We start from the raw sequence: 227,775 nt of genomic DNA, 5'->3' as shown, positions 1-227,775 counted from the left end.
CGAAATACGTTTCATGAAAAGCCTCCCTAACGGGGCGGGGCAGCAAAAGTTGGGGGAAATCCTGCCTTGGTTTTGCCCATTTAGAAACCCTTGATGAGGTTTTCTGCCGGAGTCTCGGGTTTTTCCTACGCACTATTTGGTAAAAAATCATTGCTCAATGCGCTGGGGTGGGGTCCGGAAACCTTCTATGCCGGCTTCGGCCAACTGTGCGGCAATGGCTTGCACCTCGGAGGCTGCGAAAAATTCCACAAGTTGGCGCGAGCGTTTTGCGCCGATGCCGGGCACGGTTTGCCATTGCCCGGCGCTGCGTGAAGCCAGCGCCTGCCAGTCGCCAGCCAGTGGCAAATGCTTGCCAATGGGCACGCCAAGGGCGCGCAGCCATTGATCGAAGGGGCGTGAGCGGGCTTCGTCGAAACTGCCCAGCAGGTGTGCCGCGGTGAGTCTGCTGATGCCGGGGGCCTGCTGCAGGCGCTCGGCATCGAGCTGCAGCCAATCGGTCATGGACGTTACCAAGCCAGCTTCGACCAGCCGACGCCATGTGCCGGGCCCGGTGCGGGGCAAAGCCAGGCCCTGTTTACCGCCAAGCCAGGTGAGGCGGGCAATGAACTGCTCATCACAGCCCTCGCTGGCTTGCCAGCAGCTGTGGGCATGATAGCGGTCGGGCGCAGGCGCGATGATCGCCTGGCGTTCGACCGTGCGATGCACCACTTGCTCCAGGCGTGGAATGGTCAGCCCGGCCAGGCTGATGGCCACCTGGTCGCCGGGGCGGATGTCGAGGGTGTGCCAGCGCGCCAGCGAACCCAGGCTTACCTGGGTAATCCGTCGGTCGTCCAGGGTTACCGGCAGCAAGTGCAACACGGGCGTGACCCTGCCGGTGCGGCCAACCCGAAAGCGCACGTCGCGTACTTCGGCCAAGGCTTGTGCATAGGGATACTTCCAGGCCGCGATCCAGTAGGGCGCCTTGGCCTGCCAGCGCTCGGCAGGTGGTCGGCTGCCCTGGCGCAGGATTACACCGTCGGTGGCGAAGGGCAGAGCAGAGCGATACCAGTGCTCGCGCCAGTGTGCTGCATCCTCCAGCGTGTCGATGGCGATGCTGTAAAGCTGGCTGTCCGGAAAACCCAGCCGTGCCAGCTGGGCGAGGCGTTCGGCCTGTTGCTCGGGGCCGTGCGGCCAGCCCCACACGAACAGGCCGATAGCGTTGCCTTGTGCGCCGGTCAGTTGCTTGCGTGCGAGCAGCCCTGCCACGGTACCCCGGGCGTTGGCGCTGCCTGCCTTGGCTTGCACATGGTCGTCCAGGCGCAGATACAGCTCACCTTGCAAGTGCAGGTCGACCGCCTCGGGCAACTGCCGGGTGACAGCGCCGAGCTGTGGGATGTGTCGGCTCCAGTCATGGCCGTGTACACCGTCCCCCCGGCTGGTCAGCTGCACCAATCGGCCCTGTTGGTAGGTGAGGGAAACGGCTACGCCGTCGACCTTGGGCTGAACCCACACGCCGCTCTTGCCGGCCATCCATCGCGCCACGGCCTGGCGGTCTGCCAGCTTGTCGACGCCGGTATGCGGCACGGGGTGGGGGACCGGGCCGCGAGCACTGGCCAAGGGCGAGGGGCTGGTGCCAACCGAGAAGCACTGCTGCAGGTGGTTCAGGCGCTCGCGGCTCTGGTCGTACAGTTCGTCGGCCACCAGGGCTATGCCCTGACGATGGTAGTGCTCGTCCCATCGGGCAAGCGTGGCGCGCAGTTGCGCAACTTCGGCCTTGGCCTGTTGCGGGTTCCAGTGTGGGCATGAGGCAGCCCTGGCCAATGGGGTGTTCAGCGCAAATAGCAGGGCGAACAACAACAGGTACGGCATGGCCTGGCATCCTTGCATGGCGGGGAAGCGCTTAGCGTAGGCAGGTAGTGGGGCGGGCGGTGCGTGCAGTTGTCAGGTGATATTTCGCGGGTCCTCGTCTCCATTCCCGAAGCGGAGCAAGAAACGAGCGCGGCGCTCGATCTCTCGGGCGATGAAAATGCCGTGACAGGCACAAAAAAGCCCCTGCCGATCGCTCGGCAGGGGCTTTCGTCTGGCGCTGTAGGAGGCTTACAGGCCGGCAGCGTCACGCAGCGACTGGGCGCGGTCGGTGCGCTCCCAGGTGAAGGTGGTGAAGGTGTCGTCGCCGACAGTCTTCTGCTGCGGGGTGCGGCCGAAGTGGCCGTAGGCAGCGGTTTCCTGATACATCGGGTGCAGCAGGTCGAGCATGGTGGTGATGGCGTATGGACGCAGGTCGAAGCACTCACGCACCAGCTGGATGATCTTGTCGTCGGAGACCTTGCCGGTGCCGAAGGTGTTGATCGAGATGGAGGTCGGCTGGGCCACGCCGATGGCGTACGACACCTGGATCTCGCAACGCTCGGCCAGGCCGGCGGCGACGATGTTCTTGGCCACGTAGCGGCCGGCGTAGGCGGCGGAGCGGTCGACCTTGGACGGGTCCTTGCCGGAGAACGCACCACCACCGTGGCGGGCCATGCCGCCGTAGGAGTCGACGATGATCTTGCGGCCGGTCAGGCCACAGTCACCCACCGGGCCACCGATGATGAAGTTGCCGGTCGGGTTGATGTGGTACTGGGTGCCCTTGTGCAGCAGTTCCGCCGGCAGGGTGTGCTTGACGATCAGCTCCATCACGGCTTCTTGCAGGTCTTTCTGCGAAACCTCCGGGTTGTGCTGGGTCGACAGCACCACGGCGTCGATACCGACCACTTTGCCGTTCTCGTAGCGGCAGGTGACCTGCGACTTGGCATCCGGGCGCAGCCATGGCAGCAGGCCGGACTTGCGCGCCTCGGCCTGGCGTTCTACCAGACGGTGCGAGAAGCAGATCGGTGCAGGCATCAGGACTTCGGTTTCGTTGCTGGCGTAGCCGAACATCAGGCCCTGGTCACCGGCACCCTGGTCTTCCGGCTTGGAGCGGTCCACGCCCTGGGCGATGTCTACCGACTGTTTGCCGATGATGTTCATCACGGCGCAGGTGGCGCCGTCGAAGCCGACGTCGGAACTGTTGTAGCCGATGTCGATGATGACTTTGCGCACCAGGTCTTCCAGGTCGACCCAGGCCGACGTGGTGACTTCGCCGGCGATGATGGCGACACCGGTCTTGACCAGGGTTTCGCAGGCTACGCGGGCGTATTTGTCCTGGGCGATGATGGCATCAAGGACAGCGTCCGAAATCTGGTCGGCGATCTTGTCCGGATGCCCTTCGGACACGGACTCGGAGGTGAAAAGGGAGTATTCGCTCATCTCGAAGGTTCCTGAAATTTACCGATGGTGTATGTCGCCAGCCGTCCGCTGAAAATGGCGGACCTGGATCTGGAAACCGTTACGCAAGCCCACGTACAGGCTGTCCGCATGGGCCAGCCCGGCAGCGTTGGCCCAGCGCGCCAGGTCATCCTGTTCGAAGCCCAGCCAGAGGTCGCCGCAGGCTTCGCGCGCCCACCCCTGGTCATGGCTGCACAGTTCGGTGACCAGCAGGCTGCCGCCTGCCTTCACCCGTTTGGCCAGCTGGCGCAAGGCCAGGGCCGGGTCGCTGAAATGGTGCAGCACCATGTTCAGCACAACGCAGTCGGCGGCCACATCCGTTGCACCCAGTGCATCGGCCAACTGCAGGTTCACGTTGTCGAGCCCTTCGCGCTGGCACACCTGGCGCGCAAGCTCAAGCATGGTAGGGCTGTTGTCCAGGGCGGTGACCTGGGCGAAGCGCCGGGCCAGGTCGGGCAGGAAGCCACCGTCGCCGGGGCCGACTTCCAGCGCGCTGGCGGCCGGGTCGAAATGCAGTTTGTCGAGCAGCGCCAGCAGGCTGTCGCGGTACTGCGGAAGGCCGGCGATCAGGTCCTGCTGGGCACGGAACTTCTCTTCCACGCGCAGGAAGAAGTCCTGACTGGTGGCCGCCCGGCGCTGCTGTACATGGGCTATGCGCGCCTGCACATCGGGCGGCAGGGCCAGGTCGTCGACTTCTTCGAGTAGCGCCGCGTGCAGCCGCCCCCCCAGGCGCAGGCCATCGGGCAGGGCACGGCGGTAGAAGATGGCGTTGCCTTCGCGGCGGGTTGCCACGAGGTCGGCCTGAGCCAGCACCTTGAGATGATGGCTCATGCCCGACTGGCCGATGTCGAAGATCTGCGCCAGCTCCAGCACGCCGAACGAGTCGTTGGCCAGTGCGCGCAATACGTTCAGGCGCAACGCATCGCCACTGGCTTTGCACAGGGCGGCCAATGTTTCGCGTTGCTCGGGGATCGATTGCGCACGGAGGTTCATGGGGCGGCAGTCTAGACAGGCATCGATGCCCTAGCAAGGCCAATATCAAAAAGTTTTGATATTGGCGATGAGCTGCAAGCCGAAAGCCTCAAGTGACACGCTTTGGGGCGCCCCGAGTCGCGCTCAGCTTCTCCAGTTGCGGCTTAAAGCTGGCGCTTGGCGCTTAAATGTTTGCCCCAAGCGCCCCCAGTGGGCGAAAATGGCCGCCTTTTTCGTGACACCACCTATTCAAGCCCCCTAGGAGATCAGCGATGCCCAGCCGTCGTGAACGTGCCAACGCCATTCGTGCCCTCAGCATGGATGCCGTGCAAAAGGCCAACAGCGGCCACCCAGGTGCCCCCATGGGCATGGCGGATATCGCCGAAGTGCTTTGGCGCGACTACCTGAAGCACAACCCGAGCAACCCGAGCTTCGCCGACCGTGACCGCTTCGTGCTGTCCAACGGCCACGGTTCGATGCTGATCTACTCGCTGCTGCACCTGACCGGCTACGACGTCACCATCGATGACATCAAAGGCTTCCGCCAGCTGCACAGCCGCACCCCGGGCCACCCGGAGTACGGCTACACCCCAGGTGTCGAGACCACCACCGGCCCGCTCGGCCAGGGTATCGCCAACGCCGTGGGCTTCGCCCTGGCAGAAAAAGTGCTTGCAGCCCAGTTCAACCGTGATGGCCACACCATCGTCGACCACAACACCTACGTGTTCCTCGGCGACGGCTGCATGATGGAAGGCATCTCCCATGAAGTCGCCTCGCTGGCCGGCACCCTGGGCCTGAACAAGCTGATCGCCTTCTACGATGACAATGGCATCTCCATCGACGGCGAAGTGCACGGCTGGTTCACCGACAACACCCCGGCGCGCTTCGAAGCCTACAACTGGCAGGTGATCCGCAATGTCGACGGCCACGATGCCGAAGAAATCAAGATGGCCATCGAGACCGCCCGCAAGAGCGATCGCCCGACCCTGATCTGCTGCAAGACCACCATCGGTTTCGGTTCGCCGAACAAGCAGGGCAAGGAAGACTGCCACGGTGCCCCGCTGGGCAACGACGAAATCGCCCTGACCCGCCAGGCCCTGAACTGGAACCACGGCCCGTTCGAAATCCCGGCCGACATCTACGCCGAGTGGGATGCCAAGGCCGCCGGTGCCAAGGTTGAAGCCGAGTGGAACCAGCGCTTCGACGCCTACGCCAAGGCCTACCCGGAGCTGGCTGCCGAGTTCAAGCGCCGTGCCAGCGGCGAGCTGCCGGCCGACTTCAGCGAAAAGGCCCAGGCCTACATCAATGAAGTGGCTGCCAAAGGCGAAACCATCGCCAGCCGCAAGGCCAGCCAGAACGCCCTGAACGCCTTCGGCCCGCTGCTGCCCGAGTTCCTCGGCGGTTCGGCTGACCTGGCCGGCTCCAACCTGACCCTGTGGAAAGGTTGCAAGGGCGTCGAAGCCAATGACGCCAGCGGCAACTACGTGTTCTACGGCGTGCGCGAGTTCGGCATGACCGCCATCATGAACGGCGTTGCCCTGCACGGTGGCCTGGTGCCTTACGGCGCGACCTTCCTGATGTTCATGGAATACGCCCGCAACGCCGTGCGCATGTCGGCCCTGATGAAGCAGCGCGTGATCCACGTGTACACCCACGACTCCATCGGTCTGGGCGAAGACGGCCCGACGCACCAGCCGATCGAGCAGCTGACCAGCCTGCGCAGCACCCCGAACCTGGACACCTGGCGCCCGGCCGACGCGGTGGAGTCCGCCGTGTCCTGGAAAAACGCCCTGGAGCGCAAGGACGGCCCATCGGCGCTGATCTTCTCGCGCCAGAACCTGCAGCACCAGGACCGCAATGCCCAGCAGATCGCCGACATCAGCCGCGGTGGCTATGTGCTCAAGGACTGCGCCGGCGAGCCTGAACTGATTCTGATCGCCACCGGTTCCGAAGTGGGCCTGGCTGTTCAGGCCTTCGACAAGCTGACCGAGCAAGGCCGCAAGGTGCGCGTGGTTTCCATGCCGTGCACCAGCGTGTTCGATGCCCAGGACGCTGCCTACAAGCAGTCCGTGCTGCCGCTGGAAGTCGGTGCGCGCATCGCCATCGAAGCTGCCCACGCTGACTTCTGGTACAAGTACGTCGGCCTGGAAGGTCGTATCATCGGCATGACCACCTACGGTGAGTCGGCGCCGGCTTCGGCATTGTTCGAAGCGTTCGGCTTCACCCTGGAGAACATCCTCGGTACTGCCGAAGAGCTGCTGGAAGACTGATGTAACAAATGGAGGGCAGTGACGCCCTCCAGGTCGTGCAAGGGGAGGGCTTTGCCCTCCATCGCGACGCAAGGCCGCTCCCACAGAAACGGTGCTGTCCTCCGGATGGCGCGGTCCCTGTGGGAGCGGCCTTGCGTCGCGATGGGCCGCAACGCGGCCCCAAAGCCATCATGCGTTAGCGAGCCAACCAATGCCCCACCCGCGTCCCTACAAAGTTGCACTCAACGGTTATGGCCGTATCGGCCGCTGTGTCCTGCGCGCGCTGTTCGAGCGGGGGGCAAAGGCCGGTTTCGAGATCGTCGCGCTGAACGATCTGGCCGATCAGGCCAGCCTGGAATACCTGACACGCTTCGACTCCACCCACGGGCGTTTTCCCGGCGAGGTCAAGGTCGACGGCGACTGTCTGCACATCAATGGCGATTGCGTGAAGGTAATGCGCAGTGCCACCCCCGAAGGCATCGACTGGGCTGCGCTGGGCATCGACCTGGTGCTGGAGTGCTCCGGTGCCTATAACACCCGTGCCGATGGCCAGCGTTTCCTCGACGCCGGTGCGCCAAGGGTGCTGTTCTCGCAGCCCATGGCCAGCGAGGCCGACGTTGACGCCACGGTGGTCTACGGCATCAACCAGGCCTGCCTTACCGGCAGCGAGCGCCTGGTGTCCAACGCCTCTTGCACCACCAACTGCGGCGTGCCGCTGCTGCGTGTGCTGGACCAGGCGTTCGGCATCGAATATGTGCAGATCACCACCATCCACTCGGCGATGAACGACCAGCCGGTGATCGATGCCTATCACCACGAAGACCTGCGCCGCACGCGTTCGGCCTTCCAGTCGGTGATTCCCGTGTCCACTGGCCTGGCGCGTGGCATCGAGCGCCTGCTTCCGGAACTTGCCGGGCGAATCCAGGCCAAAGCGGTACGTGTACCGACCGTCAACGTCTCGTGCCTGGACATCACCCTGCAGACTGCCCGCGACACCAGTGCGGCCGAAGTCAACCGAGTGCTGCGCGAGGCTGCGCTGGAAGGTCCGCTTAAAGGCTTGCTGGCTTACACCGAGCTGCCGCACGCCAGCTGTGATTTCAACCATGACCCACATTCGGCGATCGTCGATGCCAGCCAGACGCGTGTTTCCGGCCCCCGCCTGGTAAACCTGCTGGCCTGGTTCGACAACGAATGGGGTTTTGCCAACCGTATGCTCGACGTTGCCGAACACTTTCTGCACGTCGTTCACCCAACCCGCAACAAACAGCCCTGAAGGACTGCATTCATGACCGTGTTGAAGATGACCGACCTCGACCTGCAAGGTAAGCGCGTACTGATCCGCGAAGACCTCAACGTGCCTGTGAAGGACGGTGTGGTAGCCAGCGATGCGCGTATCCTGGCAGCGCTGCCGACCATCAAGCTGGCCCTGGAGAAGGGCGCAGCGGTAATGGTCTGCTCGCACCTGGGCCGCCCGACCGAAGGCGAATTCTCTGCCGAGAACAGCCTCAAGCCGGTCGCCGATTACCTGAGCAAGGCCCTGGGCCGTGACGTGCCGCTGGTTGCCGACTATCTGGACGGTGTCGCGGTACAGGCCGGTGAACTGGTGCTGTTCGAGAACGTGCGCTTCAACAAGGGCGAGAAAAAGAACGCCGACGAGCTGGCGCAGAAGTACGCTGCCCTGTGTGACGTGTTCGTCATGGACGCCTTCGGCACCGCCCACCGCGCCGAGGGTTCCACTCACGGTGTAGCCAAGTTTGCCAAAGTCGCTGCTGCAGGCCCGCTGCTGGCTGCCGAACTGGACGCCCTGGGCAAGGCCCTGAAGGCCCCGGCCAAACCAATGGCGGCCATCGTTGCCGGCTCCAAGGTTTCCACCAAACTGGACGTGCTGAACAGCCTGAGCAGTGTTTGCGACCAGCTGATCGTCGGCGGCGGTATTGCCAACACCTTCCTGGCCGCTGCTGGCCACCCGGTGGGCAAGTCGCTGTACGAGCCTGACCTGGTAGACACCGCCAAGGCCATCGCTGCCAAGGTCAGCGTACCGCTGCCAGTCGACGTGGTCGTTGCCAAGGAGTTCGCCGAGACCGCCGAAGCCACCGTCAAGGCCATCGCCGACGTTGCTGCCGACGACATGATTCTGGACATCGGCCCGCAAACCGCGGCCAATTTCGCCGAGCTGCTGAAATCGTCGAAAACCATTCTGTGGAACGGCCCGGTGGGCGTGTTCGAATTCGATCAGTTCGGCAACGGCACCAAGGTACTGGCCAAGGCCATCGCCGACAGCGCCGCATTCTCCATCGCCGGTGGCGGTGACACCCTGGCCGCCATCGACAAATATGGCGTCAGCAAGGAAATCTCCTACATTTCTACCGGTGGTGGCGCCTTCCTCGAGTTCGTCGAGGGCAAGGTCCTGCCAGCTGTGGCAATCCTGGAAGAGCGGGCCAAGGCCTGATGACGTCGGCGCTTGGCAAAGGGAGTGGCCTGGTGGTCAAACAATTGCCTGTGATGATGCTGGCCGGCCTGCTGAGCGCTTGCGCGGGCAGCCCGGCCTCGGATGCCGACCCGGCGCAGTCGCACAAGGGCGGTTGCTATCAGTCCGACTGGCAGGCCGAGACTGTGCCGGTCATCGGCAAGCGCGTGGGCCCGGAAGGCCTGGAAAAGTACGACGAAGACCACCAGCGCAAGGCGCCGGGTTGCCCTTGATCGGGTAACAGGCAACCTGAACGTTGATTTGTGGTCTTGAAGAAGGGGCCGCTGTGCGGCCCTTCGCGGGCTCGTCCGCTCCCACAGAGACTGCACTGTACCTGTGGGAGCGGGCAAGCCCGCGAAGGGCTGCACTGCAGCCCCAAATCGAGGAAACTGAATGAAAGCGCTTTTGGCCGTGACGGCCCTGGCGACACTGGCAGGATGCTCACTGCTGCAGCCGACGCAACCGGCCCCGGCAGACAACTGGACCCGTTGGGTCTGCGACACCCAGGCTGAGGTGCTTTGGCGCTTCGCCGATGCGCAACGTGACCAGGTTGACGTGCGCCTTGGCGGCGGCGACCAGGTGTACCGGCTCAAGGCTGAACCGGGTGCCTCGGGTGCGCTGTACAGCGATGGCATGCTGGCCTTCCACACCAAGGGCGAAGAAGGCCTGGTGTACTGGGTGGCAACCAACGATCTGATTGGGCGGGGCTGCAAGGCACCGTGACTGGCCGGGCCGCGAGGGTGGCCCACACTACTTGAACAGCAACCGCCCCTGCGGCAGGCTTGCACGAAACAAACGACGCTTGTCGGGAGAGAGATACACAATGGCACTCATTAGCATGCGCCAGATGCTGGACCACGCCGCCGAGTTCGGCTACGGCGTACCAGCTTTCAACGTCAACAACCTCGAGCAGATGCGCGCCATCATGGAAGCGGCCGACAAGACCGACTCCCCGGTGATCGTTCAGGCTTCGGCCGGTGCCCGCAAATACGCGGGTGCGCCATTCCTGCGCCACCTGATCCTGGCTGCCATCGAAGAGTTCCCGCACATCCCGGTGTGCATGCACCAGGACCACGGTACCAGCCCTGACGTCTGCCAGCGCTCGATCCAGCTGGGCTTCAGCTCGGTCATGATGGACGGTTCGCTGGGTGAAGACGGCAAGACCCCGACCGACTACGAGTACAACGTCCGCGTTACCCAGCAGACCGTTGCCATGGCTCACGCCTGCGGCGTTTCGGTTGAAGGCGAGCTGGGCTGCCTGGGTTCGCTGGAAACCGGCATGGCCGGTGAAGAAGACGGGATCGGCGCCGAAGGCGTGCTGGATCACAGCCAGATGCTGACCGACCCGGAAGAAGCCGCCGACTTCGTCAAGAAGACCCAGGTCGACGCCCTGGCGATCGCCATCGGTACCAGCCACGGTGCCTACAAGTTCACCAAGCCACCAACCGGTGACGTGCTGGCCATCGATCGCATCAAGGAAATCCACAAGCGCATCCCCAACACCCACCTGGTGATGCACGGTTCGTCCTCGGTACCGCAAGAGTGGCTGGCGATCATCAACCAGTACGGCGGCGACATCAAAGAAACCTACGGTGTACCGGTCGAAGAAATCGTTGAGGGCATCAAGCACGGCGTGCGCAAGGTCAACATCGATACCGACCTGCGTCTGGCCTCTACCGGTGCCATGCGCCGTCTGATGGCGCAGAACCCGAGCGAGTTCGACCCACGCAAGTTCTTCGGTGAAACCATCAAGGCCATGCGCGACGTGTGCATCGCACGTTATGAAGCCTTCGGCACCGCGGGCAATGCTTCGAAGATCAAGCCGATCTCTTTGGACGGTATGTACCAGCGCTACCTGAAAGGTGAGCTGGCCGCCAAGGTCAACTGATCGACAGGTAACCCTGAAAAACCCGCAGCGATGCGGGTTTTTTTATGGGCGATGGAAACCTGTACATAATTCCGGCAGACCGACCGTTAGTCGGCTACCGTACAGTTTGACCATTGATAGCGTTCTGATTGCATTGCGTGTTGCAGCCTCAGGTCTAGAGTACTAATGGATCCAACCGTATTTTGAAGTCGGTCACATAACAGAGAAGCAGCATGGATGGCGCTCACCCTCAACAGCAGCAGCCACTGGATGGCAGCTCAGTTCTTCTGGTGGTAGACGACTACCCCGAGAACCTCATCAGCATGCGGGCCTTGCTAGCCCGGCAGGATTGGCAAGTATTGACGGCAAGCTCTGGGATAGAAGCCTTGAGCGCGTTGCTTGAGTACGAAGTCGACCTGGTGTTGATGGATGTACAGATGCCGGAAATGGACGGCTTTGAAGTCGCCCGGCTGATGCGCGGCAATCAGCGTACCCGACTGACCCCGATCATTTTCCTCACCGCCAACGAACAGTCCGACGCGGCCGTGCTCAAAGGCTACGCCAGCGGCGCCGTGGACTACATGTTCAAACCGTTCGACCCGCAAATACTCAAGCCCAAGGTCCAGGCGCTGCTCGATCAGCAGCGCAACCGGCGCATGCTGCAGCAGCTCAGTCGCGAACTGGAGGCGGCCAGGGCATTCAATGCGTCCATCCTGGAGAATGCCGCCGAAGGCATTCTGGTGGTTGATGCCCATGGCATCATCAGTTTTGCCAATCCGGCCATTTCCCGTTTGCTGGCGGCACCGGTGCAACAACTGCAGGGCACCCCATTGCTCGACGTTGTGCAACTGACCAGTACCAGCCTGTGGCGCGAGTCGGACTTCTACAAGGCCTACCAGGGGCGGCAGATCTTCCGCGTACATGATGCCCAACTGCGGACCCAAGGGGGGGAGCTTGTGCCGGTGGCGCTGTCCTGTGCGCCGTTGCCGGCCGACCAACAGGCCATGGTGGTGACCGTGCTGGACATGTCGGTGGTGCGTAACTTGCACCAGCAGCTGGAATACCAGGCCATTACCGACCCGCTCACCGGCCTGCTCAACCGCCGTGGTTTTTACCAGGCTGCTGAAGGTGCTCTGTTGCGCAACGAGCGCTCGGACAAGGCGCAGGCGCTGATGTACATGGACCTGGATGGCTTCAAGCGCATCAACGACTCGCTCGGCCACGACGCGGGCGACCGGGTGTTGCGCTGGGTGGCCGAGCAGCTCAAGGACTGCCTGGGCAGTGAGGCCTTGCTGGCGCGTATGGGCGGGGATGAGTTCACTGCACTGTTTGACAGCTTGCCCTACCCGGAGCAGGCCGGGCGTTTTGCCGAACGGTTGCTCGAACGTGTTTCCATCAGCCATGAGGTAGACGGGCTCGATGTGTGCCTTGGGGTCAGCATCGGCATTGCCACCTACCCGGACTGCGGCGCCAATGTTGAAGGCCTGCTGCGTTCGGCCGATGCAGCGATGTACGCAGCCAAGCAAGCGGGGCGTCAGCAATACCGCTTCTACGACCAGGAACTCAACGGACGGGCGCGCTCGCGATTGATGCTCGAGGACAGCGTGCGCATGGCCATCGAGCAGCAGGACTTTACCTTGGTGTACCAGCCACAGGTCGCCTTCCACGATGGCCGCCTGCGTGGTTTCGAGGCCTTGCTGCGCTGGCAGCACCCCAGCGTTGGCGATGTGCCGCCGGGGCTGTTCATCCCGTTGCTGGAAGAAGCGCGTCTGATCAACCGCCTGGCCAGCTGGATCTACCGCCAGGGGGCCGCCCAGCGGCAGGCCTGGTACGACAGGTTTCCGCCGGACCTTGTGCTCGGCATCAGCCTGAGCCGCGCGCAGTTCGTCATGCCTGGCCTGGTCGAAGAACTGCAACGGGTCATCCAGCTTTACCAGCTTGTCCCGACGCAGTTGGAGGTGGAAGTGGCGGAAACGTCGCTGATGTATAACATCGACGCGGCCGTCAAACAGATACACCGCTTGCGTGACCTGGGTGTGAGGGTGGCCCTGGATGACTTTGGTGCGGGTGACTGTTCGTTGCGCATGCTGCGCGACCTGCCTATCGACACCCTCAAGCTCGACCGTCATCTGGTGGCACGTCTGCCCGATTCGGCGGTAGATGCTGCGTTGGTTCGCAGCGTGATCGGCTTGTGCGCCGACTACCGTATCACGGTGATCGCCGAGGGGGTGGAGACCCCGGCGCAGGCAGCCTGGCTCAAGGCCAATGGTTGCGAATACGTTCAGGGTTTCCTGGTGGCTTATCCGATGACCGCTGCTGACGCTAGCGGCTTCCCGGCAATTTTCTCCTGGCCAGGGCCGTGATTGGCTAGAATCGGCATTCGTTACGCCGAATACAGCGCCATGACCGTACTACGTTACTTGCAAGCCTACCCCCCGCACCTGCAGGCGCAGGTGCGGCAGATGATCGACAGCGACCGCCTGGGTGAATACCTGCAGCGCCGTTACCCTGACCGCCATGACGTGCAAAACGACAAGGCGCTGTATGGCTATGCCCAGGATCTGCGCCAACAGTACCTGCGAAGTGCGCCAAACCTGGACAAGGTATTGTTCGACAGCCGCCTCGATCTGACGCATCGGGCCCTGGGTTTGAACACGGCGGTGTCGCGGGTGCAGGGTGGCAAGCTCAAGGCGAAGAAGGAAATCCGCATTGCCTCGCTGTTCAAGGAGGCCGCGCCACAGTTCTTGCGCATGATTGTTGTGCACGAGTTGGCGCACCTGCGCGAGCGAGATCACAACAAAGCGTTCTACCAGCTCTGCCAGCACATGGAGCCGGACTATCACCAACTGGAATTCGACCTGCGCGTCTACCTGACCTACCGGGAGCTGCCGGGCAACCTCTAAGGAACATGCAGCATGGAAGTGAGCAAGACCAAGAGCAGCTTCTACCGCCGCCTGTACGTGGCCTGGCTGATCGATAGCCAGACCGCGACCAGCGTGCCCGCCCTGATGGAGGCCACCGGCATGCCCCGTCGCACAGCTCAGGACACTATCGCCGCGCTGGCCGACCTGGACATCGTCTGCGAGTTCGAGCAGCAGGAAGGCGCACGCAACCACGCCGGGCATTATCGCATTCATGACTGGGGGGCGATCGACAAGCAGTGGATCATCCGTCACTTGCGGCAGATCCGCGAAGTGCTGGGTTACCCCTGATGTGCAAAGCCCGCACAGGGTGGGCTCATCCCTTGCGCATTCCAATGGACGCGATGCCGTTCTCCAAAGACTCCTCGCCCACCACCGCAAACCCATGGCGGGCATAAAACGCCTGTAAATGCGCCGGAGCCGACAGATAAACCGGCACCCCCGGCCAACAATGCTCCGCCGCTTCCAGCCCCTTGAGCAGCAAGCTTTCGTCGAGCTGCAAACCTCGCGCCTGCGGTGATGTCACCACTCGTCCGATCACCACATCCCCACCTTGTGACTGCGGATCCAGCAGGCGCAGGTAGGCCACCAGCTTGTCTTCCTGCCAGGCCATGAGGTGCAGGGTATCGCCAGTCAGGTCCTGACCATCGACTTCCTGGTAGGCGTGGCGCTGCTCCACCACGAGTACTTCAGTGCGTAGCTGCAAAATGGCATAGAGCTGCTCCTTGCCGAGGTCGGTGTGGTGCTTGCAGAGCCAGTCGATTGACATGGGCACGAACTCCTTGGATGAGGCTCGATCATCGCATGCTGCACGTGCTTCGGCCAAAATAGAGGCTAAATGACACTATTGGCCGCTGCCCTCGGCAAGCGCTTTGTGTAATCTCACTGGCAGTGTTGCCCTCCATTGCGAAAGGACGTGAGCATGCGGCCACTGCTTTGTGTTCTGGGTTTACTGGCAACGATGCTGGCAACACCTTCCCCGGGTCACGCCAAGCTACGCCTGGTGGCCGACAATTGGCCACCGTTCACCGATGCCAAGATGCCGGGCGGCGGCCTTGCGACCAGCATCGTTACCACGGCACTGGCGCGTGCCGGCTACGCCAGCGACTATGAAGAGGTGCCGTGGGCGCGTGCGTTGCTGGGGGTAGGTGAAGGGCGCTACGACGTGCTGATCAATGCCTGGTACAACGACTCGCGCGCCAGTATCGGGCAGTTTTCCAACGCCTACCTGAGTAATCGTATTCGCCTGCTGCAGCGTAAGGGCGAGGCGTTTAGCTACAAGCGTCTGTCTGACCTTTATGCCTATAGCATTGCCGTAGTGCGTGATTACGCCTATTCACCGGAATTCGACGGGGATCCCCGTCTGCACAAAGTGCCGGTGCGCAACTTTTCTTCTGCGGTACGCATGTTGGCGGCAGGGCGGGTAAGCCTGGCGGTGGAAGACGAGTACGTGGCCCGCTACAACCTGCAGCGTGAGCCGCAGGATGTGCGTGATGGGGTGATGCTGGTGGATCCGCCGCTGGGGGAGAACACCCTGCATATTCTGGTCAGCCTGAAGCACCCGGAGCATGATCGGATCGTCGAGCGCTTCGAGCAGGCGATAGCGGCGATGAAGGCCGATGGCAGCTATGCCCGGCTGCTGCGTCAGTATGGCTTTTGAGCACAGGCACTAAAACGATCAGGCCGGGGCATTCTCCTTGATCAGGTGTGCCGCCAGGGTCCGCAGTGGCCCCAGCTGGCGGCATATCAACGCCAGTTGCGTCTGCACCAGCCGCTGATGCTCATCCAGATCTTCCGGCATCTGCTCCAGGGCATTGGCCAGCGCCTCTTCGGCATCACTGTGAATCGCCACCGGCAGCCGTGCGGCCAGGCCGTTGGCAATCTCATCCAGGCTGCTGGCCAGGCTTTGCCCGGCGCCTTCGATCAACTGCTCCTGCACCTCTGCTGGCAACGCCGTGTCGCGGTGCGCGCCTAACCCCGAGAGGTAGCTGAGCAACGTGTGCGACAGCACCAGGAAGCGAAAGCCAACGTCGGCCTCCTTACGGAAATGCCCCGGCTCCATCAGCATGTTGGCCAAGGTGGTGGACAGCGCCGCGTCAGCGTTGTGGGCATTGCGCCGGGCCAGGCGGTAGGCCAGGTCGTCGCGCTTGCCGTGGGCGTACTGCTGCATGATCTGGCGCAGGTACACGCTGGCGCAGGCCAGGGTATTGGCCAGCGCCTTGTTCAGCCGTCGGCCCTGCCAGTCGGGCAGGAACAGGAACACCGCTAGGATGGCAATCAGGCTGCCCACCAGGGTATCGAACAGGCGTGGCAGGAACAGGCCGTAGCCATCGCCGATCTGGTTGAAGCAGAACAGCACCATCAGGGTGATCGCGGCAGTGGCCAGGGTGTAGCGGGTGGTGCGGTTGACGAAGAACACCACCCCGGCAACCACGGCGAACAACGACTGGATGACCGGGTTGGGGAACAGGTCGAACAAGGCCCAGCCCACGGTCAGGCCAACGGCAGTGCCGAAGATTCGCTGCACCAGCTTGCGCCGCGTGGCCCCGTAGTTGGGCTGGCACACGAACAGCGTGGTGAGGATGATCCAGTAGCCCTGGGTCGGGTGAATCAGGTGCACCATGCCATAGCCGATCGACAACGCCAGCGGCAGGCGCAAGGCATGGCGGAACAACAGCGAGGTCGGTGTGAGCTGGGTGCGCAGGCGCGTCCACACGTCCTTCAGCGAGCGCGGCGAGCGGTCGAGCAGGCTGCTGTCGCTGGCGTCGGCCAGGCTGTCCGGGTTGCTGGCGGCACTGAGCAGGCGGTCCAGTGTTGCCAGGTTGGCGGCGAGTGCCCGCAGCGAGCGCAACAGGCCGCGCCAGGCCGGGTTGCTCTGGATGCGCAGGTGCTCCAGCGAGGCGTTGAGGTCTTCGAGGGCTTCTGGATAACCGCTGGCCAGCACGAACGGTTGGCGCAGGCGGATCGAGCGGGCCAGTTCCTGGCAGGATGAACCCTGCTTACGCAACAGGCGCTGGCAGCGGAACATGACGTCGCTGTGGAAAAACGCCTCGGTCAGTGCGTTGTAGGGGTAGTGCGAGGCACTGACACGCTCGTGGATGTCCTGGGCCAGGAAGTACAGCTTGAGGTAGCGGCTTACCTTCGAGTTTGGTTGGCTGTTGCCCACCCGGTGCAGGATGATCTCCTTGGCTGCGTTCAGCGCGGCCACCACCTTGCCGTTCTGCTGGGCCAGTTCCAGGCGCCGTGCCTCGACGTCGAGCGTGCGGACCGGTTCAAACAGGCTGGCCTTGAGCTTCAGGTAGCTGCCCAGCTCGAAGAACAGTCTGGCCAGGCTCTGCTGTACCGGCTGGTTGGAAAACAGCGCCTGCCACAGCACCGACAACAGCCCGTACCAGGCCGCACCTGCCACCAGCAGCAGCGGTTCGTGCCAGAAATCGGTGACCTGGCCACCGCGCTGGTCCACGCCGATCATGGTGTAGACCGCAGTGATCAAGGTGGCCGAAGCGATGGCGCCGTAGCGCTCGCCCAGCGCCCCGAGCATGGTCAGGCCAAAGGCCGCCAGGGCCAGGGCAATGACGAAGATCCAGGGGTAGGGGAACAGCAACTCGACTGCCAGTGCAGCGATGGCGAAGCACACCAGGGTAACGGCCAGGGCGCTGAGGCGGCCCTGCCAGCTGTCGTCGGTTTCGGCCAGGGCGCTGGCGATGATGCCGAGGAACAGCGGAATCAGCAGGGCCATCTCGTTCTGGTACCAGCACAGGGCCAGGCTGCCGGTAAGGGCAATGGTGACCCGGATGCTGTAGCTGAACTTGTCTTGGCCCCACAGGCGACGCAGTGACTGACGGAACGAGCTCGATGACATGATGGCCTGCCAGGCGGTGATCAGAAGAATACCTTTCAGGGCCGGTTATTGGGGCCGCTGCGCGCCCCTTCGCGGGCACGCCCGCTCCCACACGTACGACACAGGCCCCTGTGGGAGCGGGCGCGCCCGCGAAGGGGCGCGCAGCGGCCCCAATAACGGCGCCAAGCACGGGCCAGCAAGAAGCGTTCCGTGCTGCTGAAAGGATTCTACTCTACACGAACTGCGCGGCGGCGTTCGCCGATGCCCAAGCCCACTGGAAGTTGAAACCACCCAAGTGGCCGGTGACATCCAGCACTTCACCGATGAAGTACAAACCGGGGCTTTTCAGCGATTCCATGGTCTTGGACGACACCTCGCGGGTATCCACGCCGCCCAGGGTCACTTCGGCGGTGCGGTAGCCTTCGGTGCCGGCTGGCACCACTTGCCAGTTCGCCAGCTTTTCGGCGATGTGCGCCAGTTCCGCCGGTGTGTACTGCTTCATCGGCTTCGATTCGAACCACTGCTCGGCCAGCAAGTTAGCCAGCTTGCGGGTGAACACCTCGCCCAGCACGGTCTTCAGTTCGGCATTGGCGCGCTCGGCCTGCATCTGTTGCAGCCAGGTCAGCGCATCCCGGTCGGGCAGCAGGTTGATCTCGACCGTGTCACCGGCTTCCCAGAACGACGAGATCTGCAAGATCGCCGGGCCGCTCAGGCCGCGGTGCGTGAACAGCAGGTTTTCGCGGAAGCTGGTGCCATTGCAGCTGGCGGTGCAGTCCAGTGAGGTGCCGGACAATTCGGTGCACATCGCCTTGAGTTGGGGCTCGGTGATGGTGAATGGCACCAGCCCGGCGCGGGTTGGCAGCAGGGTGTGGCCGAACTGGCGGGCCACCTGGTAGCCGAAACCGGTGGCGCCCAGGGTCGGGATCGACAGGCCGCCAGTGGCGATGACCAGCGACTGGCAGGCGAACTGGCCGCCGCTGGTCTGCAGCAGGTAGCCGCTTTCGGTCTTCTCGATCTGTTCGATGCTGGTGTGCATGCGGATCTCGGCACCGGCCTCGTCGCACTCGGCCAGCAGCATGTCGAGGATGTCGCTGGCCTTGTTGTCACAGAACAGCTGGCCGAGCTTCTTCTCGTGGTACGCCACGCCGTGCTTGCACACCAGCTCGATGAAGTCCCACTGGGTGTAGCGGGCCAGGGCCGACTTGCAGAAGTGCGCGTTGTGCGAAAGGAAGTTGGCCGGCTCGGTGTACAGGTTGGTGAAGTTGCAGCGCCCGCCGCCGGACATGAGGATTTTCTTGCCTGGCTTGTTGGCGTGGTCGAGCAGCAGCACCCGGCGGCCGCGACGGGCACTGAGCTGGGCGCACATCAGGCCGGCGGCGCCGGCGCCAAGGATGATCACGTCGGTGGAGTGCACGGTATGAACCTTCAGATTGAAATGCTGAACCCTGTGGGAGTGGGATCACCCGCGAATGCGACGATGCATTTACTGCCGCGTTCGCGGGTAAACCCGCTCCTACAGGGGGCTTTGCCTGGCTTTAGAGAATGCGGACTTTCAGGGCGCGACCCTTGATCTTGCCGCTGTTCAGTCGCTGCATGGCTTGCTTGGCCAACGCCCGCTCCACGGCCACAAACGCCTGGAAGTCGAAGATGGCGATCTTGCCCACTTGCTTGCCCGGGATGCCGGCATCACCGGTCAGGGCCCCCAGGATGTCGCCAGGGCGCAGCTTGTCCTTGCGGCCAGCGGCAATGCACAGTGTGGTCATCACCGGCAGCAGGGGCTCGCCGCCCTTGTTTTTCAGGCTGTCCAGCTGGTCCCAGCGCAGCGGGCTCTTCTGCAGCGCTTCGATGGCCTGGGCGCGGTGGCCTTCGGCCGGTGCCACCAGGCTGACCGCAACGCCTTTCTCGCCGGCGCGGCCGGTACGGCCCACGCGGTGCACGTGGATTTCGGCATCACGCGCCAGCTCCACGTTGATGACCATGTCCAGGCCATCGATGTCCAGGCCGCGCGCGGCCACGTCGGTAGCCACCAGCACCGAGCTGCTGCGGTTGGCGAACATGGTCAGCACCTGGTCACGGTCGCGCTGCTCCAGGTCGCCGTGCAGGGCCTGGGCGACGATGCCCTTGGCGGTCAGGTGGGCAACCACGTCTTCGCATTGCTGCTTGGTGAAGCAGAACGCTACGCACGACTGCGGGCGGTAGTGGCCGAGCACGCGGGTGACGGCTTCCAGGCGTTGCTGCGGGTCAATCTCGATGAAACGCTGCTCGATCTGGTTGTCGGTGTGCAGGCTTTCGACCTTGACCTGCTGCGGGTTGCGCATGAAGTCGGCGGCCAGTTGCTTGATGCCGGCCGGGTAGGTGGCCGAGAACAGCAGGGTCTGGCGGCGCGAAGGGGTCTTGCCGATGATGCTGGCGATGGCGTCGAAGAAGCCCATGTCGAGCATGCGGTCGGCTTCGTCCAGCACCAGGGTGTTCAACCCGTCCAGGACTAGGGTGCCTTTGTCCAGGTGCTGCTGGATGCGCCCTGGGGTGCCGACGATGATGTGCGCGCCGTGCTCCAGCGAAGCGATCTGTGGGCCCAGCGAAACGCCGCCGCACAGGGTCAGGATCTTGATGTTGTCCTCGGCACGGGCCAGGCGGCGCAGCTCCTTGGCCACCTGGTCGGCGAGTTCGCGGGTAGGGCAGAGCACCAACGCCTGGCAGCCGAAATAGCGCGGGTTGATCGGGTTGAGCAGGCCGATGCCGAAGGCGGCAGTCTTGCCGCTACCGGTCTTGGCCTGGGCGATCAGGTCCTGGCCTTTGAGGATGACAGGCAGGCTCTGGGCCTGGATCGGCGTCATCGAGGCATAGCCAAGGGCTTCCAGGTTGGCCAGCATGGCAGTGGACAGCGGCAAGGTGGCAAAGGCGGTGGATTCGGTGGTCACGAGGCGGGCCTGCGGTGCGAAGCGAAAAATGCCGCATAGTCTACCAGCCTCGTGGCCATTCGCCCTACGACTCCATGTGTTGTTCCGGACGACGGGCACGCCTTCCGTCCGTCGGCGCCAGCTGCAGGAAGATCGCCGCTGCCAGCATGGCCATTACGCCGATGGTGACGAAGGTCAGCTGGAACGCGCCCAGGGTGGTTTCCACGCCCTCGGCGCTGCCTGCCGCAGTAAAGCCGCCCAACAGTGCGCCGGCGCAGGCCACACCCAGGCTCAGCGACAGTTGCGCGACCACCGACAGCAGGCTGTTACCGCTGCTGGCGCTGGCGTCGTCGAGATCGATGAGCGTCACTGTGTTCATCGCAGTGAACTGCATGGAGTTCACTGCGCCCAGAAGGCCAAGTTGCACCAACAGCAGCCAATAGGGGGTCTGCTCGTCCACCAGGCCCAGGCTTGCCAGCAGGATGCCCAGCAGCAAGGTATTACCGGTGAGGATGATGCGATAGCCGAACCGTTCGATCAGCGGTCGGGCAATGGATTTGGCCAGCATGGCCGCCGCCGCCAGCGGGATCATGCTCATGCCTGCCTGGGCGGGTGAGTAGCCCAGCGCAACCTGCAGCAGCAACGGCACCAGGAACGGCAGCGCGCCGCTGCCCAGGCGGGCGAACAGGTTGCCGAGGATGCCGATGGCGAAGGTGCGCACGCGGAACAGGCTTGGCGAGAACAGCGGCTCCGGGTCGCGCCCGGCGCGCAGCCAGTACGCGGCCAGGCAGGCCATGCCAGCGAACAGCAGCAACATTACCCGCAAGTGTGGCAGGTGCAGCTCGCCCAGGCCTTCCATGGCAATGGTGATCAGTACCATCGCTGCGCCGAACAGCAGGAAACCAGGGCCGTCGAAGGTGGTGCGCTCGGCGCCGCGCAAGTCCGGGATGAACTTCCACACGGCAATGCAGCCAAGCAGGCCGACAGGCAGGTTGAGCAGGAAGATCCAGTGCCAGCTGAGGATTTCCACCAGCCAGCCACCGACCGTTGGCCCCAGCAATGGCCCGAGCAGGCCGGGGATGGTGATGAAACTCATGATCCGCACCAGCTCGCTGCGTGGGTAGGCGCGCAGCACCACCAGCCGCCCGACCGGCAGCATCAGCGCACCGCCCAGGCCTTGCACTACGCGGGCGAAGATCAGGAAGCCAAGGCTGTTGGCTGCGGCGCACAGCAGCGAGCCAAAGCTGAACAGCAAGATAGCGCTGAAGAAGATGCGCTTGGTGCCGAAACGGTCGGCGATCCAGCCTGAGGCAGGGATCAGCAGGGCCACGGTGAGCATGTAGGCAATGATCACACCCTGCATGCGCAAGGGGTCTTCGGCCAACGAGCGGGCCATGGCCGGCAGCGCCGTGTTGAGGATGGTGCCGTCCAGGGACTGCATGAAGAAGGCGATGGCCACCACCCAAGGGATCCAGCGGGCGGTGACGGGGTCCAGCGGGGTGCGTTCGGGCATGACGTCCTCGTTTGTCAGTGCCGGCCCTTTCGCGGCTAAAGCCGCTCCTACAGCGGTTACGCGTTCCTTGTAGGAGCGGCTTTAGCCGCGAAAGGGCCGGCAAGTCCAGTCACAATGTCAGGGTCAGGCCTTTGACCAGTGCCCCGGGCAAATGACTCGACCCGGTACTGCGCTGTCCATAAGTATTGGTCGACAGAATCATCTCGCGCTCCTGGGTCAGGTCCTCCAGCTGGCTGCCCAGCAAGCTGTACAAGCTGTCATCGAAGCGCATGGTACTCACCGGCCCCTGGATCTGCCCGTCTTCTACCCAGAAAGTGGCGAAGCGGGTCAGCCCGGTCATGCGCGCCGCTGGCAGGTCTGAGTAGTTCAGGTACCACAGGTTGCTGATGTACAGCCCGGTGCCTAGACGCTCAAGGATCTGCGCACTGGCCAGATTGCCCGGCGCCAGGCTGAGCGCACAGGGCGACTCGTAGCCGTCGGCGCCATTGGCCTGCAGCTCGAACTCGGCCGCACTGCGCGCACTGATCAACCGCTGCCGGGCCTCGCCTTGCTGGATCAGCGGCACATCCAGGCGCGGCGCACCTTCATCGGAAAACGCCGGGCTAAGCGAGCCGCTGACCTGCTCGGTAAAACTGACCAGCGGGCTGAGCCGTGCATCGCCGTTGTACAGGCGCTGCAGAGCGCTGTTGCCAGTGGCCAGGGCCTGCGCGGAAAAGCCGCCCCAGCACAACATGCCGGCGACTTCGTCCATGGCCGCAGGTGCAAGGTAGGCGCGGTAGGTGCCGGGCTTGAGGGTAACTGCCGGGCGGCCGAGGAAACCCAACTGCTCTCGTGCTTGGCGCAGGCGTGCGGCGAAGTCGTCGGCACTCCAGGCCTGGCCGGCATAGTTGGCCTTCACTGCCTGGCCATTATCGTGGAATAGGCTCCAGTCGACGTTGAAACTGTTGGCCTGGTGCCAGCCGAAGGCGCCGAACGAGCTGGCGAAGCCGCGGCAGACCGGGCCGGCGGCGTAGATACCGACCAGGTCCAGGTCACCTGCTTCACGCTCAAGCAGGGCCAGTACTTCGTTCAGTGCGGGCAGGGGGTGTTCCTGCAGGCTATGGCTGTGCCAGGCGTTTTCGTCCAGGCGCAGGTAAGGGTCGAGTGCCAGCAGCGGCAAGGTCTGGCGCAGCTGCTCGAGCGCAACGTTCAGGCGCTGGCGATCCAGTTGCAGGTCGCCACTCAAGGTTACCTGCTGCTCCGCCTGGCGCCCATCGCGCACCAGCCGCAGTTGCGCGCTGGCCTGGCTGACTTCGCCGGCCTGTCGCACCTTGGCATGGTTGAAACGCACGAACTGCGATTGCTCGGCACTGTAACCGAGGGTGAACTGCTCGCCCGCCTGAAGGGCGGTGCGCACCTCCCCGACCAGGGTTTCGAAAGCCTGTTTCATCACGCGTCTCCTCCGAATACATCGATCTGGCGGAACACACAGGCCGGCGAGGCGTGGCCGACCCGCACCACCTGATTGGGTTCGCCCTTGCCACAGTTGGGCGTGCCCAGCACCTGGAAGGTACTGTGGTCGCCAACCGCCGACAGGTTGCGCCAGAACTGCGCGGAGATGCCGCGGTAGTTGGGGTTCTTGACGATGCCCTTGAGCTCGCCATTTTCAATCAACTGGCCCCATTCGCAGCCGAACTGGAACTTGTTGCGTGCATCGTCGATGGACCAGGAACGGTTGGTACGCATCAGAATGCCGTGCTCGATGCCTCCGATCAGTTGCTCAAAAGACTGGTCGCCCGGCTCGATGTTGAGGTTGGCCATGCGGTCGATCGGCGCGCGGTTCCAGCCGCAGGCACGGCTGTTGGCCACGCCGTCCAGGCCAGAGCGGAACTGCGACAGCGCGCCACCCAGCGGGCGCAGCAGCAGGCCGTCGCGTATCAGGAACGCTTTGCTGGCCGGGGTGCCGTCGTCGTCATGACTGTAGCTGGCCAGCTCTTCGCCAATGGTCGGGTCGAAGGTCACGTTCAGCAGGCTGGAGCCGTACTGCAGGTGGCCGAAGTCGCTGGCTTTGACGAAGCTGGTGCCGGCGTAGTTGCGCTCGTCGCCGAGAATGCGGTCCATCTCCAGCGGGTGGCCGATGGATTCGTGAATCTGCAGCATCATCTGGTCCGGCATCAACAGCAGGTCACGCGGGCCACTGGGGGTGTTCGGTGCCAGCAGCAGTTGCAGTGCTTCGTCGGCCACCCGACTGGCCGCGCCGACCAGGCCGCAGCGCTCGATGATCTCGAAACCACCCTGTTGGCCGAAGTTGTCGCGGCCCAGGCTGCGGCTTTGGCTGTCCTGGCCGTCGCTGGCGGTCACCCCCAGGCCCGGGAACAGGAAGCGCTGGGCATGGCGCAGTTCGGCGCCGGCCGAGTTCAGGTAGGTTTGCTCGACCAGGCTCAGCCCCAGGCTGGCCTGCCAGTCCACCAAACGGCTGTCCTTGGGCACGCTGGCCGATTCGGCGGCGAGCAGGCCAAGGCAGTCGGCGAGGCTGGGCACGGGTTGGTCGAAGTTGGGCGAAACATGGTCGTGGCGTGCGCTGGTCACGGCGTGTTCGCGCAGGTCCAGCAGGCTGTGCCGGGCGATCTGCCGCGCCAGCGCCTCGGCTTGCTCAAGGGCGCGCTGCAGGCCCGCCTGGGACAGGTCGGCGGTGGCAGCGTAGGCCTCCACGCCATTGACCCGCACGGTGAGCATGGCGCCCTCATCCTGGCTGAAGAAGGGTGGTTCGGCGACGTTGCGGCGAACCGAAAGCGCCTGGTGAGACTGTTTCACATGGCGCAGGGAAAACAACTCGGCCGTACTGCGCAGCGCAGCAAAGCGCTGGCGCAGCAGGGCGCTGGAATCGAACATGCGGATGCCTCCGTGTACACGGTGGCTCCCCCTAGAACCACCCGTCTTGCATGCCGAGGCAGGTATCGTCGTGTGCCTCGAGCAATGCCAGCTCATTATGGCAGCCCGGTACTTCCCAGGTCAGGAAATAACGCGCAGCTTGCAGCTTGCCGAGGTAGAAGTCGCGATCAGCAGCGGTTCCCTTGAGCAGACCAAGTTCGGCGTGAACCGCCTGCTCCAACCAGCGCCAGCCGATCACGCAGTGGCCGAAGGCCTTGAGGTACAAGGCAGAGTTGGCCAAGGCACCAGCGACTTTGCCTTGGGCGAGGTCACCGAGCAGGACCAGGGTGACCCCCTGCAGGCGGTTGGCCAGTTGCTCCAGCGGCTGACGCAGTGGGTCAAGGTTCGGGTGATGGCTGGCACGTTCGCAGGTGGTGGCGATCAGGCGGATCAGCTGCTTGAGGCCGGCACCATTGTGCTGTGCCAGCTTGCGACCGAGCAGATCGAGCGACTGGATACCCTCGGTACCTTCGTGGATCGGGTTCAAACGGTTGTCACGGTAGTACTGCTCCACCGGGTATTCGCGGGTGTAGCCGTGGCCGCCAAGAATCTGGATCGCCAATTCGTTGGCCTTGAGGCAGAACGCCGAGGGCCAGGATTTGACGATCGGGGTCAGCAGGTCGAGCAGGTCCTGCGCCAGTTTGCGGGTGTTTTCGTCAGCGGCCGTATGGGTGTCGTCGAACAGGCGCGCGGCGTACAGGCCCAGGTCAAAGGCGCCTTCTACGTAGGCCTTCTGCGCCAGAAGCATGCGCTTCACATCCGTGTGCTCGATGATCGGCACCGCCGGGCTGTGTGGGTCCTTGTTGTCTGGCAGCCGGCCCTGCGGCCGCTGGCGAGCGTATTCCAGGGAGTAAAGGTAGCCGGCGTAACCCAGCATCACCGCGCCCATGCCTACGCCTATCCGCGCCTCGTTCATCATCTGGAACATGCAGGCCAGGCCTTGGTGCGGCTGGCCGACCAGATAGCCGACGCACTGGCCATTGTCGCCGAAGTTCAGCGCGGTCGAGGTGGTGCCGCGCCAGCCCATCTTGTGGAACAGCCCGGCCAGCAGCACATCGTTGCGCGGGCCACGGCTGCCGTCCGGGTTTACGTGGTACTTGGGCACGATGAACAGCGAGATGCCTTTGACCCCGGGCGGGGCGTCCGGAAGCTTGGCCAGCACCATGTGCACGATGTTTTCCGACAGTTCGTGGTCGCCGCCGGAAATGAAGATCTTGTTGCCTTTGAGCCGGTAGCTGCCGTCGCCTGCTGGTTCGGCGCGGGTGCGTATGTCGGCCAGCGACGAGCCGGCGTGGGGTTCGGTCAGCGCCATGGTGCCGAAGTAGCGGCCCTCGATCATCGGCTGCAGGAACAGGCGCTTCTGCTCTTCAGTGCCGAAGCTCTCGATCAGGTTGGCCGCGCCCATGGTCAGGAATGGGTAGGCCGTGGTGCCAGCGTTGGCGGCCTGGAAGTGGGCGAAGCAGGCTTGCGAGACCAGGCTGGGCAATTGCATGCCGCCCACTTCGAAATCGCGGTTGGCGTTGAGGAAACCGGCTTCGAGGAAGGCGTCGACGGCGGGTTTAACCTCGGGGATCAGTTCGGCGCGGCCTTCCACATAGCGCGGTTCGTTTTCGTCTGCCTTGCGGTTGTGCGGGGCGAAATACTTTTCGGCGATGGTGCGGGCGGTGGTCAGTGCCGCATCGAAGGTTTCACGGCTGTGCTCGGCGAAGCGCGGGCGCTGGGTCAGGGCTTCGGCGTCGAGGACTTCGTAGAGCTCGAAGGCGAGGTTGCGGGGGCTGAGCAAGGTCTCGGGCATGGTGGCAGTCCTGAGGCGGGATGCTGCGAGTGTAGGAGCGTGGTGAGACTGGGGACAGGTTAATAGGTTTGCGTGATATGGGTTGAGAACGCCGGGAAGCCTGCCGGTTATTGGTGAAACCAACGCAAGGTCAGGTCGTGTAATGCCTGCTCGGGACAATATAGAGACGTTTCCCACAATCCCGATCGGAAATGGACTGCTGCGGATCGAATATCAGTTGGCCTTGAATGTGCGTTTTGGTGTTCACAAGGAAACGTTTCAGATGAGTGATGCCCACCACGCTGACTTGGCTGAGGCCAACGGCAACCAGGTTCCCTTCTTCGTAGTCTCACCCATGAAATTTGGTGTAATGAATTTCTTTACCTTGGGCTTCTACTGGGTTTATTGCTTCTATCAAAGTTGGAGTCTGCATAGAGAGAAAACGGGAGAGCGCGTAAGTCCGTTCTGGCGAAGCGCTTTTGCAGTGTTCTTCATCTATCCATTATTGAGAAGGGTAAATGACCATATTCGCGACTCAGGTAAAACCTATCCATGGTCCATCCTGGGGCTCACGCTGGGCTATTACGGTTTTTGCGTTGTCTGGGTGGTTGCCAGCGTCGTGTTGGAAGACCGGCTGTGGCCGGCCTATTTTGCGGGTTTAGCCATTCAGGCAGCTTGGCTGATCATTCTGGTGTTCATGCAGAAGGGCATCAATTTCTGTGCGGGTGACAAAGAAGGGAAGACCAACAGCCGGTTCACGCTGGCCAATTGGCTTTGGATGCTGCTGGGTATTGCGCTTATGGCAGCACAGCTGTTTGCTTTGATTGCGCTTTCACCAATGGTTTGAGCAATTTTTGGCCGAAGCTCTGTCGGAGGGGAGCTCCGGATAGTCCCCGATCCACACCGCGCTTCCGCTTTCCTTGAAGACAATACGATGCTGGGGTAGAAGCCTCCTGCAAGGCTATTTTATATGTCTGTCTGGACGGGTCCTTTCGCGGGTAAACCCTACAGCGGCCTGTGTCCAACCCCCGACCTGTGTCCGGCACTGATCCGGTGTAGGAGCGGGTTTACCCGCGAAAGGACCGGCCCAGGTAGCCGAGAATTTCCAGGGGATAAACGGTAACAACAGAAGACACCCAGGTCACCGTTGGCATGACCACGTTCTGGTGAGCACCTGTTAGTCCAGCCCCTGCTTCAGGACATGCACGCATAAAAAAGGAGAGCCGAGGCTCTCCTTCTTCTTCAACAACCCTCAGCCATTAGCCAATGGTCATCAGGCTGGCGTTACCGCCTGCCGCTGCAGTGTTCACGCTCACCGCGCGCTCGATGACCAGGCGCTCCAGCGCAATCTGGTGATCACCGCTGGACAGCCCGTGCACCCCAACGATCGCCCCGGCACGCTTGGCCACCTGCTGGCATACGCCGCGCAGCTGGTCCGAGTCGCCATGGTGGATCACGGCGTCGAACGCCACTTCATCCTTGTTCCAGTCCGCGACCAGCTTCACCTTGGCCTGCAGCTCACGTGGCAGGCGGGCGCGCAGGGCCTTGCCCGGTTCACCGTCAACCCACACCGCCGAGCTGCCAACGGCCAGTACTGCGGCGAACTGCGCCAGCAGGTCGGCTTCGTTGTCGGCCAGGCACAGCACGTGCTCACGCGGCAGAATGGTGTAGCTGTTGCGCTCGCCGGTCGGGCCAGGCAGCAGGCGGGCGATGCCGCTCTGCGACTGGCTGGCGAACTGGCTGCACAGCGCGGCCAGGTCGGCCAGCTGGTTGTTCTCGGCCCAGGCCTTCAGGCCGTGCAGTGGCTTGACCAGCTGTTCGTGCAGGGTGCGATCCGGCTTGCCTTCGCCGTCCTGCTGCTGGAAGTGGCGGCCGATGGCGTCGGCCGGGCGGGTCGACAGCAGGCGGTAGAGGTACAGCGGGCCGCCGGCTTTCGGGCCGGTACCCGACAGGCCTTCACCACCGAACGGCTGCACGCCCACCACTGCACCCACAATGTTGCGGTTGACGTACATGTTGCCGGCGTTGGCGGTTTCCACCACCTTGGCGATGGTCTCGTCGATACGGGTGTGCACGCCGAGGGTCAGGCCGTAGCCGGAGTTGTTGATCTGCTCGATCAGCTGATCCAGATTGCGGCGGTTGTAGCGCACCACGTGCAGCACGGGGCCGAAGATTTCGCGCTTCAGCTCGTCGAAGCTGTCCAGCTCGATCAGGGTTGGCATGACGAAGGTGCCACGCTTGATCTCGGCAGCATCGGCAATAGCGACTTGGTAGACCGGGCGGCCTTTCTCGCGCATGCCCTGGATGTGCTTCTCGATGCCAGCCTTGGCTTCGGCATCGATCACCGGGCCGATGTCCACGGCCAGGCGGTCCGGGCAGCCCAGGCGGCTTTCAGCCATGGCGCCCTTGAGCATCTCGATTACGCGGTCGGCGGAGTCTTCCTGCAAGCACAGTACGCGCAGGGCCGAGCAACGCTGGCCGGCACTGTCGAAGGCCGAGGACACCACGTCGATCACGACCTGTTCGGTCAGTGCCGAGGAGTCGACGATCATCGCGTTCTGGCCGCCGGTTTCGGCGATCAGCGGGATCGGGCGGCCCTGGTTGTCCAGGCGGCCAGCGACGTTGCGCTGCAGCAGGCGGGCCACTTCAGTGGAGCCGGTGAACATCACGCCTTTGACGCGCTCGTCTCCGACCAGGCCGGCACCGACGGTTTCACCGCGGCCCGGCAGCAGCTGCAGCACGCCTTCTGGGATGCCCGCTTCCAGCAGCAGGCGCACGGCCTGTGCGGCGATCAGCGGGGTTTGCTCGGCAGGCTTGGCCAGTACCGGGTTGCCGGCAGCCAGGGCTGCGGCCACCTGGCCGGTGAAGATCGCCAGCGGGAAGTTCCATGGGCTGATGCACACCACAGGGCCCAGTGGGCGGTGGGCGTCGTTGCTGAAGTCGTTACGTGCCTGCACCGCGTAGTAGCGCAGGAAGTCCACGGCTTCACGCACTTCGGCAATGGCGTTGGCGAAGGTCTTGCCGGCCTCGCGGATGAGCAGGCCCATCAGCGGCTGGATCTCGGCCTCCATCAGGTCGGCGGTGCGCTCCAGAATGGCAGCACGCTCGGCTGGCGGGGTGGCCTGCCAGATCGGCGCGGCGTTCAGTGCGCACTGGATGGCGTTGTCCACGTCGGCAACGGTGGCCTCCTGCACATGGCCGACGACGTCGCGGTGGTCTGCCGGGTTCAGCACCGGTGCGGCAGCGCTCTCGCTGGCGGCGCAGGCCAGTAGCGGGACAGCCTTCCAGTCATTGTGAGCGGTGGCCAGCATGGCGCAGGACAGCGATGCCAGGCGGTGTTCGTTGGCCATGTCGATACCGGCCGAGTTGGCCCGTTCGGTGCCATACAGGTCGCGCGGCAGGGGAATGCGTGGGTGCGGCAGGCCGATACTGCCTTCCTGGGTACCCATGCGCTCGATGCTGGCCACCGGGTCGGCGACCAGTTCCTGGATGGAAATCGAGTGGTCGGCAATGCGGTTGACGAACGAGGTGTTCGCGCCGTTTTCCAGCAGGCGGCGCACCAGGTAGGCCAGCAGCGTTTCATGGGTGCCGACCGGTGCATACACGCGGCACGGGCGGTTCAGCTTGCCATCGGCAATCTTGCCGACCACTTGCTCGTACAGCGGCTCGCCCATGCCGTGCAGGCACTGGAACTCGTACTGGCCCGGGTAATAGTTCTGCCCGGCAATGTGGTAGATGGCCGACAGGGTGTGGGCGTTGTGGGTGGCGAACTGCGGGTAGATGGCTTCTGGCACGGCCAGCAGCTTGCGGGCGCAGGCGACGTAGGACACGTCGGTGTACACCTTGCGGGTATAGACCGGGTAGCCTTCCAGGCCTTCGACCTGGGCACGCTTGATCTCGCTGTCCCAGTAGGCGCCTTTTACCAGGCGGATCATCAGGCGGTGGCGGCTGCGCTTGGCCAGATCGATGACGTAGTCGATCACGTACGGGCAGCGCTTCTGGTAGGCCTGGATAACGAAGCCGATGCCGTTCCAGCCAGCCAGGGATGGCTCGAAGCACAGGCGTTCGAGCAGGTCCAGCGAAAGCTCCAGGCGGTCGGCTTCTTCGGCGTCGATGTTAAGGCCGATGTCGTACTGCTTGGCCAGCAGGGTCAGCGACAGCAGGCGCGGGTACAGCTCTTCCATCACGCGCTCGTACTGTGCGCGGCTGTAGCGCGGGTGCAGTGCCGACAGCTTGATCGAGATACCTGGGCCTTCATAGATGCCACGGCCATGCGAGGCCTTGCCGATCGAGTGGATGGCTTGCTCGTAGGACGCCAGGTACTTCTGCGCGTCGTGCTCGGTCAGTGCGGCTTCGCCGAGCATGTCGTAGGAGTAACGGAAGCCTTTGGCCTCGAAACGGCTGGCGTTGGCCAGGGCTTCGGCAATGGTCTCGCCGGTGACGAACTGCTCACCCATCAGGCGCATGGCCATGTCGACGCCCTTGCGGATCATCGGTTCGCCGCTCTTGCCGATGATGCGGGTGAGCGAGGAGGTGAGGCCGGTTTCGTTATGGGTGCTGACCAGCTTGCCGGTCAGCAGCAGCCCCCAGGTGGCGGCGTTGACGAACAGTGACGGGCTGTTGCCCAGGTGCGGCTGCCAGTTGCCGGTACTGATCTTGTCGCGGATCAGCGCATCACGGGTACCTTTGTCGGGGATACGCAGCAGGGCTTCGGCCAGGCACATCAGCGCCACGCCTTCCTGAGACGACAGCGAGAATTCCTGCAGCAGGCCCTGGACGATACCGGCACGGCCGCCGGCGCTTTTCTGATTGCGCAGCTTTTCGGCAATGCCCGCGGCCAGCTTGTTGGTGGCTTCGGCCAGTGGCGCGCTCAGGCGCGCCTGCTCCAGCAGCATCGGCACCACTTCCTGCTCCGGTCGGCGGTAGGCAGCGGTGATCGCCGAGCGCAGTACCGACTGCGGCAAGATGCTTTCGGCAAATTCGAGGAAGCACTGGTGGCTGTGGTCGGCCTGGACTTCACCGGCATCGTCGGCCAGGTTGCTGACATGACCGTTGAGTTCGGTCAGGGTGGCGCCACCCTCGAGCTTCTCCAGATAGTTGAAGATCGCTTGCTTGATCAACCAGTGCGGCGTGCGGTCAATGGACTGCGCAGCTGCTTTGAGTCGCTCACGGGTCGGGTCGTCGAGTTTGACCCCAAGGGTGGTAGTCGCCATTTCTTATCCTCGTTATTGCCACGGTTGTGGCCTAAGCTGGCGTCAAGAGTATCTGTAGGACAATTCGGGTGCAACCAGGTGCAACCCGATTTTTTCGTGTGAAAGGTGCAACTCGTCCGACAGCTATTCCCATACCCTGAAAAGGGGCGCTTTCGGTGCGATTTATTCTGAAAAGTCGGTTTTTTGCTCCCGAAAGGAGCAAGAAGCGGGCTTTGTCGGAAAATGCACGGGCAGGTGCAACTTGCAAAAGAAAAATGGTTGCACCTTCTTTGCGTTGTTGCATAGCATTCGCCGCCTGGGTGCAACCGCCATCGCTGTGGTTGCGCATGATAAAAACAAACGCCAGGGCACACGCATGGGCAATCCACTAACGATCACCTTCGTGATCTACATCGCAGCAATGGTGCTGATCGGCTTCGCCGCCTATCGCGCTACCAACAACCTTTCCGATTACATTCTGGGCGGTCGCAGCCTCGGTAGCGTGGTTACCGCGCTGTCTGCCGGTGCCTCCGACATGAGTGGCTGGCTGCTGATGGGCCTGCCCGGTGCCATCTACTTCGCGGGCCTGTCCGAGGCCTGGATCGCCATCGGTCTGACGGTGGGTGCCTACCTGAACTGGCTGTTCGTGGCCGGCCGGCTGCGCGTGCAGACCGAGCACAACGGTGACGCGCTGACCCTGCCGGACTACTTCTCCAGCCGTTTCGAAGACAATACCGGGCTGCTGCGTATCATTTCCGCCATCGTCATCCTGGTGTTCTTCACCATCTACTGTGCCTCCGGCATCGTGGCCGGTGCCCGTCTGTTCGAGAGCACCTTCGGCATGTCGTACGAAACCGCTTTGTGGGCTGGTGCAGCGGCGACCATCGCCTATACCTTCGTGGGTGGCTTCCTGGCGGTGAGCTGGACCGATACCGTACAGGCTTCGCTGATGATCTTCGCGCTGATCCTGACCCCGGTAATCGTGCTGATCTCCACCGGTGGCTTCGACCAGACCTTCGCCGCTATCGAGGCGGTGAACCCGGCGAACTTCGACATGCTCAAGGGTGCCACCTTCATCGGCATCATCTCGCTGATGGGCTGGGGCCTGGGTTACTTCGGCCAGCCGCATATCCTGGCGCGCTTCATGGCCGCTGATTCGGTGAAGTCCATCGCCAAGGCGCGCCGCATTTCCATGACCTGGATGATCCTGTGCCTGGCGGGTACCTGCGCCGTTGGCTTCTTCGGCATCGCCTACTTCTCGGCTCATCCTGAACTGGCAGGCCCGGTTAGCGAGAACCACGAACGTGTGTTCATCGAGCTGGCCAAGATCCTGTTCAACCCATGGATTGCGGGTGTCCTGCTGTCGGCCATCCTGGCCGCAGTCATGAGTACCCTGAGCTGCCAGCTGCTGGTGTGCTCCAGCGCCCTGACCGAAGACTTCTACAAAGCCTTCCTGCGCAAGAATGCTTCGCAGGTCGAACTGGTGTGGGTCGGCCGTCTGATGGTGCTGGCCGTGGCCCTGATCGCCATCGCCATGGCCGCCAACCCGGAAAACCGCGTGCTGGGCCTGGTGGCCTATGCCTGGGCCGGCTTCGGTGCCGCCTTCGGCCCGGTGGTGCTGATTTCGGTGCTGTGGAAAGGCATGACCCGTAACGGTGCGCTGGCCGGTATCGTGGTGGGTGCGCTGACGGTGATCCTGTGGAAGAACTTCGACACCCTCGGGTTGTACGAAATCATCCCGGGCTTCCTGTTCGCCAGCATCGCCATTGTTCTGGTGAGCAAGCTGGGCAGCCCTTCGCAGGCGATGGTCAAGCGCTTCGAAGCAGCTGATGCGGCGTATCACGCCGACAAGTAACACCCGTTGAATTGGCGGTGCCTGCTTTGCGGGTGCCGCCAATCAGCAGCCAGGCCTGACTCCGCCTGCAAGGCAAGGTAAACTTGCCGCCTTCGCAGGAGTTGCCATGAACTATCGTCACGCCTTCCACGCCGGCAACCACGCCGACGTCCTCAAACACATCGTGCTGACCCGCCTCATCGCCCTGATGTCGCGCAAGGAGCAGCCGTTCGCCTATATCGATACCCACGCAGGGCTCGGCCTGTACGACCTGCAGGGCGACCAGGCAAGCCGTACCGGCGAGTACCTGGAAGGCGTAGCCCGCCTGTGGAATCGCGATGACCTACCGGCCATGGCCGACGACTACCTGCGCATCATCAAGCGCCTGAATGCCGATGGCGAACTGCGCTACTACCCGGGGTCGCCCGAATTGGCCCGTCGCCTGATGCGCCAGCAGGACCGCGCCCTGCTCAACGAGAAGCACCCCGAAGACGGGCCGCTCCTCAAGGAAAACATGAAAAAAGACCCGCGCGTGACCGTGCACCTGGGTGAAGGCTGGCATGTGCCGCGGGCCTTGCTGCCGGTGCAGGAAAAGCGCGCGATCATGCTGATCGACCCGCCGTTCGAGCAGGCCGATGAGCTCAAGCGCTGCACCACTGCCATGAAAGAGGCGATCGGCCGCATGCGCCAGACGGTTGTGGCCATCTGGTACCCGATCAAGGACCAGCGTTCGCTGACCCGCTATTACCAGGACCTGACCAGCACTGGCGCGCCGAAACTGTTGCGGGTTGAGCTGTATGTGCATCACCAGGACAGCCCTCAGGGGCTGAACGGCTCTGGCCTGGCCATCGCCAACCCGCCGTGGGGGCTGGAGGATGAACTTAAGGAGCTGCTGCCATGGCTGGCCAAAGAGCTGGCACAGACCGCCGGCAGTTACCGCATGGACTGGCTGATCGCCGAGTAAACCTGTAGGCGCGGGTTTACCCGCGAACACCGGCGACGCCGGTGCCATCCACCGCGTTGCCTGCTTCGCGGGTGAACCCGCTCCTACAAGGGGGCGGTGTGCCTCCAATGTTTGCGTTATAATCCCGCCCTTTAGCCGCCATCCGCCCAAGAGGCCGCTGGCGCATTTTTACCGAATGAAGAGGCTAATCCCTTGGCATTGACGATTCTTGGCCTGTCCGGCGCCCTTAGCCATGACCCTTCCGCGGCCCTGTACATTGACGGCAAGCTGATTGCCGCCGCCGAAGAAGAGCGCTTCGTGCGTGACAAGCATGCGAAGAACCGCATGCCCTACGAGTCGGCGAAGTTCTGCCTGGAACAGGCAGGCATCAAGCCGTCCGACGTCGACGTGGTAGCCATCCCGTTCGCCCCGATCAGCCTGTTCGGCAAGGCGCGGTGGCACTATGCCAAGCGCTATTGGTACGCCCCGGATCGTGCGCTCGATGCCATCCTGATGGGCAACCGTCGCTACAAGCGCTATCGCAAGAAGATCGTCTGGTGCCTGGAGCAACTGGGCTTCGACCCGAAAAAGGTCAAGATCGAGCCGGTCGAGCACCACCTGGCCCACGCTTCCAGTGCTTATCATTGCTCGGGCTTCAAGGAAAAAACCGCAATCCTCGGCATTGACGGCAAGGGCGAGTACGCCACCACCTTCTTTGGCTACGGCGAAAACGGCAAGATCCACAAGATCAAGGAATTCTTCGACCCGGACTCGCTGGGTGGCCTTTACGGTGCCATCACCGAGTTCCTGGGCTTCGAAATGCTCGATGGCGAGTTCAAGGTCATGGGCATGGCGCCGTATGGCGACGCCAGCAAGTATGATTTCTCGCGTTTGGCCAGCTTCGAAAACGGCGAGTTGGTCATCAACACCGAGTACGCCAACGTTATCGGCCTGCGCCGCTATAAAGAGAAGGGCAAGGGCTTCTACTTCTCGCCAAAGCTGATCGAATGGCTGGGCCCCAAGCGCGAAGGCGACATCGCCGACGAGCCGTACATCCATTACGCCGCCAGCATGCAGGCGCTGTTCGAGAAACTGGCGCTGCAGATGATTGACCATTACCTGGGCGACACCCTGCGTGAAACCGGCAAGCTGGCCTTCGCCGGCGGCTGTGCGCTGAACGTCAAGCTCAACCAGAAGATCATCGCCCGTCCGGACGTGAAAGAGCTGTTCGTTCAGCCGGCCTCCGGCGACGCCGGGACTGCCGTTGGCGCCGCTGCCTATGTGTCCCACGCCCGTGGCGTTCCGGTCGAGAAGATGGAGCACGTCTACCTCGGCCCGTCGTACTCCAACGAAGACGTGATCGCCGCCTGCGCCCGTCACCCGAACCAGCCAAAGTGGCGCAAACTCGAGAACATGCCGCAGCAGATCGCCCAGATCATGGTCGATGGCAACCCGGTAGCCTGGTTCCAGGGCCGCATGGAGTTCGGGCCGCGTGCCCTGGGTGGCCGATCGATCATCGGCTGCCCAAGCGTGGAAGGCGTGGCTGACCGCATCAACCACCAGATCAAGTTCCGCGAACGCTGGAGACCTTTCTGCCCGTCGATGCTCGACACTGTCGCCCCGCAGATGATCAAGGTCGACCATCCCGCGCCGTTCATGACCTTCACCTTCGAAGTCGCCGAAGAGTGGAAAACCCGCGTGCCGGAAGTGGTGCACGAGGACGGCACTTCGCGTGCCCAGGTGCTCAAGCGCGAGTACAACCCGCGCTACTACGACATGATGAAGGCACTGGAAGACCTGACGGGCAACGGCGTGTCGCTGAACACCTCGCTGAACCGTCGTGGTGAACCGATGATCTGCTCGCCGACCGATGCCCTGAACATGTTCTTCGGCTCGGACCTGCAGTACCTGATCATGGAAGACATCCTGGTTGTGAAGGACGGCGCGGCCCCGTATGACCAGCCGCTCTGAACCGCGCATCCTGCAGTTCTGCCATGGCTATGACGGGCCGTTCCTGGACTGCGCCCGTCAGTACGCCAGCCTGTTTCAGGGGCGTGGGTACCAGGTGACCACGGTGTTCCTCACTGGCGCCGCCGATGCGCAGGTGGCGGCTGGCTGTGCGTCGGACGAGGTGCTGTTCCTTGAGTTCAGTTCCAAGGCCGTGCGTGGCCTGAAACTCGGCGCCATCCGCGCATTGCGGCGCATTGCGGCCGAGCGCAATTTCGCTTTCTGCATCGCCCATCGCTTCAAGCCGATCTACGTTGCCCTGCTGGGGACCGGCCTGCCGGTGATTGGTGTGCACCATGCCTTTGGCGACTACCAGCGCAAAGGCCGCCGCCTGTTCGCGAACCTGTTCGGCAAGCGTCTGAGCCTGCTGGGTGTTTCGGACGCGGTACGTGACGATATGCGCCGTTGCTTGCCGCAGTGGCCGGCCGAACGCATCCAGACCCTGTACAACCGCATCGACATCGACGCCCTGCAAGCAGCCCTGGTGCCGCGCGCTGACGCACGCCAGGCCTTGGGCCTGGATGCTCAGGCGTGGATCGTCGGCAATGTCGGGCGCCTGCACCCGGACAAGGATCAGGCCACCCTGTTGCGCGGTTTTGCCCAGGCATTGCCGGGGCTGCCGGCTGGCGCCCGCCTGGCAATCCTCGGCAAGGGGCGCCTGGAGGCCAAGCTCAAGGCGTTGGCCGCCGAACTTGGTATTGCCGGGCAAGTCGACTTTCTTGGCCAGGTACCGGATGCGCGCCGTTATTTCCAGGCTTTCGACGTGTTCGCGTTGAGTTCCGATCACGAGCCGTTCGGCATGGTCCTGCTCGAAGCGATGGTTGCCGGTGTACCGGTGTTGGCCACGGCCTGTGGCGGTGCCCGCGAAGTGGTCGAGGGCGTTGGCGTGCTGTTCCCGCTGGGCGACGCCGCGCAGCTGGCCCAAGGTCTGAAGCACATGGCCGTACTGGACGCTGAGCAGCGCCAGGCCTGTGCCAGGCACATGCTGCAGCGCCTGCATGAGCGTTTCTCTGACCAGGCGGTGCGCGAGGCCTTCTGGCAACTCCCGCAGGTGCGCGCGTTGGTGGGGCAGGCCTGATGCTCAATCGTATCCAGGCCTTCCGCGAACGCGGTTGGCAAGCTATCGATGCCAATGCTTATGCCCAGGCATGGGCGCGCTTTGGCGGCAGTGTTGCCACCCATCCGCTGGTGGTCGAGCAACTGGCGGACCTGGCACAGATCCCGGTGCGTTACCTGGGCTGGCACCAGGCTGGCGAGCTGAAAGCCGCCATCCCGGCCTGGGGGCGTCACCTGGCACTGTCCAAGGACGTGCTGAAGCGTGCTGGCAAGAAGGCCCTGTTCGACCTCGGTAATGCCGAGATCATTCTGCCGGCGGCGTCTGATGCCGCTGCGCCGTTGCGCCATACAATGCGTTACCTGTCCGAACTGAACCAGGGCCGCTTCAGCGGCCTGAAGGCGCAGAAGGAGCAGTTGGCCATGGCCCGGGCGCCTGAAGACCTGTCGAAGAAGTTCCGCTACAACCAGCGCCGTGAACTTCGCCTGCTGGAAGAAGCGGGTGGTGTGGTACGCCCGATCAGCGACTTCAGTGCTCAGGAAATCGCCAGCATGTACTGCGACCTGTTCCTGCGCCGCTGGGGGTTCCCTGCCACCGGTGCCGAGCGTATGGCCGATGTGCTGGGCCGCTTGCGCGAGCTGCTGATCGGCTCGGTGCTGCTGCTGGACGGTAAACCGATTGCCATCCAGCTGGTGTACCGCGTCGAAGCGCCGGAATGGATTAGCGTCGAGTACATCAATGGCGGTGTCGACCCTGAAACCAAGGCCTTCAGCCCAGGCAGCGTGCTGAGCTTCCTCAATACCCAGGCCGCCTGGGAAGACGCCCGGGCGCGCAACAAGCCGCTGCGGTTCTCATTCGGCCGTGCTGACCGTGAGTACAAGGACCGCTGGTGCAACCCTGTGCCGGTGTATCAAGCGTGAGCCGCAAGCAGCAGTTGCTCAAGCGCCACCGGCGCAACAAACGCCTGGGGCTGCTGGCGGGCCTGGTTGCGCTGGTCGCCCTCGGTGTATTCAGCTGGTGGTGGTTGCCACTGCTGTTGTTGCCGCTGCTCTGGGCTGCCCATGAGGCCTGGTTTGCCGACCACCTGTTCTATGCACCGGGTGAGGACTATGCCTACGACTTCGGCGATCAGGTGCGGCAGGTTCCTGCCAGCCTGCACGATGGCTGGCTCAAGGCTGATTGCACGTTGCAGGGCGACGAAACCCTGGTGCTTGAGCTGCGGCTAAAGAGCAGCTGGTTGGGGCGCTTTCTCGACCCTCGGGTCGAGCTGCTGGCTGGCGAACAGGCCGATCGGCAAACGTTCGAGCGTGGCGTCGATGGGGTGCGCTTCCTTAACCTGACCGGCCTTGCTGCGCCACTGCAGGCCGGTACGTTGCGACTGCGCGGCCGGCATTGCCGGCTGCAGGGTCAGCTGCGTCTGTGGATAACCCCCTCGGTCGAGCTGCAGCGGCGCCGAGTGATGGTGATCGCGCCACATGCCGACGACGCCGAGTTGGCCGCGTATGGTTTGTACAGCCAGGCCGACGAAAGCTGGGTGGTGACCCTGACCGCCGGTGAGATAGAGGCCGAGCACTACCAGCAGATGGGCCTGGCAAAGGCCGAGGCCGCGCGCCTGAAGGGGCGCCTGCGTGCCTGGGACAGCATCGCCGTGCCGCGTTGGGCCGGGGTGCCGGAGGCGCATTGCATACAGCTGGGCTACTTTTGCCTGCAGCTGCCTGCCATGCAGGCCGCCCCCGACCAGCCGGCCGCCTCACGTGAAGCCGACCTGGCCGATATCCGCGTATTCCGCCAGTTCAACCCGTTCCCGTTACCGGGCGACCGTGATGGCGCACCCACCTGGCATAACCTGCTGGCCGACCTGCGAGCCTTGCTGGAGCGGGCCAAGCCAGAGGTCCTGGTGATGCCGCACCCGCAGCTAGACCCCCATCCGGACCATATCTGCGCTCAGGCGGCGGTATTGGAAGCCTTGCAAGGCATGACCTGGCAGCCACAAACCTTGCTGTGCTACGCCAACCACCTGCACGATAACGACCGCTGGCCGATGGGCGACAGTGGCGATGGCGTGGCTTTGCCGCCGCAATTGAGCGCTGCCCAGGCCTGGGCACCCTGCAGCCTGGTGCTGGACTGCGCGACCCAGCGCGACAAGGCCATGGCCCTGGGCATGATGCACGACCTGCAGCCGCCGGCACCGTTCAAGCGCCGCCTGCGCCGCCTGCTGCAACGCTGGCTTGCCGGGCGACAGCCATCGCCTTATGGGGAGAACGAATTCTTCCGCAAGGCCGTGCGCCGACACGAACTGTTCTGGCGGCGTGAGCTGTAAGCACGCCCCATGGTTGACCGCGAAGGCGCAGAGCGCCCAAGGAAAGCAATGAAAGTCCTATTTCTGGTGCAGAAGGAACAGCGGGCGATTCTTGACCGCCTGTACGATGGCGTCGCGGCCAACTGCGAGTGCGACCTGCGCTGGCTGACCAGCCAGGATCAGCGCAACCTGCGCCGTTACTTCAAGCGTGAGGTGCAAGTCGAGCGCTATGACCGCATCGTGTTCTTCCTGCGTTTCAAGCAGGAGATCCGCCAGGTGGCCTTCATCCGCACTGTGCCGAACCTGGTGATTCTCGAGCACGACGCCTACCAGAACTACATCCCGTGCAAGTACACCGGCAAGTTCAGCGCTCATTACCGTCAGTTGCCATGGGCGCGGGTGATCAGCTCCGGCTACATGGTCAGCGAGCGCTTGCGCCAGGAAGGTTTCGACGCGGTGTTCGTGCCCAAGGGCTATGACGAGCAGTTGCTGGCTGACCAAGGGCGTGAGCGTGATATCGAATTGGCCTTTGTCGGCAGCGTCAACAGCGTGGCCTACAGCGGCCGCAAGGCACTGCTGGACGAGTTGGGGCAGGTCGAGAACCTGTTGGTAACCCGTACCAAGTCGGGCGAGGACTACTGCAACACGCTCAACCGTATTCGTTTCTTCGTCAGTGCCGATGTCGGCATGGGCGAGTACATGATCAAGAACTTCGAAGCCATGGCCTGTGGCTGTGTGTTGCTGGCTTACGACCAGGGCGAGGAAGAGAACCGTGCGCTGGGCCTGCAAGACATGCACAACGTGGTGTTCTATGACAACATCCCGACCCTTCAGGAAAAACTCCGTCGCTTGCGCGCCAACCCCGAGCTAGCACGGCAGATTGCAGAAAATGGCCGCCATCTGGCGGTTTCCCGTTTTAGTTTCGGCGCAGTTGGACGTAGCATCGTCGACCACATGCGCCCTGCGCTCAGGCCCCATCCGCCACTGTCTGCGTGGCAGCGGCTGCGTCTGAAGCTGGGCATCTAAATAAGAGCTTTCACGCCCAGGAGCGGGTTGTTGAAGGCCGACAGTCGTAATGCGGAGGGAATCCGGTGCGCTTTTCAAATGAGAGTGACGTCACGCTTGTCGTGACCAGTTGTGGGCGGTTCGATCTGCTCAAAGACACCCTTGAGAGTTTCGATCGCTACAACACCGCGCCCATTCGCGAGGTATTCATCACCGAAGACTCTGGCGACGATGCTGTGCATGCCGCTGTGCCGGCGCACTGGAAGCCGCACTGCAAGGTGTTCGTCAACCGGCCCAAACTTGGCCAGTTGCCGTCTATCGACCTGGCCTACAGCCAGGTCAAGACGCCGTACATTTTTCACTGCGAAGACGACTGGCAATTCTATCGCCAAGGCTTTGTCGAAGACTCGCAGGCCATCCTGGATGTCAGTCCCAACATCTTGCAGGTCTGGTTGCGCAGCCATGCCCACGACCTGGCCATCCACAGCCCGTACATCCACTTGGGCGATCGCCAGGTGATCGCCGGGGTGCCGTGCTATCCGCTGCTGTCCGACAAGGCCGAGTGGCAGGCGTTCTCGCTCAACCCTGGGCTGCGCCGATTGAGCGATTACCAGCGCTGTGCGCCATTTGCCGCCTATGCTGGAGAAAAGGCGCTTTCCCGTCGCTACGCTGAGTTAAATCTGACAGCGGTCACCTTGGAGGGTGACGCAGTATTGCACACTGGATTCGGCAATCACGTGACCTTGCCCATTGAAGTGGAGCGTAAGGCCAAGCGTCGTCAGCGTGATCGGTTGAAGCTGGCATTGACGCTGGTTGCGGGGGCCTTGATCGGCATGGGAATCACCATTTTTGTTCAATGAAGTCGCTGTCCCACCTGACTTGAGCGGGAGAGGGCCCATGAACATCGTCAATATGATGTGGGCGGGTGGAACGCCTTACATGTCCATCCACAAGGTGCATCGGCAGGTCTTGTCGAATGCGGGTGCCGATGCCCGGATCAGTAACTGGCTGTTGCTGGGGAGCGGGCTCTGCTGTGGGCTCGGTTCGACCCGGGAATGGCATATGCCCTCACGTGCGCTCAAAGGGCGGCACTTGTGGCGCTTGCTGCGTCCGTGGCTGCGCATGCGCTTGCGCAAGGCATTGGCCGAGGCTGGGGCAGAAGTGGTGCTGCTCGACGGTATTGGTGTCGCCCGGTTGGTGCTGCCGTTGTTGCAGCGCATCACGCACGTGCGTGCCAAGGTACTGTTCCATGGCAAGACGCGGCTGCATGCCAGCGATATCCGCTTGTTGCGGAGTTTTCCGTCCGAGCGTCTGAGTATCGCGGCGGTATCACAGACGTTGGCCGAGTCGCTGGAGCGTGACCTGGGCAGGCCGGTGCAGACGCTGCGCATGGCGCTCGACCCGCTTGCATTCGTCGAGCCTTTGCTGAACCGGGACCAGGCCAGGCAGGCGCTGAAGTTGCCTCAGGGCGCCGAGGTGATGCTGGGTGCGGTAGGGCGATTGGTAGAGAGCAAAGGCTTCGAAATGCTGATCGAGGCATTCGCCAGGGCCAGTGCACGGCAACCGGGCTTGCAGCTGGCGATCATTGGCGAGGGGCCGCAGCATGCCGTGCTGCAGCAGCGTATCGACGCGTTGGGCCTGGCCGAACGCGTTCATCTGCGCGGTCACCGCGAAGACCTGCAGCAGCTGTATCGGGCATTCGACTGGCTATTGGTACCTTCGCGTTCCGAAGGCCTGGGGCTTGTGGTGCAAGAGGCGGTGATGGCCGACGTACCGGTGGTGTGCAGCGACCTGGAGGTGTTCCGCGAGCAGTTGCGCGACACGGGTGGCTACCTGCCGGTTGCCGACGAAAGCGCCTGGGCTGAGGCGATCGAGCGCTGTGCGGTGCTCAGTGCATCGACGATCGCCGCGAAGCAGCGCCAGGCACTGGCACCGGAGCAGGCCTGGCAGGCGTTCTGCAGCGGCTCGCAGAGCCTGTTGCGCAGTTGACGCTCAGCGTGTCAGCAAGGCTGCCTCGAAGGCGGCAAGGGGGAACCGGTCGCCCAGGTTCTCCCGCTCGATATAGCGCACCATGTGCTGCACATTGCGTCGAATCATGCGGGCTGACAGTGGCGGGCGCAGAAAGCGCATGTCGGCCACGTCGATCAAGCCCAGACGCTGGTCGGGGGTGACCACCACGTTGCCCAAGTGCAGCGAGCGGAAATAAACGCCGCTGCGGTGCAACTGGCGGATCAGTTCGATCAGGCGTGGCAGGTAAGTGTCCCAGCTGAAGCCGTCATCGCGCGACATCTGCAGCAGCGTCCGCCCAGGTAGCGGGCGATACAGCACCGCAGTGCGGCCCGGCAGGTCGAGCTTGTGCTGGCTGATCACTTCGAGGGTAGGGATGCCCAGTTGCGCCAGGCGCGCGGCGTTATCGACGAAACGCTGCGAGTAAGGACGTAGCAGTGCAGATGAAATCAGCCGCTTCCTACGAAAAACCTTGAGGAAATTTCCATCTGTGAGCAGGTAGACTTTGGCGCCATGGCTGTCTGCCTCAAGCACCTGTGCGCCGAGTGTCAGCTGATCGAAGTCGACCTGGGTGAGCCGGGAGCATTGCATGAATAGAGCCTTGTCGTCTGGCGATCAAAATGACCGGCAATAATGCCGAAAATAATGCTGTAGCACCATGGATGGTGTTTCTGATTCATCGGGGGAAAGGATGTTGTATCAAAAAAACTGGGCACAAGCGTGGTTAGGTTTGGGCCTGGTCTGGTTCCTGGCGGCGATTGCCCTGGCACCCAGCAACAAGGTTTATCAGCAAGGTCTGGTGTTGTTCTTGTGGCTGCCAACGCTGGTATTGGCCTGGTCGGCCCGAGGTGTGCTGGTGCAAGCCTGGAGGCGGCAACCGGCGCTGTGGGGGAGTGTGCTGCTGCTGTTGGCCTGGAGCGGCCTGAGCCTGGCATGGTCGCCCGCCGAGGAGCCCATGCGCGAGCTCAAGCGCTTGCTCTACATCCTGGTGTTCCTGCTGGCGTTTCCGCTGTTGGCCCAGCTTGGCCAAGCCCGCATTCGTCAGTTATTGCTGCTTGGCAGCGCGCTGCTGGCCATCGCTGCGTTAGTCTCCATCATCAAGTTCTATGGGGTGCAGCGTGCGCCTCTGCTGTTCAGGCTGGCGGGTATCGGCGAAATATCCCACCCCATCCTGGGGGCCTATGTCATTGGTTCGGCTGTGCTCTTGATGCTCTACGAGCCTCCTCGGCGGCGTGGCTTGCAGGTGTTGTGGCTGGCGGCACTGGCTTGCCTGGGGGCCTTCGCCATGCTCAGCCAGAGCCGTGGTGCGGTTCTGGCACTGGTGATTACCGTGGTGATGGCGCCGTTGTGGTTCCGTGACCGCCACAGCCGGGTGTTCTCTGTTCTGGCACTGCTTGCCACCGGCCTGGCCTTTTGGGCCGTGTACGACGTTATCGCCCAACGGGGCTCGTCCTACCGGCCGGAAATTTTCCATGCCGTGGTCCAGATGATAGCCGCGCACCCTTGGACTGGTCTTGGTCTGGGGGCTGCTTACGAAGTGAGCGCCGTCGGCATGCACTTCGATCACACCCACAACATGTTCACCCATGTTGCCGTTGAGATGGGCTTGCCCGGCATGTTGCTGTGGGTAATGGTGTGGCTGTTCACGCTGGGCGAAATCGTGCGCGCCCGTGGCACCCTGCTCGGCAAGGTCCTGCTGGGCTTCTGGGTCTATTCGACCCTGGCCATGCAGTTCGATGCCGCCAGCCTCACCGGTACGCCACGTGCCGAATGGTTCATCAGCTGGCTGCCGGTGGGCCTTGCCATGTTGCTGCCATGGGGGCGTGCCGAAAATGACGCCTGTGGTAAAATTGCCGGTTCAACCTGAACAGCGAGCTCGATAATGGCCGAAACACCGCGACCAGCGGAGCACACCTCCAGCCTGAAGATCTACTTCCGGCTGTTGAGCTATGTGAAACCCTATGTCGGCATTTTCCTGCTGAGCATTGTCGGTTTCGTGATCTTTGCCTCGACCCAGCCAATGCTGGCCGGCATTCTCAAGTACTTCGTCGATGGGCTGAGCAACCCCGAAGCGGTATTGTTCCCCAACGTCCCCTACCTGCGTGACCTGCAATTGCTGCAGGCGGTGCCGCTGCTGATCATCCTGATCGCTGCGTGGCAGGGCCTGGGCTCGTTCCTCGGCAACTACTTCCTGGCCAAGGTCTCTCTGAGCCTGGTGCATGACCTGCGGGTGGCGTTGTTCAACAAGCTGTTGGTGTTGCCCAACCGCTACTTCGACAACCACAACTCCGGGCACCTGATTTCGCGCATTACCTTCAATGTGACCATGGTCACTGGCGCCGCTACCGACGCCATCAAGGTGGTAATCCGCGAAGGCCTGACCGTGGTGTTCCTGTTTGCCTACCTGCTTTGGATGAACTGGCACCTGACCCTGGTGATGGTTGCCATCTTGCCGGTGATCGCGGTTATGGTCAGCATCGCCAGCAAGAAATTCCGCAAGCAGAGCAAGAAGATCCAGGTAGCCATGGGCGACGTCACCCACGTTGCCTCGGAAACCATCCAGGGTTACCGCGTGGTCCGTAGCTTCGGTGGCGAGGCCTACGAGCAGCAGCGATTCGGCCAGGCCAGCCAGAGCAACACCGACAAGCAACTGCGCATGACCAAGACCGGCTCGCTGTACACGCCGATGCTTCAGCTGGTGATCTACAGCGCCATGGCTGCGCTGATGTTCCTGGTACTGTTCCTGCGCGGTGAGTCCACTGCCGGTGACCTGGTGGCTTATATCACCGCTGCCGGCCTGCTGCCCAAGCCGATTCGCCAGTTGTCGGAAGTCAGCTCGACCATCCAGAAGGGCCTGGCAGGTGCCGAAAGCATCTTCGAGCAGCTGGACGAAGCGCCTGAAGTGGACACTGGTACGGTCGAGAAGGAGCGCGTGGAAGGGCGCCTGGAAGTGCGCAACCTGAGCTTCACTTACCCGGGTACCGAGCGTGAAGTGTTGAGCGACATCAGTTTTGTCGCCGAGCCCGGGCAGATGATCGCCCTGGTCGGCCGCTCCGGCAGTGGCAAGTCTACGCTTGCGGCCTTGATCCCGCGCTTCTATCACCACGACAAGGGGCAGATCCTGCTCGATGGCGTGGAGATCGAGCACTATCGCCTGCGCAACCTGCGTCGCCATGTTTCGCAAGTCACCCAGCATGTCACCTTGTTCAACGACACCGTGGCCAACAACATCGCGTATGGCGATCTGGCCGGCGCGCCGCGCGCAGACATCGAAGCCGCCGCGGCCGATGCCTATGCCAAGGAATTCGTCGACCGGCTGCCAAAGGGCTTCGATACCGAAGTGGGTGAGAACGGTGTACTGCTTTCCGGGGGCCAGCGCCAGCGCCTGGCAATTGCCCGTGCGCTGCTTAAAAACGCGCCGTTGCTGATCCTCGACGAAGCGACGTCGGCGTTGGATACAGAGTCCGAGCGGCATATCCAGGCCGCCCTGGACCACGTGATGCAAGGCCGTACCACGCTGGTGATTGCCCATCGCCTGTCGACCATCGAGAAGGCCGACCAGATCCTGGTCATGGACCAGGGCCGCCTGGTCGAGCGCGGTACTCACACCGAGCTACTTGCGGCTAATGGCCATTATGCCCGTCTGCATGCCATGGGGCTGGATGAGCCGGCCAAGGCCGATATCACCTGAACCCTCCTTGATCGGGGCCGTTATGGCCCCGATTGTCACGGGAATTTTCCAGGGTTGATCTGGCCATAAAGCCATTGACTACCCTGTGCTAATATCCTGCCCCTGTTCATTATTTCCATATGGGTTGCCCATGAAGTTGTCCATGCCGCGTTTCGATCAAGCCCCGGTACTGGTGGTCGGCGATGTCATGCTCGACCGCTACTGGCATGGCGGTACTTCGCGTATTTCGCCTGAAGCGCCAGTCCCGGTGGTCAAGGTCGATCAAATCGAGGATCGCCCCGGCGGCGCGGCCAACGTTGCCTTGAACATTGCTGCGCTGGGCGCGCCGGCTTCGCTGATCGGCGTCACCGGCCAGGATGAGGCTGCCGACAGCCTGGCCAACAGCCTGCAGGCTGCGGGTGTCCGTTCGGTATTCCAGCGCATCGCGCACCAGCCGACTATCGTCAAGCTGCGGGTCATGAGCCGTCACCAGCAGCTGCTGCGTATCGATTTCGAAGAGCCGTTCGCCACCGACCCACTGTCGCTGGGCGCGGAGGTCGACAGCCTGCTCGAAGGCGTCAAGGTGCTGGTCCTGTCCGACTACGGCAAAGGTGCATTGAAGAACCACCAAAACCTGATCCAGGCGGCGCGGGCCAAGGGCATTCCGGTGCTGGCCGACCCCAAGGGCAAGGACTTCTCCATCTACCGTGGCGCCAGCCTGATTACCCCGAACCTCAGCGAGTTCGAGACCATCGTTGGCCGTTGCGTCGATGAGGCCGAACTGGTTGCCAAGGGCTTGCAGTTGCTGCAGGACCTGGACCTGGGCGCCCTGCTGGTCACCCGTGGCGAGCATGGCATGACCCTGCTGCGCGTTGGTCAGCCGGCGTTGCACCTGCCAGCGCGAGCACGCGAAGTGTTCGATGTGACCGGTGCCGGCGATACTGTCATTTCCACCCTTGCCGCAGCCATTGCCGCGGGTGAGGACCTGCCCCATGCGGTGGCCCTGGCCAATCTGGCAGCGGGCATTGTGGTCGGCAAGCTGGGTACGGCTGCCATCAGCGCCCCTGAGCTGCGCCGGGCCATCCAGCGTGAGGAAGGCTCCGAACGCGGCGTGCTGGGCCTTGAGCAACTGCTGCTGGCCATTGATGACGCGCGGGCGCACAACGAGAAGATCGTCTTTACCAATGGCTGCTTCGACATCCTGCATGCCGGGCATGTCACCTACCTGGAACAGGCGCGGGCCCAGGGTGATCGCCTGATCGTTGCGGTAAACGACGATGCTTCGGTCAGCCGCCTGAAAGGGCCGGGCCGGCCGATCAACAGCGTTGACCGGCGTATGGCCGTGCTGGCCGGTTTGGGCGCGGTGGACTGGGTGATCAGTTTCCCGGAAGGCACCCCGGAAAACCTGCTGAGCCAGGTCAAGCCGGATGTGTTGGTCAAGGGTGGAGACTATGGCATCGACCAGGTGGTTGGCGCTGATATCGTCAAGGGCTATGGCGGCACCGTGAAGGTGCTGGGGCTGGTCGAGAACAGCTCGACCACGGCGATTGTCGAGAAAATTCGCAAGAACTGATCTGACCTTGGGGCCGTTGTGGCGGCCCTCGGCTGGGGCGGGTTTACCCGCCCCAGCAAGCAGGCGAAAGCTCCCGGGATGTCACTTGTTCAGCGAGGTCCGCGCCCGCTCCAGCAGCGCTCGCGCCTTGTCGCCAAACCTTTGCAAGTGCGACGCCCTTGCGGGCTTGCTTTCCACCAACCCCTGCTGCTTCACCCAATCCTTCCAGCGTACCCGTTCATCTGCCACCACCCAGCCTTCCTGCCGGGCAAAACTTTCTGCCAGGTACAGCCCACGCGTACTCGCCGGCACCAGCTCATCCTTTTTCAGCGTGTACAGCTCTGCCAGTGGCTGGCCGTCCTTCAATGGCATCAGGTACAGGTCGGGGCGTTTGCGGTTGAGCCGCGCCACCAGCTGGTCGCCCTCCAGCCGCTCGTCAACGTGGAACAAGCTGAGTTTCTTGGCGTCCCGGGGCACTTGCAGGCGCATGTCATAGATCAGCTGTAGCGAAGCGGTGGGCAAGTGCACATAGGCCCGTGGGCGCTCCAGGAGCATCAGCTTGCCGCAATGCACCGGGCGTGCGGCACCGGACTCCGGAGCCAGCACGAAGTGGGGTGTTTCGCGGTAGTGCAGGGCGGCGGCGTAGGGGATGGGCAGCCAGGTGTCGTTGAAGCGCCCGCCCAGCCAACCTTCCGGGGTTTCCAGCAGGCACTCTTCGGCCACTTCCTGTACGGCCGTGTGCAGCGGCAGGTTCAGCTCCTGCGCCGGTACATAACCGGAAATCAGTTTCAGTACCACATCGCCACGGTCTTGTCGGCGCTGACGCACCAGTACCCAGTAATCGCGGTTCTGCCAATGCAGCGTGAGGCGCACTGACACGCCCAGGTTGGCCAGTTCGACCACGAAGTGTTGTGTATCGGGTAACTGGATGGCCTTGCGCCGTTGCTGGGTCTGGGCAAAGTTCAGCGGCATGCCGATGCTTTGGTAAATCAAGCCTTCGGGCGTGGCCTCGACATGCAGTGGCAGTGTCTTGAAGTTGCTCGGGTTCTTGCGGATCAGCGTTCGCGCCACGAGGCTCCTCCTTGCGTCGGGTCAGTCTCCAGTCCCTGAATCGGGAGCCTGAGGTAACTCAATGCTGGCCCAGGATACGGGCGACGGTGGCCACGTTGTGGGCCAGGTGCAACGGGTTGATGGTGCCGACAATAGCACTGCTGACGCCCGGGTGGGCGAACAGCAGCTCGAAGCTGGCCTGCACCGGGTCGACGCCCGGGGCCAGGCAGATATGCCCGCTCGCCAAGGCCTTCTTTACCAGGATGGCCTTGCCGTGTTCGGCAGCGTAGTCCAGCACCGGGCGTTCTGCCTGTTCGTTGAGGTTGTAGGTGACCATGGCGCAGTCGCCTTGCTCCAGTGCCTTCAGGCCGCCGGCGACGGTCTTGCCGGACAGCCCGAAACCGAGGATCTTGCCCTCCTGCTTGAGTTCGGCCAGGGTCTGGTAGACCTCCTGCTGTTCGAGGATGGCCAGGTCGTTGCCGTCGGAATGCACCAGCACCAGTTCGATGCGGTCGGTTTCGAGCCGGCGCAGGCTGCGCTCCACCGAGCGGCGGGTGTGGGCAGCGCTGAAGTCGAAATGCGACAGGCCTTCCTCGAACTCTTCACCGACCTTGCTGACGATTACCCATTCATCGCGTTGGCCGCGCAGCAGCGGGCCCAGGCGTTCTTCGCTACGGCCGTAGGCCGGGGCGGTGTCGATCAGGTTGATGCCAAGCTCGCGGGCCTGGGCCAGTAACAGGCGGGCTTCCTCATCGCCGGGGATCGTGAAGCCAGTGGGGTACTTCACGCCCTGATCGCGGCCCAGCTTGACCGTGCCGAGGCCCAGTGGAGAGACCGTGAGGCCGGTGCTGCCCAGCGGGCGATGGAATGCGTGCAGGGTTGGCAGGCTCATGGCAGCAACTGCTCCCAGGCCGGTACGCTCAGTGGAGGGCGTGGGAGGTCGGCCAGGTCGGCCTGTGCTTGTGGACGAATGCCGTCGCGCTCCAGGTGGCTGATTACCCGGTCGCTGAAATCCGGTGCCAGTGCCAGTTTGGTCGGCCAGCCCACCAGCAGGCGCTGCTGGTCGGCAAGGAAGGCGTTGTCCGGGCGTGCCAGGCCGGATTGTGCAGGCTCAGCGCGGTCAACGCGCAGTGTGGCCCAGCGCACCAGGCTCTGATCGACCCAGGGCAGCAGGTTGGCGATTTCCTTCTGCGCTGCAGCAATCTGCGCTGCAGGCTCGCGCGCCACGCCATCGGCTTCGGCCAGGTCCCCACCGAGGTACCAGACCCACTGGCCATCGGCTGCCGGATGGGTGGTCACCGTTACCCGCGGCTTGGGCCCGCCGCCGAGGCAGTGGGCGTACAAAGGTTTCAGGTTCGGGCCCTTGGCCATGACCATGTGCAGCGGGCGGGTTTGCATGGCCGGCTGATCCAGGCCCAGCGCCTGCAGCAAGCCTTCGGTGCCGGCTCCGGCACTCAATACGATGCGCTGGGCACGGATTTCCCGGTCGTCCACGCGCAGGCCGACCAACGCATTACCTTCACGCAAGGGTTCGATGCGTTCACCTGCCAGCAAGGACTCGCCGGCCAGCTCGGCCAGGTTGGCCAGCAGGCTCGGGACATCGACCACCAGTTCCGCCAGGCGGTACACCTTGCCCTTGAACGCGCGGTCCTGCAGTGCCGGTGGCAACTGGTCACCCTTGACCTGGTCGACCCGGCCGCGCACGGCCTTGCTGGCGAAGAAGCTTGTGAGGTTGCCGGCCAAGGTGCCCGGCGACCACAGGTAGTGGGCATCGGAGAGCAGGCGGGTACGCCCGAGGTCGAGTTCGCCGTTGCCGGCCAAGGCCTCGCGCCAGCGGCGCGGCATGTCGGCGATGGCTTCCGAGGCACCGGTCAGGGCGCCGTGCAGGGCGTATTTGGTGCCGCCGTGGATGATGCCCTGCGACTTGATGGTCTGCTCGCCGCCAAGGCTGGCGCGCTCCACCAGCACTGTCGAGTAGCCCAGGCGGCGCAGGCGGGCATTGAGCCAAAGGCCTGCGACCCCGGCGCCGACGATCAGCACGTCAGTGGAAATGGCAGATGGCATGGCGGTACCTCGAAGACTGGGACAGCTGGCAAGTATACAGGCTATACCTGAGATGGCCCTATCGTCGGCGAGCCCCGCACACGGGCTCTCAATGCCCAGCGGTCTTCGAGAACAGCTGAATCACCACCACGCCACCCACGATCATGGCCATGCCAAGCATCGCCGGCATATCCAGCTTCTGCCCATAGATCACCAGCGCCGCCACACTGATCAGCACAATCCCCAGCCCCGACCAGATGGCGTAGGCAATCCCCACCGGAATGCTGCGGACCACCAGCGTCAGCATCCAGAACGCAATGCCATAGCCAACCACCATCAGCAGCAGTGGCAACGGCGTGCTTAGGCCTTTCACCGCCTTCATCGAGGCGGTGGCGATGACTTCGGCGCAGATGGCAATGGCGAGGTAGGTGTAGGCATTCATGGCGGGATCCTCCGTTACTGAGCGGGCATTCTAGACCTTGCCTGGATGGGGTAAAGTCATTACCTATCAATGTGGGAGATAGGTTGATGGCCGAGCAGTGGAACCTTGAACAATTGCGTACCTTTTTGCGCGTTGCAGAACTGCGCTCGTTCTCCGCGGTGGCACGTGAGCAGCACAAAGCCCAGTCTGCGATCAGCAGTGCCATCGCGCTGCTCGAAACCGACCTAGGGGTCACCTTGTTCGAGCGCAGCAGCGGCCGGCAACCGAAATTGACTGAAAACGGCAGCGCCTTGCTGGAAGACGCCCGCGAATTGTTACGCCAGTGCGAACGCCTGGATGGCCGCGCCCTGGCCCTGATGCGCGGGCAGGAGGCCTTGCTGCGGGTCGCGCAGGACGAAGCCATGCCGTATCAGCCGGTGATCGACAGCCTCGACGAACTGGCGAGCCGCTACCCGTTCCTGGAGGTGCAACTGGCCAGCGGAGCCCAGGGCGATGTGGCGCGCAAGCTGGTGGAGCGGCGCGCCGATCTGGGCCTGTTCTTCCTCCACGAAAGCATCCCGGCTTCCTTGGAACGCCGTGCCTTGGGCAGCGTGGAGATGGTCACGGTGTGCGCGGTCGGCCACCCGCTGGCGGGCGAAGGCCGGGTCACTCGCCAACAATTGGCCCGCCACCGGCAGTTGCTGATCACGCCACAACAAAGCGGTTACCCTGGCGGCGAGGCGATCAGCCCGCAGGTATGGCGTGCCGACAGCTTCTACGCCATGGCCGAACTGCTGATGCGCGGCCTGGGCTGGGCCTGGTTACCCCGGCATGTGGTGCAGTATCCGACCTACCAGGCGCACATGGTCGAACTGGACAGCGACTGGCGGCCGCCGGCCCTGGTGGCAGAGCTGGCCTGGCGCCGCGATGAACCTCTGGGCCCGGCCGCGCAGTGGCTGGCCGAGCGCTTTGCAGTGCACCTTCGCGCGATCGGGTAGACTTAGCCGCCATGAACAGAACTCTCTATACCTTGCTGTTTCACCTGGGCCTGCCGCTGGTTGCGCTGCGCCTGTACCTGCGCGCGCGCAAGGCGCCGGCCTATGGCCAGCGCATCGGCGAGCGCTTTGCTTTCAAGCTGCCGGCCATGCGCCAGGGTGGTATCTGGGTACATGCGGTATCGGTGGGCGAGAGCATTGCTGCCGCACCCATGGTGCGTGCCTTGCTCAAGGCTTACCCGGAGCTGCCGATCACACTGACCTGCATGACCCCTACCGGCTCTGAACGCATTCGCGCCCTGTTCGCCAACGAACCACGCGTGCAGCATTGCTACCTGCCCTACGACCTGCCTTGGGCGGCGGGGCGTTTTCTCGATCATGTGCAGCCTAAGCTGGGCATCATCATGGAAACCGAGCTTTGGCCCAACCACATTCACCAGTGTGCCAGGCGCGGCATTCCGGTGGCGCTGGCCAATGCGCGCTTGTCCGAGCGCTCGGCCCGTGGCTATGGGCGCTTTGCCAGGCTGACCCGGCCGATGCTGGCCGAGATGAGCCTGATTGCCGTGCAGACCGAAACCGAGGCCCAGCGCTTCCGTGACCTGGGTGCACGCCCTGAGCGCGTGCAAGTCACCGGTTCGATCAAGTTCGACCTGACGATCGACGAACAGCTGCTGCCGCGCGCCAGGGCATTGCGTGAACAGTGGGGGGGCGGCCAGCGCCCTGTGTGGATCGCCGCCAGCACCCATGAAGGGGAAGATGCCTTGATCCTGCAGGCGCATCGGCAGTTGTTGCAGGTGCATGGCGATGCCTTGCTGATCCTGGTGCCGCGCCACCCCGAGCGCTTCAATGCAGTGCATGCGCTGTGCAGCGAGCAGTTCACCACCGTGCGCCGCTCTGCCGGCACGCTGGTCGATGCGCAAACGCGGGTATTGCTGGGCGACACCATGGGCGAACTGCTGTTCCTGTATGCCCTGGCCGACATTGCCTTCGTCGGTGGCAGCCTGGTGCCGACCGGTGGGCACAATCCGTTGGAGCCTGCGGCGCTGGCCTTGCCGGTGCTCATGGGGCCGCATGTGTTCAACTTCCTCGAAATCAGCGCGATGCTGCGCGAGGCGGGTGCCTTGCAGCAGGTGGATGATGCTGACGGGCTGGCCGGTGCGGTGCGCCGTCTGGTGGAACTGCCGCAGGACGCCCAGCGCATGGGCGAGGCGGGCAGGGCGGTGATGCGGGCCAATCAGGGGGCGCTGCAGCGATTGCTCGAGGGTCTGGGGGCCTTGATCCGCTGATAACCGACATATCCACTCAAAGACCCGGTCTAGAGTGGATATGTCTGATTCTGGTTATTTATTCCTACGGCGTAAGTTATAACTTCCTACACTGGATTTCTCGCCGTTAGGAAACTTCCTACGAATAGACTTTAAAAGTCAGAAGTGTCACACGCTTGCGTCGGAAGCTTGTAGGACGTTTGTCCTATTGCTTCGGGCTAGTATCGCCTCATGTCCGGTTTTCATAAGAGGTGGCGTGATGGCTGATTTATCTGATGGCAATGCCAACACTATTGAAAGTGGGCTGGTGTGTCTTATCACGCTGGCGCGTTACCATGGTGTTGCCGTCTCTGCCGAGCAGTTGCAGCACGATCATGCAGCAGCGGGTGAGCGGTTCTCTACCGGCACACTACTTCGGGCATTTCAGCAACTTGGCCTCAAGGCCAAACACCGCAGCGTCGATCCGGCCCGGCTGCAGCAGACGCCCTTGCCCGCTATTGCAGTGGATACCCGTGGTGAATACTTCATCATCGCGCGCGTGGAGGGCGAGAAGGTTCTGGTGCAGGACCCGCATTCCCGCGCGCCGCAAGCGCTGACCCTCGCGGAACTGGTGGTGCGCTGGTCGGGAGAACTCATTCTGGTTCGCTCCGATGCCCAGTTGCCCCTCGGGCTGTCGCGCTTCGACTTTACCTGGTTCATTCCTGCCCTAGTGAAGTACAGGCGGCTATTTGGCGAAGTGCTCGTGGTTTCCCTGGTCATTCAAATACTGGCTTTGCTGACGCCTTTGTTCTTTCAGGTGGTAATGGACAAAGTCCTGGTGCATCGCGGTTTGACCACGCTGGATGTTATCGCCTTGGGGTTGTTGGTCGTCGTTCTGTTTGAAACATTGCTGAGTGGGTTGCGTACCTATGTGGCAGGTCATACAGCGTCAAGAATCGATGTCGAACTGGGTGCAAAACTGTTCAGGCATTTGATCGATCTTCCAACTGCCTACTTTCACGCCAGGCGAGTCGGTGACTCGGTTGCCCGAGTGCGAGAACTGGAGAACATCAGAAGTTTCCTGACCAACAACAGCATCACGCTAGTGCTGGATGTGCTGTTCTCGGTGGTCTTCATCGCTGTCATGTTCATCTATAGCGGATGGTTGACGCTGGTCGTCGTTGGCTCGCTGCCTTTCTATTTTCTCGTATCCCTGGTCGTTACTCCGCTACTGCGGGCGTTGATTGATCAAAGCTTCCAGCGCGGCGCCGAGAACCAGGCTTTTTTGGTCGAGGCGGTCAACGGCATCGACACACTGAAGTCGATGGCCGTGGAACCTCAGGTGACCCGGCGCTGGAATGATCAGTTGGCCGCTTATGTATCTGCCAGTTTCAAGACCCAGAATCTTTCAAGTCTCGCCAATGAAAGCGTCGGCCTGATCGGCAAGCTGGTCACGGTAGCCACCTTGTGGCTGGGGGCCCGGCTGGTCATCGAAGGCGCACTCACGGTGGGCGAGCTGATCGCCTTCAACATGCTCGCAGGGCGCGTGTCGCAGCCCATCATCCGCCTGGCCCAACTCTGGACCAGCTTCCAGCAGACAGGGGTATCGATTCAACGCCTGGGCGACATTCTCAACACCCGTACCGAGGTCAACCAAGGCAAGGGCACGGTGCTGCCCACACTTGTCGGGCAGATCGAGCTCGATCGTGTGTGTTTTCGCTATCGGCCCGACGGGGGCGAAGTGGTGCGCGATGTCAGCCTGAAGATCGCCGCCGGAGAAGTGATAGGCGTTGTAGGTCGCTCGGGGTCAGGCAAGAGCACGCTGACACGCTTGATTCAGCGGCTGTACTCACCTGAGCGGGGGCGGGTATTGCTCGACGGTGCTGACCTGGCGGTAGCCGATGTGGCGTCACTGCGTCGGCAGATCGGCGTGGTGTTGCAGGACAACGTGCTTTTTCGGCGCACCGTGCGCGAGAACATTGCCCTCGGCAACCCAGCAGCACCGCTTGAAGAAGTGATCGCCGCAGCGACACTGGCGGGTGCTCACGAGTTCATCCTCGAATTACCGGATGGCTACGAAACCCTGATTGGTGAGCACGGCGCCAGCCTGTCGGGTGGGCAGCGACAGCGCATAGCCATCGCCCGAGCGCTGTTCGGCAACCCACGCATCCTCATTTTCGACGAAGCCACCAGTGCGCTGGACTATGAGTCCGAACGAATCATCCAGCAGAACATGGCGCGGATTTGCGCGCAGCGCACGGTCATCATCATTGCCCATCGGCTTTCGGCAGTACGCCATGCCGACCGCATCGTGGTCATGGAGCGTGGGCAGATCATCGAGCAAGGGACTCATGATGAGCTGCTGGGTTATCCACAGGGCACCTATGCCTACCTGCATCAACTGCAGCTCGGGGCCGCCGTATGAGTGTGGCGTTTAAGGACCTTGCCGAGCGCTACCGGGATGCGTGGAGGACGGCATGGCGCAAGCGCCGGTGCATGGATGGCCCCGTACGTGAACCCGACGAACTGGCCTTTTTACCTGCGGCACTGTCCTTGCAAGAAACGCCAGTGCATCCCTTGCCGCGCTACCTGCAGTGGAGCCTATTGATGTTCATTGGGCTGGCGCTTGCCTGGGCTTGCATCGGTGAGATCGATGTCATCGCCAGTGCCGAAGGCAAGATCGTGCCCAGTGGCAGGAGCAAGTTGATACAGGCCAGCGAGGTCGCGGTGGTGCAGTCGATCCACGTCGTCGATGGCCAGCCGGTGCGCAAAGGCGATGTGCTGGTCGAGCTGGAAGGGCAGTTGACCGAGGCTGACATCAAGCGTTTGGGCAGCGAACTGCTGGCTGCACAGATCGACCAGGCCCGCGCCAGCACACTGCTGAGTGCGCTGGACGGCGATGTGGCACCTGCCTCCCTGGCACCCTTGATACCGCAGGCCACGGCCGCGCAGCAGGCAGGCGCGCAGCGCTGGCTGGAGGGGCAATACCTGGAGTTGCAGGCCACGCTGGAACAGGCCGATGCCGAAATCGGTCAACGCGCTGCCGAAATCCGTTCCGCCCAGGGCCGGGCTGACGCGCTCCGGCAACTGTTGGTGATCACCCGCCAACTGACGGCGGATTACAAGCTGTTGTTCAGTGAATCGGCGGTGGCCAAGCACACCTACCTGGAAAAGGAGCAGGCCCGCCTGGAGCAGGAGCGTGAACTGGCACTCCAGCGCTCGCGCATAGACGAACTGAACGCTGCACGGCTTGCTGCTCAGCACCGCCGTAGCGGTGCCATTGCCCAACTTCGCAGAGCCATGCTCGACCTTCACGGTGAGGCGCAACGGCGCATTGCAACCCTTGAGCAGGAGTTGAACAAGGCCGAGCAGCGGCATCGCCTCAAGGTACTGACATCCCCCGTTGACGGCACCGTCCAGCAGTTGGCGATCCATACACAGGGCGGGGTGGTTACACCCGCGCAGACACTGATGGTCATTGTGCCGACGGGCGAGCCGGTGGAAGTGGAAGTGAAAGTCGAGAACAAAGATATCGGCTTTGTATATCCGGGGCAGCCAGTGGAAGTGAAAGTTGAGACGTTCACGTTTACCCAGTACGGGGTTGTCCCGGGGGTGGTGGAGAGTATTTCTGACGATGCCATTGAAGATGAGAAGCGAGGGTTGGTTTATAGCGCTCGAGTCCGCCTGGGTAAGGAAATAATGCGTGTAGGAAAACAGGATGTTCCGTTGACGGCGGGTATGTCAGTGCGTGCGGAGGTTATTACGGATAAGCGCAAGGTTATAAGTTATTTTCTAAGGCCTTTGCGGCGACATGTGCAGGAAAGTTTAACGGAGCGCTAAGTGATTACTGGTGAGGGTGATAACAGATGGACGCGAATCGGCTACGAGAAAAAAGCGGCTGGAGAATGCTGTACGAAATTATATGGAATGCACTGAGGGTTAGCGCAGCGGTCGCGTTGTGTCTTCCCGCAAGCTGTGTTGCTTTAGCAGTGGCGACTGTTGCTTTAAGCGAGAAATCGAAGCCGGTCGCACCCCCTGCGCCAAAAGTATGTGGTGTGGTGTCCGGTGTTATGTATGAGTTTTCAAGCGAATATGTTCCTTTCTGGCCGGAATATGAGGATGAAGGAAATTATAAGAGAGGTTCTGGCGGCGTTGATAGAGGGTGTGAATCAAATTTATATTCTTTAAGTCTGGCCATGAACTGGCCTGAGTTAACGCCGGGAAACTATTTCTCAGAGACGTTTAGTGGAATCGTAGTGACGCTTGAACCATGGCCCGCTGGTGAGAGGGGACTGCGCGAAACCTTTGATTTTTTCATTTCCGAGGCAACTTATAAGCAGCGAGAGGCCAAGGTGTTTGATAGACAATTAGGTTTGAATCGAGTGGAAGGTGTTGATAGCGTTTTCCCCAATTCACCACGGATGATTTTCTGGTCTGAAAGAAATGGGTATATGGAGCAAATTGGAAGGTGTAGTTGGAGTAAGTATAGGTCTAAATACCATCGGTGTCATTTTAGATATTTGCTGGAGGGCAGTAAAACTATTGTAAAGATTGATTTTGGATGGGACAAATTAAGCGAGTGGGGTGAGATGGTGTCGCGTGTCAAGAAATTCTTGGCATCTAATGGGGTGTAAGGGTGATTTTTTAATGATGAAGTTAACCTCTTCTGATTAGGGGCAGTAAGTGGAAATTAAAGTTGAGGTGTTAACGTTTGCCAAGTGCGGGGATGTCCAAGGGGGAGAGTATTTCTGATGACGATATTGAAGATGAGCGGCGCGGCGCTGATGTATAGCGCTCAAATAGAACTGGCCAAGGATATTTTACGCGTAGGGGATAAAGACGCACCGCTGACAATATGTATGGCTGTGCGTGCAGAAGTGATTGTGGATGGGCGCAGAGTGATCAGTTTTTTCTTGAACCCCCTGCAGCGGCACAGTGGTTCAGATGCGTTTGGGGCTGGGAGCAGCATTTCCGTGTTGTGCGAAAGAAATTTTGGAAAAGTTTATGCGTTGTCTGAAGCGCAGTTTGCTTAGTGCCTGATATGGGCAGTCTGGCTCTAGGGAGGGGTGATGATTAGTTTCAGGTATATCTTTCTCTTTGTGAAGGTGCTGTTCGGAAAGCTAATTGCGCTGTGTAGAAGATTTGGTTTGGTGCTGTGGGGTTCTAGCAAATTGTTGTTGTTGCTAAGTGTGGTGTGGTTGTTGGTCTCCATTGTTATTGCCCCGACTTGGGCGCCGAAGAAGCTGACGACCCCTAATCCAATGGTGTGTGGAAAGGTCTCGGGTGTTGTTTATGAGCTCCCTAGGAGGTATGTGATCTATTGGCCTGAGGATGAGGGCAAGAGTTCTTGGGAGCCGGTATTTATAAATATCAAAAAAGGCTGTGGTGCAAACTTGGCGTCACTCTATATGGCAATGAGTTGGCCGGAGATGCAGCCCGTCTCTTACGGTGAGGCGACGTCTTTTCGCTTTGATGGGATATCGGTCGCAATTGGGCCTTGGCTGCATGGGGAAGCAGGGTTGAGAAAACAGCTCCAGCATTATCTTCGTGAAACACCCGCGGCTCTAGTTAAGGCTAGCAAGCTGAACGAAGATCTCGGCCTAAATTTTCTCGAGGGTGTTGATAGTGAATTCCCTAATCGGCGCAAGGGCTTTTTCTGGCTGGAGGCCAAGGGACGTATGCAATACATCGGTTATTGCAACTGGGTGGAACCCAAGGTCAATTACTCGCGTTGCTATTTGAAGTTTTTGATACCCGGAGGGGATGCAATTGTTAATGTGGAGTTTTTATGGGAGAGGCTTGGGGAGTGCCATAACATTGCTTTGGCAGTGGGTGAGTTTTTCATGAATGCTGCTAGGTATCGGGTCGATAAATGATCAGGATGGAAATGTCCGATGTGGAGGAGGCGCGTCAGGCTTAGCGTGATAAGAGGGATGGCTCTCGTGAGTGTTGATTTTTTGCGAGGTGAGTTGAGGTGTGTGGTTAGTGGAGTTGAATAGTTGCAAGGCGAGGTGTAAGGCAAGGAGAAGGAAAATGATCAAAGTTAGATTCTGCCCCTTTTGGTTGTATGTCCGAGAAAGCTTGAAGGAGCGCTAAGTCATTATGAGAAAAATACCATGTTTGTTTTTCCTATGGGCTTGGAGTTTTTTGAGGCTTTGCTCCGCTGTACTCTTGTTGATTCCCGTGCTGATGATGATAGTTGTGGCCTGGAAGAGCGAACCTTGGAAGCCAGGGGAGAAGGTAACGTTTGATCCTTTCGTGTGCGGCAGAATTTCAGGGGAAGTGTATAGGTTCTCGAGGTTGTACTTTCCATTTTGGCCAGAATATGAGGGAAAAAGCTCTTTTGATCCTGGCTTTATTTATAACAAAAAAGGCTGTGACGCAAACCTAGTATCTGTATTTTTGTCAATGACCTGGCCAGAGCTCGACCCGGCGGATGACAGTTTAGTGTTCCGGCAGGGCTTGGAGCATGAGGGGCTGTTGGTCGCAGTGGCCCCGATAACTGCAAGAGAGGGGGATTTACGGCGTCAACTCGAGTTTCTTTTGCGGAAAAGCCCAGCAGAAACAATAACGCTTGCTGAGTACGATGAGTCAAGCAGCCTCTATCGTGTAGAGGCGCGTGACACGGTTTTTGAAAATCACAAGAAGCTTATCTATTGGCAGGGTGAGCTCGATGACTTGGCTGCTGTAGGGTATTGCAGCTGGCGTCCGAAAGTTCCGAATTACTATTCGTGCAGAATGACATTTGTAGTGTTTGGAGACGTACTCGTCAAGGTGATAATGCGCCCTGATAAGTTAATGCGGTGGTTGGAAGTGAGGCGCTCAGTGGTCGATTTTTTAATTAATAGCAGAAGATGAGGTGGCAAATGTCGGGGTTGACCAAAGAGGATATAGCGGCTGCACGTAGCATTTTTGAGTCCAAAGGTGTTGGTGATATGTATGACTACATGGCTATGAAGGGGGATCGATATGCCGTACTTGCCAATGGCGTTGCTAAAGGGAACTCCATAGCAGGGTTGGCTGCTATAAATTTCATGAAAAGAACTGAGGCAGATGCCGGGCGCCCCATGAGCGAGGCAGATGTTGAAGAAGTAAGATTGGAAATGGGGAGAGCTTATTTGGAGCTTCAAGAGCGCAGGGTGATGGATGGTACGTTAGATGGTGATCCAAATCATATGGAGGTTTGGGATTTCCATAGTGACGTATTTAAAAACTTGGGTAGGTCGAAAGATGCCTGGACTTTGAATTCTGTGTTTGAGTTAACCGATCCGGAGTATCGCGAGTCATATTGGAAAAAGGTACTGGATGCGGCGGGAAGCCCGGGTAGTGAGTTTTGGTTGTCCATTCAGACTGATAGTAGAATGGCTAATAGCACTGTAGTGGCTCCGGATGATATGCGTGGCATGGCCAAGTACTGGAAATCTCGTATTGATTCGCCGACCGCCATTGCATCGTTTCTTTATTCAATAGGAGAAGTTGCGGGAAATGGCTTGGCCAGTGTGATCTCCGAACTCGTAGATTCTGAGAACCCAGGGGCTATAGATCCATCCTTGAACATCGAAATCACCCCCACAACCGAATCCCGCCGCGACCTCCAAGGCCAGGACGATATCCGCAATGACGTCTCCAACGGCTACGTCGATCGTCGCCTGACCCACAGTATCGCATTCACCGACAGCACCCTCGACAACACCGACTTCACCTCCGCTCAGTTGGGCAGTTTGGCCAGCGGTGGTGTTCGCCCCGGCGAGCTCCAGATCGACCCCAACGTGCGACCCAATCAGCACCTGGCTCAGTTCTATCGTGATGGCAATGAACAACCGGATTTCAGCCTGCGCAATGCCGTGGTACTCAACGGGTTGGCAGCAATGACCACGGTGAACACGTTTGTCGACCCGCTCTTGCTCGACCTCAGCGGCAAGGGCGTTGGCCTGACGGGTATCGAGGAAGGCGTACTGTTCGATATCGATAACAGTGGTTCACTGCGCCGCACCGGCTGGGCAGACCGGCTGACCGGCATGCTGGTGCATGACAACGGTACCGGCCAGGTGAGCAACGTCAGCCAGCTGTTCTCCGAATACTACGGCGGCAAGGCAGGCAGCGACGGCAGCTCTGGTGAAACACCGTTCAAGGATGGCTTCGCCGCCCTGGCAAGTGTTGACGCCAACGCCGATGGCGTCATCAACGTTGAAGACGCCGTGTGGGCGCAATTGAAAGTGTGGGTCGATGGCAACCACGACGGGCGTGCCGATGCCGGTGAGCTGAGGGCATTGCAGGAGCATGGCATTAGCCAGATCAAGCTCGGCCAGGTCGAGCCGGTAGGAGAGGTGCGTCAGGGTAACGAGGTCATTTCCCGAGGCGCTTTCACTGTTAATGGTGAGGACCGGGAAGTACTGGCGGTGAGGTTTCTCGCCGATACCGTCGGTAATCGGATCGAGGCCCAGGAGGGTGGCACTCTACTGACTTCGTCAAGCGGGCCCACTTCCCGAAGGGCCTACATCAGCCAGAGTGCTCAAGGAAGCACGCTGGACGCCGCAGCGCTCGGCGTACAGACGCTGTACGGCAGCGCGGGCGATGATGTCTTGACCGCGGCTCCAGAGGGCAGTTGGCTGGTTGGTGGCGGTGGCAGCAACACCTATCACGGCGGGGCGGGCGACGATGTATTCGTGATCAGTGCCAGCGACGATTGGGCGAACATGCAGGGCAATGGTGGGCGCGACACTGCACTGATCGTGGGGGAGCATGGCGTTGGGCTGAACATGGCCAAGGCCGGGCTGACCATTGCGCAAGGCGGGCGGGGTAAGGACATCATCGCCAGCGGCGGTCAACGCGGAGTATTCATCAAGGGCGGCTCGGGCGACAGCTTGCTGATTGGCGGGGGCGGCAACGATGTGCTTGTGGGTGGTACAGGCCGTAACGACATCATCGGTGGTACCGGCAAGTCGTTGATCTATGCGGGCCCCAAGGGGGATCGCATCCGGGCCTCGGCGGGCGGAAGTATCATTTACGCCGGTGGTGGCGCTGATCGGATTACGGGCGGTGCTGCCGATGACGTGATCGAGGCCGGACGCGGCGATGCCACGATCGACGGAGGCGCGGGCACCAACCTGGTCAGTTTACATGGTGCTCACGACGAGTACCTGATCACACGTACCGAATCGGGCCACCTGATCACCGACACCGTGGCGGGACGAGATGGCCGCCTGAGCCTGAGCAACATCCAGAAACTCAGCTTCGCCGACATTGCTGCCATCGATCTTCTCGGCCGGGGAGCCATGCCAATCGGCGACAGGCTCTCGCCTGAGCAACTGGCTACATTCGCCACCACTGACACGGCGCTGATAGTCCCTGCAACGGCGCTGCTGGGCAATGACCAGCCACTTGGCAGCAGCGGGCCATTGCGCATCGCCTCAGTCAGCGCTGGCAAGGGTGCAACAGTGCGGCTGAATGAGCAGGGTGATGTGGAGGTCACGCCGTTGCCAGGCCATGACGGTGATGTCAGTTTCCGCTACGACTTGGTCGATGCTGCCGGCAACGCCTCCATGAGTGTGACCGAGGTGGGCAGTGCTGCATCAGCACCCTTGCGGGCAACGGTAACGTTGCGCCATGAACAATCCCCCGCTGACCCGCTGTCGGGGCGGCAGTGGTATCTGGACGAGATCAATGTCGCGCCGGTATGGCGTGACTTCACGGGCAAGGGGGTGAGGATAGGGCAGTTCGAGCCGGGTGGGGAGTTTGCCGTGGCGCCGGAAATCTTCGACATCGGGCACCCCGATCTCAAGCCGAATATCGATCCCATCTGGCTGCAAACCCAACGCACCAATGGCACGCTGCCCGCTCTGGCGTCCAATCATGCCACTCAAGTGGCTGGGGTCATGGTTGGCGCGCGCAATGATCAAGGAGGGATCGGCATCGCATATGAGGCGAAGATCGGCGGGCACTACCTGGCCAACAAAGGCGATGACCTGACCAATCTGGGGCAAATGGTCAACTACGACATAGCCAACAACAGTTGGGGTTTCAAAACGGACTTCGGACTTACAAATGTTCCAGAAGGAAAAGTCGATACTGCTCTGGCGCTGGCATTCAGCACTACGCTTGCCGCCACCAACGGCCGTGGCGGGCTAGGCACCATCGTCGTCGCCTCTGGTGGCAACCAGCGCCATAAAGGCGGTAATGCACAGGGCTCGCTGACCAACAACAACCGCCATGCCATTGAAGTGGCGGCCATCAATGCAAAGGCAGACCTCTCGGTACTGCAAGCTGCAACGGCACCCTTTTCCAATCCAGGTTCCAGCTTGCTGGTCGCTGCACCGGGGAGCTATGTTTTATCCAGTGGCGTCAGCCTTGAAGCGGAGCGCGGTGCGTCGGTCGGCAGCGCCTACAGCACGACTCAGGGCACCAGCTTCGCCGCGCCGATCGTCTCAGGCGTGGTGGCGTTGATGTTGCAGGCCAACCCGGGGTTGGGTTACCGGGATGTTCAGCAGATCCTCGCACTGTCTGCGCGCAAAGTGGATGACGCATCAACCCAATGGGCTTACAACGCAGGGCGCAATTGGAATGGCGGTGGCATGCACGCCAGCCACGACTACGGCTTTGGCATGATCGACGCCCGCGCCGCGGTGCGCCTTGCCGAGTCCTGGGGGAGCCGGGCGACCAAGGCCAACGAACGGCTGCTGACAGCCAGCAGTGCACCAGTGGCTCAACAGGTTGCGGCGGGGCAGGTTGCGACTTTGTCTTTGACCCTGCCGGCTGATTTGCTGGTGGAGCATGTGGAGGTCGATGTCCACTCGATGGTCGGCCGCCTTGGCGACATGACGCTCACGCTGGTGTCGCCTGGCGGCACGCGCAGCGTACTGCTCGATCGCACAGGCAAGGCGCCGGGCTCTGGTGATGACGATCTGGGCGATTCGCGTTCAGGGGCGTTCAAATATGGGTTCATGTCGACCCATCATCGCGCAGAGCGCTCGGCTGGGGAGTGGAAGCTTGAGGTGCGTAATGCTGTTGCTGGCTTACCGCTAACGCTTGATCGCTGGACGCTGCGCCTCGTCGGCAGCCCCGGCACCACCGATGATGTCTATTACTTTACCGACGACTACGCGAACCTGGTGGCAGAAAACCCAGGGCGCGCGAAGCTTGACGATGCCATCAGCGGCACCGCTGGCGGGCGCAATACGTTGAATGCGGCTGCAGTAAGTCGCAGTATCTCGGTGGATCTGGCCAGCGGCAGCGCCAGTATTGCCGGTGCGGCGCTCACCATAGCCCCTGGTTCGGTGCAAAACCTTATCAGTGGTGATGGCGACGATACCTTGATCGCCGGGCCCGCCGGGGCATTACTGGATGGTGGCCGTGGGTACAATCTCCTCAAGGGGGGTGAGGGTACCGACCGCTTTGTCATCCACAGGCGTGCAGGCGGTAACGATGTACTCAAGCAGTTCGAGACTTCGCGTGAGGTGATCGACCTGGTCGGCTTTGGTGGTTCAGGGTTTGCTGACTTGCAGATGCAACAGGACGGCAATTCGACTGTGCTCGACCTTGGCAGTGGGCAGAAGCTGACGCTTGCGGACACTACGATTGCCGAACTGCGGTCAGCGAACTTCCGTTTCCTTGACGCTTTCACCGCTGCGCCAGGTTATTTCGAGGGCAGCCCTGAAGGGCAGACGACCCCGCCTGTCAGCGCGAATGTTCTGCTTACCGGTGGTGCAGGTGGCGTGTCGCTTGCCAGTGACGCATCCGGGCAGTTGGTGGCTTCGTTGGCAGGCACGGTATATTCCCCGCCGACGGTTGCGCCCAGCGTGTTTCTGGTGACAAAACAAGAAGGTGTGAGCGATTACAAGAACACCCTTCGGGGGTTCCGACACGGTATCGACAAGATTGACCTGACCCAAGTAGGCATCAGTCGCTTCGAGGATCTGCACGTCAGCAAAGTCCAGCGCTTCAAACTCAATGACTTTGCGCAGATTCACGGTGTAGCCGTTGATACCCAGGCAGTGCCGGGGCAGGAAGGTATTGTGAAGATGCTGTACCTGGATGCGCTCGAAGTTGCGCAGGTGACAGCGGAGGACTTTATCTTTGCGCAGCCGGCAATGGTCACATCTGAAGCGGTTGCCGTGCCAGAGATTTCCGCCCTTTCAGCAGGGTCATCGCTGTTTGCTGTCGAGCACTCGCTACCGAGCCTGGGGAATCTTGTTGATGCAATGGCTGCGTTCGCCCCTGAACCTGCGGGGCCTGTGCTTATCGGTGATATGTCGGCGCAACGCATCGACTCGACGATTGCCGTAGCCGCCTAGGCGTTGTCGTACATGTCTGGAGTGATATTGGCGGCCTATCGCCAGCAAGCCAGCTCTCACAGGTGCATCATGCCTTCAGGCCTGGCACGGTACGTGTGGGAGTGGGCTTGCCCGCGAATGGTCCAGCCCCTACCTCAAGGCCTGCGCTCGAAGTTCTTGGCCGCTGCTGCCGGCAGGTCCGGCGGCAGGAAGTCCTTGTCCGGGTTGTAGTCAGGTTTCAGGTAGCGCTTCAGGTCCTGCAGGTCTTGCGGGCTCAGGGTGCCGGCTGCCTGCTTCAGGCTCAGGTTGTCGAGGATGTAGTCGTAACGGCTATTGTTGTAGTCGCGCACCGAGGTGTACAGCTGGCGCTGGGCATCAAGCACGTCGACGATGTTGCGGGTACCGACCTGGTAGCCGATTTCAGTGGCTTCCAGCGCGCTCTGGTTGGAAATGATCGACTGCTTGCGCGCCTGTACCTGTTCCACATCGGTGTTCACTGCGCGGTGCAGGTTGCGGGTGTTTTCCACGACCTGGCGGCGCAGGCTTTCACGCTGTTGCTCGCTCTGGCTCAGGCGCTGGTAAGCCTCGCGTACCTGCGAGCTGGTCAGGCCGCCGCTGTAGATCGGTATGTTCAGTTGCAGGCCAACGCTGGTCTGCTCGACATCGCCGCTGTAGCGCACCCCCAGTTGCGATGGGTTGGTGAAGCCAAGGCTGTCGTTATCACCCTTCTGGTACTTGGCCACGGCGTCCAGGGTCGGTGCATGCCCGGCCTTGCGCTGACGCAGGGTCTCTTCTGCGGCAGAAACCGCGTAGTTGGTGGCCAGCAGGTTGAGGTTCTGGCGCCCGGCGGTTTCGACCCAGGCTTTGGCATCGTTGGGCGTTGGCACTTGTACCGGCAGGCTATGCACCACGCCCTGGATAGCGGTGTACTCACGGTTGGTCAGGGTTACCAGGGCCTCGAAGGCGTCCTGCACCTGGCGTTCGGCGATGATCCGGTTGGCCCGTGCAGTGTCATAACTGGCTTGCGATTGCAGCACGTCGGTCTTGTCCGAAAGGCCCACGTCGAAACGCTCGTTGGACTGATCCAGCTGGCGCTTGAAGGCCGCTTCTTCTGCCTTGGTGGCGGCCAGGTTGTCCTGGGCGCGGAGGACGGCGAAGTAGTTTTGCGCGGTTTGCAGGATCAGGTTTTGCTCGGTCGCCGACAGCTCCAGTGCTGCCTGTTCGTTGACTGCTTCGGCGGCTTGCAACTGGAACCAGCGATCAGCGCGGAAGATGGGCTGAGCCAGGGTCGCGCTCCAGGCGTTGCCGCTGCGATTGGACGTCATGGACGGCTCGTCCAGCTTGGTGCGGGTGTTCATCATCTCGGCACCGGCCGACAGGTTTGGCAGCAACCCGGCGCGGGCCTGCGGCACCACTTCGCGGCGCGCCCCGTAATCGGCGCGTGCTGCAGCCAGGTCGGCGTTGTTGTCCACTGCTTCCTGGTAGACGCTGACCAGATCGGTCTTGACTGTAGAGGGCGCATCCGCTGCCCAGACCACTCCGTTGGACGCACAAGACACGGCTATCGCCAGTGAGAGTTTGCGCAGCATAGAGGCAATCCTTGTACGAAATTTAATTACTGAACTGTTGAGTATCGAGCGATGGGCCAGTGTAGTGCCATGCGCACCCGGCAACAATCGCTCGGTGTGCCTTTCATCATCCGCGCATTTACCTGCTTGGCTTTGCTGACCACTCCAGTCTAGACTGCGCATGTTCTTGTCGGGGTGCCTTGAAGCAAAGGCTGAGATCGCAGAGGTGCGGATCCCGTTGAACCTGATCAGGTTAGCGCCTGCGTAGGGAACAAGATTGCTCGCCTTCCCGGGGAGCCTCTTGTGCCAGGTCCGGGATTGTCACAGCTGCATACAGCTTCAGGCACCCCCCATGTCCGGCACTGCACCCAAAGAGGGTGCGTCCGCGCGTTTCAGGTTCACCCCGACATTCCACTGCTAGGAAGCCGTCAGGAGAGCCTGTGATGACCAAACAAGAAAAAGCGATCAACCTCAGCGAATCGGCACAAGTCGATCAGCAGTCCGTGCAACCCTTCCCGCGTTCGCGCAAGGTGTATGTCGAAGGCTCGCGCCCGGACATCCGCGTCCCCATGCGTGAAATCAGCCTGGATGACACCCCGACCGATTTCGGCGGCGAATCCAACGCCCCGGTGCTGGTGTATGACACGTCTGGCCCGTACACCGACCCCGACGTGATCATCGACGTGCGCAAAGGCCTGGCCGATGTGCGTTCGGCGTGGATCGAAGCCCGCGGTGACACCGAGCGCTTGGAAGGCCTGAGCTCCGACTTCGGTCAGCAGCGCCTGAACGATGCAGAGCTGGCCAAGCTGCGTTTCGCCCATGTGCGCAACCCGCGTCGTGCCAAGGCCGGCGCCAACGTCTCGCAGATGCACTATGCCCGTCAGGGCATCATCACCGCCGAAATGGAATACGTGGCCATCCGCGAAAACATGAAGCTGCAGGAGGCCCGCGCCGCCGGCCTGCTGAATGAGCAACATGCCGGCCACAGCTTCGGTGCCAACATCCCGAAAGAAATCACCCCTGAATTCGTTCGCCAGGAAATCGCCCGTGGCCGCGCGATCATTCCGGCCAACATCAACCACCCGGAAGTAGAGCCGATGATCATCGGTCGCAACTTCCTGGTGAAGATCAACGGCAACATCGGCAACAGCGCCCTGGGTTCCTCGATCGAGGAAGAGGTGGCCAAGCTGACCTGGGGCATCCGCTGGGGATCGGACACGGTCATGGACCTGTCCACCGGCAAGCACATCCACGAAACCCGCGAGTGGATCATTCGCAACTCGCCGGTGCCGATCGGTACCGTGCCGATCTACCAGGCCCTGGAAAAGGTCAACGGCGTGGCAGAGGACCTGACCTGGGAACTGTTCCGCGACACCCTGATCGAGCAGGCCGAACAGGGCGTGGACTACTTCACCATTCACGCCGGTGTGTTGCTGCGCTATGTGCCCCTGACCGCCAAGCGCGTCACCGGCATCGTCAGCCGCGGTGGCTCGATCATGGCCAAGTGGTGCCTGGCGCACCACAAGGAAAACTTCCTGTACACCCACTTCGACGAAATCTGCGAAATCATGAAGGCCTACGACGTCAGCTTCTCGCTGGGCGACGGCCTGCGCCCTGGCTCGATTGCCGACGCCAACGACGCCGCGCAATTCGGTGAGCTGGAAACCCTCGGCGAGCTGACCAAGATTGCCTGGAAGCACGACGTGCAATGCATGATCGAAGGCCCCGGCCACGTGCCGATGCAATTGATCAAAGAGAACATGGACAAGCAGCTGGAGTGCTGCGACGAGGCGCCGTTCTACACCCTCGGCCCACTGACCACCGACATCGCGCCGGGTTACGACCACATCACCTCGGGCATTGGTGCGGCGATGATCGGCTGGTTCGGTTGCGCCATGCTCTGCTACGTCACGCCGAAGGAGCACCTGGGCCTGCCGAACAAGGACGACGTCAAGACCGGCATCATCACCTATAAGATCGCCGCGCATGCCGCCGACCTTGCCAAGGGCCACCCGGGTGCACAGATTCGCGACAACGCCTTGTCCAAGGCGCGTTTCGAGTTCCGTTGGGAAGACCAGTTCAACCTGGGCCTCGACCCGGACACCGCCCGCGCTTTCCACGACGAGACCCTGCCGAAGGAATCGGCCAAGGTCGCGCACTTCTGCTCGATGTGCGGGCCGAAGTTCTGCTCGATGAAGATCACCCAGGAAGTGCGTGAGTACGCTGCCAAGATCGAGGCCGTGGATGTGACGGTCGAGCAAGGCATGCGTGAGCAGGCCGAGCGGTTCCGCCAGGAAGGCAGCCAGCTGTACCACAAAGTCTAAGCACGCTGGGGCCGCTTTGCGGCCCTTTCGCGACGCAAGGCCGCTCCCACAAGGACCGCGCAAGCCTCGAAGCCTGCGTGGTTTTTGTGGGAGCGGCCTTGCGTCGCGATACGAGGACGAAGTCCTCGCCAGGAACACCAACAATATTGCCGGCGAGCGCCAACCATGACATCACCCAGCCAGTTCTCTCCCGACCATCCAATCCCCATCCAGCAGCGCATCTTCGGTGCTCGCGACCTGTTTTCACTGTGGTTTTCCCTCGGCATCGGCCTGATGGTGCTGCAGGTCGGCGCCATGCTGGCGCCAGGCCTGGGCCTTGCTGGCGCCGTGCTGGCCATCGCCCTGGGCACCGGTGTCGGTGTGCTGTTGCTGGGTGCGGCGGGGGTTATCGGCAGCGACACCGGCCTGTCCGCCATGGGCACCCTGAAACTCAGCCTGGGCAGCCATGGCGCGCGCTTGCCGGCGCTGCTCAACTTGCTGCAACTGGTGGGTTGGGGTGCTTTCGAGATTATCGTCATGCGCGATGCTGCCAGCTTGCTGGGGGCGCGAGCGTTCGGTGAGGACAGTGCCTGGAACAGCCCCATGCTCTGGACGCTGTGCTTCGGTGCCCTGGCCACCCTGCTGGCCGTCAGCGGGCCACTGGCCTTCGTGCGCAAGGTGCTGCGCGCCTGGGGCATCTGGTTGTTGCTGGGCGCTTGCCTGTGGCTGACCTGGAACCTGTTCGCCAAGGCCGACCTGGCCGAACTGTGGAACCGTGCCGGGGATGGTTCGATGTCGCTGGCGGTTGGCTTCGATATCGTCATCGCCATGCCGCTGTCCTGGCTGCCGCTGATCGCGGACTACTCGCGCTTTGCCCGCAATGGCAAGCATGTGTTCGGCGGCACGGTCGTTGGCTACTTCATCGGCAACACCTGGCTGATGAGCCTGGGCGTGGCGTACACGCTGGCGTTCGCCGCCAGTGGCGAAGTCAATGCCCTGCTGCTGGCCCTGGCAGGCGCCGGCATGGGGATTCCGCTGCTGCTTATTCTGCTGGACGAGTCGGAAAAGGCCTTCGCCGACATTCACTCGGCGGCGGTTTCCACCGGTGTGCTGCTACCGCTGAAGGTCGAGCACCTGGCGCTGGCCATCGGCGTGTTGTGCACCCTGATCGCCCTGTTGGCGCCACTGGCACAGTACGAAAACTTCCTGTTGCTGATCGGCTCGGTGTTCGCACCGCTGTTCGGCGTGGTGCTGATGGACCACTACGTGGTCCGTCGACGCCGTCTGCCAGCGCAGGTCAATGGCTTGCACTGGCAGGCGTTGGTGGCCTGGTTTGCCGGGGCGGTGGCCTATCACCTGATTGCCGCCAAAGCGCCGGAACTGGGCGCTACCCTGCCCGCATTGCTGCTGGCAGGTGTGCTGCATGGGCTGCTAAGCCTCAGCCGCGGCCGGGAAACAGTTCAGGCTTGAGTACGCCATTCAGGCGCGGGTAGGGGATCTTCAGTTCCACGTGGCCCATGGAATAGGGCGCGATGGCATAGACCTCGTACTTGACCACTACCGCGCCGTACGTCAGGGCGACGTGCGGCGATTTCTTGAACGGCCAGGTCTTGACGAACTCGGCATCCTTGTCCATTCCCACGCTCATCAGCCAGGCACGGTGCGATTCTTCGACGGTTTTCCAGAAGGTGTCTTCCTGGCCGGGCACCAGCATGTCCTGCAGGGTCAGCACCTTGTCCAGTTTGCGTGAATAGTTGATGAAGCCGCGCCCGGGCATGCCGTGGGCGCCACCGCTGTCCAGGTAGCTGGACAACTCGATGATCACCAGCCCGTCATGCTGCTCGCGTACCTTGGCTTGCAAGTAGCTGCTGTTACGTTTGTCGGCACTGGCCAGATATTGCTGTTCGTAGGCCTGCAGGGTGGCTGGTGCGGTGCCATGCTGATTGTCTTCGGTCAGTTGCAGCAGGCGTTTTTCGACGATGCCGTCGAGCTTGGGCAGGGCCGGGAAGTGGATCATGTCGATGTTCACCAGCGGGCAGTCGCTCTCGCTGCAGCCGGGTTTGACATGCTCCCAGGCGTCGCGCTTGACCTCGAGCGGGGCCCGGTAGTTGGGCGTGAACAGGCTCTGGCAGGCGCCCAGAGCGAGTGCCAGCACGGCCACGGAAGTCAGTTTGACAAGTGTCATGATGATCCTTGCAGAACAGGGAAAAGTCGGCCTTTGACCGTCTGCGCGGCCTTCAGTTCGCCACTAAGCTAACAGAGTGAAGGTCTGCTGTCCCGAGTGCGCCAGCGGTTGCTGGAAAGGGGTGAAACCAACAGGCGTGCGGAGTAGGATGGCGCGAAGCAGTATTCGAGGTAATGAGGATTTCCATGTCAGACGCGTTGAACGCTGTGCCCAAGGGCTTCGAAATCATCGAGCGGGCCAATTGCTTCCAGGGCTTTTACAAGCTCGACAAGTTACGCCTGCGCCACGAGCTATTTGCCGGAGGCATGGGGCGCGAGATCAGTCGCGAACTGTTTGTGCGCCACGATGCGGTATGCGTGCTGCCGTACGACCCTGCGCGCGATGAAGTGGTGCTGATCGAACAGTTCCGCGTGGGCGCACTGGACAAGGTCGCCAACCCCTGGCTGATCGAGATGGTTGCCGGGCTGATCGACAAAGACGAGCAGCCCGAGGAAGTTGCCCATCGCGAGGCTGAAGAAGAAGCAGGCCTGACCTTCAGCGCCCTTTGGCCGATGACCCGCTACTTCCCGTCGCCTGGCGGCAGTGACGAATACGTTCACCTGTTCCTCGGCCGTTGCAGCAGCGAGGGCGCGGGAGGGCTGCATGGCCTGGAGGAAGAGGGCGAAGACATTCGTGTACGCGTGTGGGCGTTCGAGGATGCCCTGCAGGCGGTGCGCGACGGGCGCATCTGCAATGCGGCCACCATCATTGGCCTGCAATGGCTGGCGCTGAACCGTGACGAAGTAAGAGGTATGTGGAAGTGAACCTGCTGCGCGAGCGCTATCGAGTCGACCTGGTCGGGCTGCAGGCAGCCTGCGAGGCCAACTACGCCCGGCTGATGCGCTTGTTGCCCGACATGCGCACCACCCAGAGCTCGCGCCGCATCGGCATGACCCAGGGTGACCAGATGCTTGGCGTGCTGGTGCTCGACGTGGTGCTGGCCTGCCCGTACACCACCACCCTGCATGTGCGCCAGGAACACAGCCTGCCGTGGTTGCCAGTGCCACACCTGGAAGTGCAGGTGTATCACGATGCGCGCATGGCCGAAGTGGTCAGCGCCGAACACACCCGGCGCCTGCGCAGCATCTACCCGTATCCGAACGATGCCATGCACCAGCCGGACGAAAAGGCCCAGCTCAACCTGTTCCTGGGTGAATGGCTCAGCCACTGCCTGGCCTGCGGCCACGAGCTGGCAAGTGTTCGCTGAATTGTGACGTGAGTCGGTTGCGGGTGTTTGCTCGTCACCGTCGCACAGCCATAATTCCCGCTGAATCCATTCGAGGAGATGGCCGTTGTCGCCGCCAGACCAATCCCGCCCCGTGCATGTGGTGCAACTGACCGATGCCCACCTGTTCGCCGACCCGGCTGGCAGCATGCTGGGCCTCAAGACCCGAGACAGCCTGCGCCACGTGGTGGCCCAGGTGCGGCGCGAGCAGCCACTTGTCGACTTGCTGCTGTGCACGGGCGACCTGTCCCAGGATGCCAGCGTGGCTTCCTATGAAGCGTTTCGTGAGCTGACCGCACCGTTTGCCGTGCCCACGCGCTGGCTGCCGGGCAACCATGACGAGGCTCAGGTGATGGCGCAGGTGGCGCCGGAACTGGTGCAGGCGGTGACCGATATCGGCGCGTGGCGGGTGGTCATGCTCAACACCGCCGTGCAGGGTGCTACCCACGGGTTTTTGCAAGATGACCAGCTGGCCGTACTGGAAGCCGCCTTGAAAGAGGCCGGCGAGCGGCATTGCCTGGTGTGCTTCCACCATCAGCCAGTGGACATCGGCTGCGCCTGGATCGCGCCGATCGGCTTGCGCAATGCCCAGGCGCTGTTCGATATCGTTGAAGGATATCCACAGGTACGGGCTTTGCTATGGGGGCATGTGCATCAGGAATGGGATGAGGTCCGAGAGGGGCGGCGCCTGTTGGCCACGCCGTCGACCTGCATTCAGTTCGCGGCGCGCAGCGAAGACTTCCAGGTGAGCGAAGAGCATCCGGGGTACCGCTGGTTGCGCCTGCATGCCGACGGGCGGCTGGAGACCGGGGTGGAGCGGGCGCTGGATTTCGAGGTGCAGCTTGACTTCGATAGCCCTGGCTATTGATGATTTTGGGGCTGCTGCGCAGCCCTATCGCGACGCAAGGCCGCTCCCACAGGAGATCGCGTACCCCTGTGGGAGCGGCCTTGTGTCGCGATAGGGCGCAAAGCGCCCCCGGCACTCTCAAAGCTGTTGAAGAATGTGTTGCTAAAACCCCTGTGCGGCGCCAAAACCCGGCGAACGCGCTACACTGCGCGTCCCTGCGCCCGCATTATCAGGCGCGAAGCCACAGATTCCGGGGGCAGCATGTCGGGTTCCATCCTCTATATCCATGGCTTCAACAGCTCGCCGCTTTCGACCAAGGCGCGTCAGCTGGAGGCTGTCATGCAGCAGCTCGGCCTGGCCGACCAGCTGCGAGTGCCGGCCCTGCACCACCACCCACGGCAAGCCATGGTCCAGCTCGAAGCGGCCATCGCCGAACTGGGTGCGCCACTGCTGGTGGGCAGTTCGCTCGGCGGCTACTATGCCACCCATCTGGCCGAGCGCCATGGCCTCAAGGCCCTGCTGGTCAACCCGGCGGTAACCCCGCACAAGCATTTCGACGGTTACCTGGGCACCCAGCGCAACCATTACAGCGGTGAAACCTGGGAACTGACCCACGATCACGTTCAGGCCCTGGCCGAACTGGAAGTCGCGGCCCCGGCCGATGCCGAACGCTATCAAGTGTGGCTGCAGACCGCCGATGAAACCCTGGACTATCGCCACGCCGAGCGCTATTACCGTGCTTGTGCCCTGCGTATCCAGGCCGGTGGCGACCACAGCTTCCAGGGCTTCGCCGAGCGCCTGCCGGCACTGCTGGCCTTCGCCGGCATTGCCCGTGGGCAGTATGCGGCGCTCGATTTTTCTGTATTTTGACTTTTTTGCATTCACCAGACTGACGACGAGACCCTATGGCCAATCCCAGCGCTAGCGCCTATAACGCAGACGCCATCGAAGTCCTCTCGGGCCTTGATCCGGTCCGCAAGCGGCCGGGCATGTACACCGATACCAGCCGCCCCAACCACCTGGCCCAGGAAGTCATCGACAACAGTGTCGACGAAGCACTGGCCGGCCACGCGCGTTCGGTGCAGGTCATCCTGCATGCCGACCACTCGCTGGAAGTCAGCGACGACGGCCGCGGCATGCCGGTGGACATCCATCCGGAAGAGGGCGTGTCCGGGGTCGAGCTGATCCTCACCAAGCTGCACGCCGGCGGCAAGTTCTCCAACAAGAACTATCAGTTTTCCGGTGGCCTGCACGGGGTGGGCATCTCGGTGGTCAACGCCCTGTCGACGCAGGTGCGTGTGCGCGTCAAGCGTGACGGCAATGAATACCAGATGACCTTTGCCGATGGCTTCAAGGCCAGCGAGCTGGAAGTGGTCGGCTCGGTCGGCAAGCGCAACACCGGCACCAGCGTGTACTTCAGCCCAGACCCGAAGTACTTCGACTCGCCCAAGTTTTCCATCAGCCGCCTCAAGCACGTGCTCAAGGCCAAGGCGGTATTGTGCCCGGGGCTGCTGGTCAGCTTCGAGGACAAGGCCAGCGGCGAAAAGGTGGAATGGCACTACGAGGATGGCCTGCGCTCCTACCTGGTCGACTCGGTCAACGAATTCCAGCGCCTGCCCGACGAGCCGTTCTGTGGCAGCCTGGCGGGTAACAAGGAAGCGGTTGACTGGGCTTTGCTGTGGCTGCCCGAAGGCGGCGACAGCATTCAGGAAAGCTACGTCAACCTGATCCCCACCGCCCAGGGCGGCACCCACGTCAACGGCCTGCGCCAAGGCTTGCTGGATGCCATGCGTGAGTTCTGCGAGTTCCGCAACTTGCTCCCGCGCGGGGTGAAGCTGGCGCCGGAAGACGTTTGGGAGCGCATCACCTTCGTACTGTCGATGAAGATGCAGGACCCGCAGTTTTCCGGGCAGACCAAAGAGCGCCTGTCATCACGCGAGGCCGCCGCGTTCGTCTCCGGTGTGGTCAAGGATGCTTTCAGCCTGTGGCTCAACGCCCACCCCGAGCTGGGCATGCAACTGGCAGAACTGGCCATCAGCAACGCCGGTCGCCGCCTCAAGGCCAGCAAGAAGGTCGAGCGCAAGCGCATCACACAGGGCCCGGCATTGCCCGGCAAGCTGGCCGACTGTGCGGGCCAGGACCCGATGCGTGCCGAGTTGTTCCTGGTCGAGGGTGACTCGGCCGGTGGTTCGGCCAAGCAGGCGCGGGACAAGGAATTCCAGGCCATCCTGCCGCTGCGCGGCAAGATCCTCAACACCTGGGAAGTAGATGGTGGCGAAGTCCTGGCCAGCCAGGAAGTGCACAACATTGCCGTGGCCATTGGCGTCGATCCGGGGGCAACCGACCTTGCGCAGCTGCGCTATGGCAAGATTTGCATCCTCGCCGACGCTGACTCCGATGGTCTGCACATCGCCACATTGCTGTGTGCGCTGTTTGTTCAGCACTTCCGGGCACTGGTCGAAGCTGGGCACGTTTACGTGGCCATGCCGCCCCTGTACCGCATCGACCTGGGCAAGGAAATCTACTACGCCCTCGACGAAGCCGAGCGTGACGGCATCCTCGACCGCCTGGTGGCCGAGAAGAAGCGCGGCAAGCCGCAGGTAACACGCTTCAAGGGCCTGGGCGAGATGAACCCGCCGCAGTTGCGCGAAACCACCATGGACCCGAACACCCGGCGCCTGGTGCAGCTGACCCTGGACGACGTAGAAGCCACCTGCGAGCTGATGGACAAGCTGCTGGCCAAGAAGCGCGCCGGTGACCGCAAGAGTTGGCTGGAAACCAAGGGCAACCTGGCCGAGGTCATGGTTTGATTCGGCAAGTACTTGCCGTTTGCCTGGCGCTGGTTGCCCTGCCTACCCTGGCGGGCAACTGGCCAGAGCTGAAGATGACAGCCGAGCACCCGATTGACGGTATGCGCGGTGGCAACCTGTCGGGGCTGGTGGAATGCCGGGGCGGGTTGTGGGGCGTGTCCGACCGTGACGACGACCGTATCTACCGCTTCGATCAGCAGAACCCCACCTGGCGCGCGCAGCCGCTGACCTTCACCCCGCCGGCTGTCCCGGAAAGCGGCCTGCCATGGGGGTTGAAGTCGCGCAATTGGGCGGCATCGTACATTCGCGGTGGCGAGCTGGATTTCGAAGGTATCACCTGTGATCAGGCGGGTAACCTCTATCTGGTCAGCGAGGCGCATGCCGCGGTGCTGCAATTGCCGCTGGAAGGCGAGCCGGACTGGTTGAGGATCGACTCGGCCATGGTGCGCCAGGCCCGGGCAAGCGGCATGCTGCTGAACTTCAATGCCCTGTTCGAAGGCCTGGCGATCAACCCGGCGGGTGACCGCCTGTGGCTGGCTGCCGAGCGTGAGCGCCGTGGCCTGGTGGCCATCGAGCGCCAGCAGTCGGTCTGGACCTGCGGGCGTGGTTGCGTGCTGCTGAGCGAGGCGGGGGTCGAAATGCAACCCGCGCAGATGCCCAATGCCAGGGCCCTGTCGCGCGACTTCGCTGACCTGGCCTGGTTCGAGGGCAAGCTGTTTACCCTCGAACGCAACGCCTACCGGGTGTGCCGACGTGATGTCGACAGTGGCAAGGTCGAGCGTTGCTGGTCGTTCGCTGCTGATGCGCTGGTCGAGTCACGGCGCTACGCGCAGCCGTTTGGCCTGGCCGAAGCACTGGTGATCGATGCCAAGGGCGCCTGGATTGGCCTGGACAATAACAACGGCGCCCGTGCCGACGGTGAAACCCGCCCAGTTGTCTGGCGCTTCGACGCACCGGAAGGCGGCTGGAGCGCCAAACCATGAGCCAGGCGCCGGGCAAGCGCGCGGGCAAGTTGCTGATGATCGTCGCTTGGGCGGCGGCGCTGTTTCTTGCCACGCGTTTTTTCGGCCAGTGGGAAGACAGCCAGCGTAATCCCAACAGCCAGGTGCAATCCGAACATGGTCAAGGCTTTATCGAAGTGCGCCTGCTGAGTAATGGCCAGGGCCACTTCGTGGTGGATGGTGCCATCAACGGCCAGGTGGTGCATTTCATGCTCGACACCGGCGCCACCGATGTGGCGATCCCGGAGGCGTTGGCTCATGAACTGAGCCTGGAGCGCGGTAGCCCGGTGCTACTGAGCACCGCCAATGGCCGTACTGAAGGTTACCGCACGCGCCTGACCAGCCTGCAACTGGGCGATATCCGCCTGCAGAACGTACGCGCCATCGTGGTGCCGGGCCTGGATGGGTCCACCGTACTGCTGGGTATGAGTGCCCTGCAACAACTTGAATTTACCCAGCGCGGTGGCACCATGCTGCTGCGCCAGAACCTGAAATGACGAGGCCCGCATGAGCGACTCACTGGAACTCAGCCTGGACGGCGTAGAACGCCGCTCGCTGGCTGACTTCACCGAACAGGCCTACCTCAACTACTCCATGTACGTGATCATGGACCGTGCCTTGCCGCATATCGGCGACGGCCTGAAGCCGGTGCAGCGCCGCATCGTCTACGCCATGAGCGAGTTGGGGCTCGATGCCGATGCCAAGCACAAGAAGTCGGCACGTACCGTCGGTGACGTGCTTGGCAAGTTCCATCCCCATGGCGATTCGGCCTGCTACGAGGCCATGGTGCTGATGGCGCAGCCGTTCAGCTACCGCTACACCTTGGTCGATGGCCAGGGCAACTGGGGTGCGCCGGATGATCCGAAGTCGTTCGCCGCCATGCGCTACACCGAGGCGCGGCTGTCACGCTACGCTGAAGTGCTGCTCAGCGAAGTCGGCCAGGGCACCGTGGACTGGGTGCCGAACTTCGACGGCACGTTGCAGGAGCCGGCCGTGCTGCCTGCGCGCCTGCCCAACATCCTGCTCAACGGTACCACCGGTATCGCCGTGGGCATGGCCACCGACGTGCCGCCGCACAACCTGCGAGAGGTGGCCAGTGCCTGTGTGCGACTGCTCGATGAGCCCAAGGCAACCATCGAGCAGTTGTGCGAGCACATCCAGGGGCCGGATTATCCGACCGAGGCGGAGATCGTCACGCCGCGGGCTGAAATTCTCAAGATGTACGAAAGCGGCCGCGGCTCGATCCGCATGCGTGCCGTGTACCGCGTCGAGGATGGCGATATCGTCGTCACTGCGCTGCCGCACCAGGTCTCCGGGGCCAAAGTGCTGGAGCAGATTGCCGCGCAGATGCAGGCCAAGAAGCTGCCGATGGTCGCCGACCTGCGCGACGAGTCGGACCACGAGAACCCATGCCGTATTGTCATCATCCCGCGATCCAACCGCGTCGATGTCGACGAGCTGATGCAGCACCTGTTCGCTACCACCGACCTGGAAAGCACCTATCGGGTCAACGTGAATATCATCGGCCTGGACGGCCGGCCGCAGTTGAAAAACCTGCGAACCATCTTGGTGGAGTGGCTGGAGTTCCGCACCAATACCGTTCGTCGCCGCCTGCAGCACCGTCTGGATAAGGTCGAGAAGCGCCTGCACCTGTTGGACGGTTTGCTCACCGCATTCCTCAACCTGGATGAAGTGATCCACATCATCCGTACTGAGGAATACCCCAAGCAGGCCCTGATCGAACGTTTCGAGCTGACCGAGATCCAGGCTGACTACATCCTCGAGACCCGCCTGCGGCAGTTGGCGCGCCTGGAAGAGATGAAGATCCGCGGTGAGCAGGATGAGTTGCTGAAGGAGCAAGCCAAGCTGCAGGCCTTGCTGGGGAGCGAGGCCAAACTGCGCAAGCTGGTGCGCAGCGAGCTGATCAAGGATGCCGAAACCTATGGCGATGATCGTCGCTCGCCGATCGTAGCGCGTGCCGAAGCCAAGGCCCTGTCGGAAAACGAGCTGATGCCGACCGAGCCCGTCACTGTGGTGCTGTCGGAGAAGGGCTGGGTGCGCTGCGCCAAGGGCCACGATATTGACGCCACTGGCCTTTCCTACAAGGCCGGCGACGGATTCAAGGCCGCCGCGGCCGGGCGCTCCAACCAGTTTGCCGTGCTTATCGATTCCACCGGCCGCAGCTACTCGCTGGCGGCCCACAGCCTGCCATCGGCACGTGGCCAGGGCGAGCCGCTGACTGGCCGTCTGACGCCGCCACCGGGGGCGACTTTCGAATGTGTGTTGTTGCCTGACGACGATGCGCTGTACGTGGTGGCTTCGGATGCCGGTTACGGCTTCGTGGTCAAGGGTGAAGACCTGCAGGCCAAGAACAAGGCCGGCAAGGGCTTGCTCAGCTTGCCCAACGGGGCCAAGGTCATGACCCCGCGTCCAGTGGCTGATCGCGAGCAGGACTGGTTGGCGGCCGTGACCACCGAAGGCCGCTTGCTGGTGTTCAAGGTCAGCGACTTGCCGCAGCTGGGTAAAGGCAAGGGCAACAAGATCATTGGCGTGCCGGGTGACCGGGTGGCCAGCCGTGAAGAATTTGTTACCGATCTGGCGGTGATTCCCGAAGGCGCGACCCTTGTATTGCAAGCCGGCAAGCGTACCCTGTCTTTGAAGGCGGACGACCTGGAGCACTACAAGGGCGAGCGCGGTCGGCGCGGCAGCAAGCTGCCACGCGGGTTCCAGCGCGTCGATGGGTTGCAGGTGGAAGTGCCGACATAACCGGTTGTAATGTCTGGAACGGCAATTTCAACGCCGTTTCGGGCAGAAATGCTGGAGTCGGACGGTTATTTCGCGGATGATATGCCCCTTGCGGTGCCGGCGTGGCCGTGTGCCCGTTTGAATCTACATGTATCACTGCGGTGTGCCTTGTGGCAGCCGCCTGGATGGGATGATGAAATTTCTGCGCCTTCCATTTGCGCTGTTGATGACTGGCCTGCTGGGCCTTGGCGGGTGCACCATGCATCAGCCGGTTGCCCTGTATCAGCTCGACAGTGGTGATCCTGGCCAGCCGTCGCAGAGTGCGGGCATGGCCGTGGTACTCGGCCCGGTATCGGTGGCCGATTACCTTCAGCGTGAGACGTTTCTGCAGCGTCAACCTGATGGCAGCCTGAGCGCGGCGACCGACGGTCGTTGGGCTGGCAGCCTTTCATCGGATATCGACCAGCTGCTGGTGCGTCAACTGGCCTGGCGCCTGGACAGCCAACGCGTAGTACTGGCCCCGGCGACCGCAGGCTTCAGCCCGGACGTGCAAGTGCTGTTGTCGATTACACGCCTGGACTCGGGCAAGAACCAGCCGGCCATCCTGGATGCCCAGTGGCGTCTGCTTGACCGCCGTGGCCGTGTGCGTGACAACCGTATCATTCACCTCGAGCAGCAGCACGAGGGCAGTGAGTCGTCGCAGGTGCAGGCTCAGGGCCAACTGCTGCAGAAGCTGGCGGAACAGCTGAGCACGGCGGTGAAGCCGCTGGCCAACCAGCCGGCGATTGCCGAAGAAGCACCGAAAAAGCCCGCTGCACCGACGCAGGTGAAGAAGGGGCCGGAGAAACCCAAAATCCCGATGGCCTCGCCGATTCGCACCGATATGGAAGTTTATCGGTTCTGATCAAACGGCCAGATACGACAAAGCCCGCATTCGCTGCGGGCTTTTTTGTATCTGCCGGTCTTCGTAGGAGTGGGTTTACCCGCGAAGAGGCAGGCCCTGCTGGCCAATTTTCATCCGCCGTTCACCGTTGCCGCCGCTACCGTATTCGCGGGTAAACCCGCTCCTACATCTGATTGGGGTGGACACACATCGGGGGTTGATACTGGCCGCTGTAGGAGCGGGTTTACCCGCGAAGAGGCCGGCCCTGCTGACCAATTTCCACCCGCCGTTCACCGTTGCCGCCGCCACCGTATTCGCGGGTAAACCCGCTCCTACCGGGGGCGCTATTGGCTGGATCTTGCGCCAGGCACGTGATCGCAAGGAAACGAGCCTGGCTCAAGACATGCGCTGTAGATGCAGCGTATGCCTGTCAGGCGCGGTGCTCATGCATGCGTGCCAGTTGCCGTTCCAGCATTGACGGGTAGGGCTCCATCAGTCGCTCCACACAGCAGGCGCCTTCGGGGCTGGCGATCGGGCGAATACGCGCACGCTGGCGAATGAGGGCGTCATCGTTGATCTGCCGCTCTACCAGCAACAGGTTACGGCTGTGCTGCGACAGTGCCAGGGCATCCTGGACCTTCTCGGCCATCAACAGGTCAACCAGTTCCAGCCCATGCAGGTCGTTGCCCAAGACCAGGCCTAGCTGCAGTTGCAGGGTAATGCCGCTGTCGGCTACCTCGATCTGCAGGGCGTGGCCCAGGGCGCGCAACAGTTCGCCACAGCAAATGGCGTTGGTCAGGTAGTCCTCGCCACACTCGCGGCTGTGGAACAGCACCAAGGTGCTGCCGTCGTTCAGCGTGTGGGTTTCACCGTCGTAGAGCGAGGCTGCGTGCTCCAGGCAATCGCGGTAGCGCTCGGTCAGCTCGGCCAGGCGTGTGCGTGGCAGGCGACGCAGTTGCTCCTGCGAGCCCAGCTGCACGGCAAGTACGGCGCTGTACTGCGGCTCGTCGGACTCGACCTCTGCGGCGGCCTTGGGTGCAGTGTCGTCGTCCAGCAGGCCGGCGAAGGCCTCGTCGTCATCCTCGTCTTCCAGGGCAGCCTTGGCGCGCGGTACGGCCTTGGGTGCCGGGGCAGCGGCGGGCAGGTCGTCGAACTGCTCGTCGTCTTCTTCCTCAGGCTCCGGCTCCGGGGGCGGAGGCGGGGCCAGGCGTGCATGCAGCTGGCGGGCGATGTCGCCAATTTCGTCCTGGCGGTCGGTGGCCGGGGTATAGGGCTGCGGGTCGCGCAGCCATACCCGCAGTTGCAGCAGTGGCAGGGTGATGAAGCGGCCCTGACGCAAGCTGAGGGCCAAGGCCAGGGCCAGCAGGATAGCGGCCAGAATGCCCATGCTCTGCAGGCTGATCAGCATCGGTTGCTGGAACTGGCTCATGTCCAGGCTGATGCGCAGCTGCCCGGCCGTCACGTCCTGGAACGTGATTTTGGTCTGGTACAGGCCTTCGGCCTCGCCCAGCAGGCTGTTGCGCGGGCGCTGGCCCGCTTCGGCGAGGATGCGGTTATCCACGCTGTAGATTGCGGCATGGGCCACCAGCGGGTTTTTAACCAGGTTGCCCAATAGCACGTTGAGGCTGAGGATGTCATTGGACACCAGCAGCTCGGTGGCCGATGTGGCCGTCTGGGTGGTCAGGCTCTGGCCCAAGGCATCGGCCTGCTCATGCATGGCCTGCTTGAACTGCAGGCCCATCACGCAGGCGTAGATCACCAGCGCCAGCGCCACCAGGAAAATGTTGGTGCAGGCGATGCGCAGTGCCAGCGGCACGCGACGTTGACTCAGGGCGCGATAGATCATCAGGAAGAAATTGTCTGGTTTGACTGGCGTGGGCCGGTTCACAGAGCTCGGCTCTTAATGGCATGAAAGTGGGGGGAGTATAGCGAGCCGGGTTTTGTCGGCAAAGTATCGTTGGCGCCCGATGGTCATGGAAAATCGGTAGAATGCGCATTTTTCATCGAAGTCGGAGCCAGGTTGTGCGCGAAATCGTCCTGATCAACATCACCGGTGAGGACCGTCCCGGTCTCACTGCGGCTATCACCGGCGTCCTGCTACAGGGCGGTGTGAGTATCCTCGACATCGGCCTGGCGGTCATGCACGGCACCTTGTCGTTTGGCATCCTGGTCGACATCCCGGACAACGAAGTGGCTACCGCGCTGTTGCAAAGCGTGCAGGCTAAAGCCCACGAACTGAACCTGCAGGCCCGTTACACGCCGATTTCCGAGGCGGACTACCAGCATTGGGCTGATGGGCATGGCGAAGCGCGCCACATCGTTACCCTGCTCAGCCGTAAGATTACTCCCGAGCAACTGCAGCGGGTGAGTGCGGTGATCAGCCAGTACGGCCTGACCATCGAGCGTATCGAGCGCCTGTCGGCCCGGGTGGCACTGGATGCCGAAACCGACAAGGGTAAGGCAGCCGTCGAGATCTCCGTGCGCGGTGTGCCGAGCGATGCCCAGGCCCTGCGTGCCGACTTCTTTGCCCTGGCTGAAGAGCTGAGCGTCGACATCGCCTTCCAGAAGGACGATCTGTTCCGCCGTAACCGCCGCCTGGCGGTGTTCGACATGGACTCCACGCTGATCGAGGCCGAAGTCATCGACGAACTGGCCAAGGCGGCGGGTGTGGGTGAGCAGGTGGCGGCGATCACCGAGCGCGCCATGCGCGGTGAACTGGACTTCCGCGCCAGCTTCAAAGAGCGCATGGCGCTGCTCAAGGGCCTGGATGTGGGGGTACTGGACGAGATCGGGGCATCGCTGCGCCTGACCGAGGGTGCCGAGAACCTGTTTGCCGAGCTCAAGCGCCTGGGATACAAGACCGCGATTCTGTCCGGTGGCTTTACCTATTTCGCTCGTCAGGTGCAGGCGCGCCTGGGTATTGACTATGTGTTCGCCAACGAACTTGAAGTGGTCGATGGCAAGGTGACGGGCGTGGCTGTTGAGCCGATTGTCGATGCCCAGCGCAAGGCCGATTTGTTGAAGAAGCTGACCAGTGACGAAGGCTTGCAACTGGAGCAGACCATCGCCGTGGGCGATGGTGCCAATGACCTGCCGATGCTGTCGCTGGCCGGTTTGGGCGTGGCGTTTCGTGCCAAGCCGCTGGTGCGCCAGTCGGCCAAGCAGGCGATTTCCACCTTGGGGCTGGACGGGGTGCTGTATCTGCTGGGCCTGCGTGATCGCGACGCCCGCGGCTGATCCGTGAATCCGGGGCCGCATGGCGGCCCAACGAAAAAGGCCCTGCCTATGCAGGGCCTTTTTCATATGGCTCGAATCAAGCCTGCGCAGGCGCCGCCAGCTGCTGGCCCATGCGCACTGCAGAACCCGCACCCAGGCTCTCAGCCCACTTCACCTGCTCCGGCCCGAACAGCACGATGGCGGTCGAACCCAGCTTGAAGCGGCCTAGTTCGGCTCCTTTCTCCAGGTGGATCGGCGTGCGGCTGGCTTCGTCGTAGCGGAAGGTCTTCAGCTCACGTTTGGGCGGTGTGACCAGCCCGGCCCATACCGTTTCGATCGAAGCGACGATCATCGCGCCGACCAGCACCACAGCCATTGGCCCACGCTCTGTATCGAACAGGCAGACCACACGCTCGTTGCGAGCGAACAGCTCGGGGACATTCTCTGCGGTGGTCTGGTTGACCGAGAACAGGCGGCCCGGCACATAGACCATTTCGCGCAGGGTGCCGGCCAGCGGCATGTGCACGCGGTGGTAGTCCTTGGGCGACAGGTAGATGGTGGCAAACTCGCCGCCCATGAACGGCGCGGCCATGGCCGGATCACCGCCCAGCAGCTCTTGCGCGCTGAAACCGTGGCCTTTGGCCTGGAAGATACGACCGTGCTCGATCGGGCCAAGCTGGCTGACCGCACCGTCGGCCGGGCACAGGATGGCGCCCGGGGTTTCGTCCAGCGGACGGGCGCCAGGTTTCAGGGCGCGGGTGAAGAACGCATTGAAGTGCTCGTAAGCGCTCAGGTCTTCGACCAGCGCCTCGCTCATGTTCACCTGGTAGCGCTTGGCGAACCATGCGGTGAAGGCGTTCTTGAACCAGCGCACGCGGCACTCGGCGATGCAGCCGGCCAGCCGCGACAGCAGGTGGTGCGGCAGCAGGTACTGGCTGATGATGAACAGACGGGATTTCATGCAGGTTCCTTAGACTTCTACAGGCGTGTCCGGGTGGTTGCCCCATTCGCTCCACGAGCCGGCGTAGGCCTTGACGCGTGGGTAGCCGAGGGCCTTGGCCACCAGGTAAGTGAAACCGGAGCGGCGGTGGGTCTGGCAGTGGGTGATCACCTCCTTGTCAGGGGTGATGCCCAGTTGCTCGAGGACTTGTTTGATGTCCTGGCGAATGCGCAGGTGGTCGTTGAGGTCCATGCCGGCGGTCCACTCGAAGTTGATTGCGCCGGGGATGTGGCCGCCTTTGGCTGCCAGCACTTTTTCGCCGCTGAATTCCTGCGGGCCGCGCGCGTCCCAGATGACCAGGTCATCGGCGCCCAGGCGGCTTTGCAGGTACTCGCGGGTGGCAGTGGGTGCGCTGTCTATGTGCAGGTGCACCGGGGCGCTGCCAATGGCAGGCACTGCGGTGGACAGCTTGTCTGCCGGCCAGGCCTGGATACCGCCATTGAGGTAGTGGTAGCGCTCGTGGCCGATGACATCGAGCAGCCAGATGAAGCGCCCGGCCCAGCCGCCGCCTTCATCGTCGTACACCACATACACGGCATCGGCGCGGTGGCCGAGTTCGCTGAACAGTTTTTCGAGCTCGCCCAGGGCTGGCAGCAGGCCGGGCGCCGGGGGCTGGCCGAGCTGGGTGCGCTTGCCTTCGACAAAGCGCGCGCCGGGGATATGCCCGCTGACATAGCGGTTGGCGCTGCTCAGGTCGACCAGGATCAGCTGCGGCGAATCCAGGCGTGGCAGCAGGTCTGCAGCTTCGATCACCAGGGGCAGGCCGGAAAAGTCGGTCATCCACGGTCTCCAGTGTGGAAAGAGGGGCGATTGTAGCGCAAGGCTCAACCCTTGCGGTTGGTAAACACCGACAAGGCCCGCTCGATGCATTGCGCGGTCTTGCCGAAGGCTTGCACGCTGATATCGGCCAAAGGCCGGCAGCCCTGGTCGGCCACCAACAGCATCAGCACCTGGTCGTTCGCAGCCAGCGAGCGAAGCAGTACATGTTCGCTGCGGAACAAGGTGCGCAGCGGGGCGGGCAACAGCGCCGAGAACTGGCTGTGGTTTTCCGGTGTGATGCGCAGCTGCCCGGCCTGACTCAGCAGCTTTTGCAGCAGCTTGTTCTGCGATACCTGCAGGGCCAGAGCCCCGGCCTCCTTGGGCAGGCCGGCAATTTGCTGCACGCGCAGGTAGTCACTGGCCTTGTCCAGGCTAAGCAGCATGATGCGTTGCATGCCGCAGGCCAGCAGGGCCTCACGGGCCTGCGTGGCCAGGTGCACGGTGTTGGTGAACGGGCTGGGTTGGGCCAGCAGGTGCTGGCACAGCGTGCGCCAGCGTGCCAGGTCGTCGCTGCTGGGCGGTGGTGGAGCCAGCATGTCCGGGTGCGGCCGGCGTTGGTGCCACGGCCAGATCAAGGCCTCGGCCGGGTGGAACAGGGCATGCCGGGCGTGGCGGCGGGCGCTGGCGGCAGCCTGCTGGTGCACCTGCTGCTGCACATCTTCCAGCGAGGTTTGCAGGTACAGCGCGGTCAGCAGTTGCCAGCGCAGCAGGTGCGGGTTGTCCCAGCCGACCTGTGCCGCCAGGGCCAGGTTGTTGGCCAGCAGTACGGTATTGGCCGGCTGGTTGAACCAGCGCCGCAGGCCGGGCTCGGCGTCCAGGCGGTGTTGCTGGCTGAGCAGGTCTTCGTCGCGGGCGATATTCAGCACCTGGGCCAGTTGTTCGCGCTCTTCCAGTAGCAGGCGATAACCCTGGGTGACCCACTGGGGCAGGCGCCAATACTCGGCCATGGTCTGGCACAGCGCCATGATGCGCACGCCAAACAGTTCTTCCTCGACGTGGGCGGCGTCTTCACCTTTGTGGATAACCCGCAGTTCCCAAGTGTCAAGCAGCTTGGGGTAGGCCAGTGCCAGTGGCCAGAGTGGCGACAGGAACAGCAGGCTGCCCCAGTGAATCTCTTGCCACAGCCGTGCCAGGCGGCTGGCGAACAGGCCGCTGGCCTGCTGTGCCGCATGCTGGCTGATCATCTGGAACTGGCACAATACCGGCGGAATTTCCTCCACGGGCAGCGCCGGCAGGCGTTTGAGAAGCTGCTCGCTGCGCTCCAGGCCCAGGCGGTTGAGAGCGACCTCCAGGCTTTCGGCGGGTTCGGCAAGGCTGGCATTGGTGGGGTGATTGGCTTCGCGCATCACTGACAGCACCAGTGCCGGGCTATCCTGCATCAGTTCGGCGATATCGCGCAGCGAGCGACGGCTATCGTGGATGGCAGCCATGACCCGGTCGTAGCTGTGCTTCGGCACGGGGATGCGAACACTCTCGAGCAGCTTTACCCAGGCCTCTAGCGTACGCGGGGCCTGAGTGGGCACCTTGGTTTCAATTGGCATTTTGACATCAGTCCGAACTGGCTTTTCGCATTGAGTGGCTATAGTCTGGCGCAGTTCTGCCGATAAGTAGAAGAAGAGTTTTAAAGCTCCCGTCTCTTCCCCTGACCACGACAGCAAGTGCTTTGAACCTATGGCTAAAATTATCGGCATCATCGTCGTATTCGCGAGCGTGCTCGGCGGCTACGTGCTCTCCCACGGCAAGATCGCAGCGCTGATCCAGCCGTTCGAAGTACTGATCATCGGCGGTGCGGCCTTTGGTGCATTCCTGCAGGCCAACCCTGGCCACATGACCATGCACGTCATCAAGAAGTCGATGAAGATGTTCGGCTCGCGCTTCAGCCATGCCTTCTACCTGGAGGTGCTGGGCCTCGTTTACGAAATCCTCAACAAAAGCCGTCGCGAAGGCATGATGGCCATCGAGGCCGACATCGAGGACGCCGCAGCCAGCCCGATCTTCGCCAAGTACCCGACGGTACTGGCCGATGAGCGCATGACCGCGTTCGTCTGCGATTACCTGCGCATCATGTCCACCGGCAACATGGCCCCGCACGAGCTCGAGGGCCTGTTCGACATGGAATTGCTGAGCATGAAGGAAGAGCTGGAGCACCCGTCCCACGCGGTGACCGGCATCGCCGACGGTATGCCGGGGTTCGGTATCGTTGCGGCGGTACTGGGTATCGTGGTGACCATGGCCTCGCTGGGCGATGGCGATCAGGCGGCCATCGGCATGCACGTAGGTGCGGCGCTGGTGGGTACCTTCTTCGGTATTCTGGCGGCTTACGGGTTCTTCGGCCCTTTGGCCAAGTGCCTGGAGCACGATGCCAAGGAAGAGCTGAACCTCTACGAATCGATCAAGGCTTCGCTGGTGGCCTCGGCGTCGGGCATGCCACCTTCGCTGGCGGTCGAGTTCGGGCGCAAGGTGCTGTACCCCAAGCACCGCCCAAGCTTCGCCGAACTGGAACAAGCGGTTCGCGGTCGCTGAGTCATGGAGAACAATCAGCCCATCATCGTCAAGCGCGTCAAGCGCTTTGGCGGCGGCCACCATGGTGGCGCCTGGAAAATCGCCTTTGCCGACTTCGCCACGGCGATGATGGCGTTCTTCCTGGTGCTGTGGCTGTTGTCCACGGCCACGCCTGAGCAGAAGATCGCCATTGCCGGCTACTTCCAGGACCCTATTGGTTTCTCCGAGAGTGGCACGCCTTATGTCATCGACCTGGGGGGGGCCCCGGAGATGGCGCCGGACAAAACCATCAATCCGGAAGTGAAGACCGAGCCGACGCAGCAGTCCCCCACTCAGCTGAACAAGGACCAGGTCGAGACCATGGCCGAGCAGGTCGAGCGCGAGCGTCTGGAGCTGTTGCTGCAGGAACTGCAGAACAAGGTGGAAGAGAACCCGCAGCTGCAGAAGTTCAAGGACCAGATCCTGTTCGAGATCACCCAGGACGGCCTGCGCATCCAGATCATGGATGCTGAGAACCGACCGATGTTCGACATCGGTAGCGCGCGCCTGCAGCCTTACTTCGAAGATATCCTGCTGGCCATGGCCGACACCATCAAGGCGGTGCCGAACAAGATCAGCATCAGCGGCCATACCGATGCCAAGCCGTATGCTGGCACTGGCGAATACGGTAACTGGGAGCTGTCGGCCAACCGCGCCAACGCCGCGCGGCGTGCCCTGGTGGCGGGTGGCTACCCGGACGGCCAGGTGGCACGGGTGGTGGGGTACGCCTCGTCGTCACTGTTCGACCGCAAGGACCCGTTCAACCCGGTCAACCGCCGTATCGACATCATCGTGCTGACCAAGAAAGCCCAGCGCAATATCGAAGGTGAGCAGGGGGCGCCGGAAACACCGCCAGCTGCGCCAACGGCACCTGCAGCGCCAGCCAGTGGTGCTGCGCCAGGGGCTTCGGCACCGGCTGACCCAGGGGCAACTGAACAGGCACCGATGCAACCGCGCGAGCTGCGCCAGAAGCTGAACATCTTTGAAGATGGCACGCTGAAGATGGATGAAGCCAAGGATCAGTAAGCGGCTTTTTGGGGTGGGCAACTGTGCTACCCACCACCTGAACGTTGGCGCGATCACTGTAGGAGCGGGTTTACCCGCGAAGCCGCCAGTGCGGTGAATGGCACCGGCGTTGCCGGTGTTCGCGGCTAAAGCCGCTCCTACATACGCATCGGTGATTGGGCGCAGGCCGTCGTAGGAGCGGGTTCACCCGCGAAAGGGCCGGACCTGCTGGCCAATTTCCACCCGCCGTTCACCGTTGCAGTCACCACCGTATTCGCGGGTAAACCCGCTCCTACAAGGGATCGCGGCAACTTTCATTTCGAGCGTTTCAGTAGCTGTCTTCTGCCAGGCTGGCGATGATCGAGCGGTAGCTGTTCATGCGCTGCGGCTTGATGCGCCCCTCTTCCAGTGCCTTGAGCAGCGCGCAGCCCGGTTCGCGGTCATGCTTGCAGTCGCGGAAGCGGCAGGTGCCGAACAGGTCGCGGAACTCGATGAAGCCATCCTCCACGTCGTCGCGGCTGACATGGCCAAGGCCGAACTCGCGAATACCCGGCGAGTCGATCAGGTCCCCGCCGTTGGGGAAGTGGTACAGCCGCGCCGTGGTGGTGGTGTGGGTACCTTGGCCTGACCATTCCGACAAGTCGCCGACGCGGGTGCCAGCGTCTGGCAGCAGGCTGTTGACCAGCGACGACTTGCCCACCCCCGACTGGCCGACGAACACGCTGATATGGCCGTCGAGTTGTTGCTGCAGGCGCTGCATGCCGTCGCCGTGGTGTGCCGAAACTTCCAGCAGCGGGTAGCCCAGTTCGCGGTAGACCTCCAGCAGCGCATGCAGGCCGGGGCCGTTCTCGTCGTTGATCAGGTCGGCTTTGTTCAGCAGTAGCAGCGGGCGCAGGCCGGCGTGCTCGGCCGCTACCAGATAGCGGTCGATCAGGTTCGGGTGCGGCTCCGGCGCCGGGGCGAACACGATCACGATCAGGTCGACGTTGGCTGCCACCGGCTTGAGTTGACCATGGTTGTTCGGCCGGCACAGCTCGGTGCTGCGCGGCATCTGCGCCACGATTACGCCGATGCCCTGGTTACCCGCACGCCACACGACACGGTCGCCGGTGACCAGTGCTGGCAGGTTTGCGCGCAAATGGCAGCGGAACACCTGGCCTGCGGTTTCGCCATCCTGAGCTTCAACTTCTACCTGCACGCCGAAGTGCGCGATCACCAGGCCCAGTTGCTCCGGCCCCAGGTCGCCACCTTCCAGTTCCTGCAGTGCATGCTGCTCGCGTTTGGCCGCGCGAGCGGCGCGCTCGCCCTGGATTTTTTCGATCCGCCAGTTTTGGCGGCGATTGAGCTGGCGTTTGGCCATGAAGGTACCGTAAGAGAGGCCCGGCGTGGGGCATTGAAAACGGCAGGCAGTTTAGCACGCCAGCCGCTGGACTATTCTGCTCACCTTTGTGCCGTGAATGGGCGTGCCTTGGCCACTAGGCTAATATGACCGCCTATATGAGGAGCCCCTGCATGCAAAACCCACAGAACCTGATCTGGATCGACCTGGAAATGACCGGCCTGGATCCGGACAGCGACGTCATCATCGAAATGGCCACCATCGTCACCGACAGCGAGCTCAATACCTTGGCCGAAGGCCCGGTGATCGCCATCCACCACAGTGACGAAGTGCTGGCGCGCATGGACGAGTGGAACACCCGCACCCATGGCGCTTCGGGGCTGACCCAGCGCGTGCGCGAGAGCAAGGTCAGCATGGCCGAAGCCGAGGCACAGACCATCGCCTTCCTCGAGCAGTGGGTGCCTAAAGGCAAGTCGCCGATCTGCGGCAACAGCATCTGCCAGGATCGTCGTTTCCTCTACCGCCACATGCGCAACCTGGAAAACTACTTCCACTACCGCAACCTGGATGTCTCCACCCTCAAGGAGCTGGCCGCGCGCTGGGCGCCGGACGTGCGTGACAGCTTCAAGAAGGGCAATACCCACCTGGCGCTGGACGATATCCGCGAATCGATCGCCGAACTGCGTCACTATCGCGAGCACTTCATCAAGCTGTGAGTCGAAACGGCGCAGATATTGTATCTGCGCCCCCTTTTGGTGCCTTGGGCAACTGGTTAGACTGCGCGCCTTTCCTGCACGGACCCGCACCATGTTGTTGATGCTCTACCTTATCGCCATTACCGCCGAAGCCATGACTGGCGCGCTATCTGCCGGGCGTCGCGGCATGGACTGGTTTGGCGTGGTGCTGATCGCCTGCGTCACTGCGCTTGGGGGCGGCTCGGTGCGTGATGTGCTGCTCGGGCACTACCCGCTGACCTGGGTGAAGCACCCTGAGTACCTGGTGCTGACCAGTTTTGCGGCGCTGCTGACCATTTTCATTGCGCCAATGATGCGCCGCCTTCGCTCGCTGTTCCTGGTGCTTGATGCCCTGGGGCTCGTGGCGTTTACCCTGATAGGTTGCATGACGGCGTTGGAGATGGGGCAGGGCATGCTGGTGGCGTCGATCAGCGGGGTGATCACCGGGGTGTTTGGCGGGATCCTGCGGGATATCTTCTGCAACGACATCCCGCTGGTGTTCCGCCGTGAGCTGTATGCCAGCGTGTCATTTGCGGCGGCCTGGTTCTATCTGGGATGCGTGTATTTCAAGGTGCCGGCGGAGCAGGCGATGTTGCTGACTCTGTTTGGCGGCTTCCTGGTGCGCCTGTTGGCGATACGCTTCCACTGGGAAATGCCCAAGTTCCACTACAACGACCAGCAGTGACGCAATTTACAAGCGCAACATGGCCCATGTGGGAGCGGGCGTGCCCGCGAACACCGGCGAAGCCGGTGCCATTCCCTGTGTTGCCTGCTTCGCGGGCGCGCCCGCTCCCACAAGGATGGCGCATGCTCTGAGGCTGGTCGCTATTGAGCTCCGTGTCGGGCCAGCGCCCACTCCACATGCTCGCGCACCAATTCCGATTCATCGTCACGCCGGGCCTTCAGCGCTTCGATCACCGGAATCGTGGAGGGCGCATTGCCCAACCCCACCGCCAGGTTGCGCAAGAACCGCTCGTACCCCGCCCGCCGCAAAGGCCCGCCCTCGGTCTTGCGCAGGAAGGTGCGTTCATCCCACAGGAACATCGCCGCCAGGTCGGTATTTTCCAGCCCGTGCCGTGGCTGGAAATCCTGCTCCTGGCTGTGCTTGGCAAAGCGGTTCCAGGGGCAGACGATCTGGCAGTCGTCGCAACCGAACACCCGGTTGCCCATCTTTGCGCGTAACTCGACAGGGATCGCGCCCCTCAGCTCGATGGTCAGGTACGAGATGCAGCGTCGCGCATCCAGCACATAGGGCCCGACAAACGCTTGTGTCGGGCAGATGTCCAGGCAGGCCTGGCAACGCCCGCAGTGCTCGCTGGTGGTGGCTTCGTCCACCGGCAACGGTAGGTCGACGAACAGTTCGGCAAGGAAGAAGTAGCTACCCGCCTTGCGGTTGAGCAGCAGCGTGTTCTTGCCGATCCAACCCAGCCCGGCCTGTTCGGCCAGGGCTTTTTCCAGTACCGGGGCGCTGTCCACAAAGGCGCGGTAGCCGAACGGGCCGATGGCTTCCTGGATGCGGTCGGCGAGGAACTGCACGCGCTTGCGCACCAGCTTGTGGTAGTCCCGGCCAAGCGCGTAGCGTGACACGTAGGCCTTCTCGGGCTGGGCCAGGCGCTGCGCCATCTGTGTGTCGCCGGGCAGGTAGTCCATACGTAGCGAGACCACGCGTACCGTGCCGGGGATCAGCTGGTCGGGATGTGACCTTTTGCTGCCGTGGGCGCCCAGGTATTCCATTTCACCCTGATAACCGGCGTCGAGCCAACGCTGCAGGTGGTGTTCGTGTTCGCCAAGGTCGACCCCGGCGATGCCAACATGGGCAAAACCGAGTTCCTGGCCCCAAATCTTGATCGATTGGGCCAGTTGGGCGAGGTCAGGTATAGAGGCGGACATGGATGGGCAAGGCAATACGGGCTCAGGTGCGTATAATTCTGCCAGACATTGGAGCCTTTGACCCCATGCCGCAGACCAAACACCCCAGTAATGCCCCACAATTGCTCAGCAGCGTGACGCTTGCCCGCCTGTCGGCGCGGCAGGCGCATGCCCACAAAGGCGACTTCGGCCATGTACTGGTGGTCGGTGGCGACCTGGGTACCGGAGGCGCTGTGTTGCTCAGTGCCGAAGCCGCCCTGCGTTGCGGCGCCGGGCTGGTCAGCGTGGCAACCCGGCCCGAGCACGTGTCGGCCAGCCTGGCGCGCCTGCCCGAGGTCATGTGCCTGGGTGTCCGTTCGGCCAACCAACTGATGGGTGTGCTGGAGCGCGCCTCGGTCCTGGTGGTCGGGCCCGGCCTGGGGCAGGCGGCGTGGGGCTGCAGCCTGTTGTCGGCGGTGGCCAACGCCGAGCGGCCGCAAGTGTGGGATGCCGATGCCTTGAATTTGCTGGCGCGAACCCCGCTGGCCCTGCCCAGTGGCAGCATCCTTACTCCGCACCCGGGGGAGGCGGCGCGGCTGCTGGGCATTGCCACTGAGGCCGTGCAGGCCGACCGCCCTGGCGCTGCGCGCAAGCTGGCGCGGCGTTATAACAGCGTCTGTGTACTCAAAGGGGCTGGCACACTGGTGGCAGCCCCGAGCGGGCAGCTGGCGTTGTGCGAGCGCGGGCACCCGGCGATGGCCGGCGCCGGCCTGGGCGATGTGCTGACTGGCGTGCTGGCAGCCCTGTTGGCCCAAGGCCTGGATGCCTGGGGCGCAGCCTGCCTGGGGGTGTGGCTGCACGCCTGTGCCGGCGAGCGCCTTGGGAAAAAAGGTAGAGGCCTGGCGGCCAGTGATCTGGCGCCGGTCATTCGTGAGTTGTTGGAGGAGCATTCTGCGTGTCTGGCTTAAATCTGTTTCTGGCCGATGAAGAGGCCACGGTCAAATTCGGTGCAGCACTGGCCGAGGTGACCGGCGGTCGCGGCGTGATTTTCCTTGAGGGCGACCTGGGCGCGGGTAAAACAACCCTGTCGCGTGGCCTGATCCGCGGTCTGGGCCATACTGGGGCTGTGAAAAGCCCGACGTTCACCGTGGTCGAACCCTATGAAATCGGCGAGGTCCGAGCCTTTCACTTCGACCTGTATCGCCTGGTCGACCCGGAGGAGCTTGAGTTCATGGGCATTCGTGACTATTTCGAGGGCGACCCGCTGTGCCTGTTCGAATGGCCACAAAAGGGTGCGGGCGTTTTGCCAAAGCCTGACCTGACCATTACCATAAGCCCCCAAGCGAGTGGACGCTCGCTGAACCTTTCGCCGCAGGGGGCTCGCGGCGAGGCCTGGTGCGTGGCACTGGCCGAACACTATAAACAGTAAGTGGGGTAGGTATGCGCATACGCGCACTGGTCGCCATCGTTGGGCTGCTGCTGACAACGGTGACCGTTGAGGCTCTGGCCGTCACTCAAGTCAAGAGCATGCGCCTGTGGCGCGCACCGGACAACACGCGGCTGGTCTTCGACCTGTCTGGCCCCGTGCAGCATAGTGTCTTCACCCTGAGCGCACCCGATCGCCTGGTCATCGACATCAATGGCGCAACACTGGCCGCGCCACTGAATGTGGCCACCTCCAACACGCCGATAAGCAGTGTGCGTTCGGCTCAGCGTACGCCAACCGACCTTCGGGTTGTGGTCGACCTGAAAAAGTCGGTTACCCCGAAAAGCTTCACCCTGGCGCCCAACGCACAGTACGGCAACCGCTTGGTGGTCGACCTGTATGACCAGGAGGCTGACGCTATCGCGGCCAGCACGCCGCCACCTGCGCCGGCCCCGGTACAAACGCCTGCGACAACGCCCGCGGTGCCAGTGACGCCGACCCAGCCGGCGATCAAGCTGCCACCGGTACCCAGTGGCAAGCGTGACATTGTGGTTGCCATCGATGCCGGGCACGGCGGCGAAGACCCTGGCGCTTCCGGCTCGCGTGGCCAGCACGAAAAAGACATCGTGTTGCAGATCGCCAAGGAGCTGCAGCGTCAGATCAACAGCGAAAAAGGTTTCCGTGCAGAGCTGACCCGCACCGGTGATTACTTCATTCCGCTGCGCAAGCGTACGGAAATCGCCCGCAAGAAAGGCGCCGACCTGTTCATTTCGATTCACGCCGACGCGGCCCCGTCGCGCGCAGCCTTTGGCGCCTCGGTGTTCGCCCTGTCCGATCGTGGCGCCACCTCCGAGACGGCGCGCTGGCTGGCCGACACGGAAAACCGTTCTGACCTGATCGGTGGTGCGGGTAATGTCAGCCTCGACGACAAGGACCGCATGCTCGCGGGCGTGCTGCTTGATCTGTCGATGACCGCTACGCTCAGCTCCAGCCTCAACGTGGGGCAAAAGGTATTGGGCAACATGGGGCGTGTCACTTCGTTGCACAAGCAGCGTGTGGAACAGGCCGGGTTCATGGTGCTGAAGTCGCCGGATATTCCGTCGATCCTCGTTGAAACCGGGTTCATCTCGAACAACAACGAAGCAGCCAAACTGGCCTCCTCCAGCCACCAGCAGGCGCTGGCCCGGTCGATCCGCACTGGGGTGCACCAGTACTTCCAGCAGAACCCGCCACCTGGCACCTACATCGCCTGGTTGCGTGACACCGGCAAGATCGCCGCCGGCCCGCGTGAACACACCGTGCGCCCTGGCGAAACCCTGGCGATGCTCGCCGTGCGTTACCAGGTCAGCGTGGCCAGCCTGCGCAGCATCAACAGCCTGAAGACCGATGAGCTGAAGGTTGGCCAGCGCCTCGATGTACCCGCCACAACCTTGGCCGCGCAATGATGAGTGGCGGTTCGCGAATTCAGCTGCTCAGCCCGCGGCTGGCCAACCAGATTGCCGCCGGCGAGGTTGTCGAGCGGCCGGCGTCTGTAGCCAAGGAACTGCTGGAAAACAGCCTGGACTCCGGTGCCCGGCGCATCGATATCGAAGTCGAGCAGGGCGGCGTCAAACTGCTGAAGGTGCGGGACGATGGCAGCGGTATTTCTGCCGACGACCTGCCGCTGGCCCTGGCCCGACACGCCACCAGCAAGATCCGCGAGCTGGAAGACCTTGAAGGGGTATTGAGCCTGGGCTTCCGTGGCGAGGCCTTGGCCTCGATCAGTTCGGTGGCGCGCCTGACCCTGACCTCGCGTACCGCCAGTGCCAGTGAGGCCTGGCAAGTAGAAACCGAAGGCCGTGACATGACGCCGCGCGTGCAGCCGGCGGCGCACCCGGTCGGTACCTCGGTGGAAGTGCGCGATTTGTTCTTCAATACCCCGGCCAGGCGCAAGTTCCTCAAAGCCGAGAAAACCGAATTCGATCACTTGCAGGAAGTGATCCGGCGGCTGGCGCTGGCCCGTTTCGATGTCGGCTTCCACCTGCGCCACAATGGCAAGAGCATCCTCAGCCTGCACGAGGCCCACGACGAAACCGCCCGTGCACGGCGGGTGGGTGCCATCTGCGGCCCGGGCTTCATGGAGCAGGCACTGCCGATCGACGTCGAGCGCAACGGCCTGCGCCTTTGGGGCTGGGTCGGCTTGCCGACGTTCTCGCGCAGCCAGGCAGACCTGCAGTACTTCTTCGTCAATGGCCGGGCAGTGCGCGACAAACTGGTCGCCCATGCCGTGCGTCAGGCCTACCGGGACGTGCTGTTCAACGGCCGCCACCCCACGTTCGTGCTGTTCCTGGAGCTGGAGCCCAACGGCGTCGATGTGAACGTGCACCCTACCAAGCATGAAGTACGGTTCCGTGAAGGGCGCTCGGTGCATGACTTCCTGTATGGCACCTTGCACCGTGCCTTGGCCGATGTACGTCCGGAAGACCAGCTGGCCGCACCTGCTGCCGTACCTGAGCTGGTTCGTCCCACGGGCCAGCAGGCCGGTGAGTTCGGGCCCCAGGGTGAAATGCGCCTGGCCTCGCCGGTGCTTGAACAGCCTCGAGCCCCACAACAGTCGTTTTCCAATGGTGGCAGTGGCGCCGGTTACCAGTATCAATACACCCCACGTCCCTCACAGCCGCTGCCGGCCGCAGAGGCACAGGCGGTGTACCGCGAGTTCTATAAGCCGCTGGAAACCGGTGCTGCGCCTGCGACGGCACTGCCCGAAAGCCAAGGCGACATTCCACCGCTAGGCTATGCCCTGGCGCAGCTCAAGGGTATCTACATCCTGGCCGAGAACGCTGTTGGCCTGGTGTTGGTGGACATGCACGCTGCCCACGAGCGGATAATGTACGAGCGCCTCAAGGTGGCCATGGCCAGCGAGGGCCTGAGTGGCCAGCCGCTGCTGGTGCCCGAAACCTTGGCCCTTAGCCAGCGTGAAGCCGACTGTGCCGAAGAGCATGCACAGTGGTTTCAGCGCCTGGGCTTCGAATTGCAGCGCCTGGGCCCTGAGACCCTGGCGATTCGCCAGATCCCGGCCTTGCTCAAGCAGGCTGAAGCCAACCGCCTGGTGCAGGACGTGCTTGCCGACCTTATGGAGTACGGCACCAGTGATCGCATTCAGGCGCATCTCAACGAACTGCTCGGTACCATGGCCTGCCACGGTGCCGTGCGCGCCAACCGGCGCCTGGCAATTCCCGAGATGAACGCCCTGCTGCGCGACATGGAAAACACCGAGCGCAGCGGCCAGTGCAACCATGGCCGTCCTACCTGGACTCAGATGGGCCTGGATGATCTGGACAAACTTTTCCTGCGCGGTCGATGAAATGAGCGGCAAGCCCCCTGCAATATTCCTGATGGGTCCGACGGCGGCCGGCAAGACCGACCTTGCCATCGAACTGACCACGGTGCTGCCGTGTGAACTGATCAGCGTCGATTCGGCACTTGTGTACCGTGGCATGGATATCGGTTCGGCCAAGCCGTCGAAAGAAGTCCTCGCTGCCCACCCGCACCGGCTGATCGACATTCGCGACCCGGCCCAGAGCTATTCCGCCGCGCAGTTCCGTACCGACGCGCTGGAGGCCATGGCCGAGATCACCGCGCGCGGCAAGATCCCGCTGCTGGTCGGCGGCACCATGCTCTATTACAAGGCGTTGATCGATGGCCTGGCCGATATGCCGGCCGCCGATGCGACGGTGCGCGCCGAGCTGGAAGCGCAGGCTGAAGCCCTGGGCCTGGCCGAGCTGCACCGCCAGTTGGCCGAAGTCGACCCGGAGTCCGCGGCACGTATCCACCCCAATGACCCGCAGCGGTTGATCCGGGCCTTGGAGGTGTACCGGGTGAGCGGCGAGAGCATGACAGCTCATCGTCGGCGTCAATTCGCGGAAAGTCGCGGCGCAGACGCAGGCGCCGGCGGACATTTGCCCTATACTGTCGCCAGTTTGGCGATTGCTCCTACAGATCGTCACATTTTGCATCAGCGAATTGCGTTACGATTTTCGCAGATGCTGGAACAGGGCTTCGTTGACGAGGTCCGATCGCTGCGAGCCAGAAGTGACTTGCACGCCGGGCTGCCGTCTATACGGGCAGTGGGTTATCGGCAAGTGTGGGATTACCTGGATGGCAAGCTGACTGAGAATGAGATGCGTGAACGCGGTATCATTGCTACCCGGCAGCTGGCCAAGCGGCAGTTCACCTGGTTGCGTGGCTGGCCTGACGTGCACTGGCTTGACAGCCTGGCCTGCGACAATCTGTCCCGCACCTTGAAATACCTTGGGGCCATCTCCATATTGAGCTGAGTCCCTGCTGATTGCCGTCTATTCTTGCGAAGGGGCGGCCTAATTTATCGTTTTTATTGATTTTCTATTATTTATCCTTACAGGAGTGCGGCATATGTCAAAAGGGCATTCGCTACAAGACCCTTACTTGAATACCTTGAGAAAAGAAAAGGTCCCGGTATCCATTTACCTGGTCAACGGTATCAAACTGCAGGGCTCGATCGAATCGTTCGACCAGTTCGTGGTATTGCTGAAGAACACCGTCAGCCAGATGGTCTACAAGCACGCCATCTCGACCGTAGTTCCGGCCCGTCCGGTCCGCCTGCCAAGCCCGACCGACAGCGAGCACGGCGACAGCGAGCCAGGCAACGCCTGATAGGAGCCTGCATTGTTCTTTGAGCGCCACGGTGGTGGTGAGCGGGCGTTGCTCGTTCACTTGGAAGGTCAGAACCCTGAGGCGCGCGAAGACCCGCAGGAGTTTCAGGAGTTGGCATTGTCGGCCGGTGCCGACATCGTCTCGCTGGTCACGGTGACAAGGCATCAGCCTTCCGCCAAATACCTGATTGGCAGTGGCAAGGTCGAAGAGTTGCACGACCTGGTCCATGCCGAACAGGTAGACCTGGTGATTTTCAATCACACCCTCACGCCCAGTCAGGAGCGCAACCTTGAACGTGTGTTCGAGTGTCGTGTGCTCGACCGTACCGGGCTGATCCTCGATATCTTCGCCCAACGGGCGCGTACCCATGAAGGCAAGCTGCAGGTCGAACTGGCCCAGCTGGAGCACATGAGCACGCGGCTGGTGCGCGGCTGGACTCACCTTGAGCGACAAAAAGGTGGTATCGGCCTGCGCGGCCCGGGTGAAACCCAGCTGGAAACCGACCGCCGCCTGTTGCGGGTGCGTATACGCCAGATCAAGTCACGCCTGGAGAAAGTGCGCAGCCAGCGTGAGCAGGCGCGTCGCGGGCGCAAGCGCGCGGATATCCCCTCGGTGTCGCTGGTGGGTTATACCAACGCCGGCAAGTCCACGCTGTTCAACGCCCTGACCGAATCCGAGGTGTATGCCGCGGACCAGTTGTTCGCCACCCTCGACCCGACCCTGCGCCGGCTCGAGCTCAACGACTTGGGGCCGATCGTGCTGGCCGACACCGTAGGCTTCATTCGCCACCTGCCGCACAAGCTGGTCGAGGCATTTCGGGCTACGCTCGAAGAGTCGAGCAACTCCGACCTGCTGCTGCATGTGATCGACGCCCATGAGCCAGAGCGCATGGAGCAGATTGAGCAGGTGCTGGCGGTGTTGGGTGAGATTGGTGCCGAGGGGTTGCCGATCCTGGAGGTGTACAACAAACTCGACTTGCTCGAAGATGTCGAGCCACAGATCCAGCGCAATGCCGATGGCAAGCCGGAACGGGTCTGGGTATCGGCACGCGATGGGCGTGGCCTGGAGCTGGTTGGCCAGGCGGTTGCCGAGTTGCTGGGGGATGATCTGTTTGTCGGTACCCTGTGCCTGGAGCAGCGTTTTGCCCGCTTGCGCGCGCAATTCTTTGCCTTGGGTGCCGTGCAGAGTGAAGAGCATGATGAAGAAGGGCGCAGCCTGCTGAGCGTGCGACTGCCCATGGTCGAACTGAATCGCCTGGTCAGCCGCGAAGGCATGGAGCCGCAAGTGTTTGTCCAGCAACACACTTTGCAATAAATGCTCGTCGAGGTCGCCGGGCAGCAGTGACAGGCATTCTGTAGCATTGGACGGCGCGCCGTGGGCGCGTCTTTGCTTTATCAGATGGAGAGCGCTATGGCTTGGAACGAGCCGGGTGGCAACTCGAACAATCAGGATCCCTGGGGCGGCCGCCGCGGTGGCGGTGGCGGCGGTGGTGACAAGAAAGGTCCACCGGATCTGGACGAGGCCTTCCGCAAACTGCAGGACAGCCTGAATGGCATGTTCGGCGGCAGCAAGAAACGTGGCGGCGGTGATCGCAATGTCGGCAAGGGCGGTGGCCTGGGCCTGCTGGGCATCGGCCTGGCGGTGCTGGCTGCAATCTGGCTGTACAGCGCCGTGTATGTGGTCGACGAGCAGGAGCAGGCGGTTGTGCTGCGCTTCGGCAAGTACTATGAGACGGTCGGTCCCGGCCTGAACATCTACTTCCCGCCGATTGATCGCAAGTACATGGAAAACGTCACGCGTGAGCGTGCCTACACCAAGCAGGGCCAGATGCTGACCGAAGACGAGAACATCGTCGAGGTGCCGCTGACCGTCCAGTACAAGATCAGCAACCTGCAGGACTTCGTGCTCAACGTCGACCAGCCTGAGGTGAGCTTGCAGCACGCGACCGACAGCGCCCTGCGCCACGTGGTGGGTTCCACTTCGATGGACCAGGTGTTGACCGAGGGTCGTGAGCAGATGGCCGTGGATATCCGCGAACGCCTGCAGCGCTTCCTCGACAACTACCGCACCGGTATCACCGTTACCCAGGTCAACGTACAGAGCGCGGCAGCCCCGCGTGAAGTGCAGGAAGCCTTCGACGACGTGATCCGCGCCCGCGAAGACGAGCAGCGTGCCCGCAACCAGGCCGAGTCCTATGCCAATGGCGTGGTGCCGGAAGCCCGTGGTCAGGCCCAGCGCATCATCGAGGATGCCAATGGTTACCGCGACGAAGTCATTGCCCGCGCCAAGGGTGAGGCAGACCGCTTCACCAAGCTGCTTGCCGAGTACCGCAAGGCACCTGACGTAACCCGTGAGCGTCTGTATCTGGAGACCATGCAAGAGGTCTACAGCAACTCGAGCAAGGTCATGGTGGCAACCAAGGACGGGCAGAGCAACCTGCTCTACCTGCCGCTGGACAAGATGGTCGAAGGCAGCCGCAAGCCGTCCGTGCCAACCACTAGCGCGTCGCCATCGGCTAACGATGCGGCCGCTCGTGCCGCGCAGGACATGCAACAGCAACAGCAGCCGCTGCGTACTAGGGAGAGCCGCTGATGAGCAATAGATCGCTGATCGCCCTGATCGCCGCCGTGGTCCTGGCCATTGTGGCCTGGAACAGCTTCTACATCGTGTCCCAGACCGAGCGGGCGGTACTGCTGCGTTTCGGTAAGGTGGTCCAGGCGGATGTTCAGCCAGGCCTGCACGTGAAGATTCCGTACGTGAACCAGGTGCGCAGGTTCGACGCCCGGCTGATGACACTCGACGCGCCTACCCAGCGGTTCCTGACCCTGGAAAAGAAAGCGGTGATGGTCGACGCCTACGCCAAGTGGCGCGTCAAGGACGCTGAACGCTTCTACACCGCCACGTCCGGCATGAAGCAGATCGCCGACGAGCGTCTGTCGCGTCGTCTGGAAAGTGGCCTGCGCGACCAGTTCGGTAAACGTACCCTGCACGAAGTGGTTTCCGGTGAACGTGATGCACTGATGGCTGACATCACTGCATCGCTGAACCGCATGGCGAGCAAGGAACTGGGCATCGAGGTGGTCGACGTGCGCGTCAAGGCCATCGACCTGCCGAAGGAAGTCAACCGCAGCGTGTTCGACCGCATGAGCACCGAGCGTGAGCGTGAAGCCCGCGAGCACCGTGCCAAGGGTAACGAGCTGGCTGAGGGTATCCGTGCCGATGCCGACCGTCAGCGCCGTGTGCTGCTGGCCGAGGCTTATCGCGAAGCAGAAGAAACCCGTGGTGATGGCGATGCCCAAGCGGCCGCTATCTATGCCAAGGCTTACAGCCAGGACGCTGATTTCTATGCGTTCCACCGTAGCCTGCAGGCATACCGCGAGAGCTTCTCGAGCAAGAGCGACGTGATGGTCCTGGACCCGAAGAACGAATTCTTCCGTTACCTGGACAAGAGCAGACCGTGATGCTCAGGCCCTGATTTTCATGCAGCGGCACCCCGCCTGGCAGCTAATGCACCAGGCGGGGTGCATCCTGAATGAAAAGGGGTGTATGATGAGGCAGCCGGGAAATTTCCCGGCTTTTTTGCGTCTGCAAGGTTGATTGGCACAGCGCCGGTCGACAGTTTGGTCAGCTCGCAAGGCAATTTGAGGGTGTCGGGTACGGTGGCTGCGCTGGGATCAGTGCTGCCCGCTGCTGTGCGCGATACCGGCTTTTCTGACGGTTTGCCTGCTGGCAAGCCGCCCGGACCAGAGGGGAAATGGCGTAATGGCAACGGTAGACCGCTGGCTGCTGCCAGATGGCATCGAGGAAGTACTGCCACCTGAGGCTGCGCGCATCGAGATCGCGCGCCGCCAGGTGTTGGACCTGTTCCAGAGTTGGGGCTACGAACTGGTCGTCACCCCGCATATCGAGTACCTGGAGTCGCTGCTTACCGGCGCCGGCCAGGACCTGGATCAGCGCACCTTCAAGGTAGTGGACCCGCAGTCCGGCCGCCTGATGGGCTTCCGCGCCGACTTCACCCCGCAGGTAGCGCGTATCGATGCGCACACACTGCGCCGTGAGGGCCCGAGCCGCCTGTGCTATGCCGGCAGCGTGCTGCACGCCCAGCCGCGTGCCCTGTCCACCTCGCGCAGCCCGATCCAGCTGGGTGCCGAGCTGTACGGCGATGCCAGCCCTACCAGCGACGTCGAAGTCATCAGCCTGATGCTCGCCACGCTGCAACTGGCCGATGTGCCGGATGTGCACATGGACCTGGGCCACGTCGGTATTTACCGCGGCCTGGCCCGTGCCGCCGGCCTGTCTGGCGCGGTCGAACAGCAGCTGTTCGACGCCATGCAACGCAAGGCTGTCGATGAAGTGCAGGCGCTGACCGCCGACCTGCCGAAAGACCTGGGCAACATGCTGCGCGCCCTGGTCGAGCTGTGCGGTGGTCGTGAAGTACTGGCTGAAGCCCGCGTGCGCCTCGGTCGCGCCCCGGCCAGCGTGCTGGCGGCGCTGGACGACCTGCTGGCGATCGCTGATCGCCTGGCGTCGCGCTACCCGGACCTGCCGCTGTACTTCGACCTCGGCGAGCTGCGTGGTTACCACTATCACACGGGCGTGGTGTTCGCCGTGTTCGTGCCAGGCGAAGGCCAATCGATCGCCCAGGGCGGGCGCTACGACGATATCGGCGCCGACTTTGGCCGGGCGCGCCCGGCCACTGGTTTCTCCACGGATTTGAAGACCCTGGTCACACTGGGGCGAGCGGAGGTCGTATTGCCAACTGGCGGCATCTGGATGCCGGACAGTGGCGATGCGGCCCTCTGGCAGCAAGTCTGCCAGTTGCGCAACGAGGGCCAGCGTGTGGTTCAGGCTCTGCCTGGCCAGCCGTTGAGTGCTGCTCTCGAGGCGGATTGTGATCGGCAATTGATTCAGCAAGACGGGCGCTGGCAGGTTCTGCCGCTGACCCAGTGAGTTTCTGCGTCGGCGACAGGCCGGCAACCAAGTTTGCGTGAATGAGGACCAATGTAATGGGTAAGAATGTCGTCGTCCTGGGCACCCAGTGGGGTGATGAGGGCAAAGGCAAGATCGTCGATCTGCTGACCGAACATGCTGCCGCCGTAGTGCGCTACCAGGGTGGCCACAATGCGGGTCACACCCTGGTGATCAACGGTGAAAAGACCGTTCTGCACCTGATTCCGTCCGGCATCCTGCGTGAAGGCGTACAGTGCCTGATCGGTAACGGCGTGGTCGTTGCCCCGGATGCACTGATGCGTGAAATCACCAAGCTGGAAGAGAAAGGCGTACCGGTGCGCGAGCGCCTGCGCATTTCCCCGGCTGCGCCGCTGATCCTGTCGTACCATGTGGCCCTGGATCAGGCCCGCGAAAAAGCCCGTGGCGAAGCCAAGATCGGCACCACCGGCCGTGGTATCGGCCCAGCTTACGAAGACAAGGTGGCACGTCGCGGCCTGCGCGTGGGTGATCTGTTCCACCGCGAGCGTTTCGCCGCCAAGCTGGGTGAGCTGCTGGATTACCACAACTTCCAGCTGGTGAACTACTACAAAGAGCCAGCCATCGACTTCCAGCAGACGCTGGACGAGTGCATGGCTTACGCCGAACAGCTCAAGCCGATGATGCTCGACGTCACCGCCGAGCTGCACAACCTGCGTCGCGCCGGCAAGGACATCATGTTCGAGGGTGCCCAGGGCTCGCTGCTGGACATCGACCACGGCACCTACCCGTACGTCACCAGCTCCAACACCACGGCTGGCGGTATTTCCACCGGTTCCGGCGTCGGCCCGATGTACCTCGACTACATCCTCGGCATCACCAAGGCCTACACCACTCGCGTAGGTTCCGGTCCGTTCCCGACCGAACTGTTCGATGAGACTGGTGCTACGCTGGCCAAGCGTGGCCACGAGTTCGGTTCCACCACCGGCCGTGCCCGTCGTTGCGGCTGGTTCGATGCCGTGATCCTGCGTCGCGCCATCGACGTCAACAGCATCTCGGGCATCTGCCTGACCAAGCTGGACGTACTGGACGGCCTGGAAACCATCAACATCTGCGTTGGCTACAAGAACGAGAACGGTGCCGTCATCGACGCGCCTTCCGATGCCGACAGCTACATTGGCCTGGAGCCTGTGTACGAAGAGATGCCAGGCTGGAGCGAGTCGACTCTGGGTGTGAAAACCCTGGAAGAGCTGCCGCAAGCTGCGCGTGACTACATCAAGCGCATCGAAGAGCTGGTTGGCGCGCCGATCGACATCATTTCGACCGGCCCGGACCGCAACGAGACCATCGTGCTGCGTCATCCGTTCGCCTGATCTGCCCTCCAGGCTGATCTGACGCCGCGGCCCTGAGAAGGGCCGCGGCGTTTTCATTTGTGGGTTGCCGGGGCTGGCCAATCCACCGGTAATCCACCGTTGCCGCCGCTGCCGTATTCGCGGGTAAACCCGCTCCTACACTGGTTGGGTGTGGGCACACAACGGCGGTTGGGCGCAGGCCGTTGTAGGAGCGGGTTTACCCGCGAATGGGCCTGCACACGAAACCCCTCTGCTAGACCTTGGCGCATTTCCCTGCTGCCTGCGGCACAACCCTTGCTGTAAGAAGTTTCTGTAGATGCCATCAAAATAGTGGCGCCAGAAAACACGAGGGTTACACCGTGTCTGCCATCCTCTCACTGTTACGAAGCCGCCTCTTGCGGCCTGTGTTTGTTGCCCTTGGTATCGCTCTTTTGGTGCAGGTGCTGGTTGCCGTTGCGCTCACCCGAAGCACGGTCACCGCCCTGGAGGCTGACCTTGGCGAGCGACTGGGTAATGACAGTCGCCAACTCGCAAGCGATCTGGAGCAAGCCGGGCAAGATGTGCGCTCTGGGCTCGACGGCCTGTCGAGCAGTACCCGCCAGCGCCTGAGCGCAGGGTTGTCGGAGCGCCTGCAAAGCGAACAGCAGCAACTGCGCAGCACCCTGGAGAAGAACCTCAAGGACTCCGCCAACGACATGGCCGAGCTGCTGGCTTCGGTTGCGCCGCGAGCGATCTGGGACAACGATGTGCCAGTGCTCTCAGACTTCGCCCGACGCGCTCAGCGCAACCCCAACGTGCTGTTCGTGATCTATGACGATGCCCAGGGCCAGCACCTGACCCGTTACCTGAACCGGCAGAACCCGATCAACCAGACGCTCATCGAGAAGGGCCAGGGCGAACGAGCGCTGGACAAGGTGCTCGATGCCGCGCGTCGTGATCCGTCGGTGTACTTCGTCGAAGCCTCTATCAACCCCAATGGCGCCGAGATCGGCAAAGTCCTGATGGGGGTTTCTACAGCCGGCATTGACCAGGAGCTCAAGGCGCTCGACCAGCGCTTCAGTGCCCTGATCGCCAGTGGCGAGCAACTGGTTGGCGATAGCCTGGGCGCGGCGGCTGCCGACAGTGGCAAGGCCCTGCGCGAGCGCCTGGAAGTTGCGCAGGCCAGCGCCACCGCGATGCAGGCCAACACTGCACAGACCGTGCGCGATGCGGCTGCCGAGTTGCGCTGGCGGATTGGCCTGGGCCTGGTGCTGGTGGGCCTGGGTGTGCTGCTGGTGGTCGCTTTAGTGTTAGGCCGCCGGGTGCTCAGCAAACTGCGCCTGCTGATCGCAGCGCTCAACGACCTTGCCGCTGGCGAAGGCGACCTGACCAAGCGCGTGACCCTCGACAGCCGCGACGAGATCGGCGACATGGCGTCGGCGGTCAATCGCTTTGTCGACAAGCTGCAGCCCATCGTCCGCGAGGCCGGCGAGGTGGCCCAGCGTACCGGCGTCGAGATCGGCGCCATGGCCCAGCGCAATGCCGGTGCCGATGCCGCGGCGGCGTTGCAGCGTGACGAAGTGGCCGCCAGCCTGCGCGACCTGTCGAGCATGGCTGACGAGGCTCAGGCTGAAAGCCATGCCATGCAGGCGGCGTTGCAGCAGGTGGTGGACATTCGCCAGGCGACCGATGAGAACAGCCGTTCCTCGACGCAACTGGCGAGCCTGATCGAGAACCTTGCCGGGCAGGTTGAAACGGGCTCTCAGGTGATCGAGCGCCTGGCCAAGCAGAGCGAACAGATTGAAGTGGTGCTGACTGTCATCCATGGCATTGCCGAGCAGACCAATCTGCTGGCCCTCAACGCTGCAATCGAAGCCGCGCGCGCTGGTGAAACTGGCCGCGGATTCGCTGTAGTGGCCGATGAGGTGCGGGCGCTGGCGAGCAAGACGCAAAGCTCTACCGGCGACATTCAGGCGCACATTACCGCGCTGCAAAAAGGTGCCAAGGAAGCAGTGGCCACCATCAGTCAGGCTGGACTCAAGGCGAGTGAAGGGTTGTTGGTGCTGCGTGACAACGAGCGTCGCCAGCAGTCGGTGCAGGCTGCGGTGGAGCAGGTGCACGCGGCCATTGGTTTGGCGACTCGCGCTGCCGAACAACAGGCCCATGGCGCTCAGGCGGTGCGGGGGCGGGTGGAAAACATCCATGCCCAGGCCGAACGCTCGGCTGAGGTGGTGATGCAGACCACGGCCAGCAGCAAGGTGCTGGATGATCTGGCGGCTCAGCTGCGCGCCAGCCTGGGCCAGTTCCGGGCCTGAATCCTGGGCGGTTCTTTGTGGGAGCGGCCTTGTGTCGCGAAAGGGCTGCATAGCAGCCCCAGGTTTGTTGCATAAACGCGGAAATTGCCGGGGCCGCTATGCGGCCCTTTCGCGACACAAGGCTCCCACACCTGAGCGGTGTTGCTATGCTGTCGGCGACACATGACAAAAGGAGTTGCTCATGTCCGCCCAACTAATCGCTGCCCAGGCCGACCTGAATTTCCTGCACAGTGACAGCGTACAGCTCACTGACCCGATGACCGCCCTGCAAGCCTACTGCGCCATGACCTCGGACGTCCCCGGCTGGCTGGCCCGGGCTTTCCGCATTCGCGACTTTATCTCACGCCGTTTCAATGTCGCCGATATCCACGGCTTCACTCGCGGCGATCCAACGCATGTGCCAGCCGTCGGTGAGCGCCTGGACTTCTTCACTGTCGAGGCCATCAGCGACCAGCAACTGGTCCTGACCTCGCGTGATACGCACCTGGCTGTAATGGTGAGTGTGGATCTAGATGATCAGGGGGAGGGGTGTCAGCGCTTGGGCGTGACCACCTCGGTGCAGTGCTTCAACACCTTCGGCCGGCTTTACATGTTGCCGGTCGGCAAGGCCCACGGGCCAATTGTGCGGCGCATGCTGCGTAACATCTGATGGCCTGATCACCGGCGAGCCCCCACAGGTACAGCGCAGGCCCTGAGACCGGTGATGTACCTGAGGGCAAACCCGCGAAGAAGTTCATGCCTTGTTCAGGTACATCCGCGTAGTCAGCAAGTAAACCGGCAACCCCGACACCACGATCAGCAACGCAGCATAAGGCGCCGCTGCCGCGAACTCGACGTTGGCTGTGTGTGCCCACACCTCGGTGGCCAAGGTGGTCATGCCGGTCGGGCTGAGCAGCAGGGTAGCCGTCAGCTCTTTCATGGCATCCAGGAACACCAGCGCAAAGGCTGCCGCCATGGCCGGGAATATGATCGGTAAGGTCACCCGGCAGAACGCGGTAAAGCTGCTCGCGCCAAGCGTGCGTGCGGCTTCTTCCAGCGTCGGCGAAGCCTTGTTCAGCGCGGTGCGCACCGGTGATTGCGCCAACGGCAGGAACAGCAGCGCATAGGCCAACAGCAGCAAGGCCGTGGTCTGGTACAGCGCCGGCACGTAGTGCAGGGCGAAGAACACCAACGTCAGGGCAATCACCAGGCCGGGCAGGGCGTGCAGCAGATAGGGCAGACGCTCGGCCCAAATCGCCAGGCGGCCTTTGTAGCGCACCACCAAAAAGCTGATAGGCAGAGCCAGCAGCACACAAAAGCCGGCACCGCCCAGCGACACCGACAGCGAGGTGAACAACGCCTTCGAGATGGCCGCCACCGGGAATGCCGCCGACGAACCCACGCTCAGCCAGTAACCGAGCATCGCCAGCGGAATGCCGCTGCCCAGCACCGCCAGGCCCACGCAGAACAGTTGCGCCAGCACCGCCCAGCCGCGCAGCCGCACCGGTTGCGCACGGCGCGCTACGCCCTGGCCGATGCGTACATGGCGGGCTTTGCCGCGCACCCGCAGTTCCAGCCACAGCATTGCCAGGCACATCGCCAGCAGCACGGCAGACAGCATGGCCGCGTTGGCGTTGCTGAACTCCAGTTCGAACTGCTGGTAGATCGCCGTGGTAAAGGTTTGCAGGCCGAGTATCGACAGCGCGCCAAACTCCACCAGCATATGCAGGGCAATCAGTAGCGCACCGCCGAGCATCGACGGCCACAGCAGCGGCAGGGTGACTTTGCTGAACACCCCCCAGCGGCTGCAACCCAGGGTGCGTGCCGACTCCTCCAGCGACGTGTCGAGGTTGCGCAGGGTCGCGGCAACGGGCAGGAACACCAGTGGGTATTTGGACAGGGCCATGACCATGATCGCGCCGCCCAGGCCTTCAAAGTCCGAACTTAGCGACACCCAGGTGAAGCTGCTGACGAACGACGGCACGGCGAATGGCAGGCACAGCACCACGCCCCACAACCGGCGGCCGGCCAGGTTGCTGCGCTCCAGCAGCCAGGCCAGTGCCAGGCCGACCACCATGCAGGTCAGCGTCACCCCGACCATCAGCATCAGGGTGTTGCGCATCAGCCCCCAGACAAAGGGCCGCCACAGCAGGTGCAAAGCTTCGCGCCAGCCGGCCTCCCAGGCTTTGATGGCGACATAAGCCAGTGGCAGCAAGCTCATTGCCACAAGGAACAGCACAGGCAGCACTACCCAGATGGAAGGGCGCTTGCGGCGCGGTACGAAGCGTACCGGCACCGGTTCGGACAGGGCAGCAGTCATCAGAGCAGGCCGACCTCACGCTCAAGTTCGATGGCTTCCTCGGCATTGCCCAGGTCAGCTGGCGAGATCTTCGGCGGGCGCAGTTCGTCGAACGGCTTCAGGCCGCGGTCAGAAACCATGCCCTTGTGCAGCGGGTACTCGGCGGTGGTCTGGGTGATCACGCGCTGGCCTTCCTCGCTGGCCATCCAGTTGAGCAGGGCCTGGGCTTCTTTCGGGTGTTTGCTGGCCTTGACCACGCCTGCGCCGGAGATAGTGACCAGGTTGCCAGCATCGCCGTCGGCCAGGTAATAGAGCTTGGTGTCCAGCTTGCCGCGTTCGCGTTCAAGCGCGTACCAGTAGTAGTTGTTCACCAGTACCGCAGCCACTTCACCTTTTTCCACGGCTTTGAGGGCGACCATGTTGTTGGTGTAGGTCTTGCCGAAGGCTTTCAAGCCAGTCAACCATTCCTCGGTGGCTTCACGCCCGTGCATCTTCAGAATGGCCACGGCCTGCTCCTGGAATGCACCGCTGGTAGGGACGTAGCCGACGCGGCCTTCCCACTCAGGGTTGGCGAAGTCCATCACCGTGGTTGGCAGGTCTTTCTCGTCGACTTTCTTGGGGTTGTACACCACGATGCGCGTACGGGCGGTGATACCCATCCAGGTGCCGTTGGCGCCAACGTACTCCTTGGGCATCATGTTCAACGTGGCGTCGTCAATCTTGGCCAGCAGGCCCAGCTCGCCCAGGTTGTTCAGGGGCGGGGACTCTTCGGTATAGATGATGTCGGCTGGCGAACGGTCGCCTTCCTCGATGATCTGGCTGGCCAGCTGGTTGCTGCTGCCTTTGCGGATGTCGATGTGAATGCCGGTCTTGGCCTCATAGGCCTTGGCAATGGCTTCGCCGATTTCCTTGTGCTGACCGTTGTACATGGTCAGCGTGACCGGTGCGTCTGCCATGGCGGCCGGAGCGCCGATGACCAGGCTCAGCACTGCGGCGGCCAGGGTACGCATCAGCGGTTGCGGGCGGATCGTCATGCGGGTACTTCCTCGCTTACGGCTACATATTTGGAAACAATGGTAAACGAAATTGTTTCTCAAGTGGCCGGGTGACGAGAAATTCATGGTCAGACCATGGTGCAAGGGGGGCGCTGGGCGTGTGTTGCCTGTACGGGCCTCTTCGCGGGTGAGCCCGCTCCTACGACGTGCGCGTATCGGGGGAGGGGGCACAAAAAACGCAGGCAAGAAAAAACCCACTAGCAAGCTAGGGATGGTCTGAAAAAGACTTCCCGAATCTGGTGAAATACGCCGATCCCGTTGCCCGAGTTTCCCGATGAAGCAAATGACCTTCGCCGACGCCGAGTACGCCGGCAAGCGCAAGCAGACCCGCAAAGAGTTGTTCCTGATCGAGATGGATCAGGTGGTGCCGTGGAAGGGTTTGATTGCCCTGATCGAGCCGCACTACCCCAAGGGTGAAGGTGGTCGTCCGGCGTATCAGCTGATGGCGATGCTGCGCGTACATTTGATGCAGAACTGGTTCGGCTACAGCGATCCGGCGATGGAGGAGGCGCTGTACGAGACCACAATCTTGCGCCAGTTTGCCGGGCTGAACCTAGAGCGTATTCCCGACGAAACCACCATCCTCAATTTCCGTCGCCTGCTGGAGAAGCACGAGTTGGCGGCCGGGATTCTGGCGGTGATCAATGGTTACCTGGGCGATCGGGGCCTGTCGCTGCGCCAGGGCACCATCGTCGATGCCACGCTGATCCATGCGCCGAGTTCGACCAAGAACAAGGACGGTAAGCGTGACCCGCAAATGCACCAGACCAAGAAGGGCAATCAGTATTACTTCGGGATGAAGGCCCACATCGGCGCGGATGCTGAGTCTGGCCTGGTGCACAGCGTGGTGGGGACGGCAGCCAACGTTGCTGACGTTACCCAGGTCGACAAACTGCTGCATGGAAAGGAAAACATGGTCGGCGCCGACGCGGGTTACACCGGCGTAGAGAAACGCCCGGAACATGAAGGCCGGGAGGTGATCTGGCAGATTGCGGCCCGCCGCAGTACGTACAAGAAGCTGAGTAAGCGCAGTGCGCTGTACAAAGCCAAGCGCAAGATCGAGAAATCCAAGGCCCAGGTGCGCGCCAAAGTCGAGCACCCGTTCCGGGTGATCAAGCGCCAATTCGGCTACGTGAAGACACGCTTCCGTGGCCTGGCGAAGAACACCGCGCAGTTGGTGACACTGTTCGCGCTGTCGAACCTGTGGATGGCGCGCCGACATTTGCTGACGAATGCAGGAGAGGTGCGTCTGTAATGCGGGAAATGGCCGGCGCGAGGTGCTCGCGCCGGCTATAAATCCGGAAAGAGGGGATGATTTGATCGTTTTTTAGCCGAATCACCGTTTTGAAATCGGCAAGGGCTGGAGTCAGCCAGAAATACCTGACTACTTCAGATCATCCCTAGTGGGTTTTTGTATGGTGCCCAGGAGAAGACTCGAACTTCCACGACCTTGCGGTCACTGATACCTGAAACCAGCGCGTCTACCAATTCCGCCACCTGGGCAAAGCTTTACATCATCTGCAGAAGGCGACTATCGTTCGCTTTCACACAGTAGTAACAGATCCTTGGTCATCTGCTACTTGAAAATACTTGGTGCCCAGGAGAAGACTCGAACTTCCACGACCTTGCGGTCACTGATACCTGAAACCAGCGCGTCTACCAATTCCGCCACCTGGGCACACATTCGAGGTTACTTGATGCTTTACAGCGTCGTTCATCTCTACTACAACTTCGGGGTTGTCCGTCGTTGTGGTGCGCACTATACGGATGCTCCCCAAAGCTGTAAAGCCCCCAATCGAAAAAAAATTCAAAAAATTCAACTTGTTGATTCCACAAGCCTATTTCTGCTGTTTATGCACTGCAGCGGGGGCTGTCCAAGGCAGACATTTCCGGTTTCAATACGCCTATGCCAGAATTCCTATCTATATACCCCAAGGTGAACCCCTTCTGATGGCCGATTGGCAATCCCTCGATCCCGAGGCCGCTCGCGAAGCGGAAAAATACGACAACCCCATTCCCAGCCGTGAGCTGATCCTGCAGCGTCTCGCCGACCGAGGCGAACCTGCTGCCCGCGAGGAGCTGGCAAAAGAGTTCGGTCTGTATGAAGAAGACCAGATCGAAGCCCTGCGCCGCCGCCTGCGTGCCATGGAGCGTGATGGCCAGCTTATCTATACCCGGCGCGGCACTTATGCCCCGGTAGACAAGCTGGACCTGATCTGTGGTCGCGTCTCCGGCCACCGCGACGGCTTCGGCTTCCTTATTCCCGATGACGGCAGCGAAGACCTGTTCCTCAGCCCGTCGCAGATGCGACTGGTGTTCGACGGCGACCGTGGCCTGGCCCGCGTCTCCGGTGTCGACCGCCGTGGCCGCCGTGAAGGCGTGCTGGTCGAAGTCATCTCCCGTGCCCACGAAAGCGTGGTCGGCCGCTATTTCGAAGAAGGCGGCATCGGTTACGTAACCCCGGACAACCCGAAGATCCAGCAGGAAGTGCTGGTGACCGCCGGGCGTAACGGCGGTGCCAAGATCGGCCAGTTCGTCGAGATCAAGATCACCCACTGGCCAACGCCGCGCTTCCAGCCGCAAGGCGATGTGGTCGAGGTCATCGGTAACTACATGGCGCCGGGCATGGAAATCGACGTTGCCCTGCGCAGCTACGACATTCCGCACGTCTGGCCCAATGATGTGGTCAAGGAGGCACGCAAGTTCCGCTCCGAAGTCGAGGAGAAGGACAAAGAGAAGCGTGTCGACCTGCGCCATCTGCCGTTCGTCACCATCGACGGTGAAGACGCCCGCGACTTCGACGATGCCGTTTATTGCGAACCGCTGGGCAAGCTGCGTCTGTTCTCCGGTGGCTGGCGCCTGTACGTGGCCATCGCTGACGTGTCCAGCTACGTGCGTCTGGGCTCTGCCCTGGATGTCGAAGCCCAGCAGCGCGGCAACTCGGTTTACTTCCCCGAGCGCGTGGTGCCGATGCTCCCCGAAGAGCTGTCCAACGGCCTGTGCTCGCTGAACCCGCATGTCGACCGGTTGGCCATGGTCTGTGAAATGACCATGAACAAAGCCGGCCAGATGGTCGACTACCAGTTCTACGAAGGCGTGATCCACTCCCATGCCCGCCTGACCTACAACAAGGTCAGCAGCATGCTCGAGCACTCGCGTACCCGTGAGGGCAAGGCGCTGCGCGAGGAATACAAGGAAGTCGTGCCCGACCTGAAGAACCTGTACAACCTGTACAAGGTGCTGGTGGAGGCACGTCACACACGTGGCGCCATCGACTTCGAAACCCAGGAAACCCGCATCATCTTCGGCGACGAGCGCAAGATCGCCGAAATCCGCCCGACCGTGCGCAACGATGCTCACAAGCTGATCGAGGAATGCATGCTGGCGGCCAACGTGGCCACCGCCGAGTTCCTGCAGAAGCACGGCGTACCGGCCCTGTACCGCGTGCACGACGGCCCGCCGCCGGAGCGCCTGGAAAAACTGCGCGCCTTCCTCGGCGAGCTGGGCCTGAGCCTGCACAAGGGCAAGGACCCGTCGCCGAAGGATTACCAGGCCCTGCTGGCGAGCATTGCCGGTCGCCCGGACTTCCACCTGATCCAGACGGTGATGCTGCGCTCGCTGAGCCAGGCCGTGTACAGCACCGAGAACAACGGCCACTTCGGCCTGAACTACGAGGCGTACACCCACTTCACCTCGCCGATCCGTCGTTACCCGGACCTGCTGGTGCATCGCGCCATCCGCAGCATCATCCGCTCCAAGGTCGATACCCCGCACGTCAAGCGTGCCGGCGCCATGAGCATTCCCAAGGCGCGTATCTACCCGTACGACGAAAACACCCTGGAGCAACTCGGCGAGCAGTGCTCGATGACCGAGCGCCGGGCCGACGAAGCCACCCGTGACGTGGTCAACTGGCTCAAGTGCGAGTTCATGAAAGATCGCGTGGGCGAGACCTTCCCGGGTGTGATCACGGCGGTGACCGGTTTCGGCCTGTTCGTCGAGCTGACCGATATCTATGTAGAGGGCCTGGTGCACGTCAGTGCGTTGCCAGGTGACTACTACCACTTCGACCCGGTACACCATCGCCTGGCTGGCGAGCGCACCGGTCGCAGCTTCCGCTTGGGCGACACCATCGAAGTCAAGGTCATGCGTGTTGATCTGGATGAGCGCAAGATCGACTTCGAAGTGTCGGAAAAGACCCTTGCCGCACCGATCGGCCGCAAGCAGCGTGGCGCCGCGCCGGTTGCCGAAAAAGCCGAGCAGCAGCCGGCAACCGAAGCGAAAGCCACGCCCAAGCCGCGCAGCCGCAAGAGCGAAGCGTCCGAAGCGTACTTCCCCAAGGATGCTGTGCAGCGTAACGCTGAAGTGCGCAAAAGCCGCGAGATGAAGAAAGCGCTGATGACCGACGCGCGCAGCAGTGCTGGCAGCAAATCGGAGAAAGGTGGCAAGCCGTCCGGCAAACCGACCAAGCACCGTAAAGGCCCGCCGAAGTCCGGCGCACCACGCAAAAACAAGAGCAATTCATGAGTCAGCTGGAAAAAATCTACGGCGTACACGCCGTGCAGGCATTGCTGCAGCATCATCCAAAGCGGGTCAAGCAGATCTGGCTGTCGGAAGGGCGCAGCGAGCCACGCCTCGAAACCTTGCTGGCGCTGGCCGCGGAAAACCGCGTGCCGGTCGGCCAGGCCGAGCGCCGTGAGATGGATGCCTGGGTCGAAGGCGTGCACCAAGGCGTTGTAGCCGAGGTCAGTCCGAGCCAGGTGTGGGGCGAGCTGATGCTCGAAGAGCTGCTTGAGCGCACAGAAACGCCGCCGCTGATCCTGGTGCTGGACGGCGTGACCGACCCGCACAACCTCGGTGCTTGTTTGCGTACCGCGGATGCGGCTGGTGCCACGGCAGTGATCGTGCCCAAGGACAAATCCGCAACGTTGACGCCGGTTGTGCGAAAGGTGGCTTGTGGTGCGGCAGAAGTCATTCCGCTGGTGGCTGTGACCAACCTGGCGCGTACGCTTGAGAAGTTGCAGCAGCGTGGCCTGTGGGTAGTGGGTACCGCTGGCGAGGCCGAGCAGGAGATCTACCAGCAAGACCTGACCGGGCCACTGGTGATGATCATGGGGGCGGAAGGCAAGGGCATGCGTCGGCTCACCCGTGAGCATTGCGACTTCCTGGTGAAGTTGCCGATGGCAGGTAGCGTCAGCAGCCTTAACGTGTCGGTGGCGACCGGGGTTTGCCTGTTCGAAGCCGTGCGTCAGCGCCAGGCCAAGCGCTGATTCTCAGCCTGTTCCGGCCTCTTCGCGGGTGAACCCGCTCCTACAGGGTGATTGCGTTCCCCTGTAGGAGCGGGTTTACCCGCGAAAGGGCCCGCAGCCTGTGAATATGTTTCAGGCTGTTCAAATATTCACCAATCACCTTGCTTGTGCGCCCCGGCTTCTCTACAATTGCGCCCCTTGCCGAGCTGGCAGGCGCTCATGTGCCTCCCCTCCGTGCAAGACATACAGTGTCATTCACTCCTTGTCTGACCAGATTCACTGGCAGACTACTAACCCGTAAGGAGCATTCATGCGTCATTACGAAATCATCTTCCTGGTTCACCCGGACCAGAGCGAACAAGTCGGCGGCATGGTTGAGCGTTACACCAAGCTGATCGAAGAAGATGGTGGCAAAATCCACCGCCTGGAAGACTGGGGCCGTCGTCAACTGGCCTACGCAATCAACAATGTTCACAAGGCTCACTACGTGATGCTGAACGTTGAATGCACCGGCAAGGCCCTGGCCGAGCTGGAAGACAACTTCCGCTACAACGATGCCGTTATCCGTAACCTGGTCATCCGTCGCGACGAAGCCGTTACCGGCCAGTCCGAGATGCTGAAGGCTGAAGAGAACCGCAGCGAGCGCCGTGAGCGTCGCGAGCGTCCTGAGCATGCTGACTCCGCCGAAGGCGACGACAGCAATGACAGCGACTCCAGCGATAACGCTGACGAGTAATCCACGGACCTTTAGAGGAGCCTATTAAATGGCACGTTTCTTCCGTCGTCGTAAATTCTGCCGCTTCACTGCTGAAGACGTGAAAGAGATCGACTTCAAAGATCTCAACACCCTGAAAGCTTACGTATCCGAAACCGGCAAGATCGTTCCAAGCCGTATCACCGGTACCAAAGCTCGTTATCAGCGTCAGCTGGCTACCGCTATCAAGCGCGCCCGCTTCCTGGCCCTGCTGCCCTACACCGACAGCCACGGCCGCTGAGACCGGGTCGTCGACAAGCAGTAAGGGATTAGCATGCGAGCGTTAGCAAGTTTCATCATGCGCGGTCGTGTGCAGGCCACCCTGGTGGTGGTCATCAGCGCGGTACTGCCGCTGCTGTTCTGGTTGAGTGCCGCTGCCGGCAGCCTTGTGCTGCTGCGGCGTGGGTTCAAGGATGCTACATCGGTCATCGCCGGCGGCTTGCTGGCCGGGCTGGCCGTGTGGGTCATGGGCGATCCCATCACCTTTCTGGTGATTGCGGGTGCCTTGGCCCTGGCCGCCATGTTGCGTGCCGAGCATCCCTGGAGCCGGGTGTTGCTCGCCAGTGCCGTGTTCGCCGTGGCTTTCAGCCTCGTGCTTGATCTGGCGCTGGCGCAAACCTTCGATGTGCTGGCCAAGGCGTTTGCCGAAGCCATGCCGCAAATCGAAGGGCAACCGGTGCTCTCCGGTGAGCTGATCCGCCCTGTGCTGGTCGCTTCCACAGCAGTGACGGTGCAATTGTTCAGTGTGCTGGCGTTGATGCTGGCGCGCTATTGGCAGGCAGCGTTGTACAACCCTGGAGGCTTCGGTCGCGAGTTTCGCGAACTGAAGTTGCCGAAACAGACCATGGCGGTCTTGGTGGCAGTGATGGTGGTGGCGCCGTTTATCGGCCCGCAGTTCATCATCCTGGCATCGGCTTCCAGCCTGGTACTGGTGCTGGCCGGCATCGCCTTGATGCACGGGCTGGTGGCACAGGGCCGACTGGCCGGTTTCTGGCTGGTGGGGATGTACGTGACGCTACCGCTGATCATGCAGCTGATTTATCCGTTGCTGATGGTTTTGGCCATTGTCGACAGCCTGATTGATTTTCGCGGTCGCAAGTCCCCTCCGGGGAAAGACTCCGCGAACGGTGAAGGTTAAAAGTTAAGAGGTTTTACCAAATGGAACTGATCCTGCTGGAAAAAGTCGCTAACCTGGGCAACCTGGGCGACAAAGTAAAAGTTAAGGCTGGTTACGGCCGTAACTTCCTGCTGCCATTCGGCAAGGCCACCGTTGCCAACGCCGCCAACCTGGCTGCGTTCGAAGAGCGTCGTGCCGAGCTGGAAAAAGCAGCCGCTGACAAGAAAGCTTCGGCTGAAAGCCGCGCTGCCCAACTGGCCGAGCTGGAAGTGACCATCACTGCCACCGCTGGCGACGAAGGCAAGCTGTTCGGTTCGATCGGCACCCACGACATCGCTGACGCCCTGACCGCCTCCGGCGTTGAAGTGGCCAAGGCTGAAGTTCGTCTGCCGAACGGCACCATCCGTCAGGTTGGCGAATACGACGTAGCCGTGCACCTGCACAGCGACGTTGAAGCCACCGTACGCGTGGTCGTCGTAGCTGCCTAAGCTGCGCTAACTGGCTGGCTCCTTGCGAGTCAGGCGGTTAACATCGGGCACGGTCCTGTTTTCGACAGGCCGTGCCCTTTGTCTTTTTCATCCTCCAGAATTCTTTCGTGGCCATGAACGAGATCACCACCTCCGAACAGCTTGACCTGCAAACCGCAGCCCTGAAGGTACCGCCGCATTCCATCGAGGCCGAACAGGCCGTGCTCGGTGGCCTGATGCTGGACAACAATGCCTGGGAGCGGGTGCTGGACCAGGTGTCGGACGGCGATTTCTACCGGCATGACCACCGGCTGATCTTCCGCGCTGTGCACAAGTTGGCCGACGCCAACCAGCCATTCGATGTGGTGACCCTGCACGAGCAGTTGGACAAGGAAGGCCTGTCCTCGCAGATCGGCGGTTTGGCTTACCTGGCCGAGCTGGCCAAGAACACCCCTTCGGTGGCCAACATCAAGGCCTACGCCGCGATCATTCGCGAGCGGGCCACGTTGCGCCAGCTGATCAGCATCAGTACCGACATCGCCGACAACGCGTTCAACCCGCAGGGGCGCAACGCTGCCGAGATTCTCGACGATGCCGAACGGCAGATCTTCCAGATCGCCGAGGCACGGCCTAAAACCGGCGGCCCGGTGGGCGTCAACGAGCTGTTGACCATGGCCATCGACCGCATCGATACGCTGTTCAACTCCGACAGCGACATCACCGGTATTTCCACCGGGTACACCGATCTCGACGAAAAGACCAGCGGCCTGCAGGCGGCGGACTTGATCATCGTCGCCGGCCGTCCGTCGATGGGTAAGACCACCTTCGCCATGAACCTGGTGGAAAACGCCGTACTGCGGACCGACAAGGCGGTGCTGGTGTTCTCCCTCGAGATGCCTGGGGAGTCGCTGATCATGCGTATGCTTTCGTCTCTGGGTCGTATCGACCAGACCAAGGTCCGTTCCGGTCAGCTGGATGACGACGACTGGCCGCGCCTGACCTCGGCAGTGAACCTGCTCAACGACCGAAAATTGTTCATCGACGATACGGCGGGTATCAGCCCCTCGGAAATGCGCGCGCGTACCCGCCGCCTGGCCCGTGAGCATGGTGAAATCGCCATGATCATGGTCGACTACCTGCAGCTGATGCAGATTCCGGGGTCGGCCGGTGACAACCGTACCAACGAAATTTCCGAGATTTCCCGCTCGCTCAAGGCCCTGGCCAAGGAATTCAACTGCCCGGTCATTGCCCTTTCGCAGCTGAACCGCTCGCTGGAACAGCGCCCGAACAAACGCCCGGTGAACTCCGACTTGCGTGAATCCGGTGCAATCGAGCAGGACGCCGACGTGATCATGTTCGTGTACCGCGACGAGGTGTACCACCCCGAGACCGAGCACAAGGGCGTGGCGGAAATCATCATCGGCAAACAGCGTAACGGCCCCATCGGCTTCGTGCGTTTGGCGTTTATCGGCAAGTACACCCGGTTCGAGAACTTGGCGCCGGGGATGTACAACTTTGATGATGATGAATAACCCATTGAGCTAGCAAGGCCGCTCCTACAAGGTTTGTGGTGCGCCTGCTAGCTCTGAAATCTGAGCGATGTTCGTTTGCCCTTGGCTGATGATCCGCCCCTCGCTCAGGGTGATCACCCGGTCAAACCGCGACAGTGCGCTCTGATCATGCGTCACGCAAATCAGCCCTCGCCCTTTAAGTGCTTCGAACAACAGGTCCCAGGTACGCTCTGCCGACGCGGCATCGAGCCCGGCTGTGGGTTCGTCAAAGAAATTGAATTCCCCAGGCTGATTAAGAAGGCGTAGCAGCGTCAGCCTGCGTGCTTCGCCGCCCGATATCGATTCTGCGCGTGCATCCAGATCAAGTTCGTACCAGTCTTTGCTCAGGCCCAACCGTTCAAGCCATCGTTCGATTTGAGCGCGATCATGAGCTTGCTCGAACAGCACCGCGCGGGGCAGGGGGCCGGGTATGAAATGCGCATCCTGAGGGCAGAGTCGTAATCGACTGAATTGTTCACTAGCGTCGAGCGACGCCAGGCACCTGCCGTGCAGCTGCACATTCTTGCGCAACGGGAATATCGTTCCCGCCAGCGTATGCAGAAGTGTCGATTTACCACATCCGCTGGGCCCGATCAGTGCGACCCGTTCTCCTTTGTGCAGTACCAAGGGTTCTTCGATGTGAAGTTGTACAGTATCTCGAGCGCTCAACTGGCACGGGGCGATGCTTAGGCCAGCGTCCTTGTCTTGGGACTTCGCCTCAGTAGTGCATGCTGGGCCGAACGAGGGGAGCTGGAGCCAGTGTTCGAGTTTGCGTTTGTCTAGCCGAAACTGGTCTAGCAATCGCCAGGCCTCAGCAAGTTGCGCAACCCCTGCCAGCAATCCGCTCACCAAGGTGAAGAGAGCAACCAGCTCGCCCAGGCTCAATTGCGGTGTTGCCAGAGCCTGATCATGGATACCCCACATGAGCAAACCGCCACTGCCCAGGCCTATGAACAGGGTGCGCAGGCTCTGAATCCAACCCCCACTGTGAGCTACCTGCACTGCTGAGTCGGCATAGTGCGAAAGTGTCTGGTTGACCGGGAGCATTGCGGCATCCTCGGCCTTTTCCAGTTTGACCGTTGCCGCGCTGGCGAAGGTATCGACCCATTGTTCCGCCAGTTCATCCTCGCGCGCGTTCACTGCCTCGATATGTGGCCGGCGCCAGCGCACCAGGCGATCGTTGGCCCACAGGTAGGCCAGGCTCAAAGGGATGAGGCCGATCAATACCGAAGTAGCCCCCAGGTAAGCGAAGAGCGTTATCAGCACTGCAGCTTCGGCTAGCACCGGCCATGCCGAGCCAATCAGAAAGCCTAACCACCGCTCCTGTGCGGTAATGCCCCTATCCAGTACTTTTACCAGTGTTCCGCCATGGAGTTGTCCATAGGCCTCGAAGCGCTTGTCCAGCAATTCGCGGCACCAGCGGATGGAAAGTTGCTTCACGCGTTCCTGGCAAAGCCGCGCCAGGCACCAGGCTTGTAGAGGGGTCATTGAGGCTTGTAATGCGACAAGGCATATGAAGGCTCCTAGCAGAAGCTGGGAAGACGCGGCTGAGGTGGCCAGGTTGTCAATGATGTCGGCCAAGACTAGAGCAGGTACGACGGTCGCGATTTTCAGGAGCAGTGTCGCGCCGAGGGCGGCGAGAATTCCTCTATAGATTTGCATGTCATTGCCTTATGCCTTTGAGTGCACGCTGTGGCGCGACTGGAATACCTGATCTGATCAGGTGGAAGCGTTCAAGTCCGGGTATGAACACCTGAACAACCGTAGCGAGATTCGGGTGCTCATAAAGTGTGCGATAGAATGCGACCTTATTATGTTTTTCCAAGTTGATCAGTGTTCGCTTGACTTGCCCGCGCACGCTGAGATCGGTATGCGGAGGGTGAAAAGCGGGTACAGCATATGTGGGGCATGGGTGTATAAGTGCTGAAAGGCGGGTTGAATGAGTAAGCATTTTTTCAGCAGAGAGATCTTCTTGTTTTTCTGTGGCCCCAGAAAGCTGCTCGCACTGAATCTGTTCCGTTACGGCGCGGTACATTGCAATGGAGGGGTTGATGGAGCTGCCGGAGCCAATGCTGCTGAGTGAGCCTTCTTTTTTACTACGAGAAACAGCAATGCAAAATGGAACTTCGTAGAAGTCGTGCGTCAAGTATATTTCTAGTTTTTTGGCTCGGCGGAGAAGCTCGGTATCATGGGCAAATGTTTCTTCCAGAAAAGAACTCGAAGGTTGGTAAAGTTTGGGTGGGGAAGTCAGGCCACAAAGTGATAGGTAGTACATAGAAAGTGCGTGACGTTCGATAGCTTCATTGATGGCGTGGAGCAGAGCCTCGTTCTCCGTGCAGCCAAGTGCTGTACCAGAGTTGGTCGAATATTTGGAAAGAAAGCCCGCTGCAGTTTTTTCGATTTCATCAATGTTTCTGGAGGAAGGTGCTATCAATATCGCGGGAATGGCTATTTCGTCGTAGCTGTTCAATGCCTGAAGACTGAAATAAGGTATTCGGCAATCCGGGGGAATGGATTTTAGGAGCCAATCGTCAAATGGGGCTATCGATTGCAAAATTTGGTCGCTTTCGATGAGTGGTGGAGTGCTCTTGTCGACGAAGTAATGCTCTAGGCTCTCGGCAAGGGCTCCTAGTTCGCAATGTTCCCCTTTTCCTGCCCCGCAAGAAACTTCTTTGTAGGCGCTGTCGTATAAGTGGCATGTGGCGACCAGGCTACTCTTTTTTGATAGTGCTGTTTTCGATTGAAGCCCTAAGTGATGATGCAGCCTTGTCAGCCGGTTGTAGGCCTCTTCTATGTTCAGCTCGCGTTCGGTGATCATGTTCTGCTCCTTGGTAGAGCCAGAAGGGGCTAAGCCCCTTCTGGTTTGTCACTTACAGAAGGTTGAGAAATTCAACCTCGGACTCGGTGAATGTGTAGTTCATCACGCGTGGGATCTGCAGAGTGTGGATTTCAGAACGACGACGTCCCATGGCTAATGCTCCTATAGAGTTGGTTTGAGTGCGCCTTTCAGCGCGTCACTGTTGTAGCACTTGTTTTTTTTGGGGTTCAAGATCTTCTCGGGATTTGTTGAGGAAAGTTAATGTAGGATTTTTTACTAAGACTAGAAGGTTGATTCCTACAATTCTTAATAGATAAAGAAAAAAGCACCAATAATTAGCTGGTTAGCACTTTCTCAGGGTTGGATAGGCTAAACATTCAGTAAAAATCTGAAGGAATTGCGATCGCTCAGCAGGGGGCGCGATCGCCATCGGTCTAAGCAGGCTCAGGTTTTCCTGTGAGTAATCGCCTTGCCCCGATCCACCCCACGATCCCCCTTTTCTTGAAGACAACCCGATGCAGGGGCAGGGGCCTGCTGTAAGGCTTCGTTGATTGCCTGGGCTGGCCCTTTCGCGGGTGAACCCGCTCCTACAGGTTCACCATAGGCTTCAAGAGTTGCACCGTACCTGTGGGAGCGGGTTTACCCCACCCGTTGTTCCGCATCGAGCCCGGGATCCAGTGTAGAGACGCCCGCGAGCAGTCTTCGGAGTTGATGGGCTATGTGCGCGAACTGACCATCACCGGGTTGATGGATGAGAAGCCGATGATGATCTGGGCTGCCCATTACCTGAGTGCGATGGCCAAGGCGCTGATGGATGATGCTGAGCTGTGGATGAGGCAGTGAGGGGTTGGCTTCAGGTTGCATGAAGGCCGCCAGGAGTTCGCCGCAACAGTTTCAGCGCCTATGAGATCGAGCGCCGCCCGCGCGGCGCTTGATCTCACAGGCGCTGCAAGGATTCTGTCGAACACCTGGCAACCCCACTACACCCCTCAACCCAACCACCTGCCACGTCCATCCCCCAACCGTCGCCCCGCCCACCAATCCCCACGAATCCAGTCGGATTTGGTCAAAATTTGTGCTATATTCCGCGCCCGCGATTTCCCTGCACACCAGAACCGGTCACTGACATGCAAGCAGCCAAACCACTCTACGACTATCCCAAGTACTGGGCCGAATGCTTCGGGCCAGCACCTTTCCTGCCAATGAGCAGGGAGGAGATGGATCTGCTCGGCTGGGATTCCTGCGACATCATCATCGTGACCGGTGATGCCTACGTCGACCATCCGTCGTTCGGCATGGCCATCATTGGCCGTCTGCTGGAGGCCCAGGGCTTCCGCGTGGGCATCATCGCCCAGCCGAACTGGCAATCGAAAGACGACTTCATGAAGCTCGGCGAACCGAACCTGTTCTTCGGCGTGGCCGCCGGTAACATGGACTCGATGATCAACCGCTACACCGCGGACAAGAAGATCCGTTCCGACGATGCCTACACCCCGGGTGGTCTGGCCGGCAGCCGTCCGGACCGTGCCAGCCTGGTGTACAGCCAGCGCTGCAAGGAGGCCTACAAGCATGTGCCGATCGTGCTCGGCGGCATCGAGGCTTCGCTGCGCCGCATCGCCCACTACGACTACTGGCAGGACAAGGTTCGTCACTCGATCCTGATCGACGCCAGCGCGGACATCCTGCTGTTCGGCAACGCCGAGCGTGCGGTGGTCGAGGTGGCCCAGCGCCTGTCCAACGGTGAGAAGATCGAGACCATCACCGACGTACGCGGCACCGCCTTCGTGCGCCGCGATACCCCGCAGGGCTGGTACGAGATCGACTCCACCCGTATCGACCGCCCGGGGCGCGTCGACAAGATCATCAACCCGTACGTGAACACCCAGGACACCCAGGCCTGCGCCATCGAACAGGCCAAGGGCGACCAGGAAGACCCGAACGAAGCCAAGGTGGTGCAGATTCTCGACAGCCCGGCCGTGACCCGGGAAAAGTCGGTGATCCGCCTGCCATCGTTCGAAAAGGTGCGTAACGACCCGGTGCTCTATGCCCATGCCAACCGCGTGCTGCACCTGGAGACCAACCCAGGCAACGCTCGCGCGCTGGTGCAGAAGCACGGCGAAGTGGATGTGTGGTTCAACCCGCCACCCATCCCCATGAGCACCGAGGAAATGGACTACGTGTTCGGCATGCCTTACGCCCGTGTGCCGCACCCGGCCTATGGCAAGGAGCGCATCCCGGCCTACGAGATGATCCGTTTCTCGGTGAACATCATGCGCGGCTGCTTCGGTGGCTGTACCTTCTGCTCGATCACCGAACACGAAGGCCGCATCATCCAGAACCGCTCGCACGAGTCGATCCTGCACGAAATCGAAGAGATGCGTGACAAGGTGCCGGGCTTCACTGGCGTGGTCTCGGACCTTGGCGGGCCGACTGCCAACATGTACCGCATCGCCTGCAAAAGCCCCGAGATCGAGAAGCACTGCCGCAAGCCGTCGTGCGTGTTCCCGGGTATCTGCGAAAACCTCAATACCGACCACAGCTCGTTGATCGAGCTGTACCGCAAGGCCCGTGCCTTGCCGGGGGTGAAAAAGATCCTGATTGCTTCCGGCCTGCGCTACGACCTGGCGGTGGAATCGCCGGAGTACGTCAAGGAACTGGTCACCCACCACGTTGGCGGCTACCTGAAGATTGCCCCGGAGCACACCGAGCGTGGCCCGCTGGACAAGATGATGAAGCCGGGTATCGGCACCTATGACCGCTTCAAGCGCATGTTCGAGAAATTCTCGAAAGAAGCGGGCAAGGAGCAGTACCTGATCCCGTACTTCATTGCCGCGCACCCCGGTACCACCGACGAAGACATGATGAACCTGGCCCTGTGGCTGAAGGGCAATGGCTTCCGTGCCGACCAGGTACAGGCGTTCTACCCGTCGCCAATGGCTTCGGCTACGGCCATGTACCACTCAGGCAAGAACCCGCTGCGCAAGGTGACCTACAAGAGCGAAGGGGTGGAGATCGTCAAGAGCGACGAGCAACGCCGTCTGCACAAGGCGTTCTTGCGCTATCACGACCCGAAGGGCTGGCCGATGCTGCGTGAAGCGCTGCAGCGTATGGGTCGCGCCGACCTGATCGGGCCGGGCAAGCACCAGCTGATTCCGGCGCACCAGCCGCAGACCGACAGCTACCAGAGCGCGCGCCGCAAGAACTCGACCCCGGCGGGGAGCCACAAGGTGGGCAAGGACCAGAAGATCCTGACCCAGCACACCGGCCTGCCGCCGCGTGGCAGCGATGGCAGCAAGCCGTGGGACAAGCGCGAGAAGGCCAAGGCCGAAGCGTTTGCGCGTAACCAGCAGGCGGCCAAGGAGCGCAAAGAGGCGAGCAAGGGCGGCAAGGGCAACAAGAAGCCGCGTCCGCCTGTCATTCCGCGTTAACTGATCGACTATTGGGGCTGCTTTGCAGCCCATCGCGACACAAGGCCGCTCCCATATTGATCGGCTGTACGCAGTGCTTTTGTGGGAGCGGCCTTGTGTCGCGAAAGGACCGCGAAGCGGTCCCAAAAGTCTCAGCTTCAATCAGGCTGCTTGTCGACCCACTTAGGCGCGACCGGCGCCACAAAGCTGTCCATCCCGTCCAGCAGCTCGTCCGGCTGCTGCCCCAGCAGTAACATCGCCCGGTGTTGCGGGCGCACGAAGCCTTCTTCGACGATATGGTCGAGGAACCCGCCCAGCTTGTCGTAGAAACCGTTCACATCCATTAGCCCGAGTGGCTTGGCGTGATAGCCCAGTTGCCCCCAGGTCCACACTTCGAACAGTTCCTCCAGCGTACCCAGCCCTCCCGGCAAGGCAATGAAGGCATCGCTCAGCTCGGCCATGCGGGCCTTGCGTGCATGCATACCATCCACCACTTCCAGGCGGGTCAGGCCTTTGTGGCCGACTTCAGCGTCCAGCAGGCTCTGCGGAATGATCCCGACCACTTCGCCGCCGGCCGCCATGGCCGCGTCGGCCACCACGCCCATCAAGCCGACCGCGCCACCGCCATACACCAGGGTCAAGCCACGGCGGGCAATGGCCTGGCCTAGCGCGACGGCTGCTTCACGGTAGGCAGGGTTGGCGCCCATGCTGGCGCCGCAGAACACACAAACGGAACGTACGGGCATTGCTCATCTCCTGTCACTCAGGCGCACAGGGTACGGCGCATGCCCGTCGCTTCCAAGGCCGGGTTCATTCTGGTCGGGAGAATTCGCAGATGGCTCCTGTGGCGCCGTGGGCGTAGGCGGCGAGCAGGCTATTGAGGAAGTTGGAGATGGGCATTTGGTATTGCTCCTAAATGAGAGGTTGTCCCATCGTCTAATAAAAGGGCATGATGTGCCCTTAGATTGGTTGTATACAATCCATTGAACAATTCTACTGGCTGACCGCTTGACACCCCCCTTGACCCATATCAGCAAGGGGCTGAACGGTTTCAGGCAGTCTCGCAATTGATAAAACCCTGCCAAGGAGATTCATGATGTTTGCGAAAGCTGTAGCGGTATCCCTGCTGACCCTCGCCAGCGCTTCTGTCTTCGCCGCCGAGTGCTCGGTCACTGTCGACTCGACTGACCAGATGTCCTACACCAGCAAGGAATTCACTGTCGACAAGAGCTGCAAGGAATTCACCGTCAAACTGACCCACTCTGGCAACCTGCCGAAGAACGTCATGGGCCACAACCTGGTGATCAGCAAGACTGCCGACATGCAGGCCATTGCCACCGAAGGCATGAGCCAGGGTCTGGATAAGGACTACCTGAAGGCTGACAACGCCGCGATCATCGCCCACACCAAGATGATCGGCGCGCCTGAGAAAGAAACCGAAGTGAAGTTCGACACTTCCAAGCTGGAAGCCGGTGGTGACTACAGCTTCTTCTGCACCTTCCCGGGCCACATCTCGATGATGAAAGGCAAGGTCATCGTCAAGTAATCAAAGGCTGACGGCGAACCCTGTAGGAGCGGGTTCACCCGCGAATGCGTCGGTGGGTTCACCCTCGTATTCGCGGGTGAACCCGCTCCTGCAGGCCACTTATCAAGGAGCGAACGGCAGTTCGCGCTTGTGCTGGGTCTTGCGGTAGGTGGCGACGATGATGTCGAACGCTGCCTGGTCAACCGGCTGCCCATGCAGGAAGGCATCGATCTGCGCGTAGGTCACGCCATGTGACGCCTCGTCCGGCTTGCCCGGCTCCAGGTCTTCCAGGTCGGCCGTTGGCACCTTTTCCACCAGTGACTCCGGCGCACCGAAGCTGCGCGCAATCGCCCGCACCTGATTCTTCACCAGCCCACTCAACGGCGCCAGGTCGCAGGCACCATCACCAAACTTGGTAAAGAAGCCCATCACCGCCTCGGCGGCGTGGTCGGTTCCGATCACCAGACCTGCGCGGGCGCCAGCGATGGTGTACTGGGCGACCATTCGGGTACGTGCCTTGACGTTGCCAACCACGAAGTCCACCAACGTCGGCGAGCCATTCTTCAACGCCGCCACTTCAGCTGCCAATGCACGCACTGCCGGGGCGATATCCACCGTGTGAACTTCATCTGCCTTGATCACATCCAGGCATGCCTGGGCGTCATGCTCGTCATGCTGTACCTGGTACGGCAGGCGCACGGCAATGAAGGTGTAGGCCTTGTCGCCGGTCTCGGCGCGCAGCTCGTTGATGGCGCGCTGGGCGAGCAGGGCGGCAGTCAGTGAGTCGACGCCACCGCTGATGCCCAGCACCAAGGTCTTGAGTCGAGCATTGGCCAGACAGTCCTTGATGAACGCCACCCGTCGGGCGACTTCGGCCTCGAGCGCTGCCGCGTCGGCGAACGGCGGCTGTACCTTCAGCGCCTGGGCAATCTCTTGCTGAACCGCTTGCATGGGTTACTCCTTGCTGGGGACTTTGAATACGTGACGCATGTAGGCGACGAAGTTCTCGTCGCGGCACTGGGTCTTGGCGGCTTCGTCAGAGATCTTGGCCACCGGCGCGCCGTTGCAGTCGGTCATTTTAAGCACGATGCTCATGGGTGCCACACCAGGGATGTCGCAGGTCAAGTTGGTGCCGATGCCAAAGCTGACGTTGATGCGGCCGCGCAGGGCGCGGAAAATTTCCAGCGAGCGGGTCAGGTTGAGGCCGTCGGAAAACACCAGGGTCTTGGTCATCGGGTCGATACCCAGTTTCTGGTAATGGGCAATGGCCTTTTCCGCCCAGGCTACCGGCTCGCCCGAATCATGGCGCAGGCCGTCGAACAGCTTGGCGAAGTACAGGTCGAAATCGCCGAGGAAGGCATCCATGGTGATGCAGTCGGTCAGGGCGATGCCGAGCAAGCCGCGGTACTCGCGTACCCAGCAGTCCAGCGCGGCGATCTGGCTGTCGATCAGCCGGGGGCCAAGCTGCTGGTGGGCCATGATCCACTCGTGGGCCATGGTGCCCAGCGGTTTGATATCCAGTTTCCATGCCAGGTCGACGTTGCTGGTGCCGACAAAACGGCCGGGGAAGTCGTCGCGCAGCACCCTTACCACTTCCTCCTGCACGCGGCTGGAAAAGCGCCGGCGGGTGCCGAAGTCGGCCACCTGCAGTTCGGCCAGCTCGTCGTCGCTGGCATGTGCACGCAGCCAGTCAAACTTGCGGTACAACTGATCCCGCGCCTCGGCCAGGCGCATGTGCGGGTGCAGATTGCGGTTGCGTACTTCGCTGATGATGGCCAGCAGCGGCACTTCGAACAGGATCACATGCAGCCACGGACCTTTCAGGCGCAGGAACAGCTGGTCGTTTTCGATGCCGACGTGCACGTAGCGCAGGTTGAAGCGGAACAGTCGCAGAAAGCGTAAAAAGTCGGGCTTGAGGAAGCTGATGCGTTCGAGGAAGGCCAGCTGGCCATCGTCCAGGGTGAGGTCGCCAAGCCGCTCGAGCTGATTGCGAATTTCGCCGAGGTAGGGGCGCAGATCCTCACCGTTGCGGCAGCGGAATTCCCATTCGACGTCGGCGTCCGGGTAGTTGTGCAGCACTCCCTGCATCATGGTGAGTTTGTAGAAGTCGGTGTCGAGCAAGTTGTGCACGATGCGCTCGGCGAATGCGCTTTCGCTCATCAAGGGGGCTCCGGAAGCGGCGATTGGCGGCCATTGTGCCAGCCTTTTACCCCTTGTGTGGCTGTTCCGGCCTCTTCATGGCAAGCCCGCCCCTACACGGTGCGGGGACTTGTTCCTATTTTAGGCGCGGGCGTGCCCGCGAAGAGGCCGAAACAGCCAAAACAGAGGTGTTTTTCCGTGCACCAGCTAGCCTTGAAACGGTGCCGCCTGTAGCAGTCGCGCACCAGCGGTGTGCAGTTCGGTGACGTCCGCTGTTACAGGGCGGTTGCACGTAAACACTTGCCAGGGTTGCAATGATGGCACTCGACGGTTGCTCCTTGTCTGTACGTGTGGTGGCGCCTGCCGCGTGGCAGACGGTTGCACGCTCAATAAAGAAAAGGCCGCCCGTCGCCTACAGGCACCCTGCACAGTGTGTTTTCCCGGAAGACAAAACCGATGGCACGGCCCTTGCTCTGAGCACAGGGCTGAGTAGTTGTAGTGCCAACCAAAAAAACTCTAGGAGCACCACCTCATGTCGCAGACGTTTTACAAGAAAGGTTTCCTGGCTCTGGCCGTAGCTACGGCGCTGGGTGTTTCTTCGTATGTTCAGGCCGACGTCAAGATCGGTGTAGCGGGCCCAATGACCGGTGCCAACGCAGCGTTTGGCGAGCAGTACATGAAAGGTGCGCAGGCAGCGGCCGACAAGATCAACGCCGCCGGTGGCGTGAATGGCGAGAAAATCGTCCTGGTCAAAGGCGATGACGCCTGTGAGCCTAAGCAAGCCGTGGCCGTGGCCAACCGACTGGTCGACCAGGACAAGGTGATCGGCGTAGTGGGCCACTTCTGTTCCTCCAACACGATCCCGGCGTCCGAGGTATATGACGAGGCGGGCGTGATCGCCATCACCCCAGGCTCCACCAACCCAGCGGTCACGGAGCGCGGCCTGAGCGCCATGTTCCGCATGTGCGGCCGTGACGACCAGCAGGGTATCGTCGCTGGCGACTACATCGTCGACGTGCTCAAGGGCAAGAAGGTCGCGGTGTTGCACGACAAGGACACCTACGGCCAAGGCCTGGCTGACGCGACCAAGGCTCAGCTGAAGAAACGCGGCGTGGAGCCTGTGCTGTACGAAGGCCTCACCCGGGGCGAGAAAGACTTCAGCGCTGTGGTCACCAAGATCCGCTCTACCGGTGCCGACGTGGTCTATTTCGGCGGCCTGCACCCGGAAGCCGGCCCGCTGGTACGCCAGCTGCGCGAGCAGGGCCTGAAGGACGTCAAGTTCATGTCCGATGATGGCATCGTCACCGACGAACTGGTGTCTACCGCCGGCGGCGCGCAATACGTTGACGGCGTGTACATGACTTTCGGTGCCGACCCGCGCCTGCTGCCAGACAGCAAGGCGGTGGTGGAGGAGTTCCGCAAGGCTGGCACCGAACCTGAGGGCTACACCCTGTACGCCTACGCTTCGCTGCAGGCTCTGGCTGCCGCGTTCAATGGCGCGAAGTCGAACAAGGGCGAAGACGCTGCCAAGTGGCTCAAGGCCAACCCGGTGCAGACCGTCATGGGTGAGAAGAAGTGGGACAGCAAGGGCGACCTGACCGTGTCCGACTACGTGGTCTACCAGTGGGACAAGACCGGTAAATACCACCAGCTGGAAAAACAAAAATAACAACGGCCCGCGGCCCGGGCGGTTGCTCGGGCCCAAGCCCCGCGGTACCTGTCTTTATTCGTAGATCTGCACAGTTCTGCGCTGCGAGGGCCCCGCACAGGTGGCCCGCGCCGTGGTCGGCGCTCGTGCAATCTCAATCAGGTGAGATTGCGTTATGGATGGTATTTTCCTGCAGCAACTGGTCAACGGCCTGACCCTCGGGTCGGTCTATGGCCTGATCGCCATCGGCTACACAATGGTCTATGGCATTATCGGCATGATCAACTTCGCGCACGGCGAGGTGTACATGATCTCCGCTTACCTCGCGGCGATCAGCCTGGCATTGCTGGCTTACTTCGGTGTCGAATCGTTCCCCCTGCTGATGCTGGGCACTTTGTTGTTCACCATCGTCGTCACCGGCGTTTATGGTTTCACCATCGAGCGCATCGCCTACAAACCGCTGCGTAACTCCACCCGCCTGGCACCGCTGATCAGTGCCATCGGCATTTCGCTGATCCTGCAGAACTACGCACAGATCAGCCAGGGCGCCCGCCAGCAAGGCGTGCCAACCCTGCTGGAAGGCGCCATGCGTGTCGAAGTCGGGTCCGGCTTCGTGCAACTGACGTATACCAAGATCTTCATCCTGGTGGCGGCCTTTGTCGGCATGGGCCTGCTGACCTACGTGATCAAGTACACCAAGCTCGGCCGCATGTGCCGTGCTACCCAGCAAGACCGCAAGATGGCCTCGATCCTGGGTATCAACACCGACCGGGTGATTTCCTACGTGTTCGTCATCGGTGCGGTGATGGCCGCCCTGGCCGGCGTGCTCATCACCATGAACTACGGCACCTTCGACTTCTACGCCGGCTTCATCATCGGTATCAAGGCGTTCACTGCTGCTGTGCTCGGTGGCATCGGCTCGCTGCCTGGCGCGATGCTCGGCGGGATCATCCTGGGTATTTCCGAGTCGCTGTTCTCCGGCCTGATCAACTCCGACTACAAGGACGTGTTCAGCTTCTCGCTGCTGGTGATGATCCTTATCTTCCGCCCACAAGGCCTGCTGGGTCGCCCGCTCGTGGCTAAGGTGTGAACATGTCCGTTGCCAAAACTGCCTCTCTTAGCGAAACCAAGGGTTTCGACCTTAAACGCAGCCTGCTGGAGACCATTGTCGCTGGCCTGCTGGCACTTATCGTGTTTGGTCCGGTCGTTGGTGTGGTGCTCGACGGCTACACCTTCAATGCCGAGCCGCGCCGCGTGGCCTGGCTGGTCGGCGGTGTGATGGTGGGGCGCTTCCTGCTCAGCCTGTTCCTGCAGACTGCCCCTGGGCTGCGCATGCTCCAGGGCTTCGACAGCGGGGGATCGGGCGTGCATGTGAGCGCCCCGGACTACAAGTCACGCCTGCGCTATATCATCCCCGCGCTGATCGTGATTGCCATCGTCTTCCCGATCTTCGCCAACAAGTACCTGCTGACCGTGGTCATCCTCGGCCTGATCTACGTATTGCTGGGCCTTGGCCTGAACATCGTGGTCGGCCTGGCCGGCCTGCTCGACCTGGGTTACGTGGCGTTCTATGCCATCGGTGCCTACGGCCTGGCGCTGGGTTATCAATACCTGGGGCTGGGCTTCTGGAGCGTGCTGCCGCTGGCGGCCATCGCTGCGGCGCTGGCGGGGTGCATCCTCGGCTTCCCGGTGTTGCGCATGCACGGTGACTACCTGGCGATCGTGACGCTGGGCTTTGGCGAGATCATCCGCCTGGTGCTGAACAACTGGCTATCGTTCACCGGTGGCCCCAACGGCATGCCGGCACCTTCACCCACCTTCTTCGGCCTTGAGTTCGGCCGCCGGGCCAAGGATGGCGGGGTGCCGATCCACGAGTTCTTCGGCTTCGAGTACAACGCCAGCCTCAAGTTCGTGTTCATCTATGCGGTGCTGTTCATGGTCGTGCTGGCGGTGCTGTACATCAAGCACCGCCTGACCCGCATGCCGGTCGGCCGGGCCTGGGAAGCGCTGCGCGAAGACGAGATCGCTTGCCGTTCGATGGGCCTGAACCACGTATTGGTCAAGCTCTCGGCGTTTACCCTTGGCGCCTCTACCGCCGGCCTGGCCGGGGTGTTCTTTGCCACCTACCAGGGTTTCGTCAACCCGTCCTCATTCACCTTCTTCGAGTCGGCGTTGATCCTCGCCATTGTCGTACTGGGGGGTATGGGCTCGACCGTGGGCGTGGTCATTGCGGCGTTCGTGCTGACCGTGGCGCCAGAGCTGCTGCGCAGCTTCTCCGAATACCGGGTGCTGCTGTTCGGCGTGCTGATGGTGCTGATGATGATCTGGCGACCGCGTGGGCTGATCCGCATCAGCCGTACCGGTGTGACCCCGCGTAAAGGAGTGGCGCCATGAGCGACGATATCATTCTCTCGGTCGACAACCTGATGATGCAGTTCGGTGGCATCAAGGCGCTCAGCGACGTCAGCCTGAAGGTCCGGCGCAACCAGATCTTTGCCCTGATCGGCCCCAACGGCGCCGGCAAGACCACGGTGTTCAACTGCCTGACCGGCTTTTACAAGGCCAGTGGCGGACGTATCGAACTGAACGTGCGCGGCAGCCACACCAACGTCATCCAGCTGCTAGGCGAACGCTTCCAGGCGGCCGACTTCGTGTCGCCTGGGCGCTTTGCCAACCGTATGTACTACAAGATGTTCGGCGGTACCCACTTGGTCAATCGCGCCGGTTTGGCGCGCACCTTCCAGAACATTCGCCTGTTCAAGGAAATGTCGGTGGTGGAGAACCTGCTGGTGGCCCAGCACATGTGGGTCAACCGCAACTTGCTGGCCGGGGTGCTCAATACCAAGGCCTACCGCAAGGCCGAAAGCGATGCGCTGGACCACGCCTTCTACTGGCTGGAAGTGGTCGACCTGGTCGATTGTGCCAACCGCTTGGCCGGCGAACTGTCGTACGGCCAGCAGCGCCGCCTGGAAATTGCCCGGGCCATGTGCACGCGGCCGAAGATCATCTGCCTGGACGAACCGGCGGCGGGCCTGAACCCGCAGGAAACCGAAGCACTCAGCCGCATGATCCGTGTGCTGCGTGACGAGCACGACATCACTGTGGTGCTGATCGAGCACGACATGGGCATGGTCATGAGCATCTCCGACCATATCGTGGTGCTGGACCACGGCAATGTGATTGCCGAAGGTGCGCCGCAGGACATCCGCCACAACCCGACGGTGATTGCCGCCTACCTGGGTGCAGACGAAGAGGAACTGGTATGAGTGCACCCATTCTCGAGCTGAAAGACCTGGACGTGTTCTATGGGCCGATCCAGGCACTGAAGAAAGTCTCGATGCACATCAACGAGGGCGAGACGGTAAGCCTGATCGGCGCCAACGGTGCCGGCAAGTCGACCCTGCTGATGTCGATTTTCGGCCAGCCGCGGGCGGCATCCGGGCATATCGTGTACCGCGGCACCGATATCACCCGCAAATCCTCGCACTACATCGCCTCCAACGGCATTGCCCAGTCGCCGGAGGGGCGCCGGGTGTTTCCCGACATGACCGTCGAGGAAAACCTGATGATGGGGACAATCCCCATCGGCGACAAGCATGCCGACGAAGACATGCAGCGCATGTACGAGCTGTTCCCGCGGTTGAAGGAGCGGCGTAACCAGCGGGCCATGACCATGTCGGGTGGCGAGCAGCAAATGCTGGCGATTGCCCGGGCGCTGATGAGCCGGCCGAAGTTGCTGCTGCTGGACGAGCCCTCGTTGGGGCTGGCGCCGATCGTGGTCAAGCAGATTTTCTCGACCCTGCGAGAACTGGCCAAGACCGGGATGACCATCTTCCTCGTGGAACAGAACGCCAACCATGCGCTGAAACTGTCGGACCGGGCCTATGTGATGGTCAACGGGCAGATTCGCATGACCGGGACCGGGCAGGAACTGTTGGTCAATGAGGAAGTGCGTAGCGCTTATCTGGGCGGGCACTGAGTTGTATGCAGGGGCTGCAATGCAGCCCCCTTCTCAATGTGGAAAACTTGTCGTTCCCTTCTCCCGAAACACACCCATATTCCTTCGCAAGCCATTGTTTCCACAGGCCAACTCTTTTCCACGGATAGTGTGGAGCCGCCTGTGGAAAACATGGTGGCATATCGCTCAAGCCCTTGAGTATCAAGCCCTGTAGCGATTTGATCATTTTTTGTTCATATCCCCGTTGTGGATGATTTCCCCAAGCTTTCAAAATCTCTGCATGCACTTGAAGTGTTGCGATAATCCTGTGGATAACTCTGTGTAAAAACCTTGGACAGACCGCTGCAGGCGGCATGTTTGAAAGCCTTGCGCCATCACCGCCAAGATATCCACCGACCACAATCCGCTGAAAGGGTTCCGTGCGGTGGACAAGTTGCCCCCAATCCGTGGGGAAAGCCTTGTGGATAACATGCGTATACCTGGCGGCGAGCCCTCTGCCGCAAGGGTTTGCAGAATATGAACAAAAAATGAACAGCCCCTGAACGGCTTGCTGCCAAGGCCAGGCGCGGGCATGCTGCAAAGCTGCCATGACAACCTACCGTGAGGAACACAGCATGACGTCCACCGTATTCATCACTGGCGCGACTTCCGGTTTTGGCGAGGCCACTGCCCGCCGCTTCGCAGAAGCCGGCTGGAAGCTGGTACTCACTGGGCGCCGCAAAGAGCGCCTGGACGCCCTGTGCGCTGAACTGTCGGCCAAGACCGAAGTGCATGGCCTGGTGCTGGACGTGCGTGACCGCAAAGCCATGGAGCAGGCTATTGCCAATCTGCCGGCCGGCTTTGAAAAAATTCGCGGTCTGGTCAACAACGCCGGCTTGGCGCTGGGTGTGGATGCTGCGCAGAACTGCAGCCTGGACGACTGGGAAACCATGGTCGACACCAACATCAAGGGCCTGATGTACACCACTCGCCTGCTGCTGCCACGGCTCATCGCCCATGGCCGCGGCGCGTCGATCCTGAACGTCGGGTCGGTGGCGGGCAACTACCCGTACCCGGGCAGCAACGTGTATGGCGGCACCAAGGCCTTCGTCGGCCAGTTCTCGCTGAGCCTGCGTTGCGACCTGCGCGGTACCGGTGTGCGTGTGAGCAACATCGAGCCGGGTCTGTGCGAGAGCGAGTTCTCGCTGGTGCGCTTCGGGGGTGACCAGGCCAAGTACGATGCTACCTACGCGGGTGCGGAGCCGATCCAGCCACAGGATATTGCCGAGACCATCTTCTGGATCCTCAACCAGCCGGCGCACATCAATATCAACAGCCTGGAACTGATGCCGGTGAGCCAGGACTGGGCAGGGTTCTCGATCGACCGATCAAAAGGCTAAGCATACGCCGCGAACCGGAAGGACCCGGTTCGCGAAACAACCGCATCGCTCAGTTGATATAGCTAAAGCCGGTTCTGCCTTCAGGGATGATGCCTAACGCTTGAAGGACATCGTTGATCGCGTCATGCCGGCCCATGTCCTCGGCCGTTGCTTCGCAATTGATGACACGGCGCAGGCTTAGCAGGTAGCTGAGTTTGCCATGGGAGTGCTCGTCATAGCGGTGGCCGTGATCGATTATCTTCTGTGCCGCTCGGTTGATCTGCTCTTCGACAAATGCCTTGAAGGCTTCTGCTTCCATGTTGGTTACTCCTGAACGTTCGAGAAAGGAGCACCAACATAGGCGTGGGGAGATGCTTCCGGCAGAGGGAAACGCTCACCCCTGACAGGTTCGTTGTATGGACAGTCAGAAATTCGCCTGATTCAGCCCTTCCAGGCAGGTAGCCAAGTGATAAGGCGTGGTCGATGGCATGTCATCCCTGCTCACCGCGCCGTCACCCCCTCGGCACTCATACCAGCCGGCGTCACGCAGGAACCGCGCTGAAAGGGCGCCCAACTGCCCCGCGAGCTTTGCTTCACTGCCTTCACGCAATGTAAGCGCCCGCAGGTACTCGGCCTGCGCCCAGATACGCTGGGAGGCATCAAGCACCCGGCCATCCACATTCAGCATGGCCAGTACGGCCCCATCCTTCACCCCGAATTGCTCGGCAAAGCCGAAGGCCCGGTCTATCGACGCATGCAGCGGCGTGTCACGCAGCAGCGGGGAGGTATGCAGCAGATAGAACCACTCGAACTGGTGCCCAGGCTCGAACCAGTTATCCACAGCCCCGTGTGGCTTTTCCAGCATCAGGCCATGGGCCGGTTCAATGAAATGCGCCTCGAGCGCCTGACACAATTGCAGCAGCGACTGGCGGACATGTTCGTCGCCACGCACTGCCAGTACTTGCAGGAACGCTTCGGCCAGGTGCATCTGCGGGTTCTGCAGCGGGCCACTGCCGAGGTCGGCCCAGTCTTCGCCCAGGCAGGCTTCGTACAGGCCATCGTCACGGGCAAACTGCTGGTCGATGATGTCCAGCGCGGCATTCAACGTGGACTCCACCAGGCTTTCGCGCACTTTGCCCCAGTAGTGCGCGCAGGCGAACACGATGAAGGCGTGGGTATACAGGTCCTTACGCCGGTCCAGCGGCTTGCCTTGGGCGTCGATGCTGTAGAACCAGCCACCGTGCTCGGCATCGTGGAAGTGCTTTTGCAGCGAGCGAAACAGGGCTGCGGCACGCTCCGCAGCGCCCGGTTGCCCGATACGGCTGCTGAACACATACAGCTGGCGTGCACAGGCCATGGCCCGGTAGCGCTGCACCGGCAACGGATGGTGCTGGGCGTCCAGCGCTTCGTAGGGCAGAGCCATGTCGGCGTTCCAGCCCGGGCCTTGCCACAGCGGCACGATGTGTTCGGCGAAGTGCTGGTTGAAGCGGGCCAGTTCGGGCAGGGTGGGGCGGGGGTCGGACATTTCGGCGCTCGTCGCTGTCGGGCAGGGCGCCATGGTAGCAGAAGTGGGGTTTTCAGTAGCCTGGGTTGCCGAGCCCCTGCCAATGCCGCGCCCCGACAAAGATGAAGCGCAACTGCTGGGTGATCTTTTCCTGGGGCGTCAGGGCCTGTGGATAACCCGCTTCCGGGTTGTCGATAAGCTCGGGCAGGGTGGCGAACACGGTCTTCACCACCAGGTCGGCCATCACCGCAAGTGCGGCGCTGTCCAGGTGTTGCCAGCGCTTCATCCGTGCAAGGTCGGTGGCAAGGTCGTCGCTGATATCCTGGCGCAGGCGGGCAATGGCCTGGCGCACGGCCTGCGCACCGCCATATTGCTCGCGGGCCAGGAACAGGAACTGCGCGCGGTGGGCGGCGACCACGTCGAGGAAGATGCGCACCGAGGCGTCGGTGATGCCGCCCAGTTCGAATTCGTTCTGGCGCACCAGGCGGATGGTCTGGCGGAAGGTGGTGTCGATTTCGGCGACAAGGGCCAGGCCCAGAGCGTCCATGTCGGAGAAATGCCGATAGAAGCCGGTCGGCACGATGCCAGCTGTCTTCGCCACTTCGCGCAGGCTGATACTGCCGAAACCACGGCCACTCTCCATGAGCAGGCAGGCGGCATCGAGCAGGGCCTGGCGGGTCTGTAGCTTCTGTTCGGCGCGCGGCAGCATGGTGCGGGCTTCTGTAACGGTCAGGCTGGGCACTCTAGATAAAAAAACAAAGCCCGGTCAATGGACCGGGCCTGGAGGGGAGCAAGCGTTGTGACAGAAGTTGTTCTTTTCGGCCATGGCGATCAGCTCACACGGCTGAGTTCAACCAGGCGATCGGAGCCACCTTCAGCGACACGGCCAGCTTGTTCGATCAGACGATCGGAGCCGCCTTCAGCAACACGGCCAGAACGTTCGATCAGGCGATCGGAGCCACCTTCGGCAACGCGGCCAGAACGTTCGATCAGGCGATCGGAGCCACCTTCGGCAACACGGCCAGAACGTTCGATCAGGCGATCGGAGCCACCTTCGGCAACACGGCCAGAACGTTCGATCAGGCGATCAGCGCCACCTTCGGCAACACGGCCGGAACGTTCGATCAGGCGATCGGAGCCACCTTCGGCAACACGGCCAGAACGTTCGATCAGGCGATCGGAGCCGCCTTCAGCGACGGTTTTCAGCGGCTGGGCGATTTCGGCAGCGCTGGAGCGCGCTTCGGACGTCAGGTGTTGCTCGGACGCCGGCAGGGCGAAAGCGTTGGCGGCCAGAAGGGACAGGGTCAGGGTCAGCAGATGGCGTTTCATGATTTCGGTGCTCCTCTCGGGGGCTGGAAAGTGGGTACGAAGCCAATGCTACGCCGCGTAACGCCAGAGAGAAGTTCATATGGGTAATGGTAACAATCGACCATATTGATAGAGGTTTTCAGGGCGTCTATTCCGGCCATTGCAGCCATGCAGGCAACCCCCTGGCCCGGTTGGGGGTGGGTAACATGTGCAGTCTGGTAAGACAAATATCTGAGCAAGAGGCCAGGAAAAACTTCGCTATCATGGCGCCATCGATAAAACCTCACGGGTTTTCATCAGTCGGAGTTATTGAGGCCATCGCTGCGCCTGTTTTCTGTCATGCCGCAAGGAGAATTACGCAATGATGCGTCCCGCCAGAATCCTCGTCTGGACCCTCGCCAGCCTGCTTACCGTGCTGGCGATCCTGGTGGTAGTAATTGCCACCTTCGACTGGAACCGCGTCAAGCCACTGCTCAATGAGAAGGTCTCCGAAGCCTTGCATCGGCCCTTTGCGATCAACGGCAACCTCGCTGTGCACTGGCGTACCGAGCCCGAAGAGGGCGGTTGGCGTGCCTGGGTGCCTTGGCCGCACTTCATTGCCGAAGACCTGACGCTGGGCAACCCCGAGTGGCTCAAGGAGCCGAAGATGGTCGGCCTTGAGCGCGTGGAGTTTCGCCTGGCGCCGCTACCGCTGGTGTTCCAGCAGATCAGCATACCCCGCATCAACCTCACCAAGCCCACTGCCAGCCTCACTCGCCTGGCCGATGGCCGCGCCAACTGGGTCTTCGACTTCGGCCCCAAGGATGAAAACGCTGAACCTTCCAACTGGCAGCTGGACATCGGCGCCATCGGCTTTGACCAAGGCAACGTCAGCTTCGACGACCAGACCCTCAAAACCAGCATGAAGGTGCAGATTGACCCGCTTGGCAAGCCAATCCCGTTCAGTGAGATTGTCGGCAAGGCCAGCGCCGAGAAGGCCGGCGGTGCGCAGGACTATGCCTTCGGCCTCAAGGCCCAGGGCCGCTACAAAGGCCAGCCAGTGTCCGGCACCGGCAAGATCGGCGGCCTGCTGGCCCTGCAGGACGCCAGCCAGCCGTTCCCGCTGCAGGCCGACGTGCGCATCGCCGACACCCATGTGGTGCTCGCCGGCACCCTCACCGACCCGCGCAACCTTGGTGCCCTCGACCTGCGCCTGCGTTTGTCGGGTGCCAGCCTGGGCAACCTCTACCCATTGACCGGCGTCACCTTGCCTGACACCCCGGCCTATTCCACCGACGGCCGCCTAAGCGCCAACCTGCAGGCGGCGCAAGGGGCGTCGTTCAATTACCAGGGCTTCAACGGCAAGATCGGCGACAGCGATATCCATGGGGACCTGGCCTTCGTTGCCAGCCAGCCACGGCCCAGACTGTCCGGCAACCTGGTATCGAACCAGTTGCTGTTCAAGGACCTGGCGCCGCTGATCGGTGCCGACTCCAATGCCGAACAGAAGGCCCGCGGCGGTGCCAGCAAGCAGCCTGCAGGCAAGGTGCTGCCAGTGGAGGCGTTTCGCACCGAGCGTTGGCGGGCAATGGACGCTGATGTCACCTTTGCTGGCAAGCGCATCGTGCACAGCGCGCAACTGCCGTTCACTGACCTGTCGGCCCATGTGGTGCTCGAAGACGGCCTGTTACGCCTGGAGCCCCTGCGCTTTGGCGTGGCCGGCGGCAGCCTGGCCTCCAACATCCGCCTGGACGGGCGCAGCGTGCCCTTGCAGGGGCGCGCGACGTTGACTGCGCGTGGCTTCAAGCTCAAGCAACTGTTCCCTACCTTCGCGCCAATGCAGACCAGCTTTGGTGAGCTCAATGGCGACGCCGACATCAGCGGCCGTGGCAACTCGGTAGCCGCCTTGCTGGGTACAGCCAATGGCGACTTGCGCATGCTGATCAACGATGGCGCCATCAGCCGCAGCCTGATGGAAATTGCCGGCTTGAACGTGGGCAACTATGTGGTCGGCAAACTGTTTGGTGATGAGGACGTGAAGATCAACTGTGCGGCGGCCGATGTGGGCATCAAGGATGGCCTGGCGACTACGCGGCTGTTTATCTTCGATACAGAGAACGCGATCATCTACATCGACGGCACGGCGAATTTCGCTTCCGAGCAACTGGATTTGAACATCACCCCGGAATCGAAAGGGCTGCGGTTGTTCTCGTTGCGTTCACCCCTGTATGTGCGCGGACCGTTTGCCAAACCGAACGCCGGTGTGCAGGCATTGCCGCTGGCGTTGCGTGGCGCAGGCATGGTTGCGCTGGGTGTGGTGGCTGGGCCGGCGGCGGGGTTGCTGGCGCTGATTGCGCCCAGCAGCGGGGATGACCCGAACCAGTGCACACCGTTGTTGCAGCAGATGAAGGCAGGCAAGGCGCCGGCAGCGGTGAAAGCGCGGAAATAGCAAGGGGCCGCAAAGCGGCCCCATGAGGGTGTCAGAAATCAAAGGCCTTGCAACAGGTCAGACATATCGTCCGCGTGCTCTTCTTCCTGCGCCAGGATGTCTTCGAAGATACGACGGGTAGTCGGGTCTTTATCCCCGATGTACTGAATGATCTCGCGGTAGCTGTCGATGGCAATCCGCTCTGCCACCAGGTCTTCCAGCACCATCTCTTTCAACGAATTGCCAGCCACGTACTGGGCATGCGAGTGCTTGGTCAGGTTGTCGGGGTTGAAGTCCGGCTCCCCGCCCAGTTGCACGATGCGTTCGGCCAGCTTGTCGGCATGTTCGGCTTCCTGGTTGGCATGTTCCAGAAACTCCTCGGCAGCCACACTGGCTTTGATGCCGCTGGCCATGAAGTAATGGCGCTTGTAGCGAAGAACACAGACCAGCTCGGTGGCCAGCGATTCATTAAGCAGGCGCAGGATCTGCTCACGGTCAGCGTGGTAACCCTCGGTCACCGCGCCCTGCTCCACATGCTGGCGTGCACGCTCGCGCAGGGTCTTCACATCGGTCAGTTCAACATTGCTCATGGGTTATCTCCAGCAGGGGTCAGGGTCAGGTTGGGGCGCAGGCTTACGCGCCATGCAGGGCGTCACTGTCCTCTTGGCGTTGCTTGCAGGTCTTGAAGCCTTTGGCATCGACATGGCCGGTGGCGTCGAAGCGCACGTAATAGGGCTGCTGCTTGCCGTCGCGGTTAAGGATGTAGTCGTTGCAGGTACCCCCATGCGGCAGGTCGATCACGTTCGACGGGCTGCCGCCAATGGCGATGACCTTCTGCATGGTCATACCGTTCTCCACCTGCTTGACCAGCGGCTCATCGCGGTAGGTGACGTAATCCACCGGGTTTTCCGGGCGGCTGCCGCAGGCGGCCAGAGTGGCGCTTGCCAGAAGGATTGCCAGGGTCTGCTTGTACATGGTCCCGCTCCTTGCAAAGGGTCTGTGTGGTTTTGAACCACAGCGCGCGCCAGGAGTTCGATTGCGATGGTCATGATGGCCGCTGTAGTGTTGGCCCGTCGTACACGCAAAGGAGCTGCGGCAATGCAGCAGGATTTGGCCACGCGATACCCGCTGGTGCTGGTGCCAGGCATGCTCGGGTTTGTCCGGATGGTGCTCTACCCCTACTGGTTCGGCATTGTGCCGGCCTTGCGCAAGGGTGGGGCGCAGGTGTTTCCGGTGCAGGTTTCGCCGCTGCATTCCAGCGAGGTACGCGGCGAGCAGTTGCTGGCGATCATCGACGATATCTGCCAACGTACCGGCGTCGACAAGGTCAACCTCATCGGCCACAGCCAGGGCGCCCTGAGCGCGCGTTACGCAGCGGCCAAACGGCCGGGGCGGGTGGCGTCGGTCACCTCGGTGGCGGGGCCCAACCATGGTTCTGAGCTGGCCGACCACCTGGAACGCACGGCACCGGGCCATTCACCCCAGGGGCGCATCCTCAAGGCCGTGCTGCATGGGTTTGCCGTGCTGCTGGTGTGGCTGGAAACCGGCTGGCGTCGTGACCCGCTGCCGGTAGATGTGCACGCCTCGCACCAGTCGCTGACCAGCGCCGGGGTGGCACTGTTCAACCAGGCTTATCCACAGGGCCTGCCGCAAACCTGGGGTGGGGAAGGGGCCTATGAGGTCAATGGCGTCCGCTATTACTCCTGGTCCGGCACCTTGCAACCCGGCCTGACAGACCAGGGGCGCAACCGCTTTGACGGCAGCAGCCGCTTCTGCCGCCTGTTCGCACGCAGTTTCATCAAGGAAAAGGGCCATTGCGACGGCATGGTCGGTCGTTTCAGTTCGCACCTGGGGCAGGTGATCGGCGACGATTACCCGCTCGATCACCTGGACATCGTCAACCAGTCGCTCGGTGCCGTGGGCAAAGGCGCGGAGCCTGTGCGGCTGTTCACCGAACATGCCGCCCGGCTCAAGGCGGCGGGGCTTTAGCTCAAGTGCCTTGGCGGCGGATCGGCGTGGTCCAGCGTTCGGCCAGCACTACGCCGGCCAAGGTCAGCAAGCCGCCGACCAGGTGGTAACTGGCCAGTTGCTCGTCGAGCACCACGGCGGCGATCAGCGCGGTGACCAGCGGCAGCAAGTTGAAGAACAGCGTGGTGCGGCTGGGCCCCAGGCGGTGCACGGCCTGCATCCACACCAGCGGCGCGATCATCGAAGCCAGTACGCAGGCATACAGGACCAGGCCGATGTTGTGGCTGTTCAGGCCGGTCTTGTCCGACAGCAAGAACAGCGGCAGCAACACGACGATGGCCACCAGCACCTGCAGGTACAGCAGCTGCATCGGCGGCAGGCGCAGCTGCCATTTCTTCAGCAGGAAGCTGTACAGCGCATAGGCCAATGTAGCCACCAGCATCAACAGATCGCCGCTGTTCAGCCCTTGCTGCAGCAGGCTGGCGGGGTGGCCGGCACTGACCACTTCAAGCACGCCAAAGAATGACACCACCGCGCCCAGCAGGGCACCGTAGCTCAGGCGCTGGCCCAGCCAGGCGATGGACAGCGCCAGTGACATCAGCGGCATCAGCGAGAGGATGATGCCCATGTTGGTGGCACTGGTGATGCCAGCGGCGAAGTAGGCCAGGCTCTGGTACATCGCCATGCCCAGCACGCCGAGCACGAACACCTGGGTCAGGTGCGGGCGGATGGCTGCGCGGTTGCGCCACACGGCAGGCAGCAGGAACGGCGTGAACAGCAAGGCGGCCAGCAGCCAGCGGTAGAAGCCGATCTCCGCAGGGTGGATGGCACCGGCGGACATCTTGGTGACCACGGTGTTGCCGGCCCAGATGAGGATGGCGGTGAGGGGGAACAGGTAATTCATGTAGCGGGTCACTCATTGGGGCCTGGATTGGGGCTGCCTTGCCGCCCTCGCGGGCTTGCCCGTTCCCATGGGGATACACAGGCCTGGAGGCTGGCGCAGATCCTGTGGGAGCGGGGAGCCCGCGAAGGCCTGCAAGGCAGGCCCTCGATAGGCCTGTATTATCGAATGTCTGTCTACAAGCCTATACTTCTATCCAGACAACCGACCCTGCAAAGCAGACAGCATGCCGCGCAAATACCTCGATATCCCCCAATTCACCCAACTGCCGGCCCCGGTGTACTTCCGCCACGACGAGTTCGTTGCCGACACCCACAGCGCCGTGCACCAACACGCCTGGGGCCAACTGAACTACACTGCCCACGGCGTAATGCATCTGGATGTGGCCGGCCAGCGCTTCCTGTCGCCGCCGCACTACGCCGTTTGGGTGCCGCCCGACACCGAGCATGGCTGCTATAACCCCCAGGCCATCGTCTACCGTTCCATCTACCTCGACCGCAGCCTGTGCGCAGCGCTGCCATCGCACCCGTGCAGCCTGATGATCAGTGACATCCTCAAGGCCATCCTCGGTGACTTCGCCCGGCGCAATCTCAAGGTGGCCGAGGACGAGCGTGACCAGCGCCTGGTACAGGTACTGCTTGACCAGTTGCTGCTGGCCCCCACCTTGGCCTGCTACCTGCCGTTTGCCCACAGCGATGGCTTGCGCCAGGTGCTCGACGCGCTCAGCGCCGAGCCGGGGGACAACCGCCCGCTGGCCGACTGGGCCGCACGCGTACACGTCAGCGAACGCACCCTGGCCCGCCAGTTTCTGCGCGAGCTGGGCATCAGCTTTGGCGAATGGCGCCTGCGCCTGCGTTTTCTGCGTGCCATCGAAGCGCTGGAAGCCGGCCTGCCGATTCAGGCCATTGCCTTCGACCTTGGCTACAGCAGCGCCTCGGCGTTCATCGCCATGTTCCAGCGCCAGGCCCGGTGTACGCCCGAGCAGTACCGCCGGCAGGCGCGGGCGGGGCGCTGAACATTCTTGGCTACACTCAGCTCGATCCCCGTGCATCGGGCGCGGAGCCAAGGAGACCACTCCATGAAAGTGCTGCAAATCCCGTTACTGGCGCTGGCGGTGTTGTTCAGTGCCCAAGGTTTCGCTGCCAATACCGCGCAGCAGGAAAAGATGAAAACCTGCAACGCCGACGCCACTGCCAAGGCCCTCAAGGGCGATGAACGCAAAGCGTTCATGAGCACCTGCCTGAAAAAGGATGTGCCCCAAACCCAGCAAGAGAAAATGAAGACCTGCAATGCTGACGCCACCACCAAAGCCCTGAAGGGGGACGAGCGCAAGGCCTTCATGAGCGATTGCCTGAAGAAGAAATGACCTGCGCCTATGCCTGCGCCGCCAAGGCTGGCAGACTGCGGCATTCCCGCTGTCTGCCGTCGAGGCTGTATGACCTTTACCCCCCGTCAGATCACCCTGGCCAGCCTGATCATCGTCATGGCTGGGCTGCTGCTGGCTTTGCCCCTGAAGTTGCTGCCCAGCCTGCTGGCCGGTCTGCTGGTGTTCGAACTGGTCAACATGCTGACCCCGCGCCTGCAACCGCTGCTTGCTGGCCAACGCGCGCGCTGGCTGGCCGTGGCGCTGCTCGGCACGCTGGTGGTCAGCACCCTGACACTGCTGATTGCCGGTGCCTTCAGCTTCCTGCTGCACGAGGCGGAAAACCCCGGCGCCTCGTTGGACAAGTTCATGGCCTTGGTCGAGCGAGCCCGCAGCCAGTTGCCCCCTTTCATCGAGGGCTACCTGCCTGCCAGTGCCGCAGAGTTCAAGGTGGCCATCGGCGACTGGATCAAGAGCCACCTGAGCGATTTGCAGCTGGTGGGCAAGGGTATGGCCCACATGTTCGTGACGATGCTCATCGGCATGATCCTCGGCGCCATCATCGCTTTGCAGCGCATTCCCGATATTTCACGGCGCAAGCCCCTGGCGGCGGCGCTGTTCGAACGTCTTAGCCTGCTGGTGAAAGCGTTTCGCAACATCGTGTTCGCGCAAATCAAGATCTCGCTGCTCAACACGATCTTCACCGGCATTTTCCTGGCCGTGGTGATGCCGCTGTTCGACGTGCACCTGCCGCTGACCAAGACGCTGATCGTGCTGACCTTCCTGCTGGGCTTGCTGCCGGTGATCGGCAACTTGATGTCCAACACCTTGATCACCATCGTCGGTCTGTCGCTGTCGATCTGGGTGGCGGCGGCGGCGCTGGGTTACCTGATCGTCATCCACAAGGTCGAGTACTTCCTCAACGCGCGGATCGTGGGTGGGCAGATCAGTGCCAAGGCGTGGGAATTGCTGCTGGCGATGCTGGTATTCGAGGCGGCGTTCGGGCTGCCCGGTGTCGTGGCGGGGCCCATCTACTATGCCTATCTGAAGAGTGAGCTGAAGCGGGCGGAGCTGGTCTGATCATGTAGTGGCCTGTACTGGCCCTTTCGCGGGTAAACCCGCTCCTACAGCGGCCTGCGGCCAATCACAGATGTGTGTCCACCCCCGATCGGTGCGTAGTAGCGGGTTTACCCGCGAATGCAGTAGCGGCGGCAACGGTGAACGGCGGGTGGTAATTGGCCAGCAGGCCCGGCCTCTTCGCGGGTAAACCCGCTCCTACACAGGGGCCTGTGGCCAATCACCGATGTGTGTCCACCCCCGATCGGTGTGTAGGAGCGGGTTTACCCGCGAATACGGTAGCGGCAGCAACGGTGAACGACTGGTGGAGATTGGCCAGCAGGCCCGGCCCGTTCGCGGCTACAAGCTAAACGACAAATCAGGCCGCGCCGTAACGCTTGCGCGCCTCGATGGCCAGCCCGCTACCAATGCTGCCAAAGATGTTGCCTTCCACATGCCGCGCATTCGGCAGCATCGCCGAAACACTGTTGCGCAGCGCCGGAATGCCGCTGGAGCCACCGGTGAAGAACACCGTATCGACCTGGTCTTCGCTTACCCCAGCCTTGGCCAGCAGCTCGGTCACGCTACCGCGCACGCGCTCCAGCAGGCCTTCGATCGCCTCTTCGAACAGCGCGCGGGTCAGTTCCGCAGTCAGCTCGGGCTCGACGCGCCGCAGGTCGATGTGGCGGCTGTCATGCTCGGTCAGCTCGATCTTGCTGGCTTCTACTTCCATCGCCAGCCAGTGCCCAGCGCGCTGCTCGATCAGTTTGAACAGGCGATCGATGCCGAAGCTGTCCTCGATGTCATAGCGCATGCTACCCAGCGCCAACTGTGATTTCTGCGAATACAAGGCGTTGATGGTGTGCCAGGTGGCCAGGTTGAGGTGGTAGCTGGTCGGCATCAGCGCACCGCTCTTCATGCGGCTGCCGTAGCCAAACAACGGCATCACGCCCTGAAGGCTCAGTTGCTTGTCGAAGTCGGTACCGCCAATGTGCACACCGCCCGTGGCGAGGATGTCGCTTTGGCGCTCGGCGACCCGATGGCGCTCGGGCGACAGGCGGATCAGGGTGAAGTCCGAGGTACCACCGCCGATGTCGACGATCAGCACCAGCTCTTCGCGGCTGATGCTCGACTCATAGTCGAAGGCTGCGGCAATCGGTTCGTACTGGAACGACACGTCCTTGAAGCCGATTTTGCGCGCCACTTCGGCCAAGGTGTCCTCGGCCTCCTGGTCGGCAGCCGGGTCTTCGTCGACGAAGAACACCGGGCGGCCCAGCACCACCTGGTCGAATTCACGGCCAGCGGCCGCTTCAGCGCGCTTCTTGAGCTCGCCGATGAACATGCCCAGCAGGTCCTTGAACGGCAGGGCGCTGCCCAGCACGCTGGTGTCGTGCTTGATCAGCTTCGAGCCCAGCAGGCTTTTCAGCGAGCGCATCAGGCGGCCTTCGTAGCCTTCCAGGTACTCGTGCAGCGCCAGGCGGCCATACACCGGGCGCCGCTCTTCGATATTGAAGAACACCACCGAGGGCAAGGTGATCTTGCCGTCTTCCAGGGCAATCAGCGACTCGACGCCAGGCCGGTGCCAACCGACCGTGGAGTTGGAGGTGCCAAAGTCGATGCCCAGGGCGCGGGCCGGGGATACGTCAGACATGGGAAATGGGCTTCCGGAGGCAAAACGGCCGCGCAGTGTATGCCAGTTGGCTACAGAATCAAGACCAGTCGTCTGCCTTGAGGCAAACCCAAGTCGGTCTTGAAAGGCTATGCTTGACCCCTATCTTCAGTTGCAACACGCACATTCACATTGGTGATCCACAAATGGACTTCAAAGACTATTACAAGATACTCGGCGTAGAGCCCACTGCGGACGAAAAGGCGATCAAGGCCGCGTACCGCAAACTGGCGCGCAAGTATCACCCCGATGTCAGTAAGGAGCGCGACGCCGAGGAGAAATTCAAGGAGGCCAACGAGGCCTATGAGGTGCTGGGCGACGCGCAGAAACGTGCCGAGTTCGACGAAATCCGCAAGTACGGCGGCCAGCATGGCCGGCCGTTCCAGGCACCACCGGGTTGGGAAAGCCGCGGTGGCGGCGGCGGCTTCGAAGGCGGCGACTTCTCCGACTTCTTCAGCTCGATCTTCGGTGGGCGCAGTGCGGGTGGCAACCCCTTCGGTGGCGCCCGGCAGCAGCAACGCAGTGCCGGCAGGCGGGGGCAGGACGTGGAGCTTGAACTGGCAGTATTCCTTGAAGAGACCCTGAGCAAGGAGTCCAAGCAGATCAGCTTCCAGGTGCCGCAAACCAATGCCATGGGCCAGCGCACCGGCTTCACCACCAAGACCTTGAACGTGAGGATTCCGGCTGGGGTGACCGACGGCGAGCGCATCCGCCTCAAGGGCCAGGGTGCGCCGGGCAGCGGTGGCGGGGCCAACGGTGACCTGTTCCTGACCATCCGCATGGCACCGCACCCGCTGTTCGATGTCGAAGGTCATGACCTGATCATCACTGTGCCGTTGGCACCGTGGGAGGCGGCCCTGGGCGCCAAGGTGGCGGTTCCGACCCTGGATGGCAAGATCAACCTGACCATCCGTCCTGACAGCCAGAGCGGCCAGCGCCTGCGTGTACCGGGCAAGGGCCTGGTCAACAAGCAGGGAGAGCGCGGCAACCTTTATGCGCAGCTCAAGGTGGTGATGCCGCCTGCGTCGGACGAATCTGCCCGCGAACTCTGGACCAAGCTTTCCGAGAAAGCTGCGTTCAACCCGAGGACACAATGGAGTAAGTGATCATGAGCAGCACCCTGATCGTTCAACTGGACATGCGTACCCTGTGTCAGGAAGCCGATGTCACGGCTGAATGCGTGATCGAAATCGTCGAACATGGCATTGTCGAACCTTCCGGGCGAACGCCGGAGGACTGGCTGTTTGACGATCAGGCGCCGCTGGTGACCAAACGAGCGGTGAAGCTGCACCAGGAGCTGGAACTGGAGTGGGAAGGGGTGGCGCTGGCGCTGGAGCTACTGCAGGAGGTGCAGCAGTTGCGCAGTGAGAACAACATGCTGAAGCAGCGGCTGGGCCGGTTTATTCAGATGTAGGTTCCCTTGCCGGCATCTGTGGGGGCCTTGTGTCGCGATGGGCTGTGCAGCAGCCCCAGATCTTTGCTCCACCGCAACATTGCCAGGGCTGCTTTGCAGCCCGTTCGCGACCCAAGGCCGCCCCCGCAATGGACCGCATTTCAGGTCGGTTCGGCGCCCGGGTTCAACCTTCCGGGCGAACGCCGGAGGACTGGCTGTTTGACGATCAGGCCTTGCCGGTTGAGCTGCGCCCCAGATGTTGGACGGTCGGTGCTAGGCTACCTCAGCTTGAGTTCTGTAAGCCACAGGACTCAGGCCGTTGAGTTTCATTTTAATGCGGTCATGGTTGTAGTAGTGGATGTACTCATCCAGTCCCGCCTGTAGCTCTGCGACGCTTTTGAAGCGCTCACGGTAGAAGTATTCCGACTTCAGCGTGCCGAAAAAACTCTCCATCGCGGCGTTGTCCAGGCAGTTACCTTTGCGTGACATGCTTTGCTCAAGCCCTGCTTCCTTCACACGTGCACAGTAATCAGGGTATCGGTAGTGCCATCCTTGGTCCGAGTGCAGCAGTGGTTTGTTGCCCGCCGGAAGCAGTTGAATCGCGCGCTCCAGCATTTCGCCGACCAAGGTGAAGCGCGGTCTGGTGTCGGTGCGATACGTCACGATTTCGCCGTTGTACAGATCCATTACAGGCGAGAGGTACAGCTTTTCACCCGCCACTTTGAACTCAGTGACATCGGTAACCCACTTCTGGTTAGGCTGATCAGCCTGGAAATTACGCTTGAGAATGTTAGGCGCGGCTTCTCCCATCAGGCCCCGATACGCCTTGTACTTCTTCGGGCGGACCGTGCACTTGAGGTCTAGAGCAGCCATCAGCCGGCGCACCTTTTTACTGTTAACCAACTGCCCAGAACTGCGCAGCGCAGAGGTAACCCGCCGATAACCATAACGACCGCGATGTCGGTCGCAGATCTCCTGGATCGAGATTTTGAGAGAGGCACACTTATCCCCGGCCTCAAGCAGCCCTAGCTGGTAATAGTAAGTACTGCGTGGCAGGCCGGCAGCCTTGAGCAGATCGGCAAACGGGTAGTGTTCGCGCAAAGCCCTTACTAGCCGGGTTTTTTCCTGGCTTTCTTCAGCCTCGCCTTCTCCTCGTCGAGCTCCTCGAGCTTTTTTAGGTAGGCGTTCTCCGCTTCAAGCTGGCGAAGTCTCTTGAGCAGCTCCGCATGGGTAAGCTCCTCGATAGGTTTGGGAGCGGTCTCTTCGGGCTTGCGCGGGGCTTTAGGCATAGGGGTGACCAATATCTTTTTGCTTGAGGACAGGGCCTGGAAGCCGCCACTGTAATACTGTTCCTCCCAGCGCCGCACCTGAGATGAGTTACCCAGGTTGAACAACGCTGCGGTGGCCCGGAGCGACAGCTTCTCGCGCCACATACGGTAGAGCACAGAAAGCTTGAACTCACTGCTGTAATGACCGCCAGGCTTCTCGAAGCTGGCCTCACCATGTAACTGATAGGACATGACCCAACGGCGCAGCAAAGTCGGATCGATTTGAAACAGCGCCGCGATGTGGCGAAAGCCTCGGCCACGCTTGAGGAAAGCCTGGATGGCTGACTGCTTGAATTGTGTTGAGTACTTGCTCATAAAAACCCCAGATGATGGACAGATGTCCAACATCTGGGGCGCAGCTCAGGTATCTGTGGGAGCAACTGTCTTGCTCAATTTCTAAAAGCTGGCGCCTTCCCTGTGGGAGCGGCCTTGTGTCGCGATGGGCTGTGCAGCAGCCCCAGATCTGTGCTTCACCGCAACATTGCCAGGGCTGCTTTGCAGCCCATCGCGACCCAAGGCCGCTCCCACAATGGACCGTATTTCAGGTCGGTTCGGCGCCCGGGTTCAGCACCAGTTGCATGAAGGTCAGATCAAGCCAGCGGCCAAACTTTACCCCCACCTGCGGCATCTGGCCGGTCACCACGAAGCCCAGCCGCTCATGCAGGCGAACCGACGCCGCATTGCCACTCTCGATGGCCGCCACCATCACATGCTTGCCGCACCCCTTCGCCCGCTCGATCAGCGCGGCCATCAACACCGGCCCCAATCCCTTGCCCCGTTGGTCGCCACGGACATACACCGAGTGCTCCACAGTCAGGCGAAAGCCCTCGAACGGCCGCCAGTCGCCAAACGAGGCATACCCCAGCACGCCCGTCTCATCTGTAGCTACCAAAATCGGGTAGCCCTGCTGCGCCCGCGCTTCAAACCAGGCCTGGCGGTTGCCGAGGTCCACCGGGGTTTCGTTCCAGATCGCCGTGGTGTTGAGCACCGCGTCGTTGTAGATGTCCAGTATGCCCGGCACATCGGTGGGCCGGGCATCGCGGATTTCGTAGCTCATGACAGCGTCTCGCAAGGTCGTTGCTCGCAGATTAAATGGTTACCAGCCCGCGTACACCTTCGGCTTGCATGTTTTCGCCGCGGCCGCGCTGGATGATTTCGCCGCGGGCCATGACCAGGTACTGGTCAGCCAGCGCTTCGGCAAAGTCGTAGAACTGCTCCACCAGCAAAATTGCCATGTCGCCACGCTCGGCCAAGCGGCGGATGACCGCGCCGATCTCCTTGATCACCGACGGCTGGATGCCTTCGGTCGGCTCGTCGAGAATCAGCAGGCGCGGGCGGCTGGCCAGGGCGCGGCCGATGGCCAGCTGTTGCTGCTGGCCGCCAGACAGGTCGCCACCGCGGCGTTGTTTCATCTGCTCCAGCACAGGGAACAGCTCGTAGATGAAGGCTGGTACCTCGCGGGCTTCGCGGGCGGGGAAGCGCGACAGGCCCATCAGCAGGTTTTCCTCGACGGTCAGGCGCGGGAAGATTTCGCGGCCCTGGGGCACGTAGGCGATGCCGGCCTGCACCCGTTGCTGTGGTTTGAACGCGGTGATCGGCTTGCCTTCCCATTCGATGCTGCCGTCGCGGGCGGGCACCAGGCCCATCAGGCAGCGCAGCAAGGTGGTCTTGCCCACGCCGTTGCGGCCCAGCAGGCAGGTCACTTCGCCGACCTTGGCTTCGAAGGACAGGCCGCGCAGGATGTGGCTGCCGCCGTAGTACTGGTGCAGGGTGTCGATCTTGAGCATGTGAGAGTTCCTGAAAGGGATGCTGTGCCTAAGCCGGCCTTTTCGCGGGCAAGCCCGCTCCTACGACGGGAACCGCCCCATGGCATTACGCCCCCTGTAGGAGCGGGTTTACCCGCGAAGAGGCCGGCACAGGCGCCAAAAATTTCAAATCCGGTCACCGGCCCAGATACACCTCGACCACCCGCTCATCTGCCTGCACCTGCTCCAGCGAGCCTTCCGCCAGCACGCTCCCCTGGTGCAGCACGGTCACATGGTCGGCAATGCTGCCGACGAAGCCCATGTCATGTTCCACGACCATCAGCGAATGCTTGCCAGCCAGGCCCTTGAACAGCTCGGCGGTAAATTCGGTCTCGGCATCGGTCATGCCGGCCACCGGTTCATCGAGCAGCAGCAGTTGCGGCTCCTGCACCAGCAGCATGCCGATCTCCAGAAACTGCTTCTGCCCATGCGACAGCAAGCCGGCCTGGCGCTGGGCCAGCGGCAGCAGGCGCAAGGTGGTCAGCACGTCCTCGATACGCTGGCGCTGGTCACCGCTCAGGCGCGCGGCCAGGCTGGCCCACACCGACTTGTCGGTCTTCAGCGCCAGTTCCAGGTTCTCGAACACGGTCAGCGCTTCGAACACTGTGGGCTTCTGGAACTTGCGGCCAATGCCGGCCTGGGCGATCTGGTATTCGCTCATGCGGGTCAGGTCGAGGGTATCGCCGAAGTAAGCCGTGCCGCTGTCGGGGCGGGTCTTGCCGGTGATTACGTCCATCATCGTGGTCTTGCCGGCACCGTTGGGGCCGATGATGCAGCGCAGCTCGCCCACCCCGATGTACAGGTTCAGCGCGTTGAGCGCCTTGAAACCATCGAAGCTGACGCTGATGTCTTCCAGGCTCAGCACCGTACCGTGGCGGGTATCCAGGCCGGCCTTGCGGCTGTGGCCCAGGCCGATGGCATCGCGCCCGGCGCCGAGGTTGTCGAATACCGGTTCCAGCATGAACTCCGGGTGGACTGGGGGCACGCCTCTCATGGCTGGCTCCTTTTCTTCAACAGGCCGACCACGCCCTTGGGCAGGTACAGGGTAACGAGGATGAACAACGCGCCGAGGAAGAACAACCAGAACTCGGGGAAGGCCACGGTGAACCAGCTTTTCATGCCGTTGACCAGGCCGGCACCGAGCAGCGGGCCGATCAGCGTGCCGCGCCCGCCCAAGGCTACCCAGACGGCGGCTTCGATCGAGTTGGTCGGCGACATCTCGCTGGGGTTGATGATGCCCACCTGCGGCACGTACAGCGCACCGGCCAGGCCGCACAGCACGGCGCTCAGTACCCACACCAGCAGCTTGAAGCCGCGCGGGTCGTAGCCGCAGAACATCATGCGGTTTTCAGCGTCACGCACGGCGGTGAGCAGGCGGCCGAACTTGCTGCGGGTCAGGCGCCAGCACAGGTACAGGCTGGCCAGCAGCAGGGCCACGGTCAGCAGGAACAACACCGCGCGGGTGCCCTGGGCTGCAATGTCGAAGCCGAGGATGGTGCGGAAGCTGGTGAAGCCGTTGTTGCCGCCGAAGCCGGTTTCGTTGCGGAAGAACAGCAGCATGCCGGCAAAGGTCAGGGCCTGGGTCATGATCGAGAAGTACACGCCTTTGATCCGCGAGCGGAAAGCGAACCAGCCGAACACCAGCGCCAGCAGCCCGGGCGCCAGCACCACCAGGCACAGGGCCCAGGCGAAATGCTGGGTACCGGCCCAGTACCAGGGCAGCTCGGTCCACGACAGGAAGGTCATGAACCCGGGCAGGCCGTCGCCGGCGGCCTGCCGCATCAGGTACATGCCCATGGCATAGCCGCCCAGGGCGAAGAACAGGCCATGGCCCAGTGACAGCAGCCCGGCATAGCCCCAGACCAGGTCCAGGGCCAAGGCGACGATGGCGTAACAAAGAATCTTGCCGACCAGGGTCAGGGTGTAGGCCGACACGTGCAGGGTATGGTCTGCCGGCAGCAGTGAGCACAGTGGCAAAGCCACCAGCAGCAGGACGACGACGGCACCGAGGGTAAGGGTCAGGCGTGGGCCGGCCTTTTGCGTAGCAGTGACAAGCAGTGGCTGGTTCATCAGTCGATTACCCGTCCCTTGAGGGCGAACAGGCCTTGCGGGCGTTTCTGGATGAACAGAATGATCAACGCAAGGATGAGGATCTTGCCGAGTACGGCACCGATCTGCGGCTCCAGCAGCTTGTTGGCGATGCCCAGGCCGAACGCGGCCCAGAGGCTACCGGCCAGTTGCCCGACGCCGCCGAGCACCACCACCAGGAATGAATCGATGATGTAGCTTTGGCCCAGGTCCGGGCCGACATTGCCCACCTGGCTCAAGGCCACGCCACCGAGCCCTGCGATGCCCGAGCCGAGGCCAAAGGCGAGCATGTCGACGCGCCCGGTGGACACGCCGCAGCAGGCGGCCATGTTGCGGTTCTGGGTGACTGCGCGCACGTTCAGGCCCAACCGGGTACGGTTGAGCAGCAGCCAGGTGAGCAGCACCACGGCCAGGGCGAAGCCGATGATGACCAGGCGGTTGTATGGCAGCACCAGGTTGGGCAGCAGCTGGATGCCGCCAGACAGCCAGGCTGGGTTGCTCACCTCGACGTTCTGCGCGCCGAACAGCAGGCGGATGGCCTGGATCAGGATCAGGCTGATGCCCCAGGTGGCCAGCAGGGTTTCCAGTGGCCGGCCGTACAGGTGGCGGATCACCGTGCGCTCCAGCGCCATGCCTACACCGGCACTGACGGCGAACGCCACCGGCAGGGCAATCAGCGGGTAGAACTCGATGGCGCCTGGGGCGAAGCGCTGCAGCAGTACCTGGACCATGTAGGTGCTGTAGGCGCCGAGCATCAACATCTCGCCATGGGCCATGTTGATCACCCCAAGCAGGCCGAAGGTGATCGCAAGGCCCAGCGCTGCCAGCAGCAGGACCGAACCCAGCGACAGGCCGCTGAAGGCCTGGCCGAGCAGTTCGCCTACCAGCAGTTTGCGCTTGACCTGGGCCAGGCTCGTTTCGGCGGCTGTGCGCACGCCCGGGTCGCGTTCCGCATCGGGCTGCAGCAGGGCTTCGAGGCGCGTGCGGGCCAGCGGGTCGCCGGTTTCACCCAGCAGGCGCACGGCGGCCAGGCGCACTGCGGGCTCGCTGGCGCCCAGTTGCAGGTTGGCCAGGGCCAGGCCGAGGGCGGCCTGTACAGCGGCGTCCGGCTCGGCGGCGAAGCGCCGGTCGAGGAAGGCCATTTGCGCGGGCTGTGCGCTTTTCTGTAATTGCTGGGCCGCGGCCAGGCGGGTGTCGCTGCTGTCGCTGAGCAACTGATGGCTGGCCAGGGCGTTGTCGATCAGGCCGCGCAGGCGGTTGTTCAGGCGCACCTTGCGGGTGTCGTCGGCAGCGATGCGGCCTTGGCGCAGGTTTTCCAGCAGCGGCAGGCGCGCAGCATCGGGTTGTGCTGCCCAACCTTCGAGCAGGCGGCCTTGCTCGGCGGGCTTGGCGGTGAGAAAGAATTCGCCCTCGCTGGCGTGGGTTGCCAAGGGCATTAGCAGGAGAAGTGTGAGCAGGAGTCTGAGCATGCGGGCAATCCTGGAAATCGGTGTTGGATTCTTCGCGGGTGAACCCGCGCCTACACAGGGACGGTGCAAGGTTTGAAACCTGCGCGGTCCTTGTAGGAGCGGGTTCACCCGCGAATGGGCTGCAAAGCAGCCCCATGCACTCAGTTACCTTTCACGGCGTAATCTGGCCGCTTGTCATTGCCTGGAATGAACGGGCTCCAAGGCTGCGCCCTTAGCGGCTGCTCGGTTTCCCACACCACGCTGAACTGGCCGTCATCCTGAATCTCGCCGATCATCACCGGCTTGTGCAGGTGGTGGTTGGTCTTGTCCATGGTCAGGGTGAAGCCCGACGGCGCCTCGAAGCTCTGCCCGGCCAGTGCTTCGCGGACCTTGTCAACGTCAGTGGACTTGGCTTTCTCGACAGCCTGGGCCCACATGTGGATGCCCACGTAGGTGGCTTCCATGGGGTCGTTGGTCACGGCCTTGTCGGCACCCGGCAGGCCCTTGGCCTTGGCGTAGGCCTTCCAGTCGGCGACGAATTTCTGGTTGACCGGGTTATCCACCGATTCGAAGTAGTTCCATGCCGCCAGGTGGCCCACCAGCGGTTTGGTATCGATGCCGCGCAGTTCCTCCTCGCCCACCGAGAAGGCCACCACCGGCACGTCGGTGGCCTTCAGGCCCTGGTTGGCCAGTTCCTTGTAGAACGGCACGTTGGAGTCACCGTTGACTGTGGATATGACAGCGGTCTTGCCGCCGGCGGAGAACTTTTTGATGCTGGCGACAATGGTCTGGTAATCAGCGTGGCCAAAGGGCGTGTACACCTCTTCGATGTCCTTGTCGGCCACGCCTTTGCTGTGCAGGAATGCGCGCAGGATCTTGTTGGTGGTGCGCGGGTAGACGTAATCGGTGCCCAACAGGAAGAAGCGCTTGGCGCTGCCGCCGTCCTCGCTCATCAGGTATTCCACGGCCGGGATGGCCTGCTGGTTCGGGGCGGCGCCCGTGTAGAACACGTTCGGCGACATCTCTTCGCCCTCATACTGCACCGGGTAGAACAGCAGGCCGTTGAGTTCTTCGAACACCGGTAGAACGGACTTGCGCGACACGGAGGTCCAGCAGCCGAACACCACGGCCACTTTGTCCTGGGTCAGCAGTTGGCGGCTCTTTTCAGCGAACAACGGCCAGTTGGACGCCGGGTCGACCACCACCGGTTCCAGCATCTTGCCGTTCACACCACCCTTGGCGTTGATCTGCTCGATGGTCATCAGCGCCATGTCCTTGAGCGATGTCTCGGAAATGGCCATGGTCCCGGAAAGCGAATGCAGGATACCGACCTTGATGGTCTCGGCGGCCTGGATACTCCAGCTCAGGCCCATCGCCGCAATCGATGCGCTGAGGGTAAGGGCCTTGATCAGACTGCGACGCTTCATGTGCTCTCTCCGCTGAGTTTTTTATGGTGTTGGGCAAGCGGGGAGGGCGTTGCAAGGGGTGTGCCTAGTGGCAAAAGGTACGGTTTAGAGGGGCTGTGCGAGGTGTTGGGGCGTTGGTTGGATCCAGGTTGGTGCTTGATGGAATTGTGTGCACAGGATTGGGGCCGCGGTGCGGCCCATCGCGACACAAGGCCGCTCCCACAGGTAAGGCGCCAGCTTTTAGAAATTGAGCAAGACAGTTGCTCCCACATCGGACGGCGTACACCGTGCCTTCGTGGGAACAGCCCCCGAGGCCATCAGCCGTTACGCACGGCCGTGCGGGGATGGCGCCTGCTGCGTACGAGCTGGTAGGTCACCGCCAGCACCACAAACCAGATCGGCGTCACCACCAGCGCTGAACGGGTATCCGCTTCCAGGCTCAGCAACACCAGGATGAAAGCGAAGAACGACAGGCACACGTAGCACATGAAGCGCCCGCCCGGCATCTTGTAGTTCGATGCCTGGTGCAGCGCCGCGCGGTCTTTGCGGTACTTCAGGTATGACAGCAGAATCAGCGTCCACACGAACATGAACAGTACCGCTGACACGGTGGTGACCAGGGTGAATGCCTCGACCACGTTCGGCACCAGGTAGATCAGCACTGCACCGAGCAACAGGCAGCTGCACGAGAAGTACAGGCCGTTGGCCGGCACCGAACGGCTCGACAGTTTTTCAAAGGCCTTGGGCGCGTCACCTTCCTGCGACAGGCCGTAGAGCATGCGGCTGGTGGAGAATACGCCGCTGTTGGCCGAGGAGGCCGCCGAGGTCAGCACCACGAAGTTGATGATGCTCGCTGCCGCCGGCAGGCCTGCCAGCACGAACAACTCAACGAATGGGCTCTTGCCTGGCACCACGTCGCGCCACGGGGTCACGGCCATGATCGCGATCAGCGCCAGCACATAGAACACGATGATGCGGATCGGGATCGAATTGATCGCCCGCGGCAGGGTGCGTTCCGGGTTCTTCGCTTCGGCGGCGGTGGTACCCACCAGCTCGATGCCGACGAAGGCGAACACGGCGATCTGGAAACCGGCGAAGAAGCCCATCAGGCCATGGGGGAACATGCCGCCGTCATTCCACAGGTTGGCCAGCTGGGCGGTGCGCCCGCTGGGCGAGGTGAAGCCGGTGATGACCATGTACAGGCCGGTCGCGACCAGACCGAGGATGGCAACGATCTTGACCAGGGCGAACCAGAACTCCATTTCGCCGAACATTTTTACGGTGACCAGGTTCAGCGACAGCAGCAGCCCTACGCAGGTCAGCGCCGGTATCCACTGCGGCAAGTCAGGGAACCAGAACTGCGTGTAGGCGGCGATGGCAACCACATCGGCAATGCCGGTGACCACCCAGCAGAACCAGTAGGTCCAGCCAGTAAAGTAGCCGGCCCAGGGGCCGAGCAGGTCGGCGGAAAAGTCGATGAACGATTTGTAGTTCAGGTTCGACAGCAGCAGTTCCCCCATGGCGCGCATGACGAAGAACAGCATGAAGCCGATAATCATGTAGACGAAGATGATCGATGGCCCGGCCAGGCTGATGGTCTTGCCTGAGCCCATGAACAGACCGGTACCGATCGCGCCGCCGATGGCGATCAGCTGGATGTGGCGGTTGGTCAGGTTGCGTTGCAGGTGCGGTTCATCTGTCGCTATGGGTGAGGTTTGCGTCATAGGCTGCATTCCCTTGTAAAGGCCAGTCTTCTTGTCAGAGGTAGCCGGCTAGGCTAACACGCGCGTTCCAGTTCGGGGCGCGACAGATCGACTCTCCATTTGCAGCTCAGCATTTGGCCTGTACCGGCCTCTTCGCGGGTAAACCCGCCCCTACAAAGGCAACGCGGTCCCCTGTAGGAGCGGGTTTACCCGCGAAGAGGCCAGCACAGGCAACACAAGGCTCAAGCGCTGGCCAAGACCCTGCGGCGCCTCACCACCAAACTATCCACCCCCCACATCACCACCATCGACACCCCTACCAGCGGGAACATCACCCCCAGCACCAGCATCACTGCCACCGCCGCCTTCCAGCGTGGCAGGTCATGACGCAAAGGCGGTACGCCCAGGCCGCCGTCCGGCCGGCGCTTCCACCACATCACCAGCCCGCTCACCGAACCCAGCAGGATCATCAGGCACACCAGCAGGATGATGATCTGGTTCAGCGCCCCGAACATCTTGCCTTCGTGCAGCATCACGCCCAGCTCGGTGGCGCGGGCAACCGGGCTGTAGTCCTGCCAGCGCACATCGGCCAGAACCTTGCCGGTGTATTGGTCGACATGCAGGGTAGCGTCGTTGCGCGGGTCGTCGGCGAACACGGCAATGGTGAACACCCCGTCGGCAGTGGTGGGCAGGGTAATGCTGTAGCCCGGCTCGACCTGACGCGAAGTGGCAATGTCTTCGACTTGCTGCACGCTCACCTGGGGCGCTGCGGGCAGGTCCGACATCATGTGGTGCCCGCCGTGCTCGGCGTGTGCACCGGACTGTGGCATCGGCGTGTTTTCCATGGCCCAGGGTACGGTCTGGCGGTGTGCGCTGTTCAGCTCACGCGCCTGCTGGTCCGACTTGGGCACGTCGTTCCACATGGCTGCCGGGAAGCGGTTCCACAAATCAGCGTACTGCTTGCCCCACAAGCCGGTCCAGGTCATGCCGCTGACCAGCATCAACAACAGCAAGGCCGAACCCCAGAAACCGGTTACCGCGTGCAGGTCACGCCAGAGCAGCCGGCCGCGTGCCGTCAGCCGCGGCCAAAGCACGCCAGCGCCACTGCGCCCGCGCGGCCACCACAGGTACAGGCCCGATACCACCAGCACGATGCCCCAGCCCGCCGCCAGTTCCACCAGCCGGTCACCGACCGTGCCGACCATCAGCTCGCCATGCAGGGCGCGGGCGATGGCCTGCAGGTTCTGCTTACCGTCCTGTTCGCCGAGGACCTTGCCGCTGTATGGTTCGACGAACACGTTCAGTTCGCGCCCGCCGTCATGCACCACGAACTGCGCACTGCGCGCGGCGTTCAGTGGCGGCAAGTACTGGGCGATGTGGCCCTTTGGGTAGGCCTGGCGCACTTCAGCCAGCATCGTGTCTGCGCCCTGCCGGTGCTGGCCGGCCTCGACCACCATCAGGTCGCGGTACAGCAGCGGGTCAAGCTGGGGCTTGAACAAATAGATGATCCCGGTGATTGCCAACAGGATCATGAACGGGGCCACGAACAGCCCCGCATAAAAATGCCAACGCCAGGCCAGGTTATAGAAAGAGACGCGTGTTCCTCTCATGGGAACCTCCTTTTTTGACCAGCTGAAAGGCGCAACCGAAGCTGCGCCCGTTGTTGTCAGAAGCTGAAGTCGACCTTGGTCCAGAAGGTCCTGCCTGGCTCGTTGACCGGCTGTGGATCTGTAGCCGGGTAGCCGAACCCGGCGTTCCCGGCCAGGTTCAAGTGCTCGGCGTAGGTTTTGTCGAACAGGTTGTCGACCCCTGCGCTGAGCTTGAGGTTGTTGTTCACCTTGTAGGCGCCGTTCAGGGAGAACACGCCGAAGCCGGCGCTCTTGTCGTAGTCCTTGCCGACGACGTTCCCTTGGTTTTCGGCAATGCGGTTCTGCGCCGCCACCAGCCGCCACAGTGCGCCGACGCTCCACACATCGCGGCTGTAGGTCAGGCCCAGGCGGCTTTCCAGGGGAGGCATTTGAGGTAGCGCCTTGCCGTCACTGCTGTTCTTGCCCCAAGCGTAGGCAAGCGTGGCGTCGGCCTTCCAGTTGTCAGTCAGCTGGTAGGCGGCGCCCAGTTCGCCACCCATGATGCGGGCGTCGATGTTCTGCGCCTGCGAGGTGCTCATGCCCATCATGCCGGTGCGGTAGTCGAACAGGATGTAGTCGCGAATCTGCCCGACATAGCCCGAAGCCCAGGCCTCCAGGCGCTCGGTGCGGTACTGGATGCCGAAGTCGAGCTGGGTGGTTTTCTCTGGCTTGATGCCGTCGAAGGCGTTGGCTGCCCCGGCGGGTGCCAGCTTGGGTGAGAACAGCTCCCAGTAGTCGGGGAAGCGCTGGGCGTGGCCGAGGCCGATGTAGGTGGTGGCTGGAATGGCTGCAAGGTCGTGCTCGTAGCGGATGAAACCGCTCGGCAGGGTGTCGGCACGGGTGTCGCCTTCGGTGGCGCTGGTTTTGCGGAAGTCACGCGCCGAGGCGCGGTCCAGACGGGCGCCGGTAATCAAGCGGTCCTCGCCGCTGACGTACCAGGTCAGTTCGCTGAAGGCGCCGTAGTTGTGGAAGTCGGCGTCCTTGGTCCAGGCTTGGCCCTTGTGTGCGTCCACACCCATACCGCCGCGCTTGCGATGTTCGTTGGTTTGCGCGTCGATGCCGCTGATCAGCTGCACGTCGGCCCAGCGCCAGGTGGCCTTGATGCGTGCACCCATGGTGCGGCGGTCGACGTTGCTGACCATCGGCATGCCCATCATGCCGCTACCCGACGGCGTGCGCAGGCTGTAGTTGTCCATCACATGGTCGGCGTAGTTGTAGTAGACCTGCGCCTCGACTTTGTCGAGCACCTCGCCGAGGTTGGACTTTTCAAAGCGCAGGCCCAGGCTTTCGCGCTTGAACTGCGAGCCGTCCATGCCGCGCCCGGCGTAGCGGGCTTCGCCATCACCCTTGCCGGCCGTCAGTTCCAGCAAGGTGTCCTGGTCGGGTGTCCAGCCGAGGGCGACATCGCCGTTCCACTTGTCCCAGCGCGACGGCACGGTGTCGTTGTTGCCGTCGTGGTAGTCGTCCGAACGTGACTGGTTGCCGACGAAGCGGGCATAGGCCTGACTGTTGCCAGCCGCGGCATCCAGCACCTTGTCGAAGCGGCCGTTGGAGCCGGCCAGCAGGCTTGCGTTGACGCGGCTGCCGAGGGTGCCGAACTTCTCTGGTTCGCGCTCGAAGAGGATGGTGCCTGCCGAGCCGCCGGGCCCCCAGATGACGCTCTGCGGGCCTTTGATCACGGTCAGGCGGTCGTAGGTTTCTGGCGAAATATAGGACGTGGGCGCGTCCATGCGATTGGGGCAGGCTCCAAGCATCAAGCCACCGTTGGTGAGGATGTTCAGGCGCGAGCCGAACATGCCGCGCAGTACCGGGTCGCCGTTGGTACCGCCAGCACGGATTGCCGAGAAGCCGGGGATGGTCTTCAGGTAGTCGGCGCCGTCGCTGGCCGGCACTGGCTGGCGCGGGTCTTTCGGGTTGGTGACCACGGTCAGCGGTGAACTCGGGGCCACGGCGGTGATCACCGTCGGGCTCAGCTCGGGTGCGTCGTGCACATGGCCTTCATGGCCAGGGTCGGCGGCCAGGGCCATGGGTGCGAGCAGCGAACCGCACAGGGCGGCGATGGTCCCACGCAGGGACAAGGCAAAAACAGGGGTGCAGCCGGACATAATGATTCCAGTCGATCAGTCATGAGTTAGCGCGAAGCCTCCTGGCTTCGTGCGCAAAATGTGGTTTCAGACGTTGATCGAAGAAGGCGGGGCGCGGCTGCGCGCACCAGGGAATACAGCCTGCCGGGCATGGCCCTGGTGCGTTGGCGCAAGCAGGTGGGTGGTGGGGACGATGCTGCCGGCGCTGAGCGGGCTGAGGGCCTGGGGCAGGGCCGGGCAGTTGAACAACAGGCTGCAGTAACCGCACTTTTCCCACATCACATGCAACTGGCCATCGCCGCCGTGGCCGTGATGGGCGTCGCCGCCATGCTGATGGGCAGCCGCCATCGGCATGTCCATCGGCATGTTCATGCCCGCGTGGTGGTCCATCGGCATCGACTGGGAAATCAGCGGGCCGATGAAGATCATCCACATGGCGAACAGGCTCAGCCATCCGCCACCGGCGCGCCTGAGGTCAGGGCGGATGGTACGGCCGATGCTGTGGCGCGGCAGGCTCATGGCGCGTGCCTGTCAGCAGGTATCAGTGCGCGTGTTCGTGGGCTTGCGGCTGGTCCGCTGGCGCCTGCTTCTGCACGGCCACTTCAACGGTGATGTCGCCGGCCTTTTCGAAGTGCAGGGTCAACGGGAAGCGTTTGCCGTCGCTGAGCAGGCTTCGGTCCTTGGGCTGCATCAGCATCACGTGGTAGGCACCAGGGGCAAAGGTCAGGTCCTTGCCGGCAGGCACTACCACACTGGGCACCTGTTGCATCTTCATGGCGCCAGTGGCGCTCATGGCATGCTCGTGCAGTTGCGCGTCATCGCTGATGGGGCTGTCGACGCTGAGCAGGCGGTCATCGGCCTGGCCTTTGTTGTGCACCACGAAATACGCGGCGACGTTAGGCGCGTTGGGTGGCAACTGCAGCGACCACGGGTGAGCAATGTGCAGGTCACCCACGCTGTATTCGTGGGCATTGGCAAAGGCGCCAGGCAGCAGCAGGGCGGCCATGACGAGGGCGTGCTTGAGCATGGTGAATCTCCGTTTCCGTTCTGGTTCAGGCAGACAGCGTGATGAACTCAGGCTAGCGGAGAGGCACGAGGATTCAGCCCAGGCCAGAGCTGGCGGGGCGTGGGTGTGTACTTGGCAGGTGGCGGCAGCAGCCCGCTGAGCAGTGTCGGCGGGTTGTGCAACTGTGGCGGGTAGCCGGGCAGGGCCAGCAACGGCACGGCACCAGAACAGCACCAGCAGTTCATCATGCCGGCGCTGTCGTCACTTTGCGGGCCGAGGTCGATCTTGGCCAGGGCCTGAACGTCGACGTTGGCCTTGTTGGCCATGCTGGAACAGAAAGCCCCCCACAGCAGCTGCTCGGCCGGGCCCTTGGGCGCAGCAGAAGACAGCGGCATGGCCAGCAGGTTGAACAGCACTGCAAGGCAGGCTATCCAGGCAATGTGCCGACGTGGGGGCATGGAGAGATCCGGTCAGGAATCGTGGTGGCTATTGTAAGGCCGAGTATAGGTAAAAATGGCGGGGTGCGGTGAAGTGACGCAGGTGGTCTGGAAATGGGGGCTGCTTTGCGCCCCCGACACTCTCAAACCTTGTTGCGGCCCATCAACCCGCGCACGGTCTCTTGCAGGTCAGCCGGCAACACCACCACCTTGGCATTGCTGCTGCCCGCCAGGTTCTCCATCGCGCCCACATAGCGTTCGCCCAATAGGTACATCGCCGGTACGGTCTCGTTGCCCACCGCTTCCTTCACCAGCGAAATCGAGCGCGCCGAGGCCTCGGCCAGGCTGATCTGCGCCTCGGCATCCAGCCTGGCCGCCTGCAGGCGCGCCTCTGCTTCGAGGATCGCAGCCTGTTTGGCCCCTTCGGCGCGGGTGACGTCGGCCTTGCGCTCACGCTCGGCTGCGGCCTGGCGTTCCATGGCCAACTGCATGTTTTCCGAAGGTTTGATGTCTTGAATTTCCACCGAGCGCACGGTCACGCCCCAGTCTTCGGTCTGCTCGGACATTGCATCGCGCAGACGGGCCTTGATCTGCTCGCGGCTGGACAGCGCCTCGTCGAGGTCCATTGCACCGACGATGGCGCGCAGCGAGGTCATGGTCAGGCTGGTGACGGCGAACGAGAAGTCCTGCACGCCATACGAGGCTTTCTGCGGGTCGACTACCTTGGCGAAACACAGGGCGTTGGCGACGATTACCGCGTTGTCCTTGGTGATGATTTCCTGCTGCTGCACATCGAGGATGATGTCCTTGGTCGGCAGGCGGTAGGCGACCACGTCCATGTAGGGGATGACAATGTTCAGGCCCGGCTTGAGGGTGCTGTGGTAGCGGCCCAGGCGCTCGACGATCCACTCCTCGCCCTGGGGCACGATGCGTACCCCCTTGAACACGGTGATCAGGACGAACAGGGCAATGGCGCCGACGACGATGAGGCTGGTCATGCTGCAAAATTCCTTTTAATGCGGATTCAGGCCCGGATAACGCGGGCGGTGTTCCCCTCGATGGCGGTCAGGCGTACCCGCTCGCCGGCGGCGATCTGGCTATCGGCGATGCAGGTCCATTCTTCGTTGCCGAGGATCGGCTTCTGGAAGCGTACGCGGCCTTTCTGGAACTCCGACACGGGAGCGGTCAGCAGGCCCACTTCGCCGATCACGCTGTCGGCGGTCCAGCGCACATCCGGCTGCTTGCGCCGGAACACTTTGAACCACAGCACAGTGGTGGCCGACGACAGCAGTACCCACAGCAGGACCTGCATGTCCAGTTGCAGGCTGGGTGCGGCGAGGGAGATAAGCGAGACCAGCACGGCGCCGATGCCGAACCAGAGTATGAAGAACGTTGGGAGGACCAGTTCAAGCAGGATCAGCGCGATGCCGAAGACCAGCCAGATCCACCATTGCATTTCCATATGGGTGAAACCTTCCGGGGGAGGGGCGTCGAGTTTAAGGCAGCAGAGCGGCAACGGGCCACTGGGTTAGTTGGAAGAAAAGTCTGAAACCGTTGTAGGAGTGCCTGTGTGTCGCGAAAGGGCAGCGCCTAGAGGGCGAGCGCTGTTGCCAGGTCCGCCAGTGAGTCGAATGCCCGGTCCACCTCCGGCAGTGCCGGACGTTTCAGGACAAGCACCGGCACGCCAAGCTCCCGTGCTACCTCCAGCTTCGGCTCGGTCGCCACACTGCCGCTGTTCTTGCTGATCAGCACATCGATGTGGCGGCGCTGGAACAACGCCCGCTCATCTTCGATATGGAACGGCCCACGTGCGCCAATCACTTCACAGCGCTCGTTGCCAGGGCACGCCTCCAGCGCACGCAAGGTCCAGAACTGCTCTGGCGGAATCTCGTCCAGGTGCTGCAGCGGCTCGCGTCCTAGCGTGAACAGTGGCCTGCGGAACGGCTTCAGTGCTTCGATCAACCCTGCCCAATCCTCGACTTCTCGCCAGTCGTCCCCTGCTTGCGCCTGCCAGGCGGGACGACGCAAGGCCCAGCACGGGATGCCGACGTTGCGTGCGGCGCTGGCGGCATTGCGGCTGATTTGCGCGGCATAGGGATGGGTGGCGTCGATCAGCAGGGTGATGCCCGCTTCGCGCAGGTAACGGGTCAAGCCCTCGACACCGCCATAGCCCCCGACCCGCACCTGGCATTGCAAGCCCTGCGGCACGCGGCCGATACCGGCCAGGCTGTAGACATGTCGAGGCCCGAGTTGGCGGGCCATCGCCAGGGCTTCAGTGACCCCCCCTAGCAACAGGATGCGCGCAGTCATTGCACACCCGCCTGGCCGACGATGCCGCCTTGGCGGTCGATGGCGAACACCTCCACGTGCACCTGCGCCGGCACGACGCTACGGGCGAAGGCCAGGGCATGGGCACACACCGCGTCACCCAGGGCAATGCCGGCCGCATGAGCCAGGGCGAGCGCTTGCTGGCTGGTGTTGGCGCCGCTGATGGCAGCCTGCAACGCCTCGTCAGCGCCAATGTCTGCGGCCCAACCTGCCAGTTGCGGCAAGTCGATGCTGGAGTGACGACTGTGCAGGTCCATGTGCCCGGCGGCCAGTTTGCTGATCTTGCCGAAGCCGCCGCACAGGGTCAGGCGCGGCACCGGTACCTTGCGCAGGTGCTTGAGCACCGCGCCGACGAAATCGCCCATTTCGATCAGGGCGATTTCCGGCAGGCCGTAGACGCGGCGCATGGTGTCTTCGCTGGCATTGCCGGTGCACGCGGCTATGTGCGTGTAGCCGTTGGTGTGGGCCACGTCGATGCCTTGGTGGATCGAGGCAATGTAGGCCGCGCAAGAGAACGGCCGGACGATGCCGCTGGTGCCGAGGATCGACAGCCCGCCGAGGATGCCCAGACGCGGGTTCATGGTTTTCAGGGCCAGTTGCTCACCACCTTGCACATTGACCGTGACCTCGAAGCCGCCAAGGTAGCCGCACGCGTCGGCCAGGCGTTGCAGGTGTTCACTGATCATGCGCCGAGGCACCGGGTTGATGGCCGGTTCACCCACCGCCAGCACCAGCCCCGGGCGTGTCACCGTGCCCACGCCGCTGCCAGCGACAAAACCAATGCCAGGTTCCGCCAGCAGGCGCACCTGGCTATAGAGCAGGGCACCGTGGGTCACGTCCGGGTCGTCACCCGCATCCTTGAGGGTGCCGGCTTCGGCGCACTCGCCGATCAGGCGGCAGAATTCCAGGCGCATCTGCACGACCTTGCCTTTGGGCAGGGTGATGTCCACCGCATCGTCACGCTGCCCGGTGAGCAGCAGCTTGGCCGCTGCCAGGCTGGTGGCGGTGGCGCAGCTGCCGGTGGTAAGGCCGCTGCGCAGTGGCGCGGGCTGTTCGCGGGTTTCTTCACGCATCGGCGGGTTTCAGTACTTCGAGAAGGGTGATCGGCAGAGCCTGGCGCCAAGTGTCGAACGCACCCAAGGGCTGGGCATGAGCGACATGGATGCGGGTCAGCTCACCACCGTGCTGTTCGCGAAAGTGCGCCAGGGCCAGTTCGCTTTGCAGGGTGACGGCGTTGGCCACCAGGCGGCCGCCGGGGCGCAGGCTTGCCCAGCACAGGTCCAGTACACCTGCGCGGGTAACGCCGCCTCCGATGAAGATTGCATCCGGTTGTTCCAGGCCTTGCAGCGCCGCTGGCGCCTTGCCGCGAATCAGTTGCAGGCCGGGTACACCCAGTGCATCGCGGTTATGCTCGATCAAACCCTGGCGGCCTTCGTCGGCCTCGATGGCCAGCGCGCGGCATGCCGGGTGGGCGCGCATCCATTCGATGCCGATCGAGCCGCAGCCCGCACCGACATCCCACAAAAGTTCGCCGGGTTGCGGTGCCAGGCGCGCCAGGGTGATGGCGCGGACATCGCGCTTGGTCAACTGGCCATCGTGCCGGAATGCGTCGTCTGGCAACCCGGCCAGCCGGTGCAGGCGGGGCGCATCGGGCGTAGCCAGGCATTCGATGGCGACCAGGTTGAGCGCCGCGATATCGGTGTGCGGCCAGTCCTGGGCGGTGCCGGCCAGTGCACGTTCGTCCACGCCCCCCAAGTGCTCGAACACCTGCAGGCGGCTTGGGCCGAAGCCTTGCTCGCGCAGCTGCGCGGCAATTGCCGCCGGGCTGTCGCCATCGTTGCTCAGCACCAGCAGGCGCATGCCGCTGTACAAGTGGGCATTGAGCGCCGCCAGGGGGCGAGCCACCAGCGACACCACCTGCAGGTCCTGCAGCGGCCAGCCCAGGCGGGCAGCGGCCAGGGCGCAGGAAGAGGGCAGCGACAACACGCGCATTTCTGCAGCAGGCACCTGGCGCGCCAGGCTGGCGCCGACGCCGTAGAACATAGGGTCACCGCTGGCCAGCACGCACACCGGCTCGCCGCGAAGGGCCAGCACCGGGGCCAGCGAGAACGGGCTGGGCCAGGACAGCTGTTCAGCGGTCACGCAACGTGGCAGCAAGGCCAGCTGGCGCGGGCTGCCGAAGACCCGGCCAGCGCCCAGCAGGGCGCGCCGGGCCTGTTTGCCCAGGCCGCTGAAGCCGTCTTCGCCGATGCCTACTACTGTCAGCCAGGGTGTCATGTATTTCAATCCGCCATTTTTTGGGCCGCTTCGCGCCCCTTCGCGGGCAAGCCCGCTCCTACAGATACAGGGCAGCCTGTGCAGCCTGCAGTGATCCTGTGGAAGCGGGCGAGCCCGCGAAGAAGGCGACGCGGTCCTGAATTTCTACTTAATCGCCGAGGATGCTCGACCACCGGCTTTTCATGCCGCCGGACAAAGCAGGCATAATACCGCGCCTTCTACACTCAAGCGCATTTTCACAGACTGCCGGATGCCCCTTTGACGCAGGCCCATGCCCCCCACGTATCGCCCCGCCCCTCGGCCTGCCCGGGGTTGTGGCGCATTGTCAGTGCCCGTGATGGCGGTATCTGCCGCATCAAGCTGCCGGGTGGCCTGCTGCTGGCCGAGCAGGCTGAAGCCGTGGCGGCGGCGGCGGAGCGTTTTGCTGGCGGCGTGATCGAGGCCACCAACCGTGGCAACCTGCAGATTCGCGGCATAGGCAGCGAGCATCGCGCTTTGGTCGAGGCACTGCTCGCAGCCGGCCTGGGACCACGCGATGCCGCGGGTGACGATGTGCGCAACGTGATGCTCAGCCCGCTGGCCGGGCATGACCCGCTCATGCTGCTGGACGCCCGGCCGCTGGCCGGGCAGATCCTCGACCTGTTGGAAGGCACCCCGCGCTTTCACCAGCTGTCGGCCAAGTTCGCTGTGCAGCTGGATGCCGGCGAGCGCCTGGCGATGCTCGAACACCCCCATGACCTGTGGCTGTCGCCCCTGCACCTGGATCAGCAGACCTGGCTGGCGTTTGGCCTGGCAGGTTGCCCGGCAGAGGGCCAGGCGCTCGGTGCGGTGCCGCTGGCGCAGGGCCTGATGCTGGTGCGCGCCGTGCTGGAGCGCTTCCTCGATCTGGCATCCCCGACGCAGACGCGCATGCGCCAGCTGCTTGAGGTGTACCCGCCAGCTGATTTTGTCGCTGGGCTCGGCCTGGACATCCGCCGCGATGCCGCCGTGCTCACGTGGCGGCGTGAACAGCACCGCGCCTCGTGGTTGGGCAGGTTGCCCCAGGCGCAGGGTGTTGCCCTTGGCGTTGCCCCGCCGCAAGGCCGCCTGACCCCCACGATGCTGCGTGGCGCCGCACGTATTGCCCGTGAAAAGGGCGATGCCAGCATGCGCCTTAGCCCCTGGCAAAGCCTGGTGCTGACCAACCTGCAAGCGCAGCACATCGATCAGGCCCTGGCCGAACTGTCTGCGCTGGGGTTGCTGTGCCACGACCGCGAACCCCTGGCGCGTATCAGCGCCTGCACCGGTGCCAGCGGCTGCGCCAAGGCCCTTGCCGAGACCAAGGCTGACGCCGTTGTCCTGGCCGCGCTGCTGGGCCCTGGCGTGCCGGCCAGCGTGCACCTGTCTGGCTGCCCCCGTTCCTGTGCTGTGGCCCATGTTGCCCCGGCCACCTTGCTGGCCCGTTCGCCGGGCCGTTACGACTTGTACCTGCGTGATGCGCGCCAGCCGGGTTTCGGTGCCCTGCGCGCCACCGACCTTACCTTGAATGAAGCAGGCGCCATGCTCGACCTGCCGACGGAGCACCTTGATGATTGACTACATCCGCGATGGTCAGGAGATCTATCGCAACTCCTTCCGGATCATCCGTGAGGAAGCCCGACTCGAGCGGATCCCCGCAGACCTTGAAAAGCTCGCCGTGCGCGTGATCCACGCCTGTGGCATGGTCGACGCCATCGATGGCCTGCAGTTCTCCGACGGTGCCGGCCGGGCCGGGCGTGAGGCGCTGCTCAACGGCGCGCCGATCCTCTGCGATGCGCACATGGTGGCCGAAGGGATCACCCGGGCGCGCTTGCCAGCTGACAACAAAGTCATCTGCACCCTGCGTGACCCCAGCGTGCCGGGCCTGGCCAAAGACGCCGGCAACACACGCTCCGCCGTAGCCCTGGAGCTGTGGCGCCCTTACCTGGAGGGCAGCGTGGTGGTCATCGGCAATGCCCCTACCGCGTTGTTCTACCTGTTGGAGATGCTCGATGCCGGTGCGCCCAAGCCGGCGCTGATCCTCGGGTTCCCGGTCGGTTTCGTCGGTGCTGCCGAGTCCAAGGCCATGCTCGCCGCCGACAGCCGTGGCGTGCCGTTCGTGATCATGCAAGGCCGCCTGGGCGGCAGCGCGATGGCCGCCGCGGCGGTCAACGCCCTGGCCACGGAGGTGGAATGATGGCCCCGCGCGGACGACTGCTTGGCCTGGGCGTGGGCCCTGGCGATCCTGAACTGATTACCCTCAAAGCCCTGCGCCTGTTGCGTGAGGCGCCGGTGGTCGGCTACTTCGTGGCCAAGGGCAAGCGTGGCAATGCCTTCGGCATTATCGAGGCGCACCTGCAGCCCGAGCAGACCCTGCTGCCGCTGGTCTACCCGGTCACCACCGAAGTGCTGCCGGCGCCGCTGTCCTATGAGCAAGTGATCAGCGACTTCTACGACGAAGCCAGCGTACAGGTGGCCGAGCACCTGGATGCCGGCCGCGACGTGGCGGTGATTTGCGAAGGCGACCCGTTCTTCTATGGCTCCTACATGTACTTGCATGACCGCCTGGCGCAGCGCTACGAGGCAGAAGTGATTCCCGGTGTCTGCTCCATGCTCGGTGGCGCTTCGGTGCTGGGGGCGCCGCTGGTGTACCGCAACCAGAGCCTGTCGGTGTTGTCCGGCGTGTTGCCCGCTGAAGAGCTCAAGCGCCGTCTGGCCGACGCCGATGCAGCGGTGATCATGAAACTTGGGCGCAACTTCCCCAAGGTGCGCGAAGTGCTGGCCGACCTGGGCCTGGATGGGCGTGCGCTGTATGTGGAACGGGCGACCATGGCCAACCAGAAGATCGTGCCGCTGGACCAGGTCGACCCGCAGTCGTCGCCGTACTTCTCGCTGATCATCGTGCCGGGGGAAAAATGGCAGGGCTGAACATGCACAGGGCACCGGCCATCGTCATTCTCGGCCCGGGCAGCCTGGCGACGGCGCAGCGTATCCAGGCCTGTTATCCGCAGGCCACGATCCATGGCCTCGAGGGGCGTGTCGAGGGTGCGGACCAGTCGTACGTGTCGTTCGGCGATACCCTGCGCGGGTTGTACCAGCAAGACACGCCGATCATTGCGTTGTGCGCCGCGGGTATCGTTATCCGTAGCCTGGCCGCTCTGCTCTGCGAGAAGGGCAGCGAGCCGCCGGTACTGGCCGTGGCCGAGGATGGTAGCGCGGTAGTGCCGTTGCTCGGAGGCCTCGGTGGGGTGAACGTGATGGCGCGGGAAATCGCTGATGCGCTGGGCGTTTCCGCGGCCATCACCACCAGTGGCGAGCTGCGCTTCGGTACTTGCCTGCTGAACCCGCCGCAGGGCTATGCATTGGCCGATATCGAGCAAGGCAAGCGCTTTGTATCCGACCTGCTGGCAGGTGAGTCCGTGCGTATCGAAGGTAGCGCACCGTGGCTGCAGCTGGCGCAGTTGCCCGCCAGCGAGACGGCGCAGCGCACCATCCATGTGGGGCATCAGGCGCGTCCAGCCAACCGCGACGAGCTGCTGATCCACCCGCGCCAGGTGGTCGTGGGCGTTGCAGGTGGCAATCTGCACAGTATTCGCGCAGCACTGCAGCAGGCCGGCATCGCCGAGCCCTCGGTAGCCTGCGTGCTGGCCGACGAGGCAACCATGGCCGACAGCGCCCTGCACGAAGCTGCGCAGGCCCTGGGGGTCCCCTTGCGCTTTGCCACCGGCCCTGGCGATGTGGCCAGCATGGTCGCTGCGGCGGTGCCCGATGCCGAGTTGATAGCGCTTGAAGAAGTCGTGGTCGCGGTGGCGCCTGCCCCGGTCGACGTAGTGCAGGTCGGCCGCCGTCGCGGTCGCCTGGCGGTCATCGGCCTTGGCCCAGGTGCGGCGGAACTGATGGTGCCGGCGGTCAAGGCCGAACTTGCGCAGGCCGAAGATGTGCTCGGTTACGAAACCTACGTGCGCATGGCTGGCCCGTTCCGCGACGACCAGGTGCTGCACTGCACCGACAACCGCGAAGAGATGCAGCGCGCCCGACATGCCTTCGAACTGGCGGCCCAAGGCCGTTCGGTGGTGGTGGTGTCGTCAGGTGACCCGGGCGTTTTCGCCATGGCCGCTGCGGTGCTCGAAGCATTGCACGAATCCAGTGACCCTGCCTGGCATCGCGTTGACCTGCAGATCTTGCCGGGGGTTTCAGCCTCGCTGGCAACCGCCGCCCAGGCAGGTGCACCGCTGGGGCATGACTTCTGCGTGATGTCGCTGTCGGACAACCTCAAGCCCTGGTCGATCATTGAAAAGCGCCTGGACCTGGCTGCCCAGGCCGACCTGGTGCTGGCCTTCTACAACCCGATCTCCAAGGCCAGGCCGCACCAGCTCGGTGTCGCCCTGGAGGTTGTGCGCCGCCACCGTGACGGGAACACGCCTGTAGTCCTTGGCCGTGACATCGGTAGGCCGGGGCAGACACTGAAGGTAGTCACCCTGGCCGAACTGCTGCCAGAAATGGTCGACATGCGCACCATGGTGTTGGTTGGGTCTTCCACTACCTGCACTTTCGACCGCGCAGCGGGTGGGGTTTGGGTCTATACCCCGCGCTGGTATGGCGCAAAGCCGTAAGCGGCGGCAGCGCGGGCAGATGAGGAACTGCTTCGTGGCAGATTGAGGTAAAGGTCACAGGTAGGTTTGCGGCTGGAGCTATTTGGCTCCAACCGTACCCTTCCTGGAGACCTTTCCCATGACGACCGATAAAGAGAAGCTGCAGCTTCAGGTTCTGCCGGACAAGAATCTGTTCGTGTTCCCCGACCTGATGGGTGAGCAAAACCGCGATGCTGCAAAGGCTTGTCATGCCCTGGCCACGCAAGGTGCCAACAAGCAGCATGACCCTATCCGTGAAACGCAACTCTGGTTCAAACACTACATCTACCTGATGTCCAAGATGGGCTGGGCGCCGACCAATGTCGATGTACAGCAGGTCACTGAACGCAATATGCGCCTTGAGGTCAGCAACTTGCTGGGCAAGGGCCTGCAGGCGGCATATGGCGTTTTCACTGGCGATGTGGCAACCGCCCTGGACAATCTCGGCAAAACGGTTGTTTCAGCCTTGGCCGCCAGCACCAAAAACGTCGAGTTGCTCGACCGCAAGTCGGTCGAAGATGACCGAACCGGGCTGAGCCTTGCCAAGTGCGAGCAAACGGACGGCGGCCAAGTGGCGATGCTGGTCAGTGCGATCCAGACCGACGCCAAGCCTGACAAGGCTGCCAACTATCTGCTGGTCAAGTGGGAAAGCAACGGTACTTCCAACTTTGCTTGTGGTGCGGTGTTGAATTTCGATAAGCGCCAATACGACAAAGTTCGCGCCATTGTAGAAACCAAACTTGACGACAATGCCCTGCAGGTCCTGCTGGCACTGGAACTCTGACGATGAAGTTGGCCTGTCGACACGGCGTCGACGGGCCTGGAGGGCATACTGATGCACGCCAATTACACGTTGTGGTTGAACGGCAATAGCCTGGTATTGATCGACAACAATGTCAGTGCTTCACGAGCAGAAGCACTGTTGGATGTTCAGCTGGCAGCCTACCTGACCGCTAGCAAGGGTCACGCCCTTCAGGACGCTGAGTGGCACAAGGAGTATCTGCGAATTCAGGGTAACTTCGGCTGCACTGTCGCGACCTTGCATTCCGGCGCCGTGCCTGCTGCACCCGCAGTGGCCTGTGAACCGTGGAGCATGTTGCGGGCCAAGCTCTTGGCAGGTGTGCCCAGCGCCCTGCAGGGGCCGGTAGCCACATGCCTCGACGCCTATTCCGCCCAACCCGACGGTGCCATAGAACAGTTGTTATGGGCCGAATGTGTTCGGCCCCCGGACGATAAAGGCATGAGCCATGTACGTATGGAGTTGCGCCTGATACTGGCCGATTCAGGGGTCATCAGTACCGAATTGGGCTTCAGCACAGCAGAACATCTGGCGATGGATTGGCTGTGGCAGCCGCTGAATCTTTCAAGTGCCCAGGCCGCTCAGCAGTTCGATGCCAATTATTTCACCCATGAAAAAGTGATCAGTTCGATAAGTCCGGGCTTGCATGACGCTATCAAGGTCAAGCAATTGCAGTACCGCAGCCAGGTCAAACTTGCGACAACATCAGGAGTCGAAAATGAGTGAGATCAATCAAGGTGCCGCCAGTGGCAAACTCGTCCACAGCAGCCTGCTGTCATTCTTGCCAGGTGTTAGCCGCGAAGCCCGTGACGACATCCTGTTGGCCAATGCGTTTGCCCAGCAAGTAGCCTGGGGGGACTTCAACGAAGGCCTGGAGCCGGACTGGTTCAGGAACTACTGGCGTAACCTTGCGTTTCTGGGCTTTGATGGCAAGCTCGCGCCCACGGCGACTCGACCGGGGCCGGACAGGGCCAGCCTTGCCGATCAGGCGCTTGCCCAGATTCGCCAGAAAGGCTCCGCCGGCCATTATCAATCTGCGCAGTCGTCGCTTCAGGCGCTGCGCAATGACAGCCAGGCACTGACCGCGTTTGAATCCAGGGCAGTCTCCAAAGCGGTCGGGCGCTTTCAGTTGCTGCCTTGCTCACAGCAGTCGAGCGGCTTCATCGACATGGTGTTGGTTCACATGGAAATGTCGATGAAAAAGACCTCCAAGGGCTTCTTGTTCATGCAGTTGAACAGTGAAGTAAAACTCCTGGACATGCGAGTCGAAGTGATCCACTTCAACTTGCAGGGGTTCCGCGAAGACTACCGCAAGCGGGCCCAGGCCAGTGTCGACAAGCAAAATGGCAAGGCTATCCTTGAGCTGCAGTTGTAGGCTCTGCACCCTAGGGCAGCAGGTAGCCGCGAATCCCGGTAAAGATGATCTGTGCTGCCAGGGCGCAGACGAATAGCCCCATCAGGCGGCTGACGATTTGCAAACCCTGGTCACCGAGCAGGCGCTCGATACGGTGCGATAGATACAGCACCAGGCCTACGGTAAAGCTGGCCAAGGCAATGCTGACGATGGCCAGCAGTTTTTCATCCCAGTGCGGCTGGCTCACCCCCATCACCAACAGGGCACCGATGGTACCGGGGCCAACGGTCAGCGGAATGGTCAGCGGTACGATGGTCACATCCTGCTGCACGTTGTCGGCCTGTACCGCCGGCTTGCCCTGGGCCATGCCCAGGGCCGAAATGAACAGCACGCTGCCGGCACCGATGCGAAAGGCATCGGCGGTGATGCCGAAAATTCCGAAGATCGCCCGCCCGAACAGGTACAGCATCACGCTGGCGACCAAGGCTGCGAACGCGACCTTCCAGGCCAGTTGCTTGCGCTCCTTGCTGGAGTGGCCGCGGGTCAGGCTGATGAAACACGACAGCACGAAGAACGGGCTGTAGAGCACGAGCATTTTCAGGTAGACGCTGAACAACTCATGGAGCATGAGCAGTGTTCCTTGGGTTTATGCCGGCGCGGCCTTGTGTCGCGAGGCCGCTCCTGCAAGAGCATTGGATATCGGTCAGGACGTATGTGCCGGGTCCACCTTGGCTTCCCGGTGATTTGCCCAGTATTGAATCAGCTCGCGCAACTGCGACAACTCCACCGGCTTGGCCATGTGTCCGTCCATGCCTGCCAGCCGCGCGCGCTCCTTGTGTTCGGCCAGTATGTGCGCTGTCAGTGCCACCACCGGCGTGCGCTGGCGCTGGTTGTCAGCTTCCCAGGCCCGCAACTGCTGGGTGGCCGAGAAACCGTCCAGTATCGGCATCTCGCAGTCCATCAACACCAGGTCATAATGCTGCGCTTTCATCGCCTGCAAGGCCTCTTCGCCATTGCAGGCGGTATCGGGCTTGAGGTTGAGCTTGCCGAGCATGCTGCGGATCACCTTGGTCGAGATGCTGTTGTCTTCGGCGACCAGCACGCGGAAGTCACCTGGCAGGTCCAGCGCCTGCGGGATGCCAGGCAGGCTGGCAGGTATCGCCTGTTCGCGGCCGCGCTGTGCCAGCTCCTCGGCCAGGGTGGTCTTCAACGTATAACCGGCCACCGGCTTGGCCAGTATTCGCTTGACCCCGGCGTTGCGCGCGATGACTTTGCTCGGCGCATTGCTGATGCCGGTGAGCATCACCACTAGAATGTCGTGGTTCAGGCTCGGGTCTTCCTTGATCTTGGCGGCCAGCTGCATGCCGGTCATGCCGGGCATGTTCTGGTCCAGCAGCACCGCGTCGAAGTAGTCGCGCAGGTGCGCCTTGGTGCGCAAAAGGGCCAGAGCCTCCTTGCCCGACGGCACTGCGCTGACGTTCATGCCCCAGGCGCTGCACTGCTGTACAAGCACCTTGCGGCACGTGTCGTTGTCGTCTACTACCAGCACGCGGGCATCGCGCAGCGGGCTGTCGAGGTCCGCCGGTGGCTGTTCCAGGCGTGAAGGGTCCAGCGGCAAGGTCAGCCACAGGGTGTTGCCCATGCCGGTGTTGCTCTTGATGCCGAACTCGCCCTGCATCAGACCGATCAACTGTTTGGCGATGACCAGCCCCAGGTGGCCGCCCAGCTTGTTGCTGGAAAGGAAGTGGTGGCTGTGCAACTCGGCCTGCAGCAAGGCTTCACGGTCGGCAGCGGGCAACGGCTCGCCGCTGTCCTGCACGGCGATACGCAGGCGTGGCACCTCGCCGCGTTGATCCAGCGCCACCACCAGCAGGATCTCGCCCTGGTCGGTGTTTTTCAGGGCGTTTTCCAGCAGGCTCGACAAGGCCTGGCGCAGGCGCGTCGGGTCTCCGCTGATAACTCGCGGTACTTGTGGCTGGGTGAAGCTGATCAGCTCGATGTTCTGTTGCTCGGCCTTGGCGCGGAAGATGTTCAGGCAATCCTCGATCAGCGCGTTAAGGTCGAACTGCACATCATCCAGCTCGATTTGCCGGGATTCCAGCTTGGAAATGTCCAGAATTTCGTTGATCAGCGTCAGCAGCTCGTTGCCCGCGCTGTGGATGGTCTGCACATAGTCACGTTGCTTCACCGACAGCGGTGTGCCCAGCAGCAGTTCAGTCATGCCGAGCACGCCGTTCATCGGGGTGCGGATTTCGTGGCTGATCTTGGCCAGGAACTCGGCTTTGGCGTTGATTTCTGCATCGCTGGCGGCCAGTGCACGGCTGGCGCTGAAACGCTCCTCGCTTATGCGCCGCAGCCGTTCACTGACTGCCAGGTTGAGCAGCAGGCCACTGACCACGGTCAGGCCCAGCAGGATGCACAGCAGCCAGGGTGTCGAGGTGCGTGTCAGGCCCAGCAGGGCTGGCAGCAGGACCAGGCCTCCGAGGTTGAACACCACCATGGCCAGGCTGAACAGGCGTCCGGGTGCATAGCCCTTGTACCAGTGGTAGCTGCTGACCAGCAGCATGCTCACGCTGCCCAGCGCCATCAGGGCGTAGGTCATCAGGTTCAGTGGCAGGGTATCGACGAACAGCAGCACCAGGCCACTGAGCCCGACAATCAGCATCTCACCCTGCAGCAGGCGGTTAAGCCGTGGCGAATTGCACGGCGAAAAGAAATGTTGGGTGAAATACAACCCGGACAGGCCGGCCAGGACCAGCGTCAGATAGGCGGCAGGCGTTTGCGCACTGTGCCACACATGCCACCAAGGGCCGCTGAGGTTCAGCAGGATCAGGCCGCTGAGCAGCATCAGGCCGTGGTACAGCGCCAGGATCAGGGTGGTGCTGGAGCGGGTGTAGAGGAAGCGGATCAGGTTGTGCATGATCAGCATGATCAGGCCGCCGAACAGCATGCCGAACCACAGCGGCTGGCGTTGATCCGAGGCTGCCTCGGCCGCAGGTTCAAGGCTGATGGCCGGACGCAGCTGGTGCTCTGAGGCCAGGCGCAAGTAGATGTCCAGCGGTTGCCTGCTGTTGGGCAGGGGCAATACATGGTCGCTGCCACGCAGGGTCGGGCTGGCATTGCCGGCCTGGCGTCCGTGGTGCAGCTGACGCAGAAGTTGTTCACCTTCGAGGGCGTAGAGGTCCAGGCCAGAAAGGTCCGGGGCAAATACCCGCAGCAGCTGCTCCTGGTCACCTGGTGCCAGACGATAGTGCAGCCACAAGGCCTGTCCAGCCGGGGCAGCATCAAGGTCGGCGAGAGGCAGTGGGCTGAACTGGTTGCGATAGCGCTCGGAGCGCACATCGCTCAGTTGCAGGTTGGCCTGTTCGTCGAGCAGAACGGTCCAGCCTCCGTCATGTTCGGCCGCAGCCGGAAACATGCAGAGCAGGGTCAGCAAGCTGACGATCAGAGCTGAGGCAATCCGAAGCCGACGCACTACGAAATCCCTTCTTGGCCGATGTGCCGGGTACTCACTATGCGCGGCGCGCGAAGTCGAAGGCAAGGCCCATTCCGGGCCCTGTCGACGAGCCGGATGCCGCAGGCTGAAACCGCTGCGGCATACCGGTAGTACTTACTGCTGGTGCTCACCGCGCTCGCGGGCGATGGCCCGATAGCCGATGTCGGAACGGTAGAAGCTGCCGTTCCAGCTGACTTCCTTGGCCAGGCGATAAGCCTGCTGCTGCGCGTCGGCAACGGTGCTGCCCATGGCGGTGGCACACAGCACGCGCCCGCCGTTGGTGGTTACCTTGCCATCCTTGAGCGCAGTACCGGCATGGAATACCTTGCCTTCGATCTTGGCGGCAGCGTCCAGGCCGTTGATCACGTCGCCCTTGGCGTAGTCGCCCGGGTAACCGCCCGCTGCCAGGACCACGCCCAGGCTCGGGCGCGGGTCCCACTGTGCTTCGACCTTGTCCAGTGCCTTGGCGAACGCAGCTTCCACCAGCAGTACCAGGCTCGACTCCAGGCGCAGCATGACCGGCTGGGTTTCCGGGTCGCCGAAGCGGCAGTTGAACTCGATGACCTTGGGGTTGCCCGCCTTGTCGATCATCAGGCCGGCGTAGAGGAAGCCGGTGTAGACGTTGCCTTCCTCGGCCATGCCGCGCACGGTTGGCCAGATCACCTGGTCCATCACGCGCTGGTGCACGTCGGCGGTAACCACCGGGGCAGGGGAGTAGGCGCCCATGCCGCCCGTGTTCGGGCCGGTATCCTGGTCGCCGACGCGCTTGTGGTCCTGGCTGGTGGCCATGGGCAGCACATTGTGGCCGTCGACCATGACGATGAAGCTGGCTTCTTCGCCGTCGAGAAACTCTTCGATCACGACACGCGAACCGGCTTCACCGAAGGCGTTGCCAGCCAGCATGTCACGCACGGCGGCTTCGGCTTCTTCCAGCGTCATGGCGACGATCACGCCCTTGCCGGCCGCCAGGCCATCGGCCTTGATCACGATTGGCGCGCCTTTTTCCTGCAGATAGGCCAGCGCTGGCTCGATCTCGGTGAAATTCTGGTAGTCGGCGGTCGGGATCTTGTGACGTGCCAGGAAATCCTTGGTGAAGGCCTTGGAGCCTTCCAGCTGGGCCGCGCCCTTGGTTGGGCCGAAGCAGTCCAGGCCGCGGCTGCGGAACAGGTCGACCACGCCGATAACCAGCGGTGCTTCCGGGCCGACGATGGTCAGGTCGACGTTTTTCTCGGCGAAGTCGGCCAATTGCTCCAGGGCACACACGTCGATGGCGACGTTCTCGCACTTGGCTTCAATGGCGGTACCGGCGTTGCCCGGGGCAACGAAGACTTTCTCGACGCGTGGGTCTTGGGCGACTTTCCAGGCCAGGGCGTGCTCACGGCCGCCGCTGCCGATGATCAAAACTTTCATGTCAAAACCTCGATTCAAGTGATCCCGTGGCTTGCGCCGAACACTGTGGGAGCGGGCTTGCCCGCGAATGCGGCGGTGAATCCACCATCGTATTCGCGGGCAAGCCCGCTCCCACAGGATCTCGACTCGCCTCGGGATCCGCGTAATTAGTGGCGGAAGTGGCGCATGCCAGTGAAGACCATCGCGATGCCGGCCTCGTCGGCAGCAGCGATGACTTCAGCATCACGCATCGAACCACCCGGCTGGATCACGGCGCTGATACCCACTTTAGCTGCATTGTCGATACCGTCACGGAACGGGAAGAATGCATCCGACGCCATGACCGCGCCCTGCACCTGCAGGCCAGCGTGCTCGGCCTTGATTGCAGCGATGCGGGCGGAGTTGACGCGGCTCATCTGGCCGGCGCCGACGCCGATGGTCTGGCGCTGCTTGGCGTAGACAATGGCGTTGGACTTGACGAACTTGGCCACTTTCCAGGCGAATACCAGGTCGTGGATCTCTTGCTCGGTCGGGGCACGCTTGGTGACGATCTTCAGGTCATCGGCGGTGATCATGCCGATATCGCGGCTTTGCACCAGCAGGCCACCGTTGACGCGCTTGAAGTCCCAACCGGCAGCGCGCTCGGCTGGCCACTCGCCGCACTCCAGCAGACGTACGTTCTGTTTGGCAGCCACCACGTCGCGGGCGGCCTGGGAGATTTTCGGGGCGATGATCACTTCGACGAACTGGCGGTCGACAATGGCCTTGGCGGTTTCGCCGTCCAGTTCACGGTTGAATGCGATGATGCCGCCGAACGCCGATTCGGTGTCGGTCGCGTAAGCCAGGTCGTAGGCTTTGCGGATGCCGCCTTCGTCTTCCGGTACTACCGCCACGCCGCACGGGTTGGCGTGCTTGACGATGACGCAGGCCGGCTTGACGAAGCTCTTTACGCATTCCAGCGCGGCGTCAGTGTCGGCCACGTTGTTGAATGACAGTTCCTTGCCTTGCAGCTGGACAGCGGTGGAAATGCTGGCTTCGCCTTTCTTGGCTTCTACATAGAACGCCGCGCTCTGGTGCGGGTTCTCGCCATAACGCATTTCCTGTGCCTTGACGAACTGGCTGTTGAAGGTGTGCGGGAATTCGCTGCGCGCCTCGGTGCTCAGGGTGTCCTTGGCCTGGTCGATGGTGCCCATGTAGTTGGCGATCATGCCGTCGTAGGCGGCAGTGTGCTCGAACGCCTTGAGCATCAGATCGAAGCGCTGGGCATAGGTCAGGCCACCGGCCTTGAGGCCTTCGACGATGCCGGCGTAGTCGCTGGCGTTGACCACGATGGCCACGTCCTTGTGGTTCTTGGCTGCCGAACGGACCATGGTCGGGCCGCCGATGTCGATGTTCTCGATGGCGGTCGGCAGGTCACAGCCAGGCTTGGAAATGGTGGCTTCGAACGGGTACAGGTTGACCGCAACCAGGTCGATCGGCTTGATGCCGTGCTCGTTCATGATGGCGTCGTCGGTGCCACGACGGCCGAGGATACCGCCGTGGATCTTCGGGTGCAGGGTTTTGACCCGGCCATCCATCATTTCGGCGAAGCCGGTGTAGTCGGCCACTTCCACCGCGTTTACGCCGTTGTCCTTGAGCAGCTTGTAGGTGCCGCCGGTGGACAGGATCTCGACACCGAGCTGCTGCAGCTCACGGGCGAATTCGAGGATACCGGTCTTGTCGGAGACGCTGATCAGGGCGCGGCGGACTGGCAGGCGGGTAGTCTGGTCGGTCATTTCGGGTTCCAATAACGCGGTGGAGTCAGCAAAAAAGGCGCCTCTGTTCAGGGAGTCGCCTTTTCTGGATGGGATTCTGGCTTACAACAAGTCGTACTGCTTGAGCTTCTTGCGCAGGGTGCCTCGGTTCAGCCCGAGCATCTCGCTGGCCTTGGTCTGGTTGCCCTTCACGTAGTTCATCACGCTTTCGAGCAGGGGCGCCTCGACTTCGGAGAGCACCAGGTTGTACACGTCCGTCACGGTCGCGCCTTCCAGGTGGGCGAAGTAGTTGTGCAGCGCCTTCTCGACGCTGTCGCGAAGGGTCTGGCCCTCTTCGCTCGGCGTGTTGAGGTGCTGTTTCAGGTTGGCGTTGTCGCTCACGGGCGTTGTTCCACTCACAAAATTCTCGGTCATCATCGTCATGCGGCCACCCCTTGTCCGTCCTCTGTCTCAAGGCTCTGTCGACGTTCGCTGAAAAACGCGCGAACGTTGGCGCACTGCGCTTGTGTGTCTTCCAAAGCGTTGAACCGGGCGCGAAACTCCTTGCCGCCGGGTCGTGTTGCCAGGTACCAGCCAACGTGCTTGCGGGCGATACGTACGCCCATCACATCGCCATAGAAGGCATGCAGCGCGGCCAGATGCTCCAGCAGGATGCGTTCCACTTCGTCCAGTTGCGGCGCTGGCAGATGTTCGCCAGTGCGCAGGTAATGCTCGATCTCGCGAAAGATCCATGGCCGCCCTTGGGCAGCCCGGCCAATCAACAGGCCATCGACCCCGGTGGTTTCCAGCACCGCCCGGGCCTTTTCTGGCGAGGTGATATCGCCGTTGGCAAAAACCGGGATTGACACCGCCTGCTTGATGGCCGCGATGGTGTCGTATTCGGCTTCGCCGGTGTACAGGTCGGCACGTGTGCGGCCATGCACCGCCAGCGCCTGGATGCCAGCCTGTTCGGCGATCTTCGCCACGTTCAGGCCGTTCTTGTTCGCCCGGTCCCAGCCGGTGCGGATTTTCAGGGTCACCGGTACGTCCACAGCGCTGACTACGGCGTGGAGGATCTCGCTGACCAAGGCTTCATCTCTCAATAAAGCAGAGCCTGCGGCTTTGTTGCAGACTTTTTTTGCCGGACAGCCCATGTTGATGTCGATGATCTGGGCACCCGCTTCGACATTGGCCTTTGCCGCCGCTGCCATCATCTGCGCATCACCGCCGGCGATCTGCACCGAGCGTGGCTCGGGATCACCTTCATGGATGCGGCGCAGGCTCGACTTGCGGCTGTTCCACAGGCTCATGTCGCTGCTTACCATTTCCGACACCACCATGCCGGCGCCCAGGCGCTGGCAAAGTGTACGGAAAGGCTGGTCCGTGACCCCGGCCATGGGCGCGAGGATCAGGTTGTTACGTAGTGTGTATTGGCCGATGCGTACCGCCGACATAGGTGATCCCTGTTGTGGGGCCGAATCTTGGAGTTCGAAAAAGGGTTGGCATGATACCCGCTCTCGATGACTGGATAAAGATGGATTTGGATAAAATCTGAACAGTTGTCGGCTTATGCCTTTGTGCTTCAAGCAGCAAGCGACAGGACAAAAAGCGGTCGCGGTTGGGGCTTCTTGTCTTGTCGCTTGCTGCTGGCCGCTTGTCGCCTACTCCGGCGAACGGAAGCTCAGGCTGTAATTCACGGCCTTCGGCCCAGGGTCGAGGATGTCCAGGGCAATGTGGATTGGCGTCTGGCTGGGCATTTCGCCACGCCCTGCCAGTTCCCCCGACAGGTACTCGCTGGGCTTGAAGCGACGGCTGGCGATCAGTTGGCCATTGAGATCGGCGAAGCGCAGCTCCAGCAATGGGAATGGCTGGGCGAACGGTGCGCGGTTGTAGATGATCGCGTCGACAATGAGTGCGCCCTTGAAGTCCGGATGGCTGCGCACCACCAGATTGCTGCTCTTGATGCGTGCAATATCGACGCGGGTAGGGACCTGGCAGCCGAGCATCGGGCAGATTTGCTGGAAAATCGGCCGATACTGGTCCTGGCGGGCCATTTCGTCGAAGTGAAACCACACGTACTGGAACGCCAGCAGGCCGGCAGCCAGCAGGGTCAGAAAGCCCCACAGCAGGCGCTTGCCCCAGTTGGGTGCGGGTTTTTCCCAGCCTAGCTGCAGCGGGTCATCGACCACATCGACCAGCGGCTCCTTGCGCGAGGGGCGCTCGGGTTTGCCGGCAAGGCCTGGTTCCAGGCGCTCTCCGGGCAGCGGCTCGACGGGCTCGTCGTCATGCGCCGACAGGCGCAGCGCCAGTGGCTCGTCGTCGCGGGCGCTCAGGCCTTTTTCCGGGGTTTCGTCATCGCTGATGCGCAGCGGTTCGCTGAATGCGGGCTGGTCATCGCGTTCGGCCGCACGGTGCACAGGCGGCTCGCCATCGATGTCCAGGTCAAGGTTGCTGCCCAGGGTAGGCTCGGTACGCTCGCCGGGGGCAGGCTCCAGGTCCAGCTCCAAAGGTTCCGGTTCCAGTAGCACCGGGGTAGGCTCTGCCGGTTCCTGCGGCGCGTAGGGCTCATCGGTAGCCGTACCGAAAAGGTCTTCTGCGTGCTCGTCCGGGTGAAGTTCATCGCGCCGTGCCTGCAGCTTGTCATCCTGGCTGGCCGGGTGGGTCGGGGCCGGTTGGCCGCGACGCTCCAGGCGCTCCAGTTCCTTGTCGAGGTCGAGCTCGTCCAGCGCCTGGGCAGTCAGCGCCCAGTCCTGGTCAGGAGGGGTGCCGCGTACACTGATGGCAGGCTCTGGCGCCAGCTCGGCCAGCGGCTCGGCAGGCACTGCAGGTACCGGTGCCGGCACCACGGGGGCGCTGGTGGTAGCGGCGCGGTTTTGCTCCAGCAGCTGCTTGGCGGCATTGAATACCTGCAGGCAGTGACCGCAGCGCACCACGCCACGCGCCACGCCCAACTGGTGGTGGGTGACGCGAAAGCTGGTCTGGCAATGCGGGCACTGGGTGACGAAACTGTCGGTCATGCGGCGATCCGGGAGCTGTGCAGAAAAGTATTCTAGGCCCGCTTAGCGACGCCGACCACTGATGCGCACCCAGCCGTCGCGCACGACGATCGGGTCCAGTTCAAAGTCGGCGGCATAAGCGGCGGCCACGTCTTCACCTTGCTCGGCGAGGATGCCCGACAGCGCCAGCAGGCCACCTGGGCGAACCAGGCCGGACAACTGTGGCGCCAGCGACACCAGCGGGCCGGCGAGGATGTTGGCAACCAGCACGTCGGCCTGCATCGCCGGCATGTGTTCGGGCAGGTACAGCGCCAGTTTCTCGTCGGCAATGCCGTTGCGTTGGGCGTTGTCGCGCGAAGCCTCGATGGCCTGCACGTCGATGTCGGTGCCTACCGCTTCGCGGGCGCCCAGCAGCAGCGCAGCGATGGCCAGGATGCCCGAACCGCAGCCAAAGTCCAGCACCTGGGTGCCTTCAAGCTGCTGGCCGTCGAGCCATTCCAGGCACAGGGCCGTTGTGGGGTGGGTGCCGGTGCCAAAGGCCAGGCCCGGGTCGAGCAGCAGGTTCACGGCGTCCTTTTCCGGGGCATCGTGCCAGCTGGGCACGATCCACAGGCGGCGGCCGAAGCGCATCGGCTGGAAGTTGTCCATCCAGCTGCGCTCCCAGTCCTGATCCTCGATCACCTCGGCCTGGTGCTCGGGCAGCTCGGCGCCGGTCAGCAGGCGCAAGTGGGCGAACACCTGTTCAGGGTCGGCATCGGCCTCGAACAGTGCCAGCAGGTGAGTGTGCGACCACAGCGGGGTGGTGTTGAGGTCTGGTTCGAAGATCGGTTGATCTTCGGCATCCATGAACGTGACCGAGACGGCGCCTACTTCAAGCAGCGCATCTTCATAGGTTTCGGCTTGTTCCGGGCTGATGGCCAGGCGTACTTGCAGCCAGGGCATGGCGGGCACCTTTGATAAATCGACAGGGGCAGCCCTAGGCTGCGCGAAGGCTGGCAGTTTACGCGAGTGCGGGGGATTTGTGGATCGGGGGCTGCACTGCAGCCCCCCGGGCATGTATCAGACAAAACAGAGCGACAGCGACTCGGCTATATAAGCAGGCTTCTCTTCACCCTCAATCTCCAGCGTGGCAATCGCCTTGAGTAGCCACTGCCCCGGTTTTTTCTCGGTCACCTCGCCCAGCTTTATTTTCAGCCGAACCCGGCTGTCGACCTTGACCGGCTGAATGAAGCGCACGCTGTCCAGCCCGTAGTTCACCACCATCTTCAGCCCTTGCGGCAGAACGAGGATGTCCTCAATCAGCTTGGGGATCAGCGACAAGGTCAGGAAACCATGGGCAATCGTGCCGCCAAACGGGGTTTTTGCTGCCTTCTCGGGGTCGACATGGATGAACTGGAAGTCGCCGGTCGCCTCGGCGAACAGGTTGATGCGCTGCTGGTCGATCTTCACCCACTCCGAGTGGCCCAGCTCCTTGCCAACGTACTGCGAAAGCTCTGTAACCGGTACATGGGGCATCGCGGACTCTCCGGGTTGTCAGTTGGTACGAAAGTACAAGATCAGCACGGCGAACCGTTTCAGTCAAGTTGCCCACTTTTCGGCGAATATCGGTCTATAGCTGAGCGTGCTTATAATGGCGGCCATGCCCGAGGGAGATGCTTATGCTGTTGCGTGGTTTGACCTGGCTGGTACTGTTCCAGCTGCTGGGGACGGCGATCAATCACCTGTTTGTGCCGTTTTTGCCCGGGCCGATCATCGGCCTGTTGTTGCTGCTGCTCTTTCTCATGGCTCGCGGTGAGGTCGGCAAGCCGCTGAACGAGGCCGCCAGCAGCTTGCTGCGCTATCTCCCGCTGCTGCTGGTACCGCCGGCAGTCGGGGTGATGGTATATGCCAAGGACATTGCCGCCGACTTCTGGGCGATTGTCGGGGCCTTGCTGATCTCCTGTCTGTTGACCCTTGTGTTCGTCGGTGTGCTGATGCAAAAGCTCATCCAGCGCCAGGGCAAGCGTGAGGAGCAGCCATGATGCTCGACTGGCAGGGCGCACTCGATGCGGTCATTCACCACCCATTGTTCGGTATTGGCATCACGCTGGGGGCCTATCAGGTAGTGCTGGCAGCCTACGAGAAAACCCGCTGGATCTTCCTGCAACCTGTACTGGTGTCGATGCTGCTGGTGATCGGTGTGTTGCTGCTGTGCGGCATCGATTACAGCGAATACCGCAAAAGCACCGAAATCATGAACATCCTGCTGGGGCCCGCTACGGTGGCCCTGGCTGTGCCGCTCTACCTCAACCTGCGGCGTATCCGCCAGCTGTTCTGGCCGACATTTACTACGCTGGTAGTCGGAGGCCTGTTTGCCACGCTCTGCTGCCTGGTGCTGGGTTGGTGGTTCGGTGCCGAGCACATGATCCTGATGACCATGGCGCCGAAGTCCGTCACCTCGCCGATCGCCATGCTGGTGGCTGAGCAGATTGGCGGCGTGGCGGCCCTGGCGGCAGTGTTCGTGTTGATTACCGGGGTGATCGGGGCGATCTTCGGCCCGGCGTTGCTGAGCCGCTTCGGCGTGCACAGCCCTGAGGCGCGCGGCATGTCGCTGGGCGTGACCGCACACGCAGTGGGCACTTCGGTGGCCCTGCAGGAAAGTGACGAATGCGGCGCCTTTGCCGCGCTGGCGATGAGCCTGATGGGGGTGGCTACAGCGGTGTTCCTGCCGCTGGCAGTCAGCCTGGTGGCTTGAGGAATTGTGATGACGCTACCGCTGTTTCCGCTCAATACCGTGCTGTTTCCTGGCTGCTTCCTCGATTTGCAGATTTTCGAGGCGCGCTACCTGGACATGATCGGGCGCTGCATGAAGCAGGGCGAAGGGTTTGGTGTGGTGTGCATCCTTGAGGGCGAACAAGTCGGCAAGGCGCCGCCGGTGGTCGCCTCGATCGGCTGTGAAGCGGTGATCCGCGACTTCGTGCAGCAGGATAACGGCTTGCTGGGTATCCGCGTCGAGGGCGTGCGGCGCTTCAATCTGGAAAGCTCCGAGGTGCAGAAGGACCAGTTGCTGGTGGGCCAGGTGCAATGGCTGCCGGAGCAGGCCGACAGCCCGTTGCTGGAGGCCGATGACGACCTGCTGGCGCTGTTGGTGGCCCTGGGTGAGCACCCCATGGTCGAAGCGCTGGGTATGCCGCGCCCGGTGGACGGGCGTCAGGCGCTGGCCAATCAGCTGGCGTACCTGTTGCCGTTCATGGAAGAAGACAAGCTGGACCTGCTGACCCTCGATTCGCCGCAGCAGCGGCTGGGGGAAATCCAGAAGCTGCTGGAGCGGATTCAGGGTGAGTTGTTCGCCTGATGGTTCTGTATTGCCGGTGCCGGCCTATTCGCGGGTAAACCCGCTCCTACGACAAGCGCGATCCCCTGCGTAGGAGCGGGTTTACCCGCGAATAGGCCGGCACAGGCAACATCAATATTGATACCTGACCAACGCCTGCGGCAGCGCATGCATGGCGAAGAACGTCAGCAGCGCCACACATGCCGGCAACACCAGCCACCACACCCGCAGCGGCAGGGCTGGCAGGGTCTGCTGGCGTTGCACCAATGTCAGGCTGAGTGCGCATACGCAACAGGCCAGCAGGGCCCCAGCCAGGATATCGGTTGGCCAGTGCGCCCCCAGGTACACCCGCGACAGGGCAATCGCCAGCGCCGGAATGCACCCCAGCATCACCCAGGTCAGGCGCATGCGTGGTGGCTGCCCACGCCCCGCCAGTACGGCCATGACCAGGAAGAACGCGAACGATGCCGAGCTGTGCCCGCTGGGCATGCTGTAGCTGGTCAGTGGGTCGGTCAGTACTTCCGGCCTGGCCCGGGCAAATAGCCATTTCAGTGTGCCGTTGGCGATCGCCGTACCCATCAACGCGCCAGCGGCGAAAAATGCGTGTCGCCACTGACGGGCAAGCAGCAGCAGGCCGGTCAGCAGGCCGCCGAGGAACAACTGGGTGCGGAAATCGCCTAGCCGTGTCACCAGCACCACGGTGCTGTCGATGGCCTGGCTGCGATGCTCCTGGACCAGTGTCATCACGCCTTGGTCGAACTCATGGAGGTAGGGCCAGCCGAGGAATACACCGGCCAGGGTGATGAAGCTGAGCGCGGCAACCAGCCGGGTGCCGTGGCGTTGGTCTCGCAGGCTGGTATTCAGGCTCAGGCCGATCAGCGCCGCGAGGGCGCCGGCGATGATCCCGGCGTCCAGCCAGAAGCCTTCCGGCAGGGGCAGGCGCATGGCGGCGCCGGTGGCCCAGCCGGGTAGCAGGTAGGCGACCGACCAGCCGGCACCCGCCAGCAGGCTGACGGCGATGAAGCGCGGCAGGGGCATGTCGAACATGCCGGCGACCATTGGCAGCATCGGCCGCAGCGGGCCGATGAAGCGGCCTACCAGCAGGCTGGCGATGCCATAACGCTGGAAGTAGCTTTCGGCGCTGCCGATCCATTCTGGATGGTGGCGTAGCAGCGGCAGCCGGCGAATGTTCTGGTGGAAGTACTTGCCCACTGTGTAAGACAAGGCGTCGCCCAGCAGGCCGCCGAGAAAGCCGAGGAGCAGCGTTTCGCCCAGGCTGAACGTGCCACTGCCGGCCAGTACCGCCACGGCGAACAGCAGTACGGTGCCCGGCACGATAATGCCGGCGATGGCCAGGCATTCGATGCAGGCCACCAGGAAAATCGCCAGGCCAAGCCACTGCGGGTTGGCGCTGAGCCAGCCGGTCAGGCTGTCGAGCCATTGGCCCATGTTCAGCTTCCTTGTTCGAGAATGAAGAAATCACGGCCTTCGACTTGGCCGCGGCGTAACGGGTTCCGTGTGCAGAAACGGGCGTACCCGGCATCGACGAAGCGGTACGGCAGGTGCTCGTCGCGCCCGTGCGGAATGCCCAGGCGAGCGGCCTGGATCACCCGGGGCACGGCGTTGCCGCAGTCCTCGACGTACAGGCGTTCGGCGTCGAAACGCTGGGCGTCCCAATGCGGCACTTTCAGGCCCAGGGCCCGGCATAGCAGGGTCTGGCCGGCGCACAGGCGCTCTTGCGGGCGGATATTGCCGCTTGCATCGGGGTTGTTCAGTTGCATCTGCGCCAGGCTATCGGGCCCCGAGAGGGCGTCCTGCCAAGGATAGGCAGACTTGATCAGCACCGCGTTGCCCGGCCCGTGGGCGCTGAAGTTCAGCGAGTCGCCGCCGCGGGCGTAGTACATGTAGATATGCCCCCCATCCAGGAACAGCGCCTTGCGTTTTTCGGTATAGCCGAGCGAAGCGTGGCTACCTTTGTCGGAAAGGTAGTAGGCCTCGGTCTCGATGATCCGCGCGGCCAGCCAAAGGTCGCCGTGGCGGTGACGGATGACCTTGCCCAGCAGGGCCTTGGCCAGGGTCTGGGCGTCGCGGTCGAAAAAGCTGTCGGGCAGGGCTGGCATGCGGAGCAGTTCGTGGCTGGAGAGGCGGGGATGATAGCAATGAATGGCTTAATCGAGGCTGAATCGGAGGGTGATGTTGGCAGTGCCGGTCCTTTCGCGGGCATGCCCGCTCCCACTGGTGGTGCATAGGTCCAGGCCTTGTGAAATCCCTGTGGGAGCGGGCGCGCCCGCGAAAGGGCCGCAACAGGCGATGGAAATCTCGATAACCCCGGTTACATCTTTCCTACACATTGCCCCATCCATTTTCGACCATCCGCCACCCGCCGCTGGGCGTACACCTGCGCGGCAGTTATAATCAGCCGATTTCCCCTTCGCCAAGACACCGAACCCATGACTGAGTCCGTTCTTGACTATATGACCCGCCTGGGTCGCGCTGCCCGTGAGGCTTCCCGGGTGATTGGCCGTGCCAGCACCGCGCAGAAGAACCGCGCCCTGCAAGCCGCCGCCGACGCGCTGGACGCTGCCCGTGCCGAACTCACCGCTGCCAACGAGCTGGACCTTGCCGCTGGCCGCGCCAGTGGCCTGGAGCCCGCACTGCTCGACCGTCTGGCGCTGACCCCGGCGCGTATCGACGGCATGATCACCGGCTTGCGCCAGGTGGCCAGCCTGCCGGACCCGGTCGGTGCCATTCGCGACATGAGCTACCGCCCATCGGGCATTCAGGTAGGCAAGATGCGTACCCCGCTGGGGGTGATCGGGATCATCTATGAATCGCGCCCGAACGTGACCATTGATGCCGCCAGCCTGTGCCTCAAGTCGGGCAATGCAACCATCCTTCGGGGCGGTTCCGAAGCCATCCACTCCAACCGCGCCATTGCCACCTGCATTCAGCGTGGCCTGGCCGAAGCCGGCCTGCCGGCGGCGGTGGTGCAGGTGGTCGAAACCACCGACCGCGAAGCCGTGGGCGCGCTGATCAGCATGCCGGAATTCGTCGATGTCATCGTACCGCGCGGAGGCCGTGGCCTGATCGAGCGCATCAGCCGCGATGCCCGCGTGCCGGTGATCAAGCACCTGGACGGCATCTGCCACATCTATGTCAGCCAGCATGCCGACCTGGACAAGGCCTGGAATGTGGCTTTCAACGCCAAGACCTACCGCTACGGCATCTGCGGTGCCATGGAAACGCTGCTGGTCGACCAGCAAGTGGCTGAGCGCTTCCTGCCAGAAATGGCCCGCCGCTTCGTGGAGAAGGGCGTGGAGCTGCGCGGTTGCGAGCGTACCCAGGCTATCATCAGCGCCAAACCGGCCACCGAAGCCGATTGGCACACGGAATACCTCGATGCGATCCTGTCGATTCGCGTGGTCGACGGCCTGAACCAGGCCATCGAGCACATCAACCACTATGGCTCGCACCACACCGACTCGATCATCAGCGAACACCAGGGTGAAGCCCGTCAGTTCATGGCTGAGGTCGATTCGGCGTCGGTCATGCTCAACACCCCGACCTGCTTTGCCGATGGCTTCGAGTACGGCCTGGGTGCGGAAATCGGTATTTCCACCGACAAGCTGCATGCCCGCGGCCCTGTCGGTCTGGAAGGCCTGACCTGCGAGAAGTACGTGGTGATCGGCGATGGCCAGTTGCGCGGCCAGGGGTCCTGCTGAGTTGAGCAAGGCCCAGGCAGTCCGGCGTATCGGCATTCTAGGTGGTACCTTCGACCCCGTGCATATCGGCCACTTGCGCAGCGCGCTGGAAGTGGCCGAGTTCATGGGGCTGGATGAGCTACGCCTGTTGCCCAATGCCCGGCCGCCGCACCGCGACACGCCACAGGTGGCCGCGCAGGATCGCCTGGCCATGGTCCGTGAAGCGGTGCAGGGCGTCGCTTGCCTGAGCGTCGATGCCCGCGAGCTGGAACGTGACAAGCCGTCGTACACCATCGATACGCTGGAATCGATCCGCGCCGAGCTGTCCGGCCACGACCAGCTGTTCCTGGTGCTGGGTTGGGATGCCTTCTGTGGTCTGCCCGCCTGGCATCGCTGGGAAGAATTGCTGCAACACTGTCACATCCTGGTACTGCAACGTCCGGATGCCGACGTAGAACCCCCTGACGAGTTGCGCAACCTGTTGGCTGCGCGCTCGGAGAGCGATCCCACCGCCATGTCCGGCCCGGCGGGAAATATTTCGTTCGTCTGGCAGACGCCGCTTGCGGTGTCGGCTACACAGATCCGACAGCTGCTGGCCAGCGGCAAATCGGTGAGGTTCCTGGTGCCGGACGCCGTACTGGCCTATATCGAGGCGCACGAACTGTATCGTGCGCCCAACTGACGGTGCCTCTGGCGCCTCATCCAACGAGTTGAACGAGTTTTATATGACCAAGCAGAAAATTTACGGCGAAGAACTGGTCGCAGTGACCAAGGCAGCGCTGGAAGACGTCAAGGCCCAGGACATCCAGGTCATCGACGTGCGCGAGAAGCACAGCCTGACCGACTACATGATCATTGCCACCGGTACCTCCAACCGCCAGATCAACGCGATGGCCGAAAAGGTCCGTGAAGCCGTCAAGGCCAAAGGCGCCCAGCCACTGGGTGAAGAAGGCAAGGGCGACAGCGACTGGGTGCTGCTGGACCTGAACGACGTCATCGTGCACATGATGACCGCCGCTGCCCGCCAGTTCTACGACCTTGAGCGCCTGTGGCAGGGTGCCGAGCAAAGCCGTGCCGCCGATGGCAAGCACCACAGCCCGGACCATGCCCACGAGTACTCCGACAAGCTCAAAGACCGCGAATAAGGAAAGCGCTGTGCGTCTGCGCCTGATTGCGGTCGGCTCGCGCATGCCGAAGTGGGTCGAGGAAGGCTGGCATGAATATGCCAAGCGCCTGCCCGCCGAGCTGTCGCTGGAGCTGGTGGAAATCCCGCTGAATACCCGTGGCAAGAATGCCGACGTCGCCCGCCTGATCCGTCAGGAGGGCGAAGCCATGCTGAGCAAGGTGCAGCCTGGGGAACGCATTGTCACCCTCGAGGTCCATGGCAAGCCCTGGAGTACCGAACAGCTGGCCACCGAGCTGGACCGCTGGCGCCTGGATGCGCGCACGGTGAATTTGATGGTGGGTGGCCCGGAGGGCCTGGCGCCTGAGGTTTGCGCACGCGCCGAGCAACGTTGGTCGCTGTCGCCGCTGACGTTGCCGCACCCGTTGGTAAGGATACTCATCGGCGAGCAGATCTACCGCGCCTGGACCGTGTTGTCCGGGCACCCTTACCACAAATGAGCCTGTAAGCAGTCCGATGTCGCAGCCGATCCGTCTCAAGGACCACGAGAAAGACGCCCGCCTGGTGCGCAACCGCGTCGTGGTCGGCGCAGTCGCGATCATGCTGCTTGTGTGCGTGTTGATCGCACGGCTGTACTACCTGCAGATCATCCAGTACGACTACCACTCCACGCTGTCGGAGAACAACCGGGTGCATGTGCAGCCGATCCCGCCGACCCGCGGGTTGATCTTCGACCGCAACGGGGTGATCGTTGCCGACAACCGGCCCAGCTTCAGCCTGTCGATGACCCGCGAACGTGCGGGTAACTGGCAGGAAGTGCTGGATACCATCGTCGAAGTGCTTGAGCTCACCGCTGACGACCGTGCCCTGTTCGAGAAGCGCATGCGCCAAGGCCGCCGGCCATTCGAGCCGGTGCCGATTCTGTTCGAGCTCAACGAAGAGCAGATTGCCCGCGTGGCGGTAAACCAGTTCCGCCTGCCGGGTGTCGAGGTGGTGGCCCAGCTGGTGCGGCATTACCCGCAGGGTGCGCATTTTGCCCATTCGGTGGGTTATGTAGGGCGGATCAACGAGAAAGAGCTGAAAACGCTCGACCCGGTGAACTACAGCGGTACCCACCATATCGGCAAGACCGGCATCGAGCGCTTCTACGAGGCCGCCCTGCACGGTCAGGTGGGTTACGAGGAAGTCGAGACCAACGCCCGTGGCCGTGTGCTGCGGGTGCTCAAGCGCACCGACCCGAAGCCGGGCAAGGACATTGTGCTGAGCCTGGACATCAAGCTGCAGGAGGCCGCTGAAGCCGCCCTGGGAGGCCGGCGTGGTGCAGTGGTTGCGCTCGACCCGCGCACCGGCGAGGTACTGGCGATGGTGAGTCAGCCTAGCTTCGACCCCAACCTGTTCGTCACCGGCATCAGCTTCAAGGCGTATGCCGAATTGCGCGATTCGATCGATCGGCCGCTGTTCAACCGCGTGCTGCGTGGCCTGTACCCGCCGGGGTCGACCATCAAGCCGGCGGTGGCTATTGCCGGTCTGGACAGTGGCGTCGTGAATGCCAGCAGCAGGGTGTTCGACCCTGGCTACTACCAGTTGCCCAACTACGACCATAAATACCGTAACTGGAACCGCTCCGGTGATGGCTGGGTCGACCTGGACACCGCCATCATGCGCTCGAACGACACCTACTTCTATGACCTTGCGCACAAGATGGGCATCGATCGGTTGTCCAGCTACATGAACAAGTTCGGTATCGGCCAGCGGGTTTCCCTCGATATGTTCGAGGAATCTGCCGGGTTGATGCCGTCGCGCGAATGGAAGCGTGCCACCCGTCGCCAGGCCTGGTTCCCTGGCGAAACCCTGATTCTCGGCATCGGCCAGGGCTATATGCAGGCTACGCCGCTGCAACTGGCCCAGGCCACTGCACTGATCGCCAACAAAGGTGTGTGGAACCGCCCGCACCTGGCCAAGACCATCGAAGGCCTGCCGCCGGTGGACGACAACCCCATGGAAGACATCGTGCTGCGTGACAAGTCCGACTGGGCCAAGGTCACCCATGGCATGGAACAGGTGATGCACAACGCCCGCGGTACCGCGCGCAAGGCAGCAGCCGGTGCCCAGTACCGCATTGCCGGCAAGAGCGGCACCGCCCAGGTGGTGGCGATCAAGCAGGGCGAGAAGTATGACCGCAACAAACTCCAGGAGCGCCACCGCGACCATGCCTTGTTCGTCGCGTTTGCCCCAGCCGAAGCCCCGAAAATCGTGGTTTCGGTGATGGTCGAGAACGGTGAGTCCGGCTCGGGTGTCGCCGCTCCGGTGGTTCGCCAGATCATGGACGCCTGGCTGCTCGACGAAAACGGCCGGCTCAAACCCGAGTTCGCGCCCGCCACCGTTACCCAGGAATCGGCCCTGTGATGAACAATTTCGATCGCATGCTCTCCAGCGAGGATGTGATGCGTCGGCGTGCGAGCTTTCTGCAACGCATTCATATCGACGGCCCCTTGCTGATCATTCTGCTGACCCTTGCGGCCGGCAGCCTGTTCGTACTGTATTCGGCCAGTGGCAAGAACTGGGACCTGCTGCTCAAGCAAGCCACCTCGTTTGGCATCGGTCTGGTGTCGATGTTCGTCATCGCCCAGCTGGAGCCGCGCTTCATGGCGCGTTGGGTGCCGCTGGCCTACCTGGCCGGGGTGCTGTTGCTGGTAGTGGTGGACGTGATGGGCCACAACGCCATGGGTGCCACGCGCTGGATCAACATTCCGGGGGTGATCCGCTTCCAGCCCTCGGAATTCATGAAGATCATCATGCCGGCGACCATCGCCTGGTACCTGTCCAAGCGCACCTTGCCGCCCCATTTGAAGCACGTGGCGATCAGCCTGGTGCTGATCGGCGTGCCGTTCATGCTGATCGTACGTCAGCCCGACCTGGGGACTGCGCTGCTGATCCTGGCCTCCGGTGCCTTCGTGCTGTTCATGGGCGGCTTGCGCTGGCGCTGGATCCTCAGCGTGCTGGCGGCAGCTGTGCCCGTCGCGGTGGCCATGTGGTTCTTCGTCATGCACGACTATCAGAAGCAGCGGGTATTGACCTTCCTCGACCCTGAAAGCGACCCGTTGGGCACCGGTTGGAACATCATCCAGTCCAAGGCGGCGATCGGCTCGGGCGGGGTGTTTGGCAAAGGCTGGCTGCTTGGCACGCAGTCGCACCTGGACTTTTTGCCGGAAAGCCACACCGACTTCATCATCGCCGTGCTCGGCGAGGAGTTCGGCCTGGTTGGCATCTGCCTGCTGCTGATTGTCTACCTGCTGCTGATCGGCCGTGGTCTGGTGATCACCGCCCAGGCGCAGACCCTGTTCGGCAAGCTGCTTGCGGGCAGCCTGACCATGACTTTTTTTGTATACGTGTTCGTCAATATCGGAATGGTAAGTGGCCTTCTGCCCGTGGTGGGCGTGCCGCTACCTTTCATCAGCTATGGCGGAACATCGTTGGTGACGCTGCTGTCAGCGTTTGGCGTTTTGATGTCGATCCATACGCACCGCAAATGGATCGCGCAGGTTTGAATAAGGTGAACAATTTCATGCAAGCAGTGCGTAACTGGGCTGCCCGTTGTGCGCCTTGGATCGGTGCGGTGGGCCTGTTCGGCGCTGTACAGCTGGCCCATGCCGGCGAATACGACGGCTCGCCCCAGGTAGCCGCGTTCGTTGGCGAAATGAGCCGCGACTATGGTTTTGCGCCTGAGCAACTGATGGGTGTGTTCCGTGAGGTACAGCGCAAGCAGTCGATCCTCGACGCCATATCGCGCCCGGCCGAGCGGGTCAAACCGTGGAAGGACTATCGGCCGATGTTCATCACCGATGCACGTATCGCTCGCGGTGTGGATTTCTGGCGTCAGCACGAGGCTGTGTTGGCACGTGCCGAGCAGGAGTACGGCGTACCTGCGCAGTACATTGTCGCAATCATCGGCGTGGAAACCTTTTTTGGCCGCAATACCGGCAACTACCGGGTGATCGACGCCCTGTCGACGCTGGGCTTCGACTACCCGCCACGGGCCGAGTTCTTCCGCAAGGAGCTGCGTGAGTTCCTGCTGCTGGCCCGGGATGAGCAGCTCGACCCCTTGACGCTCAAGGGCTCGTACGCTGGCGCCATGGGGCTGCCGCAGTTCATGCCAAGCAGCTTCCGCAACTACGCGGTGGACTTCGACGGGGACGGCCACATCAATATCTGGAACAACCCTGACGATGCCATCGGCAGTGTGGCCAGCTACTTCAAGCGCCACGGCTGGGTGGCCGGCGAGGGTGTGGTCAGCCGCGCCTGGGTGGAAGGCATGCGCGCCGACGAAGGCCTGACCACCGGCATCGAGCCGGTGAAAACGGTAGGGGAGTTGCGTACGCTTGGCTGGTCGGTTCATGATTCGCTGCGCGATGATCTGCCGGTTACCGCCTTCCGTCTCGAGGGCGAGAGCGGCCCCGAGTACTGGATGGGCCTGAAGAACTTCTACGCGATCACTCGCTACAACCGCAGCGTGATGTATGCCATGGCGGTACATCAGCTTGCGGAACAGCTGGTTCAAGTACGGGGCGTCAAGTAATGCGCGCAATCATCTCTGGCAACGCTTTCAAGCTGCTCACCTGCCTCGCCGTCGGTGTGGCGCTGGCCAGCTGCTCTTCCAACCGCCCGGCCCCGAAAAGCAGTGGTAACGTCGTGCGCAGCCAGCCGGGCCTGGACATCAACCGGGCGCACAAGGACGGCGCACCGTGGTGGGACGTGGATGTGAACAAGATCCCCGATGCCACCCCGACCGTGCACACCGGTAACTACAAGGCCAACCCGTACACCGTGCTTGGCAAGACCTACTACCCGATGCAGGACTCGCGCAACTACCGCGCCGAGGGTACGGCGTCGTGGTACGGCACCAAGTTCCATGGGCAGAACACCGCCAATGGCGAACTGTACGACCTGTATGGCATGAGCGCGGCGCACAAGACCCTGCCGCTGCCAGCCTATGTGCGGGTGACCAACCTGGCGAACGGCCGCAGCGTGATCCTTCGGGTGAACGACCGTGGCCCGTTCTATTCCGACCGAATCATCGACTTGTCCTATGCTGCCGCGAAAAAGCTCGGCTATGCCGAGATCGGCACCGCGCATGTGCGCGTCGAGGGTATCGACCCGCAGCAGTGGTGGGCTCAGCGCGGCCAAACGCCGCCGATGGTGCTGAAGGAGCCGCAAGTGGCGCAGACCCAGGCAATACCGGCCAGTACCGGGCGGGTCGAGCAGTGGACCCCGCCGCCACAGCAGCACGCAGCGCCCGTGGTACCCGTGCAGGTGGGTGGCAACAACGTGCCCGGCGGTAACGGTGGCAGTTTCTTGCAGGTAGGCGCGTTCGCCAACCCGGACGCTGCCGAGTTGCTGCGCGCCAAGCTCAGCACCATGGTCAATGCACCCGTGTTCATCAGCTCGATCGTGCGTAACCAGCAGACCCTGCACCGCGTGCGCCTGGGGCCGATCGGCAGCCAGGGCGAGATCCAGCAAGCACAGGACAGCATTCGCCTGGCGAACTTGGGGCAGGCAAAGCTGGTCACAGCAGACTGACTGTGGGGGCGGGCGCGCCTGCGAAGACGGCAACACCAAACTGTCGGTTTTGTCATGAATTGCCGGTCGCGGCCATGTACAATGACCGCTTTTGCCCGCAGCGACATAAAGCCGCACGTTCGCGGGCCAGGCCAACGGCCATAAAACTAGACTGACTGGCGCTGGGCACATGATCTTGCCCAGGGAACATCTCAGACCATTAGCGATTTTCGAGAGACGGATGAACATCACCAACCTTGCCAAACGACTTTGCCTGCCTGTACTGCTGCTGATCACGCCTGCCGCCTTCGCGGCGGAGCAGATGACGCCTGCGCCACCCCAACTGGCAGCCAAGTCCTACGTACTCATGGACGCGTCCAGCGGCAACGTGCTGGTCGAGAACAACGGTGACGAGCGCCTGCCGCCAGCCAGCCTGACCAAGCTGATGACCGCCTACATCGCCACCCTGGACATCCGCCGCGGCCAGATCGGTGAAAGCGACCCGGTTACTGTCAGCGAAAACGCATGGCGTACCGGCGGTTCGCGCATGTTCATCAAGGTTGGCAGCCAGGTCACGGTCAGCGACCTGCTGCACGGCATCATCATCCAGTCCGGTAACGACGCCTCGGTCGCCTTGGCCGAGCACATCGCCGGCAGCGAAGACGCCTTTGCCGACATGATGAACAAGACGGCTGCCGACCTGGGCATGACCAACAGCCACTTCATGAACCCGACCGGCCTGCCGAACCCCGAGCACTACTCGTCGGCGCACGACATGGCAACCCTGGCCCGTGCGATCATCAATGTCGACCCGGCCCACTACGCCATCTACTCGCAGAAAGAGTTTTTCTGGAACAACATCAAGCAGCCTAACCGCAACCTGCTGCTGTGGCGCGACAAGACCGTCGATGGCCTGAAAACCGGTCACACCGACGAAGCCGGCTACTGCATGGTGGCGTCGGCCGTTCGTGACGGCCAGCGCCTGATCGCCGTGGTGTTCGGTACCAACAGCGAACAATCGCGTGCTGCCGAAACCCAGAAGCTGCTGACCTACGGTTTCCGCTTCTTCGAAACCCAGACCTTCTACCAGAAGGGCACCGAGCTGACCCAGGCCCCGGTCTGGAAGGGCGCTACCAGCCAGATCAAGGCTGGCCTGGCTGACGACCTGACCATGACTATGCCTAAAGGCCAATTGAAGCGCCTGCAGGCTTCGATGACCATGAACCCGCAGCTCACCGCACCGATCGCCAAAGGTGACGTGATCGGCAAAGTGGAAGTCAAACTGGACGAGAAAGTGGTTCACAGCGCCGACCTGATCGCCCTTGATGGCGTCGAGGAAGGTGGTTTCTTCCGCCGTATGTGGGATAGCATCCGTCTATTCTTCTACGGGTTGTTCAACTGATACGTGACCTGCATGCCCCCGCGCCTACCGCGGGGGTGTTGTTGTTGCCACGGCTTACGAGGCCGTTTCCGCCATGAGCGAACCAGACGTCAAGTCGCACAAGATCGAATTCCCTTGCGACGATTACCCGATCAAGGTCATCGGTGACACCGTTGTCGGTTTCAAGGACACGGTCATCGAGATTCTCAGCAAGCACGCCAAAGTCGACCTTTCCACCCTGGCCGAACGCCAGAGCAAGGAAGGCAAGTACACCACCGTGCAATTGCACATCGTTGCCGAAAGCGAGAACCAGTTGCACGATATCAACAGCGCCCTGCGCGCTACCGGCATCGTGAAAATGGTGCTTTGATGTCCGCCTGCCTCGGTTTTCGCGAGCTTGGCCTGCAGCCCTATGAACCGGTGCTGGAGGCCATGCGTCGTTTTACCGAGCAGCGCAGCCCGGACAGCCAGGATGAAATCTGGCTGGTCGAGCACCCTGCGGTCTTCACCCAGGGGCAGGCCGGCAAGGCCGAGCACCTGCTGGTGCCGGGCGACATCCCGGTGGTGCAGACCGACCGCGGCGGCCAGGTCACTTACCATGGCCCCGGGCAGCTGGTGGCCTACCTGCTGCTGGATGTGCGCCGGCTGGGCTTTGGCGTGCGTGAGCTGGTCAGCCGTATCGAGCTGGCCCTCATCGACCTGCTCGCCAGCTATGCTGTTCAGGCGTCTGCCAAGCCCGATGCCCCGGGTGTCTATGTCGACGGAGCGAAAATCGCCTCCCTCGGCCTGCGAATTCGCAACGGCCGTTCGTTTCACGGCCTTGCCCTGAACGTGGACATGGACCTTGCGCCATTCCGCCGAATCAACCCCTGCGGCTATGCGGGGCTGGCGATGACCCAGCTGCGCGATCTGGCAGGTCCGATCGAACTCGACGAGGTCAGGACAAGGCTGCGCGGACAGCTGGTCAAGCACCTCGACTACGCTGAGCAGACGACCCTCACGGGCGGAATCGACTGAATATGACAACTGTGCAAGAAGCCGTGCCGAACCTGATACCTACCCAGGATGCCACCCCGCGCCCAGCGCCGAAGAAGGTGGAAGCTGGGGTCAAGCTGCGTGGTGCCGACAAAGTCGCGCGCATCCCGGTGAAGATCATCCCTACCGATGAGCTGCCAAAGAAGCCCGACTGGATTCGCGTGCGTATCCCGGTGTCGCCCGAGGTAGACCGCATCAAACAACTGCTGCGCAAGCACAAACTGCACAGCGTATGCGAAGAGGCCTCCTGCCCGAACCTGGGCGAGTGCTTCTCGGGTGGTACCGCCACCTTCATGATCATGGGTGACATCTGCACCCGTCGTTGCCCGTTCTGCGACGTTGGCCATGGCCGACCGAAGCCGCTGGATCTGGACGAGCCGAAAAACCTGGCGGTTGCCATTGCCGACCTGCGCCTGAAGTATGTGGTGATCACCTCGGTGGACCGCGACGACCTGCGTGACGGCGGTGCCCAGCACTTTGCTGACTGCATCCGGGAAATCCGCGCGCTGTCGCCGGGCGTGCAGTTGGAGACCTTGGTGCCGGACTACCGTGGCCGTATGGACGTTGCCCTGGAAATCACCGCGCAAGAGCCACCAGATGTGTTCAACCACAACCTCGAGACCGTACCGCGCCTGTACAAGGCCGCGCGCCCGGGCTCGGACTATGACTGGTCGCTGGACTTGCTGCAGAAATTCAAGCAGTTGGTGCCACACGTACCGACCAAGTCCGGCCTGATGCTCGGCCTGGGCGAAACCGACGAGGAAGTGATCGAAGTGATGCATCGCATGCGCGAGCATGACATCGACATGCTCACCCTTGGCCAGTACCTGCAGCCGTCGCGTAGCCACTTGCCGGTGCAGCGTTTCGTTCACCCGGACACCTTTGCCTGGTTCGCCGAGGAAGGTTACAAGATGGGCTTCAAGAACGTTGCCTCTGGCCCGCTGGTGCGTTCTTCGTACCACGCCGACCAGCAGGCCCACGAAGCCAAGATCAAGCTCTGAGCTATGCGCTAGCCTAGAGCAGAGCCACAGATGCCGATGCGCGCCCAAGGGCGGCATCGGCATTTTTGTTTGTGTCCCATGCGCTGCAAGGAGTCGCGATGTATTGCGCCAAAACCTTCCAACCCACCCTGCCAGCCGCGCTGCCGGCCAACGCATGTTTTGCCATTGTCGCCCCGGCGGGCGCGGCGCGGCTTGATGCGCAGAAGGTCAGCCAGTGGTTCGTTGACCGCGGCTACCGGTGCCGTATCTACCCGGGTGCCCTGCAGGCGCAGGGCTACCTGGCGGGGCCGGACCAGCAGCGCCTGCAGGACTTGCATGCAGCGTTTGCCGATCCGGCCATGGACGCCATCCTGTGCATGCGTGGGGGCTACGGCAGCATGCGCCTGCTTGACCAGCTCGACTTTGAACTGATCCGGCGCAACCCCAAGCCGCTGATCGGCTACAGCGACATCACCGCGCTGCATACGGCGATCTACCGGCATGCCGGGCTGCTGACCTTCCATGGGGGGATGCTCAATGCCGACCTGTTGGGGGCCAAGTTGCCACCGACCGAGTCGTCGTTGCTGGCGCAACTGGGTGGGCATGTGAGGGCAGGCGAGCAGGTCGCGCACCCGGCGGGCTTCGCATTGGACTGCGTGCTGCCGGGGGTGGCCAGCGGACCGCTGCTGGGTGGCAACCTGTCGATGCTGGGGGCGACCATGGGGACCCTTGCCGAGCTGGATACCCAGGGCTGCATCCTGTTCATCGAGGACGTCAACGAGCCGTTGTACCGGGTGGATCGGCTGCTGACCCAGTTACGCCTGGCAGGCAAGCTGGAGGGGATCAAAGGCGTGTTGGTGGGCGACTTTGCCGGGGTTACCACAGCGGCGCTGACGCCGTTGCTGGAGGATACGTTTGCACCGCTGGGTGTGCCGGTGCTGGCGGGTTGGCGCAGCGGGCACTGTGACCCGAATGTATGCTTGCCCCTGGGGGCTCGGGTGAGGCTGGACAGTGTTCAGCAAACACTGGTGCTGGAGCAGGATCTGTTCAGGGCGTGAGATTACCGGGGCCGCGCAGCGGCCCCGGAATGCTTACTGCTGGCGCAGGCTCTCAAGCAGCTTATGGGTCGGGTAGCCATCCGCCGGCCATCCCAGCCCTTGCTGGGCATTGCGGATTGCCTTGCGGGTATTGGCCCCGATAATGCCATCGGCATTACCCGCATCATGCCCGCGGCTGTTCAGCAAGCTCTGCAACTCCATGCGCTCGCTGCGGCTGAGCGGCAGGTCCTCTTTCGGCCAGCTGCCGGCAATGAAGCCCCAGCCGCTGAAGCGATCACCGAGCAGGCTCACCGCCAGGGCATAGGACGACGAGTTGTTGTACTTGAGGATGGCGCGGAAGTTGTCCAGCACCAGGAACGCCGGGCCGCGTGCACCGGCCGGCAGCAGCAGGGCGGCAGACAGCTGGTTGCTACCTGCCGGCAGCTGGGTACCCGCTGGCAGTTTCACGCCCATCGCCAGCCATTCACTCACCGGTTTGCGCAGTGCACCATCGGCCTGCCAGAAGTCGAAGTCCGCCGGCACCTGTACCTCGAAGCCCCACGGTTGGCCGCGTTTCCAGCCCGAACTCTGCAGGTAGTGCGCTGTTGAGGCCAGGGCGTCTGGTGTGCTGTTCCAGATGTCGCGGCGGCCATCGCCGTCGAAGTCCACGGCATGGGTGTTGTAGGTGGTCGGGATGAACTGGGTCTGGCCCATGGCGCCGGCCCACGAGCCACGCATGGCTTCAGGCTGGATGTCACCATGCTGGATGATCTGCAGCGCGGCAATCAGCTGATCCTGGGCGAACTGTGGGCGGCGGCCCTCATAGGCCAAAGTGGCCAGCGAGCGGATCACCGACTTGCTGCCCTGGAACTGGCCGAAGTTGCTTTCCATGCCCCACACCGCGACCAGCACCTGGCGGTCCACGCCATAGCGTTGCTCAAGGCGAGTCAGCAGCTCGGCGTTCTGCTCCAGCAGCTTCTTGCCGTTGCGCACACGCAGGGGCGACAGGGCGCCTTCGAGGTATTCCCACACCGGGCGGGTGAACTCCGGCTGGCTGCGGTCTGCTTTGATCACGTCCAGGTCGGGGGTGACACCGAGGAAGGCGCGGTCGAAGGTGCTCGGCGAAATGCCGGCTTGCAGTGCCTGCTCGCGGAAGCCTGCTTGCCATTGGGCGAAGGTTTGCAGGGGCTGGATGTCAGTGCTGACGTCGGGCGTTGCGCCGGGCACGGTCACCACGGGATTGGGTTGGGCAGGGGCCAGCGGCAGCGCGTCGGCGGCGGTGGGCTTTTCCGCACAGGCCACGAGCAGGATGAAGCTGGAGGCCGCGATCAGCTGGCGGGTTTCCCAGCGGGGGATAAGACGGAAGAGCATGCACAGATCCAGAGTTGCAGGTCAGGTGACGACCATACCATGCCTGCGCTTGCGATGCTTTCATGCAGCCAAAAAGTAGGAAGCCTCCCAATCTCTCGATTGGAAGGCTTCGCGGCGGTAGCTGCCTTTGCCCTTGTTCGGTTGTTCCTGGCGGCAGCGGAACAGTGGCTGGGCAACGATGGACTTGGCCTTGTTGGGGCCGTGCTTTTTCGGCTTTTTGCTCATGGCGGGCTTCCCGGGTTGGGTGGGTTCGGGCGCACTGTAGGCCCCCCGAGGGGTGGGGGCCAATTGATTGTGTATATGGTCGAGGCGCTGGTGCCTATGTGTAGGAGCGGGTTTACCCGCGAATACGGTGGCGGCTGCAACGGTGAACGGCGGGTGGAGATTGGTTAGCAGGTCCGGCCTCTTCGCGGGTAAACCCGCTCCTACGACGGCCTGCGCCCAACCTTCGATGCGTGTGTAGGAGCGGGTTTACCCGCGAATACGGTGGCGGCGGCAACGGTGAACGGCGGGTGGAGATTGGTTAGCAGGCCCGGCCTCTTCGCGGGTAAACCCGCTCCTACGACGGCCGCAGTTACTCGGGAGGGAGGGCCAGGCGCTGGCCAGCCATCAACAGCGACAGCCGCGCCAGGCCAATCCACGGCGAACCTTCAGCCTGCCCTTTGATCTGCGCATCGATTCGCTGGGCATCCTGCAGCAATTGCGCCCAGCGTTGCGCCGAGAGGCGCTGCAGGGCTTTGCTGACCAGCGGGCGGCGTTTGTCCCAGATGGGCGGGCGGGCCTGGCTGAACGCCTTGTCCAATGGCACGCCTTGGCTGAACTGCTGGGCTAGCCCCGCCAGTTGGCGCAGCTCACGGGCCAAGGCCCAGAGGATGACTGGCGGCTCCACACCTTCACCGCGCAAGCCTTCGAGCATGCGCAGGGCATGCGCAGCCTCGCCGTTGAGAATGGCATCGACCAGGCCGAAGACATCGAAGCGGGCGCTGTCGGCGACGGCAGCCTGCACGGTTTCCACGGTGATCTGGCTGCCTTCGGCCAGTAGCTTGAGTTTTTCGATTTCCTGCGCGGCTGCCAGCAGGTTGCCTTCCACGCGCGCGGCAATCAGGTCGACGGCATCACGCTGGGCCGACAGGCCGGCCTGTTGCAGGCGCTGGTTGATCCACTGCGGGAGCTGGTGCACATCCACCGGCCAGATCTGGATGAACTGGCAATGGGCGCCTTCGATCAATGCCTTGCCCCACTTGGTCTTCTGCGCACTGCTGTCGAGCTTGGGCAGGCTGATCAGCAGCAGCGTGTCTTCGGCGGGGTTGGCGCAGTATTCCATCAGGGCGGCGGCACCCTTGTCACCGGGCTTGCCCGAGGGCAGGCGCAGTTCCAGTAGGCGACGCTGGGCGAACAGTGACAGGCTTGCACCGGCCTGGAGCAGGGTGCCCCAGTCGAAGTTGGCGTCGGCACTGAATACCTGGCGTTCATCGAAACCTTGCTGACGCGCGGCATTGCGGATGGCGTCGGCGGCTTCCTGGCACAGCAGCGGGTCGTCGCCGCTGACCACGTAGACCGGTGCCAAGGCGCCTTGCAGGTGCTTGTTGAGTTGGGCGGGGGCAAGTTTCATGGGGAACAGGTGGGGCGCCCGAGGGCGCCCCTCGCGGGCTTAGTTGCCCGGTACTTCCAGTGGCGATTGCTGAGGCGTCTCGGCTTGCTGGCGGCGGGCAGCCTCCAGCGCGGCAGCTTCGGCTTTGGCGCGCTCGTCGGCTTTACGCTGCAACTCATCCAGCTGGGATGGGGACAGCATTTGCAAACGTACGACCATGGCGTTGATCAGGTCGCGGCGCATTTCTTCGCGGGCGCGTTTGGCTTCCTGCTCGGAGCCGGTGATGTTCGAGCCGTCACGCACGTAGACCTTGCGCACCTCCAGCTTGTCGCTCATCAGCTCCAGGTTGTTCAGGCCCAGGATGCTGTAATCCAGCTTGGTGGTCAGCTCGTACTCGGCGGTACGGTTGCCGCTGTTGTAGGTCGCCGAGCGCTCGCGCTCCTGTTCGTTGGTCAGCACCAGGCGATACGGTGCGCCGGCGTGCACGTTGACGCCGCTACGTTCCAGCACTTCACGCAGCTGGACCACGGTCGGGCCATAGGCATTGCGCGCGCTGACGTCCATTTCCTTTACGCTCAGCTCGGTGGAGCCGGTGCCGCGCAGCTGGAAACCGCAGGCGCTGAGCATGACCGCCAGGCCGATTACCAGCAAATTGCGTTTGATCATGTTGTTGCTCCCTTTTGGGCCTGTTCCGCCCACCCGCAGCCAATGCGGGTGGGCGTTTTCATCAGTTGGCGACGATGTTGACCAGCTTGCCCGGTACCACGATGACCTTGCGGATGGTCAGGCCATCGATGAAGCGCAGGACATTCTCGTTGCTGCGGGCAGCGGCTTCGACTTCTTCGCGGCTGGCAGCAGCAGGCATCTCGACCTGGCCGCGCAGCTTACCGTTGACCTGAACCACCAAGGTAATGGAGTCCTGCACCAGCGCCTGTTCGTCGACGCTTGGCCAGGCGGCATCGATCACCGAGCCTGCGTGGCCCAGGTGCTGCCACAGCGCGTGAGAGATGTGCGGAGTGATCGGCGCCAGCAGCAGGGTGACGGCTTCCAGGCCTTCCTGCAGCAGGGCGCGGTCCTGTTCGGTGGCTTGCGGGGCCTTTTCCAGCACGTTCATCACGGTCATCACCTGGGCGATGGCGGTATTGAACTTGTGGAACTGGCCCACGTCGGTGCTGGCTTGCTTGATGGCAGCGTGAATGGCGCGGCGGATGACCTTTTGCGCGTCGTCCAGGGCGGCAACATCCAGCTTGCCTGGCAGGCCCTGGCTGACGTGAGCCTGAGCCAGACGCCAGACACGGCGCAGGAAGCGGCTGGCACCTTCGACGCCGGAGTCGGACCATTCCAGGCTCATGTCGGGCGGCGAGGCGAACATCATGAACAGGCGGCAGGTGTCGGCACCGTAGGCTTCGATCATGGACTGTGGGTCGACGCCGTTGTTTTTCGACTTCGACATCTTCTCGGTGCCACCGATTTCCACCGGCAGGCCGTCGGTCTTCAGGCGGGCGCCAATGATCTTGGCTTTGGCATCACGCTCGATTTCGACATCGGCCGGGTTGAACCAGTCCTTGCCGCCGTTGCTGGCAACGCGGTAGTAGGTCTCGGCGACCACCATGCCCTGGGTCAGCAGGTTCTTGAATGGCTCGTTCGAGGTGACCAAGCCTTCGTCACGCATCAGCTTGTGGAAGAAGCGCGCGTACAGCAGGTGCAGGATCGCGTGTTCGATACCACCGATGTACTGATCTACCGGCAGCCAGTGGTTGGCGGCTTTGGGGTCGACCAGGCCTTTGTCGTAGTTTGGCGAGGCGTAGCGGGCGAAGTACCAGGACGACTCGACGAAGGTGTCCATGGTGTCGGTTTCGCGCTTGGCCGCAGCACCGCATTTCGGGCAGCTGCATTCGTAGAATTCAGGCATGCGCGCCAGTGGCGAACCGGCGCCGTCCGGCACCACGTTCTCCGGCAGGGTGACCGGCAGCTGGTCTTCCGGCACCGGGACGTCGCCGCAGGACGGGCAGTGGATGATCGGGATCGGGCAGCCCCAGTAGCGCTGGCGGCTGATACCCCAGTCGCGCAAGCGGAACTGGGTACGCGATTTGCCCAGTTCCTTGCGGATCAGGGCCGCTTCGATGGCGTCGAAGGCGCCAGCAAAGTCCAGGCCGTCGAACTCGGCGGAGTTGATCAGCTGGCCGTGCTCGCCATAGGCGGCCTGCCACTCGCTGCCGACTTCATCGCCAGCGCTGGTGCGCACCACGGCCTTGACCGGCAGGTTGTACTTGTGGGCGAACTCGAAGTCGCGCTCGTCGTGGGCCGGCACGGCCATGACCGCGCCATCACCGTAGTGCATCAGCACGTAGTTGGCGACCCATACTGGCAGCTTCTCGCCAGTCAGCGGGTGCTCGACCAGCAGGGAAGTAGCCATGCCTTTCTTCTCCTGGGTGGCCATGTCGGCTTCGGCAACGCTGCCGCTCTTGCACTCATCGATGAACGCCTGCAGCGCCGGGTTGCCCTGCGCAGCCTGGGTGGCCAGCGGGTGCTCGGCGGCGACGGCGACGTAGGTGGCGCCCATCAGCGTGTCCGGACGGGTGGTGAAGACCTTGAGGGTGCCTTCGTGGCCGATGCTGGCCTGGTCGTACGGGAACTGGACTTCCATGCCGCGCGATTTGCCAATCCAGTTGCGCTGCATGGTCTTGACCTGCTCAGGCCAGCCCGGCAGCTCGTCGAGGCTCTCCAGCAGCTCGTCGGCGTAATCGGTGATGCGGAAGTAGTACATCGGGATTTCGCGCTTCTCGATCAGCGCGCCCGAACGCCAGCCACGGCCGTCGATGACTTGTTCGTTGGCCAGTACGGTCTGGTCCGCCGGGTCCCAGTTCACGGTACCGTTCTTGCGGTAGATGATGCCTTTTTCGAACAGGCGGGTGAACAGCCACTGCTCCCAACGGTAGTAGTCGGGTTTGCAGGTGGTGACTTCACGTGCCCAGTCGATGGCCAGGCCCAGGCTCTTGAGCTGGGTCTTCATGTAGTCGATGTTTTCGTACGTCCACTTGGCCGGGGCGACGTTGTTTTTCATCGCCGCGTTTTCCGCGGGCATGCCGAAAGCGTCCCAGCCCATCGGCTGCAGGACGTTCTTGCCCAGCATGCGCTGGTAGCGGGCAATCACGTCACCGATGGTGTAGTTGCGCACGTGGCCCATGTGTAGCTTGCCGCTCGGGTACGGGAACATCGATAGGCAATAGTAGGTGTCTTTGCCTGGCTGTTCGGTAACAGCGAACGATTGTTGCTCGTCCCAGAACTTCTGGGCGGCGGCTTCGATATCACGGGGCGTGTATTGTTCGTGCATGGCTACTTTTGGCTGAGAGAGAAGAGACCTTGTTCCAGGCAGCGGAACCTCGCTGCGTCCGGCACTCCGGTGTCGTTTAGAGTGAACGCCGTAGCATACAGCAGCGCCGCGCATCGTGGGAAACCTTCGTTGCGAATGGCCGCTGGTCGCGGCGCACGGCTGCTTTTTGCAGCGACGCTAAGCTCAGGTGTGGGGGGAGATATTCTTACCTTCAATGAGGTGAACGGATGGGAGAGACGCAGCTACCCGCAATCAGACCGGAGCTTTACGAGCGCCTGATCGACCGGCTTGGCCTGGCACTGGAAACGGCCAGGACCTCGGTGCGATTGCGCGACGAGATGCCAGCTGAGCTTGAGTTGCGTGGCTTGAGCCACGCAGAGTTCGAAGTGATCAAGGCCTACCTGGATTCCCTCCCGGAGCGCCACAATGCCGCTGTCGGCAGTTACCCACAAGCGGAGCCGACATCGGCCAAGATCATCTGGCTCAAGGACAAGAAACGCCCCGCCAGTACGGCGAGATCCAGGACGCTGCCACATCGCTAGCCGTTCAGGACGCCAGGCGCAGGCTATCGCGCGCCGGTTCTTCACTATCACACAACTCAAGATCGACGCCGGTACGCACTTGTTGACCGGCGTCGATCCTTCTAGGCTGCACGCCTGCCAAGGAGGTGTGGCCGATGCCGATCCGATTCTTCATCAAACAATGGCTGATGCCGCCGGGCGTGCTGTTTTTGCTGCTGCTTGCGGCATGGTGGCTGCATACGCGGCGGCCACGGTTGGCGGCGCTTTGCTTTAGCGTAGGGCTGGGTGGCCTGTGGTTGATGAGCCTGCCGCTGGTGGTGCAGGAAACCGCCCGTGTGCTGGAAAGTGAGCCGCCGCTGGCCGTGAGCGACTGGGCCGGCCTGGCGAACCGGGCGGATGCCATTGTGGTGCTGGGCGCCGGGCGTGAGCGCGGGGACCCGGCCTGGGGTGGCAGTGACCAGCCCACGGCCACGGCACTGGAACGTATGCGCTTTGCCGCGCGGCTGGCCAAGGCCTCGGGCCTGCCAGTGTTGACCAGTGGTGGGTTGCATTACGGCACGCCGCCCAGCGAGGCGAGGCTGATGGCGGAACGCTTGCATGAAGATTTCGCGGTCGAGGTGAAATGGCGCGAAGAGGCCAGCCGCACGACCTGGGAAAATGCTCAGCTCACGGCCAAAGTGCTGCAGCCTCTGGGATTTCGCCGGGTGGTGCTGGTGACCCAGGCCTGGCATATGCAGCGTTCCCGCTGGAGTTTTGAAAAGGCGGGTTTTGAGGTGGTGCCGGCGCCGGTGGGGTTCCTTGGGCGCGATCATGCGCGGCCGTTTGGCGGTCTGCTGCCAGAGAGCCGGGCGATGTGGCAGAGCGGGCAGTTGTTCAATGAAGTGGTGGGGTTGGTGGGGTATCGGGTGTTCTACTGATTCACCGGCTTACATAATCCCCTGTAGGAGCGGGCTTGCCCGCGAAAGGGCCTGCCCTGCCGGCCAATCTCCACCCGCCGTTCACCGTTGCCGCGACTACCGTATTCGCGGGTAAACCCGCTCCTACAGTGGCCGCGTATCGCCAATCAGACGGTTTTTGCAATACGCCCTGCCAGCAACGCCCAGCCCAGCAGCAACGCACAGACAATTGCCAGCGGCCATGAGCGCCATTGCAGGTAAGGCGTCAGCTGCTGCATCGGCACCACCTCGCCATACAGCACGGCCTGCTGGAACTGCGGAATCTGCGTGGTAATGCGGCCAAACGGGTCGATCAGCGCGGTCACGCCGTTGTTGGTGGCGCGGATCATCCAGCGGCCGGCTTCCAGCGCGCGCATCTGCGCCATCTGCAGGTGCTGCAAGGGGCCGATCGATTTGCCGAACCAGGTGTCGTTGCTGATGGTCAGCAGCAGGTCGCTACGCGCAGCCAGGCCGGCGGCGAACTCGGGGTAGACCACCTCGTAGCAGATGTAAGGCGCAATCTGGTAGCCCTTGGCCTGCAGCAGCGGCTGATCTTCCGGGCCGCGGGCGAAGTCGGACATGGGCAGGTTGAAGAACTCGATGGCCCCACGCAGCACGTCTTGCAGCGGCACATACTCGCCAAATGGCACCAGCTTCTGCTTGAGGTAGGTGCCATCGCCTTCGCCAGTGACGGTGATGCCGTTGTAGTAGCGGCGCTGGTGGTGCACTACTTCACGCACCGGTACGCCCGTGATCAGCGCCGAATGGCGCTCGGCAGCGAAGCGGCCCATCACGTCGATGTAGCCCTGGGCCTGGTCCTTGAGCACCGGAACGGCGGTTTCCGGCCACACCAGCAGGTCCACCGGCCTGGAACTGAAGCTCAGGTCGCGGTATAGCGCCAGTTGCGCGTCGATGTGCGCGGGGTCCCATTTCAGGTCCTGCTCGACGTTGCCCTGGATCGCTGCCACTTTCAGCGGCTCGCCTGCCGGAATGGTCCAGGCATGGCCCTTGAGCGCCAGGCCCAGCCCCCAGGGGGCCAGCAACAGCACACTGGCCACGGCCAGGAACGAGGGGCGGGTGCGCAGGCGGTGCAGGTTGCACAGCAGGGCGGCGGTGAGGGCGAGGGTGAAGGAAATCAGCCAGACGCCGCCCAGCGGCGCAAGGCCGGCCAACGGTCCGTCCAGTTGGCTATAGCCGGCGTAGAGCCAGGGGAAGCCGGTCAGGAACCAGCCGCGGAAGGCCTCTTGCAGTAACCAGAGGGCGGCGAAGCACAAGGCGTCGGCCAGTGGTGCTTCGTTGCGGCGTAGCCAGCGCGCCCATAGCCAGGTGGGCAGGGCGAAGAACCAGGCCAGTGCGGCGAAGAACGCCAGCAGCAACACGATTGCCAGCAGCGGCGAGGCGCCGCCGTAGGTGTTCATGCTGACGTAGATCCACCAGGTGCCGGCGCCATACAGGCCAAACCCAAACCACCAGCCACGCCACATGGCCTGACGCGGGCTGAGCTCGCGCAGGCCAAGGTAGAGCACCGCGATGGACAACACCGCCAACGGCCAGATGTCGAACGGCGCCAGGGCCAGGAGGGTGGAAGCACCGGCCGCCAGGGCCAGCAGGTTACCGGGCCAGCCGGGGCGGGTGATCCAACGCATGTTTATCCTTAACGGGTGATCGGGGTCAGGCGCAGCAAGTGTATCCGCCGGCTGTCGGCGTTGAGAATACGGAACTTGTAAGACCCGATCTCAGTGGTTTCGTTGCGCTTGGGCAGGTGGCCAAAGGCGCTCATCACCAGGCCGCCGACCGTGTCGAACTCGTCATCGGAGAACTCGCTGTCGAAGAACTCGTTGAAGTTCTCGATCGGGGTAAGCGCTTTGACCAGGAAATCACCGCTGGGCAGTGGTTTGATGTAGCTGTCTTCCTCGACGTCGTGCTCGTCTTCGATATCGCCGACGATCTGTTCCAGCACGTCCTCGATGGTGACCAGGCCCGCCACGCCGCCATATTCGTCGATGACGATGGCCATGTGGTTGTGGTTGGCGCGGAATTCACGCAGCAACACGTTCAGGCGCTTGGACTCGGGTACGAAGGTGGCCGGGCGCAGCAGGTCCTTGATGTTGAAGCTGTCGCCGTTCTCCTTGAGGATCAACGGCAGCAAGTCTTTGGCGAGCAGGATCCCGAGCACATCGTCATGGCTTTCGCCGATTACCGGGTAGCGCGAGTGCGCGGCGTCGATCACCGCCGGCAGGAACTCGCGAGGCGACTGGCCGGCCTTGATGCTGTTCATCTGCGAACGCGGCACCATGATGTCGCGAACCTGCAGGTCGGCGACCTGAATGGCGCCTTCGACGATGGTCAGCGCTTCGCTGTCCAGCAATTTGTTCTGATGGGCTTCGCGCAGCAGCTCAAGCAGCTCCTGGCGGTTTTTCGGCTCATGGGCAAAAGCCTGGGTCAGTTTACCCAGCCAGGACTTCTGCCCGTTGCTCGATCGATCTTCGCTCATGGCGGTTCTCGTGATCCTTCGTGTATCAGTGTGTGATTGAGTCGGTTTCATCATCGGCATACGGGTCAGGGTGACCCAGTTCTGCCAGCAATTCCCGTTCCAGGCTTTCCATTTCCTCGGCCTCCTCATCTTCGATGTGGTCATAGCCGAGCAAGTGCAGGCAACCGTGGATGACCAGGTGCGCCCAGTGCGCTTCCAGCGATTTGCCTTGTTCGGCCGCTTCGCGCTCGACCACCGCTACACAGATCACCAGGTCGCCCAGCAGCGGGATATCGAGCAGCTCATCGGGCACATCGGCCGGGAACGACAACACATTGGTCGCGTAGTCCTTGTGCCGGTAGGTGTGGTTCAGCTCCCGGCCTTCGGCTTCGTCGACCAGGCGAATGGTCATTTCCGAGTCGGCGCTGCGCTGGCGCAACGCCAATTCACACCAGCGGCGCAGGGCAGCGTCTTCTGGAGTGGCAGCATCCGTGGCCCGTTGGATATCAAGTTCAAGCATCTTTGCCGGGCGCCTCGGGCTTGGACTGGCCGGCTTCGAAGCGGTCGTAGGCTTCGACGATACGCTGCACCAGTGGGTGACGAACCACATCCTTGGGTTGGAAATGGGTGAAGCTGATCCCCGGAACGTCCTTCAGCACCTCGATGACGTGCGCCAGGCCCGACTTGGTGCCACGGGGCAGGTCGACCTGGGTGATGTCACCGGTGATCACCGCGGTGGAGCCGAAGCCGATGCGGGTCAGGAACATCTTCATCTGCTCGAGCGTGGTGTTCTGGCTTTCGTCGAGGATGATGAAGCTGTTGTTCAGGGTGCGGCCACGCATGTAGGCCAGAGGGGCGATTTCGATCACCTGGCGTTCGATCAGCTTGGCCACGTGTTCGAAGCCGAGCATTTCGTACAGGGCGTCGTACAGCGGGCGCAGGTACGGGTCGATTTTCTGTGCCAGGTCGCCGGGCAGAAAACCGAGCTTCTCACCCGCCTCGACCGCCGGGCGCACCAGCAGGATGCGGCGCACCTGTTCGCGTTCCAGCGCGTCCACGGCGCAGGCTACGGCCAGGTAGGTCTTGCCGGTACCGGCCGGGCCTATGCCGAAATTGATGTCGTTGGCCAGGATTTCCTTGACGTAGCGCTGTTGGTTGAGCCCGCGCGGGCGGATATTGCCCTTGCGCGTGCGCAGCGACACGCTGACCTCGTTGACGGCCGGGTTGTCGATGTTTTCGACAGCCGATTCCTGCAGGTACAGGTGCACGGTTTCCGGTGACAGGTCGGTGGCCTTGGTCTCGCGATAGAGACGGCGCAGCAGCTGTTCGGCAGCGGAGGTGGTCCTGGGTTCGCCGATCAGTTCGAACTGATTGCCGCGGTTGCGGATCTCGATGGCCAGGCGCTGTTCGATCAGACGCAGGTGCTCGTCGAACTGGCCGCACAAGTTGGCGAAACGGTGGGCCTCGAAGGGTTCGAGGATGAAACGATGGGGTTCTATGGGTGCGTTCAAGGTCGTTTTTAGCCGCTCGACGGCGATGGAGTTGAACTCAAGAATAACCCTTGAATGGCAGTGGCGAAAGCACTGAAACGTTCAACGGTATGTACGGGCTGTTCTGGCCTTCCCGCGGGTCAACCCACTCCGGCAAGGCCGGTGGGGATCCTATGGGCGCGGGTTCACCCGTGAACAGGCCAGAACAGGTATCATGCCCACCTTTTCTTACGCATGTGTTATCTGGCCGAACATGAGCAAACGCGAACCCGCCATCTATAAAGTGATCTTCCTGAACCAGGGCCAGGTCTTCGAGATGTACGCCAAGCAGATCTACCAGAGTGACCTGTGGGGCTTTCTGGAAATCGAGGAGTTCGTGTTCGGAGAGCGCTCGCAACTGGTCGTGGACCCGAGTGAGGAGAAGCTCAAGAGCCAGTTCGACGGAGTGGTCCGCAGTTTCGTGCCGATGCACTCGATTGTGCGCATCGATGAGGTGGAGCGCCTGGGCACGGCGAAGATCAGCGAGGCCAAGGGCGGCGGCAATGTGATGCCGTTCCCGATGCCAATGCCGGAAAAGTGACCTTCAGGGAAGCGGCGAGAACGGCGTGCGCCCTTCGGCGTTCTGCAGTTCGAGCAGGTACTTGCGGAAAATCTGGCCGAGCACCTGGGTGGCATGCTCCAGTTCGTCACGGGGCATTTGCTCGGTTACTTCGTCGGCCATGTCCAGCGCATCTTCGGCGCCGTTGACCGCAGCCATTTTCAGCAGGATGTAGGCCTGTACGTTGTTGGCCTTGACCCCTTCGCCATGGAAGAACATGGCACCCAGACGGTATTGGGCGTCGGCTTGGCCTTGCAGCGATGCCTTCTGGAACCAGTCCAGGGCTTTGCCCAGGTTTTTTGGCGTTTGCGTGTAGTAATACTCGCCCAGTTCGAATTGCGCCTGGGCATCCCCCGCAGTCGCCGTCTGCTCGCAGGCCTTGAGGGCGTTTGCCAGGTCTTCAGGCTGAACGTTCAAGGTGCAGCGGCCCGTCGCCGGAATCAGCAACGAGTTACCGCCCTCCGCCAGGGCCAGCAGGGGCTGAAGAAGCAACAGGCAGCCCAGGGTCAGGGCGCGGCCGGTGCGGTTCATGGGGATCGACTTACCTCTGCAAAGCTGCGGCCAATGTCTCTGGTGGCACATTATGGGATAAGCAGCGCCAACCTTACAAAGTTTTACTCGAATTTCTGCTTGGTTGGGGAAGTCAGCTGATTGTGCGTGCGTATTTATTGCCTGTGCCGGCCTCTTCGCGGGTGAACCCGCGCCTACAAGGGGGTGTCGCTTTCATGAGTGTAGGCGTGGGGTTGCTCGCGAAGAGGCCGGTACAGGCTGGCCATCACTTCAGGGCAGCAAAGGCTTTCTCAGCCGCATCCAGGGTGATCTGCAGCTCCTTGTCGCCATGGGCGATGGAGGTGAAGCCCGCCTCGAATGCGCTCGGTGCCAGGTATACACCACCGTCGAGCATCAGGTGGAAGAAGCGCTTGAAGCGCTCGGCATCGCTGGCCATCACGTCTTCGAAGGTGACGATATCGTCGGCGCCGCTGAAGTACAGGCCGAACATGGCCCCGGCCTGGGTGGTGACGAATGGCACGCCAGCGGCATCGGCGCGTTGCTGCAGGCCGTCAAGCATGCGGCTGGTGTAGTCGGTCAGCTCGGCGTGGAAACCTGGGCGGCTGATCAGCTTGAGGGTGGTCAGGCCGGCGGCCATGGCCAGCGGATTGCCCGACAGGGTGCCGGCCTGGTAGACCGGGCCGAGCGGGGCGATGCAGCCCATGATTTCACGCTTGCCGCCGAAACAGCCGACCGGCATGCCGCCACCGACGATCTTGCCGAAGGTCGACAGGTCCGGCTTGATGCCGTAATGGCCCTGGGCGCCGCCGAGCGAGACGCGGAAACCGGTCATCACTTCGTCGAAGATCAGCACCACGCCATGCTTGTCGCATTGCTCGCGCAGGCCCTCGAGGAAACCCGGTGCCGGTGGTACGCAGTTCATGTTGCCGGCCACTGGCTCCACGATGATGCAGGCCACGGTCTGGCCAACTTCGGCCAGGGTCTTCTCGACGGCGGCGATGTCGTTGAACGGCAGGGTCAGGGTGTGCTTGGCGAAGTCCGCTGGCACGCCTGCCGAGCTTGGCACGCCTTGGGTCAGCAAGCCGGAGCCGGCTTTTACCAGCAGGCTGTCGGAGTGGCCGTGGTAGCAGCCTTCGAACTTGATGATGGCATCACGGCCAGTGTAGCCACGTGCCAGTCGGATGGCACTCATGGTGGCTTCAGTGCCCGAGCTGACCATGCGCACCATTTCCATCGACGGTACGATCGAGCAGACCAGGTCGGCCATCTCGGTTTCCATGGCGGTCGGCGCGCCGTAGGACAGGCCGTGCTCCAGCTGCTTGCGTACCGAGTCCAGCACGTCCGGGTGGCCGTGGCCGAGAATCATCGGGCCCCAGGAGCCGACGTAGTCGACGTAGCGTTTGTCGTCCTCGTCAACGACATAGGCGCCTTCGGCATGCTTGAAGAACAGCGGCGTGCCGCCAACGCTCTTGAAAGCGCGGACTGGCGAGTTGACACCGCCAGGGATGTGCTTCTGGGCTTGGGCGAACAGGGCTTCGGAACGGGACATGGAAGTATCTCTCGAATCAGGATGCGAACAAGGCGTTGAAGGCGCGGGCGCGGCGGGTGACTTCCTGCGCGCTGTCGGCACCGAACAAGCCGTGGATCACCGCCAGCAGGTCGGCACCGTGGGCGACCAGCGGGGCGGCGTTGTCGAGGGTGATGCCACCGATCACGGCGATCGGCAGTTTCACCTGGGGGCGGGCCTGCTCAAGCAGGCCGACATTGGCAGCGGGCGCGCCCGGCTTGGTGACAGAATTGAAGAAGCGGCCAAAGGCCACGTAGCTGGCGCCTTCGCTGGCAGCCTGGGCGGCCAGTTCGAGGCTGGCGTGGCAGGTGGAGCCGATGATTGCCTGACGGCCGAGCAGTGCGCGGGCCGGGGTCAGCGGGCCGTCGGTCTGGCCCAGGTGCACGCCGACACCCAGGCGGGCGGCCAGTTCGGCGTCATCGTTGATCAGCAACTGGGTGCCGTAACGCTCGCAGAGCTTCATCAGCCCTTCGGCTTCACGCAGGCGGCGCGCTGCATCGTCGCTCTTGTCGCGGTACTGCAGCAGGCACACGCCGCCTTCCAGGGCCGCCTCGACATGGGACAGGAAACGGCCGGCGAGCAGCTGGCTGTCGGTGATGGCGTACAGACCGCGTAGCTTCATTGAAGGCCTCGTATCAGGAGCAGAAGTCCAGGGGCAGGCGGCGCGGCACGTACTGGCCCTTGCCCAGTTGCTCGGCGTCACGCAGGGTGCGCCAGGTGTAGTCCAGGGCGGTGCGCACGGCGCTTTCCAGCTGCTCGCCGAGCGCCAGGCGGCCGGCCAGGGCGCTGGCCAGGGTGCAGCCCGAGCCGTGGTAGCTGCCTGGCAGGCGCTGGCAAGTCCAGGTGAAGTGCTGGCCGTCCTGGGTGTACAGGCGGTTGTGGATTTCGTCTTCGTCGCCGTGACCGCCGGTAATCAGCAGGTGTCTACAGAACGGCAACAGTTTCTCGGCACATTCGTCAGCGGTGCCTTCGGGCAGTTCGGCGAGGATGCGTGCTTCGGGCAGGTTCGGCGTGGCGATGGTCGCCAGCGGCAGCAGGCGTTCGCGCAGGGCATAGCCTACTTCGTCCTTGCCCAGGCGGCCACCGCCACCGGCACGCAGCACCGGGTCGCAGACCAGCGGCAGGTGGGGGTGGGCGGCCAGCAGTTCGGCGACGGTGTCGACCATCTCGATCGAGCCGAGCATGCCCAACTTGACGGCGGCCACCGTGGAGTCGGCCAGCACGGCGTTGGCCTGGGCCAGCACCCACTCGCGGTCGAGCACGCGGAAGTCGGAAACGTTGACGGTATCCTGCACGGTCAGGGCGGTCACTGCAGGTGCAGCGTGGCAGCCTTGGGCGATCAGGGCTTCGATATCTGCCTGCAAGCCGGCGCCGCCACTGGGGTCGTGGCCGGAGAGACAGAGGACAACGGGGCGGGAGCTGTAGGTATTCATGGTCGGCGAGCTTACCACCAAACCTGTTTGGGCGGATCGTCCGACAAACGAGTTTTACTGATCGATCGGTCAGGTTACTGATTGGTTTTCTTTTGAAAGCATTGATTTAGAGCCTTTTCTTTGTGTTTTTATGTGGCCGATTGCCAGGTTGTGAGGCTATGCTAGAGTGCTCGGATAACTCGACAAACGGGTGCTGCAGGATCACGTCGTCTCAAACGGATGGGAGGCTACCGCGACGCGACCGGGCAGGCCATGCTGGGGCTGTATGCGCTATTTGCTGATTGTGCTTATGGGTTTGCTGCCCGTGCTGGCCGGAGCGGTCGATTTCGACGTCGCTACCCGGCATCTCCCACTGGGCAAGGCCATGCAGGTTTATGAAGACCCCGATGGCAATGCCAGCATCGCTCAGGTCAGTGCCCCCGGGTTTGCCAAATACTTTCAGCCCCACCGTGAGGATGTGCTGAACGCCGGTTACTCCACCTCGGTGTTCTGGCTCAAGGTCGAGCTGCGCCCCGTTGCCGCGCCCAGCGCTGCCCCGCGGCAATGGCTGCTGGAGCTGGCCTATCCGCCACTGGATCACCTCGAACTGTATTTGCCTGACAGCAGCGGCTTGTACCGCCTGGCGCAGCGCACGGGCGATGCCTTGCCCTACGACAGCCGGCAGATCCGGCAGAACAACTACTTGTTCGAACTACAACTGCCACCTGGCAAGGTGACCACTGCGTACCTGCGGCTGCAAAGCCAGGGTTCGGTGCAAGCGCCGCTGGCGCTGTGGTCCCCTGAAGCCTATCTGGAAGAGCAGCCCACGCGCCTGTATGTGCTGGGGATGATCTACGGCGTGTTGCTGGTGATGCTGGTGTACAACCTGTTCATCTACCTCAGCGTGCGTGACGTCAGCTACCTCTATTACATCCTTTACATCGCTTCGTTCGGCCTTTACCAGGTCTCGGTGAATGGCGCCGGTGTAGCCTATTTCTGGCCAGACAGCCCTTGGTGGGCGAATGCCTCCACGCCATTGTTCATCGGTGCTGCCGGCCTGTTCGGTTGCCAGTTCGCCCGGCACTTCCTGCAATTGGGCAGCATCAACCGTGGCTTCGATCGCCTGTTGCAACTGCTGATGCTGGGTGGCGCGCTGGTCATGGTACTGGCGGTGAGCATGCCCTACGGCATTGCGCTGCGCATGGCGACGCTGCTGGCACTGCTGTTCACCATAAGCGTCTTCAGCGCCGGCCTGTATGCCTGGTGGCGCGGCTTGCGAGTGGCGCGCTGGTTCATCATCGCCTGGACGGCGTTCCTGCTTGGCGGACTGGTCAACACCTTGATGGTGCTGGGCTACCTGCCGAACGTGTTCATCACCATGTACGCCAGCCAGCTGGGTTCGGCCTTGGAAGTGGCCTTGCTGTCGCTGGCACTGGCCGACCGCATCAACAGCCTGCGCGAGCAGCAGGCACAGACCTTGCGCGACACTGGGCGTACGCTGGAGCAATTGAACCTGCAACTGGCCAGGAGCAATCGCCTGAAGGACGAGTTCCTGGCCAGCGTGACTCATGAACTGCGCACCCCGATGAATGGGGTGATTGGCTCGCTCGAGCTGATGCACACCCTGCCGATGGGGGCTGAAATGGCTCAGTACCATCACACGGCTGTGGGGTCTGCCCAAGGCATGATGGATATGGTCGATGCCATTCTTACCCTGTCCGAATTGCAGGCCGGCCGCCTGCGGGCGCAGCCGGCACCGTTCAGCCTGCGCGCCCTGTTGCAGGGCTTGCGCGCCGGTTATGCCGGGCAGGCGCTGGGCAAAGGCTTGTACCTGAGCCTGGATATTCCGGCCGACCTGCCGGACGGGTTGCTCGGTGACGGGCAGAAGCTGGCGCACTGCCTGGGTTGCCTGGTGGACAACGGTTTGAAGTTCACCCATCAGGGCGGTGTGATGATCCAAGTGCGCGGCCGCCGGGTGGGGCCGGATGATCTGGCGTTGACCTTTACCGTCAGCGACAGCGGTATCGGTTTCGATGATCTGGAGCAGTCGACCCTGTACCAGCGGTTCTTCCAGGTCGACGGTTCGATGACCCGGCGGTATGGCGGTTTGGGGATTGGGTTGTCGATTTGCCGGCAGATGGGAGAGTTGCTGGGGGCCAGATTGGCGCATGAGTCGACGCGCGGGTTGGGCAGCCGCTTCGAGTTGAGTTTGAATGTAGCGATTTCGCAGGTGCAGATGAGCCCGAACCTGCTGCAGGTGAGGCGCTCGCTGTAGGAGCGGGTTCACCCGCGAAAGGGCCGGGTCTGCAGGCCGATATCCACCCGCCGTTCACCGTTGCCGCCGCCACCGTATTCGCGGGTAAACCCGCTCCTACGCGCGCGCACGCCTGCAACCACACGTTTAGTCATTAATACCCCTTTGACTACCCCGCAAGCAGTGCTTCACTGGGTCTCTCAAGCCTACCCGGATCCAGGAGCCCCCCGATGAGCCTGCACCAGTACGCTGAAACCCACGAAGTCACCAACCAGCCGCCGCCGCTCGACGGTGCCAACCTGTACCGCCTCGACCTGCCATTGCAAGAATGGTCAAGGCGTTTTGGCGCGGGCTGGGCCGAGTCGCGGATCGACGCCTATGGTGCCCTGGCCGGCGGCCCGCTGATGCAGGCAGGCTTCCTGGCCAACGCGCACAAACCCGAGTTCAGCAGCCACGACCGCTATGGCCATCGCATCGACCTGGTCGAGTTCCACCCGGCCTACCATGAGCTGATGCGTACCGCCGTCGAACATGGCCTGCCTTCTTTGCCATGGGCCGAACCCCGTGCTGGCGCCCATGTTGCACGGGCTTCGATGACCTACCTGCACAGCCAGGCCGAGGCCGGCACCGGCTGCCCGCTGACCATGACGTTTGCCGCCGTGCCGGCATTGCGCCTGCAGCCTGAGCTGGCTGAATACTGGCTGCCGAAAATCCTTGCCTGCGAATATGACCCGCGCAACATTGGCGACCGGCACAAGGCCGGGGTCACCCTGGGCATGGCCATGACCGAAAAGCAGGGCGGCACCGATGTGCGCGCCAACACTACCCGGGCCTATCCGGTCGGTGCGCCAGGCCCGGGGCAGGCTTATGAGCTGGTTGGCCACAAGTGGTTCTGCTCGGCGCCGATGTGCGACGCTTTCCTGACCTTGGCGCAAACCGAAAAAGGCCTGAGCTGCTTCCTACTGCCGCGCCACCGCCCCGATGACAACCGCAACCAGTTCTATATCCAGCGCCTGAAGAACAAGCTGGGCAACAGCTCCAACGCCTCCAGCGAGGTGGAGTTCCGCGGTGCGCTGGCATGGATGATTGGCGAAGAGGGACGCGGCGTGCCGACCATCATCGAGATGGTCGCCATGACCCGGTTCGACTGCATGGTCGGCTCCAGCGCACTGATGCGCCAGGCGTTGACGCAGGCGGCCCACCATTGCGCGCATCGCAAGGTCGGCGGGCGGGTGCTCAATGAGCAACCTCTGATGCAGAACGTGCTGGCCGACCTGGCCCTGGAAAGCGAGGCTGCGCTTGCCCTGAGCTTGCGCATGGGCCAGGCGCTGGAGCAACTGGACGACCCGCAGCAGGCGCATTTCGCCCGGCTGGTCACGGCGGTGGGCAAGTACTGGATCTGCAAACGTGCGCCGGCCATGATCAACGAGGCCGCCGAATGCCTGGGTGGCGCGGGTTATGTGGAAGACAGCATTCTGCCACGGCTGTACCGCGAGGCACCGGTCAACTCGACCTGGGAGGGCTCGGGCAACGTGCAGTGCCTGGATGTGCTGCGGGCCTTGTCCAAGGAGCCGGGCGTACTCGATGCACTGTTTGTCGAGCTGGGTGACGGGCATGGCGACCCGCGCCTGGCGGCGCATATCGGCAACCTCAAGGGGGCGTTTGCCGACACCGGTGACATGCAGTACCGCGCGCGGCAACTGACCGAGGATATTGCCCTGGCGTTGCAGGCCAAGCTGCTGCTGGAGGCGGGGAATACGGAGGTCAGTGATGCGTTTATCGGCAGCCGCTTGGCCGGTGGTGGCCGGGTGTACGGGGCGCTGCCGCGAGGTGTGGATGTGATGGCATTGGTAACAAGGGCTACGCCTGCCTGGCCGTTGTAGCAGCGGGCTTGCCCGCGAATGCACCCAACACCGATCAATGGGGGTGTATTTAACCAAGAAGGCAGGCAAGATGGATCACATGCATGTCCAGACAGGAAGCACAGTGTGAGCCACGCTTTTGTAGTCGTTGATACCCCCGAACAGGCCGTCGACCGTCTGGCGGCCTTGCATGAACAGGCCACAGGTGCCCTGAGTCAGGCCCTCAAGCGTTACCTGAAGGACCGTACCGAGCCCGATACCGATGAGCGCGACCTGTTCCGCTACCCGGCACTGCGCCTGACCTACTATAGCCATGGCGAAGTCGCCGCCACCACCCGCGCTTATGCCAAGGTCCAGGTTGCCGGCACCTACAGCGTCACCGTCACCCAGCCCGCTGCGTTCCGTGGCTACCTGCTGGAGCAACTGCGCCCGCTGATGCATGACTACACCGTTACGGTAGAAGTCGGCGTCAGCGAGCAGAACATCCCTTACCCCTATGTGGTCGACCAGGGCGACGAATTGGCCGGCAGCGGCATTACCGCTGCGCAGTTGGCGCGGGTGTTCCCCAGCACCGACCTGTCGGCGGCCACCGACAACATCGCCGATGGCCTGTACGACTGGGACCATGCTGAAATCATGCCACTGGCATTGTTCGATGCCGCGCGGGTCGACTTCTCGCTGCGCCGCCTGGTGCACTACACCGGCAGCGACTGGCGCCATGTACAGCCGTGGATCCTGCTGACCAACTACCACCGCTATGTCGACCAGTTCATCAGCCATGGCCTGGAACAGCTGCGTGACGACTCGCGCTTCGTGCGTATGGTGCTGCCGGGCAACGTCGTGATCGAAAAGGGCATGGACCATGGCGAAACCCAGGCTCTGGTGGCCAGCGTGGTCTGGCACCGCTTCCAGATGCCGGCCTACCACCTGATCGCCGCCGACGGCAATGGCGTTACCTTGGTCAACATTGGTGTCGGCCCGTCCAACGCCAAGAACATCACCGATCACCTGGCCGTGCTGCGCCCGCATTGCTGGCTGATGATCGGCCACTGCGGCGGCCTGCGGCAGTCGCAGACCATCGGCGACTACGTGCTGGCACACGCCTATATGCGCCGTGACGGCATTCTCGACCGGGTCGTGCCGCCGAATATCCCGATCCCGGCCCTGGCCGAAGTGCAGATGGCCTTGCAGGAGGCTGCCGCACAGGTCACTGGCGAGCGTGGCGAGCAGTTGAAAAAGCGCCTGCGCACCGGCACCGTGCTGACCTACGACGACCGCAACTGGGAGTTGCGCTGGGCCCAGGAACGCCCGCTGATCAACCTGTCGCGTGCCGTGGCGGTGGACATGGAAAGCGGCACCATTGCTGCCCAGGGCTACCGTTTGCGCGTGCCTTACGGCACCTTGCTGTGTGTGTCCGACAAGCCGCTGCACAGCGAGATCAAACTGCCAGGTTCGGCCAACGCCTTCTACAACCGAGCGGTCAGCCAGCACCTGAAGATCGGCATTGCTGCCCTCGACCTGCTGCGCACCGAGCTGAACTCGCTGCACTCGCGTAAACTGCGCAGCTTCGATGAGCCGCCGTTCCGCTGAGGATCCATGTCACTGCCACCCCGTAACAAGCCGCGCCGCCCCCAGGTGCGGCCTGCCGCCGGCCCGCGTCGCCAGGCCAAGGCGCCACCTGCCGAGCCGCGCCTGATCCTGTTCAACAAACCGTTCGACGTGCTGACCCAGTTCAGCGACGGTGAAGGGCGCGCGACGCTCAAGGACTTCATCGACATCCCGGGCGTGTACCCGGCCGGGCGGCTGGACCGTGACAGTGAAGGCTTGCTGTTGTTGACCAACGATGGC

200 protein-coding genes, 2 tRNA genes, 1 pseudogene and 1 riboswitch (2 of these 204 cut by a window edge) are annotated in these 227,775 nt (G+C 62.4%); of the genes and pseudogenes, 116 read left to right on the top strand and 87 right to left on the bottom strand.

The features are described 5' to 3' along the window. The 4 genes from REH59_RS26505 to REH59_RS26490 form a co-directional block, all read right to left on the bottom strand. Nucleotides 1–15, bottom strand: partial view of a DUF1090 domain-containing protein gene (locus REH59_RS26505; protein ID WP_014859618.1) — the beginning only. Its footprint begins 378 nt before the window's first position; only the first 15 of its 393 coding nucleotides appear in the window; it begins with the start codon at nt 13–15; the stop codon falls past the left edge of the window. Nucleotides 16–147: 132 nt separating this feature from the next. Further along, nucleotides 148–1,848 (bottom strand): NAD-dependent DNA ligase LigB, encoded by a 1,701-nt coding sequence (gene ligB, locus REH59_RS26500; protein WP_014859619.1) that lies wholly within the window; start codon nt 1,846–1,848, stop codon nt 148–150. A gap of 228 nt (nt 1,849–2,076) precedes the next feature. Continuing rightward, nucleotides 2,077–3,267 carry a methionine adenosyltransferase gene (gene metK / locus REH59_RS26495; protein WP_003249375.1) on the bottom strand — a complete coding sequence of 397 codons (1,191 nt, stop codon included), beginning with the start codon at nt 3,265–3,267 and terminating at the stop codon, nt 2,077–2,079. Between the two features lie 18 nt (nt 3,268–3,285). Further along, a complete protein-coding gene (locus REH59_RS26490; protein ID WP_003249377.1) occupies nt 3,286–4,278 on the bottom strand; it encodes an ArsR/SmtB family transcription factor in 993 nt (330 codons plus the stop codon). A 251-nt stretch (nt 4,279–4,529) separates the two neighbouring features. Here REH59_RS26490 and tkt point away from each other — a divergent pair, with 251 nt between their 5' ends. From tkt to REH59_RS26445, 9 genes are all read left to right on the top strand, one after another. Continuing rightward, nucleotides 4,530–6,527 (top strand): transketolase, encoded by a 1,998-nt coding sequence (gene tkt, locus REH59_RS26485; protein WP_003249379.1) that lies wholly within the window; start codon nt 4,530–4,532, stop codon nt 6,525–6,527. 190 nt (nt 6,528–6,717) lie between these two features. Continuing rightward, nucleotides 6,718–7,779 (top strand): erythrose-4-phosphate dehydrogenase, encoded by a 1,062-nt coding sequence (gene epd / locus REH59_RS26480; protein ID WP_003249381.1) that lies wholly within the window; start codon nt 6,718–6,720, stop codon nt 7,777–7,779. A 12-nt stretch (nt 7,780–7,791) separates the two neighbouring features. Beyond that, nucleotides 7,792–8,955 (top strand): phosphoglycerate kinase, encoded by a 1,164-nt coding sequence (locus REH59_RS26475; RefSeq protein ID WP_003249382.1) that lies wholly within the window; start codon nt 7,792–7,794, stop codon nt 8,953–8,955. Continuing rightward, the gene (locus REH59_RS26470; RefSeq protein WP_003249384.1) at nt 8,955–9,206 is read left to right on the top strand and encodes a hypothetical protein; all 252 of its coding nucleotides are present in this window, start codon (nt 8,955–8,957) and stop codon (nt 9,204–9,206) included. Before REH59_RS26475 ends, REH59_RS26470 begins: the two co-directional genes overlap by 1 nt. A 160-nt stretch (nt 9,207–9,366) precedes the next feature. Further along, nucleotides 9,367–9,696: an MliC family protein gene (locus REH59_RS26465; RefSeq protein WP_003249387.1), complete on the top strand. Its 330-nt coding sequence runs from the start codon at nt 9,367–9,369 to the stop codon at nt 9,694–9,696. A 100-nt stretch (nt 9,697–9,796) separates the two neighbouring features. Beyond that, nucleotides 9,797–10,861 carry a class II fructose-bisphosphate aldolase gene (fba, locus tag REH59_RS26460; protein ID WP_003249389.1) on the top strand — a complete coding sequence of 355 codons (1,065 nt, stop codon included), beginning with the start codon at nt 9,797–9,799 and terminating at the stop codon, nt 10,859–10,861. A 212-nt stretch (nt 10,862–11,073) separates the two neighbouring features. Continuing rightward, on the top strand, nt 11,074–13,203 hold the full coding sequence (locus REH59_RS26455; protein ID WP_014859621.1) for a putative bifunctional diguanylate cyclase/phosphodiesterase: 2,130 nt from the start codon (nt 11,074–11,076) through the stop codon (nt 13,201–13,203). A gap of 39 nt (nt 13,204–13,242) precedes the next feature. Further along, a complete protein-coding gene (locus REH59_RS26450) occupies nt 13,243–13,743 on the top strand; it encodes a M48 family metallopeptidase (protein ID WP_004576612.1) in 501 nt (166 codons plus the stop codon). A gap of 12 nt (nt 13,744–13,755) precedes the next feature. Next, on the top strand, nt 13,756–14,052 hold the full coding sequence (locus REH59_RS26445; RefSeq protein ID WP_003249396.1) for a winged helix-turn-helix domain-containing protein: 297 nt from the start codon (nt 13,756–13,758) through the stop codon (nt 14,050–14,052). A gap of 25 nt (nt 14,053–14,077) precedes the next feature. On the opposite strand, the gene REH59_RS26440 is transcribed toward REH59_RS26445, so the two are convergent. Then, a complete protein-coding gene (locus REH59_RS26440) occupies nt 14,078–14,530 on the bottom strand; it encodes a GNAT family N-acetyltransferase (RefSeq protein WP_014859623.1) in 453 nt (150 codons plus the stop codon). 153 nt (nt 14,531–14,683) lie between these two features. Between REH59_RS26440 and REH59_RS26435 the strand changes: the two genes are divergently transcribed. Next, entirely contained in the window at nt 14,684–15,421 is a 738-nt protein-coding gene (locus REH59_RS26435; RefSeq protein WP_004576611.1) for a substrate-binding periplasmic protein, read from the top strand. Between the two features lie 18 nt (nt 15,422–15,439). Here the strand turns inward: REH59_RS26435 and yccS are convergent, their stop codons facing one another. The 7 genes from yccS to REH59_RS26400 form a co-directional block, all read right to left on the bottom strand. Further along, the gene (gene yccS / locus REH59_RS26430; RefSeq protein WP_014859624.1) at nt 15,440–17,623 is read right to left on the bottom strand and encodes a YccS family putative transporter; all 2,184 of its coding nucleotides are present in this window, start codon (nt 17,621–17,623) and stop codon (nt 15,440–15,442) included. Between the two features lie 211 nt (nt 17,624–17,834). After that, complete coding sequence (locus REH59_RS26425; protein WP_014859625.1) at nt 17,835–19,016, bottom strand: NAD(P)/FAD-dependent oxidoreductase; 1,182 nt, start codon at nt 19,014–19,016, stop codon at nt 17,835–17,837. 121 nt (nt 19,017–19,137) lie between these two features. After that, a complete protein-coding gene (gene dbpA, locus REH59_RS26420; protein ID WP_230623076.1) occupies nt 19,138–20,475 on the bottom strand; it encodes an ATP-dependent RNA helicase DbpA in 1,338 nt (445 codons plus the stop codon). A 112-nt stretch (nt 20,476–20,587) separates the two neighbouring features. Beyond that, complete coding sequence (mdtD, locus tag REH59_RS26415) at nt 20,588–22,015, bottom strand: multidrug transporter subunit MdtD (RefSeq protein ID WP_003249408.1); 1,428 nt, start codon at nt 22,013–22,015, stop codon at nt 20,588–20,590. Nucleotides 22,016–22,124: 109 nt separating this feature from the next. Continuing rightward, nucleotides 22,125–23,444 (bottom strand): TldD/PmbA family protein, encoded by a 1,320-nt coding sequence (locus REH59_RS26410; RefSeq protein WP_014859627.1) that lies wholly within the window; start codon nt 23,442–23,444, stop codon nt 22,125–22,127. Then, nucleotides 23,444–24,886: a TldD/PmbA family protein gene (locus tag REH59_RS26405; protein ID WP_014859628.1), complete on the bottom strand. Its 1,443-nt coding sequence runs from the start codon at nt 24,884–24,886 to the stop codon at nt 23,444–23,446. Before REH59_RS26405 ends, REH59_RS26410 begins: the two co-directional genes overlap by 1 nt. A gap of 31 nt (nt 24,887–24,917) precedes the next feature. Continuing rightward, on the bottom strand, nt 24,918–26,720 hold the full coding sequence (locus REH59_RS26400; protein ID WP_014859629.1) for an acyl-CoA dehydrogenase: 1,803 nt from the start codon (nt 26,718–26,720) through the stop codon (nt 24,918–24,920). A gap of 142 nt (nt 26,721–26,862) precedes the next feature. Here REH59_RS26400 and REH59_RS26395 point away from each other — a divergent pair, with 142 nt between their 5' ends. Continuing rightward, complete coding sequence (locus REH59_RS26395; protein WP_121784144.1) at nt 26,863–27,546, top strand: hypothetical protein; 684 nt, start codon at nt 26,863–26,865, stop codon at nt 27,544–27,546. Between the two features lie 412 nt (nt 27,547–27,958). Here REH59_RS26395 and putA read toward each other — a convergent pair whose 3' ends face one another. Beyond that, nucleotides 27,959–31,912: a trifunctional transcriptional regulator/proline dehydrogenase/L-glutamate gamma-semialdehyde dehydrogenase gene (putA, locus tag REH59_RS26390; RefSeq protein WP_004576606.1), complete on the bottom strand. Its 3,954-nt coding sequence runs from the start codon at nt 31,910–31,912 to the stop codon at nt 27,959–27,961. A gap of 355 nt (nt 31,913–32,267) precedes the next feature. Here putA and putP point away from each other — a divergent pair, with 355 nt between their 5' ends. The 9 genes from putP (at nt 32,268) to REH59_RS26345 (ending at nt 43,022) form a co-directional block, all read left to right on the top strand. After that, nucleotides 32,268–33,746, top strand: coding sequence for a sodium/proline symporter PutP (gene putP / locus REH59_RS26385; RefSeq protein WP_088513307.1), 1,479 nt, complete (start codon nt 32,268–32,270; stop codon nt 33,744–33,746). A gap of 106 nt (nt 33,747–33,852) precedes the next feature. Beyond that, nucleotides 33,853–34,689, top strand: a complete 837-nt coding sequence (locus REH59_RS26380; RefSeq protein WP_003249430.1) for a 23S rRNA (adenine(2030)-N(6))-methyltransferase RlmJ — start codon at nt 33,853–33,855, stop codon at nt 34,687–34,689. A gap of 192 nt (nt 34,690–34,881) precedes the next feature. Further along, complete coding sequence (locus REH59_RS26375) at nt 34,882–36,639, top strand: carbamoyltransferase (protein ID WP_003249431.1); 1,758 nt, start codon at nt 34,882–34,884, stop codon at nt 36,637–36,639. Continuing rightward, complete coding sequence (locus REH59_RS26370) at nt 36,623–37,753, top strand: glycosyltransferase (RefSeq protein WP_014859632.1); 1,131 nt, start codon at nt 36,623–36,625, stop codon at nt 37,751–37,753. Before REH59_RS26375 ends, REH59_RS26370 begins: the two co-directional genes overlap by 17 nt. Next, nucleotides 37,753–38,649: an antimicrobial resistance protein Mig-14 gene (locus REH59_RS26365; protein ID WP_014859633.1), complete on the top strand. Its 897-nt coding sequence runs from the start codon at nt 37,753–37,755 to the stop codon at nt 38,647–38,649. Before REH59_RS26370 ends, REH59_RS26365 begins: the two co-directional genes overlap by 1 nt. Next, nucleotides 38,646–40,049 (top strand): PIG-L deacetylase family protein, encoded by a 1,404-nt coding sequence (locus tag REH59_RS26360; RefSeq protein ID WP_108078318.1) that lies wholly within the window; start codon nt 38,646–38,648, stop codon nt 40,047–40,049. The genes REH59_RS26365 and REH59_RS26360 overlap by 4 nt, the downstream gene beginning before the upstream one ends. 48 nt (nt 40,050–40,097) lie before the next feature. Next, nucleotides 40,098–41,054: a glycosyltransferase family protein gene (locus REH59_RS26355; protein WP_003249439.1), complete on the top strand. Its 957-nt coding sequence runs from the start codon at nt 40,098–40,100 to the stop codon at nt 41,052–41,054. 65 nt (nt 41,055–41,119) lie between these two features. Beyond that, a complete protein-coding gene (locus tag REH59_RS26350) occupies nt 41,120–41,893 on the top strand; it encodes a glycosyltransferase family 2 protein (RefSeq protein ID WP_010955517.1) in 774 nt (257 codons plus the stop codon). A gap of 37 nt (nt 41,894–41,930) precedes the next feature. Next, nucleotides 41,931–43,022 (top strand): glycosyltransferase, encoded by a 1,092-nt coding sequence (locus tag REH59_RS26345; RefSeq protein WP_014859635.1) that lies wholly within the window; start codon nt 41,931–41,933, stop codon nt 43,020–43,022. A gap of 3 nt (nt 43,023–43,025) precedes the next feature. On the opposite strand, the gene REH59_RS26340 is transcribed toward REH59_RS26345, so the two are convergent. Continuing rightward, on the bottom strand, nt 43,026–43,631 hold the full coding sequence (locus REH59_RS26340) for a hypothetical protein (RefSeq protein ID WP_003249444.1): 606 nt from the start codon (nt 43,629–43,631) through the stop codon (nt 43,026–43,028). Nucleotides 43,632–43,731: 100 nt separating this feature from the next. Here REH59_RS26340 and REH59_RS26335 point away from each other — a divergent pair, with 100 nt between their 5' ends. The 3 genes from REH59_RS26335 to hldE all read left to right on the top strand — a co-directional run bounded on the left by REH59_RS26335 (nt 43,732) and on the right by hldE (nt 48,283). Then, entirely contained in the window at nt 43,732–44,907 is a 1,176-nt protein-coding gene (locus REH59_RS26335; protein WP_014859636.1) for an O-antigen ligase family protein, read from the top strand. 15 nt (nt 44,908–44,922) lie between these two features. After that, the gene (msbA, locus tag REH59_RS26330) at nt 44,923–46,731 is read left to right on the top strand and encodes a lipid A export permease/ATP-binding protein MsbA (RefSeq protein ID WP_003249447.1); all 1,809 of its coding nucleotides are present in this window, start codon (nt 44,923–44,925) and stop codon (nt 46,729–46,731) included. A gap of 130 nt (nt 46,732–46,861) precedes the next feature. Further along, nucleotides 46,862–48,283, top strand: a complete 1,422-nt coding sequence (gene hldE / locus REH59_RS26325) for a bifunctional D-glycero-beta-D-manno-heptose-7-phosphate kinase/D-glycero-beta-D-manno-heptose 1-phosphate adenylyltransferase HldE (protein WP_003249449.1) — start codon at nt 46,862–46,864, stop codon at nt 48,281–48,283. Nucleotides 48,284–48,364: 81 nt separating this feature from the next. On the opposite strand, the gene REH59_RS26320 is transcribed toward hldE, so the two are convergent. From REH59_RS26320 to REH59_RS26305, 4 genes are all read right to left on the bottom strand, one after another. Continuing rightward, nucleotides 48,365–49,333 (bottom strand): hypothetical protein, encoded by a 969-nt coding sequence (locus REH59_RS26320; protein WP_003249451.1) that lies wholly within the window; start codon nt 49,331–49,333, stop codon nt 48,365–48,367. Between the two features lie 58 nt (nt 49,334–49,391). Further along, nucleotides 49,392–50,204: an aldo/keto reductase gene (locus REH59_RS26315; RefSeq protein WP_003249454.1), complete on the bottom strand. Its 813-nt coding sequence runs from the start codon at nt 50,202–50,204 to the stop codon at nt 49,392–49,394. Further along, a complete protein-coding gene (locus REH59_RS26310) occupies nt 50,201–51,376 on the bottom strand; it encodes an NAD(P)/FAD-dependent oxidoreductase (protein ID WP_014859637.1) in 1,176 nt (391 codons plus the stop codon). The genes REH59_RS26315 and REH59_RS26310 overlap by 4 nt, the downstream gene beginning before the upstream one ends. Nucleotides 51,377–51,464: 88 nt before the next feature. After that, nucleotides 51,465–51,797 carry a DMT family transporter gene (locus REH59_RS26305; RefSeq protein ID WP_004577390.1) on the bottom strand — a complete coding sequence of 111 codons (333 nt, stop codon included), beginning with the start codon at nt 51,795–51,797 and terminating at the stop codon, nt 51,465–51,467. A gap of 86 nt (nt 51,798–51,883) precedes the next feature. On the opposite strand from REH59_RS26305, the gene REH59_RS26300 reads away from it, so the two are divergent. From REH59_RS26300 to REH59_RS26260, 9 genes are all read left to right on the top strand, one after another. Further along, nucleotides 51,884–52,774: a LysR family transcriptional regulator gene (locus tag REH59_RS26300; protein ID WP_003249460.1), complete on the top strand. Its 891-nt coding sequence runs from the start codon at nt 51,884–51,886 to the stop codon at nt 52,772–52,774. Between the two features lie 11 nt (nt 52,775–52,785). Continuing rightward, the gene (gene waaA, locus REH59_RS26295) at nt 52,786–54,057 is read left to right on the top strand and encodes a lipid IV(A) 3-deoxy-D-manno-octulosonic acid transferase (protein WP_003249462.1); all 1,272 of its coding nucleotides are present in this window, start codon (nt 52,786–52,788) and stop codon (nt 54,055–54,057) included. Nucleotides 54,058–54,295: 238 nt separating this feature from the next. Continuing rightward, nucleotides 54,296–56,440: a type I secretion system permease/ATPase gene (locus tag REH59_RS26290; RefSeq protein WP_014859638.1), complete on the top strand. Its 2,145-nt coding sequence runs from the start codon at nt 54,296–54,298 to the stop codon at nt 56,438–56,440. Further along, the gene (locus REH59_RS26285) at nt 56,437–57,855 is read left to right on the top strand and encodes an HlyD family type I secretion periplasmic adaptor subunit (RefSeq protein ID WP_014859639.1); all 1,419 of its coding nucleotides are present in this window, start codon (nt 56,437–56,439) and stop codon (nt 57,853–57,855) included. The genes REH59_RS26290 and REH59_RS26285 overlap by 4 nt, the downstream gene beginning before the upstream one ends. A 65-nt stretch (nt 57,856–57,920) precedes the next feature. After that, nucleotides 57,921–58,649 carry a hypothetical protein gene (locus tag REH59_RS26280; RefSeq protein ID WP_320450370.1) on the top strand — a complete coding sequence of 243 codons (729 nt, stop codon included), beginning with the start codon at nt 57,921–57,923 and terminating at the stop codon, nt 58,647–58,649. Between the two features lie 117 nt (nt 58,650–58,766). Beyond that, nucleotides 58,767–59,048, top strand: coding sequence for a hypothetical protein (locus REH59_RS26275; RefSeq protein ID WP_047604654.1), 282 nt, complete (start codon nt 58,767–58,769; stop codon nt 59,046–59,048). A gap of 36 nt (nt 59,049–59,084) precedes the next feature. After that, the gene (locus tag REH59_RS26270; RefSeq protein ID WP_047604655.1) at nt 59,085–59,891 is read left to right on the top strand and encodes a hypothetical protein; all 807 of its coding nucleotides are present in this window, start codon (nt 59,085–59,087) and stop codon (nt 59,889–59,891) included. Nucleotides 59,892–60,117: 226 nt separating this feature from the next. Then, nucleotides 60,118–60,873, top strand: a complete 756-nt coding sequence (locus tag REH59_RS26265) for a hypothetical protein (RefSeq protein WP_047604656.1) — start codon at nt 60,118–60,120, stop codon at nt 60,871–60,873. A gap of 77 nt (nt 60,874–60,950) precedes the next feature. Next, nucleotides 60,951–66,305: a S8 family serine peptidase gene (locus tag REH59_RS26260; RefSeq protein WP_265536561.1), complete on the top strand. Its 5,355-nt coding sequence runs from the start codon at nt 60,951–60,953 to the stop codon at nt 66,303–66,305. Between the two features lie 134 nt (nt 66,306–66,439). Here the strand turns inward: REH59_RS26260 and REH59_RS26255 are convergent, their stop codons facing one another. Then, nucleotides 66,440–67,873: a TolC family outer membrane protein gene (locus REH59_RS26255; RefSeq protein WP_014859642.1), complete on the bottom strand. Its 1,434-nt coding sequence runs from the start codon at nt 67,871–67,873 to the stop codon at nt 66,440–66,442. A gap of 160 nt (nt 67,874–68,033) precedes the next feature. Next, a riboswitch (TPP riboswitch) is annotated at nt 68,034–68,140 on the top strand. A gap of 155 nt (nt 68,141–68,295) precedes the next feature. Here REH59_RS26255 and thiC point away from each other — a divergent pair. Together thiC and cytX are read left to right on the top strand one after the other, a co-directional pair. Beyond that, nucleotides 68,296–70,176 (top strand): phosphomethylpyrimidine synthase ThiC, encoded by a 1,881-nt coding sequence (thiC, locus tag REH59_RS26250; RefSeq protein WP_003249473.1) that lies wholly within the window; start codon nt 68,296–68,298, stop codon nt 70,174–70,176. Nucleotides 70,177–70,341: 165 nt separating this feature from the next. After that, nucleotides 70,342–71,625: a putative hydroxymethylpyrimidine transporter CytX gene (cytX, locus tag REH59_RS26245; RefSeq protein ID WP_003249474.1), complete on the top strand. Its 1,284-nt coding sequence runs from the start codon at nt 70,342–70,344 to the stop codon at nt 71,623–71,625. Here the strand turns inward: cytX and REH59_RS26240 are convergent. Then, a complete protein-coding gene (locus REH59_RS26240) occupies nt 71,594–72,340 on the bottom strand; it encodes an RsiV family protein (protein WP_003249476.1) in 747 nt (248 codons plus the stop codon). The genes cytX and REH59_RS26240 overlap by 32 nt on opposite strands. A 185-nt stretch (nt 72,341–72,525) precedes the next feature. On the opposite strand from REH59_RS26240, the gene REH59_RS26235 reads away from it, so the two are divergent. The 9 genes from REH59_RS26235 (at nt 72,526) to REH59_RS26195 (ending at nt 81,911) form a co-directional block, all read left to right on the top strand. After that, nucleotides 72,526–73,143 carry an NUDIX domain-containing protein gene (locus REH59_RS26235; RefSeq protein ID WP_003249478.1) on the top strand — a complete coding sequence of 206 codons (618 nt, stop codon included), beginning with the start codon at nt 72,526–72,528 and terminating at the stop codon, nt 73,141–73,143. Then, a complete protein-coding gene (locus tag REH59_RS26230; RefSeq protein WP_003249480.1) occupies nt 73,134–73,586 on the top strand; it encodes a DUF1249 domain-containing protein in 453 nt (150 codons plus the stop codon). Before REH59_RS26235 ends, REH59_RS26230 begins: the two co-directional genes overlap by 10 nt. Nucleotides 73,587–73,671: 85 nt before the next feature. After that, nucleotides 73,672–74,472, top strand: coding sequence for a 3',5'-cyclic-AMP phosphodiesterase (gene cpdA / locus REH59_RS26225; protein ID WP_014859643.1), 801 nt, complete (start codon nt 73,672–73,674; stop codon nt 74,470–74,472). Between the two features lie 240 nt (nt 74,473–74,712). Beyond that, on the top strand, nt 74,713–75,321 hold the full coding sequence (locus tag REH59_RS26220; protein ID WP_014859644.1) for a YqiA/YcfP family alpha/beta fold hydrolase: 609 nt from the start codon (nt 74,713–74,715) through the stop codon (nt 75,319–75,321). 35 nt (nt 75,322–75,356) lie between these two features. Further along, nucleotides 75,357–77,261: a DNA topoisomerase IV subunit B gene (parE, locus tag REH59_RS26215; protein ID WP_003249486.1), complete on the top strand. Its 1,905-nt coding sequence runs from the start codon at nt 75,357–75,359 to the stop codon at nt 77,259–77,261. Then, nucleotides 77,258–78,244 carry an esterase-like activity of phytase family protein gene (locus tag REH59_RS26210; RefSeq protein ID WP_014859645.1) on the top strand — a complete coding sequence of 329 codons (987 nt, stop codon included), beginning with the start codon at nt 77,258–77,260 and terminating at the stop codon, nt 78,242–78,244. Before parE ends, REH59_RS26210 begins: the two co-directional genes overlap by 4 nt. Further along, the gene (locus REH59_RS26205) at nt 78,241–78,759 is read left to right on the top strand and encodes a retropepsin-like aspartic protease family protein (RefSeq protein WP_004577399.1); all 519 of its coding nucleotides are present in this window, start codon (nt 78,241–78,243) and stop codon (nt 78,757–78,759) included. The genes REH59_RS26210 and REH59_RS26205 overlap by 4 nt, the downstream gene beginning before the upstream one ends. 10 nt (nt 78,760–78,769) lie before the next feature. Then, nucleotides 78,770–81,028, top strand: coding sequence for a DNA topoisomerase IV subunit A (gene parC, locus REH59_RS26200; RefSeq protein WP_014859646.1), 2,259 nt, complete (start codon nt 78,770–78,772; stop codon nt 81,026–81,028). A gap of 172 nt (nt 81,029–81,200) precedes the next feature. Then, nucleotides 81,201–81,911 (top strand): PqiC family protein, encoded by a 711-nt coding sequence (locus REH59_RS26195; protein ID WP_003249494.1) that lies wholly within the window; start codon nt 81,201–81,203, stop codon nt 81,909–81,911. A gap of 409 nt (nt 81,912–82,320) precedes the next feature. On the opposite strand, the gene REH59_RS26190 is transcribed toward REH59_RS26195, so the two are convergent. Continuing rightward, complete coding sequence (locus REH59_RS26190) at nt 82,321–83,778, bottom strand: AhpA/YtjB family protein (protein WP_004576414.1); 1,458 nt, start codon at nt 83,776–83,778, stop codon at nt 82,321–82,323. 134 nt (nt 83,779–83,912) lie between these two features. On the opposite strand from REH59_RS26190, the gene serB reads away from it, so the two are divergent. Beyond that, nucleotides 83,913–85,127: a phosphoserine phosphatase SerB gene (serB, locus tag REH59_RS26185; RefSeq protein WP_047604702.1), complete on the top strand. Its 1,215-nt coding sequence runs from the start codon at nt 83,913–83,915 to the stop codon at nt 85,125–85,127. Nucleotides 85,128–85,203: 76 nt separating this feature from the next. Here serB and asd read toward each other — a convergent pair whose 3' ends face one another. Genes asd through REH59_RS26170 form a run of 3 tightly spaced genes read right to left on the bottom strand, consistent with a single transcriptional unit; the run spans nt 85,204 to nt 88,466 of the window. Then, on the bottom strand, nt 85,204–86,067 hold the full coding sequence (gene asd / locus REH59_RS26180; protein ID WP_010955490.1) for an archaetidylserine decarboxylase: 864 nt from the start codon (nt 86,065–86,067) through the stop codon (nt 85,204–85,206). 9 nt (nt 86,068–86,076) lie between these two features. Then, nucleotides 86,077–86,886: a rhodanese-like domain-containing protein gene (locus REH59_RS26175; protein ID WP_014859346.1), complete on the bottom strand. Its 810-nt coding sequence runs from the start codon at nt 86,884–86,886 to the stop codon at nt 86,077–86,079. A 44-nt stretch (nt 86,887–86,930) separates the two neighbouring features. Then, nucleotides 86,931–88,466 (bottom strand): HDOD domain-containing protein, encoded by a 1,536-nt coding sequence (locus tag REH59_RS26170; RefSeq protein ID WP_003249505.1) that lies wholly within the window; start codon nt 88,464–88,466, stop codon nt 86,931–86,933. 130 nt (nt 88,467–88,596) lie between these two features. Between REH59_RS26170 and motA the strand changes: the two genes are divergently transcribed. Together motA and motB are read left to right on the top strand one after the other, a co-directional pair. Next, a complete protein-coding gene (gene motA / locus REH59_RS26165) occupies nt 88,597–89,448 on the top strand; it encodes a flagellar motor stator protein MotA (RefSeq protein WP_003249507.1) in 852 nt (283 codons plus the stop codon). 3 nt (nt 89,449–89,451) lie between these two features. Further along, nucleotides 89,452–90,492, top strand: a complete 1,041-nt coding sequence (gene motB, locus REH59_RS26160) for a flagellar motor protein MotB (protein ID WP_014859344.1) — start codon at nt 89,452–89,454, stop codon at nt 90,490–90,492. A 307-nt stretch (nt 90,493–90,799) separates the two neighbouring features. On the opposite strand, the gene rsgA is transcribed toward motB, so the two are convergent. Further along, nucleotides 90,800–91,831 carry a small ribosomal subunit biogenesis GTPase RsgA gene (gene rsgA, locus REH59_RS26155; protein WP_003249512.1) on the bottom strand — a complete coding sequence of 344 codons (1,032 nt, stop codon included), beginning with the start codon at nt 91,829–91,831 and terminating at the stop codon, nt 90,800–90,802. Nucleotides 91,832–91,983: 152 nt separating this feature from the next. Between rsgA and orn the strand changes: the two genes are divergently transcribed. Together orn and REH59_RS26145 are read left to right on the top strand one after the other, a co-directional pair. Further along, the gene (gene orn, locus REH59_RS26150) at nt 91,984–92,526 is read left to right on the top strand and encodes an oligoribonuclease (protein ID WP_003249514.1); all 543 of its coding nucleotides are present in this window, start codon (nt 91,984–91,986) and stop codon (nt 92,524–92,526) included. A 91-nt stretch (nt 92,527–92,617) separates the two neighbouring features. Then, a complete protein-coding gene (locus REH59_RS26145) occupies nt 92,618–93,229 on the top strand; it encodes a trimeric intracellular cation channel family protein (protein WP_003249516.1) in 612 nt (203 codons plus the stop codon). A 140-nt stretch (nt 93,230–93,369) separates the two neighbouring features. Here the strand turns inward: REH59_RS26145 and queG are convergent, their stop codons facing one another. Further along, nucleotides 93,370–94,434: a tRNA epoxyqueuosine(34) reductase QueG gene (queG, locus tag REH59_RS26140; RefSeq protein WP_004577534.1), complete on the bottom strand. Its 1,065-nt coding sequence runs from the start codon at nt 94,432–94,434 to the stop codon at nt 93,370–93,372. A gap of 65 nt (nt 94,435–94,499) precedes the next feature. On the opposite strand from queG, the gene REH59_RS26135 reads away from it, so the two are divergent. The 14 genes and pseudogenes from REH59_RS26135 (at nt 94,500) to REH59_RS26075 (ending at nt 109,710) form a co-directional block, all read left to right on the top strand. Beyond that, complete coding sequence (locus tag REH59_RS26135; RefSeq protein ID WP_014860412.1) at nt 94,500–95,360, top strand: NAD(P)H-hydrate dehydratase; 861 nt, start codon at nt 94,500–94,502, stop codon at nt 95,358–95,360. Then, nucleotides 95,348–95,821, top strand: a complete 474-nt coding sequence (tsaE, locus tag REH59_RS26130; RefSeq protein WP_003249523.1) for a tRNA (adenosine(37)-N6)-threonylcarbamoyltransferase complex ATPase subunit type 1 TsaE — start codon at nt 95,348–95,350, stop codon at nt 95,819–95,821. The genes REH59_RS26135 and tsaE overlap by 13 nt, the downstream gene beginning before the upstream one ends. A gap of 11 nt (nt 95,822–95,832) precedes the next feature. After that, nucleotides 95,833–97,263, top strand: a complete 1,431-nt coding sequence (locus REH59_RS26125) for an N-acetylmuramoyl-L-alanine amidase (protein ID WP_003249525.1) — start codon at nt 95,833–95,835, stop codon at nt 97,261–97,263. Then, a complete protein-coding gene (gene mutL, locus REH59_RS26120; protein WP_004577531.1) occupies nt 97,263–99,161 on the top strand; it encodes a DNA mismatch repair endonuclease MutL in 1,899 nt (632 codons plus the stop codon). Before REH59_RS26125 ends, mutL begins: the two co-directional genes overlap by 1 nt. A 1-nt stretch (nt 99,162) precedes the next feature. Further along, nucleotides 99,163–100,134, top strand: coding sequence for a tRNA (adenosine(37)-N6)-dimethylallyltransferase MiaA (miaA, locus tag REH59_RS26115; RefSeq protein ID WP_003249530.1), 972 nt, complete (start codon nt 99,163–99,165; stop codon nt 100,132–100,134). 94 nt (nt 100,135–100,228) lie between these two features. Then, nucleotides 100,229–100,489, top strand: a complete 261-nt coding sequence (hfq, locus tag REH59_RS26110; RefSeq protein ID WP_003249532.1) for an RNA chaperone Hfq — start codon at nt 100,229–100,231, stop codon at nt 100,487–100,489. Between the two features lie 12 nt (nt 100,490–100,501). Then, the gene (gene hflX / locus REH59_RS26105) at nt 100,502–101,803 is read left to right on the top strand and encodes a ribosome rescue GTPase HflX (RefSeq protein ID WP_003249534.1); all 1,302 of its coding nucleotides are present in this window, start codon (nt 100,502–100,504) and stop codon (nt 101,801–101,803) included. A 96-nt stretch (nt 101,804–101,899) separates the two neighbouring features. Beyond that, nucleotides 101,900–103,081: an FtsH protease activity modulator HflK gene (gene hflK, locus REH59_RS26100; RefSeq protein WP_003249536.1), complete on the top strand. Its 1,182-nt coding sequence runs from the start codon at nt 101,900–101,902 to the stop codon at nt 103,079–103,081. Further along, a complete protein-coding gene (hflC, locus tag REH59_RS26095; protein ID WP_003249538.1) occupies nt 103,081–103,950 on the top strand; it encodes a protease modulator HflC in 870 nt (289 codons plus the stop codon). The genes hflK and hflC overlap by 1 nt, the downstream gene beginning before the upstream one ends. 301 nt (nt 103,951–104,251) lie before the next feature. Continuing rightward, complete coding sequence (locus REH59_RS26090) at nt 104,252–105,439, top strand: ATP phosphoribosyltransferase regulatory subunit (protein ID WP_014860415.1); 1,188 nt, start codon at nt 104,252–104,254, stop codon at nt 105,437–105,439. A 56-nt stretch (nt 105,440–105,495) separates the two neighbouring features. Next, on the top strand, nt 105,496–106,788 hold the full coding sequence (locus REH59_RS26085; RefSeq protein ID WP_003249542.1) for an adenylosuccinate synthase: 1,293 nt from the start codon (nt 105,496–105,498) through the stop codon (nt 106,786–106,788). Nucleotides 106,789–107,462: 674 nt separating this feature from the next. Beyond that, nucleotides 107,463–108,155 (top strand): annotated as a pseudogene (locus REH59_RS28910) (methyl-accepting chemotaxis protein); the annotation flags it as partial. A gap of 21 nt (nt 108,156–108,176) precedes the next feature. Continuing rightward, nucleotides 108,177–109,061, top strand: coding sequence for a methyl-accepting chemotaxis protein (locus tag REH59_RS28905; protein ID WP_371044508.1), 885 nt, complete (start codon nt 108,177–108,179; stop codon nt 109,059–109,061). Nucleotides 109,062–109,242: 181 nt separating this feature from the next. Next, entirely contained in the window at nt 109,243–109,710 is a 468-nt protein-coding gene (locus REH59_RS26075) for a DUF2867 domain-containing protein (protein WP_004577528.1), read from the top strand. Nucleotides 109,711–109,794: 84 nt separating this feature from the next. Here REH59_RS26075 and REH59_RS26070 read toward each other — a convergent pair whose 3' ends face one another. Together REH59_RS26070 and REH59_RS26065 are read right to left on the bottom strand one after the other, a co-directional pair. Further along, a complete protein-coding gene (locus REH59_RS26070) occupies nt 109,795–111,360 on the bottom strand; it encodes an iron ABC transporter permease (protein ID WP_320450369.1) in 1,566 nt (521 codons plus the stop codon). Continuing rightward, a complete protein-coding gene (locus REH59_RS26065; protein ID WP_003249550.1) occupies nt 111,360–112,373 on the bottom strand; it encodes an extracellular solute-binding protein in 1,014 nt (337 codons plus the stop codon). Before REH59_RS26065 ends, REH59_RS26070 begins: the two co-directional genes overlap by 1 nt. Before the next feature lie 295 nt (nt 112,374–112,668). Between REH59_RS26065 and REH59_RS26060 the strand changes: the two genes are divergently transcribed. Continuing rightward, complete coding sequence (locus tag REH59_RS26060; RefSeq protein ID WP_014851864.1) at nt 112,669–113,649, top strand: IS5-like element ISPst5 family transposase; 981 nt, start codon at nt 112,669–112,671, stop codon at nt 113,647–113,649. A gap of 161 nt (nt 113,650–113,810) precedes the next feature. Here REH59_RS26060 and REH59_RS26055 read toward each other — a convergent pair. Then, nucleotides 113,811–113,897, bottom strand: a tRNA-Leu gene (locus REH59_RS26055). Between the two features lie 88 nt (nt 113,898–113,985). Next, nucleotides 113,986–114,072 (bottom strand) — tRNA-Leu (locus tag REH59_RS26050). 272 nt (nt 114,073–114,344) lie between these two features. Between REH59_RS26050 and rnr the strand changes: the two genes are divergently transcribed. The 7 genes from rnr to dnaB all read left to right on the top strand — a co-directional run bounded on the left by rnr (nt 114,345) and on the right by dnaB (nt 121,510). Then, nucleotides 114,345–116,918: a ribonuclease R gene (gene rnr, locus REH59_RS26045; RefSeq protein ID WP_003249552.1), complete on the top strand. Its 2,574-nt coding sequence runs from the start codon at nt 114,345–114,347 to the stop codon at nt 116,916–116,918. Next, entirely contained in the window at nt 116,915–117,661 is a 747-nt protein-coding gene (gene rlmB, locus REH59_RS26040; RefSeq protein WP_003249554.1) for a 23S rRNA (guanosine(2251)-2'-O)-methyltransferase RlmB, read from the top strand. Before rnr ends, rlmB begins: the two co-directional genes overlap by 4 nt. Nucleotides 117,662–117,950: 289 nt before the next feature. Next, nucleotides 117,951–118,376 carry a 30S ribosomal protein S6 gene (rpsF, locus tag REH59_RS26035; protein WP_003249557.1) on the top strand — a complete coding sequence of 142 codons (426 nt, stop codon included), beginning with the start codon at nt 117,951–117,953 and terminating at the stop codon, nt 118,374–118,376. 28 nt (nt 118,377–118,404) lie between these two features. Further along, nucleotides 118,405–118,635, top strand: a complete 231-nt coding sequence (rpsR, locus tag REH59_RS26030; RefSeq protein ID WP_003249563.1) for a 30S ribosomal protein S18 — start codon at nt 118,405–118,407, stop codon at nt 118,633–118,635. A gap of 33 nt (nt 118,636–118,668) precedes the next feature. Next, nucleotides 118,669–119,532: a hypothetical protein gene (locus REH59_RS26025; protein ID WP_012053856.1), complete on the top strand. Its 864-nt coding sequence runs from the start codon at nt 118,669–118,671 to the stop codon at nt 119,530–119,532. A gap of 20 nt (nt 119,533–119,552) precedes the next feature. Beyond that, nucleotides 119,553–119,999, top strand: coding sequence for a 50S ribosomal protein L9 (gene rplI / locus REH59_RS26020; RefSeq protein ID WP_003249568.1), 447 nt, complete (start codon nt 119,553–119,555; stop codon nt 119,997–119,999). A gap of 113 nt (nt 120,000–120,112) precedes the next feature. Next, entirely contained in the window at nt 120,113–121,510 is a 1,398-nt protein-coding gene (dnaB, locus tag REH59_RS26015) for a replicative DNA helicase (protein WP_003249571.1), read from the top strand. A 24-nt stretch (nt 121,511–121,534) separates the two neighbouring features. On the opposite strand, the gene REH59_RS26010 is transcribed toward dnaB, so the two are convergent. Together REH59_RS26010 and REH59_RS26005 are read right to left on the bottom strand one after the other, a co-directional pair. Further along, nucleotides 121,535–123,190 (bottom strand): ATP-binding cassette domain-containing protein, encoded by a 1,656-nt coding sequence (locus tag REH59_RS26010; RefSeq protein ID WP_104886987.1) that lies wholly within the window; start codon nt 123,188–123,190, stop codon nt 121,535–121,537. Nucleotide 123,191: 1 nt separating this feature from the next. Beyond that, complete coding sequence (locus REH59_RS26005; RefSeq protein ID WP_014860420.1) at nt 123,192–124,346, bottom strand: YcaO-like family protein; 1,155 nt, start codon at nt 124,344–124,346, stop codon at nt 123,192–123,194. Between the two features lie 627 nt (nt 124,347–124,973). Between REH59_RS26005 and REH59_RS26000 the strand changes: the two genes are divergently transcribed. Both REH59_RS26000 and REH59_RS25995 read left to right on the top strand, forming a co-directional pair. Next, nucleotides 124,974–125,189, top strand: coding sequence for a DUF3077 domain-containing protein (locus REH59_RS26000; RefSeq protein WP_019438726.1), 216 nt, complete (start codon nt 124,974–124,976; stop codon nt 125,187–125,189). Between the two features lie 284 nt (nt 125,190–125,473). Continuing rightward, the gene (locus tag REH59_RS25995; RefSeq protein ID WP_014860422.1) at nt 125,474–127,774 is read left to right on the top strand and encodes a YgiQ family radical SAM protein; all 2,301 of its coding nucleotides are present in this window, start codon (nt 125,474–125,476) and stop codon (nt 127,772–127,774) included. A gap of 137 nt (nt 127,775–127,911) precedes the next feature. Here REH59_RS25995 and REH59_RS25990 read toward each other — a convergent pair whose 3' ends face one another. Further along, nucleotides 127,912–128,499, bottom strand: a complete 588-nt coding sequence (locus REH59_RS25990; RefSeq protein WP_014860423.1) for a TIGR00730 family Rossman fold protein — start codon at nt 128,497–128,499, stop codon at nt 127,912–127,914. 350 nt (nt 128,500–128,849) lie between these two features. Here REH59_RS25990 and azu point away from each other — a divergent pair, with 350 nt between their 5' ends. Further along, complete coding sequence (gene azu, locus REH59_RS25985) at nt 128,850–129,299, top strand: azurin (RefSeq protein WP_003249580.1); 450 nt, start codon at nt 128,850–128,852, stop codon at nt 129,297–129,299. 102 nt (nt 129,300–129,401) lie between these two features. Here the strand turns inward: azu and nadE are convergent, their stop codons facing one another. Together nadE and pncB are read right to left on the bottom strand one after the other, a co-directional pair. Next, nucleotides 129,402–130,229 (bottom strand): ammonia-dependent NAD(+) synthetase, encoded by an 828-nt coding sequence (gene nadE / locus REH59_RS25980; protein WP_003249583.1) that lies wholly within the window; start codon nt 130,227–130,229, stop codon nt 129,402–129,404. A 3-nt stretch (nt 130,230–130,232) separates the two neighbouring features. Further along, a complete protein-coding gene (gene pncB / locus REH59_RS25975) occupies nt 130,233–131,438 on the bottom strand; it encodes a nicotinate phosphoribosyltransferase (protein ID WP_012053848.1) in 1,206 nt (401 codons plus the stop codon). Nucleotides 131,439–131,949: 511 nt separating this feature from the next. On the opposite strand from pncB, the gene REH59_RS25970 reads away from it, so the two are divergent. The 5 genes from REH59_RS25970 (at nt 131,950) to REH59_RS25950 (ending at nt 137,044) form a co-directional block, all read left to right on the top strand. Then, complete coding sequence (locus REH59_RS25970) at nt 131,950–133,086, top strand: branched-chain amino acid ABC transporter substrate-binding protein (protein WP_014860425.1); 1,137 nt, start codon at nt 131,950–131,952, stop codon at nt 133,084–133,086. A 154-nt stretch (nt 133,087–133,240) separates the two neighbouring features. After that, complete coding sequence (locus REH59_RS25965; RefSeq protein WP_003249590.1) at nt 133,241–134,155, top strand: ABC transporter permease subunit; 915 nt, start codon at nt 133,241–133,243, stop codon at nt 134,153–134,155. Between the two features lie 2 nt (nt 134,156–134,157). Next, nucleotides 134,158–135,459, top strand: coding sequence for a high-affinity branched-chain amino acid ABC transporter permease LivM (gene livM / locus REH59_RS25960; protein WP_014860426.1), 1,302 nt, complete (start codon nt 134,158–134,160; stop codon nt 135,457–135,459). Continuing rightward, the gene (locus REH59_RS25955; protein ID WP_014860427.1) at nt 135,456–136,331 is read left to right on the top strand and encodes an ATP-binding cassette domain-containing protein; all 876 of its coding nucleotides are present in this window, start codon (nt 135,456–135,458) and stop codon (nt 136,329–136,331) included. Before livM ends, REH59_RS25955 begins: the two co-directional genes overlap by 4 nt. Further along, entirely contained in the window at nt 136,328–137,044 is a 717-nt protein-coding gene (locus REH59_RS25950) for an ABC transporter ATP-binding protein (RefSeq protein ID WP_003249595.1), read from the top strand. Before REH59_RS25955 ends, REH59_RS25950 begins: the two co-directional genes overlap by 4 nt. On the opposite strand, the gene REH59_RS25945 is transcribed toward REH59_RS25950, so the two are convergent. After that, nucleotides 137,004–137,612 (bottom strand): hypothetical protein, encoded by a 609-nt coding sequence (locus REH59_RS25945; RefSeq protein ID WP_135007155.1) that lies wholly within the window; start codon nt 137,610–137,612, stop codon nt 137,004–137,006. The genes REH59_RS25950 and REH59_RS25945 overlap by 41 nt on opposite strands. Nucleotides 137,613–137,637: 25 nt before the next feature. Here REH59_RS25945 and REH59_RS25940 point away from each other — a divergent pair, with 25 nt between their 5' ends. Next, a complete protein-coding gene (locus tag REH59_RS25940; protein ID WP_003249597.1) occupies nt 137,638–138,402 on the top strand; it encodes an SDR family oxidoreductase in 765 nt (254 codons plus the stop codon). A gap of 49 nt (nt 138,403–138,451) precedes the next feature. Here REH59_RS25940 and REH59_RS25935 read toward each other — a convergent pair whose 3' ends face one another. The 4 genes from REH59_RS25935 to REH59_RS25920 all read right to left on the bottom strand — a co-directional run bounded on the left by REH59_RS25935 (nt 138,452) and on the right by REH59_RS25920 (nt 141,214). Further along, the gene (locus REH59_RS25935) at nt 138,452–138,700 is read right to left on the bottom strand and encodes a hypothetical protein (protein ID WP_010955465.1); all 249 of its coding nucleotides are present in this window, start codon (nt 138,698–138,700) and stop codon (nt 138,452–138,454) included. A 105-nt stretch (nt 138,701–138,805) separates the two neighbouring features. Further along, nucleotides 138,806–139,906, bottom strand: coding sequence for an AGE family epimerase/isomerase (locus REH59_RS25930; protein WP_014860428.1), 1,101 nt, complete (start codon nt 139,904–139,906; stop codon nt 138,806–138,808). Nucleotides 139,907–139,958: 52 nt separating this feature from the next. Then, the gene (locus tag REH59_RS25925; protein WP_003249603.1) at nt 139,959–140,594 is read right to left on the bottom strand and encodes a TetR family transcriptional regulator; all 636 of its coding nucleotides are present in this window, start codon (nt 140,592–140,594) and stop codon (nt 139,959–139,961) included. Nucleotides 140,595–140,716: 122 nt separating this feature from the next. Further along, nucleotides 140,717–141,214 carry a phage infection protein gene (locus REH59_RS25920; protein WP_265536559.1) on the bottom strand — a complete coding sequence of 166 codons (498 nt, stop codon included), beginning with the start codon at nt 141,212–141,214 and terminating at the stop codon, nt 140,717–140,719. A 340-nt stretch (nt 141,215–141,554) separates the two neighbouring features. Here REH59_RS25920 and REH59_RS25915 point away from each other — a divergent pair, with 340 nt between their 5' ends. After that, on the top strand, nt 141,555–143,621 hold the full coding sequence (locus tag REH59_RS25915; protein WP_265536558.1) for an AsmA family protein: 2,067 nt from the start codon (nt 141,555–141,557) through the stop codon (nt 143,619–143,621). Nucleotides 143,622–143,659: 38 nt separating this feature from the next. Here the strand turns inward: REH59_RS25915 and REH59_RS25910 are convergent, their stop codons facing one another. After that, nucleotides 143,660–144,190 (bottom strand): ferritin-like domain-containing protein, encoded by a 531-nt coding sequence (locus REH59_RS25910; RefSeq protein ID WP_004576962.1) that lies wholly within the window; start codon nt 144,188–144,190, stop codon nt 143,660–143,662. Between the two features lie 43 nt (nt 144,191–144,233). Next, a complete protein-coding gene (gene osmE / locus REH59_RS25905) occupies nt 144,234–144,575 on the bottom strand; it encodes an osmotically-inducible lipoprotein OsmE (protein ID WP_004576961.1) in 342 nt (113 codons plus the stop codon). Nucleotides 144,576–144,698: 123 nt separating this feature from the next. Here osmE and REH59_RS25900 point away from each other — a divergent pair, with 123 nt between their 5' ends. Next, nucleotides 144,699–145,589 (top strand): esterase/lipase family protein, encoded by an 891-nt coding sequence (locus REH59_RS25900; RefSeq protein WP_128573864.1) that lies wholly within the window; start codon nt 144,699–144,701, stop codon nt 145,587–145,589. 1 nt (nt 145,590) lies between these two features. On the opposite strand, the gene REH59_RS25895 is transcribed toward REH59_RS25900, so the two are convergent. Beyond that, a complete protein-coding gene (locus REH59_RS25895; RefSeq protein ID WP_014861700.1) occupies nt 145,591–146,472 on the bottom strand; it encodes a DMT family transporter in 882 nt (293 codons plus the stop codon). A 223-nt stretch (nt 146,473–146,695) separates the two neighbouring features. Between REH59_RS25895 and REH59_RS25890 the strand changes: the two genes are divergently transcribed. From REH59_RS25890 to REH59_RS25880, 3 genes are all read left to right on the top strand, one after another. Beyond that, on the top strand, nt 146,696–147,484 hold the full coding sequence (locus REH59_RS25890; RefSeq protein WP_014861699.1) for an AraC family transcriptional regulator: 789 nt from the start codon (nt 146,696–146,698) through the stop codon (nt 147,482–147,484). A 63-nt stretch (nt 147,485–147,547) separates the two neighbouring features. Continuing rightward, nucleotides 147,548–147,835, top strand: coding sequence for a PsiF family protein (locus REH59_RS25885; protein ID WP_014592571.1), 288 nt, complete (start codon nt 147,548–147,550; stop codon nt 147,833–147,835). Between the two features lie 69 nt (nt 147,836–147,904). Then, nucleotides 147,905–148,912 (top strand): AI-2E family transporter, encoded by a 1,008-nt coding sequence (locus REH59_RS25880; protein WP_014861698.1) that lies wholly within the window; start codon nt 147,905–147,907, stop codon nt 148,910–148,912. A 355-nt stretch (nt 148,913–149,267) separates the two neighbouring features. Here the strand turns inward: REH59_RS25880 and REH59_RS25875 are convergent, their stop codons facing one another. Next, the gene (locus tag REH59_RS25875; RefSeq protein WP_003249625.1) at nt 149,268–150,539 is read right to left on the bottom strand and encodes an Hsp70 family protein; all 1,272 of its coding nucleotides are present in this window, start codon (nt 150,537–150,539) and stop codon (nt 149,268–149,270) included. 164 nt (nt 150,540–150,703) lie between these two features. Here REH59_RS25875 and cbpA point away from each other — a divergent pair, with 164 nt between their 5' ends. Further along, a complete protein-coding gene (cbpA, locus tag REH59_RS25870; RefSeq protein WP_047604671.1) occupies nt 150,704–151,663 on the top strand; it encodes a curved DNA-binding protein in 960 nt (319 codons plus the stop codon). 2 nt (nt 151,664–151,665) lie between these two features. Beyond that, complete coding sequence (locus tag REH59_RS25865) at nt 151,666–151,971, top strand: chaperone modulator CbpM (RefSeq protein ID WP_003249630.1); 306 nt, start codon at nt 151,666–151,668, stop codon at nt 151,969–151,971. Between the two features lie 252 nt (nt 151,972–152,223). Here the strand turns inward: REH59_RS25865 and REH59_RS25860 are convergent. The 18 genes from REH59_RS25860 to REH59_RS25775 all read right to left on the bottom strand — a co-directional run bounded on the left by REH59_RS25860 (nt 152,224) and on the right by REH59_RS25775 (nt 171,488). Continuing rightward, nucleotides 152,224–153,593 (bottom strand): IS3 family transposase gene (locus tag REH59_RS25860; RefSeq protein WP_128573916.1). Its coding sequence is split into 2 segments (ribosomal slippage): nt 152,224–153,111 and nt 153,114–153,593, totalling 1,368 coding nucleotides; the frame shifts between segments, so codons are not numbered across the junction. 226 nt (nt 153,594–153,819) lie between these two features. Continuing rightward, entirely contained in the window at nt 153,820–154,335 is a 516-nt protein-coding gene (locus tag REH59_RS25855; protein WP_003249631.1) for a GNAT family N-acetyltransferase, read from the bottom strand. A gap of 31 nt (nt 154,336–154,366) precedes the next feature. Continuing rightward, nucleotides 154,367–155,065 (bottom strand): urea ABC transporter ATP-binding subunit UrtE, encoded by a 699-nt coding sequence (urtE, locus tag REH59_RS25850; RefSeq protein WP_003249634.1) that lies wholly within the window; start codon nt 155,063–155,065, stop codon nt 154,367–154,369. Nucleotides 155,066–155,219: 154 nt separating this feature from the next. Beyond that, nucleotides 155,220–156,077 (bottom strand): urea ABC transporter ATP-binding protein UrtD, encoded by an 858-nt coding sequence (gene urtD, locus REH59_RS25845; RefSeq protein WP_003249637.1) that lies wholly within the window; start codon nt 156,075–156,077, stop codon nt 155,220–155,222. Beyond that, complete coding sequence (gene urtC / locus REH59_RS25840; protein WP_004576470.1) at nt 156,074–157,153, bottom strand: urea ABC transporter permease subunit UrtC; 1,080 nt, start codon at nt 157,151–157,153, stop codon at nt 156,074–156,076. The genes urtD and urtC overlap by 4 nt, the downstream gene beginning before the upstream one ends. Beyond that, nucleotides 157,153–158,640: an urea ABC transporter permease subunit UrtB gene (gene urtB / locus REH59_RS25835; protein WP_265536557.1), complete on the bottom strand. Its 1,488-nt coding sequence runs from the start codon at nt 158,638–158,640 to the stop codon at nt 157,153–157,155. Before urtB ends, urtC begins: the two co-directional genes overlap by 1 nt. Nucleotides 158,641–158,780: 140 nt before the next feature. Then, the gene (urtA, locus tag REH59_RS25830) at nt 158,781–160,046 is read right to left on the bottom strand and encodes an urea ABC transporter substrate-binding protein (protein ID WP_003249642.1); all 1,266 of its coding nucleotides are present in this window, start codon (nt 160,044–160,046) and stop codon (nt 158,781–158,783) included. Between the two features lie 296 nt (nt 160,047–160,342). After that, the gene (gene cycA, locus REH59_RS25825; protein WP_014861031.1) at nt 160,343–161,749 is read right to left on the bottom strand and encodes a D-serine/D-alanine/glycine transporter; all 1,407 of its coding nucleotides are present in this window, start codon (nt 161,747–161,749) and stop codon (nt 160,343–160,345) included. A 221-nt stretch (nt 161,750–161,970) separates the two neighbouring features. Next, the gene (locus tag REH59_RS25820) at nt 161,971–163,338 is read right to left on the bottom strand and encodes a PepSY-associated TM helix domain-containing protein (protein ID WP_014861030.1); all 1,368 of its coding nucleotides are present in this window, start codon (nt 163,336–163,338) and stop codon (nt 161,971–161,973) included. A gap of 56 nt (nt 163,339–163,394) precedes the next feature. Continuing rightward, nucleotides 163,395–165,461 carry a TonB-dependent copper receptor gene (locus REH59_RS25815; RefSeq protein WP_004577042.1) on the bottom strand — a complete coding sequence of 689 codons (2,067 nt, stop codon included), beginning with the start codon at nt 165,459–165,461 and terminating at the stop codon, nt 163,395–163,397. 66 nt (nt 165,462–165,527) lie between these two features. Beyond that, nucleotides 165,528–165,959, bottom strand: a complete 432-nt coding sequence (locus REH59_RS25810) for a DUF2946 domain-containing protein (RefSeq protein ID WP_014861029.1) — start codon at nt 165,957–165,959, stop codon at nt 165,528–165,530. Between the two features lie 22 nt (nt 165,960–165,981). Next, a complete protein-coding gene (locus REH59_RS25805) occupies nt 165,982–166,467 on the bottom strand; it encodes a copper chaperone PCu(A)C (RefSeq protein ID WP_004577044.1) in 486 nt (161 codons plus the stop codon). 47 nt (nt 166,468–166,514) lie between these two features. Continuing rightward, complete coding sequence (locus REH59_RS25800) at nt 166,515–166,904, bottom strand: DUF2946 domain-containing protein (RefSeq protein WP_017147985.1); 390 nt, start codon at nt 166,902–166,904, stop codon at nt 166,515–166,517. Between the two features lie 122 nt (nt 166,905–167,026). After that, nucleotides 167,027–167,881 (bottom strand): SPFH domain-containing protein, encoded by an 855-nt coding sequence (locus tag REH59_RS25795; protein WP_012053830.1) that lies wholly within the window; start codon nt 167,879–167,881, stop codon nt 167,027–167,029. Between the two features lie 26 nt (nt 167,882–167,907). Continuing rightward, complete coding sequence (locus tag REH59_RS25790) at nt 167,908–168,345, bottom strand: NfeD family protein (protein ID WP_003249659.1); 438 nt, start codon at nt 168,343–168,345, stop codon at nt 167,908–167,910. Nucleotides 168,346–168,473: 128 nt separating this feature from the next. After that, a complete protein-coding gene (locus REH59_RS25785) occupies nt 168,474–169,193 on the bottom strand; it encodes a cobalt-precorrin-6A reductase (RefSeq protein ID WP_014861028.1) in 720 nt (239 codons plus the stop codon). After that, nucleotides 169,190–170,284, bottom strand: a complete 1,095-nt coding sequence (locus REH59_RS25780) for a cobalt-precorrin-5B (C(1))-methyltransferase (protein WP_004577047.1) — start codon at nt 170,282–170,284, stop codon at nt 169,190–169,192. Before REH59_RS25780 ends, REH59_RS25785 begins: the two co-directional genes overlap by 4 nt. Further along, nucleotides 170,277–171,488: a bifunctional cobalt-precorrin-7 (C(5))-methyltransferase/cobalt-precorrin-6B (C(15))-methyltransferase gene (locus REH59_RS25775; RefSeq protein ID WP_014861027.1), complete on the bottom strand. Its 1,212-nt coding sequence runs from the start codon at nt 171,486–171,488 to the stop codon at nt 170,277–170,279. Before REH59_RS25775 ends, REH59_RS25780 begins: the two co-directional genes overlap by 8 nt. A gap of 243 nt (nt 171,489–171,731) precedes the next feature. Here REH59_RS25775 and cobG point away from each other — a divergent pair, with 243 nt between their 5' ends. The 7 genes from cobG (at nt 171,732) to REH59_RS25740 (ending at nt 178,290) form a co-directional block, all read left to right on the top strand. Continuing rightward, nucleotides 171,732–173,063, top strand: a complete 1,332-nt coding sequence (gene cobG / locus REH59_RS25770; RefSeq protein WP_128573758.1) for a precorrin-3B synthase — start codon at nt 171,732–171,734, stop codon at nt 173,061–173,063. Further along, nucleotides 173,056–173,682, top strand: a complete 627-nt coding sequence (locus tag REH59_RS25765; RefSeq protein ID WP_003249670.1) for a precorrin-8X methylmutase — start codon at nt 173,056–173,058, stop codon at nt 173,680–173,682. Before cobG ends, REH59_RS25765 begins: the two co-directional genes overlap by 8 nt. After that, nucleotides 173,682–174,413, top strand: a complete 732-nt coding sequence (locus REH59_RS25760; protein WP_026031823.1) for a precorrin-2 C(20)-methyltransferase — start codon at nt 173,682–173,684, stop codon at nt 174,411–174,413. Before REH59_RS25765 ends, REH59_RS25760 begins: the two co-directional genes overlap by 1 nt. Further along, nucleotides 174,401–176,098 (top strand): precorrin-3B C(17)-methyltransferase, encoded by a 1,698-nt coding sequence (gene cobJ / locus REH59_RS25755; protein ID WP_014861024.1) that lies wholly within the window; start codon nt 174,401–174,403, stop codon nt 176,096–176,098. Before REH59_RS25760 ends, cobJ begins: the two co-directional genes overlap by 13 nt. A 118-nt stretch (nt 176,099–176,216) precedes the next feature. Beyond that, nucleotides 176,217–176,900, top strand: a complete 684-nt coding sequence (locus tag REH59_RS25750; protein ID WP_014861023.1) for a hypothetical protein — start codon at nt 176,217–176,219, stop codon at nt 176,898–176,900. 51 nt (nt 176,901–176,951) lie between these two features. Next, the gene (locus tag REH59_RS25745) at nt 176,952–177,641 is read left to right on the top strand and encodes a hypothetical protein (RefSeq protein WP_014861022.1); all 690 of its coding nucleotides are present in this window, start codon (nt 176,952–176,954) and stop codon (nt 177,639–177,641) included. Further along, a complete protein-coding gene (locus REH59_RS25740; RefSeq protein WP_014861021.1) occupies nt 177,634–178,290 on the top strand; it encodes a hypothetical protein in 657 nt (218 codons plus the stop codon). The genes REH59_RS25745 and REH59_RS25740 overlap by 8 nt, the downstream gene beginning before the upstream one ends. Before the next feature lie 10 nt (nt 178,291–178,300). Here the strand turns inward: REH59_RS25740 and REH59_RS25735 are convergent, their stop codons facing one another. The 9 genes from REH59_RS25735 to REH59_RS25695 all read right to left on the bottom strand — a co-directional run bounded on the left by REH59_RS25735 (nt 178,301) and on the right by REH59_RS25695 (nt 189,398). Continuing rightward, a complete protein-coding gene (locus tag REH59_RS25735; RefSeq protein WP_003249681.1) occupies nt 178,301–178,897 on the bottom strand; it encodes a MarC family protein in 597 nt (198 codons plus the stop codon). Nucleotides 178,898–178,972: 75 nt separating this feature from the next. Next, nucleotides 178,973–181,744, bottom strand: a complete 2,772-nt coding sequence (locus REH59_RS25730; RefSeq protein ID WP_014861020.1) for a hybrid sensor histidine kinase/response regulator — start codon at nt 181,742–181,744, stop codon at nt 178,973–178,975. A 135-nt stretch (nt 181,745–181,879) separates the two neighbouring features. Further along, on the bottom strand, nt 181,880–183,175 hold the full coding sequence (gene purD, locus REH59_RS25725) for a phosphoribosylamine--glycine ligase (protein WP_003249685.1): 1,296 nt from the start codon (nt 183,173–183,175) through the stop codon (nt 181,880–181,882). 146 nt (nt 183,176–183,321) lie between these two features. Beyond that, the gene (gene purH, locus REH59_RS25720) at nt 183,322–184,929 is read right to left on the bottom strand and encodes a bifunctional phosphoribosylaminoimidazolecarboxamide formyltransferase/IMP cyclohydrolase (protein WP_014861019.1); all 1,608 of its coding nucleotides are present in this window, start codon (nt 184,927–184,929) and stop codon (nt 183,322–183,324) included. 81 nt (nt 184,930–185,010) lie between these two features. Next, a complete protein-coding gene (fis, locus tag REH59_RS25715; RefSeq protein WP_003249693.1) occupies nt 185,011–185,331 on the bottom strand; it encodes a DNA-binding transcriptional regulator Fis in 321 nt (106 codons plus the stop codon). After that, nucleotides 185,328–186,341, bottom strand: a complete 1,014-nt coding sequence (gene dusB, locus REH59_RS25710; protein ID WP_003249695.1) for a tRNA dihydrouridine synthase DusB — start codon at nt 186,339–186,341, stop codon at nt 185,328–185,330. The genes fis and dusB overlap by 4 nt, the downstream gene beginning before the upstream one ends. A gap of 207 nt (nt 186,342–186,548) precedes the next feature. Next, the gene (locus REH59_RS25705; protein WP_014861018.1) at nt 186,549–187,904 is read right to left on the bottom strand and encodes a DUF3426 domain-containing protein; all 1,356 of its coding nucleotides are present in this window, start codon (nt 187,902–187,904) and stop codon (nt 186,549–186,551) included. Between the two features lie 42 nt (nt 187,905–187,946). Beyond that, entirely contained in the window at nt 187,947–188,825 is an 879-nt protein-coding gene (prmA, locus tag REH59_RS25700) for a 50S ribosomal protein L11 methyltransferase (protein ID WP_003249700.1), read from the bottom strand. Nucleotides 188,826–188,942: 117 nt separating this feature from the next. Next, nucleotides 188,943–189,398: a MaoC family dehydratase gene (locus REH59_RS25695; protein WP_014861017.1), complete on the bottom strand. Its 456-nt coding sequence runs from the start codon at nt 189,396–189,398 to the stop codon at nt 188,943–188,945. Between the two features lie 143 nt (nt 189,399–189,541). Here REH59_RS25695 and REH59_RS25690 point away from each other — a divergent pair, with 143 nt between their 5' ends. From REH59_RS25690 to REH59_RS25680, 3 genes are read left to right on the top strand one after another with little or no spacing between them, the layout of a single operon-like run. Continuing rightward, complete coding sequence (locus REH59_RS25690) at nt 189,542–189,904, top strand: CidA/LrgA family protein (protein ID WP_014861016.1); 363 nt, start codon at nt 189,542–189,544, stop codon at nt 189,902–189,904. After that, nucleotides 189,901–190,617: an LrgB family protein gene (locus tag REH59_RS25685; protein WP_004576852.1), complete on the top strand. Its 717-nt coding sequence runs from the start codon at nt 189,901–189,903 to the stop codon at nt 190,615–190,617. The genes REH59_RS25690 and REH59_RS25685 overlap by 4 nt, the downstream gene beginning before the upstream one ends. Before the next feature lie 9 nt (nt 190,618–190,626). Next, nucleotides 190,627–191,217: an LON peptidase substrate-binding domain-containing protein gene (locus REH59_RS25680; protein WP_003249708.1), complete on the top strand. Its 591-nt coding sequence runs from the start codon at nt 190,627–190,629 to the stop codon at nt 191,215–191,217. A gap of 111 nt (nt 191,218–191,328) precedes the next feature. Here REH59_RS25680 and REH59_RS25675 read toward each other — a convergent pair whose 3' ends face one another. Both REH59_RS25675 and REH59_RS25670 read right to left on the bottom strand, forming a co-directional pair. Then, nucleotides 191,329–192,645 carry a bifunctional DedA family/phosphatase PAP2 family protein gene (locus tag REH59_RS25675; protein WP_014861015.1) on the bottom strand — a complete coding sequence of 439 codons (1,317 nt, stop codon included), beginning with the start codon at nt 192,643–192,645 and terminating at the stop codon, nt 191,329–191,331. A gap of 2 nt (nt 192,646–192,647) precedes the next feature. Next, nucleotides 192,648–193,316, bottom strand: a complete 669-nt coding sequence (locus REH59_RS25670) for a DNA-3-methyladenine glycosylase (protein ID WP_003249713.1) — start codon at nt 193,314–193,316, stop codon at nt 192,648–192,650. 330 nt (nt 193,317–193,646) lie between these two features. Between REH59_RS25670 and REH59_RS25665 the strand changes: the two genes are divergently transcribed. From REH59_RS25665 to REH59_RS25605, 13 genes are all read left to right on the top strand, one after another. Further along, entirely contained in the window at nt 193,647–194,918 is a 1,272-nt protein-coding gene (locus REH59_RS25665; RefSeq protein WP_004576854.1) for a glutamate-5-semialdehyde dehydrogenase, read from the top strand. Further along, the gene (gene nadD, locus REH59_RS25660) at nt 194,887–195,579 is read left to right on the top strand and encodes a nicotinate-nucleotide adenylyltransferase (RefSeq protein ID WP_010955423.1); all 693 of its coding nucleotides are present in this window, start codon (nt 194,887–194,889) and stop codon (nt 195,577–195,579) included. Before REH59_RS25665 ends, nadD begins: the two co-directional genes overlap by 32 nt. A 43-nt stretch (nt 195,580–195,622) precedes the next feature. Further along, nucleotides 195,623–196,042 carry a ribosome silencing factor gene (gene rsfS / locus REH59_RS25655; protein ID WP_009685825.1) on the top strand — a complete coding sequence of 140 codons (420 nt, stop codon included), beginning with the start codon at nt 195,623–195,625 and terminating at the stop codon, nt 196,040–196,042. A gap of 10 nt (nt 196,043–196,052) precedes the next feature. After that, complete coding sequence (gene rlmH / locus REH59_RS25650) at nt 196,053–196,520, top strand: 23S rRNA (pseudouridine(1915)-N(3))-methyltransferase RlmH (protein ID WP_003249722.1); 468 nt, start codon at nt 196,053–196,055, stop codon at nt 196,518–196,520. Between the two features lie 16 nt (nt 196,521–196,536). Further along, on the top strand, nt 196,537–198,426 hold the full coding sequence (gene mrdA, locus REH59_RS25645; protein ID WP_003249725.1) for a penicillin-binding protein 2: 1,890 nt from the start codon (nt 196,537–196,539) through the stop codon (nt 198,424–198,426). 38 nt (nt 198,427–198,464) lie between these two features. Next, nucleotides 198,465–199,568: a rod shape-determining protein RodA gene (rodA, locus tag REH59_RS25640; protein ID WP_003249727.1), complete on the top strand. Its 1,104-nt coding sequence runs from the start codon at nt 198,465–198,467 to the stop codon at nt 199,566–199,568. Between the two features lie 17 nt (nt 199,569–199,585). Next, nucleotides 199,586–200,596 carry a lytic murein transglycosylase B gene (mltB, locus tag REH59_RS25635; RefSeq protein ID WP_003249729.1) on the top strand — a complete coding sequence of 337 codons (1,011 nt, stop codon included), beginning with the start codon at nt 199,586–199,588 and terminating at the stop codon, nt 200,594–200,596. After that, nucleotides 200,596–201,597, top strand: a complete 1,002-nt coding sequence (locus REH59_RS25630) for a septal ring lytic transglycosylase RlpA family protein (RefSeq protein WP_010955419.1) — start codon at nt 200,596–200,598, stop codon at nt 201,595–201,597. The genes mltB and REH59_RS25630 overlap by 1 nt, the downstream gene beginning before the upstream one ends. Before the next feature lie 220 nt (nt 201,598–201,817). Further along, complete coding sequence (locus REH59_RS25625) at nt 201,818–202,978, top strand: D-alanyl-D-alanine carboxypeptidase family protein (RefSeq protein WP_003249733.1); 1,161 nt, start codon at nt 201,818–201,820, stop codon at nt 202,976–202,978. A gap of 73 nt (nt 202,979–203,051) precedes the next feature. After that, nucleotides 203,052–203,327, top strand: coding sequence for a DUF493 domain-containing protein (locus REH59_RS25620; RefSeq protein ID WP_003249736.1), 276 nt, complete (start codon nt 203,052–203,054; stop codon nt 203,325–203,327). Then, the gene (lipB, locus tag REH59_RS25615; protein ID WP_003249738.1) at nt 203,327–203,974 is read left to right on the top strand and encodes a lipoyl(octanoyl) transferase LipB; all 648 of its coding nucleotides are present in this window, start codon (nt 203,327–203,329) and stop codon (nt 203,972–203,974) included. Before REH59_RS25620 ends, lipB begins: the two co-directional genes overlap by 1 nt. A 2-nt stretch (nt 203,975–203,976) precedes the next feature. Then, nucleotides 203,977–204,993 (top strand): lipoyl synthase, encoded by a 1,017-nt coding sequence (lipA, locus tag REH59_RS25610; RefSeq protein ID WP_003249742.1) that lies wholly within the window; start codon nt 203,977–203,979, stop codon nt 204,991–204,993. Between the two features lie 98 nt (nt 204,994–205,091). Next, a complete protein-coding gene (locus REH59_RS25605; protein WP_014861012.1) occupies nt 205,092–206,030 on the top strand; it encodes a S66 peptidase family protein in 939 nt (312 codons plus the stop codon). Nucleotides 206,031–206,063: 33 nt separating this feature from the next. Here REH59_RS25605 and REH59_RS25600 read toward each other — a convergent pair whose 3' ends face one another. The 5 genes from REH59_RS25600 to leuS all read right to left on the bottom strand — a co-directional run bounded on the left by REH59_RS25600 (nt 206,064) and on the right by leuS (nt 212,305). Beyond that, a complete protein-coding gene (locus tag REH59_RS25600) occupies nt 206,064–207,380 on the bottom strand; it encodes a lytic murein transglycosylase (RefSeq protein WP_265536556.1) in 1,317 nt (438 codons plus the stop codon). 60 nt (nt 207,381–207,440) lie between these two features. Next, nucleotides 207,441–207,605 (bottom strand): alternative ribosome rescue factor ArfA, encoded by a 165-nt coding sequence (gene arfA, locus REH59_RS25595; protein WP_003249747.1) that lies wholly within the window; start codon nt 207,603–207,605, stop codon nt 207,441–207,443. 349 nt (nt 207,606–207,954) lie between these two features. Next, nucleotides 207,955–208,992, bottom strand: coding sequence for a DNA polymerase III subunit delta (gene holA, locus REH59_RS25590; protein ID WP_003249749.1), 1,038 nt, complete (start codon nt 208,990–208,992; stop codon nt 207,955–207,957). A 39-nt stretch (nt 208,993–209,031) separates the two neighbouring features. Further along, the gene (gene lptE / locus REH59_RS25585) at nt 209,032–209,637 is read right to left on the bottom strand and encodes an LPS assembly lipoprotein LptE (RefSeq protein ID WP_003249751.1); all 606 of its coding nucleotides are present in this window, start codon (nt 209,635–209,637) and stop codon (nt 209,032–209,034) included. Nucleotides 209,638–209,698: 61 nt separating this feature from the next. Continuing rightward, entirely contained in the window at nt 209,699–212,305 is a 2,607-nt protein-coding gene (gene leuS, locus REH59_RS25580; RefSeq protein ID WP_004576918.1) for a leucine--tRNA ligase, read from the bottom strand. A 227-nt stretch (nt 212,306–212,532) separates the two neighbouring features. Here leuS and REH59_RS25575 point away from each other — a divergent pair, with 227 nt between their 5' ends. Together REH59_RS25575 and REH59_RS25570 are read left to right on the top strand one after the other, a co-directional pair. Next, the gene (locus REH59_RS25575; protein ID WP_003249755.1) at nt 212,533–212,847 is read left to right on the top strand and encodes a hypothetical protein; all 315 of its coding nucleotides are present in this window, start codon (nt 212,533–212,535) and stop codon (nt 212,845–212,847) included. A 134-nt stretch (nt 212,848–212,981) separates the two neighbouring features. After that, nucleotides 212,982–213,743: a YdcF family protein gene (locus REH59_RS25570; RefSeq protein ID WP_014861508.1), complete on the top strand. Its 762-nt coding sequence runs from the start codon at nt 212,982–212,984 to the stop codon at nt 213,741–213,743. Between the two features lie 146 nt (nt 213,744–213,889). Here REH59_RS25570 and lnt read toward each other — a convergent pair whose 3' ends face one another. Genes lnt through REH59_RS25550 form a run of 4 tightly spaced genes read right to left on the bottom strand, consistent with a single transcriptional unit; the run spans nt 213,890 to nt 217,745 of the window. Further along, complete coding sequence (lnt, locus tag REH59_RS25565) at nt 213,890–215,407, bottom strand: apolipoprotein N-acyltransferase (RefSeq protein WP_012053800.1); 1,518 nt, start codon at nt 215,405–215,407, stop codon at nt 213,890–213,892. A gap of 8 nt (nt 215,408–215,415) precedes the next feature. Further along, the gene (locus REH59_RS25560) at nt 215,416–216,255 is read right to left on the bottom strand and encodes an HlyC/CorC family transporter (RefSeq protein ID WP_003249762.1); all 840 of its coding nucleotides are present in this window, start codon (nt 216,253–216,255) and stop codon (nt 215,416–215,418) included. A gap of 25 nt (nt 216,256–216,280) precedes the next feature. Further along, nucleotides 216,281–216,754 carry an rRNA maturation RNase YbeY gene (ybeY, locus tag REH59_RS25555; RefSeq protein ID WP_003249763.1) on the bottom strand — a complete coding sequence of 158 codons (474 nt, stop codon included), beginning with the start codon at nt 216,752–216,754 and terminating at the stop codon, nt 216,281–216,283. Next, nucleotides 216,747–217,745: a PhoH family protein gene (locus REH59_RS25550; RefSeq protein WP_014861643.1), complete on the bottom strand. Its 999-nt coding sequence runs from the start codon at nt 217,743–217,745 to the stop codon at nt 216,747–216,749. The genes ybeY and REH59_RS25550 overlap by 8 nt, the downstream gene beginning before the upstream one ends. Nucleotides 217,746–217,977: 232 nt before the next feature. On the opposite strand from REH59_RS25550, the gene REH59_RS25545 reads away from it, so the two are divergent. Next, nucleotides 217,978–218,304 carry a DUF1820 family protein gene (locus REH59_RS25545; protein WP_003249769.1) on the top strand — a complete coding sequence of 109 codons (327 nt, stop codon included), beginning with the start codon at nt 217,978–217,980 and terminating at the stop codon, nt 218,302–218,304. 3 nt (nt 218,305–218,307) lie between these two features. Here the strand turns inward: REH59_RS25545 and REH59_RS25540 are convergent, their stop codons facing one another. The 4 genes from REH59_RS25540 to REH59_RS25525 form a co-directional block, all read right to left on the bottom strand. Further along, complete coding sequence (locus REH59_RS25540; protein ID WP_004576914.1) at nt 218,308–218,853, bottom strand: tetratricopeptide repeat protein; 546 nt, start codon at nt 218,851–218,853, stop codon at nt 218,308–218,310. Between the two features lie 244 nt (nt 218,854–219,097). Continuing rightward, nucleotides 219,098–220,381: a glutamate-1-semialdehyde 2,1-aminomutase gene (gene hemL / locus REH59_RS25535; protein WP_003249773.1), complete on the bottom strand. Its 1,284-nt coding sequence runs from the start codon at nt 220,379–220,381 to the stop codon at nt 219,098–219,100. A gap of 16 nt (nt 220,382–220,397) precedes the next feature. Further along, nucleotides 220,398–221,021 (bottom strand): thiamine phosphate synthase, encoded by a 624-nt coding sequence (gene thiE, locus REH59_RS25530; RefSeq protein ID WP_014861642.1) that lies wholly within the window; start codon nt 221,019–221,021, stop codon nt 220,398–220,400. A 13-nt stretch (nt 221,022–221,034) separates the two neighbouring features. Beyond that, complete coding sequence (locus REH59_RS25525; protein ID WP_010955404.1) at nt 221,035–221,832, bottom strand: hydroxymethylpyrimidine/phosphomethylpyrimidine kinase; 798 nt, start codon at nt 221,830–221,832, stop codon at nt 221,035–221,037. Nucleotides 221,833–222,097: 265 nt separating this feature from the next. Here REH59_RS25525 and REH59_RS25520 point away from each other — a divergent pair, with 265 nt between their 5' ends. Continuing rightward, on the top strand, nt 222,098–224,086 hold the full coding sequence (locus REH59_RS25520; protein WP_014861641.1) for a sensor histidine kinase: 1,989 nt from the start codon (nt 222,098–222,100) through the stop codon (nt 224,084–224,086). A gap of 8 nt (nt 224,087–224,094) precedes the next feature. Here the strand turns inward: REH59_RS25520 and REH59_RS25515 are convergent, their stop codons facing one another. Continuing rightward, a complete protein-coding gene (locus REH59_RS25515; protein ID WP_209019161.1) occupies nt 224,095–224,220 on the bottom strand; it encodes a diguanylate phosphodiesterase in 126 nt (41 codons plus the stop codon). 75 nt (nt 224,221–224,295) lie between these two features. Here REH59_RS25515 and REH59_RS25510 point away from each other — a divergent pair, with 75 nt between their 5' ends. From REH59_RS25510 to REH59_RS25500, 3 genes are all read left to right on the top strand, one after another. Next, nucleotides 224,296–225,948, top strand: coding sequence for an acyl-CoA dehydrogenase family protein (locus REH59_RS25510; protein WP_014861639.1), 1,653 nt, complete (start codon nt 224,296–224,298; stop codon nt 225,946–225,948). 105 nt (nt 225,949–226,053) lie between these two features. Continuing rightward, nucleotides 226,054–227,517: an AMP nucleosidase gene (gene amn, locus REH59_RS25505; RefSeq protein ID WP_003249782.1), complete on the top strand. Its 1,464-nt coding sequence runs from the start codon at nt 226,054–226,056 to the stop codon at nt 227,515–227,517. Nucleotides 227,518–227,523: 6 nt separating this feature from the next. Further along, a protein-coding gene (locus tag REH59_RS25500; RefSeq protein ID WP_014861638.1) for a pseudouridine synthase crosses the window boundary here: on the top strand, nt 227,524–227,775 show its 5' end (the start). It continues 381 nt past the right edge of the window; the window shows 252 of its 633 coding nt (coding positions 1–252); the start codon lies at nt 227,524–227,526; its stop codon lies beyond the right edge, outside the window.

The organism is Pseudomonas sp. BO3-4, assembly GCF_034044115.1.
Lineage (GTDB): Bacteria > Pseudomonadota > Gammaproteobacteria > Pseudomonadales > Pseudomonadaceae > Aquipseudomonas > Aquipseudomonas alloputida.
The sequence above is the reverse complement of the archived record's forward strand: the minus strand, read 5'-3'. Positions and strand labels throughout refer to the sequence as shown.

What these genes read in the sequence shown, in the direction of transcription:
- ligB (WP_014859619.1), bottom strand. Translation starts at nt 1,848, where the DNA reads ATGCCGTACCTGTTGTTGTTCGCCCTGCTATTTGCGCTGAACACCCCA.
- metK (WP_003249375.1), bottom strand. Translation starts at nt 3,267, where the DNA reads ATGAGCGAATACTCCCTTTTCACCTCCGAGTCCGTGTCCGAAGGGCAT.
- REH59_RS26490 (WP_003249377.1), bottom strand. Translation starts at nt 4,278, where the DNA reads ATGAACCTCCGTGCGCAATCGATCCCCGAGCAACGCGAAACATTGGCC.
- tkt (WP_003249379.1), top strand. Translation starts at nt 4,530, where the DNA reads ATGCCCAGCCGTCGTGAACGTGCCAACGCCATTCGTGCCCTCAGCATG.
- epd (WP_003249381.1), top strand. Translation starts at nt 6,718, where the DNA reads ATGCCCCACCCGCGTCCCTACAAAGTTGCACTCAACGGTTATGGCCGT.
- REH59_RS26475 (WP_003249382.1), top strand. Translation starts at nt 7,792, where the DNA reads ATGACCGTGTTGAAGATGACCGACCTCGACCTGCAAGGTAAGCGCGTA.
- REH59_RS26470 (WP_003249384.1), top strand. Translation starts at nt 8,955, where the DNA reads ATGACGTCGGCGCTTGGCAAAGGGAGTGGCCTGGTGGTCAAACAATTG.
- REH59_RS26465 (WP_003249387.1), top strand. Translation starts at nt 9,367, where the DNA reads ATGAAAGCGCTTTTGGCCGTGACGGCCCTGGCGACACTGGCAGGATGC.
- fba (WP_003249389.1), top strand. Translation starts at nt 9,797, where the DNA reads ATGGCACTCATTAGCATGCGCCAGATGCTGGACCACGCCGCCGAGTTC.
- REH59_RS26455 (WP_014859621.1), top strand. Translation starts at nt 11,074, where the DNA reads ATGGATGGCGCTCACCCTCAACAGCAGCAGCCACTGGATGGCAGCTCA.
- REH59_RS26450 (WP_004576612.1), top strand. Translation starts at nt 13,243, where the DNA reads ATGACCGTACTACGTTACTTGCAAGCCTACCCCCCGCACCTGCAGGCG.
- REH59_RS26445 (WP_003249396.1), top strand. Translation starts at nt 13,756, where the DNA reads ATGGAAGTGAGCAAGACCAAGAGCAGCTTCTACCGCCGCCTGTACGTG.
- REH59_RS26440 (WP_014859623.1), bottom strand. Translation starts at nt 14,530, where the DNA reads ATGTCAATCGACTGGCTCTGCAAGCACCACACCGACCTCGGCAAGGAG.
- REH59_RS26435 (WP_004576611.1), top strand. Translation starts at nt 14,684, where the DNA reads ATGCGGCCACTGCTTTGTGTTCTGGGTTTACTGGCAACGATGCTGGCA.
- yccS (WP_014859624.1), bottom strand. Translation starts at nt 17,623, where the DNA reads ATGTCATCGAGCTCGTTCCGTCAGTCACTGCGTCGCCTGTGGGGCCAA.
- dbpA (WP_230623076.1), bottom strand. Translation starts at nt 20,475, where the DNA reads ATGCTGGCCAACCTGGAAGCCCTTGGCTATGCCTCGATGACGCCGATC.
- mdtD (WP_003249408.1), bottom strand. Translation starts at nt 22,015, where the DNA reads ATGCCCGAACGCACCCCGCTGGACCCCGTCACCGCCCGCTGGATCCCT.
- REH59_RS26410 (WP_014859627.1), bottom strand. Translation starts at nt 23,444, where the DNA reads ATGAAACAGGCTTTCGAAACCCTGGTCGGGGAGGTGCGCACCGCCCTT.
- REH59_RS26405 (WP_014859628.1), bottom strand. Translation starts at nt 24,886, where the DNA reads ATGTTCGATTCCAGCGCCCTGCTGCGCCAGCGCTTTGCTGCGCTGCGC.
- REH59_RS26400 (WP_014859629.1), bottom strand. Translation starts at nt 26,720, where the DNA reads ATGCCCGAGACCTTGCTCAGCCCCCGCAACCTCGCCTTCGAGCTCTAC.
- REH59_RS26395 (WP_121784144.1), top strand. Translation starts at nt 26,863, where the DNA reads ATGCCTGCTCGGGACAATATAGAGACGTTTCCCACAATCCCGATCGGA.
- putA (WP_004576606.1), bottom strand. Translation starts at nt 31,912, where the DNA reads ATGGCGACTACCACCCTTGGGGTCAAACTCGACGACCCGACCCGTGAG.
- putP (WP_088513307.1), top strand. Translation starts at nt 32,268, where the DNA reads ATGGGCAATCCACTAACGATCACCTTCGTGATCTACATCGCAGCAATG.
- REH59_RS26380 (WP_003249430.1), top strand. Translation starts at nt 33,853, where the DNA reads ATGAACTATCGTCACGCCTTCCACGCCGGCAACCACGCCGACGTCCTC.
- REH59_RS26370 (WP_014859632.1), top strand. Translation starts at nt 36,623, where the DNA reads ATGACCAGCCGCTCTGAACCGCGCATCCTGCAGTTCTGCCATGGCTAT.
- REH59_RS26365 (WP_014859633.1), top strand. Translation starts at nt 37,753, where the DNA reads ATGCTCAATCGTATCCAGGCCTTCCGCGAACGCGGTTGGCAAGCTATC.
- REH59_RS26355 (WP_003249439.1), top strand. Translation starts at nt 40,098, where the DNA reads ATGAAAGTCCTATTTCTGGTGCAGAAGGAACAGCGGGCGATTCTTGAC.
- REH59_RS26345 (WP_014859635.1), top strand. Translation starts at nt 41,931, where the DNA reads ATGAACATCGTCAATATGATGTGGGCGGGTGGAACGCCTTACATGTCC.
- REH59_RS26340 (WP_003249444.1), bottom strand. Translation starts at nt 43,631, where the DNA reads ATGCAATGCTCCCGGCTCACCCAGGTCGACTTCGATCAGCTGACACTC.
- REH59_RS26335 (WP_014859636.1), top strand. Translation starts at nt 43,732, where the DNA reads ATGTTGTATCAAAAAAACTGGGCACAAGCGTGGTTAGGTTTGGGCCTG.
- msbA (WP_003249447.1), top strand. Translation starts at nt 44,923, where the DNA reads ATGGCCGAAACACCGCGACCAGCGGAGCACACCTCCAGCCTGAAGATC.
- hldE (WP_003249449.1), top strand. Translation starts at nt 46,862, where the DNA reads ATGAAGTTGTCCATGCCGCGTTTCGATCAAGCCCCGGTACTGGTGGTC.
- REH59_RS26315 (WP_003249454.1), bottom strand. Translation starts at nt 50,204, where the DNA reads ATGAGCCTGCCAACCCTGCACGCATTCCATCGCCCGCTGGGCAGCACC.
- REH59_RS26310 (WP_014859637.1), bottom strand. Translation starts at nt 51,376, where the DNA reads ATGCCATCTGCCATTTCCACTGACGTGCTGATCGTCGGCGCCGGGGTC.
- REH59_RS26305 (WP_004577390.1), bottom strand. Translation starts at nt 51,797, where the DNA reads ATGAATGCCTACACCTACCTCGCCATTGCCATCTGCGCCGAAGTCATC.
- REH59_RS26300 (WP_003249460.1), top strand. Translation starts at nt 51,884, where the DNA reads ATGGCCGAGCAGTGGAACCTTGAACAATTGCGTACCTTTTTGCGCGTT.
- waaA (WP_003249462.1), top strand. Translation starts at nt 52,786, where the DNA reads ATGAACAGAACTCTCTATACCTTGCTGTTTCACCTGGGCCTGCCGCTG.
- REH59_RS26290 (WP_014859638.1), top strand. Translation starts at nt 54,296, where the DNA reads ATGGCTGATTTATCTGATGGCAATGCCAACACTATTGAAAGTGGGCTG.
- REH59_RS26285 (WP_014859639.1), top strand. Translation starts at nt 56,437, where the DNA reads ATGAGTGTGGCGTTTAAGGACCTTGCCGAGCGCTACCGGGATGCGTGG.
- REH59_RS26280 (WP_320450370.1), top strand. Translation starts at nt 57,921, where the DNA reads ATGCTGTACGAAATTATATGGAATGCACTGAGGGTTAGCGCAGCGGTC.
- REH59_RS26275 (WP_047604654.1), top strand. Translation starts at nt 58,767, where the DNA reads ATGACGATATTGAAGATGAGCGGCGCGGCGCTGATGTATAGCGCTCAA.
- REH59_RS26270 (WP_047604655.1), top strand. Translation starts at nt 59,085, where the DNA reads ATGATTAGTTTCAGGTATATCTTTCTCTTTGTGAAGGTGCTGTTCGGA.
- REH59_RS26265 (WP_047604656.1), top strand. Translation starts at nt 60,118, where the DNA reads ATGAGAAAAATACCATGTTTGTTTTTCCTATGGGCTTGGAGTTTTTTG.
- REH59_RS26260 (WP_265536561.1), top strand. Translation starts at nt 60,951, where the DNA reads ATGTATGACTACATGGCTATGAAGGGGGATCGATATGCCGTACTTGCC.
- REH59_RS26255 (WP_014859642.1), bottom strand. Translation starts at nt 67,873, where the DNA reads ATGCTGCGCAAACTCTCACTGGCGATAGCCGTGTCTTGTGCGTCCAAC.
- thiC (WP_003249473.1), top strand. Translation starts at nt 68,296, where the DNA reads ATGACCAAACAAGAAAAAGCGATCAACCTCAGCGAATCGGCACAAGTC.
- cytX (WP_003249474.1), top strand. Translation starts at nt 70,342, where the DNA reads ATGACATCACCCAGCCAGTTCTCTCCCGACCATCCAATCCCCATCCAG.
- REH59_RS26240 (WP_003249476.1), bottom strand. Translation starts at nt 72,340, where the DNA reads ATGACACTTGTCAAACTGACTTCCGTGGCCGTGCTGGCACTCGCTCTG.
- REH59_RS26235 (WP_003249478.1), top strand. Translation starts at nt 72,526, where the DNA reads ATGTCAGACGCGTTGAACGCTGTGCCCAAGGGCTTCGAAATCATCGAG.
- REH59_RS26220 (WP_014859644.1), top strand. Translation starts at nt 74,713, where the DNA reads ATGTCGGGTTCCATCCTCTATATCCATGGCTTCAACAGCTCGCCGCTT.
- parE (WP_003249486.1), top strand. Translation starts at nt 75,357, where the DNA reads ATGGCCAATCCCAGCGCTAGCGCCTATAACGCAGACGCCATCGAAGTC.
- REH59_RS26205 (WP_004577399.1), top strand. Translation starts at nt 78,241, where the DNA reads ATGAGCCAGGCGCCGGGCAAGCGCGCGGGCAAGTTGCTGATGATCGTC.
- parC (WP_014859646.1), top strand. Translation starts at nt 78,770, where the DNA reads ATGAGCGACTCACTGGAACTCAGCCTGGACGGCGTAGAACGCCGCTCG.
- REH59_RS26195 (WP_003249494.1), top strand. Translation starts at nt 81,201, where the DNA reads ATGAAATTTCTGCGCCTTCCATTTGCGCTGTTGATGACTGGCCTGCTG.
- asd (WP_010955490.1), bottom strand. Translation starts at nt 86,067, where the DNA reads ATGAAATCCCGTCTGTTCATCATCAGCCAGTACCTGCTGCCGCACCAC.
- REH59_RS26175 (WP_014859346.1), bottom strand. Translation starts at nt 86,886, where the DNA reads ATGACCGACTTTTCCGGCCTGCCCCTGGTGATCGAAGCTGCAGACCTG.
- REH59_RS26170 (WP_003249505.1), bottom strand. Translation starts at nt 88,466, where the DNA reads ATGCCAATTGAAACCAAGGTGCCCACTCAGGCCCCGCGTACGCTAGAG.
- motA (WP_003249507.1), top strand. Translation starts at nt 88,597, where the DNA reads ATGGCTAAAATTATCGGCATCATCGTCGTATTCGCGAGCGTGCTCGGC.
- motB (WP_014859344.1), top strand. Translation starts at nt 89,452, where the DNA reads ATGGAGAACAATCAGCCCATCATCGTCAAGCGCGTCAAGCGCTTTGGC.
- rsgA (WP_003249512.1), bottom strand. Translation starts at nt 91,831, where the DNA reads ATGGCCAAACGCCAGCTCAATCGCCGCCAAAACTGGCGGATCGAAAAA.
- orn (WP_003249514.1), top strand. Translation starts at nt 91,984, where the DNA reads ATGCAAAACCCACAGAACCTGATCTGGATCGACCTGGAAATGACCGGC.
- REH59_RS26145 (WP_003249516.1), top strand. Translation starts at nt 92,618, where the DNA reads ATGTTGTTGATGCTCTACCTTATCGCCATTACCGCCGAAGCCATGACT.
- queG (WP_004577534.1), bottom strand. Translation starts at nt 94,434, where the DNA reads ATGTCCGCCTCTATACCTGACCTCGCCCAACTGGCCCAATCGATCAAG.
- REH59_RS26135 (WP_014860412.1), top strand. Translation starts at nt 94,500, where the DNA reads ATGCCGCAGACCAAACACCCCAGTAATGCCCCACAATTGCTCAGCAGC.
- REH59_RS26125 (WP_003249525.1), top strand. Translation starts at nt 95,833, where the DNA reads ATGCGCATACGCGCACTGGTCGCCATCGTTGGGCTGCTGCTGACAACG.
- mutL (WP_004577531.1), top strand. Translation starts at nt 97,263, where the DNA reads ATGAGTGGCGGTTCGCGAATTCAGCTGCTCAGCCCGCGGCTGGCCAAC.
- miaA (WP_003249530.1), top strand. Translation starts at nt 99,163, where the DNA reads ATGAGCGGCAAGCCCCCTGCAATATTCCTGATGGGTCCGACGGCGGCC.
- hfq (WP_003249532.1), top strand. Translation starts at nt 100,229, where the DNA reads ATGTCAAAAGGGCATTCGCTACAAGACCCTTACTTGAATACCTTGAGA.
- hflK (WP_003249536.1), top strand. Translation starts at nt 101,900, where the DNA reads ATGGCTTGGAACGAGCCGGGTGGCAACTCGAACAATCAGGATCCCTGG.
- hflC (WP_003249538.1), top strand. Translation starts at nt 103,081, where the DNA reads ATGAGCAATAGATCGCTGATCGCCCTGATCGCCGCCGTGGTCCTGGCC.
- REH59_RS26090 (WP_014860415.1), top strand. Translation starts at nt 104,252, where the DNA reads ATGGCAACGGTAGACCGCTGGCTGCTGCCAGATGGCATCGAGGAAGTA.
- REH59_RS26085 (WP_003249542.1), top strand. Translation starts at nt 105,496, where the DNA reads ATGGGTAAGAATGTCGTCGTCCTGGGCACCCAGTGGGGTGATGAGGGC.
- REH59_RS28905 (WP_371044508.1), top strand. Translation starts at nt 108,177, where the DNA reads ATGGCGTCGGCGGTCAATCGCTTTGTCGACAAGCTGCAGCCCATCGTC.
- REH59_RS26075 (WP_004577528.1), top strand. Translation starts at nt 109,243, where the DNA reads ATGTCCGCCCAACTAATCGCTGCCCAGGCCGACCTGAATTTCCTGCAC.
- REH59_RS26070 (WP_320450369.1), bottom strand. Translation starts at nt 111,360, where the DNA reads ATGACTGCTGCCCTGTCCGAACCGGTGCCGGTACGCTTCGTACCGCGC.
- REH59_RS26065 (WP_003249550.1), bottom strand. Translation starts at nt 112,373, where the DNA reads ATGACGATCCGCCCGCAACCGCTGATGCGTACCCTGGCCGCCGCAGTG.
- REH59_RS26060 (WP_014851864.1), top strand. Translation starts at nt 112,669, where the DNA reads ATGAAGCAAATGACCTTCGCCGACGCCGAGTACGCCGGCAAGCGCAAG.
- rnr (WP_003249552.1), top strand. Translation starts at nt 114,345, where the DNA reads ATGGCCGATTGGCAATCCCTCGATCCCGAGGCCGCTCGCGAAGCGGAA.
- rlmB (WP_003249554.1), top strand. Translation starts at nt 116,915, where the DNA reads ATGAGTCAGCTGGAAAAAATCTACGGCGTACACGCCGTGCAGGCATTG.
- rpsF (WP_003249557.1), top strand. Translation starts at nt 117,951, where the DNA reads ATGCGTCATTACGAAATCATCTTCCTGGTTCACCCGGACCAGAGCGAA.
- rpsR (WP_003249563.1), top strand. Translation starts at nt 118,405, where the DNA reads ATGGCACGTTTCTTCCGTCGTCGTAAATTCTGCCGCTTCACTGCTGAA.
- REH59_RS26025 (WP_012053856.1), top strand. Translation starts at nt 118,669, where the DNA reads ATGCGAGCGTTAGCAAGTTTCATCATGCGCGGTCGTGTGCAGGCCACC.
- rplI (WP_003249568.1), top strand. Translation starts at nt 119,553, where the DNA reads ATGGAACTGATCCTGCTGGAAAAAGTCGCTAACCTGGGCAACCTGGGC.
- dnaB (WP_003249571.1), top strand. Translation starts at nt 120,113, where the DNA reads ATGAACGAGATCACCACCTCCGAACAGCTTGACCTGCAAACCGCAGCC.
- REH59_RS26010 (WP_104886987.1), bottom strand. Translation starts at nt 123,190, where the DNA reads ATGCAAATCTATAGAGGAATTCTCGCCGCCCTCGGCGCGACACTGCTC.
- REH59_RS26005 (WP_014860420.1), bottom strand. Translation starts at nt 124,346, where the DNA reads ATGATCACCGAACGCGAGCTGAACATAGAAGAGGCCTACAACCGGCTG.
- REH59_RS25995 (WP_014860422.1), top strand. Translation starts at nt 125,474, where the DNA reads ATGCAAGCAGCCAAACCACTCTACGACTATCCCAAGTACTGGGCCGAA.
- REH59_RS25990 (WP_014860423.1), bottom strand. Translation starts at nt 128,499, where the DNA reads ATGCCCGTACGTTCCGTTTGTGTGTTCTGCGGCGCCAGCATGGGCGCC.
- azu (WP_003249580.1), top strand. Translation starts at nt 128,850, where the DNA reads ATGTTTGCGAAAGCTGTAGCGGTATCCCTGCTGACCCTCGCCAGCGCT.
- nadE (WP_003249583.1), bottom strand. Translation starts at nt 130,229, where the DNA reads ATGCAAGCGGTTCAGCAAGAGATTGCCCAGGCGCTGAAGGTACAGCCG.
- pncB (WP_012053848.1), bottom strand. Translation starts at nt 131,438, where the DNA reads ATGAGCGAAAGCGCATTCGCCGAGCGCATCGTGCACAACTTGCTCGAC.
- REH59_RS25970 (WP_014860425.1), top strand. Translation starts at nt 131,950, where the DNA reads ATGTCGCAGACGTTTTACAAGAAAGGTTTCCTGGCTCTGGCCGTAGCT.
- REH59_RS25965 (WP_003249590.1), top strand. Translation starts at nt 133,241, where the DNA reads ATGGATGGTATTTTCCTGCAGCAACTGGTCAACGGCCTGACCCTCGGG.
- livM (WP_014860426.1), top strand. Translation starts at nt 134,158, where the DNA reads ATGTCCGTTGCCAAAACTGCCTCTCTTAGCGAAACCAAGGGTTTCGAC.
- REH59_RS25955 (WP_014860427.1), top strand. Translation starts at nt 135,456, where the DNA reads ATGAGCGACGATATCATTCTCTCGGTCGACAACCTGATGATGCAGTTC.
- REH59_RS25950 (WP_003249595.1), top strand. Translation starts at nt 136,328, where the DNA reads ATGAGTGCACCCATTCTCGAGCTGAAAGACCTGGACGTGTTCTATGGG.
- REH59_RS25945 (WP_135007155.1), bottom strand. Translation starts at nt 137,612, where the DNA reads ATGGCAGCTTTGCAGCATGCCCGCGCCTGGCCTTGGCAGCAAGCCGTT.
- REH59_RS25940 (WP_003249597.1), top strand. Translation starts at nt 137,638, where the DNA reads ATGACGTCCACCGTATTCATCACTGGCGCGACTTCCGGTTTTGGCGAG.
- REH59_RS25935 (WP_010955465.1), bottom strand. Translation starts at nt 138,700, where the DNA reads ATGGAAGCAGAAGCCTTCAAGGCATTTGTCGAAGAGCAGATCAACCGA.
- REH59_RS25930 (WP_014860428.1), bottom strand. Translation starts at nt 139,906, where the DNA reads ATGTCCGACCCCCGCCCCACCCTGCCCGAACTGGCCCGCTTCAACCAG.
- REH59_RS25925 (WP_003249603.1), bottom strand. Translation starts at nt 140,594, where the DNA reads ATGCTGCCGCGCGCCGAACAGAAGCTACAGACCCGCCAGGCCCTGCTC.
- REH59_RS25920 (WP_265536559.1), bottom strand. Translation starts at nt 141,214, where the DNA reads ATGAAACGCCATCTGCTGACCCTGACCCTGTCCCTTCTGGCCGCCAAC.
- REH59_RS25915 (WP_265536558.1), top strand. Translation starts at nt 141,555, where the DNA reads ATGATGCGTCCCGCCAGAATCCTCGTCTGGACCCTCGCCAGCCTGCTT.
- REH59_RS25910 (WP_004576962.1), bottom strand. Translation starts at nt 144,190, where the DNA reads ATGAGCAATGTTGAACTGACCGATGTGAAGACCCTGCGCGAGCGTGCA.
- osmE (WP_004576961.1), bottom strand. Translation starts at nt 144,575, where the DNA reads ATGTACAAGCAGACCCTGGCAATCCTTCTGGCAAGCGCCACTCTGGCC.
- REH59_RS25900 (WP_128573864.1), top strand. Translation starts at nt 144,699, where the DNA reads ATGCAGCAGGATTTGGCCACGCGATACCCGCTGGTGCTGGTGCCAGGC.
- REH59_RS25895 (WP_014861700.1), bottom strand. Translation starts at nt 146,472, where the DNA reads ATGAATTACCTGTTCCCCCTCACCGCCATCCTCATCTGGGCCGGCAAC.
- REH59_RS25890 (WP_014861699.1), top strand. Translation starts at nt 146,696, where the DNA reads ATGCCGCGCAAATACCTCGATATCCCCCAATTCACCCAACTGCCGGCC.
- REH59_RS25885 (WP_014592571.1), top strand. Translation starts at nt 147,548, where the DNA reads ATGAAAGTGCTGCAAATCCCGTTACTGGCGCTGGCGGTGTTGTTCAGT.
- REH59_RS25880 (WP_014861698.1), top strand. Translation starts at nt 147,905, where the DNA reads ATGACCTTTACCCCCCGTCAGATCACCCTGGCCAGCCTGATCATCGTC.
- REH59_RS25875 (WP_003249625.1), bottom strand. Translation starts at nt 150,539, where the DNA reads ATGTCTGACGTATCCCCGGCCCGCGCCCTGGGCATCGACTTTGGCACC.
- cbpA (WP_047604671.1), top strand. Translation starts at nt 150,704, where the DNA reads ATGGACTTCAAAGACTATTACAAGATACTCGGCGTAGAGCCCACTGCG.
- REH59_RS25865 (WP_003249630.1), top strand. Translation starts at nt 151,666, where the DNA reads ATGAGCAGCACCCTGATCGTTCAACTGGACATGCGTACCCTGTGTCAG.
- REH59_RS25855 (WP_003249631.1), bottom strand. Translation starts at nt 154,335, where the DNA reads ATGAGCTACGAAATCCGCGATGCCCGGCCCACCGATGTGCCGGGCATA.
- urtE (WP_003249634.1), bottom strand. Translation starts at nt 155,065, where the DNA reads ATGCTCAAGATCGACACCCTGCACCAGTACTACGGCGGCAGCCACATC.
- urtD (WP_003249637.1), bottom strand. Translation starts at nt 156,077, where the DNA reads ATGAGAGGCGTGCCCCCAGTCCACCCGGAGTTCATGCTGGAACCGGTA.
- urtC (WP_004576470.1), bottom strand. Translation starts at nt 157,153, where the DNA reads ATGAACCAGCCACTGCTTGTCACTGCTACGCAAAAGGCCGGCCCACGC.
- urtB (WP_265536557.1), bottom strand. Translation starts at nt 158,640, where the DNA reads ATGCTCAGACTCCTGCTCACACTTCTCCTGCTAATGCCCTTGGCAACC.
- urtA (WP_003249642.1), bottom strand. Translation starts at nt 160,046, where the DNA reads ATGAAGCGTCGCAGTCTGATCAAGGCCCTTACCCTCAGCGCATCGATT.
- cycA (WP_014861031.1), bottom strand. Translation starts at nt 161,749, where the DNA reads ATGACGCAAACCTCACCCATAGCGACAGATGAACCGCACCTGCAACGC.
- REH59_RS25820 (WP_014861030.1), bottom strand. Translation starts at nt 163,338, where the DNA reads ATGAGAGGAACACGCGTCTCTTTCTATAACCTGGCCTGGCGTTGGCAT.
- REH59_RS25815 (WP_004577042.1), bottom strand. Translation starts at nt 165,461, where the DNA reads ATGTCCGGCTGCACCCCTGTTTTTGCCTTGTCCCTGCGTGGGACCATC.
- REH59_RS25810 (WP_014861029.1), bottom strand. Translation starts at nt 165,959, where the DNA reads ATGAGCCTGCCGCGCCACAGCATCGGCCGTACCATCCGCCCTGACCTC.
- REH59_RS25805 (WP_004577044.1), bottom strand. Translation starts at nt 166,467, where the DNA reads ATGCTCAAGCACGCCCTCGTCATGGCCGCCCTGCTGCTGCCTGGCGCC.
- REH59_RS25800 (WP_017147985.1), bottom strand. Translation starts at nt 166,904, where the DNA reads ATGCCCCCACGTCGGCACATTGCCTGGATAGCCTGCCTTGCAGTGCTG.
- REH59_RS25795 (WP_012053830.1), bottom strand. Translation starts at nt 167,881, where the DNA reads ATGACCAGCCTCATCGTCGTCGGCGCCATTGCCCTGTTCGTCCTGATC.
- REH59_RS25790 (WP_003249659.1), bottom strand. Translation starts at nt 168,345, where the DNA reads ATGGAAATGCAATGGTGGATCTGGCTGGTCTTCGGCATCGCGCTGATC.
- REH59_RS25785 (WP_014861028.1), bottom strand. Translation starts at nt 169,193, where the DNA reads ATGACTGCGCGCATCCTGTTGCTAGGGGGGGTCACTGAAGCCCTGGCG.
- REH59_RS25780 (WP_004577047.1), bottom strand. Translation starts at nt 170,284, where the DNA reads ATGCGTGAAGAAACCCGCGAACAGCCCGCGCCACTGCGCAGCGGCCTT.
- REH59_RS25775 (WP_014861027.1), bottom strand. Translation starts at nt 171,488, where the DNA reads ATGACACCCTGGCTGACAGTAGTAGGCATCGGCGAAGACGGCTTCAGC.
- REH59_RS25765 (WP_003249670.1), top strand. Translation starts at nt 173,056, where the DNA reads ATGATTGACTACATCCGCGATGGTCAGGAGATCTATCGCAACTCCTTC.
- REH59_RS25760 (WP_026031823.1), top strand. Translation starts at nt 173,682, where the DNA reads ATGGCCCCGCGCGGACGACTGCTTGGCCTGGGCGTGGGCCCTGGCGAT.
- cobJ (WP_014861024.1), top strand. Translation starts at nt 174,401, where the DNA reads ATGGCAGGGCTGAACATGCACAGGGCACCGGCCATCGTCATTCTCGGC.
- REH59_RS25750 (WP_014861023.1), top strand. Translation starts at nt 176,217, where the DNA reads ATGACGACCGATAAAGAGAAGCTGCAGCTTCAGGTTCTGCCGGACAAG.
- REH59_RS25745 (WP_014861022.1), top strand. Translation starts at nt 176,952, where the DNA reads ATGCACGCCAATTACACGTTGTGGTTGAACGGCAATAGCCTGGTATTG.
- REH59_RS25740 (WP_014861021.1), top strand. Translation starts at nt 177,634, where the DNA reads ATGAGTGAGATCAATCAAGGTGCCGCCAGTGGCAAACTCGTCCACAGC.
- REH59_RS25735 (WP_003249681.1), bottom strand. Translation starts at nt 178,897, where the DNA reads ATGCTCCATGAGTTGTTCAGCGTCTACCTGAAAATGCTCGTGCTCTAC.
- purD (WP_003249685.1), bottom strand. Translation starts at nt 183,175, where the DNA reads ATGAAAGTTTTGATCATCGGCAGCGGCGGCCGTGAGCACGCCCTGGCC.
- purH (WP_014861019.1), bottom strand. Translation starts at nt 184,929, where the DNA reads ATGACCGACCAGACTACCCGCCTGCCAGTCCGCCGCGCCCTGATCAGC.
- fis (WP_003249693.1), bottom strand. Translation starts at nt 185,331, where the DNA reads ATGACGATGATGACCGAGAATTTTGTGAGTGGAACAACGCCCGTGAGC.
- dusB (WP_003249695.1), bottom strand. Translation starts at nt 186,341, where the DNA reads ATGTCGGCGGTACGCATCGGCCAATACACACTACGTAACAACCTGATC.
- REH59_RS25705 (WP_014861018.1), bottom strand. Translation starts at nt 187,904, where the DNA reads ATGACCGACAGTTTCGTCACCCAGTGCCCGCATTGCCAGACCAGCTTT.
- prmA (WP_003249700.1), bottom strand. Translation starts at nt 188,825, where the DNA reads ATGCCCTGGCTGCAAGTACGCCTGGCCATCAGCCCGGAACAAGCCGAA.
- REH59_RS25695 (WP_014861017.1), bottom strand. Translation starts at nt 189,398, where the DNA reads ATGCCCCATGTACCGGTTACAGAGCTTTCGCAGTACGTTGGCAAGGAG.
- REH59_RS25690 (WP_014861016.1), top strand. Translation starts at nt 189,542, where the DNA reads ATGCTGTTGCGTGGTTTGACCTGGCTGGTACTGTTCCAGCTGCTGGGG.
- REH59_RS25685 (WP_004576852.1), top strand. Translation starts at nt 189,901, where the DNA reads ATGATGCTCGACTGGCAGGGCGCACTCGATGCGGTCATTCACCACCCA.
- REH59_RS25680 (WP_003249708.1), top strand. Translation starts at nt 190,627, where the DNA reads ATGACGCTACCGCTGTTTCCGCTCAATACCGTGCTGTTTCCTGGCTGC.
- REH59_RS25675 (WP_014861015.1), bottom strand. Translation starts at nt 192,645, where the DNA reads ATGGGCCAATGGCTCGACAGCCTGACCGGCTGGCTCAGCGCCAACCCG.
- REH59_RS25670 (WP_003249713.1), bottom strand. Translation starts at nt 193,316, where the DNA reads ATGCCAGCCCTGCCCGACAGCTTTTTCGACCGCGACGCCCAGACCCTG.
- REH59_RS25665 (WP_004576854.1), top strand. Translation starts at nt 193,647, where the DNA reads ATGACTGAGTCCGTTCTTGACTATATGACCCGCCTGGGTCGCGCTGCC.
- nadD (WP_010955423.1), top strand. Translation starts at nt 194,887, where the DNA reads ATGGCCAGTTGCGCGGCCAGGGGTCCTGCTGAGTTGAGCAAGGCCCAG.
- rsfS (WP_009685825.1), top strand. Translation starts at nt 195,623, where the DNA reads ATGACCAAGCAGAAAATTTACGGCGAAGAACTGGTCGCAGTGACCAAG.
- mrdA (WP_003249725.1), top strand. Translation starts at nt 196,537, where the DNA reads ATGTCGCAGCCGATCCGTCTCAAGGACCACGAGAAAGACGCCCGCCTG.
- rodA (WP_003249727.1), top strand. Translation starts at nt 198,465, where the DNA reads ATGCGTCGGCGTGCGAGCTTTCTGCAACGCATTCATATCGACGGCCCC.
- mltB (WP_003249729.1), top strand. Translation starts at nt 199,586, where the DNA reads ATGCAAGCAGTGCGTAACTGGGCTGCCCGTTGTGCGCCTTGGATCGGT.
- REH59_RS25630 (WP_010955419.1), top strand. Translation starts at nt 200,596, where the DNA reads ATGCGCGCAATCATCTCTGGCAACGCTTTCAAGCTGCTCACCTGCCTC.
- REH59_RS25625 (WP_003249733.1), top strand. Translation starts at nt 201,818, where the DNA reads ATGAACATCACCAACCTTGCCAAACGACTTTGCCTGCCTGTACTGCTG.
- REH59_RS25620 (WP_003249736.1), top strand. Translation starts at nt 203,052, where the DNA reads ATGAGCGAACCAGACGTCAAGTCGCACAAGATCGAATTCCCTTGCGAC.
- lipB (WP_003249738.1), top strand. Translation starts at nt 203,327, where the DNA reads ATGTCCGCCTGCCTCGGTTTTCGCGAGCTTGGCCTGCAGCCCTATGAA.
- lipA (WP_003249742.1), top strand. Translation starts at nt 203,977, where the DNA reads ATGACAACTGTGCAAGAAGCCGTGCCGAACCTGATACCTACCCAGGAT.
- REH59_RS25605 (WP_014861012.1), top strand. Translation starts at nt 205,092, where the DNA reads ATGTATTGCGCCAAAACCTTCCAACCCACCCTGCCAGCCGCGCTGCCG.
- REH59_RS25600 (WP_265536556.1), bottom strand. Translation starts at nt 207,380, where the DNA reads ATGCTCTTCCGTCTTATCCCCCGCTGGGAAACCCGCCAGCTGATCGCG.
- arfA (WP_003249747.1), bottom strand. Translation starts at nt 207,605, where the DNA reads ATGAGCAAAAAGCCGAAAAAGCACGGCCCCAACAAGGCCAAGTCCATC.
- holA (WP_003249749.1), bottom strand. Translation starts at nt 208,992, where the DNA reads ATGAAACTTGCCCCCGCCCAACTCAACAAGCACCTGCAAGGCGCCTTG.
- lptE (WP_003249751.1), bottom strand. Translation starts at nt 209,637, where the DNA reads ATGATCAAACGCAATTTGCTGGTAATCGGCCTGGCGGTCATGCTCAGC.
- leuS (WP_004576918.1), bottom strand. Translation starts at nt 212,305, where the DNA reads ATGCACGAACAATACACGCCCCGTGATATCGAAGCCGCCGCCCAGAAG.
- REH59_RS25575 (WP_003249755.1), top strand. Translation starts at nt 212,533, where the DNA reads ATGGGAGAGACGCAGCTACCCGCAATCAGACCGGAGCTTTACGAGCGC.
- REH59_RS25570 (WP_014861508.1), top strand. Translation starts at nt 212,982, where the DNA reads ATGCCGATCCGATTCTTCATCAAACAATGGCTGATGCCGCCGGGCGTG.
- lnt (WP_012053800.1), bottom strand. Translation starts at nt 215,407, where the DNA reads ATGCGTTGGATCACCCGCCCCGGCTGGCCCGGTAACCTGCTGGCCCTG.
- REH59_RS25560 (WP_003249762.1), bottom strand. Translation starts at nt 216,255, where the DNA reads ATGAGCGAAGATCGATCGAGCAACGGGCAGAAGTCCTGGCTGGGTAAA.
- ybeY (WP_003249763.1), bottom strand. Translation starts at nt 216,754, where the DNA reads ATGCTTGAACTTGATATCCAACGGGCCACGGATGCTGCCACTCCAGAA.
- REH59_RS25545 (WP_003249769.1), top strand. Translation starts at nt 217,978, where the DNA reads ATGAGCAAACGCGAACCCGCCATCTATAAAGTGATCTTCCTGAACCAG.
- REH59_RS25540 (WP_004576914.1), bottom strand. Translation starts at nt 218,853, where the DNA reads ATGAACCGCACCGGCCGCGCCCTGACCCTGGGCTGCCTGTTGCTTCTT.
- hemL (WP_003249773.1), bottom strand. Translation starts at nt 220,381, where the DNA reads ATGTCCCGTTCCGAAGCCCTGTTCGCCCAAGCCCAGAAGCACATCCCT.
- thiE (WP_014861642.1), bottom strand. Translation starts at nt 221,021, where the DNA reads ATGAAGCTACGCGGTCTGTACGCCATCACCGACAGCCAGCTGCTCGCC.
- REH59_RS25525 (WP_010955404.1), bottom strand. Translation starts at nt 221,832, where the DNA reads ATGAATACCTACAGCTCCCGCCCCGTTGTCCTCTGTCTCTCCGGCCAC.
- REH59_RS25520 (WP_014861641.1), top strand. Translation starts at nt 222,098, where the DNA reads ATGCGCTATTTGCTGATTGTGCTTATGGGTTTGCTGCCCGTGCTGGCC.
- REH59_RS25515 (WP_209019161.1), bottom strand. Translation starts at nt 224,220, where the DNA reads ATGACTAAACGTGTGGTTGCAGGCGTGCGCGCGCGTAGGAGCGGGTTT.
- REH59_RS25510 (WP_014861639.1), top strand. Translation starts at nt 224,296, where the DNA reads ATGAGCCTGCACCAGTACGCTGAAACCCACGAAGTCACCAACCAGCCG.